The following is a 230686-nucleotide window of genomic DNA, read 5'->3' as shown; positions in this document are numbered from 1 at the left end:
TTAGTGAGTTTAATTTCAATATTGTTTAGAATAAAGCGAACAATTTTTTTGAAAAGACTAAAAGCACCAGATTCATATTGATCTGTTGTTGCCCTGAAGGATAGGATTAATTCGTGTTCGGAGGAGATTGCCGCTCTTGTATAATAAGTAAATTGATCTCCTTTTCGAGCGCAAAATTTTTGAACGACATAGGCGATCCACTGAATGTTCCCTGTTTTTGGTAGCCTAAAAGTTTGCCAAAAAAGAGGGAATAGGTAGTACCATTCGTTAAAGGATAAACCAGTGCCAGGCTCGTAATAGGCTTTAATATTACTATCAATCCATAGCTCATAGTTGTTGGCTTCTAATAAGTTTGGGAGGCCAACCGGTCGCCTAAGTGCTGCACGAAAATCCATCCCACCAATCTCTGGATTCCATAAGGGTGTGCCACAGTACTTGTAGTATTCTTCAGCTAGTAGTAGGCCCCAAACATTATCTGAAAGCTTTACGAAATCTTTAAAAGAATAGATATTAAAGTCGAAGTTTAGAGGAAGATTAGGGGTTGAGTCGACTGCTCCTGGTATGAACCTATTGCTGGGGGGCTTAACGAAATTAAGTTTGGTGCCAGATAAGTTGCAACTTACTGGCTTGGACTTACTTAAGTTAGGCCCCTTAGGTTTCTTTGTAGTTCCAAATAACATCTAAAGATTCACACTAATTAGCTTAGATCAAACGGTGAGGCTAGCACGAAACGCGGCAGCTGTCTCTAAATCAGTCAATTCACTTGTGGGCATAGAGCTTAAATCCCCGGCTCTCATCTCTCCGAAGAGCAGTTTTGCTTTTTGTAGTGCACCACCATGAATAGCATTTGCGGCTACAAAGCCAACTGTAGCTGCCCCGGCAACCGTGAGAGCAAGGGATGCATTACTTGCTGTAGCTTCAGAGGCAACATTTATCGTCTTGTAGAGTGACCCGAGAGTTCCATTTAATGCGATTGCTGATTTTTCCGCGATTGCTCCTGCACTTTTGGTAAGAGCATCTAGCTCTCCAGTACTTTGGGATTTAAGTAGGGCGCCAAAAACTCCCGCAGCTCCTACTGATCCGGCCTTAATAGCCGACTTAACAGCACCATGGCTACTAAGCATAGGTGCCTTAGATTTCAGCATATTATTCTTCTGGGATTTGCTTGTTGCTGAAAAGGCTGGGTGCAGTTGGTCACGTTCATGTTTCAAAGCTGAAACTTGAGTGCGGCGTTTCAGAAGGGCATATTCACTTGAGTAGAAACTATCAGTTAATAGATTTTTAAGGCTAACAGGGTTTCTGGTGCCTCGTTTAGCGCTCCATTCCATGCCAATATTGGCCATTGCACGATCTAGTCGATTGTCATTAACAGTATAGTTATTAAGGAATACATGCTGAAGTTTGTGGCTATTCAATTGATCACTTGATGATATGGCATCAGCTTTGTAGATGTTCTCTACATTGACCACCTGCGAAGCTTTTTTTACAGCTTGCTTAAATGTTTTGTCACCGTTTCCAGTAGTTGTCCAGCAAACGACTGGGTCAGGCAAGCCAATTTTCTCGGCAGCTCTAGTCCGTAAATTCTTTGCTTTTTGAACCCTGTCACCTTTTTGCTGAAATATTTCACTTTGATTTTTAGTGCTTAGATTGCCTAAGTCAGGGTTTCTTAAGTGCTTTTTGGCCTCGACACCTTGGGTGATTTTTCGAATGGCTTTTTCATTGGCCGTTCGCCTGCGCTGATACTCCTTAGCACTGATACGAGCTGCATGTGAAATTACACTGGAGATTTCATTAATAAATTTTGCTTCCTTATTAACAGGGGTGGGCTTACGTAAAGTAAAAAATCCCTTAATGGTTTTCTTTTTGGGGTAGTGAAACATATAGAATATGTCATCACTGCTAACTTTGTAATCTGGGTGGCCAGAATTAATTATATGCTCTCCAAATTTGGCACAATGATCGGGGTCTGTAACTTTGGAGTCGCTGATTAAAATGTGTGTTACGGAGGATGGTTTAATTTTAAGTGAGTTACTAGCGGGGCAGAAATAATCAGTACACCCTGGTAATATAAACTGCATGAAATACGATGCCAGAAAACTTAGTACTGAGGAGCAGCACCTCATACGTAAAATTGCTGTTCAGCGAGTATTTGATGGAGAATCTGCGGCGGAGGTTAGTCGTAGCTTAGGGCTGGGGAGCAGAACTATTTTCCCATGGTTAAGGACTGCTCGGGAGAAAGGTATTGAAGCGCTATCTCCAAAAATTAGACCTGGACGCGGTAGAAAACTGTCAGCTATTGAAGAAGAGGAAGTCAAACGATGGATTATTGGTGGCGATCCAAGGCAATATGGCTTTGATTTCGGATTGTGGACACGTCAGATCGTATCGGATTTGATTTTTGAGAGATTCAAAATTGAACTTAGCGTTTCTAGTGTCGGCACACTTCTACATCGACTGGGCCTGACGCCACAAAAGCCTCTACGAAGAGCTTACGAGAGAGATGAGAAGGCGGTGAATAAATGGGTAAAGGAAGTCTATCCAAAGATTAAATCTTATGCGAAAAAAACTGGTGCAGAAATATTTTGGCTGGACGAGGCTAGTATCAGATCAGACGATCCACTCCAAAGGACATGGGGAGAAAAAGGAAAAACTCCAGTGGTAAAAACGAGTGGTCAAAGACAGTCAATCAATGCGATCTCAGCTTTATCGAATAGAGGTGGCTTCTGGTATCATATTTATAGTGGAAAGTTCACGGCAGAAAAGTGCGTAGAATGCTTCAAAAATTTCCAGAGAAGTCAGAAAAGACCAGTGATTCTCATTGTTGATGGGCACCCAGTACACAAATCGAAAAAGGTATTGGAGTATGTCGATTCACAGGATGGAAAGCTTGAAATGGTGTTCTTACCGCCATATGCACCAAACCTAAATCCAGATGAGTTGGTCTGGAATCATATGAGAAATATAGGGACTTCAAAGAGGCCGCTGAAAAAAGGTGAGACACTACTGAGTCGTGCAAATGCAGATTTGCAGAGCATCAAGAAAAATAGAAAACTTGTGAAATCATTTTTTCAAGAGTCGACTGTATTCTTTGCTGCTGCCTAGGTAGTAATATCGATGGCTCGAGATGTCCAAATAGTATTGTTTTCACCAGAGGTTTTTTTACTGGCTGAGATTTCATATAAAACATTCTCTTTCCCATTCTGCTTGAATGACTCATCATCAAAATCAATCTGAATGTCATTGAGGTAAATGTCGCCATCGCGCAAAAGGGTATAGCTTAGCTGGTACCCTCGCTCCGTTTTTACTTTTAAACGCTGGTTATCAACCTGTGAATGTGTATCGAAATCATTGGGTTTGGCTAGTAAGCCTCTGATAGCCATATAGGCACCTACCGCGTGGTAGTTAGGTGAGCTGGTATCAACTGCTTTAGAATGGATGCGTGACCAAAGTTGAGCCGTTCCTGGCGAGGCTACCAGATTACGGCCGCCACTGCTGCAAAGTATATGAGTCTCAATTTGCTGTTCCATAAATGCTTGGTATCCCTGGTCCTGTTTTGGGTCATTGCATCAGATAGGTAGCGCCATGCAAAAGCTAGGCGTCTACTTTTTTCATAGTGGTCATATTTTTAATAATTTATCAGCAGCTGTATTGAGTGTAAATTTGTGAAGTTTGAGTTGGTCGATAATATTCGATTTAAAGATGGTGGGGGAGACTCTTCAGGAGGTTTTTGCTAGAAAAATGATAAGGGAATCACAAAAATTACTCTTGTTTTGACTGGCTAGAACCTTTTCGCGTAATGAGGTGTAATCAGTTTTTAGCTATAAAGTTTTCGGTTTCGAGGAACTGTTACACCAAGGCTATCTAATTTGCTTGAGATCTATATTTACATTTGGGTCTACTTAAGTGTTTGCTAACGTGCTGTATATAAATACAGCCTTGTAGGTTAGAATGAAAAACTGGCAAGTAACGCTAAGGGCTCAGACGGCAGGGCTGTCCCATATAAATCAGTCTAAATGGTGGCTGTAATTATCTTGTCCAAGGTTTCATTATCCCAGCCAGCCTTTTTCCGAAGCCTTTTAATGCTCATGTCTTTTTTAAAGCTGGGCTTTGCCGCTTGCAACTGATTGAGTGCCGAATGCCTCAAGATCGCCATGTTTTCTGGTGCATTTCCTGATCTGAAGCGACTATCATCCTCACGAAAAACCACATCTAAAATCCAGTGTAACGAGTTTTCAACACCCCAGTGAGAGCGAATAATATGATTGAGTTCTGCTGAGCACGGCTCTAAACTACTGATATAGTAGCGCGTTTCGCAACTAGTTCGCCCATCTACAGTTCGTTTCGCCTGGACTGCGATAACACTTCTTAGACCGTGCCATTGCTCTTTACCTTCGAGCCAATCAATACTGTTAGTAGAGAGACATTTTCTGGATTCTATTCGGCCTCGGCTCACCTCTTCCACACAATCAGTATCGACATGCTTGTGGTGCTGCATATCGAACAAATTATTAAAATGCGTGGTAATTTGCTGGTGCAGTTTGTCCTGGTTGCCCTTCACAGCAATCACATAATCGCCGCCTCGTTCGATAATTTTCTGAGTGATCGTTTTCTGGCAGCCCATGGCGTCAAGCGTAATAATCGCACCATTAAGATCAAGAATCTCCAGTAACTTCGGTATGGCCGTAATCTCATTCGACTTTTCTTCTACCTTTTGCTGAGCAAGGACAAGTCGCGCCTCGGACGCAAAAGCACTCACCATATGTATAGGAGATCGTTTACTGGCCTGATCGAAGCTGCGCCTTAGCGTCTTGCCATCGATCGCAATCACGTTACCGAGTTCTTGCTGAATACCTTGGACCCACTGCAGAAAGCAGCGCTTAAATTGTTCGGGGTCTAAGCTTGAAATAACACGGCTAAAAGTGTTTTTTGAGGGTATTCCGCTATTTAGCGGGGTGAATCGTTTTAGGTAATCTATCTTAGATTCTGCGAAATCGACAAAATCTCTACAGCTTTCAGCACCACAAATAACACCGCAAAACATGATAAGTAAAATATCGGGCAGGGCGTGCAGCTTGTGCCGATCAACTCGAGGATCTTCCATGTCGTCAAAGTGATGTAAAAGGCTAACGCTATCCATTTTGTCTGAAAAACACTCTATTTATCAAAAAAGATAGCTATTCTAGGTCTATTTTGTTCGTTTTTACACCGATTTATATGGGACAGCCCTGGCTCAGACGGGGCTTGGATGGTTATGGGTTAATTTAGACTTTTACTGCTTTAAAAAGGAGGCAGTGTGAAAATTTCAGGAAAGTTCGAGGTTACTGTAAAGCCGATGGATCCGTATGCGAAAGGTAGTGAAGGAAACAGCTTGGGGCGTATGTCAATTAATAAAGTCTTTTACGGTGATCTTTCAGGAGAAAGTCGAGGAGAAATGTTAAGTGCAATGACTCCAGTAAAAGGATCTGCGGGGTATGTAGCTATAGAGCAAGTTGCCGGTACTTTAGGTGGTAAGCGAGGCACATTTGTTTTACAGCACTTTGGGACTATGAAGAAAGGAGAGGACTTCCTTATTTTAGAAGTTGTGCCTGATTCTGGCACTGGAGAACTAGTGGGACTCTCTGGGAAAATGTCTATTCAGGTGGATGGTGGAGTTCATTACTACGACTTTGAATACCAACTTGATTAATAGTAGTTTACTGCCTGTATAGCGTCATGGGGAGATTGCCCGATCGAAATTTATACGGCCTGTGCTCGTCTTGATTGAAGGTGCAACCTCGGATTGAATATTTGCTAATAGAAATTCAATCTGGGGGATCAGTGTCGTTTTCATAATACCTAAGTTTAGAAAAAGGGCTGAACAGGTGGGTAAGTCTGCGGGGATATATTGGTGAGTGTATCGTCAAAGAACTTCCTTCCTGTATAGAACAAGATGATATCGCCAGTGGAAATCCGCTGACGATAAATTGCTAGGTCGCTAAAAGTCATAGGAAAGCTGGGCGATTAGCTCTCGTGGTTGGCCGGGAAAATGTCCTTGCCGCTCATTAAAACCGCTCACTGCATACGTTTTATTCAAAAGGTTTTTTACGTTGATACTCAGCTGAATATCATCCCAGCGAGTTGCCCAGCTGGCATCGAGTACAGTGTAGGCCTTTACTTTTTGATCATCGAAGCTTATTTGATCGCTCACATAGTCGGCACCAATAGCAAATGCTGAATCCCATATACTGAGGTCATAGCGGGCCCACAAGCCTGCTTGGTGCTTGGGTGCATTTACGAACTGACCTGAGTCTGACACATTGCGTGAGTCACCCTCAGCGATATACGTATCGTTGTACGCATAATTAGCTGTTATGCTGAGTCTCTGAGTTATGTCACCGACTAAGGTGAACTCGCTTCCACCACTTTGAACCTGCCCGAGGTTGATAATTTCGGCTTCATTCGGGGTCTCATCGGCACTGATATAGGCGGGGTTACTTTGGGCCATATTTGCTTTTTTTATCTGATAGAAGGCTAGAGTGGTCAGGATACGCCCATCCAGCCATTCCTTCTTCACACCAATCTCCACTTGACTGCCAGTACTGGGTTCAAGCTCCTCAGCGCCGCCCTCAAAGTCGTCTGCGCTCACCGGATTAAAGCTCTGGGAGTAATTTGCATAGAGGGATAGTGTATCTACGGGCTTATAAGTGATGCCTGTACGGTAGCTTGCATCATTATCTTTGTAGCTATTGCCGCTTTCTTTTTCAGTTTCGTCGAACTGATCAAGGCGCGCACCTATCATCCAGAACCACTGATTGGTCAATTCCACAGTATCCTGGATATAAATGCTGGTACGGATGCTGGCCGTACCATCCTTATTCATATTGATAAGGTTGTAAGTTGACGGGTCAGTTATCCCGTAGTTGAGTTCGTAGATGTTGAGGTTTGTAACACCGTCTGCTCCAGGGCGCGCTCGCCAATAGTCATATTTTGTATCAACATCATGATAGTCACCACCAAGCAAAATCTGATGATTCATGCCTGAAATGTCTGTGTCATACACAAAGTCCAAAGTAAGGCTCAGCTCTTCATTTGCCCGGTACTGATCGCGGTACTCACGGCGGATGGTTCCATCTTCAGCATTGGCCATTCCATCACCATTGATGTCTACCCAACCGCGTGATTCGTGATAAGCCTGCTCCCTTTCATTTTCCATGTAACGCAATGTTGCGTTAAGGTTCAGGCTATCTGTCACCTTATGCTTGACTTTGGTTCGTAGAACCAAGGCTTTTAGGTTTTGATAATCAGATTTTTCGTTGGTGTTGTAGGAAGGATCTACCAGGAATTTGCCGTCATCATTAACGGGTACGCCGCGCAAGCGGTTACCGCCTAGGTTTTGTTCTATGTGCTCGAAGGTGGTCGTCAGGTGAGTGTCTGCTGAGAGGTCAAATAGTAGTCCCCCGGCAAGTTCAATGTTCTCGCTGTTCGCATTATTGCGAAAGCTATCTTGAGATTCATAGAAGCCTCCTAAACGATAGGCGATATTTCCAATTACACCGCCTGTTAGCTCGATAGAAGCTCCTTTTAGCGATTCGCTTCCGGAGGTGACTGTTAATTCACGGCGCTCATCGAAGGTTGGCCTCTTGGAGGTGTAGTTAATCATCCCTCCGGGCTCACCGCCGCCATAGAGGGCGGAGGATGGCCCTTTTAGTACCTCGATGCGCGCTACATTTGATACTTGAGGAACACTAAACCCCGAATAGGGATCGCCGCGGACTCCATCGTAAAAAATATTTTTATTGTCTCGAAATCCCCGAAATGTGACACCGGAATAGCTGAATTCACTAACTCCTGCGATGGAGCGGTACAAGTCAGTGATATCGCGGGCAGCCTGGTCTTCAATAAGCTGTTCATTTAGTACCTGAGCAGACATTGCAATATTCAATAAGTCTGCGTCAGTTTTAGTTCCAACTTGTGTATGAGAGTCCAGATAAAATTGTTGGGCTCTACCAATAACTTCAACTTCTTCTACCGTTTGAGTTACTTCCTGGGCAGACACCAACGCAGCAGGGGCTAGTGAGGCCCATACTGCCAAGTTGAGTTGTTGAGGGTACATATTGATAGAATTCCGTACAAATAGGGTCGATTATAATTGATAATGGCTGAAATTTTTGAGATGTAGTAATAATTGTGAGGCAGTCGTAGGAAGCTAAAAAGCTATTGTGCTGATTGGAGAGTAGGTAGGAAGAGTTGATAGCTGAGAACCCTAGCTTTCAAAAGCATTGATTTTCATTGAAAGGGTGTCAGTAATAGGTTAGGGAATTGATGGTTTGTTCGAATGATTGAATTAAGAAACATTGAAAAGAATGATGAAGCACTACTGGTTGAGCACTTAAATGATGAGTCTGTGCTTAAGTATTTGTCATCGAGAATTCCTCACCCTTATACATTGGAAGATGCTGCTTGGTGGGTTGATAAAGGTTGTAAGAAGGAAGGGATTGTAAAAGCAATAGAGTACAGAGGGGCCTTTTGCGGGATTATAAGTATGCGCGAGCAGCTGTTTGAGCATTCTCACTCCGGTGAGGTTGGATATTGGGTTGCGCGAGAATTTTGGGGGAGAGGAATTGCTACTATTGCTTTGACTCAGTTTACTCGTGAGATTTTTTCTTCACAAAATATTGTCAGGCTTTATGCCTCTGTCTTTTCTGGAAATGTCGGATCAATGAAGGTTTTACAGAAGGCGGGGTATAAGCATGAAGGGACTTTAAGCTGCTCAGTAAAAAAAGGGGGTATTTATTTTGATGAGTACATTTTCGCCAAGGTGAATGCCCCATCATAAAATTTCGAGTTATATTCTTAGTTGTGGAATATTAGAATTGAACAGAGATACTGAATTCAGTAGAGAGCTGAGTAGGATATCAAAATACTTCAGCTACCTGCTCAGGCATAAGCCTGAAGCCATCGGCTTGTTTATGGATGAGAATGGATGGGTGGCAGTTGATGAGTTGATTCAGAAAACTGTAGATTTTGAGCTAAACAGGGATTTGGTTTCTGTCGTTGTGGAAACCAATGATAAGCAGCGGTTTTCTATAAGTGATGATGGTCTTTCTATCAGAGCCAATCAGGGACATTCTGTAGATATTAATTTACATTTAAGCCCCCTTGAACCACCAGGTGCGCTTCTCCATGGCACTGCAGAGCGTTTTGTTGAAGATATCCTCGCGCAAGGACTGAAGAAAATGCAAAGGCATCATGTTCACCTGTCAGAATCTGAGGCTGTTGCTCGATCTGTTGGTGCCAGGTATGGCAAGCCCGTACTGTTAAGGGTGGAGGCTAAATCCATGCATCGAGATGGTTTTGATTTTTATCGCTCTGCTAATAATGTGTGGCTGGTTGATCATGTGCCAGTCAAGTATATGAAGTTACTTTAAAGGCAGGGGTTATCAGTATTGTTATATGGGTACTGTTAGTGGAGGGATACTCTAGAGTCAGCTTATTTATAAAGGAAGAGCCATTGATCAAGATACACCCCTTGAATGGATAGGCCTATTGGGGGTGAAGATAGCTTTATAAATTTCTATGCCAAAATAAGGAATAATTATAATTTTTCTGTATACCAAATTTTTGGAGTTACAAGCACGCCAGCCTTCTTCTTGGCTTCTTCAAGTTCACTACTATTGACAAATTTAATTGCATGCTCTTTCGAAGGAAATTCATGGATCACGGTCACATTATGGTGATTGTCAATTTCCCGGTATACGGATGTGGCAGTAGCACCCATTTGCTCAACTATAGGCATAAACTCCTTTAGCGCTCTGTGCCATTCGTTGAAGTCCTTAACATTTGCGTGTACAAATAGATGTATCATATGGATACCAGTTGGTCAGAAGATGCTGCGTGTTATACAACCTTGTGAATAGTTATAGTAGTTAGCTATTCAGGGTCAAGTTTTAAAAAGGTTCCCTATAGTAGCCTTTGGGTCGCAAAGGAGATGTTCGGCAGGTAGTTGGGGGTCGGTTGTTATAATAGTCCTTTAAATTTATTAATTGTATGGAGTCAGGAGATTTGACTTAAATAGTATGGTTAGAAGCTGTTTCATAACTTGAAATCAGTTATTCTTGCGACCTCATGGAATGATAAGACCAGTAAGTGTGAGTAGATTTAAGTCAGAATTAACCGACGCTCAGTGGAAATTGATTGAGCCTTGCCTTCCCCAGCTAAAACGTGGAAAAGGAGGTCCCAAACCCATTGATAACCGTGCATGTTTTGAAGGTATCTTGTGGATTTTGCGCTCAGGAGCACGATGGAAGGATCTCCCCTCATCTTACCCTTCGCCGAGTACTTGCTGGAGATGGCTCCAGTTTTGGGAAGAGCAAGGCGCTTGGTTGGAGGCTTGGAGAAAATTTCTCGGACAGCTCGATCAAAGATCCCTGCTTAATTGGGAAGAAGTCTTTTCGGATGGTAGCTTTGCTTCAGCAAAAAAAGGGGAGCAGAAGTCGGAAAAACTAAGCGAGGCAAGGGTACAAAGTGGATGGTGGTGGTCGATGGCGAAGGTATTCCATTGGGAGGCACCGTTACTTCGGCCTCACCAGCAGAAGTAAATTTATTACATCCACTACTCGATGTTACCTATGAAAATACAAAAATTCGACGACTAGTGTACGACAAGGCTGCAGATTCTGATCCACTACGCCATAGTTTGGCCCGCCGTGAAATTGACCTGATTTGCCCTCACCGTAGGAATAGAAGAAAACCTTCGAAACAAGATGGCAGAAAGCTTAGGAGATATGTGCGACGTTGGAAAGTTGAGCGAACTTTTGCATGGCTAGGGAACTACCGTCGTTTAGTTGTCAGGTGGGATCGCTACTTATCTTCATACAGAGCTTTTTTCTATATTGCCTGCATGTTAATTACGCTAAAGAAGTTATGAAACAGCTTCTAGTAAAACTCTATCTTGTGAGTCAACCTTTGCCCCTTATTGCTCTGCCTACTTTCTAATTAAATTCACAGGAAAAGTACAAGCTTCGTATATTGCTATTTAATTGTGTGCGATGAGGTGAACCCAAATGGGTACGATTGTTTTGCTTTAGGTTTCTTATAAGGCTCCCGTCTAAAAATAGTAATTTTAACTTATTGATTAACTTTTCTGAGTAAGTGTATCTTTCTATTTGTTCCTGCCTATTAATGAAAATAGATAGTTTGGCGGTGATTTTCGCAATGTGGCGTGTATCTACTGTGTTGAAATTTTCTGGTATCGGTAGATAGTGATACCAAGATTTGATTTTTAGTGCATATTGAAATTTGATTTTTTTCTGGGGGAGCTTATGGATCTGACTATTTCTATTTTAGGGCATGCACTTACAGCTATCGCGGCTCTTTTGGCAATTCATGGGAAGACATGGGATGAAACCCAAATTGGCCTGAAGAGGGTAACCAGGATAGGCGGTGTTGCAGCCGGGGTGGCAGTTGTTGGTCTGGCGCTTTCAATCTTTCAGACTATCGATAAGTATCAGGAAAAAGCTGCTTATAAGGAATATGCAATTTCAAAAATTGAAAAGGGGTGGAGCAATCTTTTTGTTCCCTTTGAGGCGCTCCACTACCAGGTGACAGGCTTGAAACCCAAAAAGGGGGAGCACCTGGAGTTTGCCGAGTTGGTATTGAAGGAAAATCTATTGGCCAGCTTTGATAAGGTGGACTTTAAAGAAGTTCATCGATTCCCCAAGTTTGGGACAGTTGGGAATATGGTTTGTGCACAAACACTTTCAGGTATGGGGACGGTTTCCAGATATATTGAAGAGTACTCAGATCATTTGGATTTAGAAATCAAGGCTTCGGTAGAAGAGTTGCAGTTAATGCCTGCTTTTTCCACACTAATACGATTTGGCGGCTGTCCCGGTATTAAGGGGCGCTCAGTCAACGATCCTGATCGTTATCAGGGGAAATTTGATACTCCGGAAATGCGAGCTTACATCAGGAAGCTAATCGCATTTCAGAAATTAATAGGCTAGGGGGTAAGTACTTAGTGGAGAGATAGCAAAACGGCAGCTCAATAGCATACCGTTTTGCAGTCGGCCGTGATCAGGGTCATATATCAGACGGCTCGACCTTGCTTCTTGAATATTGTGATGGCGCTGATAGTGAGTTCCTTGACTAAAGCCTCAAATTTTTGCAGCGGCATATTTCTAGCCGGAGCAATATTCAATAGGTGCTCGCTGACTTGAACGAGTTTCAACCCTTTTGGGGGGTGAATGTGGGCGGGAAATCTACAAACCCATCCTGTTAGTGGTAGTTTGTTGATAGCTTCTCTATCGAGAGCTTGAATTCCTTTGCCGTTGGCAATGATTACTTCGATATCATCAAGGTGGGTGGTATCAATGTTTTGTGGTTTTCTTGGTGTTGAGTTAGGTTTTCTAAAACTCTCGAGTTTTAAAAGTTCTTCGTAGGTGATATAGAGTTCTTTTCCAGACATTCTGATCTCCTTCTCACGGTCATCAACTAAAACTTGTGTCCGATGCTCCTGAGTACTTTGGATTGAATCGGATCGCTTTTATTTTTTAGTGTTTATTAATCTAGTTGTTATTCCAAGAATCGCAATCAAATTCGATGATTGCATCATATAGACAGATTGATACTTTGGGCAATGTTTTAAGCTCTCAATAGGGGGGCTAAGAATATTCCAGCGACTGATTGTGTAGAAAATTCACGAAAACCGCCATTGTGAGTTGAGTTTGTTACTTGCTGGACTGGGTAATTTATTATTTTAAGCGTTGGCGTAATGCTTAAAATAATAAACTGCCTTGCAGTTATTCAAATTTATTTATATTTCCTTTTTGAGGTGGTGCTTGAAGGTTTATCTGGTTGATTGAATTTTGGAGCGTGACCTCTGGTTTTGGCCAGCTTAATAACTCGTTTGCCTTTTATTTGATGCCTCACAGGTGGTTCTCTTCTGGGGTCTCCAGGTGGAGTGGGAGAGGTTTATTTAATTTCATTTAAGAAGTCTTGCGTCGATATATCTTTTAGGCATGTGATACATCCTGGCGCTGGTAAGTAGGTCGAGTTTTAGATTAAAGCAATCCTTGTAAGACAGAATTGCAAAAGCTGGCGTGCATAATGCTTATCTCGGATACAACCTATAAAAATGGATAAGCACTATGGAAGAGAAGGATTCGATTGACAAAAAAGTGTCGAGTAAAAAAATTAGCCGTAGAAATTTTACTAAAGGGGCGATGCAACTGGGTATTGCTGCCAGCGCGGCTTCAACAGGATTGGTTTCCGCTCTCTCAATGTTGGATCGGAATTTCTATGATCAATATGACTACGTGATTGTTGGGTCGGGTGCGGGTGGGGGGCCATTAGCGGTAAATTTAGCAAAGGCGGGATTTTCTGTTTTGGTGCTGGAAGCTGGTGCTGACGATCCTAGTGATGACACCCATAATATTCCAGCATGGCACCCCTTCGCGTCTGAAGACCCCAAATTGAGCTGGGACTTTTTTGTTAAGCATTATGCAGATATCAATCAGCAGAAACTGGACGAAAAATACGTTTCCGGGAAGGGAATCCTCTACCCACGGGCGAGTACTATCGGTGGTTGTACCACGCACCACGCACTGATTACGGTCTATCCACATAACAATGATTTTGACCGCATAGCACGGGATACAGGGGATATTTCCTGGGATAGCGCAAATATGCGGCGATATTTTGAGCGTTTAGAGCGTTGTGAATATGTGCCCCGCCCAATTTTCTCTAACCCATCCCGCCACGGTTTTGATGGTTGGCTGCCTACGAATCGCGGCAACCCCGCGTTATTGCTGGAAGACCCGGCGATCTTGAAAGTTGCCCAGGCTGCGCTGGCCAAATATGGGCTCGAAGGGGCCTTGGAAAAAATTATCAGCGGCAATCTTCGCCTGGATATCAATCATTGGGACGTGGCCAGTGGCCAGGAAGGGCCTTTTATCGCCCCTATGGCAGCAGATAGTCGAAACCGCCGTACCAGTGTGCGCGAATACCTCTTGGATACCCAGTCAGTTTACCCAAACTTGCTTCATATTCGTACAAATTCACTGGCAACTCGTGTGTTGTTTGAGGGGAATACTGCTGTTGGAGTGGAGTTTTTAGAGGGGGCGAGCCTGTATAAGGCAGACCCTTACCATGACGAAAGTGGTACTGCCGGAGTCTTAAGGCAAGTGCGGGCAAATCGCGAGGTTATCTTGTCTGGAGGGGCCTTCAATAGCCCGCAACTTCTCAAGTTGTCGGGAATTGGTCCCGCCCATGAGCTCCGAGATCACGGCATAGAGCCCCTGGTAGATCTGCCTGGGGTAGGAGAGAACCTCCAGGATCGCTACGAGGTCGGAATCGTTAGTGAGATGAGTGAGGATCTTGCCCTTCTTAAAGATTGCACTTGGGGGGAGGGGAATGATCCTTGCTTAAATCGCTATCGCTATGGCTGGTTCAATCAGGGGCCCTACAGTGGAAATGGTCCAGTATTGTCTCTGGTCAAACGTTCCAAACCGGAGCTGGAAGATCCCGACTTGTTTATTTTCGGAGTGCCCTCCGATTTCCACGGATACTTTCCCGGGTACTCCCAGGCGTTGCGGGACTACAAAGACCGTTTCTCCTGGATTGTACTGAAAGGCCATACGAACAATACCGCCGGACGTGTGACCCTGCAATCTGCTGATCCCAGGGATACGCCGGAAATCAACTTCCACTATTTTGGTGAGGGTAATGATGCTCTGGGAGAAGACCTTCAGGCAGTTGTTGAGGGGGTAAAAATTTCCAGGGATATTATGTCGGGCCCTATTGTGAGCAAGCAGGTCTCCAGGGAATTATTGCCCGGTAGTGAGGTTCAATCAGATCAGCAAATTGGCGATTTTGTTAAGAACCAAGCTTGGGGGCATCACGCTTCCTGTTCCAATAAAATGGGGCCTGCCAGTGATCCTATGGCAGTTGTCGACAGTAAATTCCGGGTTCACGGCACCAATAATTTAAGGGTGGTGGATGCTTCGGTGTTCCCCCGAATCCCCGGTTTTTTCATTGTGGTGCCGGTCTATATGATCAGTGAAAAGGCGAGCGATGACATCATTGCTACAGCAACTGGGCTGAGCGCTTGAAGATTGGTATGTGAAATAAAAAGCCCCGCGTTGCGGGGCTTTTTATTTAGAACGAGATGTTCTTCGGTGTGCGCGGGAAGGGGATTACATCGCGGATGTTGCCCATGCCGGTCACGTAGGACACGATGCGATCAAAGCCCAGGCCAAAGCCCGCATGAGGCACGGTGCCGTAGCGGCGCAGGTCGCGGTACCAGTCCAGGTGTTCCTTGGGTACATTCATTTCATCCATACGCTCATCGAGCTTCTCCAAACGCTCTTCACGTTGGGCGCCGCCGATAATTTCGCCGATTCCCGGTGCCAGAACGTCCATTGCGGCAACAGTTTTACCATCGTCGTTCATGCGCATGTAGAAGGCTTTAATGTCCTTTGGATAGTTCATTACGATAACTGGCTTTTTGAAGTGCTTCTCTGCCAGGTAGCGCTCGTGCTCAGAGGCCAGATCAATACCCCAGGATACGGGGAACTCGAACTTCTCTTTGCAGCTTTCCAGGATTTCAATCGCTTCGGAGTAGTTGATGCGGGCGAAATCGTTGTCGACGATATTCTCCAGGCGGCTGATAGCCTCCTTGTCGATGCGCTGGGCAAAGAAGGCCATATCATCGGCGCGCTCTTCCAGTACCGCTTTGGATACATACTTCAGCATTTGCTCGGAGAGATCGGCTACATCTGCCAGGTCTGCAAAGGCAACTTCCGGCTCAACCATCCAGAACTCTGCCAGGTGGCGAGTGGTATTGGAGTTTTCTGCACGGAAGGTGGGGCCGAAGGTGTACACCTTGGACATGGCCAGGCAGTAGCTCTCAACATTCAGCTGGCCGGATACAGTGAGGAAGCTCTCTTCGCCGAAGAAGTCCTTGCTGTAGTCCACTGCACCTTTATCTGTGCGCGGTAAGTTCTCCATATCCAGGGTACTGACCCGGAACATCTCGCCAGCACCTTCACAGTCAGAAGCGGTGAGAATTGGGGTGTGCACGTAGAGGAAGCCGTTCTCGTGATAAAAACGGTGAATCGCTTGGGCGATACAGTTACGTACGCGGGCTACGGCACCACTGACATTGGTGCGCGGGCGCAGGTGAGCGTGTTCGCGCAAGTGCTCCATAGTATGGCGCTTGGGGGACATGGGATAGGTATCCGGGTCTTCCACCCAGCCGACAACCTGGACTTCGGTGGCGAGCAGTTCGATAGACTGTCCCTTGCCTTCGGATGGTTTGATGGTACCGAGGATATCTACCGCGCAGCCGGTAGTCAGGCGCTGCACTTCTGACTGGTAATTGTGCAGGTGATTCTCAGCAACCACCTGGATCGGATCAAAGCAGCTACCGTCGTGTACGGCCAGGAAAGAGAGGCCGGCTTTGGAGTCGCGGCGTGTTCTGATCCAGCCTTGAACGCGGACTTCTTCGCCCTCGCGACCGCTGGATTTCAATAGGCTATCTACGGATTCGACTTTTACTGTCATTTTCTATCGGTTTCTCATTAGTCCGGAAGGTGGTGTTCTGTCAGCTTGCCTAAAAGTTGACCACCCCACCAAGGTGAAGTTACGGCGGGCATATTGACTGGTTGTAGAGGGGAAATCCAGTCCCTTGGCTATCGGGCAGCTCTTCAAAATCTCCCTAAGGACTTTGAAGAGCTGTTATGGCCTCTATATTGGTGATGTCTCACCAGCGGATTGCAATGGGGGTGCCGATTTTTACGAGAGCCATAAACTCATCCATCTCGTCATTGGTAAGGGCAATGCAACCATCAGTCCAGTTAAAACGTTGGGTGATTGGAGCGAGCCAGCCCAGTCGATTGCGCTGGCCATGGACCATAATGAAGCCACCTGGCGAGACTCCCCGAGCCTCAGCTTGAGCGCGGTCTTCGGCATTGGGGTAGGAGATATGCATTGCCCGATAATAAGAGGAGTCTTCTTTTTTGTAATCCAGCGTGTAGTGTCCCTCGGGGGGTTTTTCATCGCCTTCCTGCTGCTTGTGTCCTTGGGGTTGCCCGCCGAAGGCTACATGGTAGCTCTTTATAACCTTGTTGCCATCGAGCAAGTGCATTTTGTTTTCGGACTTAATCACTTCCATCAGGGTGACTTCAGCCTGGGCAATAGTGGTTAATGTAAAAAGCAGAATGGCGATATAGCGCACGGCTTGTAACTCCGGTTGGAGGTGGTTGATTCAGATTGCTGTGATATAAATTTTCCGAATCAGCAAAAGGGCGGGGCTGAATTATCTTGCAGCTGCAGCTGCAGCTGCAGCTAGAGTGGGGTGCTTCACTTTGGGTGAGGCAGGCAGCTTCAGTTGAGCGCCTGCCAGGATGTGCTAGATCAGCCGCTGGGTTTTTTCACTGTGTGTAGGACGGTGTCCTGCTCAAAGAAAACGTAGAACTCGCCGTATTCCCAGCGCGTGATAGCGGGTTCGCCAATTGGCCCCTCAATACCAAGGGGTTCTCCCAGGCGTGAGGTCACATCATGTTTTTTAAGCCCACGGACTTCTTCAATGGTGAGCTCCCCACCCTGGGTGCCTACGGGTACTTCAATGGTTGTCGCCTGGGCGCCAAAAGTAAGAAGTAGTGCCATTGAGCCAGCGAGACAATTCAATCCGCTGCGGAGTCTGCTGAACATTTTTTGTTCTCCGATGTAGATGTTCCATTAGCCGTCCCATTAAAACAGAATTTCCGCCAATGCTCCTGTTCTTCTTCACGTTTTCGCGCCAAGAATAGAAATAAATGCGCCTCTTTGGGATGTTAGGTGCCATGAGTTGACGGCTAAATTCTTGCAGCGCTACTACTTCGAATTTTGATGCGATTTAACAGAAGACGGCTTAGCTGGCTGTATAGGCGCCTATGCTAGGCTGTTAATTATGCTTGGCTTGTCGAGCGGACAAGAATGAGGCTGGTTAATACCTTTTCAATTCTCGGCCTTCTTATTGGTTCTATCTGCTTTGCGCTCTCCCTTACGCCATCCCTTATTCCTCGCAGTGATGTAATGCAGGGAATACTGGGGGGCGTTGCATTCTTTGTCGGCTATGTTTTCGGCGTCTTTCTGAGTTGGCTTTGGAAATACCTGGGTATCCCCAATCTGCCGATTTCCACATGGCAAAGACGTCTATTTGATCGAAGTGTATTAGCCGTATGTCTCCTTCTTTTTCTTGTTTCTCTCTGGCAGGGAGTGAAGTGGCAGAACTCTATCCGCGCCCTTATGGGTATGGAGCAGGTTGGTACCGTAGAGCCTATTACGATCGCTGTAATATCTCTCCTCATGTTCCTGGTGTTGTGGTGCTTGGGAAAAGGGTTTCAGCGAATAGTTCTCCTGGTGGCCTGCTATGTGGAGCAGCATGTGCCTGAGCGAGTGGCGATGCTTGTGGGTGTGTTGGCGGCTGTGCTCCTTTACTGGGCTGTTTTTAATGGGGTGCTGTTGAAAGCAGGTTTGCATGTGATTTCATCGACCTATCAGCGGCTAGATAATTCTTATGCGAAGAGTATTCCCCCTCCGGCAGACCCCAATCTTCCTGGTGGCGCCAATTCGCTGATTAAGTGGGATGACATTGGCAATCAGGGGCGCCGGTTCTTAACGCTGGGGCCGACAGAGGAAGAAATAAAAGAGGTGGCTGGTTCTGCAGTACAGCCCATCAGGGTTTTCGTTGGGCTTGATAGTGCTGTGACGCCCATGAAGAGCGCTCAGTTGGCGCTGGAGGAATTAAAGCGGGTTGGTGCATTCCAGCGTGAGATCTTGTTAGTGGCAACTCCAACCGGCGCCGGCTGGGTTGATCCAGGTGCCGTAAATTCCTTAGAGTTTTTGTATCGAGGTAATACCGCCACTGTTGCGGCGCAGTACTCCTATTTATCCAGCCCGATAGCGCTGATGGCGGATGATTCTGAGGGGCTCGAGTCGGCGCGAGCACTGTTTAAGGTCATTTATGATTATTGGGCGGAGTTGCCAGAAGATGAGCGGCCCCGAGTTTACTTGTTTGGCCTCAGTCTTGGCGCTCAACTTTCCGAAGACTCCTTCGACTTCTATGACATTATCGATAACCCGATTGATGGAGCCCTTTGGGCTGGGCCGCCCCTCGGTGTAGGCATGTGGAGCCGGATTGTCAGAAATCGAGATCCGGGCACTCCCGCCTGGCTGCCAGAGTTCAAAGGGGGGGAGGTGGTGCGCTTTGGTAATCAGTACGGAGGCTATATTGGTCGTGAGCCATGGGGTGAGTTCAGGATTGCATTTTTGCAGCACGCCAGTGACCCGATAGTATTCTTTAGTGTGCGCTGGGCGCTGGAAAGGCCCGACTGGTTGAACCATCCCAGAGGACCTGATGTATCGCCGGATCTCCAGTGGTACCCTCTAGTTACCGGCTTGCAGCTGCTGGCAGACTTAAATGTAGGGCTCGCTCCGTTATCTTTTGGCCATCGGTATACCCCGTGGGGGTACACCTTGGCGTGGCTCGCCCTTACAGAGCCAGAGGAGTGGGATGAAGAGGCGTTGAAACGCCTGAAGGCCCAGCTCAAGACTTACAACGTTCGGTAAACTTGCCTAAATCTTTGGATTTCCTGACGTTTTTCCGTTTAAATCGACCCTATGTTAAAACCTGTCCCCCTATTTATTGGTCTGCGCTACGTGGCTGCCCGCCGCAGGCAGCAGTTTATTTCCTTTATCAATGGCTTTTCTCTACTGGGAATGGCCCTTGGAGTTTTTGCGTTGATTGTTGTCGCTTCTGTTATGAACGGCTTCGATCGTGAGCTTAAAACCCGAATACTAAGTGTTGTACCTCACGGCTTTGTCGAGCGGGAAGGCGGCCTTGTGGACTGGGAGACACCTGCACGGCAGTTGGAAGCTCAGCCATATGTCGAAGCGACCAGCCCTTTTGTGAATGGCTACGCCCTCTTGAGTGCTCATGGCAGCAGTCACGGTGCCCAGTTCCAAGGTGTGGAACCGCAAGCGCTGCGCAAGGTGTCTACCGTCGGTGAGCATATGGTGATGGGTAACCTGGATTTGCTCGAGCCCCGCAGCTACGGGGTGGTTCTGGGGCGAATCCTTGCCCATCAGCTCAATGTGATTCCCGGAGATTCGGTAATACTGACCCTGCCAGAAGTCAGCGTGACCCCCGCTGGTATATTCCCCAGAACAAAGCGTTTCACGGTTGCCGGTGTTTTCTCTGTGGGTGCGCAGGTGGATCAGAATCTCGCGCTGATCAATATTGAAGATGCTGCGCGCCTGACCCGGATGACGGGTAAGGTCCAGGGGCTGCAGTTGCGCTTTGACGATATGGACAATGCGCTGGGGCTTGTTTCTGTTTATGCAAATGAGCTGGGCGAAGGTTTTCAGGGTGAAGATTGGGGGGATTCCCAGGGAAGTCTTTTCCAGGCAGTTAAAATGGAAAAGACCGTTGTCACGTTGATGCTGATGATCATTGTCGCCGTGGCCGCATTCAATATTGTCTCCGCATTAGTACTGATGGTTGCGGATAAGCGCTCCGATATTGCAGTGTTGCGGACATTGGGGCTCACCTCCCGCCAGATTATGGCGGTGTTTGTGATTCAGGGGAGTGCCATTGGCATTATCGGCGCTTTTGCCGGTGCTGTTTTAGGCATCGTGATAGCGATGAACCTGACTGAAATGGTGACCTGGATTGAGTCGGTGGTAGGCGCCAAGATATTTGACCCCCGTGTTTTCTTTGTTAGTTACCTGCCTTCTGAATTCCGTGTCGGCGATGCAGTGGTGGTGCTAACGGCGGCAATTTGTATGAGCCTGTTGGCAACGATATTTCCTGCCTGGCGAGCGGCACAGATTGAGCCGGCGGAAGCTTTGCGTTACGAATAATTTATATAAGTCGGCCTGTTTTGGTGTGATTTATAGATGTTGAGAGACAGCGAATAGTTTGATGAACAGTCGAGTGGAAATAGATACGGAAAAAGCGCAGCCAGCTCCGGCCCCGGATGGTGCTGTTTTGGCTTGTCGGCAATTGCGCAAACATTATCGCCAGGGAGGCCGGGACCTGGAGGTTCTGAGTGGTGTTGAGCTTGAGGTAAAGCGGGGCGAGAAATTGGCCATCGTCGGCGCTTCCGGCTCTGGTAAATCGACACTGCTCAACTTGCTTGGTGGTCTCGATACCCCAAGCTCCGGTGAGGTCTGGGTTGCGGGTAAGAATCTCGCTGAACTCAACGCCAATGAGCGGGGCTGGTTGAGAAATAGCAGTCTCGGTTTTGTATACCAGTTTCACCATTTGCTTAACGAGTTTTCCGCCCTGGAAAATGTCGCCATGCCATTACTGATAGGTAAGCGTTCAGTTGCCGAAGCTCGCAAAGAGGCAGAGGCGATGCTCACGGCGGTAGGCCTGGGTGAACGCATGGGGCACAAGCCATCACAGCTTTCTGGCGGTGAACGGCAACGGGTGGCCATTGCTCGAGCACTGGTGACAAGGCCTGCCTGTGTTTTGATGGATGAACCCACCGGCAATCTGGATCGGGCTACGGCGGCAGAGATCCACAAGTTGATGGATCGCTTGAATCAGGAGATGGGAATTAGCTTTGTGATCGTTACCCACGACCCGGATCTGGCGGCGGCCCTGGATCGCTGCCTGCACCTGATCGATGGGCGGCTGACTGCTGACTGGCACCAGGGTGATCATGTTTAAGCCACTTCCCGCCTATATTGGGCTTCGCTATGCCGGTGCCCAGCGTAGAAATGACGATTCTGCCGGTTTGGTCTCATTCATTTCCGGTTTGTCGATGATTGGCCTGATCCTCGGTGTTGCCTTGATGATTGTGGTGATGTCGGTGATGAATGGTTTTGACCGGGAATTGCGCGAGCGAATCCTGGGAATCATGCCTCATGTCACTATTTACAACGGGAGCCCTGACGTGGATTGGGCCCAGTTGCGCCAACAATTGGTTTCTGACCCTGCGGTTCTCTCTGCGGCAGAAGTGTGGCAAGTCAATGCGCTTGCCAGGCGTGGGGCTGAAGTGACGCCGCTGTTGGTGCAGGGGGTCAACCCGGAGACAATTACTGAAGTCTCCAATATCGGGGACTTCCTTGAATCCTCATCCTTCGATGCCTTGCTTGACCCGTCTGAACCGGGTGTGGTTCTGGGTAAAGGGCTCGCTGAGAAGTTGGGGGTTGAGGCGGGTGATTACCTTTCCCTGATTGTACCAAATAACGATAGTGCCACCGGTGCACGCAAGGCAGCCAGGGTTGCTGGATTTAAAGTGGCGCAGGTTTTTCACTCTGGCACTGTATTGGATCAATCTCTCGCCCTGGTTGCCTGGCAGCAGGCCAGGACTCTGGCTGGAGGTAGCGGTGGGGCAGGGGTCCAGTTACGGGTCAATGAAATGCTCGAGGCCAACTGGATTATGCGGCGTCTTCTGCAAGACCTGCCTCGGGGCAATTTCTACGGCACTGATTGGAGCCGAACCCACGGCAACCTCTACCAGGCTATTCAGATGTCCCGCAACCTGGTGGGGTTACTGGTTTTCCTGATTATTGCGATTGCCGCTTTTAATGTGGTTTCCACTTTGGTGATGGTGGTTATCGATAAGCATACTGATATCGCCATCCTCCGTACTATGGGTGCCAGTACCCGGCAGATTTTGCTGACTTTTGTGAGTCAGGGGGCGCTGGTCGGGCTTGTGGGGGCTGTAGTTGGCGGTGCGTTGGGGGTGTTAGGCTCTCTGACGGTGACCAAATTGGTAGCGGGGTTGGAGTCAATGCTCGGCATTCAATTCTTAAAGTCTGATGTCTATCCCGTAGATTATTTGCCGTCCCAGTTGGTATGGGGAGACGTGGCACTGGTTGTGGCGGCGGGCTTTCTGCTTAGCTTGCTGGCAACTTTGTATCCGGCCTTTAAGGCCAGTCGGGTTCAGCCGGCAGCGGCCTTGCGTAATGAATAAGTCGGGCCGGGCTTTTGGGTAGGGTATCAATTTTTAGAAGATATCTACCGGTGCCCGCCGCAATTTTGGCTTGGGTGCTGGCTGCCTGTTTTACCTTGATGCTGGATGGGTGGTACCTACGGGTTTTTTGTCCGCCTGATATGCGTAGTGGTTCCGTTTGCTACGCAGAGGGGTGGGAGATCTGGCCCATTTGGATTGTTTCACTGGGAGCGGTACTTTCAGCGTTTATGGTGGTGTGGGCGGCAGCGTTGGCTGCGGCTACCGCCAAAATTAAGGTGGCCCGCAAGGCTTTATTTGTTGGTGTTATTGCAGCTCTGGTGCTAGGTGCTCTTACCGAGTATTACCTGCAGACATTGTTGGCAATTGCCTCAGGGGCTTTTGCCTGTTGGAGCCTGCAGAGGGTTTACAGCGGGAAAAATTAACTGACCGCTGATCGCCTTTGGATTCGCAATTTCCATCTTTTCACAACGTGCCAGCGCCAGAGGGCACGCATGGCAAAATAGGCCACTGTCGCAAAGAATGCCCCGGCAATCAGAGAGCCGGTAAATAGTGGTAGCCAGATCTTCCCGACTTCACTGGTCAACCATTCCCACGACAGTTCGATGCTGAAATCCACCGGTGGCGCCCCCAGAACCCAGGCGCCGAGCTTGTAAGTGCTAAAGAAAATAGCCGGCATGGTGATCGGGTTACTGATCCATACAAGAATCATCGATAAAGGTAGATTGCAGCGCAGCCAAAGTGCGAGCAGGGCGGCTATAACCATTTGCCCTGGCAAAGGGAGGAAGCTGGTAAATACGCCAACCGCAAATGCGACCGAGACTGAGTGTCGGTTCAAATGAAAAAGGTTGGGGTCGTGGAGAAGAGTCCCCAGAAATTTGAGGCCGTTGTTGGCTCTAACTTCTTCGGGGCTTGGCAGCCATCGCCTGATAATACTCTTCGGCATAACTCTGTCTGTAACCTGGGTGGTGGCAGCCTAAAACAAGCGCTGTTCCGAGGCCTGGATATTCTTTCTGTGGGATTTTCCCTAAGCCCCAAATAAAGCATAGAGCGCTCGCGTTAGTCGAACAGGCTCATCTGGCGCGGGCGCTATTATGCCCACTTAAACATGGCAAGACTACTGCTCTGTTGAAAGTCACCTATTTTGCCCTATTGTCAACAATCCTTAATGTTTAATCGGGGATGCCTGCAGTTGACGAGAGCATGCTGGTGATTTAATGTCATGCCCCATTAAGATTGTCGACAATCTAGGTCTTGCATGACTGTAGTTGGTACTGCCGGTTCAGCTTCAGAGGAGCGCCAAAGTCTTGCTGAACGCTTATTTCTGACTTTGCGCGCTGAAATTGTGGAGGGGCAAATTGCCTCTGGCAGCAAAATTAGCGAGCCGGAACTGGCGCGCCGCTTTAATGCCAGTCGCGGGAGTTTGCGCGAAGCCGTGATGCGCCTGGAGTCTTTGGGGCTGCTGGAACGCAAGGTCAATGTCGGAGCCCGGGTTGTAGAGTTAAGTGAGCGCGGCTTACTGGAACTCTATGAAGTTCGCGAAGCCCTTGAGGGGATGGCTTGCCGTCTGGCAGCGGAACAGCGCACCGAGGAAGACCTGGTTGAGCTGCGCCAAATGCTCTATCACCATGAGCAGCAGGAAGAGCTGCAGGCCGGTAAGGCGTACTTCCAGCCGGAAGGGGATTTTGATTTTCATTTCCGCATCGTGCAGGCATCAAAGAATGATCTTCTGATCGATACCCTGTGCAATCGACTTTATTACCGTGTTCGTATGTATCGCTACCAATTGGGGATGGCCAGTCCCCGGGCCCAGCGGGCTTTCCGCGAGCACAACCATATTATTGAGGCCATTGAGGCCGGGGATGGTGAGCTGGCGGAGCTGTTAATGCGCCGGCATATCCGCGCCTCGAGAATAAACATTGAAAAGAAACTGAGGTAGAGCATGAGCCAAAAGCCTTCTGCTGGCGCGCGTTTCCGCGCTGCACTCGCCGAGAATCAACCGCTGCAAGTGGTTGGTACCATCAACGCCTATTCCGCCATTATGGCCGAACGTATTGGTCATAAGGCGATTTACCTGTCTGGCGCCGGTGTTGCCAACGCCTCCTACGGTCTGCCGGACTTGGGTATGACCAGCCTCGATAATGTACTGGAGGATGTGCGCCGTATAACTGCTGCCAGTGAGTTGCCGCTTTTAGTGGATATCGATACTGGTTGGGGTGGCGCTTTCAACATTTCCCGCACCATTAAAGAGATGATCCGCGCTGGAGCCGCTGCAGTACACATCGAAGATCAGGTAGCGCAGAAGCGCTGCGGCCACCGCCCGAATAAAGAGATTGTTTCCAAGCAGGAGATGGTCGACCGTATCAAAGCGGCAGTAGATGCCCGTACCGATGATGATTTCTTTGTAATGGCTCGCACCGATGCCTTTGCACAGGAAGGACTCGATGCGGCTATTGAACGCGCCCAGGCTTGTATTGAGGCTGGCGCCGACGGCATTTTCGCGGAAGCGGTTACTGAACTTGAGCACTATCGTGCCTTTAAAGACGCGCTAAATGTGCCGATTTTGGCGAATATTACCGAGTTTGGTAAAACCAAGCTGTATAACGCCAAAGATTTGGGCGAAGCGGGCGCAGATATCGTACTGTATCCGCTGTCGGCGTTCCGTGCGATGAACCGCGCGGCGGAAAATGTTTATACCAGTATCCTGCAAAATGGCGATCAGCAAGCGGTTGTCGACACCATGCAGACTCGTGAGGAGCTGTACAATTACCTGAATTATCACGAGTTTGAGCAGAAGCTGGACGAACTTTTCAATAAGTAGGCATTACGGAGTTATTCAGAGGCTCCCAAGCAGCCCGGTGCGAAAGCCGGGCGCTGCGCTTTCAATTGGATGAACACAGCAAATGTGTATACAACAGGGGAAATAAGAAGATGGTAGAGAAAGCATTGGGCGGTGCTGGTCTGCGCGGCCAGGTAGCAGGTAAAACTGCACTTTCTACAGTGGGCAAATCCGGTTCCGGCCTGACTTACCGTGGTTACGATATTAAAGATCTGGCCCAGCACTGTGAGTTTGAAGAAGTTGCCTACCTGATTTTCTATGGGGAATTACCCACTGAGGGGGAGCTGGCGGAGTACAAGGCGCTGCTGAAAGCCAAGCGTGGCCTGCCGCAGGCATTAAAAGAAGTGCTTGAGCGCATTCCGGCTGATGCCCATCCAATGGATGTAATGCGCACCGGTTGTTCCATGTTGGGTAACCTGGAAGGTGAAGAATCCTTCGCCCAGCAGTTGGATAAAGCCAATCGCCTCCTGGCCGCATTCCCCTCCATAATCTGCTATTGGTACCGTTTCACCCACGACAATGTGCGCATCGAAACTGAAACCGATGACGACAGCATTGGCGGCCACTTCCTGCATATGCTACGCGATGAGAAGCCCAATGAACTGCACGAGCAGGTCATGAACGTTTCCCTGATTCTGTATGCAGAGCACGAATTTAACGCGTCTACTTTTACCGCTCGCGTTTGTGCTTCCACTTTGTCCGATCTGTTCAGCTGCATCACCGGTGCTATCGGCACCCTGCGTGGTCCTCTGCATGGTGGTGCCAACGAAGCGGCAATGGAACTGATCGAGCGTTTCGCCAATCCAGACGAAGCAGAGAAAGAACTGCTGGGTATGCTGGAGCGCAAAGAGAAGATTATGGGCTTCGGCCACGCCATTTACCGCGAGTCCGACCCGCGCAATGAGATTATCAAAGGCTGGTCTGAAAAGTTGGCTGAAGATGTTGGTGATACCGTGCTGTACCCGGTATCTGTTCGCTGTGAAGAAGTGATGTGGCGCGAGAAAAAATTGTTCTGTAATGCAGACTTCTTCCACGCTTCCGCTTATCACTTTATGGGTATTCCCACAAAGTTGTTTACCCCGATTTTTGTAATGTCCCGGGTTACCGGCTGGGCTGCACATGTATTCGAGCAGCGCGCTGATAACCGCATTATTCGCCCGAGTGCGGAGTACGTAGGTGTTGAGCCCCGTACAGTAACTCCAATCGCTGAGCGCGGTTAATTTTCATTTCACTTTTGAAATGAGGCACACCCGGTGTGCCGGCTCCAGGTTGCCTTTGGTGAGTGGCCTGGAGCCACCCTCAGAAGAGATACGATTTTAAAAAAAGATTCGACTGATTTACCTGCTATGAATACTGATTACCGCAAATCACTGCCCGGTACAGACCTCGATTATTTCGATACCCGAGCCGCTGTTGACGCGATCCAGCCCGGAGCCTATGCCAAACTGCCGTATACCTCACGTATTCTGGCGGAAAACCTGGTGCGTCGCTGCGAGCCGGCAAAACTGACCGACTCCCTGAAACAGATTATTGAGCGTAAGCGCGAGTTGGACTTCCCTTGGTTTCCAGCCCGAGTGGTGTGCCACGACATCCTCGGCCAAACTGCGCTGGTAGACCTGGCCGGTCTGCGCGATGCCATTGCCGATAAAGGCGGTGATCCCGCCAAGGTAAATCCAGTTGTTCCCACCCAGTTGATTGTGGATCACTCCCTCGCGGTAGAGCACCCCGGATTTGAGAAGGATGCTTTTGAAAAAAATCGTGCGGTAGAGGAGCGTCGTAACGAAGATCGCTTCCACTTTATCAACTGGACCAAAACCGCATTTGAAAACGTCGATGTGATTCCCCCCGGTAACGGCATCATGCACCAGATCAATCTGGAGAAAATGTCTCCGGTGGTGCAGGTGCGCGAGGGCGTGGCCTTCCCGGATACCTGTGTCGGTACCGACAGCCACACGCCGATGGTAGACGCTCTTGGTGTGATTTCTGTGGGTGTTGGCGGCCTGGAAGCTGAGAGCGTGATGCTTGGCCGCGCCTCTTATATGCGTCTGCCGCATATTGTTGGAGTGGAGCTCACCGGAAAGTTGCAGCCGGGTATTACTGGTACCGACTTGGTATTGGCTCTCACTGAATTCCTGCGCCGCGAGCGCGTGGTTGGAGCCTACCTGGAGTTTTACGGTGAGGGGGCTTCCAACCTGACCCTGGGCGATCGCGCCACTATTTCCAATATGACTCCAGAGTATGGCGCTACTGCGGCCATGTTCTCTATCGATGAGCAAACCATCGACTACCTCAAACTCACCGGACGCGATGATGAGCAGGTAGCTTTGGTAGAGAAGTTTGCCAAGGAAGCGGGCCTTTGGTCCGACACCTTGAAGGATGCCGAATACGAGCGGGTACTGAAGTTTGACCTGGACACAGTGGGTCGCAACCTTGCTGGCCCCTCCAACCCTCACGCGCTGCTGCCGGCCTCGGAACTGGCAAATCGCGGTATCGCTAAAGCCTGGGAAGAGAAAGCCGGTGAGATGCCCGATGGTGCTGTGATTATTGCCGCGATTACCAGCTGCACCAATACCAGTAACCCGCGCAATATGATTGCCGCAGGCCTGATTGCCCGCAATGCGAACAAGCTCGGCCTGACCCGCAAACCCTGGGTCAAGTCCTCCCTGGCACCGGGTTCCAAAACGGTAAAAATGTATCTGGAAGAGGCCGACCTGCTCCCGGATCTTGAGCAGATGGGCTTCGGCGTAGTGGCTTTCGCCTGCACCACCTGTAACGGCATGAGCGGTGCCCTGGACCCAATAATCCAGCAGGAAGTGATTGATCGCGATCTGTATGCTACTGCAGTCCTGTCCGGAAACCGCAACTTCGACGGTCGTATCCACCCCTACGCCAAGCAGGCTTTCCTGGCTTCACCGCCGCTGGTCGTTGCCTACGCTATTGCCGGCACCATCCGGTTCGACATTGAAAAAGATGCGCTGGGATACGATGCCGATGGCAACCCGATTACCCTGAAAGATATCTGGCCCAGCGATGAAGAGATCGATGCGATCGTACGTCAGAGCGTGAAGCCACAGCAGTTCCGCGATGTGTATATTCCCATGTTCGAAGAGCGGGATGCCGCAGAAGAGCAGGGCCACGCACTCTACGACTGGCGCCCGATGAGTACCTATATCCGCCGCCCACCTTATTGGGAAGGTGCCCTGGCAGGCGAGCGCGGCTTGAAGGGCATGCGCCCGCTGGCGGTGCTGGGTGACAATATCACTACCGACCATTTGTCTCCGTCCAATGCCATTCTGGCCAGCAGTGCTGCCGGTGAATACCTGGCGAAAATGGGATTGCCGGAGGAGGACTTTAACTCCTACGCGACCCACCGTGGCGACCACCTCACTGCCCAGCGTGCAACTTTCGCCAACCCGAAGCTACTCAACGAAATGGTGCGCGATGATAACGGCGAAGTCCGTCAGGGCTCCCTGGCTCGTGTCGAACCGGAAGGGCAGGTTACCCGTATGTGGGAAGCCATCGAGACTTATATGGATCGGAAGCAGCCTCTGATTATCATTGCAGGTGCTGATTACGGGCAGGGTTCTTCTCGTGACTGGGCTGCGAAAGGTGTGCGCCTTGCCGGTGTGGAAGCGATTGTTGCCGAAGGCTTCGAGCGAATTCATCGCACCAACCTGATCGGTATGGGTGTATTGCCGTTGGAGTTTAAGCCGGGCACTACTCGTGAAACCCTGGGTATCGACGGTACCGAGAGTTTCGATGTAATCGGTGAGCGCACACCCCATGCCACGCTGACCTTGCTTATTCACCGCGCTAATGGTGAGACGATTGAGGCTCCTGTTACATGTCGTCTGGATACCGCAGAAGAAGTTTCCATTTATGAGGCTGGGGGTGTTTTGCAGCGCTTTGCTAAAGATTTCCTCGAAGCAGAAGCGACGGCCTGAGTTATGAAGTTTGCTCCTCAAATAAAAATCCCCGCGACTTATATGCGCGGGGGAACCAGCAAGGGTGTTTTCTTCCGCTTGCAAGATCTGCCCGAAGCTGCACAAGTGCCGGGACAGTCCCGTGATAGCCTGCTGCTGCGTGTGATTGGTAGTCCAGATCCCTACGGTAAGCAAACCGACGGTATGGGTGGCGCTACTTCAAGCACCAGCAAAACGGTAATCTTGTCGCCCAGCGATAAAACCGATCACGATGTGAACTACCTGTTTGGCCAGGTTTCCATCGATAAGCCGTTTGTTGATTGGAGTGGTAACTGCGGCAATCTCACCGCCGCCGTGGGTGCCTTTGCGATTAATAGCGGTTTTGTAGAGCCCGACAGAGTGCCAGAAAATGGCATCTGCACCGTGCGCATCTGGCAGGTCAATATTGGCAAGACCATTGTTGCCCATGTACCTATGACCAATGGTGAAGTTCAGGAAACCGGGGACTTTGAGCTGGACGGAGTGACTTTTCCGGCGGCTGAAGTGGAAGTGGAATTTATGGACCCTGCCGACGGTGAGGGTGCCATGTTTCCTACCGGTAACCTGGTCGATGATCTGGAAGTGCCCGATGTAGGTGTGCTCAAGGCCACCATGATCAATGCTGGCATTCCGACAATTTTCGTCAATGCAGAAGATATTGGCTACACCGGCACTGAATTGCAGGATGCCATTAATGGTGACAGCAAAGCACTGGCGATGTTTGAGAGCATTCGCGTTCACGGTGCGGTAAAGATGGGATTAGTTTCTACCATTGAAGAAGCTGCCAATCGCCATCATACCCCGAAGGTTGCTTTTGTCGCTAAACCGCGGGATTACACTGCATCCAGTGGTAAGGCTGTGGCATCTTCCGAGGTTGATCTCCTCGTGCGCGCCTTATCTATGGGCAAGTTGCACCATGCCATGATGGGCACGGCAGCAGTAGCTATTGGCACCGCTGCGGCGATCCCGGGCACTTTGGTTAACCTTGCAGCTGGCGGGGGTGAGCGCAGCTCTGTTTGCTTCGGTCACCCATCGGGTACCTTACGTGTGGGTGCTCAAGCCAAAGAGGTCGATGGTCAGTGGACTGCTACCAAGGCCATTATGAGTCGCAGCGCCCGAATCCTAATGGAAGGTTGGGTGCGAATACCTGGCAATAGCTTTTAGGGCTTTGGTGATTTCTTTATAGGGGGCCTTTTGGCCCCTTTTATTTTCCTTCTCTAAAGATTGATTAGGAATCGGTTTTAAATTTTTACTCCAATATAATTTTATATTCCCTATATATTTAATTTTATAGGCGAATATTAATCTCAGTCATCCTGATATTAACTTTTCTTCCGGTTTTCCTGTGTTTTCCGGTAGGTTTTTCTATCTGAGAAAATGGCTGTGTTTTTATCATTGTGAGACAGGGCTTGCCTTAAGAGTCACATCTAGGTCTGTTTAGATATAGCCTTTACTGCTCAGCGTACGTATATTTAAGGCCTGCTGTTGGGATGCGAGGCGTTGGGTGAGCAAGCAGATAGACTCTAAAAAATTCCCAATATTCGTAGAAAGCTGGTATATGAATCCTACGGTTTCAGTACTTACTTGACTTGCTGGTCGCAGCTAGTGACAACAAATTGTGAACTAGTCCTCTTTGTCCTAGTCGCGATCCGCTCTATCGTATCTGAGTTTCTTACGTCCCTTCTTTTTGAGATTTTAGCCTAGCCGCCGTACTGCCGACGGCCCTATGGGATGGCCATTCATTAAAAAATAAATGTGGCTTTCCTTTTGCAGCAGATTGGAGAGACATCAATGAGAATTAAAAAACCACTTACCTTTGCAATTGCAATGGCAAATGTCGCGGTAGTGTCGGCTTGGGCTCAGGAAGATAGCCAACAGGATGACGATTGGGCGCTGGAAGAAGTCACGGTTACCGCAACCAAACGCGAAACCAATTTGATGGACACCCCCGTAGCGATCAGTGCATTTACGCAAGAAGAGCTGGATCGCCAGGGTATCAAGAATGTAAAAGATCTGGGCAACACTATCCCCAACGTGGATATTGGCTATGATGCCTCCCAGTCCTCCCCAGTAATTTCTATGCGCGGCGTGCGCTCTACTAATACTTCTGAGTTTGGTGACCCAGCTGTTGGTCTGCACTTTGATGGTATTTATTCTTCGCGCCCCCAGTCTGCCATGGCAATGATGTTTGACTCTGAAAGGGTTGAAGCCATGCGTGGGCCGCAAGGTACCCTATATGGACGCAACTCCACAGTAGGTGCCATCAACGTTATCTCAAAAAGACCGGTAATCAACGAATTTGAAGGTTCTATCGGTGTTGAACTTGGCCGCTGGAATCAAGAGCTGGTTAAGGGTGTTATTAATATTCCGGTTTCAGATACCTTTGCTCTTCGTGCATCCTTTATGGACGAGACTAGGGACTCCTACCTAACCGGATATTATGACGTTAACCAGTGGGACAATCGCTATATTGATGCTGACTCTGTAGGTGCGAGCGTTTTATCTGATGACGCTTCAAAAACCTTCATTCAAGCGAATAACGCTGAAGGAGCCACGGACTATCAGCTGGTTAGGGCTGATGCTGATGATTTTTATGGGAATGTTGATCAGCAGGCGGTGCGTATAGGTGCGTTATGGGAACCGACTGACGATATTTCTTGGTATGCCGTAGCGGAACACTATCAAGATAGTAGTGCAGGCGGCATCAACACTATTGACTGTGAAAAAGCTGAGCAGCGAGAAGATGGTGTAAACTGCGAAACTTACTATGGATCCGGAGCTGACGAGTACACAGTTGCTGTGAATGTACCGGGTGAGCTTGATCTCACCATGACTTCATTCCGCTCTAACTTCCGCTGGGATTTTAGCGATACCATGGCGTTTGTGTATAACACTGGTTATGCCGTTCAAGAACGAAGCAACCTGATTGATATTGATGCTGGTCGCAATACCTGGGATATGAGTATGAGTATTACAGACTCAGAAAATGTCTCTTACTCCCATGAGTTGCAGTTGCAATCTACAGGTGATGGTCCCTTACAGTGGATCACGGGCTTATTCTATTTTCATGAGAATACAGACTTAAACGGTTATTTCTTAGCTTCGCTTAACGATGCCACCTTTTGGAGGCAGCCAGATAGAACTGTTGAGGCTGGGGCGATCTTTGCTCAGGCAACCTATAGCCTTACTGACTCACTTCACCTAACTGTGGGTGGTCGATATACCGAAGACAAGAAGAGTGATGAAGGTGGCAATAACCTTAAATGTCTCCGCGACTGGTCTACTGGATCAGATGAAGAGTATGGTTGTTTCCCCGCATTCTTACAGGACACCTTTAATGACTTTTCTACTGACCATTTTGCCAATAGTTCAATTTACACTGTAGAAACTTATAATGATGCCAGTCAGAATTGGGACTCATCAGATTTCCGAATTGGTCTTGACTATGATCTCACTGATGAGGTGATGCTGTATGCTTATGTTGCAACTGGATTTAAGTCTGGCGGATTGGGTGACGTTGTAATTCAGTATGAGCAAGACTCTACGACGGCTGAGTATATACTAGATGCTGACGGTAATCGTATAGTTCAGCAGGTAATCGATACTAGTTATGATGAGGAAGAGGTAGTAACTTGGGAGCTGGGTGCAAAAGGCACTTTCCTGGATGGGCGGCTCAATTTAGCGAGTACCTTCTTTTTCTCCAAGTATCAGGATATGCAATTGGCTGCACCAGATACAGCATTTTCAATTTATGCTATTGAGCAAGAGGGCGAGGACGCTGGAGAAATTACTACTGAGCCAGTAGTAATTTACTTAACTAAGAATGCCTCTGAAGCAGAGATTATGGGCTTGGAACTGGAGTTCGACTGGGCACCATACCCTAATGGACGAATTAGTGGATTTGCGACATGGATGCAGACTGAAATCACGTCTGACTTTTGGGGCCGCTGGAACTTCAATAACCAGGCGTTGTTTGAAATATCAAGCTATGAGGATGCCTACTCTAATGAAAACCCCGAGCTATTCCGCAACTTAAAGGGTAATGAGCTGCCGGTATCGCCTGAATTCAGCTTCACTATCAACTACGATCATACCTTTGAGCTGGCTCATGGTGGTGCGATAATTCCGTTTGTCGGCATTCATTGGGAGGATGAATCTTACCTAACCTATTGGAATGTTGATAAGCATGATTTCCCTAATGAGGATACCTCTGCTTATGACGATAGCCGTGATTCTTTCTGGATGGTAAATGCTTCTGTGAAGTATGTAAGCCCCGACGATCAGTGGAATGTTGAAGCTTTTGGTAACAACCTGACTGACGAAGTTGTTCCGTACTACGCAGATGGAAGCGATGGCCTCGTATCTGGACCATTCTCTACCCCAATGAGCTACGGTGTGCGCTTTAACTACAACTTCTAAGTAGTTACTAAGCGAGTATGATAAAAGCCGGACTGTATTATGCAGTCCGGCTTTTTTATTGCCTAATGAACCTCTCACTGATCAATATACTATCGACATGATGTCGCAGATCTAATGATGTAATTAATTCAGCTGTTCTGGAAAAATATTATTGTGAGCTATCTAGAGCAATAAATAATCTGTTGCTGTAATTACCCCAAAACATGTGTTGTAAGCTATTTGGAAGCAACTGTGAGTGAAAATACTTGTAGGAAAATTTTAGCTTTCCAATGGAATAGGATCTTGCGTTTTTAAAGGAAGTTTAGCCTTAACCTGTTTGTCATCATCGTTTGCTTCACTTGTGCGTCAACATTTATACCGTGGCAAGGGCAAGGGCAAGGGCAAGGGCAAGGGCAAGGCTGCTTACAGTGAACAGATTTGATCGACGGACGCTTTTAAAATGGGGTGGGTTGTTAAGCGTTAGCGCTGTGGCGCCATCGCTGAGGGCCAGTAGTGATGTGCTCGAGTATGAGTATGATGGGCTCGCTAGTACCTCCAGCCACTTCATGCATGGTGTAGCCTCAGGAGACCCAACAGCCAATTCGGTTATTATTTGGACAAGGGTAACCACTGAGGAGGTTTCTCCCCTTGTCTATTGGGAAGTTGCTCTCGACGATACGTTTGGCCAGATTGTTTCATCCGGGTATCTGCAAACGGATGAATCAAAAGACTTTACGGTTAAGCTGGATGTTACAGAACTAAACTACGGTCGGGATTATACCTACCGATTTAAGTACCGGGATCAGACTTCTTCTGTCGGTCGCATAAAACTGGCTCCAGCGACTAGCGAGGATGTTTCTTTTCTTAAGTTTGTTGTCACTTCCTGCTCACATTTTGAGCATGGGGAGTTTGTAGGCTATCGGGATATGGTGGAGCGGGAGCAAAATATTGATGCTGTTATTCACCTGGGGGACTACTCCTATGCATCCTCAAATTCTGGTGACTACCGTAAGTTTGAGTACTCTGACTTCAAATTTGATCGGGAGAGTTACCGAGCTAGATACTCTGAAATTAGAAGGGACACATTTCTACAGCAAGCACATCAAATGCACACCTGGATGGTGATTTGGGATGATGGCGACCTGAGAAATGGTGTCTGGCGAGAGGGGCCGGAAATCAACGGAGCTGACTTCGAAGAAGTGATGGAAGCTGCAATGGAAACCTTCTTCCTTTGGATGCCAACCCGTTTTATTGCGCCGAGGCGAGTATGGCGCTCTGTTCCTTATGGTGAAATGGCTGATATCTTCTTCCTGGATATGTGCTTCTATGATCGGGATGAGCCAATCAATGATATGCCGGATAACTTCAAGAAACGGCAACCTATATTTTCTGAATTTGATTACCCTGGCCGCAGTATTATTGGTCAGGAACAGGCGACATGGTTTGAGCAGGCTATTAAGCAATCCAGTGCGCGCTGGCGAATAGTTTGCTCTGGGGCACCGGTTTTTGAATGGTGGAATAATTACTCCCCGAGTGCCTGGCGGGGATACCCTCAATCACATAACTGGTTATTGAATTTATTTGGTGAGCTTGAAGACAATATCGTAGTCTTGTCCGGAGGGTTACATAAAGCAATGGCCTCTGGGCTCGCCTTAGATCCCTTTGCGGATGATTACAATGCGAGTAGAGATAATGTCGCGATTGAAATAACGTCTCCATCCCTGACCCGCGGGGATGGTGGTGCTATTTGGTACGAAATCGCAGATAACCGTAGCACCGAGACTACGTTAAAGAAAAATCCTCATATGAAGTTCCGCAAAGGGAATAGGGCAGGTTACTTGATTAGTAAATTTGAAAGTGATCAGTTTACAGGTCGCTGGCGGCTCTTGTTCACTAATGAGATAAACCCCACCTAATGATGCACTAAATCCTGGGACTAGGTGGGATATACCGGGTTTATATGGGATAGAGTTTACAACGGCGTTGCATGATGTGAAATTGAGAGTTAGAAGAGTCCAGGTTGATTTGGATCGCCTTTCGCTCTCACTCTCGAAATGACTTTATAGATGCCGCGTACAGTCATACTGTATTTGCGAGCTAGTTGTGAATGATTGCGTCCGTTGAATTCCTCATAGATCTGAGCATCACGCGACGCAACGCGGTAGTGATAGTCTTTCGGTACCGTTACGATTTGCCCGCCCCAGGTTGTCGCTAAATGGTCAGCAATAGCGCAGCCCGCCTGGTCCGCAATCTCAGAATCCACACCATGTTGAGTTAACACTTCGCGGGCATGGACGTGAATCTCCTCTAGCAGTTCATGGCGGCGGCTTTCCATGTTCGGATCTTGATGGCTCACTGCTTGCCTCCTTTATTCTCTTCTCGGTCCAGCCAAGCTTTCAGTGATTCGATCACCTTCGTAACCAGGGCTGTCCCATATAAATCGGTGTAAAAACGAACAAAATAGACCTAGAATAGCTATCTTTTTTGATAAATAGAGTGTTTTTCAGACAAAATGGATAGCGTTAGCCTTTTACATCACTTTGACGACATGGAAGATCCTCGAGTTGATCGGCACAAGCTGCACGCCCTGCCCGATATTTTACTTATCATGTTTTGCGGTGTTATTTGTGGTGCTGAAAGCTGTAGAGATTTTGTCGATTTCGCAGAATCTAAGATAGATTACCTAAAACGATTCACCCCGCTAAATAGCGGAATACCCTCAAAAAACACTTTTAGCCGTGTTATTTCAAGCTTAGACCCCGAACAATTTAAGCGCTGCTTTCTGCAGTGGGTCCAAGGTATTCAGCAAGAACTCGGTAACGTGATTGCGATCGATGGCAAGACGCTAAGGCGCAGCTTCGATCAGGCCAGTAAACGATCTCCTATACATATGGTGAGTGCTTTTGCGTCCGAGGCGCGACTTGTCCTTGCTCAGCAAAAGGTAGAAGAAAAGTCGAATGAGATTACGGCCATACCGAAGTTACTGGAGATTCTTGATCTTAATGGTGCGATTATTACGCTTGACGCCATGGGCTGCCAGAAAACGATCACTCAGAAAATTATCGAACGAGGCGGCGATTATGTGATTGCTGTGAAGGGCAACCAGGACAAACTGCACCAGCAAATTACCACGCATTTTAATAATTTGTTCGATATGCAGCACCACAAGCATGTCGATACTGATTGTGTGGAAGAGGTGAGCCGAGGCCGAATAGAATCCAGAAAATGTCTCTCTACTAACAGTATTGATTGGCTCGAAGGTAAAGAGCAATGGCACGGTCTAAGAAGTGTTATCGCAGTCCAGGCGAAACGAACTGTAGATGGGCGAACTAGTTGCGAAACGCGCTACTATATCAGTAGTTTAGAGCCGTGCTCAGCAGAACTCAATCATATTATTCGCTCTCACTGGGGTGTTGAAAACTCGTTACACTGGATTTTAGATGTGGTTTTTCGTGAGGATGATAGTCGCTTCAGATCAGGAAATGCACCAGAAAACATGGCGATCTTGAGGCATTCGGCACTCAATCAGTTGCAAGCGGCAAAGCCCAGCTTTAAAAAAGACATGAGCATTAAAAGGCTTCGGAAAAAGGCTGGCTGGGATAATGAAACCTTGGACAAGATAATTACAGCCACCATTTAGACTGATTTATATGGGACAGCCCTGCCTTCGTAACCTGCAGACCATTTAGCCAGTCCAAACGCTCAACACCCGTTTGGCGTTTCACGTAGGAAGCCAGCGCGCGCTCTGATGAGTCGCGCACTATCCCCCGTTTAGCCAGTTCCAGCCACAGCGCCCGGACCTTGCGGTCCTGGGGCTGCCGGGCTGTAACCTTCTGCTTTGCTTGCTTAGGTTTCCAACCCAGCTCGCGGAACCGATGTAGCAGTTTGGAGCGGCCCGCAGCGTCCAGCTTTGCTGCGGAATCCACTTTGCCCACCTGCTGCAGGAGCTGGCGGTAGGTATCGTCATCCATACACAGCTCAGCCCGCGCTATATGGATTTTTGCCAGCTCCCGCTGCCGGTTGGACTTCTCAGCCATCGACAGCCCCCAGTGCCTCTATATATGGCGTGACATCTTGAGCAACGACCACAACCACCGCAGCAACCGGCACACCATTTTCTAGCTGCACCACTTCCATTTTTTGCAGGCCACACTCATCCAGCTCATCGATCATCCCGGACATTACCTGGGGCAGATCCAGGGTTTTGAGTCCAGCAATTCTTTTTTTCAGCACTTCCTTATTCATTCCGGGCACTCCTGTTTCTCCCGTTCCTCTAATTCTCCACCTCTCAGTATTGAGTACTCGGTGTATTTCTCCGTTGCTCTGTCTACTATTTGTAGCCAAGAAAAAAACTGTGATTCCTGCGATTTCTTGGCAATTTTTACCGCTAACTCCATTGCCGCCTGCTCCGTAGAAGCGCTATTTCTAAAATTCCTTGCACCACCATTCATCAAGTGAACACGACCGGCAAAAATCGCAAATCTGTTTACTGCTGGTGCTTTAACCTCTGATTCCATGGTATTTCTCCTAAATGGCCTTAATACAGGGCCGCACGCTTAGTGCTGCGTACACCCCGGTGAAAATCTACTTTCTCCCCATCAATCAAACCCTGCAGTTTTGCCTGCATATCGTGGCATCGCGCCTTGGTAGTAGTATCTCGGCCTTCGGCAGTTTCCAGATTAGGCCATCGTTTTTCCTCGTAACTCGCCATTGCCTGCCGCTCCGCCGGGCTGTACTTGTGCGTCACAACTTTCTGGCTAACCGCTTGAACCCAGCCCTGGGCATACAGGTCACCACGGCGGATTTTTGTCGTGCGCTTCAGGCGTTTATTAAGGCCAGAAACGTAGGCATTGCGATCACTCTTAAGTTGGCGGCCTAATACTTCAAAGGCGTAGGCGGCAACTTCTGGGGCTCCATCCAACCCGAAAAATTCAACCACCCCACGCCATTTGCCGTTATCAAATTGCGTCTGATAAACACACTTAGCACCAAAGGCCCCGGCAACCATATTCATCAATACGGCCATATAAGCCGGCGGCGTCCTTCCACCACCAACAGCCGAAGAAATATGGCTGCCTACATCGCTCGCACCCACATCTGCCTTGGAAATACCATGCTTCTGCATTAGCGTTTGCGCCTGGCGTAAAGCGGTTGCAGCCTCGTTGGGGTTACTTGATTTGGCCAGAGCCAGGCAACGCTTAATCTTCCTTAGAATCGCTTCTTCCATGCTTCCCCCTAAACCGCAGCCAAATCCAAAGGCACCTGGCGGTACTGATTATTTTTGCCTTTGCGCTTATAAAGCCGGATATAAGTGGCAGTCCCTGCGGTTTGGATAGAATCTCGCAATGCCTCCATGGCTCGCTTCCAGCCATCGTCATCAATATCCAAGCGCAACAGCTCCAGTACCGCAGAGGTTTTCAGCTGCCCCTGGCTATCGGTGCGGAATGCTCTATCCACCAGCGCCCGGATATTGGCATTAGCGCCTTCACTCCAACGCACAATGCAGTCATCTATCAAAGCCTTGGCCGCCTCTATCTCCTCGGTAAACTGGTAACGCTCCGAAGTTGAGCGCACCAACTTGTACTCCCCGTCGTAAGTGGTAAGCGATACATTGCCTTTTTCGCCGCCGATCTTTACGTCATATTTTTCAGCAGAAATCGCTACCAGGTCGGCAACATCGGCCAGCGCTTTTTCCTTAAATTGCCCCAGCGCCACATTTAGCTTTTCAGCAATATCAGCCAAAGCGCGCACAGTGGCATCGCGCAGTTTGTCCTGCTCGCGAACCTGGTCCTCGGGCACCAGGTGCCCGGCAGCATTTTGGCAAAATCCATCAGGAATCATGGGTAAGCTCTCCATTGGTTTTTTGGTGCCGCCACAACACCTGGCAGCCATATAATTCGATACTTCGATAATCCTCCCCGCCAAACACCAGGCACTGGGGAGGCGCTCCAAAACTGACAGGCCCCTGAATCTCAATTAATACGCGGCCCTCTTTAATCTGCATTCGCACCACGCGGCTGCCCCTTGCAGATAGCCACAACAGACACCGGCGTATCTGCTCAACTGCTGAAAAATAACCGCAGTTCACATCGAAACTTTTAGACAGCAGCGTCCGCTCCAAACCCGGTTTACCGCGCAACCTGGTGATGCTTTAGCGGCTCAAAATAGTGGCCATTGTTTCGTTGGCGCAGCTGCTTAACCCCGCTTTCAACTTTGGCCAGTGCGTTTTCAACACCCTGGCAAGCCGCATCAATACGCTCTGCCACTGACATCTGCGCCGGCAAGAGTGGTCGGTAATCCCGCCCCATAATGTCCTCCCAGTGGCGGCGCGGATCGCGGATAAAAATCTGGAACGGCAAATAGCGGTGCAAATTGTGGGCGGTGAACATCTCGCCCCAATACTCCAGCTCATCTTCATTAATTAGCGGCTGCGGCATAGCTGGATTCCTCCGATAGAATGGTGGCGATATCTCCCAGCAAATCCTCCCAAGTGCCCACCCACGCGACGCGCCGCTCCCAATCGATAATCATGGGCAGATCACTGGCCACCTCCACGCCCATTTCCAATACGCGGCCATTGATCTCCACTTCGGCAAATAAATGGCTAAGCACCTGCGCCCGGTTTTTTAAGTTGATAACTTTGCCTTTAGCCACGTCACACCCCCGCAATCAGATCAGCGGTTAGCTGGGGCACACCCAGGGATGCGGCCTCATTGAGGGCAGCGGTCAGCACGTTATGCACCGCTAAGGGATAGAGCACCGAGTAGTTGCTGCGCGATAACTTGCTGCGCAGCGCCTCCACTGCGGAATCATTCATTACTCTTTTTAAAGTGGTTCCCGACAATTTAAAGCGGTGCTTCAAATAGCCCAGCAAGTCGGCATCCAGTGGGCGCAGCGTCACCACCTCACAGCGCTGCACCACCTCACGCACGGCCGGGTTACGCTCATCCAATTTTTCGCCCAGCTCACTCTGGCCGATCAACACAATGCCGAGCAGCTTGGAAAAACCGTCCTCTAATTCAAAAAAGCGCTTTAAATGTTTGAGGGTTGCCAGCGGAATACCGTGGGCCTCTTCAATAATCAGCAGGTGGCGGTTGCCCGCCCGGTGGGATTCCAGCAGCGCTTTGTGAACCTGGCGAAAACGCGCCTCACTGCTGCGCGGCACATGCTGTCCAGGGGCAACCGCAGCCAGAATAGACTCAGCAATGTGGCCAGATTTCAGCGTTTTGCCCTTGGCCTCGCAGTCCTCCATTCCTAAAACGTAGGGCTCAATAATAATTGTCGGCTCACTTTCACGATCAACCCACCCAATCAAATCCCGGCGCAGGGTGGACTTACCAGAACCGGATTCTCCAACCAGGGCAACAAATCCCCCGTGCCTGGCAACTTGCCGCAGGCTCTCCCGCACATAGCGGGCATCCGGTGTTAAGAAAACCTCATCGCTATTGCGGCACTCATCAAACGGATCACGCACCAAATTAAATGTGCGCCTCGCCTGTGGGGTCAGGGCCTGCTTGCGTAGCAGCATAATGTCATCCTCCAGATGGTTTTCTTTTTGTGTAACCGGCGTTACTTTTTTAGCGGCTTGGTTGCTTTTTGCTTGCTCAAAAACTTCCTCACCACAATTTCCTACTGCCTTAAGGATTTGCCTTTTAAGTTCTTTTTCTCGCTTTTTCGGCCAGATGGCGTGGTTGCAAATCTGTGCAACTGTGGCCGGTGACATTTTTATTTTTCGAGCCAGCGCGGATTGGGTCATACCGCGATTTTTCAGCAATGTTTTAAGCTGCAACATGCGAAACCCTCCCTAGTACTTGTTGTGTTAAAGGCCAACCAGCTTTAAAGCGCTTTCTTGCCTGCGGGTCAGCAATTCCGAAATTTTGTCCAACTCATCCTCAGCCACCCCATCGGGGTAGCGCTCCTGTAGCCACTGGAAGTGCTCCGGCTGCCAGCGATCACCCATGCGAGAGCGCAACCGTTTGGCCGCCTGTACGGTATTCAGGCGCACCGCCTCTACCTGGGGCAACGGCGAATCCAGATCCAAATCGGTTCCACGTTTGGGGATGTAATCGGGCAGTGGTGTATCGGTAATGGGTTTCATTGGATCGACGCGACCACCAAACGGTGCTGGCTGCGCCTTGCGCTTTTCCGCCGCCGCCTGGTCCGTTTCGGTTTCCATAACCGTGCGCTCAATGGCCTTGCGCTCTTGGTCTGCACGGGTTTCCGGCTGCGCCTTGTACTCCTCACCCAGCATCGCGCCGCTTTGTAAGAATCCGAACTGGTCGCGGGCCTCCGGCTCCACCACCTGCATTACCTCGCGGCCATCCTCATTGGTGTACAGCACCTGCACCGCATCAATGCGCCACGGGTTGCGCGTGACAGAAATGGTTTCCCCAACCAACACATCGGGGATATCTCGCACCGAATAGGTTTTACCCTGGTAACTGATGGTTAATTGCGGAGATACCTTGCGGGACTCCGCCGCATGAATAGCCAGCTCCCGCATCACCTGAGCATCAGGAGCAACTACCAACTGCTGGGCGGTAATGCGCAGCCAAACCGCATAGCGCGGCTGGCCGGTACGGCTGTGTTTTTTCTGGCCGTTAAACCAGCGCATCCACTGCCAGCCTGCACTGTTGATTTCCTCCAGGGATGTAGGCGGCTGGGTCATAAAGCGCAGGCGACTCTCAAAGCTGCGCTCCACAATATCGTTGCCTTTTTCCACCTGGCCTTTGGCCCAGGGCTGGCCAGGTAAATTCACCTGCAGCTGCACACCCAGAGCCCGGCACAGGTTTCGGAAAACTGCCCCAGTGTTAGCGCTGCCAGGGTCCACCATCACCATGCGCGGAATGCCGTGGAAAGGATCGTCACCGCCGCGCTTTTGCGTAGCCGCGATAAATGCCTCCACCAGATTTTTGCCGCTCTCCGCACCCAATACGTAATGCACATAGATCACCCCGCTGGTGTGGTCGGTGATCACATAGCGCCAAACCCGCTCTTTTTCGATGCGGCGAATATTGGCCGGTTTGTTCTTATAGAATTTGGTTTCATCCATCACCTGTAAGCACTGGCCGGCTTTGCTCGGAAGATAAAAGAGGACGCACAGTGAAGGGTCTATTTGCCAAACATGGTTGGGATGCTCGGAACGCAAATGGGTTTTAGGTGTGGGCCGGGAAAGCTGGTCTGGGTGCAACGCATAGCGGCGTAGTGCACGGCCGATACTGGCTGCACATAAAGGGATAAATTCCCCGGTTTCCTCATCAGTACGGCCCGCAGCAATCTCATCATTTGAACGCAACACCTCCACAGCATCCTCAATAGAGGAAAGGCGTTTGCCCAACTTGCGGCGGCTCTCCATCAGGTAAGCGCTGATTTTGCGCGCTTCCTCCAGCGTTAGCGCACTCGCGCCCGCATCAGCGCGACGCTTGCGCGCCGGCGCCACAACTACCTGCTTGAGTTGCCGCTGCAGAGTGGCCACGCTGATGCCCATCTCCGCCGCCGCAGCTGTATAAATTGGCCCTTTTTTCCCATGGCCAGCCGCTTGGGCGTCGGCGGCTACAGCCTGCAGGCGCTCAAGCAGTGCCGGGTTCATTGGGCAACCCCTTCGGCCAGCGCAGCCAAGCGGGTAGAGATTGCATCAGAAACTGCAGGCTGCAGCCCTTGAACCTCTAAGGCCCTGCGACACTCCTGCTCGGTAAACGCCTCCACCATCTCCAGGCGTTCTTCCACGGAATGGCAAAAGAAAGGCTGACCGCAATAACTGCCTGTATAAAATGGGTTTTGCTCTGGCCTAATCATGCCACCGCCTCCCCATTTTCCTCAGACTCCCAGGGCGCAGCGCTCTCACTGCGAAAAACCCCAAGGATTTGCCGCACTTCCTGCAGTGCGTCCTCCAGCTGATCCAGCTGCCCACCCATCCAGCTATCCACACTGATCTGGTGAATATCCGCATGATCTTTTACCTGGGTCAGCGCCTGCGATACCTGACCCAGCAGCAATGCCTCAACTTTGTAACAGTGGTCTGCCGCCTCCGTGCGGATCTGCTCGCTCTCCTGGTCTGGGGGGATTTTCTTGATGCGCTTTTTCTTGGTGGCCAGCTCATCAAGTTTTTTATTTTTATCTGCGATGACGGAGTCTTTAGCCTCATTATCCGCACGGGCATCACGCAGGGCGCCGCGTAATTCACGGGTGCTCATGCGATCAATATCATCCAGGTCCAACCCGGCAACGGTTCCGCCATCGGCCAGCTCTGCCAGATCATCATCATCCTCCAGCATCAGCTCATACAGTTTGGTTTTGCCTAGCGGCACAAGCGCCTGGGATTTATTGGCTAATTTGGGCGAGAGATATTTTGCGGCAGCTTGCATCACACGCCGGGCAACACTCTGGTTCATGCCCAATTGCTGCTCAATAATCTCCTGGAACTCCCCGTGGGGCTCATGCTCTTTAATGACAATTAAGCGGCGGCCGGCTTCCAGCATTGCCTCAGCACTCTGCGCCAGGCAAAAACGGGCCTCATTGATAACGCGCAGCCGGTCATAAGGCTGGCCATCTAAATACAAGCCGGTAATTTCGCGCGAATGCGCCTGGTGTTCGACTATTGCGTTCTTGCTCATAGATCACCCCTGTGCGCCGGCAATTACCCGGCGGTTAATTTCATCGATTTTTTCCTGCGCTCGCTGCATCTCCAGCGCGTGACGTTGGGCGATTTGCAATATCCCCAGGCTGAAAGCAAAGCGGCCGTCCTCGCGTTTTTCTGCCAGCCCCTCATCAATCAACACGCTCATGATTCGCGTGATAGCACTGGCATTTAAGTCCGTAGCCTGGACCAATTGCTGATTGCTCAGCCCGGTCAAGGTATGGCCTTTTAATGCCTTCAGAACCCGCAGCCCCTTGTGTAATGCACTGGCGTTACTCATCGTCTCCCCCCAAGTCCAAAGGCAATTCCGGTGCGTGGTACTCCTCCACATTGCGGTGGTGGTGGGCTAAGCCCTCCATTGCCTGGCGCAGTTGCGCCAGCGTTTCCGCCACATCCGATTTGCCGTTGTAAAATCCCACCAGTGTGGCAATGGCCCCGCTAATTTCGCCTTGCAGGGTTAAAACATCACTGGCCGAAGCCGCTTTACCGCTGGGAATTTTCACCACTAGATAACCGCTACTCGCAGCCAACCAGCGGCTAACAAAGTCGCAACCGCAAACCCGCTCGTAAGCGGGAATCATTACTGCTGGCATACGTCCAGATTGAATCCACTTGTACAGAGTCCAGTGGTCCGCAAGCCCCATTCCTTCTGCAATTCGCTCCACGCTCAGGTTGTGAATGTCCTTCGCGTAGTCCTTGCACCACTCCAGCGCCTGGCGCAGGTTAGTGGCCACCGATTTATTCCAGCGACGGCGCTTCCAAGCTTTGCTGGTCATTGGAACCCCCTAAAATCAGCCCTTCCAAACAAATTGCCGCTGTGCATCTGGTGCAATGCTGTTGCGTTATGTGTAAATAACGGCATCATCAACACACCGAGGAATCGTGATGAACAGCGAACTGCGGCAACTAAAAGCACAGGTCAATGCCCTCTCGCGTGCATGGTTGTACTTGGCTGCCAGCGTCGAAATGCAAGGCGGGCTAGATCCCGAAGCCTTTGCCAGGGACTTGGGGAACACCCGTTGGCCCGGCGAGGCAATAGAGCCCGAAGCGCGCCGCACCATTGACGGCCTGCTGGGGCAGTTGGCCGAGGCCCGCGTTGCCCGCCAAGCACAGGCGCAACCGAACTAAAGCCATACCGATCGCGCTTTTGTGTGATTGGTTTTTGCATGGTGCCCCCTATGCCGCAGCAGGTTGGCTGCCGGCGTTGGGGTCGGCCTTAATGCCGAGCGCCACCGCGATTTCATGGGCACGGCCATAAATGGCCTTGTCGAAAGAATTGAGAACGCGGTAAACCGCATTGCGCGGGTAGCCCCGTTCCTCTGCCCACTGGGTAACGGTCAGGCCCTGGGCGCGAAACTGCGCCTTAACCTGGTCTGGGGTCAGTAACTCTTGGTCGGCCATGCCGGTGGCCCTCCTTGTTGCTGAATGATGTTTAGTGAATGTGTGGATAATTATGAGAACTATAGTTCCCTTTTTCAGGGGGGTTTTGTGAACTTTTCTTCTCTTTCTGGGCCCCGCATTGCGGCCGAAAGAAAAAGGTTGAAGTTGAGCCAGGTTGAGGCTGCCGAAGAATGTGGTGTCAGTAGGGAGATGTGGGGAAAGTACGAGAGGGGAAAGGCAGCGATGGGAACTGAAGTTCTCTCCAGTTTCGTCAGCGTAGGGGCTGACCCTCTCTTTATCCTCACGGGCCAGACTCACTCATTGGCGCCAGAAATAGCCCCCGATGAGCAGCTATTGCTCGACAGCTACCGCGAACTCAGCCCCCAGCAGCGCAAGGCTCTGCTGGCTCAGTTGTTATCGGGCAATAGCGACATCGCTAAACCAGAGACGAGTAGTGATAGGCGGGTAACCATCAAAGGGGAAGGAAACCGGGTTTCAGCACAAGGGGATTACTACGAGAATGGAAAGAAGGAAGAGTAATTAGATTTAAACAAACCGCTCGGCAATGAGCGGTTTGTCACTTAGTAAAGAAGCTTAATGAGGCTCAGGAGTCTTTATCCGGTCTGACCAGGTTTTCCGGGGTTCCTATCGTGGTCTCCTTATCAATAGACTCACGCTCCTCCTCGGAAAGGTTTTCCCAGTGCTCCAACGCCTTTTCTGTTTCCTCCTTGATCGACTGCTTAATCTCTTCAAGGGATTTGGTCGGCTTGTTCCCACTCATAGCTGCCTCTCCAAGTAACAGGGGTTTCCGTTGGCTGCCGGATGATACTCAAAGCTTTTGTCATAGGACATATAGTAATTTACTAGCTTTTCATTCATCGGCTTGATGATACGGAAAGTTTTGGCCCCAATTAGCTGTGCATACGCTTGATATGCGGTATTCACAACAATAAAAGCGGGGAAGCCTGTCATTGGTAAATCTGGACTTTTCTCCACAAAATCCATTCTGAGCGAGGTACCATGGTATGTCGGGCGGCCCAAAGCCAATGTAGAAAGGCGATTTCCAAACCAAACAGATAAATCAAAACCTTTCGGATATCTAAAGCAGTAGCGGTTGGCAAAGGTCCAATCCCAATCCACTTTCCTATTGGGGTGATGCTGCCAGGTTCTAAACGCCACCAGCGCTTTGTTGTCCACGCCCCCGAGTTCAATTTTGCCCCGCACCCTCACGGGTAGGGCTTCCCAGGCAATCTGCCGGGCTTGATCTCTCATTGCTCCGTATCGGGTTTTGGCTTCAAAGTGAGTAGCTAGCATTTCCTTTGCCTTATCGAGATTCTCCAGCGTCAGAATTATGCCACCTTTGTGTTTAAAAAAAATAGAATCGGTTCATAGATACTGCCCGGAGACTTCTATCCCGTGTAGAACCTTCAAAGCAAATCTTGTAACAGCCTGTAATTTGACATGAGGCATCGAAAATTAAGGGTTTTGCGCAATCCCTATCCCAACAAACATCAACATTCGGACCCAACATGAAGTAAACCGCTCAGCGCTGAGCGGTTTATCCGTTTTGGTGCCAGAGTACCAATTTCGTGATTCCTTCCAACGGCATAAAAGCTTTCTCTAATTGCTGCAATATTGTGAGCATTGTCACGTATTTGGTTTTTACGTATCGTTAATGCAATTCCGTTTATGGCGGATGTTGGGGGTAGCCATGGAAATTCGAGGTAACCACAACCGGGTCGCAGGGCGAGACATCGTCTACGAGATCCACCTGGATGGCGAGGCCGCAGAAAAGCTGGCTAACCGTTTACTGGCAGCACTGGACGGTGCGACCACAGGTATCAAGGTGGTATTGCCAGGCAATAATCAGTTTTATCTGACCACAAGGCAAAGCCCTGATGACTCCTAACAAGCTATCAATCATATGGAAGGGATTATGCATATTGAGAGAGTTTTATGTATCACAAGAAATCGAACGATCGTGCGGGATAACTCAAGCCGTGCCTCTCTCTAGCTATAGGTCGTTGAGACGTTAAGACATTTAAGGTTAGTTGAATATGAAGTGTAGACTGTGCCTATCAGAGGTAAGCTCCCTGTGTGAATCTCATATAATCTCAGAGTGCTTCTATGAAAAAGTCTATAATGAAAAGCATAAATTCATCCCAATCACCAGTGAGAATCATCAGAATATTAAATCTGAACAGAAAGGCTATAGGGAATATTTGCTATGTAAAGATTGTGAAGTAAAGTTAAGCAAGTGGGAAAATAATACTAAAAGAGACCTGGTAGACATTTCTAAGAGGTCCAGCAACTTTCTTAAAATTTCTCAACTCTCAAGCAAGTACACACTGATTGAACAAATAAGGCACAATTCATTTAAGAAGTGTATGTTGTCGATTTTGTGGCGGATGAGTATTTCATCTAACAAAATTTTTGCCCGATATGATCTTGGGCCATTTGAAGAGAAGCTGAGAGGCATCATAGATCAGGATGCTCCTTTGAGATCATTTGATTATCCTATTTTTGTGAGCGAGGTGACGCTTAATGGAACCCATTGCCCGGACTTAATATCCTGCATTGGGAGAGGTAGAATGGGACACCATATATTTCAATCATTTATTGTTTATGGATACCTAATTGATATTGTGGTTTCTAGCCAAAGAATGCCTGAAAGATATAATCGACACATGCTCTCATCTAGCAATCATTTACTTGTTAGGCAAATTGATCATCGCTCACTGCCGAGTGATCGCGGGCTACTTGAGAGATTTAAACAGGATGACGTTGCAAATTTTTTTCAAACAGCAAGCGCAAAATAGCTAAATTCGGTGGTATGGAGATCCGACGAATTAATCAGCTAAAGGACTATTACTTGAAACCCTAATGGAATGCCGAAATGTTGATCCAATGCAAGGAATGCACCAGAGAGTATTCCGATCAGGCACAAGCCTGCATCCACTGCGGTGCCCGCAATCCCAATAAAACGTCAACAGGTAGGAAAGCGGGCGTGGCCATGTTGTCACTGCTCGGCATAGCTGCTGGACTGTTAGTGCTGGGAAATCTGATCTACGACCCAGAAAAGGACGCCTTACAGGGTGCTCTGGTCGAATGCAGGAAAGCCCAGGATGATTCACTGCTAACCACCGAAGCGCGCCGCATGGCTCGCGCAGCCTGCGACGAAATGGAAAATAGGAATTAGTAGCGGCGCGTTACCACTGATAGCCTAACGCAATCAGGGATAACCTCCAGGAACCAAGCGGCTCCTTTTCAGGGTCGCTTGGCGTTAATTTGTTAGGGATAGGGTTTTTAGGAAATGCTAAGTGAAGAGTTTATTCTAAGTGGCATCATCACCATGCTAGTCATTGCTACTTGGACAGCCCCCAAACTATATAGAGAAAAACTATCAAACTTGGTCTTTTTGGCTTTGGCGTTGGTACTAATCGCTTTAGGATTTTGGTGGGCTGCGCTAGAGGCCGTTGATTACATACTCGAAAAATCACTGGATAAAGCCACTTTACGAAGAGTTCAAAAACCTTTGGAGTTGCTAGCCATTCCTGTTATGTGGTGGTCTTATCTAGGACTCTTCTTTCTTGGCAACCTAATCCTCTGGGAGATTGCAAAGTATCGGCATGAGGATATTTTGGAGTCAAAATCATAAACATTTTTGGATAAGCTCCAGACATCAAGCCACACTTTTAATCAAGTAGTTTGGTGTCATTTCGCAATTTAACAATAAGGCTTTTAGAAAATGCTGGACGAGAAGTTCATAGTAGGCGGCATTGTAACGTTACTACTTTTTGCATCATGGAATGACCCAAAGCTCTACCGGGAGACGCTATTTAACTGGATAAATTGGGTATTTTGGGTGACCCTTGGGGCATCCTGTGTTTGGACAATTGCGATGATAGTTGTCAAACTACAACTACCAAGCACATTGGATATAGTGGCCAAGGAGGCAATATTAGAGGCTATAGAAAAGCTGGAAATTCCTACAAGGTGGTTGGTGTACTTTATTTTACTTTGGGTTATTGCGAATATCTCAAGTGTAATAGCATCTCGGAGGGAGAAAAACATGGAAGAGAAAACTAACTCATGAGTGAGAACGATAAAATTGGGGTCGACCGAATTCTTGAGTTGCTGCCGTTTGGTGAAGATAAGGCTCTGGTCATCTTGAAAGGGCACCTACTGATTGAGGAGCTTATTACTGAAATCCTCAAAATCAAACTTCAACACAACCCTCTAGCCATCAATGACCGGACTTTGGAGAGGTGGAGATTTCGCCAAAAGCTGGAAATTTTTTGGGCGCTTGCTGGCTCTGAATTACCAGTATTTGTCTGGCAGTCTATCGCTAAACTAAATTCAATTAGAAATAAAATGGCCCATAGCCTGGAGCCGGCAGAGATAGATATAAAAATAGCTGCTTTCACACTGGGAATAAATACCCGCATCCAATCCCAATCCGTTTATTTAGGGGACCACTTGGCTTTAGAGAGTGCAGTTGGCTTTCTGTGGATCGAATTGAATGGTTGTTTGAGGCGTTTAGAAGCAGTTAATGGGATGGCGGCAAAAGAGGAAGCGAAGACCTAACGCTACCCTTTTTGCCTGTCCCAAGGGTACTGAGGAGCCCAATCTCCTTGCCAGGGGAATCCAAAACTCTGTCTAAAAGATATGACAGGATAAAGGAAAAGAAAACTAAGCTGCTTGTAGAAAGAGCAAGGTTTTAACTGGGTGTAGCTATTCATGACTGAAGAAAATCTAACTGAAAATTCTACAGACCAGTTTTATAAGGCAATTACAGGGAAAGATCTCAATCCATCTATAGATCGCCTTTTAAGTTATCTTCCTTCTGATAAAGATCAGGTCCTTGTGGTTCTAAAGGGGCACCTATTGCTTGAGGAACTCATTACAGAGATTCTCCAAGAAAAACTAAGGCAAATCGAAGAAAATCCGTTAGGAGTTAAGGTGACTGATCGTTGGATGTTTTCCAAGAAGCTTGAAGCTTTATGGCTTTTAGTAAATGAAGAATGGTTTGATTATGATTGGAAAGCACTCAAAGAACTGAATGAAATTAGAAATAAAATGGCTCATTGTCTTGAACCTAAAGGAATTGAAGAAAAAATTGATCGTTTTAGAACAGCTGTTAGTTCTGCTTGGGATGAATCTAACGCTCCCTCTAAAGGTTTAATCCCGCAGTTGAGGCCAGCTATAGCTTTATTATGGATAAGATTACATAGTTACCAAAGAAGCTTAAGAAATAGTAAAAAAAAATCAATAACAAAAACCTGTGAACCTTAACTTCACTCACTAAGTCCATCCCCTTTTTGCCCCCGTTCAAAAGACGTTTTCCCCCGCGCCCCCGATTATGGGGGCGTTGTGTTTCTGGACTCCCAAAACCTGGAGAACGTCATGATATTGCCCCGCCTGTCATTCTGGCTGTTGATGGCCATAGCGCTGTTACTGGCCATCGGATTTTTCAGCCCGCAGCAGTTACCCGTAGTTCTGTATAAAACCTCACTAGTCACCGGTGCCGTGGTACTTGGCTACTGGTTAGACCGCAGCCTGTTCCACTACGCACGCCCGCACGATATGTTCCAGCAGGCTTTGCAGATACAAACAGATTCCCTGGATGGCGCGCGAGCGATGCGCCTGAATGCCTCCCTCGCAACACTGCGTCGCACAGTGATCATCCTCGCCTGTGTACTCGGTCTCACCCTGGGGCTGTAACTATGACCAGAGCAGACCAAAGCAGAATCCAGTGGCTTGCCCTGGGTTTTACCGGCATTCCCGCACTAGTCCTGGCGCTCTCCATTGCGCTGCTGGCTTCCTGTCATCCTGCCTATGCAGAAATCCCCAGGGCCTCGCAAATCTATAAGCGCACTTTGATAAGGGCCGCCCACGCTCACTGGGGGTTGGATGCCCCCATCGCTACTATGGCCGCCCAGATTCACCAGGAAAGCCGCTGGAAAGTGGACGCGCGCTCGCCGGTGGGTGCCGAAGGGCTGGCCCAGTTTATGCCCGCCACCAGCGACTGGTTTGCCCAGTTGTATCCGCAAACCCTGGGCGAGCGGCAACCCTATAGCGCTGGCTGGTCCCTGCAGGCCCTGGTGCTTTATGACCACTGGCTATACCGGCGCCTCTCTGCCAGCGACAACTGCGAGCGCTGGGCCATGGTGCTCGCATCCTATAACGGCGGACTGGGCTGGGTACTTAGGGACAAGCGCGAAGCCTCGGCTGGGGGAGCCGATAAGCTGCGCTGGTTTAATGCGGTTGAGCACTACAACGCCGGCCGCTCCCGCGCTGCTTTCCGTGAAAACCGCGACTACCCGCGCAAAATTCTATTGCGCTGGGAACCGCTCTACGTGCGCGCCTATTGGGGCAGCGGTGCCTGCACTCGCGGGGTGCCACTGTGATTGCCCGCTGGCTATTACTGGCCGCCCTTAGCTCAAGCATTGCGGCCACCGCCGGATACTGGCGCGGGCACCAGAACGGTGTGCGTGATACCCAGCTCACGACCAATCGCCAGGCAGTGAGCGATCTGTCCTCACTGATAGAAAACCACCGCCAACTCATTAATGAGGCCAACGCCGCCGGGCAGCGCCTCGCCGCGCAGACTGCCCAGCGCGCTGCCCTCGATAACCAAACCACGCAGGAGTTAAGGAATGCCCTCGCTAAAACGGCGGATAGCCGTGTGCGCTGTGTGTTTGATCTTGATGTCATGCAGTCACTGGCGGCCGCCCGTGACAGAGCCGCCCAGGCCGCTGCCACCGGGCTTGATGAGTCCCTGCCCAGTGCCAGCACCATACCCGGACAATAACGCCGATGCCGTGGCTATCGAATTAAAGCGGCTGTATGACCTTTACGGCACCTGTGCTGGCCGCCTGTTTGAGCTGCAGCACTGGCTCAGTAAAAGCGAGGAACCCTAATGCCTCAAGCACAAGAATGGATAGTGCCTGGAATCCAGTTTCTCGCCTTGCTGGTATCACTCACTGGCGTGCTGGTTGTGATCGGCAAGCGCCAGGAACAGCAATACGAAAAATACCTAAATGCCCGCTTTGAAACCCTGAACAAGTTACTCGCCGATGTAGATGGCCGGGGCAAAGAGTCCGATAAGCGGATCAACGAAATTGAGCGCAACCTAATGACCCTGCGTGCCGATCTGCCGGAGAAATACCTGCGCCGCGAGGACCATGTGCGCAGTCAAACGGTGGTGGAATCAAAACTGGACGCGGTATTTATACGCATTGAAAACCTGCAGCTAAGGGAGGCACAGGCCCAATGACAGGTCTAAAAATCGACCACAACAAAGTCCGCCGCGAGGGGATGCGCTGGACCATCCTGCTCACCCTCAACCACGCCCGCCCAATCGGCGCCCACGAACAGCTAATTTTGCAAACGGTCCAGGGCGTCTACCCGGATGCCACACCGGCAGAGCTGCGCCGGGAACTGGAATACCTGCACGAGCGCGAACTGCTCAAGGTAGAAAAAGAACCCAGCGGAACCTGGCGCGCCGGGCTTACCCGTCACGGCGTGGATCTGGCTGAATACACCGTGGACTGCGAGCCCGGCATCGCCCGCCCCGAAAAATATTGGGAGGGCTAAGATGCCCCAGGTTTCCAAGGTCCAGCGCCTCAATACCGACGATAAAGACTGGCTCGATAAAGAGCTGGTGGCCCGTGGTTTTTCCGGTTACGACGAACTGGAAAACCTTTGCCACGAGCGCGGTATTGATATTTCCAGTAGCAGCTTGCATCGCTACGGCCAGACATTCCGCGAACGCCTCGACCAGGTGAAGATGATCACCGAACAAGCCCGCGCAGTAGTGGCCGAAGCCCCCGACGATGAAGGCGCGATCAACGAAGCCTTGATGCGCCTGGTGCAAGAAAAGCTTTTTACCGTAATTCGGGATACGCAGATCGATGGCGATATCCCTCTGGATAAAATCGCTAAAGCCATCGCCGACCTGGGCCGCGCCAGTGTCAGCCAGAAACGCCTGGCTGCGGAAGCGCGCAAGCAATTACTGCAGGAACAGCGGCAAAAACTCGATGCCCTGGGTGATAAAGGTGGCGTTACCGAGGACACCAAACAAGCAATCCGCGAAGCCCTGGGAATTGAGTGATGACCAAACGCAAGGGCAACGCAAAAAACCTGCCGGCTAATCCCGACGCCATATTTCTGCCGTTTCAATCCGGCTGGATTAAAGACGACAACCGCCTCAAATTGATGGAGAAATCCCGCCAGATTGGTTTGTCCTGGTCCACCGCCTATGCCGCCGACGAACGCACGGCCGCAGCCAGTGCCCGTCACGATCAATGGGTCAGCAGCCGTGATGACCTGCAAGCGCGCCTATTTGTCGAAGACTGCAAAATGTGGGCGGGCATTATGAATATGGCCGCTAAAGACCTGGGCGAAATGGTGCTGGATGAAGAAAAGCGCATTTCCGCTTACGTTCTGGAGTTTGCCAGCGGCCGCCGTATCCACAGTATGAGCAGTAACCCGGATGCCCAAGCCGGCAAGCGCGGCGGCCGTATCCTGGATGAATTTGCCCTGCACCCAGACCCGCGCAAACTCTGGTCCATTGCTTACCCCGGTATTACCTGGGGCGGCAATATGGAAGTGATTTCCACCCACCGTGGCAGCCACAATTTTTTTAATCAGCTGGTACGCGAAGCGCGGGAAAACGGCAACCCGAAAAACATCAGCCTGCACCGCGTGACACTGCAGGATGCCTTGGACCAAGGCTTTTTATTCAAACTGCAGCAGATGCTCCCACCAGATGACGAACGCCAGGCCATGTGCGAGGCGGAGTACTTCGAATATGTGCGCTCCGGCTGCGCCGATGAGGAGTCTTTCCAGCAGGAATATATGTGCAACCCGGCCGACGATGATGTGGCCTTCCTGGAATACGACTTGATTGCCGCAGCGGAATATTCCGCGCAGGTCCACTGGCAAAACATGGAATCCGGGCGCCTCTATGCCGGAATTGATATCGGTCGCAAGCAGGATTTGACCGTATTGTGGATACTGGAAAAGCTCGGCGATGTGCTCTATACCCGCCACATAGAGCGGCTGCAGAACATGCGCAAGTCGGAGCAAGAGAAGATCCTTTGGCCCTGGCTGGACCGCTGCGACCGCATTTGTATTGATGCCACCGGCCTCGGCATCGGTTGGGCCGACGATGCCCAGGACCGATTTGGCGAGCATCGGGTGGAAGCGGTGACCTTTACCACCCGCGTCAAAGAGGCCCTGGCATACCCCATCCGCAGTGCCATGGAAGACCGCCGCCTGCGCATTCCCCATGATCCCAAGATCCGCGCGGACCTGCGCCAGGTCACCAAACAAACCACCAGCGCCGGCAATGTCCGCTTCACTGCTGAGCGCACCGCCGATGGCCACGCCGACCACTTCTGGGCACTGGGTCTGGCTATCGAAGCGGCTTCCCAACCCAGCGCCCCCATCGAATACCAATCCACAGGGCGCCGCAGCGCCTGCGCCGATTCCCGTCTCAATACTACCGATACCGGCTTTGGCACCGTAGCCGGCGGCAGCAATTTTGGAGGTTTCAACTAATGGCCGACTTTGAGCAAACCGCTTCCGGCATTTTGGTACCCGCCAACTTTGCCGCTAAACCTGCAACCCGCAGCCCGCGCCCGGACATGCAGGAAATCGCCACCACTGCCGATGGTCGCGATATTACCCGAGGCTATACCGACCCGCTCACTATCCAACCGGCCCAGGATTCCGTGCTGCAGCTGCGCGGTGGTGGCGATTACGGGGTGTATCAGGAAGTGCTGCGGGATGACCAGGTGGCGAGCTGTTTTAACCAGCGGTGCCTGGCGGTAATCGGCAAAGAATGGGCCGTGGACCCCGGCGGTAAAACAAAAAAAGACAAAGCCGCAGCGGAGCACCTGCAGGAGATGCTGCACCATATCGGCTGGGATCGCGTCACCAAAAAAATGCTCTACGGGGTTTATTATGGCTTTGCCGTCTCCGAAGCCCTGTGGGCGCGGGATGGCCGCCACATCATGCTCGATGAAGTCAAAGTGCGCGACCGCCGCCGCTTTGGCTACGATGGCCTGGGCCGCCTGCGCATGAAAACTTTCAGCACCCCTTTGGGGGAGCTGCTGCCCAAACGCAAATTTTGGGACTTTGCCACCGGTAGCGACCACGATGACGAACCCTACGGCCTGGGCCTCGGACACTGGCTATACTGGCCCGCCTGGTTCAAGCGCAATGGCCTCAAATACTGGCTGATCTTCCTGGAGAAATTCGGCCAGCCAACTGCCAAGGGCACCTATGCCCCCAACGCACTGCCGGAAGAAAAAAACAAACTGCTGCAAGCCCTGTCCGCCATCAGCACCGATGCCGGCGTCATAGTGCCGGAGGGCATGGCCATAGAACTGCTGGAGGCCGCCCGCAGTGGCACGGCGGATTACGCCAGCATCTACGACCGCATGGATGCCGCTATTGCTAAGGTTTGTGTCGGCCAAACCGCATCTTCACAGGGCACACCGGGGCGCCTGGGCAATGATGAGCTGCAGAGCGATGTGCGCCTCGACCTGGTAAAAGCCGATGCAGACCTGGTGTGCGAAAGCTTCAATCGCTCCATTGCCCGCTGGCTTACCGAATGGAATTACCCCGGCGCCCAGGTGCCGCGTGTATACCGCAAAGTGGAACCACCTGAAGACCTCAACCAAACTGCCGAGCGTGACAAGAAGATCGTGGATATGGGCTTTAAACCCAGCCTCAAACATATCCAGGATAATTACGGCGGCGACTGGGTCGAGGCCACCCCAGCGCAGCCCCCGGCGCAACCAACACCACTGGAACCTGCTGCCGAATTTGCCGATGCTGATTTGCCGCAAACCTCGCCGGATGCCCTGGCGGTACAGCTGGAGCAGCGCCTGCGGTCTATCACCCGGAACTGGGGCAACCAACTGGCCCGGCTCCTCGATAAGGCCACCAGCCTGGAAGACCTGCAGGAGCGGCTGATCGCGCTGGCACCGGAATTGAGTCTCGACGAGTATGCCAACATCATGGCTACCGGACTGCAGGCAGCCCAGCTGGCGGGGCGCAATGATGTGCAAGACGAGATAGCCGCACTGGAGAATCCATAATGGCAACAGCGGCGGCCTACGGCAGTCTTTCCTTCGAACAACAGATCCAGTTTTTCCAGGGCAAATTCCCCAGCATCGATTATCAGGGCATTCGCGGCGCGGCTCATGATCGCGCATTTATCAGCGCCGGCGCACACCGCATCGACCTGGTGCGGGACCTGTTTATGGTCATTGCCAGGGCTATCCGCGAGGGGATGACGCTGCAGGAGTTCCAACCAGACTATGAAGCGGTGCTGGATCACTACGGCTGGGAACCCAATGGCGGGCGCAACTGGCGCGCCTCGGTGATCTATCACACCAACCTGCGCACCAGCTATGCGGCCGGCCGTTATGCCCAGTTACTGGAAGTGAAGGACCGGCGCCCCTACTGGGGATATCAGCACAGCGATGCGGTGTTGCACCCCCGCGAGCAGCACCTGGCCTGGGACAACCTGGTGATCCACGCTGATGATCCCTGGTGGCTAAGCCATTACCCGCCAAATGGCTGGGGATGCCAATGCACGGTGATCGCCTATAACCTGCGCGACCTAAAGCGCATGGGCAAAAACGGCCCGGACAAAGCCCCCGCGATCAAGCTGCGCAAAATTACCTTCAAAGGCGCAGAGATTAAGGTGCCGGAAGGTATCGACCCCGGCTGGGACTACGCCCCCGGCGGCAGCGATATTGAGCAGCAAATACAGCGCATTCTGGAGAAAGCCGAGGGCCTGCCGGAGGAGTTGGCAGAGAGCCTTACCGCTGAACTGATAGAAAACCTGGACAGCGGGAACTGACTGTGGCCGGTGCGAGAATTGAGCTAGACGCACGCGAGGCCACCAATACCCTCAGTAAACTGGTGGGTGACCTGGAAAACCCCGCGCCGCTATTGCGGGATATTGGCGAGTACCTGCTGCAGGTCCACCGCAACCGCTTCCGCACCCAGACCTCCCCAGACGGCATACCCTGGGCAGCACTCAGCCCCAGCTATCTCAAACGCAAATCCAAGAACCAGGGCAAAGTGCTCACTTTGAGCGGCGTGCTACGCAATACACTGCGCTACCAGGTGCAGGGAACGGAGCTGCTGTTCGGCACAGATCGCCCCTATGGCGCCGTACACCAGTTTGGCGCTACCCAAGGCCAGTTCGGCAAAACTAAACGCGGCAGCCCCATTCCCTGGGGACATATTCCCGCGCGCCCCTGGCTGGGTACCAGCGCAGAGGATGACCGCGAAATCCTGGCCCTAACGCGGGATTACCTGGAATTTGCCGCTGGCGCCTGAGCGCCCCTGTAAGGCCCTCAGCCCTCCAGGGCATCCAACGATAGCCAGCGCCCCCCGTTTCGCCGCTGTAAAAGCTTTATAAAACCGTTTACAGGGCGATTGCCCGCAATCCGCGCCGGAATCTGCACAAATTCCCAGCCCGCCGGTTTTGCCCGCGTACAAAAGACCTCCTTCGCCATCGCCCCTAAGCTGGCCCCATTCAATCGAAACGCAATGGGAAAGCCAGTGAATCTGGAAATTTTCAAACCCGGCACTTTTACCGATGTGAGTGGCAAAACCCTGTCATTCAGCCAGGCCGATATTCAGTCCACTAAAGATGCCTACAACCCAGCGGTATTTCGCGCACCGCTGGTGGTGGGCCACCCCAAGGTCAATGACCCGGCCTACGGCTGGGTATCCTCCCTGGACTTTGCCGGCAGCGTCCTCACTGCCGAGCCCGACCAGGTGGAACCGGAATTTGCCGAAATGGTGAATACCGGCCGCTTTCCCAAAATCTCCGCGAGCTTCTTCCACCCGGAATCCACCAACAACCCAGTACCCGGTGTTTGGTACCTGCGTCATGTGGGTTTTCTCGGTGCCGCCGCACCGGCCGTAAAAGGTTTGAAGGAAGCGAGCTTTGCCGGCGATGGCGAAGATATTTTTACGGTGGAATTTGCCGGGGCCGACTTCGCCGACAGCTGGCTGGTGGGCCGCTTGATGCGCAACCTGCGCGACTGGATGCTGACGAAATTTGGCGCCGACGATGCCGACAAAGTGGTCACCGATTGGATGGCCCGCGACGCCGAGCAACTAGCAGAAGCATCACCCAGCCCCGATTTCGCCCAACCCAATGACAAAGACACCCCAACCCCACAATCGGAGGAACTCCCCGTGGATGATGACAAAGACAAAGCCGCGAGTTTTGCCGACCGTGAAAGCGCTTTGCAAACCCAGCAGGCGCAACTGGAGGCCCGCGAGCAAAAGGTGGCGGAACAGGAAGCGGCTGCGCGGGAAAAGGATATCGCCAGCTTCGCAGACCAATTGGTGGACAGCGGCAAACTGTTACCTCGCGAGCGCAATGGCATCGTAGCCCTGATGGCCGGCCTGGCAGATACCGACGCCCTGAGTTTTGCCGAAGGGGATGGCACGGTTGAGAAAAGCGCGCCGGATTTCCTGCGGGATTTCCTCAACAGCTTGCCCACCCGCGTAGATTTTGCCGAACGCAGTGCCGCCGAGGATGAGACCACCCAAGCGGCCAGTTTTGCCGCACCCACCGGCTACTCCGTCAACCAGGACAAGCTGGCCCTGCACAACAAAGCGCTGTCTTACCAGAGCCAGCACAAATGCGACTACAACACCGCCCTGGCAGCGGTGAGTTAATCGGGAGCCCCCATGCAATCTATTTCTCTGCTTACGCTCACTCTCGCCGCCACGGCAGCCATCAGTGCCGGGCGTTTTACTGCCGGTGATGGCACCACCGCCAGTGCCGGCGGTAACGCCCTCGGCGTGTCCCGCTGCAGCGCCGAGGCCGGTGAGGATTTTCCGGTGGATGTCATCGGCACCGCCCAGGTAACTGCCGCCGGCGCCATTGCTGTCGATGACGCCATCGAAGTGGGGGCCGATGGCAAGGCCGCCACCAAGTCCTCCGGTGTCACCGTGGCCCGAGCCCTGCAAGCCGCCAGCAGCGATGGCGACTCCATCGAAGTGCTGTTAATCGCCAACTAAGGAAAGCGCCATCATGACCCAGATGAACAACCAACAGGTGCGGGTGATTGATCCCATCCTCACCACCCACGCCCAGGGCTACCGCCACCAGACCCATGTAGGCATCGTGCTATTTCCCCGCGCGCCTGTCGCAGTGAGCGGCGGCCAAATACTGGAATTTGGCAAGGAGGCATTCCGTCTCTATAACGCCCGCCGCACCCCCGGCAGCAGTACCAAACGCGTGCAGTACGGCCACGCAGGCAAGCCCTTTGCGCTGGTACAGGATGCACTGGAGGGGATGGTGCCACGGGAACACTTGCGCGATGCGAGCCAGGTACCCGGCATCAACCTGGGCCAGCGGGCCGTCAACAACACCATGGGCAGCTTATCTTTGACCCTGGAAGTTGAGCAGGCCGAACTGGCCCGCAACCCGGACAACTACGACAACGACCACAAGGTGGATTTGGCCTCTTCCCAGTGGACCGATGACAACAACAACCCTTGCAAAGATATTCGCACTGGCCAGGAGGCGGTGCGCGAAAGCATCGGGATGGATGCCAACACTCTACTGCTTTCTGCCAAAGGTTTTGCCGCAATGCGGGAAAACCCCTATGTGCTGGAGCGTTTCAAATACACCAGCAAGGATTCCATTACCGCCGCCATGATTGCCGCTTTGTTGGATATCGACAAGGTAGAGGTGGGCAAGGCGGTCTCTGCCGATGCCAATGACAAATTCAGTGATGTCTGGGGTACTGATGCCATCCTCGCCTATGTCGCCCCTCCCGGTGGTGATAACAGTGCCGACGCTGCTGAACCGAGTTATGGCTACACCTACACCATGGACGGCCACCCCCTGGTGGAAGAAGCCTATTACGACAACAACGCCAAGAGCTGGATCTACCCGGTGACCTACGAACGCCGCCCAGTGCTCTCTGGTATCACCGCCGGCTACCTAATGCGCAATGTTGGCTGATTCCCAACCTGAGTAAGGGGTGGCGGTCGCTTTCGCTGGCATCGCCACGCAGCCCCTAATCAGCGAATCAACCGGCAAACCTTGGGGGGGGCAGATAGTCCGGGGGTGGAATAGGAAACCCCTCGCTTTTTTCACAGCAGCGGCAACCGCCGCGAAGGGAGAAACCCTTGACTAAGCAAATTTACAAAGTGCGCCAGCCTGTAAAGGTGGCCGGCAAAATTATCAAAGCCGGCACCGTTAGTTGTACCCAGCAAGAGGCAGCGCCACTGCTGAAAAACGGCAGCCTTATCGAGGCCGGTACCAGTGCCGGCGATGGTGAAATTTCCATGGAAGTTTTCGCCGAAGCTGTAGCCCAACTGGATACAGAAAACTCCGAGCACTGGACCAACGCCGGCGCCCCGGATATCAAAGCCTTAAACAAAGCCGGCCTGAAAATATCCGCCGCCGAGCGCGACGCACTCTGGGCAGAGGTCGATAAAGACTGATGTATATCTCCCATGCACAACTGGCTGAACGCCCCGGCGCCCGAGAGCTGGCCGAAGTTGCCAGCCCCGCCCACGAGGCTCTGGTGGATTACGACCTGATGCAGGCCACATTGCTGGGCGCTGATCGCAGTGCCTGGTCCGCCGCTGAAATTATCGTGGCAGACAACACCCTGGTGCGGATTGATGACGCCATCAGTGATGCCAAATCGGTGATCGATGGGTTTTTAGGTCGCCGTGGTTATCTGCCCCTAGACCCGGTACCGGGCATTGTTACCACCTGGGCCAGGGCAATTTGCCGCTATCTCCTGCACCAGGATCGCATCAGCGGCGAGAGTGACGACCCCATAGTGCGCGACTACCGCGATGCCCTAAAGTTGCTGCAACTCACCGCAGACGGCAAGTTTTCCCTGGGCCTCGAAGATACCAGCGCACAGCAAGGCATTGGCCAGCCAGCCACTACCACCGGGGCCAGTACCTTCCGGGATAACCTGGCAGATTACTGATGAACGAACCACTGGATACCGCCGTTATCGAGCAGCGCCTGCGCGACCAGGTGCCGGCGTTGCAACAGGTGGGCGGCGCTGCTGAATATGCAGGGATCAAAGACTTAAAGAGCTTTCGCCCCGGCAGTGCCTATGTGGTGCTCGCCAATGAGGAGGATGTGCCCGAGTCTGACAGCCGCTCCCAACGCCGCCCCAGTGGCCAGCAGCAAGTCAAAGCCACCATCGGCGTGATCGTCGCCGCGCGTAATTACCGCGACAAAACCGGCAGCGAAGCATTACAGGAAGCGAAACCACTGATCGGCGCCGTGCGCACCGCACTGCTGAGCAATTGGATTCCGGGTGGCCAGTTACAGCGCCCACTTAAATGGCTGCGCGGCGATGTACTGGACCACGACCGCAGCACCTTACTTTGGATCGATGTTTTCTCTATCACTTATTTCATGGGGGACACCACGTCATGACCGCCAAGCAAACCGCCGCAAAAAGGGTAAAAGTCACTCTAATCGAGGCGCACACCCACCGGGGCCGGCCCTGCGAAAAGGGCGAAAAAATTGAGGTTACCGAAAATCAGCGCGACTGGCTTATCCAGCATAAAAAAGTCGCCGCACCAGGCAAATAAGGAGCTGCAGCAATGCAAGACTTTTCCCTACAGGGCAAGGTATATCTGGGCGATCGCCTATCCACCGGCAAGCCGGGCAAAATGCACTGGGTCAACGATGTCGGCCTGCTGAATATTACAGCCAATGTCAGCTCGGAGAATCGCCAGGAATCCTACAGCGGCCAGCGCCTCACCAGCGCCACCTTAAACACCGGCACCGAGGTCAGTTTCTCCCTGACCCTGTATCACGCTACCGCCAGCAACCTGGCCATGGGGCTCTATGGTAGCGAGCGCACTGTAACCAGTTCGACAGTGACCGACGAAGCCATCCCAGAAGTGGAAGACGGCGATTCTGTGATATTGGATCGCGGCAATATTTCCAGCCTGGTAATCACCGACTCCAATGGCACCCCGGCCACTTTGGTGGACGGCACCAATTACCAGGTTACATCCAGCCCTGGCGGAATTCTGGAATTTTTAGATGTCACTTCCTTTACCCAACCGTTTAATGCCGATTACTCCCACGGCGCCAGCACCGATATCACCATGTTCACCGAGTCCCCGCCGGTGCGTTACTTGATGCTGGATGGCGTTAACACCGTAGATGGTAGCGGCGAGCGAGTACGCGGGCGCTTATACAAGTGCAAATTTAATCCGGTGAGCCAGCTGGATTTGATTAACTCCAGTTTTGGTGAACTGGCGCTGACAGGTACAGCGCTATTCGATGCACTGTCCGACCCGGATGAAGCCCTGGGCGGTTTTGGCCGCATCGAATTACTGGATTAACCCATGGCCAAAAAGTTGGAAAAAAAAGCGTCTGCAGAATCCCAGGATGACCTGGAGATTCTGCACCCAGAGCGCACCCTGACCATTGCCGGCGAAGTAATTACCGTGCGTGAATACGGCTTTGTTGAGGGGTTGCGCCTGCGTTCACTGGCAGCGCCATTTCTCAAGGCGCTGCACCAGGTAATGGGCAACGGTGCGGCGCTCTCCCTGGAAGCGGTGCTGGATATCATCGCCGAGCACCACGAAATTACACTGCAGCTAATGGCCATCGCCATCGACCGCGATAACGACTGGCTACACGACCTCAATGATCCCGATGGCAACAGGCTGCTGATGACTTGGTGGGCGGTGACTGGCCCTTTTTTTCTGCGCTCTGTGCAGCAACGCCGGATCGCGGAACTGGTCGCGAGCAGAGCGCAAAAAACCGTACCCGCTGGCGAGACATCTACACCACCCTGATTGCCAACGGACACCCCCCGGAAAAAATCGGCAGTTATACCGAGCGGCAATTAATGCTCTACCACGATGCGGCCCTGCGCCGCGAGCGACACCAACGCGCCGGTTTTTTTTCCGATATACGCGCCGCATTTGTTGCCGACAAAAACGACAGCCAAAAGCACCTTCGCAGCCTGATTAAAGACTAAGCCAGCAGCATTCGCCGCTGGCATTTTTGCCCTTGTTCAAAAGACGTTTCCCCCTGCACTCGCCATGATGCCCCCATGGCACAACAAAACCTTGAACTCGCCCTCCGCATTCGCACCGATTTAAAGAATGCAGCCAAGCAGCTCGACGACTTCGAGAAAGAGCTGGATGGTGTTTCAGTCGCGGCCGCTGAGGCAGACACAAGCCTGGATAAAGTCACCGCGCCGCGCAAGGCGGAATCTAGTGGGCAACTAGAGCAACTAGAAAAGGATCTGGAAAACGTTTCTGAGGCAGCCCGTAATGCTGATGCGGCTTTGGAAAAGACAACGGCTGTAAAAGATAACGGTACAGCCAAACAGCTGGACAAAATAGAAAAAGAGCTGATTGATGTTACGACTGCGGCAACAAAAGCCAGCACAGGTATTAAACAAGTAACCGCATCTAATCAAACCTCTGCGACCAGTAAAAATACGGCGGCGGTTAAAGCCAATAACGATGCTATGCGTGATGGTGCCATCTCCGCCGGCCAGTACAAACAGGCCATGCGCCAGCTGCCGGCACAGATTACCGACATCACCACCAGCCTGGCTTCCGGTATGCCCATTTGGCTGGTGGCCATCCAACAAGGTGGGCAGATAAAGGATTCGTTTGGTGGCACCCGTGAAGCCGCCAAGGCCCTGGCCTCAACGATTAAACCCATTCCACTATTGCTCGGCGGCCTCGCTGCCGCCACTGCTGTAGTCGTACTGGCCCATGAGCGGGGCGCGGCCGAGAGCCGCCGCTATACCGAAGCCCTGATCCTGAGCGGTAACGCCGCCGGCACCAACAGTGGCCAACTGGCGGAAATGTCCAAGCGCCTCGACCAGGTCGCCGGTACCCGGCGCCAGGCCGCTGCCGCCCTCGCTGACATTGCCCAAAGTGGCAAACTTTCCGCCGAGCAAATCGAGCAGGTGGGCCTGGCAGCGGTGAAAATGCAGCTGGCTACCGGTCGCGCAGTGGATAAAACCGTGGATCATTTCCTGCGCCTGGCAGATGACCCGGTGCAGGCTATTGCCAAGCTCAACGAGCAATACCATTTCCTTGACGCCGCCATCTATTCCAATATCGCCGCTCTGCAGGACCAGGGCCGCGAAGTGGAAGCGGTGCAGCTTGCCCTGGAAACCTATGCCACAGAGATGAACCGGCGCAGCGATGAGCTGGTGGACAATATAGGCTGGCTGGAAAAAGGCTGGCGGGGATTAAAGACCGCAGCCGGGGAAAGCTGGGATGCCATGCTGGGCATCGGCCGCGCGGATACCCTGGAAGACCAGTTGGAGCGCGTCAACCAGCGCATCCGTGAGCAGCAGGAAATACGCCAGGGGCGCCGCCGGGGAAATGTCACTAACCTCGGCGATCTCTCCGCAGAAAAAGCGCGCCTGGAATTGCAGATCCAGCAGCGCGATGAGCAATCCGCCCGCGAGGGTGAGCGCCGCCGCATCGATGCAGAGGCTATTGCGGCGATGCGCGAAGTGGACCGCCTCACTCAATCCAATCTCAGTAAAGAAGAAAAACGCCTGGCGGCCCTAAAGGAATACCGCAATCAATTGGAAGCCATCCGCCAAGCGAATCCCGATGACCCGCGCCTGCAAAGCGACACTATCGCCAACAATATTGCCGGGATAAATGCCCGTTACACCGACAAGAAAAGCATCGACCGCGAAAGCAAAAGCTTGGAATCCTTTGTTGCCCAGCTTGAGCGCCAGGCGGAAGTCCTGGGCAAAAGTGCTGCAGAAACCCGCGCGTACAATATCGCCGAAAAAAGATTAAGCGGCGAATTGCTCGCCCGCGCTCAAGCCGCCAATGCCGTAATCACCGCCCAGGAAAAACTCAACCAAGCGACGGCGGATGCCAAGCAATTAGCCACCATTGAAAACCGTCTCCTCAGTTTGCAAGGCCGTACTGCCGAAGCCCGCAGCAATGACCTGGAAAATCAATACGCAGATTTGCTGCTGCGCCTTCAGGCTCGCAGTGATACCGCTGGCATCGAACTGGTTAACAGCCTGATCAATGTAGAAAAAGCCCAGGCGCAACTGGATGAACTCCAGGCCCAAGTGGCTCGCGTGCTGTCGGAGCAAAACCGACAAGAACAAACCATCCAGGCGCAGCAGGAAGCCGGCCTAATTACCGAATTGTCTGCCCGCGAGCAGCTGCTGCAATTACACCGCGACACCACCGCTCAGGTGGAGACGTTGATACCACAAATGGAAGTCCTGGCCGAGGCAACTGGCGACCCCGATGCCATTGAGCGCGTGCGCCAGTTGAAAGCCGAAATAGAGCAACTGCGCGTGACCACCGAACGCTATGGCTCCGTGGCACAGGATGCGTTTGAAGAGAGCATCACCGATGGCCTAGTGGCCCTCGCCAGTGGGGCCGAAAGCCTCAGCGATGTAATCCAGGAAGTCATTGCCTCTATTGCCCAGGCCATCGCCAGGCTTGCCGCTGAAAAGGCAGCCGCACAGATCACCCAAATGGCTGTCTCGGCAGTGAGTGGCTACGCCGACGGCGGTTACACCGGTGCGGGCACTAAATACCAGGTGGCCGGCGTGGTCCACGCTGGCGAATACGTGCAACCCGCCGAAGTCATGCGCGAGCCCGGTGCCATGGCCTTTATGGAGAATTTCCGCCGCGAGGGGATGCGCTCCCTGGAGCGCTTCCGTGGCTACGCCGAAGGCGGCCCGGTCGGTTTATCCGCAGCCAATTACGACAGCCCCGCACAGACTCTCGCCGCCAGTATGCCGGAGATGACTGTTAGGCAGCGCCTGCTGCCGGTGCTGGACAAAGATCTGATTTCTGATGCCCTGCGCGGACCCGAGGGCGAGCAATTAATCGAACTACATATCAAACGCAATCCGGGAAAATTCCGGCAAATGTTGGGGGGGTAATGAGTATTTATCGGCAGGCTGTGGCAACCAATCATATTGATTTACTGGACCAAGTAGTGCGCCTAGTAACCGGCGCCGGAGAGGTTAGTAACCTGAGTTTTTCCGGTACCGGCAATGGGCAACTACACAACCCAGACGCACACCCCGCAGCGGTGACTGAAACCTGGACCATCACCTGCACCGATGCCACGTTCCCCGCCACATTTTCCGTGCAGGGTTCCATCTCTGGTGCGCAGGCTTCGGCCATTGTGGGCACTCATTACGATAACGCCCTGGTGCTATTCGACCTGGCCGCCGGTGATACCGATTATCAAGCGGGAGATAAATTTGAATTTGATGTCACCGCCGGGGAAATGCCTACAGATGAACGCTGGGAGGTGTTGCGCATTGGTGGTGTGGCTGGAATAGAAGCGAGTTCTTACCGCACTGACAGTGAACCCTGGCGGATATTTAAAGGGCCTTATCACGAGCATTCTAACTCCTGGGCCACAGCGATCGGCGAACATGAAAACTGTTGGATCAGTTGGAAATTTTTTCGGCCCTATGAAATCTACCGCATAGAACTTCAGGCACCGGAAACTAATGCCCAGGCACCTAATAGTTTTGCCCTTGAGTGGTCCAATGATGGAATAACCTGGCACCAGCGCGAAGCGTTTTCCGGTGTCACCTGGAGCGATAACGAGAGCAAGGAGTTCTCTCTGGGCGGAGTTTCGCCGGGAGCCAAGCGTTATTGGCGTATTAAAATTTCCAACAACAATGGTTCTACTGATACCACTGCTGTACAGCAGGTACGATTCCTAGAATTCCAAAATACGGCGGACATTAATTTCGGTCGTATGGCTGCTGCCTGGCTTCGTGCGCCGGGACTTACCGGTAATGGTCCTGTCTATTTAAATTTCCAGGTGTATGACCGGCCCACTGATGATTATTTTAATCTGGCTTTAATTGGTGCTACCGGCTTTATTGATGATGGCGACATTAATGCGCAGCCTGGACTGGCAGAGATGGGGCTGCCCCTTTGGAACCAGAATATGGAATATTGGGCAGCTGTCGATGGCCAGCATATCGCCCTTAATGTCCGCGTGGATAACGGTGTGCTGCCGATCTATTTAGGAAAAATGCTGCCGTTTGGCACACCGGGGCAGTTCCCATATCCACTCCTAATCGCCGCGCCATTATCCACGCCTGCAGCCACGCGCTATTCCGATGACTCTGTCAGCTTGCCATATAAGGGTTATCGGCAAAATTTAAAATTGCGCAGCACCGATGGTAGCTGGATAACGCCCTACGTTTGGCCATACAGTTCAGGAAAAACCTTTCGCGATACCGGCGGGGATTACCCATTACTGCCGCTGACTCTCTACGACGCAAACAACACCTACGGCGTATTGCACGATATCCACTTTATTACTGGCTTTGACAATATTGCGGGCAATACCGTCTCGGTAGAGTCAGAAACTTATACCGTATTCAGTGATGGCTCTCTAACAGGATTTAATGATTACTACTGCATGAGGACACAATAATCATGGCTTACGAGACTGGTACCGTGAACTCCGCTGTAGATCTGCTAGCAGTGATACAAAGTTTTGCACAGAACAACGGCTGGACATTAAACGGTAGCCTTCTACAGAAAGATGATGCTCATATTCAACTCACGGCCAACAGTGACGACGAACTGCAAATTACTGGACTGCGAAATGGGTTGGATTCAGATCCAGATGCTTGCCCAAGGTACAGTCGTATCGCCTTTGACTCCGATACTTGGCCTACTAACGCCATCTACCATATCGCCGCATTTAATAATCCAGATACGCTCTGGGTGACAATGGTATCCGGCGTTACTGATCATTTTCATCTTGGCTTTGGCGCGTTGGAAAAAACAGGCAACTGGTCTGGCGGCCAATGGTTTCACGCTCAGCACAGCTCGAATAATGCTAACAGTACCTGCTATTCATTAGTGGACGGGGGCAGCAATTCATTTTGGGGGGGCGCTGCATCGCGAGAATGCGGACTTTTTTGGAGCCAAAAAGACGGTAGATCCTGGGACAGTAATAACCACATCAGTAAAACCAGTTATTTGCACTGCGAATTGCGCGGTTATATCTGGGAATCTACTTATTCAGCCAATGATAAGAGCAACTTAAACGTAGTACACGGCCCAACAATATTCACTCCTATCCATAGGAACAACCCGAATAGCTTTAATGGACAGACCGTATTAACCCCATTTAATTTATTTTTGCAGAATACCGATGGCCACTACATGGCCATCGGCCATGTGGGCCATGTCCGCTTTGTAAAACTCACCAACTACAACCCAGGCGATATTCTCGCCGTAGGCAGTGAACGGTGGATGGTTTTCCCCTGGCATCGCAAAGACTCTGATTATCCCGATGGCAGTGCCCCTGGTTATACCGGCGGAGCCACCTCTACGGGCTTACTTGGCATTGCTGTGCGCTATGGCGGTCCTTAACCATGGCTCAATTAAGCGGTTTTTCCCAAGGCCAATCGCAACAGTGGGCTACCGATCACCTCAATATGGTGCCTCTGGATACTCTAGGGGATGCACTGTATGAGGAGCGCGCGGTCTCGGTTATTTCTCCAGGCCAAACCGGCTCTATTAATCGCGCCCAATTTGAGGCGCCCAGACGCAATCTTTCCGGTACCAAGACTAGCGGCTTTGCCGATGACTTTTACCACCAAATCCACATCAGTCCCACCAGCCTGGAGGTGGGCAATATCTCCTCCGCGCAAACCCACCAGGTCACCGTCTGGAACGCCTACCTGGAACCGCGCACACAGACAGATTTAAGCAGCGAAAATGCCGAAGGCATCACTATAGCCGGGCAACCCAATCCGCCCCTGGTATTTGGCGCGCTTCAGGAAAGGGAGTGGGAGTTGCAGATTTTGACGGATGGCCCCGCCGTGATCAGTGCGGAAATCACCTGGCAATTTGCCAATGGGGATTCCGCGCTACTGACTATTTCCGGCAACCGGGTAATGGCTTGGCCATTTGCCCCGGATTGGAGCCAGAGTGTGCATGAAATGCTGGAATGGCTCACCGATATTTTGCCCAGCCGTACCGCTGTAGAACAGCGCCGCGCACTGCGGGAATTTCCCCGTCGCTTTTACAGCTTTCAAACGCTGACCACAGGCGCCGACCGCACCCGTTTGGATCTAGCCCTGTACGGTTGGGGCGCAAGGGTTTGGGCACTGCCCATTTGGCATGATGTGCAGCTGCTGCCAGCGGTGGCTGCAGGCAGTGAGGAAATTACATGTACAACGGAATACCGCGATTTTGCAGCAGGTGGAACTGCGTTGCTGCTGGGGGAAAACGCCATCCAGTACGAGGTGCTTAATGTACGGGCCATTCAATCCGACCGCCTGCAATTAATCGACCCGGTGCAAAATTACTGGCCCCAGGGTGTCCGCTTGTTCCCTATGCGTAATGCACGCTTGGTGGCACAACCCCAAATGCAAAAGCACTCCGGTGCGACAGTGCGCGCCGAGGTGGAATTTTTGCTGGAGGAGCCCACAAGCTGGCCCACCGACTCTTTACCCAGTTACCGGGGATGGCCGGTGCTAGAAGTCCCAGCGGCGGAGAGTAGCGACCTGAGCAGCTCCTATATTCGTTTGCTGGATTCTATTGATAACGGCATCACTAACCCCGCGATCAATGAGCCCATAGAGCTGGGGTTTTCACTCCAATCCCACCGCTGGTTAACCTTCGGCGCTGAGGAGCGCGCAGCACTGCGCAGCTTTATATATACGCTTTGCGGCCGTCAAAAATCAGTATGGTTGCCCACCTGGATGGAAGATCTGCAACTGCTAGAACCGATTCCGACGAACAGCAGCAGCCTTGATATTGCTCATGTTCACTATGTGCGCCTGGCTGCGCTATCCGAAGGCCGGCGGGATCTGCGTATCGAATTGCGTGACGGCACCACCTTGTATCGTCGTATTACCAATTGTGCAGAGGTGGACAGCCAGATGGAACGCCTTGCCCTAGATAGTCCACTGGATCGCACCATTGATCCCACAGAAGTTCGTCGCATCAGTTTTATGGCGCTGGTGCGGGCCGACAGCGACCGGGTGGAACTGAACCATATCACCGATAACGAGGGTGCGGCCTCGGCCCAAATTCTATTCCGCGGGGTACGTGATGACCTTTAACGACCGCGAAATCTCCATCGCCGATGGACAGCCCGTGCGCCTGTATGAATTTGCCCTGGGGCCGCAGCGCTGGCTGTACACCAATGCCCAGTTGGGAGTGGTCCACAACCTACAAACTTATATCAGTTGCCCCGGTATTTCCGACGATGGTATCCGCCAAACCGGTGAGGCCAGCGCCGACTTGCTCACTATTACCGCGCCGTTGGATTTCACTCTGGTCAGCCTCTACCAGGTTTACCCACCCTCTATCCCGGTCAGCATTACCGTATATGACAAGCATCTGGGCGAAGATGACGCCCTGGTGGTGTGGGTAGGAGAAATCGCCGATGTCACCCGCCGCCGCGATCAGCTCAATCTCGTATGCGCGCCGCTGTCTTCCAGGGATACCACCGGGTTGCGTTTAACTTGGGGGAGAAACTGCCCGCACACGCTATATGGCGACGACTGCGGCGTAGATAAAGAGCTGCACCGCGTTGATGCTGTGCTTGCAGAAGTGACGGGCCTCACTCTGGTGGCCTCAGAATTTGCCGCTTTCAGCGATGGCCATTTTAGTGGTGGATTTGTCGAGTGGTTCGCTACTAGCGGCACCCTGGAACAACGGGGCATCGACAGCCACAGCGGCATCAATATTACATTGTTAGGAGGCAGTCTTGACTTGGTGCCAGGGCTGGACCTCCGCGCTTATCCAGGATGTGCGCGGGTGATATCGGTGTGCGATGAGAAATTCAATAACAGCGAAAACTGCGGCGCTGTGCCCGGACTCCCTGGCATATCTCCATTCGATGGCAACCCGGTTTTTTAAGAGGGCAAAATTGTGAATTTTCTAATCCAGATTGCAGTGATGATCGTCGCCGCCTATGTATCGGCAGCACTCAATAAACCCCCTAAACCCAAACCGGCAGCACTCACCGATTGGGATTTTCCCACCCCGGATGAAGGTACCCGCCGCGCCATTATTTTTGGCGATCGCTGGACCCCCAGTTGGATGGTGTTGGGTGTTGGCAACTATCGCACCCGCCAGCTGAAGCTCGACAGCGGAGGCAAAAAGTGAGTGAAAAAAGCCTGGTGATTAAACCTCACCACATCCACCTGGCCGGGCTCTGTATTTCCGGCGCACGGCCCTGGTTTGCCCATCACAACCTGGAGATGGTAGATCTGCGCCGTGGGCGTATTACCACTGAAACCCTGGCGGCCACTGGCGATGCACTGGCCCAGCGGGTGATCGACGCCGCGCGCAAGGAGGCCGAAGATGGGGAGCAGTAGCAGCAAACCCCGTGTGATTGCCTATTACTTTGGCCTGCATATGGGCATCAGCGGCAGCGAAAACGATGAACTGGTAGAGGTCCAGGTGGGTGGCCTAACCGCCTGGCAAGGCTCGGTAACCAGCAACCAGGAAATCTACATTGATAAGCCAGATCTATTCGGTGGCAAAGAGCGCGAAGGCGGCATCCAAGGCACCCTGGATGTAATGATGGGTGAGGCGGACCAGCCAGTAAACTCAAAACTCCAGGCGATGCTCGGCGGCCTAGTACCGGCCTTTCGCCGCTGTTGTACCTTGTTCTATGACGGCATGATCAGCGTCAGCAATCCCTATCCAAAGCCCTGGACTTTTCGTTGGCGGCGCGCACTAAAAGGCTGGGATGGTGACGTCTGGTATGCAGATAAAGCCAAGATCCTGCTAGACGATGACAATATCCACGCGATGAATCCCGCCCATATCCTGGTGCAGTGCAATACCGACCGCCGCTGGGGCCGCGGGCTGCCACACGAGCGGCTCGACCTGGACAGCTACCAAGCCGCAGCCGACCAGCTGCACGCCGAAGGGTTTGGCCTCTGCTTTGTTTGGCTGCGTGAAGAAAACGTATTGGAGTTTATCCAGGTGGTGCTGGACCATATTGGCGCCGGGCAATATATCAGTCGGCGCACCGGCTTATTAACGCTTAGCCTGCTGCGCGATGGTTACAACAGTGATGACCTGCCGCTGTTTGATTACAGTAGTGGGTTACTGTCTATCGAAGAGGAAACCCTGGCGGTTAGTGAAGCCATCCCCAATGAAATTGTGGTGAACTGGCATGACCCCATCAATAACGAAGAACGCCAGGCCCGTGAGCAAAACCTGGGTGCTATCCAAGCGGCCGGAGCAATATTTTCCCAAACCGTTAACTACCCAGGCATACCCACCTTTGAGCTGGCCAGCCGCGTCGCGCAGCGGGATCTGCGCGCAAACCTGGGCCTGCGTCGTTTCAAAGTCCGCATGGACCGGCGCGGCTACGATATAGCACCGGGTGGGCTCTTCCGTATCAGCGCACCTGACAGAGGCATCGACAGTATAGTGCTGCGCGCGGGCCGAATGGATTATGGCACCCACCGCGAAGGCGCCATCACCATCACCGCACTGCAGGATGTTTTCGGCCTGCCTGATACCGTCTACAGCCAGGAACAGCCCAGCACCTGGCAACCCCCCAGCCGGATTCCCCAGGCCGTAATCGATCAAAAATTATTTGAGGTTTCCTACCGGGATTTATGCCTGCAATTATCCCAGACAGACCTGTCGGCCCTGGACGCAGACGCCGGTTTTATTGGCGCCTTAGGTGCGCGCCCCAACGGCCTGGCAGTGGACTATCAACTGGTAACCCGCGTAGGTAGTACCGAATATCAGGTGCGCGACACCGGTGCCTGGGCACCCATAGCTGCACTGCAGAGCGATATGGCGCACCTGGACAGCCAGGCAATCCTGGTTAACGGCGATGACCTCGACCTGGTGGAAACCGGAACCGCCGCCTTGATAGGTGATGAGATAGTGCGCATCGATGCGCTGGACACATCCACTAACACGCTGAGCCTTTCCCGTGGTTGCGCCGATACTATCCCCAGCACCCATAGCGCCGGCACCCTGGTCTGGTTCTATCAAGACAACGCCGCCGCCGACACTACCGAGTACCTTGATGGCGAAGAGGTCAGCGGAAAGCTCTTAACCCGCACCACCAACCAAACACTCAGCGAAAGCGCGGCCACTGCAAACATCGTCACCATCGACCAACGCCAGGCACGACCCTATCCGCCGGCCAATGTGAAGATTAATAGCAAAGACTGGCCCGAAACAGCCATTAGCCCGCTCACCATTACCTGGTCGCACAGAGACCGCAGCCTCCAACAGGATGTCCTGGTGCCTTGGACCGATGGCGATATTGGCCCCGAAGCCGGCACCACCTATAACCTGCGAATCTATGATGAAGGCAACAATGAAATCCAAAATGATGCGGGCCTCACCGAAACCACAGCCACAGCAACTGGCAGTGGGGGTGGTGGTAACGCCGCACTTCTACATTTTGAGGGCGACGATGGCGCGACAGGTTTTACCGATGAGTACGGCGGCCAGTGGACCGGCACCAGTGGAATAAAAATCAGCACCACCCAAAGCAAATTCGGCAACGCCTCCCTGTACTGCCCAACAGACAATGGCAGCGGCCTGGACCGTGAAACAGAAGATCAACTGGCATGGGGAACGGGAGATGGTTCTATTGATCTTTGGATTTATATCGAAGCGCTAAATGGCAGCGACAGCCGAGGCATTGTCGATTCCAGGTCTTATGGTAATTACAACCAGCCCAGGCCCTGTATTTATCTTGCTACAGATAACTCCATTCGATATTACGTGAATGGCTTAGCCCGCATTACCTCAACCACTGATATCCTAAGTGCAGCTCAATGGCACCATATCGCGCTAAGCCGCAATTCAGGCACCACCAAATTGTATGTGGATGGTGTAGCGGTAGGGAGCTGGACGGACTCCACAAATTACACCCAAGACCGCTACATTTTAGGCGGGATTAGTGACACCGACACTCTCCCAGGGTTGGGTGGCTGGTTAGATGAATTCAGGGTAACCAATGGCATAGGCCGCTTCCCCGACGACTTCACCCCACCAGACTCCCCATACACCACCAACCCACCAACAGTGCTGCGCATAGAACTGGAAACCAGCCGCGACGGACTCACAAGCCGCGAGATTTATAGCCACACACTAACCGTGCAATAAGGTTTTGCCCTGGTACAAAGGGCCGGCGTATTAATTGAGGATAAGGTGGGCGGGTGGGATCTAAAGATATCAATTAAGCCAACCAACCTAGCGGAGTTTGACCATGTAAGCAGAGACGATAAAAGAAATGAGAAATTTTCCAGCCCTAAGAGTTATACAGCTTAGGGCTGGCGCAAATCGAAGAGTTGCAAAAGAATTCCACAGTGCGCAAAAATTAGAAGAGCTTATTTAATGCATTAGTAGTCGCGAATTATCGCGCGCGGCTACAGGCTCTATGAAACAGTAAGATCTATAAATGGTCCGAGCGCTGATACTTACGGAGATATTATCAGTGAGTATGGGACATCAAAAATTAAAATAGTGGATTAAATATTGTCGCAGTAAATAGCCGGCAAAGTTTTGATACTAGATGCCGCCTCAGATGCCACCATATGGTGGTTCGGTAAGAAGTCTGGGGCTAAGACTGCTGCATCTGTGTCATACTTGCACACTTTCTCTATTGGGGGTGGCGGTATGTCTGAAATACAGTTGGAAGAAAGACGGAAGTTAGAGCTAATCGAAAAGGTTAGAGGTTATCTGTCTAAAGAATTTGAGCTGGAAATTGGCGGTTTTGAAGCGGAGTTCTTTATTGATTTCCTTGCAAAGGAGATGGGAGCCGGATTTTATAATCAGGGTTTACATGATGCTCAAGTAATAGTGTCCTCTAAGTTGGAGGATATTTCTGATGCAATTTATGAGATAGAAAAGCCTGTCGACTAGAATTATTGCACCTGTTGATGGCAGTACGATTCTATCTCTTAGAAGCTATTCAAGGATATTGATTTTTAGGTTTTTCTGCCTGGATAAATAGCATGGCTGCAAAAACCAATACTATTCCAGGTATGAAACTGATATTAAAGTTTGCCATTTCCAATACTATGGCCACTATAAGTACAAATATTGGGTTCAAGAAGCTATACGCCGCAACTTTGGTTGCCCCGATCTTTAACGTGCTGAATTGCAGCAGGAAAAAACTAATTAAAGTTGAGAATAGGGCTAAATAGAATAGCCCGCCGTAAGTCTCGGTGGGTATATTTCGCCATTCTATCTGGTTTAAATTTGGAAAAGAGAGCAATAGTAACCAGAGCGCGCCAAATAGAATAACCCAGAATGTCATGACTTCTGTAGGCTCCCCTGAATGAACCTTCTTGATAAGCGGGTTATAAAAACTGAGAGATATAGCACCTAGGGTGAATATCCAATCCCCTTTATTTAGGTCTAGCATTATCGCTGTTGTGATACTCCCCTTGAATACAATCCAGGCTGCACCCAGAGTCCCAAGGGTTAGGCCGATAACTTTGCGGGTGCTGCTCCGCTCGCCATTGATGATCAAAGTAAAGATGGCTGTCATCGCCGGAACGGTTGTAAAAAGAGCGCCGGTATTCACTGCGGTGGTGTATTTGAGTGCTTCAAACATACACCAGAAAAAGATAACTAATGGGATACTGAGTAGTGTATACCCCAGTAGTTTTTTGGGCTCTGGAAGCTGAATCCCGTGCTTTAAAAATATGAAGGGTGCAAATAGTCCCGCCGCAATTAAGAATCGAATCAACATCATGAAATCCGCCGGGAGTGAATCGGCGATTAACTCCCCAACAGGAAATGATCCTGCAACCAGTAGTGTACAAAGTATCATCAGGCAGTGAACCCACCAGAGCGAGGTGTTGGGGCTTGTAGTTGATGGGGTTATGCCCTTGGTAAGCTCACTCATGCTTCTTGCCTCTATTAGCGAGAGATAAGTGTATGTCGTTTCTGGTAAACTGATAATCCAGCATTATAGACACTCACTGTTGAGGAGAAGGAAACAGTCGCTTATGGAGACAATTGCAGCGATTCCAATATTTGTGACTGTGGCAGAAACCGGTGGCTTTTCCCCGGCGGCAAAGTTACTTGGCATCTCAAAATCAGCGGTAAGCAAGCGGATTACCCAGTTGGAGCTGCAGCTTGGGGTGAAGCTTTTGCACAGAACTACGCGAAAGTTGAGCCTGACGGAGGCTGGGGAGCATTTTTATGAGCACGCACGCATTGCTTATAAATCGGCCAAAGATGCACAAGACGCAGTTCTGCAGCTACAGGGGGAGCCTCGGGGGCGCTTGCGGATCAATGCTCCTATGTCCTTTGGTAGATTGCATCTGGCTCCCTTAATTCCCGTATTTATGAAGCGTTACCCCGAGATTAGTATCGACATGGTACTGGACGATAAAGTTGTCGATTTAGTGGGGGAGGGCTTTGATATCGCCATTCGCGGAGGTGACCTTCCCGATACCAGCCTGATTGCCCGCAAACTTGCACCTCTGAAAAGTGTACTCTGTGCGTCACCTTCCTACTTGAAGGAATTCGGAGAGCCCACAGAGCTGGAGCAGTTGAGTGCCCATAATTGCCTGGTTTTTACTTATTCCAGGGATGTGAAAGAGTGGGGTTTTATCAAAGACAATCACTTACATACCATCGAGGTGAAGGGTAACTACCAGGTAAATAATAGCGAGGCACTGCGGGAAGCTCTTCTCCAGGGGGTGGGAATTGGCCGCTTACCTACCTTTGTGGCAGGACCAGATATTGAGGCTGGGAAGCTAACTCCTCTATTCGAGGAGTACCAGATGCCTGCCAAGTCTATCTACGCGGTTTTCCCTGAGCGGCAGTTTATGCCAGCCAAAGTCCGCGCCTTTATAGACTTTGCAATAGAGTACTTTGGCGGCGATACACCTTACTGGGATCAGTAAACTGTTAACCTTTCGTCAACAGTAAGTCTCCGCCGAGCCCCATTATCAACGACAAGGAAACCCAATAAGCTTCTTCTCATCGACATTCAATCAACGAACGATAGTCAGAGAGAAACTTATGGAATTGTTTAAAGCTGTTGAATCCCGCCGCTCGGTTAAGCATTTCGATGTCACTGCAGAGATGCCTGCCGAGGACTTCACCCGTCTGGTCCAGGCGACCATGTTGTCGCCGACTTCTTACAATATCCAGCACTGGCGCTTCCTGCGCATCACTGACATTTCCCTCCGCAGCCAGCTTAAAGATGCAGCCTGGGGGCAGCAGCAAGTAGAAGATGCTTCTGAGTTGGTCATACTTTGTGCAGATATTAATGCCTGGAGCGATCGGCCGGAGCGGTACTGGGCCGATGCGCCGAAAGGGGCTCGGGATGTGTTAGTGCCAATGCTAACTGAGTTCTACAAGGGTAAGCAGCAACTACAGCGGGACGAGGCTATTCGAAGCTGCGGATTGGCAGCACAAACCATGATGTTAGCGGCAAAGTCGATGGGATATGACACAGGTGCAATGGTTGGGTTTGACCCAGAGAGAGTCGCTGAGCTGATCAATTTGCCCGAAGGTTATTTGATCGGGATGATGATAGTGATTGGAAAAGCGGCAAAAGTTGCGAATGGGCGTGGTGGACAGCTGTCGATAAATGACGTCCTGTTCGAGAATAGCTTTTAAGGAGATGATAAATAGGGATGAATCGCTATTGAGGTTCTTTTAGTAGGCCTCAAGGATTAATTGGGTAAATTGTAAAGGCAATTACAGTGTCTATTTACTGGCGTTATCAAAGTTTCGTTATGCTTGCCTAGCTCAAACAATAGATGGGAGATAGAGCAATATAATGAAAGCCCCCTTAGGCTCAGAATAAATTCTTTTCATTGATATTGGAAACGTGAAGGGTGGCTTATGCCTACAATTTTCTTATATCAATGAGAGGGACCTGCCATGAACACCTGTTACCACAAGTTAGTCACAGTTTTCGTCACAAGTGCTACTTTATTCTCATCACCACTAGTTATGGCTGTTGATTGTGGCGATGTAATAACAACAGCTGAAACCCTGTCGGAAACGCTGAATTGTGAACTGAGCCTGGCGAATCCCTATGCAGTGACAGTAACTGGACCCAATGGAAGTCTTACGATGGCAGAGGGCGGGGAAATTATTTGTGATAACCCAAATCTAGAAGGTATTGCTGGAATTTTGGTTAATGGATTATCTGGTGCCGTTTATGGTGGGACGATAACCGACTGCCCAGATGGTTTAAACCTGGAGGGAGATGGATTTCATACCATAGATGGAATTATGATCTTAAACTCTCCACGAGAGGGAATTGTTATTGATAGTGACTCCAATAATATTGTTGGGAATCAAATTATTGATACTGGCAATGATGATGGTATAGATGTTAGAGGCGATCGAAACCAAATTATCAATAATTATATTGAATCAGCCGGTGATCAGGGGATTACGGTAAATGGTGTGTTTACACTGGTTCAGCTAAATACTGTTGTCGGCAGTACTGATGGTGATAACGGAATTGATATTAATGAAAGTCACACAACAGTTATTCAGAACTTTGTTACCGGCAGTGCGAGTAATGGGATTGAACTCAATGTGGATGTATCAAGTACTTCTATAATACAAAATATAGTCATGGAAAATGGCACAAATGGCTCGCCTGATACAGCCGGTATCAATATCGCTGGATTCGATAATGAGAATAATATAGTAGTAGGGAATACGTCGCTTGATAACTCTGCAGTTGATTTGCGTGATCCTACCGATCCAACCTGTAGTGGAAGTAATACTTGGATTGGCAATACTCATGTAACAGCAGAACCTGCCTGTTTGGATTAAAATCGGGGAGGCTTTTAATCTGGGAAAAGTAGAAGCGTGTAAGTGATACTGCTGGAGAAGGCGGAAAGATATACTGCGTTTAAGGTGTACTGTGCATTCGTGTGTTCCCTATTTTGGGAGTTACTAAAATTAAACCCGAACTACGATGTTCCACGCCAATGCTGACACTCGATTGCCGATAGGGTGACACTAAGGGCTATGTTCTGCGAGAGAAACGACATGGCAGTCTTCTGCTTTATGAAAATCAGTTGTCGTTTCCTACAAAAATCTCAATCCGATCGACATTCCCGCTAGCATCCAGTACAGCAATTTGGTGCTTACCACTTCCCGGAAGTAGTGCCAGGTTTTCATTTCCGAGGGTTTCGCCCTTGGGTTCACCGTTTAGGAACCAATAGCGCTTTCCCTGTCCGCCAATCGCGCTCAGAGTTAAACGCGGAAGTGGGGCATTTTTGCCGGTAGGTCGATACTGGTTACCATCTCCAGCTCCGACAATCTTTAGTGGGGTCCCTGTTGTTGCCGTCGGGGTGTAACACTCGGGAGCAGTCGGAGGGATTTGTTGGGCCCGGGTTTGGTTTGCGGGTAGCCAGGATTCCAGTTCTTTCGGCCAAAGGGCTAGGCTATGCCTTTCAGTAGTAGAATCCATACAACTGGGCTTTACCCGCATACCTTGCCGGTTTGCAAAGAAACTAAAGGTTTGTGCTGCCCGCAGAGGCTCACCTTGCGGCGATAGTGTTCTGGGTGTGCGCCCTTGGATTAACCAGGCGTTGTGTTGCAGATGGCAGTGGCTGGTTTGTGTGAGCGTCTTCTGGCCCCCAAGCGGCCAACAAATAGTCTCATGAGTTACTGAGTCTGGCTTTTTCAGGTGCTGTTGTTTGTTGTCTGGTAATGCGGCGATAACTGTGTTCAACAGAGGTGTGGCACTAATGGAGCCATAGTAACCGGGTAGGGGAGTGCCATCCGGTCGGCCTACCCAAATGCCGACGGTGTAGCCGGGAGTTACGCCAATCGCCCAGGCATCCCGATAGCCGTAGCTGGTGCCTGTCTTCCAGGCGATATCTGCCTTGTTTTGTCGCACCAGATTGCGCCAACGGCGGGAACCTCCGCGATTGGAAGCGAGCATTTCAAATGTAATCCAAGCCGCCTCAGAAGACATCAGATGCCTTTCACGTACGGGCTCCTCGGGTAAATAGCGGGGAGCTGCAGTCTGGCCTCCCCGTGCCAGTGTGGCATAAATACCTGTCAGCTGGTCAAGACGAGCACCTACGCCCCCCAAAATCATGGCCAAGTTGGGTCTACCACCACTGGGAAACTCTAGTGCTAGTCCGGCATTCTCCAGGGCTGCGGCCAATCGACCGGGGCCGTAATGTTCCAGTAGCTGAACTGCAGGGACATTGAGAGATTTCTGAAGGGCGGCAGTGGCGGTGACAGGGCCGGCGAAGCCTCGATGGAAATTTTCAGGGCGGTAATCGCCGTAGATGCGGGGCGCATCGCTGAGCAGGGAGGCGCTGTGAATCAGGTCCTCATCAATGGCAAGTCCGTACAAAAAGGGTTTGAGCGTAGAGCCCGGTGAGCGTACAGCCCTGGCCATATCCACATAGCCATAGCGGCGCCCGTTGCCAAAATGAGAAGCTCCCACGTAGGCTCGCACGGATAAATCGGAATTCTCCAAAACTACAACAGCTGCAGATGTTTTGGCTGGATAGCTATCCATATGATCGCGCAGAAAATCTTCCAATCCGCGCTGGATGTTGCCGTCGATTGTGGTGCGAATAACTTCTTGATCGCTGATGGTATTTACCAGTCTGCGAGCTAGGTGTGGGGCGTTTTGTGGGAATTCCAAGCGTTCCGCATAGACCTGCTCAAGTTGAGCGCGCTCAACATCCTCTGCGCTCCAGACGGTAAATGACTGCAGTCTATCCAGAACTTTGTCCCGGGCTTTTTGTGCCTTTAGAGGATGCCGATCTGGCCGCAGGCGGCTCGGAGCCTGAGGCAGTACAGCTAGCAGTGCAGCTTCCGCATGGGTAAGGTCGGAGGCTGGTTTACGCAGGTATAGGCGGCTGGCTGCTTCCACGCCTTCAATATTGCCACCGTAAGGTGCGAGGTTCAGGTACAGATCGAGAATTTCATTCTTGCTGAAGTGCCACTCCAATTGCAATGCACGCAATATCTGCTTGGTTTTGCCCGGCAGAGTTTTGCGGTGTGGGTCCAGTAGTCGCGCTACCTGCATGGTGAGAGTGGAACCGCCGGAAACGACTCGTCCATTGCGAAGGTATTGGACTGAAGCTCGCAATAGGGCTAGCGGGTTTACGCCTGGGTGCCGATAGAAGTGTCGGTCTTCGTAGTTGAGAAGAGCTTCGATAAAGCGCGGCGATACATTTTCCCGAGATATTGGGTATCTCCAAACTCCGCGACTGTCGGCAAAGAAGCGTAGTGGTTTGCCGTAACGATCTGCAACGACCCGTGCAAAATCTTGAGTTTCGGGAAGAGGTGGAGGGAAAGCAAAGTCGAGCAGTAGCAGTACCGCTGTGAGGGCGGCGGGCGCAAGCAGCAGTGCGCGAACTCTGCGACTGCTGCTTTGCCAGGCTCTCCGGATAGTGGCCAACAGCTTCACTGTTTACCGATTACCCGCAATTGCGTTAGGGGATTTTCACCGATAGCGAAGCGTTCCGGTTTGTACATATCCTCTACGTAGGGTGGGGGCACCTGATAGTTGCCGGGGGTTACTGCGCGGGCGATATAGAAGAGATTGGTGGTTTTGTATCTCAGCTGATCCAGTGCCGCCACAAAGCGGTCATCGCGATATTCAGTGTGCTGGATATTGTCCTGGGTGTCCTGCCACTGGGCGATAGTTTTGCCATCGAACTGGAGTTCATCCACTTTGACACTGTCGGCCAGGTTTTGATTCTCCAGCTCAAAACCTGCGGGCAATAGGTCCACTGCAAGTAGGTCGGGCAGGCGCTGGTCCGCATCAATTTGCAAACGCACCAGGTAAAGCTCGCCCTCACGAACCTGGTTGGGAATGACTTCCGTGCCATCCAAATTGTGGTAGCTGCGTTTGATTCTGACACCTTTATCCATCGCCGCCTCAGGTGACTTCTTGCTGTAACCATTGATGGTAATTGCTGCATAGAGTTTTTCTATTTGTGCAGTTACCTCAAGTGCGCTGGCGGCTTCGCGCCCGCGGAATAATGCGCTGTGCGGGTTATCGCTATTGAGCTCGCGCAAGCCATCAATACTGGCCAAAGTCGCAGACCAGTTTGCGCTGCTATTGAGTTGCAACTGTGCTCCAGCCATAAACACACTATTGCGCTCCTGGGTGCTGAGATATTGGCGACCGTGGAGAAGATCGGCCAGCTCGAACACCAGGGATTCCGTTTTATCACCTGCGAAATTGTGCTCTAGGAGCAGGGAGATCATTTGGGCCGTATCCCGTAGGTCTGATCCATAATCGCCATAGTAGCTGCGGCGTTTGCGCTCGATTTCAAGCGCTTTTTGCAGGGCCTCCTGGGCCAAGGTGGCATCGCCCATGGTGTGCAAAGCGATTGCCATATGCAGATTGGGTAAGGGAGATTGGGTCAGGCTAGAGCCGCTTTCATAAAGGGTACGCAGTTGCCCGAGAGACACTTTCTGTACTCGTGAGAGCACATAAGCTGCGTAAGCTCTTGAGGCATAAGCATAGAAATCGGGACTATAGCTATAGCGTTGCTGATAGAAAGCACCGCGCTCACGGGCGTAATCCTGCAGGCGCCTGAGTGCGGATTCCAGGCGGTTATCGTCAAATACGATTCCCTGGTCCCGGGCCCGCAATAGAAGATCGACTACATAGGCGGTTAGCCACTGGCTTTCGGAAGACTCGGAACTCCATAGGCCAAAGCTGCCGTTCCCTTTTTGCATACTGAAAATGCGCTCAATACCTGCGTCGATACGTTCGGCCCGTTCATTCTCATCCAGAGGTTCAAGGCCCAGTTTTTGCTGTCGCTGCGGCGTTGCCATGACTAGCGGGAAGGTCCGGCTGGAGGTTTGTTCCAGGCAGCCGTAAGGGTATTGCAGGAGGTTGGATAGGTGATCCTGTAACTGCAGTTGCGGTCGGCTGTCCAGGGATACCAGGGTTTGAACAGTTCCAGGCATTAGGGAATCCAGGAAGCTGCTATCGGCACTGAAGCTCTCGCCCTGGGACAGGAGTCTGCGCTGGTTTCGTGTGGTTGCCGGCCAAGCGGGGCGCACGCCCAGGCGCCACTGCTGTTCGATATCGATATTATTTCCATCTTTATCGACGGCACCCTGCATGACCAGTTTGAACTCCGCATCTCCGGTGGCATCTTTGGCGGTGATAGGGAAGCGCAAAGTTTTGCGTTCACCATCCGCCAGTTCCAGCATCCGCTCACCCATTTCCAAATCTACCGCGCCCACTGATTGCATATTTACAGTGAGTTTTTGGGAGCGGCCACTTAAGTTATTGAGGTCAAGGGCCAGTGTGCTGCTATCACCAGGGGCCATAAAGCGAGGCAAGGCGGCTTGGGTGACAACCGGTGAGGCGACTGTTACTTCTCCGTCGGTGCTACCGAATCGGTCTTTGCTGAAAGAAACCGCCATCAGGCGCAGCTGTCCGTTAAACTCCGGTAGTTGTAGCGCGACCTTCGCTTGGCCCTGAGTATCAAATTCAACGGGTCCTGAGAATAAAGATACTATTTGAACGTCGGAGTTGGGCTCGTCGCCGCCTCGGGCCAGTTCCGCATCGCCGCCAAAACGTTGCTCCACCAGTTTGCCACTGTTGGATTCAATAATGCGATGATAGATATCCCTTACATCCACACCATAACGGCGCTGGCCAAAAAAGGCCTCGAAGGGGTCCGGGGTTTTGAAGCGGGTGATATTGAGTACACCGACATCGACGGCGGCCAGGGTGGTCCAGGCTTTGCTTCCGTTTTGTTCGATAGAATTTTCGTCAGTAGAAATGGTAACTTCAATTTCCGAGCCGGGCAGGGCATTCGTGGGCGCTTCTAGTGAAATGGGCAGACGCCGAGGATCACGATCCAGGGGCAAGTGGGCGAGACCAAAAGCGCGATTGGGGGCGATACGCTCATTCTTGTCCGCAGGGCGCAGAGCCGTAACAGAAATATAGGTGTCGTGGCGATCCCACTCAGGAGAGATTGGGATTTCGACATTGGTGCCCGACTTTTCTACAGGTAGTCGTTTGGACCACAATAGTTGGTCGCTCTCCACCAACACCAACGCCTCTCCGTCAGCGGGCGGTACTATGGTGAGTTGTGCCAGATCTCCAGAAGAGTACCTTGGTTTATCCAGTGATAGGGCCACGGTATCCGGACGCGCGGCCTGGCCTTTGGCTACTTGATCCTTACGCCACCAGTAATACCAGTCCCGGCCGGCGTGGAAGCGTAAGCTGCTGGTTGCTCCCGTATTGGTATCAGTGACTTCTAAGCGGTAGTGGCCGTGTTCCACTGGGACTGTGAGCTTCAGGGGCTGCTCTTCGGTGAATTGGAGCTGGCGACTGAAAGTTTCGAATTCAGCACTTGAGTATTCATAGTGCCAGCCCCGATTTGCAGAGTACTCCCAAAAGTACTGGCGGTCTTCGGAAATTAACACCGCTTTGAGATCCCGCCCGATAACAGGCTCGCCCTGTGCGTCGGCAACCACTATTTCAAATTCAGGCCTGCTGTTGGCCGAGGGGTTTTCCTCTCCAAAATTTGGGCGAATACCTACCACCGGGTGTGTGGGCCATACCAGGACTGGATGTTGGCGAGTTACCGGGCGGCCGCCGGATTCGAACAGGCTGGAAACCAAGTTGATTTTCAGAGGGCTCTTTGCTCGTTTCCAACGGGAGCGCAAGGTCAGATTGCTCAACCCTTCCTCATTGAGTTCAATCGTTGGGGCATGAAACTGTCGCGTGGGTAAAGATTCATTAGTGTTCCCAAATAAGAACCCTTTCCACTGGGGGAAGGGCTCGCGATAGTGGCTAATTTGCACCAGAGTTTCCAGGCGGTTTTTTGCCGCTGGCGCGCCATAGAGATAACTACCTTCTACTTGAAGTTCGAAAGATTCTTTATGGCCCTCTACCAGACTGCGCTCTTCACCGTCTTGCAAAACCAGCTTCATTCGCTCTGGCAATAATTCTTCTACCTTAAATGGATATTTCACTTTGCGCCCATCGGCTAGCTCAACATCCAGGCGCCAGTCACCGGTAGGTGCATTTTGTGGAAGTGGGATAAGCTTTTCGTAGTATCCGGGCGCGCTGGCGTGCCATGTGAATGCGCGCGCGCTGGTATTGTCCGGCTTTATGAGTTCTGCCTTGATCGGCAGGCCTTTGATATAGCGACCATCATAATTGCGCAGCAGCCCGCTCACCTGGATCGATTCATTGGGGCGATACAGATCTCGCGGGCCATACATGAAAAACTCCATCGGTCTCGAAGGGCGCTGGCCCAACTGAAAATCCGAAAGGTCCAATGCAGGTTCACGTAGGTCGAGTATGGAGAAGTGACCGGTATCAGGATCTCTTGCGATGAAGAAGCGCTGTGAGTCTTCCTGCTCCTGCGTCAGAGCAAAGCGCACCTGGCCGTCTTGGTCGGTTGTGTATTGCTGGATTAGCTCCCCTTTGTTGTTGAGCAGCTCAACCTCAATGCCCTTAAGAGCCTGCCCTTCATCCAGAGATGAAACATAGAGGTCAACACTGTTTGGATAGTACCGCGCATGAAGGCCTAAGTTGGAGATGGAGAAGTGGGTGACATCATAGAGATTAGTGTCATACACGCCTGCCGGCTGCATAACTGCGACATAGATTCCTGGTTGTTGCAGGGGCTTTATATGCCCGATAGAGAGGTCGAAATCTCGCTGGACGTATTTCTCCTTGGTGAGATCGAACTGGGCACTATAGACAAAATCGGCCACTTGATTGAGAGACTTTAAGCGATAGTAGTATTTTAGTGACTGGCTTTTGATCAGCCTGAAGAACTCGGAATAATGCTCAGGTTTCACTCTATGGAAGTGAATCTGTGCAGCCTCAACACTGACTGCAGTAACAGGTAGGCCGGGAGTTACCGTCGCGGGAAAAATACTTCCATTGCTGGCAAAGCTGATACTGGGCTCAATCCGTCGGGTGCGAATCTTCTCCTGTTTCTCTTCCTGTAACTCCAAGCCGTTTTCGCCGGGCAGACCCGGGAGCACGGTGAGTTTATAGCGAGTATTTGGTTCAATATGAGGAAAATAGAGAATTTTCTGGTTATCGGAGAGAACCCAACCACCATCTACACGCTCGCCATCGTCACGGGATAGATTCAAGTAGGAGCCAAAATGGGCATTGCCCAGTAAAGGTTCAGAAAAGATAACAGCGATGGCTCGTGCATCTTTAAACGTCCGCTCCCCAACATGGAGGACCTTTAGAAAGTGATCCCCGAAGATTTGAGTACTGGCACTGGCTGTGACTTGTGCAGAGGTAGCATCATTCTCTGTCAGCTCAGTAGAATTAGTTTCAGAAGTGCGCTGAACTTCATCAGCTTTCGAGCTTATTTCACTAGAAGAGGCCGCTTCTTTTTTATGCGCTTTCTCAGTGGCGCTGAGAGCTTGTGCCTGGTTGTTACCCTCTTCAACGCTCCCGCCTTCCGCAAGCTTGGGGGGTTCAGCGAGTTTTTTCTCTGACTTTTCTTGTGAGCAAGCCATAGCAATAAGACAAAGAAGAATGACCGCAATCCAACGTGGTGAGCGGTGAAGAGACATGGGTATTTCCTTATAGAATCCATTTAACGGCGCACAATTTAGTCCGTCTTTACATATGTCTCAAGTTTCCTCCATGGTTTCCGAACTCGGTATCTACTTCTGATGCAAGTGTGTACCAATAGTGAGGTGGGGATTACTGATGGCTAGAAAATAAATTTATAGAATGATGGGATGGCAATTAGGTGGCTTAGGGAGTAAGCGACCTTCCTGTTCTATGGTGCCAGGTTGAGGCGTGCAGTTTATTCGACAATCACTAGCTCAATTGAATCTAGCCGAAATAACGTTATATCACTACATCTATGTTGGCTTCTTTTTACGTTTAAATAGCTTAATCCAGAAGATTCCTTCAAAGATAATGCCAAGAGCAAGGAAGATTACTCCTCCCACAGGGACTCCGAAAGCGTAGCAGGCAATCGCCGCAAATAGAAATAGTAGTGCGGTGGCAATTCTTTTCACTTTGATATTCCTTTGTTATGCCTCAGTTCTAGCCTAAGCTTGTCCTACTTCAAAGACTATACTGAATACCGGACTTAAACCCAACATAAATATGTAGTGGTCTAATCCTTCCGGACACTTCGCTAAGATGGTAAAACTACCAAGCGAGGTGAAGTATGACAACAAAAGGTACACGCCGGTATTTCAAGCCGGAATTTAAGAAAGACGCCGTAGCGCTAGTCTCTGAGCAAGGGTATTCAATTTCTAAAGCAGCAGAGGCTGTAGGAACAACAGCCAATAACCTGCGACGCTGGATAAAGGAACTGAAGCAGGAAGAAGACGGTGTAAGGTTGGATGTAGGTGAGCGCGCAGAATTAGAGCGATTACGACGTGAAAATAAGCAGTTGCGGATGGAGAAAGAAATCCTAAAAAAGGCCAGCGCCTTCTTTGCGAAAGAAATGAAATAAAGTACAGCTTTATTGAAAAACAGCAAGGCAGCTTTCCTGTTAGGGTGCTCTGCCGGGTAATGCAGGTAAGTAAGACTGGCTATTACGATTGGTGTTGCCGTGGTAGTAGCTCAATAGATGCTCAAACATGGCAACTATGCCATCGTTTGAAGGCCCTATTTGCAGAATCTAGACAGAGCCTCGGAAGTCGTCGGTTAATGAAGCTGTTACGTAAAGAAGGTTTTGAAGTCGGGCGCTATCGAGTCCGCAAGCTCATGAAAAAGCTAGGCTTGGCAGTAAAGCGTAAGAAGCGATTTACAATAACGACAGACAGTAAACATCACCTACCGGTCGCAGAGAACCTTCTGAATAGGGAGTTCTCACCGAGTGCTAAAAATCAAGTTTGGACGACTGATATTACATATATTTGGACTTCGCAGGGCTGGTTGTACTTGGCGGTAGTGATTGATCTCTATTCGCGCCGGATTATTGGTTGGCATCTAGATCGGAAGATGGAAACGGCCCTGGTAACTCGTGCGTTGATGATGGCTGTCAATTTGCGTTCGCCTCCAAAAGGTCTCCTGCATCACTCTGATCGTGGCAGTCAGTATGCCAGCCATACCTACCAAACGTTATTGAGTCAGCATGGGATGGTGTGTTCAATGAGCCGTAAGGGAAATTGTTGGGACAACGCACCGACTGAACGTTTCTTCAGCAGCCTGAAGCGGGAGTGGGTAACAGGAAACCTTTATCCGACAAGGGAGGATGCGGTAGCGGATGTAAGAGCCTATATTGCTTATTACAACTCACGCAGAATACACACAACACTGGGAGACCTAGCCCCTATCGAATTTGAGAAATGTGCTTGAAGAAGTGTCCGGTTGGAGTTGACCACAACAATAATACCCAAGCATAGAACTGTGGAACAAAAAGCTAAAGGCAGATAGAGTTTGTGATGGCCATGCCTGACCCTGTAAATCGTCACCACTATCAGCGAACTTAAGGCCAAAAGTGCTGATAAGCCTAGAGCCATCAAGATGACTTGAACTTCGGTAACACCATCATTTCCGGCAACTAGCGTCGGTTCTAAATACTTGGGGCCGCTTTGCCCGGCAGCTGTTACAGCGGAGACACTTTTGGCTAGAAGCAGTTCGTTACCATTAAGCCCTCGCCAGTACTCCATAATGGAAATAAGAGTTGCTATTGAACTTGCTATAAGGCAAAGGCTGATTTTTGAACCTGTAGCCATGATGCTTGAAGTTGGGGGCATACAGAATGTCTTATTTTGTCTTTCTATTAAGTTTGCTTTGCCAGAATGTGATTATTAAGCAGGCAGCTAATGTAGGTATGAAAACGACTAAAGCTTGAAATATCAATATGGAGGCCTGGAGCTTCAGAATTTTACCTTCACCAAAAGAGTTATCGTAAATGTAATGTGCAGCCAGAGTGTAACTTAGGCTGACTATTATAGAAGTAATCAGTGATCTTAGAATCATTGTTTTAGTTAACTATGATAACTCAGCTTGGATGGTCTTTAAGGATAAACTAAACCTGTGTTAGATTTCTAAGGAAATTATTAATTGACTCTTGTAGTTCGTAATCCTCTGCACTGACAGAATAGATATGTGCTTTATGGGCAAATTCCAAGGCTTTATCTTGTTTTTTTAGCCTCAAAAAATGTTCAGCCATTTCCAGGGCAATTGAAGCTGAATACAAAGGGAGATCTAATTTTATTGAGCAGTTAAGTCCCTGGGTGTATGCCTGTATTGCATCCTCACAGCTTTCTGAAAAATCACCCAAAGCCTCCCACTGTAGGGGATGGTCTAGCTCGCCTCCGGCATATTTTGCGCATAGTCTCTCTAGCGAGTTGAGGGAGTCTTGGCACCCAGCTTTATCCCCAGAGGCGGATTTATTGACTATCTCAAGTGCGAGTCCATGTACATCATCGTAAAGTGGTGTAATCATTTAGAAATTATATCCAAGAGATGAAATATAAAAATATCGATATAACAGTGGGTAATTATTGGCAAGACGAGCCTTTTGTCTATCGTTGCCAGATATTAGAGTTTTCGACTTCGCAAGTTTAAGTACGTCCTCACCAAGCCGTGACTGGTATTGCTGTGAAGAGATCACAGATAGCGGCCGAGGTTTTTTTATGAAGAGTCTCAGACCAGCTAGTCACCCTTACTCTTTCATATGTACTATCTTACTGTTAGGTGGGGTTATATGAGGTAGCCTGTGAAAGTACTGATTGTTGGGGCTGGGCCCACGGGCCTTACAACAGCGGTCGAGCTTGCTCGGCGAGGGCTATTGCCAAGAATTGTGGACCGCCGGGATAGCGCTTCAACCCTTAGTCGAGCGGTGGGAGTTACTTCTCGCAGCCTTGAGTTGCTTTCACACTCTGGCGTTTCTGAAAAGTTGATTGCTGAGGGGATCTCGGTTCAGAGCGCATGCATTTACCTAAATACGCATTTAGCACTAGAGTTTCCCCTCCATTCCAATCGGACCTATTTTCCTGCAATTCTTGGACTCCCTCAAGACAGAACTGAAGCTCTCATGGCTCAGGTTTTATCTGGTATGGGAGTCGAAGTTGAATACAAGAAAGAACTCAAAACCCTTACCGAGGAACAGAGTGGAGTAGTAGCTTTTTTTGACAATGGTGAAGAGGAGCGATTTGACCTGGTCGTAGGAGCGGATGGTATTCGCAGTACTGTTCGTGAAGCTGCAGGTATCAGTTATCCTGGATTTGATTTGGATGAAGTGTGGTCAATCGCGGATGTTGATACAGGGGATTGGCCTCCTAAAAGAAAGTTTACCTTGGTCAAAATGGAATCTGGCGTGGTCGCTGTTGCGGTGCCATTGGGAGAAGGCCGACACCGTCTGGTAGCTAGCTGTGATAATGCAATTAAAGCATTTCCGATGGCGGTGGATGTTAAGAAGGTTAGGCGGGAGGGAACCTTTAAAATCTCAATTCGACAAGCGGAAACTTACTCAAAGGGCAGGATACATCTAGCTGGGGATGCTGCCCATTGCCACTCTCCGGTTGGAGGTCGTGGTATGAACCTTGGGATAGCTGATGCAGCCGAATTGGCAAAACGAATCACTGAGGGGCAGCTCCTAGGCTACTCTGAATTGCGCCATCAAGAAGATAAAAAGGTTATTGAAGTAACTGAGCGTGGCCGGAAAATGATTACTGGACAATCCCTGAAAGCAAGATTTGAATTTCGGGCGTTAATCGCTGCCGCCAGCTCTATTCCTGCGGTGCGGAGAAAACTGGGGCAGTTTGCGGTAGAACTTTAGGGGCATTCCAACCTATTTTTTTAGTTTTACAGCTGTACCAAAAACAAGAATTTCTGAGGAGCCATCCATAATTGCACTTGTAGTAAAACGAATTCCTACCACGGCATCAGCGCCTTTTTGCCGGGCACTGTCACTCAACCTTTGAAAAGCTTTGTTTCTCGCTTCGGTCAGCATTTCCGTATAGCCTCGTATCTCTCCACCGACAATACTCTTTATACCTGCCATTAAGTCACGGCCGATATGTTTTGATTGAACAACGTTGCCCGTAACGATATCCAGTACCTCCGATATTTCCCTTCCTGGTACTGTTTCTGTAGTTGAAAAAATCATATCATTTCCTTAATTATAATTACCTATATTTTTGGCTATATTGGTGATCTTACCCTAACCTGGATCCGTTATGCGAATATATTTAATTGTTTGATGGTGGTCGAGTGCTTTTTTTTAGCTACCGTGTCTTTTCTGGACTTTAGCTTTTATCTTACATTAAATGAGGTAGGGTTCCGGGGTGAAAAGTGTAATGATCATATAGGTCAGTAACTTTTGATGGAGTAAGAGCTAAATTAAATGCAATTCATTAATTGCGGCATTTTTCTCAATGATAAGTTGTCCACTTTTATTTTGGGTATAAATGTGAGAGGGAAATCAGTGCCCTCAATAAAGTCTCGGCTACTCAATGTAATAGCCCTTGCTGCGCAAAAGCGCGCAGTTATGACCTTAGATTAGAGAGGATTTGGTAAAATTTAGGTTAAAAATCCCTAGTGGGGTTAATGTGGGTACATAAAAGTTGCTTAAAATGTACTCCCTCATGATGTGCTTATTTCATGCTTTCTCCTTTCTTAAGGGGAGTAAGCACTGCCAATAACCAACATCTATCCACTGGTTAAATTTTCGGCCGACTTCTTTGAAATGAGCAACTTTTTCCATTCCAAACTTCTCATGAAGTGCTACGCTGCCTGCATTTGGTAGAGCTATGCCGCAGATTACTGCGTGGACATTGAGTTCACTTAACTGTTTAAACAGTTCATTATAGAGCTTCGAGCCCCAGCCTTTAGAAGAATAGTTCGTGTCCAAGTACACGGTAGCCTCCACCAAATACTGGTAAGCACAGCGTCCTTTCCATTTACTGGCATAACAATAGCCAATTAAACGGTCCTCATTCTTAGCAACTAACCAGGGAAGATTGTTTTTTGAGCATTCTTCGACTCGGTCGGCGATAATTTCCGGAGAAACTGGCTCTGCCTCAAAAGTGATACAGGTATTCTCCACATAGTAATTGTAGATTTTAGCAATCCCAGCAGAGTCAGAAGCTTTAACTGCTCGTATCATACTATTGTCTCTCCCTATGTTTGATAGTATTGGCCAGAGATTGGTGGTGAACTGACAAGCCAGATACCCGCTGGCTGGCTCTGTAAAGCTTTATCAATGCTTACTTTTCTTTTTACTATTTAGCGACTTTTCCATGGCCTTTGATTCTTCTAGTGTACGAACGGACCAATCTATTCGCTGCTGATCATAGACTATATCAGAATCAATGTTATACAGTCTCCAGATCCCAGAGTCATCTTTAACAAACTGAGTGCCGCACCACTGTGGCTGACCAAGATTCATCATTAAGCGATCCCAAGTGGCCGCCTTTAGCCAATTAGCTTTATTCTTATCCTCTGCCAGGGTTGCTGCAATAGTGGCAAGAGCATGGGCCAGTCTTATATCTTCTGACTTATTACCATGCTGGAAGATAAGTGCTGCATGATAGTAATCCTTTGACGTTCTAATATGCCCATTCTCAAGCATTTTTAAGACTTTTATCCGCCGGGTTTTGTCTTCATGATTTAGTGATTCCCAGTCAATGTCACGGTGGGGGGCAATGCGCGCGCTTTGGTCTTGGGTGAATAAATCAGTGAGCAGTTTATTTTCCTGTGCAACCTTCTCCTTTGGTATTTCATGTATTGTTACTTAATTACTAGCAATAGAATATTGGGCCGAAATGCAATATAGAATAGTAATGGCTTTTGTCGTTAAGTGTCTCATGCTCAAATGTTAGGTCTCACTTTTCGTGCGTGAAGTGTAAGGTAGATGTTGTGAAATTTTGTAGGCTTCATCACTAAAGGGCTGCTATAGCTTCTATTTCTACTAGTAAATCTGGATGTATTAGTTTTGAAACTTCCACCAATGAACAAGCGGGTAAACTTTCTTCGTAAAATTGAAAAAGTAGCTCTCGAATGGATGTTAGATTGCCAATATCGCGAACAAAGATTGTTAGTTTGACTAAATTATTTTTTACCAGTCCCTCGCAATCAAGGATTATTGAAAGCTGGGAAAGTATTTCAGTAGTCTGAGCAATCAAGCTAGAAGATTGTACTTCGGTTTTATACGCTGTAAGGCCAGATATGTATAGGGTGTTGTTGTGCTTTGTTGCGTGTACATAAGGGCCTGCAGCTTGGGGAAGGTCTTGGTAGTTTATCCTTTCGATCATTCTATCTACTTCTGTGCTCTGTAATTGGGTGATTTACTAAATTAAAACAGGAAGATTCCAGTCTTAGTTATTATTACTAGTGGCTAGTGTGTCAGCATTGCTACTATGATTGGCTCTTATTACCCTAGTAGTTTACTTTACTCCGATAGTGTAGAAAGTAAGAAAGGATTGTTCTGGAGTATTTTCAGGAACTTTAGATATTCATTCCCAACATTTTCAGGAGCCTCCCACTGCGGATAATGCCCAATCGTTCCCAGCTCAACAATATCTGCTGGACGATCAATCACTTGACGAAATCGATCCACCATATGCTTCCCTGAAACTGGGTCCAGTGAGCCATTGATTAGCAATAGGGGGCCGGGGTATTGCTTTAGGGCGTCGACCCAGCGCTGACGATGTTGGCGCCTGTCGCGCATATAGCTGATTAGTTTATAAAGGAGCCGGTTGCCATTCTTATATTGGAGAATTTGCCACAAGTCTCGCAACTCTCTGTCAGAGGGTTGTGTCTCTGGTCCGAAAATGGCACTGAAGCTGCGGCAAAACTGCCGGTAATTCATCAGTTTATTGATCAGGAAGCCTGCGGGAGAGAGCAGCAGTTTTTGTACGAAACGCGCTTGATGAGTTTCTGGAAACAGACCTCCGTTTAGCAGGCATGCTGAGGCATACCTCGTGGTACCACCGCTATTGGCTCTGGCGAGTAACTCCTGGGCAACGGTATCCCCATAGTCATGGGCCAGCAGGTGGACCTTGTTGATGTTTAAATGTTGCAGAAGAGCTTCATGTAAATCAGCTTGCCCGTGGATACTGTAGTTATGCTGCTTGGGTTTGTCTGAGTAACCGAATCCCAGCATATCCATAGCAATACAGCGATAGTGCGCTGTCAGTTGGGCCCATACCTTTTGCCAGTCATAACTACTGGTTGGAAAACCGTGAATCAAAAGCAGCACTGGTTTATTTCGGCAGCTTGGGTTGCTATCGACATAGAAGAGTTGGTGGTTTTGATAATCAAAAATCTTTCCGTTTGATAACCACTGCTGAGGCTGCATTGGCTGTTCCATTTCTTATTGTTGTATTTGCTGTAAAGATTGCACGATGAGCGCGCAACCTCAAGCAGCGGCTACAGGTGGAAAGTAATTATCCTGTTCCTTGCAATGCGTAAATCGCGGGCTTGTTGATTATCTTCCATACTGAAAGCAGGGTCACCGAGGCGGTTAGGCCGATAATAAGCAATGGTGGTAGCAGCCAGCCCCATAGGCTGGTTTCAATACTGAACTCGCTTTGCTCAAGCCAAAGCGCCAGAGGGACGAGGACCAAAGTCGCTACAGCGATACCGATAACGACGGGAATCAGGCTATCGATCAGGGTGTGATAGAAAATCGTCGCTGGGCGGGCGCCGATTGCCATGCGCACGCCAAGCTCAGTACGCCGCAGTTGTACACTGTAACTGAGCACTCCAAAGATACCGATGGCAGCGAGGCTAAGTGCCAGTAATGTCAGGGCGGTGGTTACCCAAACTGAGACCCGGTCATTGCTTAAGAGTAGGTCTCGCGCCTGCTCCAGGGTGAATAGCTCAGAAACTTTGTACTGCCTGTTTACTTCGGCAAACTCCCGATTAATCTCTGTGGTGCTGAGCGGTTGGTGAGGCTTATGTCTAAGTACGAGTAGGGGATAGCTCACGTTGATACCGCGCACAAATAAGCGGGCGGGTTCCTTTTTGCCGGGCAGGCTTGCGTTGCGTACTACACCGACCACTTGGTAGGGCAAGTCACCTCGCCAGTAGTAGCTATTGCCTAATACTTCTCCATCCGGCTCCAGTTGCTGGGCCAGGGTTTCGTTGACGAGCATCATGCGATTGTTATCGGAAAATTCAGCCGCATTGATATGGCGGCCAGCTATCAGTGGCATACGCAAAATGGAAAGGTAGTTTTCGTCGACCACTGTGGTCTTGGCCATCACCGGGTTTTGTCGGCTGGCATCATGACTCAGGGATGTGGTCCAGAGTGGCCGGCTGATGGAGATAGGAGTGTTTAGGCTCAGGCTGGCATTTTGTACTTTAGGGTGCTCCAGCAATCTTTGCCTGATGGCCTTCAGATAACTCTCCCGTTCGGCAGTGGGGGCACTCCTAAGATTGCCGATATTCAGAGTCATCACTTGAACGTTGTCCAAGGGGAAGCCAAAGGGCTGGTTAATCAGTCGGTTAGCTTGAAGGAAAATCTGCAAGCTGGCGACGATAAGCAAACTGGTCATCGCCACTTGGCTGCTGATGAGGACTTTGCGGATTAGAGGCGAGATCTGTACGCCGGAACCTTTGCCGCTGCTCTGCAGCATTTGATTCAGTGCGCGGTAATTAACCTGGCGACTGACTATGGCTGAGAAGAACAGGGCGAGCAGTAAGGCACACAACAGTGCAAAAACCAGTGTCTGCCAGTTTAAGGTGAGCTCTTGAATGCGAGGAATTTGTTCCGTAGCCATCACCTTTAATACTTCCGTCGATCCCAGGGCTAAAAGTAGAGAAAGTAATGCAGCCCCTAACATAAGTAGGCCGATTTCACATAGCAGGGCCAAAAAGATATGTTTTTTATGTGCGCCCAACGCGACCTGTATCGCCATATTGCGTTGTTGTTTGGCTGCGCGAGAAAGAATCAGGTTGGTAACATTGGCGCAGGCAATTAACAGAAGCACCAGTGTACCGCCCATTACCATTAGGGTTCGCGTGGCGCTGTCGCCAAGTATTTTATTGGCGAAGGGGGTGAGTCGGTATTCAACGGACCTTTCTACCGAAGAGGATCTTCCCGCTAGGGCCGCTTGATACTGGGCATCCATTAATGTGCTCAATTCATGCCCCGCACTGGCGGGGTCAATGCCCGGCTTCAGCTTTCCTGTGAGCATGCGGAAAGGCAGGAAGCCTCTCCAATTATTTCTGCGCTCTACTTGTGTATCGTTAAAGTCCCAGGGCAGCCAGACCGCCGTTTGCCGGCCCTGCTTATAGATTTGGGGTTCAATGAAGTCTTTGGCAGTGACGCCGACAATGCGAAAGTCCACCTCCCCAAATTGCAGGCTTTGCTCCAAGACATTTGGGTTGCGCCGGAACATCTGCTCCCAGGTTTGATAGCTGATAACCGCCACGGGGACTCGGCTATCGAGCCCTTCATCGGCATTGAATTGTCTGCCCAGGGCCAGGGGTGCTCCAGCCAGCTGGAGATATTCCGGAGAGACATAGGAAACATTAACCCGTGGTGATCCGGATAAATTGCGAACCACATCTTCCCAGAAGTACACCAGGGCGCTGGACTCGAAGAAACTATCGTTCTTATAGATTTCAACCAGGGCGGGGTATTGGCTGTTGTTTTCCAGCCGCAGCTGCTTGTTCTGGTAGAGATTACCATTCACGACATACAGCCGATCTTCGTCCGGGTAGGGTAGGGGTGTGGCTAACAGTTGGTAGTTGAGATTAAATAGTGTTACCAGGGCGCCGAGAGTGATACCCAGGGTCAGAATAATAGTGGTGGCGTAGCTCCGCGCCCGATTGATGGACTGGAGGGCGATGGACAGGTCCTTTGTGGTGATCATAGGGCCATCTCATGGGGCTCTAGTATGGGCTGCGGTGTTGAGATTTTTCCATCCAGCAGATGCAATTGGCGGCTGGCCATGTCTGCATAACGAGGGTCATGGGTCACCATGCACAGGGTGGTCCCTTCATTATTGAGCTGTCGCAGCATATCCATTACTGCATCGCCATTGTGGGAATCCAGATTGCCGGTGGGCTCGTCCACCAGCAGTAGGGATGGATTGCCAACTAGCGCGCGGGCTATGGCGATTCGCTGCTGTTGGCCACCGGATAACTGGTTAGGTTTGTGAGAGGCCCGGTGACTCATTCCCACCTTCTCCAGGCAGTGTTTCACTTTTTTGTCGGCTTCAGGCTTGGGAATGGGATTGCGGCGGTATCGCAGGGGTAGGGCGATATTGTCGTAGACAGAGAGTTCGTCAATCAGGTTAAAGGACTGGAAGATAAAGCCTACTTTCTCGTTACGAATTGTTGCCGCCTCACTTAGCGTCAATTGAGCGACTTCAGTGCCTTCAATCTCATAGCTGCCGCTGGTGGGGAGGTCCAGCAGGCCGAGAATCGAGAGAAGTGTGGATTTACCGCAACCCGAGGGGCCGCAGATAGAAACAAATTCCCCCGAGTAAATACTCAGGTCAACGCCCCGCAGGGCGTGAGTTTCCATTTCTTCGGTGCTGAACACCTTGGTGATCCCGGCCATATGAAGGATTGGCTTGGACATAGCGAACTCCCTGTTCTCGCTTTGGGTTTCAGGCTTTAGTCAATAATCTGGATATGCTCAGCTTCATTAAAATTGGCCATATCCGAGAGGATGATGCGGTCCGCTTCATTGAGGCCTTGGGTGATCTGGATATATCGACCTGACTCCTCGCCGAAGCTGATCGGTTGAAGTGCCGCTTCCTCCCCGTTTTCGTTAATCAGAAACAGATTGGCCTCACTGTGCCTCTGCACATTGATAGGTCTCTCGACGAACAGCGTATCTTCCATCGTGTCAGTGAAGATCCGGGCATCGACGTTGAGCTGTGGCCTGGCAGACTCTGGCGCGCCCGCGCTAAAAGCAATTTCCACTTCAATATTGCCGTCCCGAACCTCAGGAGTAATACGGGTTACCATACCTTCGACTTTTTCTCTGCGGGTATCAATTTCAGCGGGCTGGCCAACCTCCAGTTGTTCTGCTTTGGATTGTGGTACTTGAACCAAAGCGAGAAGATCAGTCTCGCTGCCGATCAGTGCCAGCTCCTGCCCGGGATCGACACCTTGCCCCAGCTCTACCGGCAGTCGTTGCAGTATGCCGTCCAGGCCGGCGCGTACTGTCAGTCGGTCTGTACGTTGCTGGATACTTTGCAATTGGGTTTGGGCTTGGTTGATTTGTTCGCGCTGGATTAACTCTGATTCAACGGCGACTTTGCGCAAGTGATTGATACGCTGTTTTTGCAGGTCCACACGTTTTTTCATCTGTTCCTGGCGTAAGACGGTGGTTTGGTAGGTGAGCTGGGAAACCACTCCACTTTTTACCAGCTCGTCCTCAGCTTCGCGACGCAACTTGATCACTTGGTAATTGGAGTTCAGTTCCGCGAGTATGGCTTCCTCCGCAAGAACATCGCGCTGGTTGTTCAGAACAAGCCGACGCAGATTAGCTTCCTCTTGTTCCAGGGAGGTTTCGGCTGCATCCAGGTCGCGCATTAACTCTGGATTACTCAGCTGCATAATGATGCTATCACTTTGTACTTCTGCACCGGGACGCAACATGATTTTTTCAACATTCGCTGCGGTTAGGGCGGTAATTAAAGTCTGCTTGTCTGAACGCAGCCTACCGTAGCCATCTACCACAACTTGCAGGTCTCCCCGTTGGACGGTACCCAACATCAGCTGTTCCCGCTCAACCTTGTAGGCGCTGTCAGGAAGTAACAGGACGGTGCTGGTAAATGCCACAAAAGCAAGAGCAGCACCACCCAGCATTAAAGGGTGCTTAATCAGGGGGCGTTTCTTGGTTTTAATTATATCCATTTTGAGGCATTTCCTGAGTTAAGTAAACGTTATGCAATTTTCTAATTGTGAAGCTTTTCTGCATGATCCTGTAAAATGTGGAAAATTAAATGTATTGAAATTTAGGGGGGTATCTGTTGGAGTTTTGAGAGTTTCCGGATCTCGGTGCTTGTAACTTGCTAAGCTGAACATGTTTTATTTTTCCATATTCAAATATCAACGATCAACTTCTGCTGAATCTTATAAGGAATGAAAGTGCAGTAAAATAGATGGTAGAGCTAGTTACTTGCGATGAATGGCGTGGAAATATAGATGGTGTGAATGACGTAAGCTTAATAGTTGACCCTACTGGCAATAGATTGTTCAGTGAGCATTAAAAAGCAGAGCTGTTAAATAATCTGGAAATCTCAGACTTGCTACATTGGATGATTTGTATTTGGTCTCTAGAATCTGTAATGGAGTACCATGTTGGATGACTGTATTGCAGTGAGTGCTTTAGTTACCAAAATCCATGAATGCGCACAGCGAATTGGTTTGTGTCGTCACTTAGAAATCTATTGTTCCCTAAAGTTATATTTAGCATTACACGCACTCTGGGGTTGAAATAATAATTAAATCCAAATACGAAATTGCTAGCCTTCATGTCTGGGATATCCCTATTTTCTATAGACTGATACCGAGCGGTTAACTCAAGAGCGCCTGCCGGAGGGATAGGCTTTATAGACTTAAAAGTGCCTCTTTTTTCATTGTAGGGCTTTCGTTCTCCGGTAACAGCCCAGCTGCCAGTAATATACCAAGTGCGAACGTCCTGATCGCCTATGAAGCATCCGAAGAAAGGATCGCAGAAAAAGTCTGGTGGAGCTCCAAAAAATTCTTCGAAGGTTAGCTCGGAGAGAAAATAATCCCCAGTAAATTTTCCAAAAGCATATTCTGACTGAAAATAAAATGGCCCATAGGTGCCAGCTAATTCTAGCCCTGTGAAGTGGACGTTACCTTCAGGGCTGCCAAGGTAAAATTCGTCATCACCAAATTCCCCAAAGAAAAGGTCATCTCCGCCAGGGCTTAGTGCAATTAGCTGACCAAGGCCACGGCGTCCAGAATATTCAACAAAGGCTGTGCGTGGAAGGGTGAATCTATTGGGGTTTTCGTAGCTCACTGATGCACCCAGGTGAAGGGTGCTTATCTGGTCGTTGATCGGGGCCCATGTGAACCTTGCTGCAGTACCGATACCTGAGTTCCGTGGGTTGCCTGGATTGCGCAGATTAAACACATCAATGCCGAATGTATGGCAACACCAATAAGTATGCCAACCAAGCCCTTGTTGCCTGACGCGACCAAAGTAAATGCCGTCTGAAGCAAAGGGACGCTCCATCATCAGGATGTCATTTTGTCCGATTAGCTCACCAAGAGATCTACTTGGCTTATAATTCCCTGTGATGAATTTTCCATTAAAGACTTCAGTATTCATATAAACATCTAAAAGTCCGCCAGTGCCGGCAATGGAGAAATCACGTTCTAGTTTGTATTCCCACTTCCATAGTTTTCCTCTCATTATCAAGCGTACAGCGCGAAAGTCAGTGGTGTTTACAGGCTCGTCTATATCTCGAAAAACAAAATAATCTTCGTCTAACTCAGAGTAAAAAGAGTCATCCTTGTCAAAAATATATCCATCAAAGAAGATAATTCCGCCGAGTTCACCATAGAAATTGCCATCATCAGAGGTGATTTTTAATCCCCCTTTTGTTTCGGCTATATCCGCGATAGAGGGGCTGGAGAAGTACAAGCAGGCCAAAGCAAGGTGCAGGCCATAGCGTTTCATGTCACGCTCTCTGTAATGGTTGCCATTATTAATAGATATGTGTCGCAGCAGTGTAGTAGTCAGTAACGGGTACGTAAACCTTAAAGTAAGTTGTTGATCTATACCCCGACAAGTAGATCTAGATATTGAAAAGTGGTAGGCGTATTTCGATTTCTAGATACCTTAAATATTCGCGAGGTTGCTTATAGGTCACACTTGATCGAGCATTTATTTGGTTTTCATAGGTGTGGTTTGATTGGTTATTTATCTTATAGTCATGTTATTCCCGGCAGTGTCCGAAATAATGGTGCGAGTTATATCTTGTCCTGAGCAGGTAGGGAGTTGGGAGGGGCGCGTATAAATTGATTGGATTTACTCTCAATCTAGAGGGCTTTAGATAAACTGGTTAAGCTAGTTGTATCTCCGTGGTAGAGACTGATTTGGCAATACCAATAAAGAATTTTCTAAAAAAAGAGGCTGAACTCTTATCCTCTATTTATCTTGGAAGCCCCTGTCAGAATTTGACTCTAGTTAAATGGAGCTATTGTTGCCCGCAAATCTCTCTACCTATTTGGGGGTAAATACACTATGCCTACCTATTATGGGCAGGTGCCACTTTTTTATTGATTTTATATATTATCCGGGTGTATCACAATTTGACTGTATTTAAATGCACCGGGTGGCAAATTATTTATTTTGTAGTGTGTGGTTATTCTCGTGGAGCCACTCCTATAGAGTTTAGGGCATGCAGAGATACCTCTGATTTATTCAGGAGGTTATTGCTAGAAATTGAGGGGAGAGTTTACTGCGCCTGCGGTCATGTGAGGCATGGACACCGATTATGCGTTTATAGAGGCGTATTCTCAGCGCGTCTGGGGTGCATAAATTCTTGCCTTCTACTCCATAGTAGTTCGGTTAATGAATTGCTTGAAGCGCATTCAGCCGAAGAATAGGTCCGCTGATCAAAAATGTCGCGAATCCAGTGATAGATACCCGGAACAAATTTACATGGGGTAAATCGATAGTGACTAGTAAATCAGGTTACCGGGAGTTGCCTTTGGTCTATGCATGCTCCGGGTGTTCCAGTGCCGCACAGTTAGCAAATACTTTAGCTGTGAAGCTAGACCGCAATGGGCAGGCAGAGATGTCCTGTGTGGCTGGGGTGGGGGGAGATGTAGATGCATTGGTTAAAACTGCAAAATCAGGGCGTAAGAAAATTGTGCTGGATGGCTGTCCTTTGCACTGTGCCATCAACTGCTTAAGGCGCCAGGGGGTTGAACCTGAAGTGCACATAGACCTTTCCAAGGAGGGGGTCCGAAAAAAAATGCATGCGGACCCGTGTGAAGAGGAAATAGAGCGTATCTGGAATTCCGTGGTGATTCCCCAGCTGTCTATGATGACAGAACCGTGACCCACTTATCCGCTGAGTTTAACGGCTATCTGCCAATAGTGATCCTTTGCCGTATAGCCGCCATGATCAAGGTAATTCTTAAAATATAGGGGACCATTCCTTTAGCTTGATGTTTTACAAACAATGGATGTCGACTACTCATCTTTGGAAGTATTTGGTTCTTACCCTGAGCGGGGTGCTTCCTGCGAAAATCACTAAACATTGAATACTCCTGTTGAAGAAAGTCAAAGGGAGTAACGTTTTCCACAATGATGTATAGCAGGCTTCAGGGCAAATGATAAAGCTGGAGCTAAGTTGTAGCTGTTTTATCGGATATGGAGGGGAAATGCTGGCGATCAGAAAATCAATTTCACATATGGGCTATCGACTCAGCTGCAGAGTAATGCCGTTGTTGCCCAGCTGGCCGGGTGAGATCGCATTTATCAAATTGCTAAATACGAGGCTTTCAGAGGAGTTAAACGATGGACTCTTCGACTTTCTCGATGGTCAGGTGCTGGAAGTTACCGTTAGGGATATGGGAGTTTGTCTTAGGGTAAGTAAGCGCGACACACTCTTTGTACGCGCTCCAGCTCACGCCATGGCTGACTCTACTATCTCAGCTGATATTGCCGATTTTCTGGCAATTGCCAGCGGTCGTGAGGACCCGGATACGCTTTTTTTCCAACGTAGGCTATGCCTCGGTGGACAGACCGAAATTGGCCTGACAGTAAAGAACCGGCTCGATGCACTCGATCGAAGCCGCATACCGCAGTGGACCCTGCGCTGGCTGGATATTATTGCTGCTGAATTAGCAATGATTACCCGAATTAATTAGGGAGCTACTATGGAACTTGTATGCCCGGCCGGGAGCCTGCCAGCACTGGAGGCCGCAGTCGATAATGGTGCAGATGCGGTTTATATCGGTTTTAGCGATGAAACCAATGCACGGAACTTTGGCGGACTAAATTTTAACGACAAGAGTGCGTTGCGTGCCTTGGAGCGAATTCGCAGCCGAGGTAGAAAGTTATATGTGGCTATTAATACCTACGCAAAGCCAGATACTTTTTCGCGCTGGCAGGCAGCGGTCGATAGGGCGGCAGGGCTCAGTGCTGATGCCGTGATTTTGGCAGATATCGGTCTTATGGAATATGCGCAGAAAAAGTATCCGCATTTGGCTCTCCATCTATCGGTGCAGGCATCTGCTACCAGTGGACCCGCATTAGAATTCTACCGGCAGCAATTTGGTGTCCGCCGTGCGGTTCTACCCCGGGTACTGTCACTTAAACAAGTAGAGCAGTTGGCAGTTGCCAGCCCAGTGGAGTTGGAAGTTTTTGGTTTCGGTAGCCTTTGTATTATGGCTGAGGGGCGCTGTCATCTAAGTTCCTACGTAACTGGGGAGTCGCCCAATAAGAACGGCGTTTGTTCGCCGGCCAAGGCGGTGGAATGGCGGAATGTAGCGAACGGACTGGAAACCAGGCTGAACGGAGTGCTGATCGACCGGTTTACCGAGGGTGAAAATGCCGGCTACCCAACCTTGTGTAAGGGCCGGTTTATCGTTGACGAAAAGCGTCAGCACGCGCTTGAGGAGCCGACAAGCTTGAACAGTATGGCTCTGCTGCCGGAGCTGAGGTTGGCAGGTATAAAGGCTATTAAGCTAGAAGGCAGACAGCGGAGTCCTGCCTATGTATCGCAGATAGTGCGCACTTGGCGTGAGGCGATTGATGCGGTGTTACAGCTTGGTGATGATTTCTCTGTGAGGGATCGCTGGCGGGATACATTGGCAAAAAATTCTGAAGGCAAGCAAACGACTCTGGGCGCTTATGATCGCCCCTGGCAGTAGAGGACAAAAGATGCGGCTAGCTCTGGGACCTGCGCAATATTATTGGCGGCGTACCGATATTAATTTTTTCTATGAAGAAATTCTTTCGGCACCGCTGGATATTATTTATTTGGGAGAAGTGGTGTGTGGTAAGAGACATGAGTTGCGAGCGGCGGACTGGTTGGATCTGGCCCGGATGTTGGCGGAGGCTTCCGACAAGCAAATAGTCCTGTCTACACTGACGTTGCTGGAATCCAATGCGGATCTCAACTGGGTACGGAAAATCTGTGACAATGGTCAGTGGTTGGTTGAAGCTAACGATATGTCGGCAGTACAGCTTTTATCGGAAGCCCGGCTGCCGTTTACCTGTGGTCCTGCCGTCAATATTTATAATCACAAAGTCGTAGAGCGCCTAATGTCAATAGGCATGATGCGCTGGACGGTGCCGGTAGAAATGGGGGCGCAGCAATTGAGAGCGGTGCTTGAAGTCTGCACCAATAAACCAGAAATTGAGCTGTTTGCCCATGGCCATATGCCACTGGCTTATTCGGCGCGCTGCTTTACTGCTCGCCACCACGGGCTGGCAAAAGATAATTGCGATTACCGTTGCATGGAGTATCCCAATGGGTTGCCCTTGGCATCTCAGGAAGGAGAAGATTTATTCGTGATAAATGGGATTCAGACGCTATCCGGGGAAGTAGTCAATTTACTGCCACACTACCCACAACTGTGTGAAATGGATATTGATATTCTGCGCCTGTCTCCACAATGGCAACGAACGCTCCAGGTTATTGAAGCTTTCGATCGTGCCCGGCATGGTGAATTGCTCCCACAACTCTTGCCGCCGGGGGTGGATGGCTACTGGTGTGACCGCCCCGGACTTGAGCTGATTGCCCGCAGTGGTAATGATGCGATTATGTAATTGAGCACAGGCTCTAATAATTGGGGGATTGCACAATAGAGCCAATCTCCTGACTCTTTATTCTATTCTTATGTCAATTATTGCTGGAACCGCGCTCTACATCGTAAAGTAAGCCATGCCTTGAAGAATAGAAGCGCCAGGTGATGACCAGGCAAATCAGATAAAAGATAAGGAATCCCCACAGTGCCGCCAAGGGGCCACCGGTAACCTCTATGGATGTTCCGTACGCCTTGGGAATAAAAAAAGCTCCATAAGCTGCGATGGCACTGGTGAAAGCAATTATGGCAGCACTCTCGCGGTCGATCTGGCGTTTCTGCTCCTCACTGTTCAAGCTGGGTATAAGGTGTGGGATTTCTTTGCCCATAATCACTGGAATCATTTGGAATGTTGAGGCATTGCCGACCCCGGTGAGGAAGAACAGGGCCATAAAGCAGGCGAAGAATCCCCAGAAAGCCCCGGCTGCTTCATTGTTGGCAATAAAGTAAATAACCCCGAGTACTGCAAGCATCATTCCGACAAAGGTCCAGAAGGTAACCCTGGCGCCCCCGTATTTATCCGCTAGCCAGCCACTACCAGCGCGGCTCAGGGCCCCTACCAATGGCCCTAAAAATACCAGCTGTAACGCATTAACATCCGGAAACTGCAGCCGTGTCAGCAACGGGAATCCAGCGGAGTATCCAATAAAGCTACCAAATGTGCCGGTATAGAGGATGCACATCAACCAGTTGTGCTTGCGCTGGAAAATAACAGCCTGTTCTGCAAAGCTGGACTTTGCATCTGCGATGTCATTCATACCTAGCCAGGCGGCCGCTGTGGAAGCAATAATCAGCGGGACCCAAATAAAGCCTGCATTCTGCATCCATAGCAAGGTGCCATCATCCGCCTGTTGTGGACTGCCACCCAGCGCGCCGAAAATGCCTGCAGTGATCGCCAGGGGTACCAGAAACTGCATCACCGATACGCCCAGGTTACCGAGCCCTGCATTCAGTGCCAGAGCATGGCCCTTTTCCTTTTTCGGGAAGAAGAAAGCAATATTTGCCATTGAGGAGGCGAAGTTGCCTCCGCCCAAACCGCAAAGCAGGGCCAATACCAGGAAAATCAGGAATGGTGTGGTTGGGTCCTGCACGGCATAACCCATGCCAATTGACGGCACCAATAGGGATGCTGTGGATACTGCGGTCCACAGTCTTCCGCCGAAGATGGGCACCATAAAGCTATAAAATATTCTCAATGTGGCGCCAGACAGGCCGGGTAGGGCGGCAAGCCAGAATAATTGGGCGGAGTTAAAGTTAAAACCGATCGCAGGCAATCTCGCTACCACTACTGACCAGACCATCCACACCGCAAATGCGAGAAGCAAGGCCGGGATAGAGATCCATAAGTTCTGCCGTGCAATGGCGCGGCCTCGGGTTTCCCAAAATTCTTTGTCCTCTGGGTTCCAGTCTTCCAGGACTCGATCTTTTCTGGCTTCTTCCTCCGTTGGGCGCAGATCTTCTTCAGTATCTTCAACCTGTTCTGGGCGCTTGGCCTCAGCTTGAATCGACAAATGCATCCAGATTAAGGCGAATACGACCAGGGCAAAGAGGATTGCGAAGCAACTGGTGTAAATACCTGTTAAATCTAATGCGATGCCAAAAATAATCGGCAGTATGAAGCCGCCCAACCCCCCGATCATTCCCACTAGTCCACCGACAGAACCGATATGCTTGGGGTAATAAACCGGGATGTGTTTATAAGTTGCCGCTTTGCCCAGGCTCATAAAGAAGCCGAGCAGGAAGAGCACCACTACAAAAGGCAATAGGTCCATCTGGGTACTGAAACTCAGTGGCCCATTTTTAGTAGTGATAATGTACTGGGTGGGTGGGTAAGACAGCATCAGCAGTAGTAACAGGGAGAAACCAAAGGTCCAGTACATTATGGTCCGCGCACCGTGACGGTCAGAGAGATGTCCCCCATAAGCGCGAAATAGTGATGCCGATAGAGAGAAGGCTGCGGCGCAGATGCCAGCAGTGCGCACATCCACTTCGTAGACTTCAATCAGGTAATTGGGGGTCCACAGTGCCAGGGCGACAAAACCGCCGAATACAAAGAAGTAGTACAGGGAAAATCGCCAAACACGAATATCTTCCAAAGGCTTGAATTGCTCTGCAAATGAGGGCACTGGCTTGCCAGATTCCTTCTGCGCCACCCACTGGGGTTCATCCTTAGCGAATACAAAAAAAGTGACCGCCATCAGCGCCAACGCAGCGGCCCAGATATAGGCCACCATATGCCAACCGAAGGCCACCAGGATAAAGGGGGCTACAAACTTGGTAACGGCAGCGCCCACATTACCTGCGCCAAAAATGCCCAGAGCGGTGCCCTGTCGCTCGGGCTCAAACCAACTCGCGACATAAGTAACCCCGATAATAAATGAGCCTCCGGCCAAGCCAATCCCCAAGGCGGTCAGCAGATACATTGGATAGGTAGAGGCGAATGTCAGCAGCCAGGTGGAAAGAGCGGTGAGCAGCATTTGCAGGGTGAAGACAAGGCGGCCACCATAGCGTTCTGTCCATATGCCAAGAATTAGGCGGGTGACAGAGCCTGTGAGGACCGGGGTTGCAATAAGGAGGCCGAACTCGGATTCGCTGATGCCCAGCTCTTCTTTAATCGCAATGCCAATGATCGAGAAAATCGTCCACACCGCAAAGCAGGCGGTAAAGGCAATGGTGCTCAGGCTCAATGCCCGAACCTGATCGGGCCGGGAGGCGGCAGGTAGTGAAGCCATGATGGATTTTCCCTATCCCGAGGCTTAAGGAATCAGTAGAAACACCGCAATCAGTACACAGGCAATAGTCACAATGGCCCACACCATTGGCCATAGGCGTTTTTTTTCAGGTTTGACGGAGACTGACTCCATCGGGTCGTGTCCTTCTTGGTCCGGGCCATAGGTGTCATCTTGCACAGCGTGCAGGTCCGGGTTCAAGTGGGCATCCTTGGGAGGTTTTTTGATACTCATGATGCTGGGCTCTCAGTCGTCGATGCATTTAAATCGAGTTGTACGCCCTCTATATTGGCAGTGCGCGCCAGTTCACCAATAAACCTTGAGGCCGATGTTACCCAAGCGCGCGCTTCCAGCATGTCGAGGATTTTTTTCCTGGCCAACTCAAATGGCAGTGTCTGCCCGGGAGTCCGGCGATGCAGGCGCACCACATGCCAGCCGAAACGGCTCTGTACCGGTTCCCGCCCAGTGCATCCCTCTGCCAGCGCTTCCAGGGCCTGTTGTACAGCCCGATCCAGCTCGCCACGGCGAACTTGGCCCAGTGAGCCATCCTGCTGGGCTGTTGGACAGCCGGATAATTCCCGAGCGGCTGCGGCAAAGAGTTCCGCGTCATCACCTAACTCGCAGGCGAGCCGTCGAGCTTGCTGCTCTGCCTGCAGCCGACCATTGTCGGTATCTTCGATGGGTTCAATCAGGATATGAGCGGCCTCAAATAAGTCAGGCGTGCGGAAACGATGGATATGCCCATCGTAATAGCGGCGGCATTCCTCTTCAGTGACGTGGGCTGCGGGTAGTTCCCGCTCCAGTAAAGCACTTATTTCTGTATTTTCTTCCGTATCATTGGGATTGTCGGTATCGTTATGTCTCTGTCCTTTGTGATGTCTGCTGCCGATAACCTGCTGCAGTAGTTCCCTAATAGCCAGAGCCCTTGCCGCGTGGTGCCAAGCGATTTCGCCATCTGGGGCTGGGTGATATTGCATCTCCCGCGCAATCTCCTCGGCTGTAATCTCTACTCCATTGACTCGCACCTCGGCAAAGGCGGGCATCGGTGTATGCTCAATGTCTGGACCATAACCACAGCCGCCGACCTCGCAGGCAGATGGTAATACGGGATCTTGGAGCTTTGCCCCAGTAGGAGAGGGGGGCAGCTCGATATACTGTATGGCGTTGTCTTTGCTCATATTGAGCCTTCACTTGGGTGCTGGGCTTGTCGGTTGAGGTGCGGTCGGATTAGGTATGGGGGTCGTACTTTTGCGAGCGAGTCTTCGCGATCTCACTATTTGGTATCCGGGGCGCAATACATAGGCAAACGGCGCACTCCAGATGTGTACCAATCGTGTAAAGGGGGTAATCAGGAATAGTGTCAGCCCGAGCACAATGTGTATCTTGTAGACGAGCTCGGTATTGATAATCAGCTCAGAGGCAGATGGAGTAAAGGTGAGTATGCCCTGAGCCCAGCCCATAAATAACACCATTTCCTTGCCACTCAGGTGGTCCATGGTCCAGATGGTCGTGGCCAGTCCGATAAATAGCTGCAGCCAGATCAGTACAAGGACCAGGATGTCACCGACCGAAGAGCTGTGGCGGATGCGAGCGTAATAGAGCCGACGATGTAACAGTATGCTGCAGCCAATAAATCCGGCAATTCCGGCAAGACCGCCAACGATCAGTGCCATTAACTGCTTGAAACTATGGCTTACTCCAAAATAATCAAATACCCCAATAGGAGTCAGTAGGCCAACAAAGTGGCCGAAAAACAGAATCAGGATTCCCAGATGGAGCAGGTTGGACCCCAGCATCATCTGCTTGCGGCGCAGGAACTGTGACGACTGTGAGCGCCAGCTGTATTGCCCCTTGTCGAAACGGATAATGCTTCCCAGTACCAGTACGGTGAGGGCAACATAAGGGTACCAGCCAAATAATAAGTAGTTGATGACGCTGTGCATGGTGTTTGTCTCAATAAACTTTTGGGTGGTTTATTTCACGTTTCGCTGGAAGACATAATCAATTTACCGGCGGCTTTCAGTCGCGCGATGATGCCGCTCGGTGGAACTTGGTGCTGGGGCGTTGTAAAGGTGATGGGTTTTTCCTCCCATTCTTCCTCGACAGACGTTTCCGTTGCTTGTTGGTTTCGCGCAAGTAATTCCTTTACCGCTTGGGCATTGGGCTGTTTTCCTGCGAGTTTTATGAGCAGGTGAAAGATCCCTGCGTATGCTGACTGGCGCTCGTCGAGGCGCTGGGCTAAGGCGGCAAATACATGGGCCGGTTGCGATAGCCAGTCATGGATTTCGGCTTCTGGCAAGCAGGAAATAAATTCCAGAAAGATCGGGATGTAATCTGGCAGCTCATCGCGTTGAAGGAAGCAGCCGTGTGCAATGTACTCTTCGCCCAGATTGAGCATGGCCTGGCCACGCTCGCGGCTTTCACCGTGAATATGTTCAAAAAAATGTAGTGATAAGGCGCGGGAGCTGTCGAATAAATCGCTGTAGTCCACTTGTAAGCTCAGCAGCTCCTGCTGTAAATAACTACGTAGCAAGGGGGCAATCATGGCGCGATCTATGCTGGAAAGTACTTGCTCACTGTCCAGTGTTTCGCGAATATCAGCGATATGCGTCTTCACGGATTCGCTGGGGTAGTCCAGTAGTAACGCCAAAGCACGTAATAACCTTTTCATTAGGGGGTATCCGTATAGCGTTTGCCCGGCATGCGCTTGGGGCCGCCAAATAGATCAAGATTGGTACTTCCGTTATGTGGTTCCGTAAAGCTAAAGCCCATAGCACCGCGCAGGTGGTAAGCGTTTTCTTCCGATTCCCGGTGGTTGGTTGGGATCACGTAGCGATCCTCGTAAGCGGCGAGCGCCATATAGCGATACATATCCTCAATGGTTACCCGGGTGAGGCCTACGCTTTTTGGGATTTCCTCATTGGTTATTCCATCGACGGTTTTAGCGCGCATATAGGCGCGCATTGCCAGCATCCGTTCCAGCGCACGGGCTACCGGTGCCTCGTCGCCGGCAGTGAGGAGATTGGCCAGGTAGCGCAGAGGGATTCGTAGCGAACTGACATCTGGCATCCCTTGGTTAACGGCGATCTTGCCGGCTTCAGCGGCGGATTGAATTGGCGATAGAGGAGGGACATACCAGACCATCGGTAGAGTGCGGTATTCCGGATGCAGGGGGAATGCCACCTCCCAGTCCATTACCATTTTGTACACGGGGGATTTGATTGCGGCATCCAGCCATGCCTGGGGAATACCATCGAGGGCCGCTTGCGCCTGGATCTCGGGATCGTGGGGGTTGAGGAAGATATCCCGCTGCGCGGGATACAGGTCCTTTTCATTCTCCACGGCAGCGGCTTGCTCGATGCGGTCGGCATCGTAGAGCATAACGCCCAGGTAACGAATACGGCCTACACAGGTTTCTGAGCATACCGTAGGCATCCCGGCTTCGATTCTGGGATAACAAAAAATACATTTCTCAGATTTGCCAGTGGACCAGTTGTAATAGATTTTCTTGTAGGGGCAGCCGGAAACACACATACGCCAGCCGCGGCATTTGCCCTGATCAATCAGGACAATGCCGTCCTCCTCGCGTTTGTAAATTGCGCCTGAAGGGCAGGATGCTACACAGGAGGGATTCAGGCAGTGCTCGCACAGCCTGGGTAAGTACATCAGAAAGGTTTGTTCGAACTGGCTGTAGATCTCCTTTTCGACACCGGCGAAGTTATAGTCCTTTGAGCGCGCACTGAATTCGCCGCCCAGATCATCCTCCCAGTTGCCGCTCCATTCGATTTTTGTCAGCACATCACCGGTGACCAGAGAGCGGGGCTTGGCTGAGGGCTGTGCCTGGAGCTCTGGAGCCTTTTGCAGCCAGTCGTATTCGAAGGTGTAGGGCTCATAGAAATCATCAATTTCCGGCAGGTCCGGGTTGGCAAAAATATTGGCCAGTAAGCGCCACTTTGAGCCAGCCCGGGGCTGGAGTTTGCCATTTCTCTTGCGAATCCAGCCGCCGTTCCAGCGTGTTTGGTTTTCCCAATCCTTCGGGTAACCGACACCGGGTTTGGATTCCACGTTGTTGAACCAGGCGTATTCGACACCTTCACGGTTGGTCCATACATTTTTGCAGGTAATTGAACAGGTGTGGCAGCCAATACACTTGTCGAGATTCAGGACCATCCCTATCTGGGCACGGATTTTCATCTCAGCTTCCTGTCTTTATGCCGGCGACCTTGCGCGTCCATTTCCAAATCCATAGCAACTCACAAAATTATTGTGCTGGGCCAGTGGTGAGGGTGAGGCTGTTTAAGTCGTAGCCGGTAGTACTTCCTTGTCAAACCAGTTGATTTCATTCATTTTGCGCACCACCACAAACTGGTCGCGGTTGGCGCCGACGGTGCCGTAGTAATTGAAACCATAGGCTAGCTGGCAGTAGCCACCGATCATGTGGGTTGGCTTCATATTGACCCGGGTGACTGAATTGTGGATGCCACCGCGCTGGTTGGTAATTTCCGAGCCCACGGTATTTACGATTTTTTCCTGGGCGTGGTACATGATGGCTGAGCCCGGCATGATGCGCTGGGAGACCACCGCACGGGCCGTCAGGGCACCATTGATGTTGAAGGCCTCGATCCAATCGTTGTCCCTGATACCGGCTTTTTGTGCATCTTCCTCACTGATCCACACCACCGGGCCGCCCCGGTTGAGGCTCAACATAATCAGGTTTTCAGTATAGGTAGAGTGGATTCCCCACTTCTGGTGGGGAGTGAGAATATTGAGTTGGATCTCCGGGTTTCCGTTGGGGATTTTCCCCAGCACCTGTTTGACCGAACGGGTATCGATAGGAGGCCGCCAGGTAACGAACCCCTCTCCAAATGCCAGCATCCAGTTGTGGTCCTGGTACAGTTGTTGGCGGCCTGTGATTGTGCGCCAGGGAATCAGCTCGTGTACATTGGTCCAGTTAGAGGTGTAGGAAACATGCTCGCTTTCGATACCGGACCAGGTGGGAGAGGAAATGATTTTTCGGGGCTGTGATACCACATCGCGAAAGCGGATTTTTTCCTCTTCTTTACCCTCGGCCAAGTGCTCGTGGTTACGGCCGGTATTTTTGCCCAGTGCTTGCCACGCCTTTACCGCTACTTCACCGTTGGTTTCCGGTGCCAGCATCAGAATGGTTTCACAGGCCTCGATGTCGGTTTCGATTTTGGGGCGCCCGGCGCACTCGCCTGACTTAATCCTGCCATTGAGATTAGCCAGGTTATCGATCTCGGTATCGGTATTCCAGTTGAGCCCTTTGCCACCATTGCCTTTATGTTCCAGTTCTGGGCCTATGGAAGTAAAGCGTTCATAGGTGGCTGGATAGTTGCGCTCTACAATGGCAATACTGGGCATGGTAACGCCAGGCTCGGGCTCGCATTCACCGCGCTTCCAATCCTTGGGTTCGTAGGGCTGGGCAATTTCCCCGGGTGTGTCATGTTGGATCGGGGTCAATACTAAATCCCGCTCCACGCCGAGTACCTCTGGACATATTTCTGAAAATTTCCGGGCAATCCCTTTGAAAATATCCCAGTCACTGCGACACTCCCAAACCGGGTCCACCGCAGCGGTTAAGGGGTGGATGAATGGGTGCATATCTGAGGTGTTGAGATCGTGTTTCTCATACCAGGTGGCGGTGGGCAGGACTATGTCGCTGTACAAACTGGTGGTCGACATGCGGAAATCAATATTCACCATCAGGTCCAGTTTGCCGGCAGGGGCCTCTTCATGCCAGCGCACTTCACTGGGTCGCCCCTCGTCAGCATCATTTTCTTCTCCCACCACGCCGTGTAATGAACCGATAAAGTGTTTGAGAAAATACTCGTGACCTTTGCCGCTGGCACCCAGCACATTGGAGCGCCAGAAGAACATGTTGCGCGGCCAATTCTGGGGACTGTCCGGGTCCTCGCTGGCAAATGCCAATTCGCCGGATTTTAATTTTCTGGGAATTGCTTCTGCGGGGGATCCCCCCGTTTCGGTAAGCTGTTTAGCAACTTCTAGAGGATTAGTATTCAGTTGTGGTGCGGATGGCAGCCAGCCCATACGTTCGGCGCGCACGTTGTAGTCGATGATCTCCTGGCCCCAGTCTCCCTTGGGGGCGAGCGGGGAAAGGATGTCGGAAACCTTCAGGGATTCATAGCGCCACTGGTTGGTATGGGCATAGAAAAATGAGGTGCCATTCATATGGCGGGGAGGGCGGTTCCAGTCCAGGGCGAAGGCGACTGGCAGCCAGCCGGTTTGCGGGCGAAGTTTCTCCTGCCCGACATAGTGTGCCCATCCTCCTCCTGATTTACCCACACAGCCGCACATGATCAGCAGTGCAATAATGCCGCGATAGCTCATGTCCATGTGGTACCAGTGATTGAGGCCGGCGCCCAGGATCACCATGGATCGGCCTTCAGTAGCCTCAGCATTGGTGGCAAATTCCTGCGCAACATGGATGATGGCATTGCGTTTTACACCGCAAACTGATTCGGCCCAGGCGGGGGTGAAAGGCAGATCATCATCGTAGCTTTTTGCTATATTGCCGCCGCCGAAGTCGCGATCGACGCCATAGTTGGCAAGAAACAGGTCGAAGGTGGAGGCTACTTGGCATGGACCTCCTTTTAGCTCGACGGTCGCTACCGGTATCGTACGCGCCAGGATGGTATCGTGCCCGGTTGCAACAAAGGTTTCAGGTGCGTCGGCACCAAAATAGGGAAATGCAACGGCTTCCCGGCTGTCCGATATTTTCTCCAGGCTCAGTGCGAGCTTGATAGCGCGCCCCTGGCCATCTCTCTCCTCCAGGTTCCACTTGCCCTGTTGGCCCCAGCGGAATCCGGCACTGCCGTTGGGACAGACAATATCACCGCTGGATTCATCGAAAGCGACGGGTTTCCAGTCGGGGTTGTTGTCCTCACCCAGAGCGCCGCTGAAGTCGGCCGCCCGCAACAACCGGTCTGGTACTAAGTGCCCATCCCGCTCAACCAGTTTGACCAGGAACGGCATGTCAGTGAATTGCCGTGCGTAGTCCATAAAATACGGAACCTGGCGCTTTACGTAGTACTCGGTGAGAACAACATGTCCGAGTGCCAGGGCCAAGGCGGCATCTGTTCCCTGTTTGGGGTGCAGCCACAGATCGGCAAACTTACAGGCCTCGCTATAGTCCGGTGAAACAACAACGCTTTTAGTGCCTTTGTAGCGCACCTCGGTATAAAAGTGCGCATCTGGTGAGCGTGTCTGTGGGACATTTGACCCCCATATCAGGAGATAGCCGGAGTTGTACCAGTCAGCGCTCTCGGGAACATCGGTTTGCTCCCCCCAGGTTTGGGGGGAAGAGGGGGGCAGGTCACAGTACCAATCGTAAAAGCTCAGCAGCACGCCACCAAGAAGTGATAAATAGCGACTGCCAGCGGCATAGGAAACCATCGACATCGCGGGAATAGGGGAGAAGCCAGCGACTCGGTCGGGTCCGTACTTGTCGATCGTATAGGCGTTAGCTGCGGCGATTATCTCATTGACTTCATCCCAGCCGATACGGACGAAACCACCCCTGCCACGGCGGGAAACCCAGCTCTCACGACTGTTCTGGTCTTCTACAATAGATCGCCAGGCATCTACAGGGGATTTAGAGGTGCGCGCGTTGCGCCAGGCCTCCACCAATCGTGCCCGAACCAGTGGGTATTTCACTCGGGTGCCGGAATAGAGGTACCAGCTGTAACTGGCACCACGGGGACAGCCTCGCGGTTCATGGTTGGGTAGATCGGGCCGGGTGCGGGGGTAGTCAGTCTGTTGAGTCTCCCAGGTAACAATGCCGCCCTTTACGTAGATTTTCCATGAGCAAGAGCCGGTGCAGTTGACACCGTGGGTAGACCGTACAATTTTGTCAGCCGCCCAGCGTTTGCGGTAGGCATCCTCCCAATCCTGAGACTCACCTGTTGTAATTCCATGAGCGTCAGAAAAAGTTTCGGTGCGTTGGCGAAAAAAGGTGAGGCGGTCCAGGAAGTGACTCATATGCTATTCATCCATGAGCGCATGAGAGAGTAAGCGGTGCGCCTAGTGCCTAGAGGCTAGCTGAGACTTTTGCTATTTCAAGGTTGTTTCTTTTTCATTCCCTGAAGATAGCTGTAGCTGAGCAGAAAAATATGTGAAATGAAGTGGCTGAGGATTCAGCTGACTTTCAAGCTAGTGGCACTTGTCAAGCGCTGGAGGTTGAAATTTCCTGAACGGTTGTAAGTAGGCCAAAAGATGGGGGAGTGAAGTACCTTAGAAAAGTGAATGAGTCTTTCTAGGGAGCCTCTGGGTTATTCAGAGGCTCCCTTGGTTACTAAAACGTATTTTGTTATAGCTGCAAAAAAGGCGATTGCGCCATATTTATCACTGTGGGTAGTTATTTAGCCCAGTGCTTTAACCAATAATGCCCGCTGCAATTGCGTATCTTCAATGCCTTCCGGGCGAAGAATTTTCACAATATGCCCAGAGCCTGGCGCCACATCGATAGCCTTACCTTCCGTATTCTCCATTTGCTCCAAGGGGAAGAACAAGCTACCGCTGGGAGTCATTAACTCCAATTGATCACCGCGTTCAAAGCGATTTTTTACATCAATCGTCAAATACTCAGGATTGCCGTCAATAAGCTCGCCTACGAACTGTTGGCCCGGAGTTGATATCAATCCCTTTTCATATTGCTGGTATTCTGCTGGTGGATGGCGACGGTAGAAACCTTCCGTGTAGCCCCTATTCGAGAGGGTTTCCAATTCGTCCATCATTTTCATGTCAAAGTCTTTTCCTGCTGCAGCATCGTCTATCGCGCGACGATAGATCTGAGCAGTACGAGCCACATAGTAGTGGGATTTGGTGCGACCTTCGATTTTTAAAGAGTGAACCCCCATTTCGGTGAGGCGCTTGACGTGCTGTACGGCCCGCAAATCCTTGGAGTTCATGATGTAGGTACCGTGCTCATCTTCGTAGGCAGGCATATACTCTCCAGGGCGACCCTCTTCCTGTAGTAAAAAGGCCTGGGAAGTACTTTCACTGGCGGAGGTGGGTTGCTGGGCGGGTTGCTGGATAGGTTCCTGGGTTTGCACATGAATCAATTCGCCAACTTCATTCTCTTTGGCTTCATGAGCTTGGTATTGCCAGCGGCAGGAGTTGGTGCAGGCGCCCTGGTTGGCATCTCTATGGGTCATATAGCCGGATAGCAAGCAGCGCCCGGAATAGGCGATACAGAGTGCACCGTGGACAAAGACTTCCAACTCCATTTCAGGCACTCTCTGGCGAATTTCTTCAATCTCATCCAGGGACAGTTCCCGGGAAAGTATCACCCGAGATAACCCCTGGCGATGCCAGAACTTTACGGCTGCGTAGTTTACCGCATTGGCCTGTACGGATAGGTGGACTGGCAGATCAGGCCAGCGCTCCCTTACCATCATTATCAGACCTGGGTCGGACATAATCAGGGCGTCAGGCCCCATTTCGACAATTTCTTCCAGGTCCCGCAGGTAACTGCGAACTTTGTCGTTGTGAGCGGCGATATTAGAGGCGATATAGAACTGTTTTCCCTGCTGGTGTGCTTCTTCTATGCCTAGGCGCAGGGTTTCAGTATTTTTGAATTCATTATTGCGCACGCGCAAGCTGTAACGGGGCTGGCCGGCATAAACGGCATCGGCACCATAGGCAAACGCATATCGCATATTTTTTAAAGTCCCTGCGGGGGACAATAACTCAGGTTTAAACACGGAAAAACTCATTGTGGAATAGTCGAACGCGGCCGCATGTTAACGGTATTCAAGATCGCGCTAATTGATATAAATCAATTAGCGCTGGGGTGGGGGTGATAAGCTGTTATGGAGGGAATCTATGCTGTTACTTTAGCCGAATAATAGACCTCTAACCTCTGATTTTTGCTGTTTACTTTTTAGTTCTGCAGGACCTGCTGATAACCCTGTGTGTATACCCAGTCATTATTCTTGGCAGGCAAATGACATCCAAAACAGTTGTTAAGCCCGGTGCCTTTCCAGGTTTCAGTTTCACTTTTGGCTATTCCTGGCTTAAATAAAGCCCATCCCCAGCCTTCGGCCCAAGCCGGGTTTTCTGGGAAGCGGTTGTTATCGTCTTTTACCATCATAAAAGTGAATTGAAGGTCTGAGGAGTAATAAGCCAACCCTGTGGTTAAGGGCTCCGATTGGGTGCTATTAACATCCTTTACCAAAACTGTCCCATCGGGAAACTTCCCCTTTTTGCGATACCCTTCTACTGCCTGGGGTTGGGTATAAACATTATGAGTATCCCATCCATTGCCACTCGAGGACTTTACCTGATAGGAGCCCAGGAAGACCCATTCCCGGCGGTAATTATCCGGCAAAGTAATATTCCCCTGGCTATCAACCATGCTTTTATAGGTTGAATTGAGGTTTTCATCGGCCTTTGCAGAAATACCCAATACGAGTGTCAGAACTAAAGAGGTAAATAAGTAGGCGCTGCGCATAATCCTTTTCCATTGCTGTTGATGTGGGAGAGCTATACCCGGGTTTCAGCTGCTGGAAAGTATATGAAGGTGGGAAGGGTAAAACTGTCAGCTGGCTGACACTGGCGCATATATTTGGTTCTCTGCCAGGTTTTTTAACGCGGTTTGATCGAGAAGGCAGATATATTGGCGCGTATAGTCGATAACACCATCAGACTTCCACTGTTTAAGCTGTTGGCTGACTGTTTGCCTGCTGCCACCGGCCATGGCGGCCAATTCGGACTGGGTCAACTTGATGTCGAGTTGATGTCCATGACCACAGGGTTGTCCCCGGTAATTAAATAGCTGTGCTAACAAATTGGCCAGCCGGACCGGTAAAGGGGCGGTGATGTGGAGGAAAAGACGTTGCTGAAGCTGAGATTCCCTTGTGGCTAGTTGTTGCAATAGCTCATCGTGGGTCTGTGATTGGCGCTCCATCATGGCGTTTAGATGTTGAATGGATGTAACTTCCAGTTCACTGCCGGATTTGGCGGTTGCTTGAATGTCCAGGTTTTTCCCAGTTAGACCTGGTCCAAACCATGATCCGGGCCCATAGAGATCGATAATGGCTAGGTTGCCGCAGTAGTCCACTTTTTGGATAAGGACGTAGCCGGCATGAATAAAATAAATCTGGGGACCAGAATCCCCTTGTCGGAATAATACCGTTTCTTTGAGGAATCGAAGTGTTTTTATTGGGTCGCTAGTTCGTTGCAAGTGGGTTGATTCCTGTTTTTAGAGATTCCTAACAATATAGAATTCTTCGGTCGTTTGTTTAACTATCTGAAGTTTAGGAAACAGCTAATCTTACTCCATCTGTTTTGCCCTCCGACAATTTTACGGGCTATTCAATCATGATTGCTGACCCCGCTCCGAATATCCGCCCCGATTACGATCAGGTGATACAGGATATCGCAGATTATGTGCTTCATTTCAAAGTGGGTTCCAGTGATGCTTGGGAAACAGCACGGTTAAGCCTGATGGATTCCTTGGGGTGTGCCTTTCTGGCGTTGAGTTTCCCTGAATGTACAAAGTTGTTAGGACCCTGGGTGGAGGGGACATGGGTGCCGAATGGGGCCCGAGTACCTGGCACCCGGTTTCGCTTGGACCCGATAAAAGCTGCATGGGATATCGGCTGTACAATTCGATGGCTCGATTACAACGACACTTGGTTGGCGGCTGAATGGGGGCATCCCTCTGACAATCTTGGGGCAATATTGGCCGTTTGTGACCACCTGTCGCAAGGGCGATTAGTTAAAGGGGGAAGCCCAATAAAAATGGGCGCGGTACTCGAAGCAATGGTCAAAGCCTACGAGATTCAAGGTGTCTTGGCATTGTCTAATAGCTTTAATCGGGTTGGGCTCGATCATGTACTACTGGTGCGGGTTGCTTCTGCCGCTGTGGCTGCCTGGCTTAAAGGTGCTGGGCGGGAGGAAGTAATGGCGGCGGTGTCTCAGGCGTGGGCGGATGGTGGAGCATTGCGGACCTATAGGCATTCCCCGAATACTGGATCACGCAAGTCCTGGGCTGCAGGTGATGCCAGTTCCCGTGGGGTTCGCTTGGCTGATTTGGCGATAAGTGGAGAAATGGGAGTGCCCGGAGTACTTACGGCAAAGCAATGGGGTTTTTATGATGTCCTGTTTAGCAAGACAAATGCTGAGCAGCAACTGAAACCACCATCAGAGCGCAATTTTCAGTTCCCCAGAAGTTTTGGCTCCTATGTCATGGAGAATATCTTATTCAAAATTTCTTATCCGGCTGAGTTTCACGGTCAAACAGCTTGTGAGGCGGCAATTATTTTACATCCACAGGTTGCAGACCGTATCGATAATATTACCAAGGTGGTAGTGACCACACATGAATCAGCCCTTCGCATCATCACTAAATCAGGTCCATTAAATAATCCGGCAGATCGGGATCATTGTTTGCAATATATTGTTGCAGTGGCGCTAATTTTTGGTGACTTACAGCCAGGTTTTTATGAAGATGATTTTCATCGCGATCACAAAGAGATCGATATCTTGCGGGACAAGATTGAAGTGATAGAAGATAAAGGTTACTCAAAAGATTATTTAGACCCAGATAAGCGTTCTATAGCCAGTGCGGTACAAGTATTTTTTAAAAGTGGTGACGCATCAGAAAAGATTGAAGTTGAATATCCGATGGGACACCGCCGTCGCCGACGGGAGGGGATTCCGTTATTGGAAGATAAGTTCCGTAGTAATTTAGCTACGCGATTCCCTCAAGGGCGGGCTAACAAAATTTTTGCAGCTATTAATGATCTTCAAGGGTTAAAGCAGTTGTCAGTTAATCGCTTTATGGATCTATTGGTTATTTAGAGGCTCCTTAGGAAATTCCCCAGAGTGAAAAAGGCGGCCAAAGGCCGCCTTTTTCATTGCTCAATCTTCCCCAAGCGGCAGAGTCGCACTTTCCAATTTGGACCGCCACATTTAAGGAATGATTAGAACTTGTATTCAACACCAATACCGGCGTAGCTGCGATCGTAGTCTTCGTCAGCAGTTTCGTCGGTGTAGAAGCCGAAAATTTTGGCTGCGCTGTTGAATTTGTAGTCTGCGCCCAGGCTGAAAGTCTCGCCGCCTTCTTCTTTGATATCAGACTGGCCGTACTGGGCTTTCAGAGTCCACTGGTCCAGCTTGTAAGCAACAGAGCTCATCCAGCCGTCGACAGTTTCGCCGCCGTCAGCATCTTGCTCTTCGAACAGGGCGCCTACTTGTACAGGGCCGATGTTGTACTGAGCTACAAAACGATGAACGTCAACGTCCTGACCTTCAACGTCCTGGTCCATAGCGTAGGCCAGGTAAACACCGTTGTTGTCATAGGCGACAGACATGGAAACGCCGTTGTTGCGTTCTTCGCCGGTAGTTTCGTCAATAACTTCTTCTTTGTTGCTGATGAAAGCCGCAGAAGCTTTGAAGCCACCGAAAGAAGGAGTAGTGTACTGAAGTGCGTCTTCTTCGCGGTTATCGCTGCTGGTGATCAGGCTCTTGATATCGCCTTCGAGGTCGTTGAACAGGTCAACTTTCTTCTGGGCAACTTTCAGGGGAGTATCGAACTTACCAGCGATGACCTGGCCAAAGCCGCCTTCCAGGCCTGCGTAGATGTTGCGCTGGGAGAAAGTATCGTCAGCGTCACCGTCCATATCTACTTCGTATTCCATACGGTAGATACCTTTAACGCCTTCAGTCAGGGCGATTTCGCCTTTCACGCCCAGGCGGGAAGCGTTGCTCTGAACGTCAGTGACGGAATCGTCACCTTCGTCGGCAGCCTGGAAGGTGACGTTGGCTTTGCCGTAAAAGTCGAGTACATCGCCTTCATCTTGGGCGTTGGCCAGAGCAGGTACCATGGCAACGATGGCCAGAGAGAGAGCGGTCTTATTCATAATCGTCTCGCACAGTTTATGGTTTTGGGTTGAAAGGTGCCTTCCGTGTCGTCCTAGTTGGCTGCCTTTCGATTTGGTGCGGATTCTGCGTTTTGAATATGACAAACATGTTAAAAATGGCATTTTTCTTAAAAATATGTGACTGGCCAGTGCTATGAATGGCAGGTTAGCTAGCTATATTAAGGTTTTAGGCGCCTGAAGCGGCGGTTCGCAATCATCGTTGATTTGAGTGAAGGTGTTCAATAGTTGAACAAAAAGATGGTGTAAGGGATGGCGCTGAGGATGGAATTATGGAGTTTTCGGGAGCGAATTCAGCAGCTTTCTCACCTGCTGGCTAAGGCGAGAGGCATTGTCGTCTACATGGGGCCCAGCATATATCTTTGGGTCTATTCGCTATCTATTATCGCAGTGGGATGTCTTGCCCGATTACCCGCCGAAAGCACTCTGTGGGCACTGTATCTCTCTCTAGCCTTGTTTGCCTGGATGGTAATACGCCGCTGGCGCCCCCTTGCTCTGATCTTTCTCTCCTTTATTGGTGCGACCTGGGCACTCCACTCTCATGAAGCATCGCTGGATCGCCGGCTCCCCCTCGGTGCACATGGTGCGGACTTTGTACTTCAGTTGAACCTGGTCTCGCTGCCTGAATTAACTGAGGGGGGAGGGTTTGGCGCTAGTTCAGAATCACACACGGTGCGTTTTCGCGCTCGAGTTGTGGATATTGTTTCCAGTTCTTTAGGTGAAGAGGGTGGCCAGTTAGCACCGCCAGAGCTATCTATCGGAAGCCTTCTCAACCTAACCTGGTACCGAGTTGACGGTGAGGCTCTGGCTCGTCTGCGAGGTGGCTCTCAATGGATATTGCCTGTGCGATTGAAAAGCCCTAGGGGAAGTGTGAATCCACATACATTCGACTATGAAGGCTGGCTGTTGCGAGAGGGAATTACGGCAACAGGGTATGTTCGCCCCCGCGATTATCCTCCTCAGTGGCTGGGGCAGGGGAATGGCATTATCGAGCTAAGGGATGAATTGCGTTCCCAAATTAGTCAGTTACCAATCCAGCGACCGGACCTGATAGCTGCGTTATTACTAGGAGATCGCAGTCAGTTGAGCGAAGGTGATACCGACCTGCTTAAAAGGACAGGTACGGGCCACCTTATTGCCATATCCGGTTTACATGTGGGCATGGTGGCCGGTTGTATTTTGTTGATGGGCACCGTACTGGCAAAAGGGATTGGGCTTTTTACGGGCACCAGCCGTTTTGGTATTGCGATAGGACTCGCCTTGGTGGTGAGCCTTGTTTATACCTTGATAGCCGGCATTCCACTATCTGCGCAACGGGCGCTTGTAATGACCTGGGTGCTGTTGCTGGGGTGGCACTGGCGGCGCAGACTGGGAGCGGGTTTTGCTTTCTCACTGGCACTGGCAATAGTGCTTACCCTACAGCCACTGGCTTTTTACAGTGCTGGTTTTTGGTTGTCCTTCGTGGCCGTCGGCAGTCTGCTTTTGGGGTTTAGTGGGCGAATTGCTTTAAGTCGAGAGCCGCAATGGAGGCCGAAGACTGAGGTCTCTGATGCTGTAACCTCATGGCAGCATCGATTTTCCCAGTTATCGTTATGGCAGCTGTTGCGCAGCCAGTGGCTGATTGCAATTGGCTTGTTTATCCCATCGATAATATATTTTTCTGGCTTTAGTCTTTCAGGTGTATTGGTCAATCTTGTAGCGATTCCCTGGATGGGCCTGTCTATTTTGCCATCACTTATGTTAGGTGCTGTATTTATTGATACTCAGCTGGGTGTTTGGCTGCTGCAGTTTGCAGGTTGGCAATTGGATCTGCTGATGACTGCGCTCGATATTGTCGATCATTCGATACCGGGGTTCCGTGGTTTTGCGATTGCCTCCACTGCATTGGTGATAGTCATCGCTGGGCTTGGCGCGGTGCTACTTTTGCTGCCTAAAGGGTTGCCAGGACGCAAGTTAGGCTGGTTATTTTTTCTTCCAGTTGCTCAGCCCTGGCTTTCTACATTGGCGCCGGCAGATGAGCGTTTGAAATTATCAGTGCTGGATGTTGGTCAGGGGTTGTCAGTAGTTATCAGCACCGGAAAAAGCCGTATTGTTTACGATGCAGGGCCTTCAATCCCCTCGGGCTGGAGCGCGGGAGGCTCGATAGTGGCTCCCTACTTGATGAGTAGCGGAGGTAGTGAACTCGATGTGCTGATCGTCAGCCATGGCGACAGGGATCATGCCGGCGGCGTGGCGGGTTTACTTAGAAACATTGAAGCAAAAAAGCTCTATGCTCCGGGGACTTTAGCTAGCAATTTACCATTATCGCCAGCCACGATTACTGAGCAGTGTCGGGCAGGAACGGAAGAGCAACTGGGAGATATATCATTTCGATGGTTATGGCCTTCCTTAACGGCACAGGGAGAGGAATTACTGGATGGTGAGGAGAACGATCACAGCTGTGTAATTTTGGCTGAGTGGCAGGGGGTGCGTTTACTGCTTACTGGGGATATCAGTCGTAAGGTTGAACATCAACTGTCTAAAATGTATCCACAATTTTCCGCTGTTGACGTACTGATCGCGCCTCATCATGGTTCCCGCTCTTCCTCATCGGCCGCTTTGCTCGAGTGGGCAAGACCTAAACGGGTTGTATTTAGTGCCGGTTTCCGCCACCACTTTGGTCACCCTCACACCGATGTTGTGAAACGCTACCAAAACTTCGGCGCCAGCATTTTCAGTACTGCGGAGAGCGGGGCGGTAGAATTTTTCTGGCGAGCCGGAGAACAAGAGCCGCAAATTTTACAGGCTCGTTTGGCACCACGGTTTTGGTATGCGAGTCACAACAGGGAATAAGGATGCGTGGGAGGACTTAGCCGCCGCCACCAGCTGTGATAAAGTGCTGCTCTGCGTCGAGGACGCAGTAATAATTTTCCAAAAATTCCCTCTGGTTTTCTGGGGCTAAGAAAGTGTTTGAGATAATAAAATCCGGCGGCCTGCTGATGTGGCCAATCCTGTTTTGCTCTGTAGCGGTTATTGCTATTTGTGTCGAGCGTTTCTGGACTTTGCACTCGCAGCATATTGCACCACGTACTTTATTAGGTGAGGTATGGGGCTGGCTTAAAAATAACCAGGTCAATGCGGAAAAATTGAAGGAGCTGCGCGACTCCAGCCCACTGGGAAAAATTTTTGCTGCGGGCCTGTCCAATTCCCGTCACGGTCGCGAAGTAATGAAAGATAGCATCGAGGAAACTGCCAGCCAGGTTGTGCATGAACTGGAGCGATTTCTGGGTGCTTTGGGCACGATTGCTGCCGTAGCACCGCTGATTGGTTTGCTGGGTACTGTGATCGGTATGATCCAGGTCTTTACCGCGATTATGGTGGAAGGTACCGGTAATGCAGGCGTACTGGCCGGTGGTATTAGCCAGGCATTGATCACCACTGCCGCTGGCCTGACTGTCGCTATTCCTGCGTTAATGGCACACAGATACTTCCAGCGTCGCGTTGACACGATTGTTGTGGCAATGGAGCAGGAAGCTGTCAAGCTTGTGGATGCTCTGCACAGCGATCGTAAAATCGAAGATGCGGCCTGAGCGGGGTAGCAAGCAATGCAATTCCGCCGCCAAGCCACAGAGCAGGAAGGGGTTAACCTGACACCACTTATCGATGTGGTATTCCTGCTGTTGATTTTCTTTATGGTGTCTACAACCTTCACCAAGGAAAGCCATCTTAAGCTGAACCTGCCTGAAGCAGCAGGTCCTCAGTCTGTTGACCAACCTAAATCTGTAGAGATTTTGATCAGTGCTGATGGTTCCTATTCAGTAGATGGACAAGCTTTGATCAACAAGAAGATCAACACCCTCAAATCTGCGCTGTCGGAAGTTTCCGCAGGCGAGTACAATCGCCCGCTTGTGATAACCGCCGACGCCACCGCTCATCACCAAGCCGTGGTTCGGGCAATGGATGCCGCTGGACAGCTAGGCTTTGTCAACCTAAGCATTACTACACGGCAGCCGGAAGAAAACTAGCGCGGAACCCTGTAGGGAGCTGACTTACCTTCGGTTTCTGTGCCCACTCGCCCCAGTTGGGGCGAGTCCATTCATTGGTCTGTATGAAGAAAGTAAAAGCGCCCCCCAGCAAACCGCAAAATGGGGCGGAAACTTACCGTCGATTGCTCACTTATGCCCGCCCGCACATGGCGATTTTCGGGGTTGCGGTACTGGGCTTCTTCCTGTTTTCGATCATGGGCGTCAGCCTTATTGCTGTGACCGAGCTTTTGCTCGATGCAGTGGGGGCTGGAATCCAAGAGAGTCGCGGGTTTCTCTCAAAGTTTGTAGCATCCTATTACCCCGACGGGGTAATGCCCCAGGAGACTGCTCGTTGGCTTGTACCGCTTGCAATGTTGCTGATTATTGTCCTTAGGGCTATTGGCAATTTTGTCGGCAGCTATGGTTTAGCCTATGTGGGCCGCGCAGTGATCCATGAGTTGCGAACACAGCTATTCGAGAGAATTGGCCAGCTTCCCAGCTCCTATTTTGACCGCTATACCGGCGCTTACCTGATCTCAAAGGTTTCATACAATGTTGAGCAGGTAACCAACTCCATCACCAAGGCGGTGAAGGTACTCTTCCGGGAGTCGTTTACGGTAATCGGTCTCTTGACCTACCTGTTACTGGTGAACTGGAAGCTGACTTTAACCTTCTTCCTTTTTGCCCCTTTGATCGCCTTTATTGTGCGCATCGTGGGTAAGCGTTTCCGCAAATTAAGCCATCGTATCCAGAATTCCATGGGTGACGTTACCCATGTCACTCAGGAGGCGATCAATGGCTATCAAGTGGTGCGAATGTATGGGGGGCAGGATTACGAGAAATCCCGTTTCCTCTCTGCCAGCGACAATAACCGTCGGCAGTTTATGAAGCTCGTAGTAGCAAACAATGCCAGTGTTTCTGTGATTCAGATACTGGTTGGTTTGTCTACTGCAACTATTGTCTGGCTGGCTCTGGCACCGGGTATGGTTGAGTCCATGACTGCTGGGGTTTTTGCCGCCTACATTGGTGCGGCTGCATCCCTGGCCAAGCCGGTGCGCAGCCTTTCCGAAATTTTTGCCGATATCCAGAAGGGTATTGCGGCAGCGGAGAGTATCTTTGAAGTAATGGATGCTCCTAGAGAGCCCCAGGATGGTGAAGCTCAGCTACCTAAGCCTGTGAATGGCACAGTAGCTTTTGAAGGGCTTGAGTTTAGCTATGACCCGGCAGCACCTAAAGTACTCTGCGACATCAGTTTCGCGGTAAATCCGGGAGAAACGGTGGCCCTGGTGGGTGCATCTGGCTCCGGCAAGAGCACGCTGGTAAGTCTGCTGGCTAGGTTTTACGAGCCGACAGGTGGACGTATCCTGGTCGATGGGGCTGATATTTCCAAGGTGCCACTTAAAGAGTTGCGCCGCCATATCAGTATGGTTTCCCAAAATATCGTGCTGTTTAACGACACTGTATATCGCAATATTGCCTACGGTGAATTAGAGCATGCACCCAAGGAAAATGTTCTGCGTGCTATGGAGCAGGCACATGCAGCTCAATTTATTGAAGAACTGCCTGAGGGGGCGAATACGGTTCTGGGGGATAATGCGCAGATGCTCTCCGGCGGCCAGCGCCAGCGCTTGTCTATTGCCCGTGCCCTGCTTAAGGATGCGCCCATACTGATCTTGGATGAGGCCACCTCAGCACTGGATAATGAATCGGAGCGCCATATTCAGGCGGCTCTGGCTGAAGTCATGAAAAACCGCACTACGTTTGTTATCGCCCATCGCCTGAGTACGATCGAGAATGCCGATCGCATTCTGGTGATGGAGAAAGGTCGAATTGTAGAGAGCGGGAATCACGCAGAGCTGCTCGCCCAGGGTGGTCGATACGCATCTCTGTTACAGCAGCAAACAATGGGGTAGGGCACCTGGATGTCACTGGAAGACTGGTTTAACAAGCGCTGGTACCCCGAAAAGGGTGAAGGTCGCTCGCTCTCCCTGCTCACCCCGCTGGAATTACTCTATGGGGGGGTGAGCAAGCGGCGCCGGGTAATGAGTTCTCGCACGCCACCGGAGCCCTTATCAGTTCCTGTCATCGTCATCGGTAACATCACCGTTGGCGGTGCGGGTAAAACGCCATTGGTGGCGGAGCTGGCTCGCTGGCTAAAGGAGCGGGGTCGCAATCCGGGGATTATCAGCCGTGGCTATGGTGGTCGTGCAGAAAAATATCCTTATCAGGTGACTGCCCAATCCCACCCCCTGGAGTCCGGGGATGAGCCGCTGATGCTGCACTTGATCACTGGTGTGCCGGTGATGGTTTCCCCTAATCGCACCGAGGCGGCGCAGGCCCTGATCGACTATCACCAGTGCGATGTTATTTTGTCTGACGATGGGCTGCAGCACTATAGTTTGTGGCGCAGCTATGAAATTTGTGTAGTTGATGGTCATCGCGGTTTGGGCAATGGCCATATGCTGCCCAGAGGACCTCTGAGGGAACCGGTGACGCGCCTGCAAAGCGTCGACATGCTGGTTAGTAATGGAGAGCCAGAAGCCAAAGTCAGGGATCAGTGCGGTGGGCTTTTAGAGTTTGAAATGACGCTCGAGCCTTCCTGCTGGCACCAGTTTAACCTCGACCAAACCTCCACATTGCGCCTGCCATCAGGGCCTGAGGTGGGGCCTTGCCACGGGGTGGCGGCGATCGGTAATCCCAAGCGGTTTTTCCGGTCACTGCAAGCGCTAGGGTTCGAGGTGACAGAGCAACCTTTTGACGATCATCATCAATTCAGCCCCCAGGAACTGCATTTCGATGGGGAAACCCCTGTGATTATGACCATGAAAGATGCGGTGAAATGTCGCGATTTCTGGGAGAGTCACTGGTGGGCGCTCGAGGTGCGGGCCAAGTTGCCAGACCTTTTTTATCAAAAAGTACACAAGCACTTGCAACAATTTAGTGAAAATGAAAAGTAACTCTTCTTTCGACGTCATTATTCCCGCACGCTATGGCTCGAGCCGCCTGCCAGGCAAGCCCTTGGCTGATATCGGCGGCAAGCCGATGGTGGAGCATGTTTATTTGCGTGCCCGTGAGAGCGATGCCCAGAGGGTGGTTATCGCCACCGATGATATGCGTGTAGCGGAGGTGGCCCATGGCTTCGGCGCCGAGGTGTGTATGACATCTGCCGAGCATGCCTCGGGAACTGACCGACTGCAGGAGGTGGCTCAGAACCTGGGCCTTGCCGAGGACCGCATTTTGGTCAATGTGCAGGGCGATGAACCCTTGATACCCGCCGAGGTGATAAATCAAGTGGCTGAAAACCTGGCGGCTAGCAAGCGAGCCGGCGTTGCAACCCTGGCGGAACCCATCACCTCAGTGGAGGATTTTCGCAACCCGAATATCGTCAAGGTAGTGACAACTGAGTCCGGGTTGGCCAGGTATTTTTCACGAGCGCCAATCCCATGGCCCAGAGATGCCTTTGCGATGGATAGCAGTGAACTGCCAAGGGGCTTGGAACCTCGTCGCCATATTGGTATCTATGCTTACCGTGTTGCGCTATTGCGCCAGTTTGTCTCCTGGCCTATGGCCCCGCTAGAAAAGTTCGAGGCTCTGGAGCAGCTGCGTTTTCTTTACCACGACCAAGAGATTCACGTAGCAGATGCTTGCGCAGAAGTGCCCGGTGGCGTAGATACTGAGCAGGATCTTCAGCGTATGCGAGAAACCCTGGCCTGATGTAGAACCTAATGATTGAAGTCAATATCGATTTACAGCCCCACAATACTCTCGCAATTTCAGCAAACACCGCTTACTTTGCGCGTGTGGAAACCTTGGATGAATTGCGTGAGGCTTTGAGTTTTGCGCAGCAGAAGCGTTTGCCGATTCTGCCGTTGGGTGGGGGCAGCAATATCGTATTGACGGGAGACTTTCCCGGGCTTGCCATTCAGGTCGGGCTGCGAGGGCTAACAATTACTCCCAATGGTCGTGGCGGTACTATTGAGGCGGCGGCCGGGGAGGGGTGGCACCAGCTGGTTATGTCTACTGTCGAGCAGGGCATGGGAGGCTTGGAAAACCTCGCGCTGATTCCAGGTAACGTGGGTGCAGCCCCAATCCAAAATATCGGCGCCTATGGTGTAGAGTTGCGCGACTGTTTTTGCAGCTTGCAGGCCATGGAAATTTCTACAGGTGCACTACATAACTTTTCCGCATCGGACTGTGAGTTTGATTATCGGGACAGTGTGTTTAAAGGGCAGTTGCGCGATCAATTTATTATTACCCAGGTTAACCTTCACCTTGCGCAAGATTGGCAGCCCAAGGTAGCTTACCCGGCACTGCAGCAATTTATTGACCAGCAAGGATGGGATTGTGACTCCTTAACACCCGCGCAAATTGCCGCTGCGGTTATCGATATTCGCAACAGTAAATTGCCGCTCCCCGATCAAATTCCCAACGCGGGGAGCTTCTTCAAAAACCCTGTGGTGAATGCGGACATTTACCAAAACCTAAAATTGGAACATCCCGATTTAGTAGCTTATGCCAGCGGTGAAGGTTGGAAGCTGGCGGCGGGCTGGCTAATTGATCGCGCTGGTTGGCGGGGCAGGCGGCAAGAAGCGGTTGGTGTTCACCACCAGCAGGCATTGGTTTTGGTTAATCCCGGCCGGGGCCGAGGTGATGAAGTGACAAGATTGGCTCGCGCTATCGCTTCTGATGTGCAGGCTAAGTTTGGTGTTACCCTGGAGCCTGAGCCGCGCTATTACCCTTAATCTATTCAAGATTGTTTGCATGAGGGTACGGACAATCCCTTCTTTTATTTTTCACTGAATTGCAGTTATCAAGTACCCAATAGAAAAGTGCAAATTGTTGGGTGGGGTTGGCAGTTTTCAGCCTGAATATCAGTAGAGAATTGTTCTAGTTGTTGACGATTATTTTGTTATAACGAATTCAACCTCTTACATTTTCTCATATTCCGATTTCTTTCATAAATATTTTCTGCGATAAAATGAATCTTCTATCGCAAATTTTGCGGAAGTGCTCATCTTGATCGCAGAAAAATTAATTGGTACGTTTTTACGCTATAATTAAATGTTATAAAGGCAGCAAGATCCTGTGGTCAAATGTCTGTTCAGCAGCATTTGAAACGGTGCTTCTGCTTTGCAGTAGCGTTTTTGTCTGGTATGTTGCGGTTGGGTTCCGGGGGGACCTACACGGGGTAGTTTCACCGTGAGCTAAAAAGAAGAACGCAGTTTATAGAGCTCGTGCGTTGGGGATGTATACGCGGCGTAGCCACTGCACTTATCCGTAGTTGGGGATAGCTTGATCAAAGTCTTAGTGGTGGATGATCACGATCTTGTGCGAATGGGCATTTCGCGCATGCTGGGTGATGTTGAGGATATAGAAGTCGCCGGAGAGGCAAACTGTGGCGAGGAGGCCCTGGAATTCGTTCGCCGGTCTAATGTTGATGTCATTCTGATGGATGTAAAAATGCCAGGAATGGGCGGCCTTGAAGCGACTAGAAAGCTGCTGCAGCGGTGCCCGGAGGCAAAGGTTGTTGCCGTTAGTGCACTTGATGATGATTTATTCCCGGGCCGCTTGATGCAGGCTGGGGCAATGGGTTACGTGACTAAAGGCGCGGATCTTGAAGAAATGGTTCGAGCGATACGGACGGTTATTTCAGGTGGTGTTTTTATCAGTAATTCCATGGCAACCAAAATGGCGATGCGCAGTGTCAGCGGCCAGGATGATCAGCAATCTCCGTTTGAAAAATTATCTAAAAGGGAATTGCAGACTGCAGACATGATCGTCAATGGCGCCAAGGTTGCGGATATTGCAAAGTCTCTCTCGGTAAGCCCCAAAACGGTGAATAGCTACCGCTACAGGATTTTTGAGAAGTTGGATATTAATAGTGATGTAGAGTTGACGATCCTCGCTGTTAAACACCAAATTCTCGACCCAGATGCTGCACTTTAATTGAAAAGTGGCTGATTTCTTAAAATATTGAGGCCGGTTGCCAGATGTTCGACAGCAAGCGTTTCCTCGCGACAGTAACTCGCAAACCCGGCGTCTACCAGATGTTCGACGCCGAAAATAAAATCCTCTACGTAGGGAAAGCCAAGAACCTTCGCAATCGGTTGTCGAGCTACTTTCGGAGCTCCGGACTAACGACAAAAACCATGGCGCTGGTGCAGCGTATTGGAAACATCGAAGTCACCGTTACGCGCAGTGAAACCGAAGCCCTGGTGCTTGAACAAAGCCTGATCAAGTCCCAGCGGCCCCCATACAATGTGATGCTGAAGGATGATAAAGGGTACCCTTATATCTTTCTTTCCAGCAATGACACTTTTCCCCGTATTGCATTCCACCGTGGTGCCAAGCGCAAGAAAGGCCGATACTTCGGACCTTTTCCAAATGCATCGTCGGTTCGCGACAGCCTGAACTTTTTGCAAAAAACTTTTCGAATCCGCTCTTGTGAAGACAGTGTTTTTCGCAACCGTTCAAGGCCCTGCCTTCAATATCAGATAGAGCGCTGCACCGCTCCCTGTGTCGATTTTATTTCTCCCGAGGACTATCGCCAGGATGTTCGCCACGCAGAGATGTTTCTCACGGGTAAAAGTGACAGCATTATCCAGGAGTTGGCCGATCAAATGGATGAGGCATCCCGGGCGCTGGAATTTGAAAAAGCCGCGAGACTGCGGGACCAAATTTCCGCGCTGCGTCGTCTACAAGCGGATCAGGTAGCTGAGGGGGCAAGTGGCGATGTGGATGTGCTGGGGATAGCCAGTGAGGGCGGCAGCTGTTGCGTACACGTTCTGTTTGTCAGGCAGGGGCGAATTCTGGGGAGTCGCAGTTATTTTCCCAGTGAGCGCCTGGGACTCACACCGCCAGAGCTACTTTCCGCATTTGTCCCGCAATTTTACCTGGGCAGTCCCCGAGAGATCCCCCGTGAGATTTTAGTTTCAGAGGCCTTACAGGATCTCGAACCACTTCAACAGGCTCTTAGCGAGCAGTGTGGTCGCGATGTCGGTATCACCCATAAGTTGCGTGGCAAGCGGGCCACTTGGGTTGAAATGGCGCAACAGGCAGCGCAACAGAATTTGACTAGTCGAACTGCAGCCCAGCAAAAACTCTACAACCGTTTCGAGAAGCTCCAGGAAGTATTAGAACTGGAGCAGCTCCCGGAGAGGCTTGAGTGCTTTGACATCAGCCATTCTTCCGGTGAGGCCACGGTTGCGTCCTGTGTTGTATTTGATACCGGAGGCCCGGTAAAGTCGGATTATCGCCGATTCAATATTGAGGGTATCCAGGCGGGCGATGATTATGCGGCAATGGGGCAGGCGCTAAAGCGGCGCTATACGCGCCTTTCCGGTGGCGAGGGCAAATTCCCGAATATCCTGTTGATCGACGGGGGGAAGGGCCAGGTTACACAAGCGATTGAAGTTCTGAATGAGCTGGGCATCGTCGGAGTGCAAATTATTGGTGTTGCCAAAGGAACTACACGAAAAGCGGGCTTTGAAACATTACATGTGGTTTCCAGTAACAAAGAGCTTGTACTCTCCGCCGACTCATCAGCACTGCACTTAATTCAACAGGTGCGAGACGAAGCGCACCGCTTTGCTATCGCTGGCCACCGGGCAAAACGGGATAAAAAACGCAGGGAGTCTCCTTTGGAAGGTATTGCAGGAGTAGGGCCCACTCGCCGCAGGGCGCTGCTGCGACATTTCGGAGGTTTGCAGGAGCTAAAGCGCGCAACAGTAACGGAGATTGCCAGCGTGGATGGTATCAGCCGGAAATTGGCTCAGGATATATACTCGGCACTACACCACGAGTAGAACAGGATTGAGCTGGCGATTAAATGGCCAGTTTTTTCCAAAGCGTTTCATTTTGCGCGATGGCTTGATAACGTACGCCCTCCGCAAGAATAGAGAAAAGTATGACAATCGCCAATCAACTGACGCTGTTACGTGTTGCTTTGATCCCATTTTTTGTTTTGGTTTTCTATTTGCCGTACAAGTGGAGTTACATTGCTTCTGCTGCAATTTTTGCAGTTGCCGCAATTACCGATTGGCTTGATGGCTATCTCGCCAGAAAATTAAATCAGAGTACTGCCCTAGGTGCCTTTCTGGACCCGGTTGCCGATAAGCTAATGGTGGCTACTGCATTGGTCTTGCTGGTGGGGCTGCATGACAATCCGCTGTTTGCGATTGCTGCGGCGGTGATCATCTGTCGAGAGATCGCGGTTTCTGGGTTGCGGGAGTGGATGGCTGAGCTGGGGCAGCGCAGCAGTGTTGCCGTTTCCTATGTAGGCAAAGTCAAAACCACCGCACAGATGGCAGCAATTCTTGTTCTGCTTGCCTTCGATGTTAGAGAGTTTCCGGTGATGGAAACTATTGGATACCTGCTGCTCTATATCGCTGCCGGCCTCACCTTGTGGACGATGGTGATGTACTTGCGCGCCGCATGGCCGGCCCTTATGGCCGACAGCCGGGATAAGTAGATAGAGGGGAGTTCCTTCTCTCACGAAATTGGCGCCTCGATTCTGGCATTTGCTGGAAAACGAGGCGCTCTTTACCCCGCTTAAACTCGCTCTTCCTCTTCCAAACCCCTGCGCTCCTCTAAATTGTTAGATACTTTTCTGCGATCCATAGGAAGCTCATGTCCGTCAAAAGCCACCTGATTATGATCTGGCTGCTTTGCATCACTCTCAATGTCGAGGGGCAAGTTGTACACGATGCCGAGTTTTATATTCTCAAGATGCAAAACGGCGATCGTTGGGATCAAGAGGATGCGGAACTTGAGCAACGCTTACAGCAGTTGCGGCAGAAATATGGACAGCCACCTAATATCGTATTCCTGCTGTGGGATGACACTGCATTTGGGGCTGTTGGCTTTCCTGCGTTGCAAAAGAACTTTGGCTACTCAACGCCAAACCTAAACCAGATGGCTGCAGAGGGTATCAACTTTACCCGCATGTACTCTGAGCCCTCATGCACACCGACCCGAGCCGCTGCGCTCACCGGACGGCTACCGGTGCGCTATGGCATGGGTGAAGTGGGTATGCCCCATGAGTTTTCCGGTTTGCGCGCTGAAGAAGTCACTATTGCCGAGGTACTTTCGCGAGCGGGTTATACGACAGGCTTTTTCGGCAAGGGGCACCTTGGAGATATCGAGGAGAGTTATTTACACAATCAGGGGTTTGATGAGGCGTTATTCACGCCTATGAACCAGATTACCTCCCTGTTTAACCCCCAGGCAAATGTGGCGAATGCGGTGCTGGGCATGTTCCCCGAAATCTATCCACCTGACCCCTATCAGTTGGACAGCCCTGGTCTGATTCCCGCTGGCTGGGTAATGAATATTGAAGGGAAAAAGGGACAACCCGGGCGAGAGTGGTGCGGAACATCCAACGAGTGCTTCGCTAAGTTTGATCCAGAGGCAGAACAGAGAACGCTGGCGTTTATTCGCCGCAGTGCGGAGCAGAAGAAACCGTTTTTCGTTGCCTACTGGCCCAATCTCCTTAATTTCATGGCGATGTACAACCCCAAGCGCTCGGTAGCTGGGCTGATGGTTGCCGATGCTTTCCCGGCGATGGATAACTTTGTCGGGGTGCTGATGCAAGAATTGAAAAGCTTAGGGCTCGCTGAAAATACCTTGTTCGTTGCAATGGCGGATAACGGCCCTATGGTCCACAGTCCGCCGGCGGGGTGGGGAATGCTGCCCATGTTGTATCGGGGGGGCAAAGGGGATTTTACTGAGGGCGGTGTTCGCGTACCTGCTTTTGCCTGGTGGCCAGGAACTATCGAAGCGGGACAAACGGCAGGGGATATTATTCATATCACTGACCTGTATACGACTTTCGCTCGCTTGGGTGGAGCAACTGATGCTATTCCCACGGATCGCGTCGTTGATGGCCTCGACCAGACCGCTCTGTTCCTAAACGGCGATACTCATGGCCGCCGGGATTATGTATTTATTTATACGGGTAAGGAATTGGGGGCAACAGTAAAGGGGCGATATAAGAGGCATTGGCTGGGAGCGGGGGAGGTGGCAGGGTCGGGGATGCCGGAGGCTTATTACGATTTATATATGGACCCCCGGGAGGAGTCCCCGCAGTTGGTGCCGTTAATTTACACCCAGGGCCAGTTCAATCATATGGTGGCTCGCCACCGTTTATTCAAACGTAAATATCCAGACGTAGCCAGCGGCAAAGGCATACCCTATACCGGGCTGGCCAATGCGCGCCCTGAGACACAGGCTATTGGTGAGCGCGTGCGCGGAGTCATCAGTGAGATGCCATTCACTGTTGAAGACTATCTCGAGTATCAGATCCCCGGTGCCGACAAGGTCGGCGACTGGGGAGATTAAAACGCTATATCCAAAGTGAGTAGGCTTGGACTAGTGGTAGAGGCCCGGATTCTGATTCAGTCGAACTTCGCCACTTCGCTGCACTGTAATGGAAGGCACAATGGACCTGCTCAGGCCAATTTTTGCCTGAAGTTCATAGGGTACCGATTGCTGCCCTCTATTCGCTAATTCAGCGGCGGCGAATAGAGACCCCATCCAGCTTGCAGTTGCGTCTACCGAGATATCATCCTGGCCATAGGGGGCAATGGGCAACAAGTTGTTTGAGGTTCCTGTCATCACTTTATGGCCGGCAAGACTGAGCTTGTAGTAGATCCCGGAGAGGGGTAGCTCTTGGTTGTTGGGGTTGAAAATGCGCAAATGGATTCTGAAGCGCAGATCGCTGCCGACGGCAGGAGGAAGCGGCTCCAGCCCAATAATCTCAACCTCGGGCTGCTGAAAATTGGGCGATAAAGCGGCGCAACCACCCATGAATAGAGCGAATAATACGAGTAAGTTCAGTTGTAAAAGTTTGATCACTGCTTGTCCTTCATTTTTCTCTCTTCTGATAAGTACGAGGTTGGTGTCCCAGCGCTTATTCCACGACCACCACAGTTTTATTTCTCTTGCTTGCTTATTGAGCAACCGCTCGAATTGCTTCATTCTGCGATCCTGATGGATCGAAGAAGGTTGTTGCCTCTGTGCAAACTTCCCCATGGATTTCTACTAATGGAGACAATAGATGAGCAAGTGGTTCATTCTTCTGACAACAATGGTGGTGATATTGTTCGCCAGCTGGAAATGGCTTTTGCTTCCGGCTATTGAAAAGTCGATGAACAAAGTAGAGCCGGGCAAAATTGCAGCGCTGTCACCTGAGGCTAAAGCGCTACACCAAAGTCTATTGGTAGGTGATCTCCACGCAGATAGTTTCCTGTGGGCCAGGGATTTGAGGAAGCGAGCCGACTATGGTCATCTGGACCTTCCCCGGGCGAGAGAAGGTAATCTGGGTATCCAGGTCTTCACATCAGTTACCAAGTCTCCCCGGGGGCAGAACTATCAGAAGAACTCCAGCAAAGCTGGCGATAACATAACCTTATTGGCCATTGCTCAGGCGTGGCCAGTAAAGGCGTGGGGCAGCCTGTATGAGCGGGCGCTCTATCATGCAGAGCGTGTTAATGCGCTACAGCAATCTGCGCCTGACCAAATACGTATCGTCAAAAGTGCGGCAGATTTACAACAGGTGCTTGTAGCAAGGAAGCAGGGCGGAGAGGTTTTGGCCGCACTCCTTGGCACTGAAGGTGCCCATCCTTTGGAAGGGAAGATCGAAAACATCGGTCACCTATACGATGCTGGTTTCCGGGTGATGGGGTTGCAACACTTTTTCGACAATGAGCTGGGTGGCTCCCTGCATGGAGAAAGCGGGCAGGGTTTGAGCGCATTTGGCCGGGAAGCAGTGCAGGAGATGGAAAGGCGCTCTATTGTGATTGACGTCGCCCACTCCTCCGAGCAGGTCGTCCGCGAAGTTTTGGATATTGCCGAGCGCCCAGTGATTGTTTCCCATACCGGGCTTCAAGGGGCGTGCAACTCACGCCGGAATATCAGTGACGAGCTAATGAAGGAGATAGCGGGCAAAGGAGGCTTGGTTGGAATCGGTTTCTGGCCTGGTGCTGTCTGTGATACAAGCCCCAAGAGCATTGTTAAATCCATTCGTTATGCCATTGATACACTGGGTGTGGATCATGTCGCATTGGGGTCGGACTATGACGGCAGTGTAAAGGTTGCATTTGACGTAAGTGAACTGGGCGTGCTTACCGCAGAAATGCTTCGGCAAGGGTTTACTGAAGAAGAGATCCGTAAAGTAATGGGTGAGAACCTGAGAGATTTCTTCCTTACTCAACTTCCCAGTTAATATCATATAGGAAGGTTGAATTTAGATTCCGCAGCCTTCTCAACAGATATATTAGCGCTGGCATTTGATAGCTCACTGTTCTGATGAGTTTGTTATTACCAGCGCAATACTTGCACTCGTATATGATTAAAAATAAATAACTTTCTGCACATATCCAAACGCAATTTAAACTGGAAGTTTGTATCATATTTTGCTCTTTATGCCCTGAAAAGCCAACTGTAACCAAGTGTAATTAAATTCCAGTTTACTTTTTAAAGTGACTTAAAGCTAAAAAAGCCGCAGGAAAATTGATAGAGATAAAACTGTAGGTAAGAAAAATAGAACATGGGCCGCGATACCGCGGATAGGCAAAAGTCCACTATCTCTAAAGAATAGGGAGACCTCCATGTTCAATCCGAAACTAACAGAAACAGAATTTCTATTGGATCAGGCAAATTACATCCAACCCGGTGTCCACAATGACGTCAGGCGTGGAGTTTGTTACGCATTATCCTACATGTGGGTGAGACTCGGCTTGCAACCCGGTGGTCATATAAATATGCACCTCCAGGCAGGACTGCAACAGCGTTACCATAATACGGGAATTGGAAACGCCCTCAACAGAGCAACTCCAGGTATGTTTTTAAGGGCTGTTGGTGGGTCGACCACCACCTTTGGGCAGCCTATCTATACAATGCAAAGGGCAATTTCCGCGCAACAGCAGATCCAGGGAAATGTGATGGGTATATCGTCAGGGTTAAGGACGATCTGTCGGACAGATGGGTATACCGAGCACTGTATCGCCCGTGGGCATCAGTTGAATCCATTTGAGCCTTTCTCCACATTTTTGCGATGGATACGGCAGGGGATGGCCCGCCTTAATCAAGGCTTTGCATTGATAGGATTCCTGGGCCCCAACAGCGGCCATGCAATTGCAATTCAAGTACAGAATGGTAATACCTGGAGACTTTTTGACCCCAATTTTGGTTCCTTTGTATTTAATGGATACAGCCGCTTTAAGGCCGAATTACATCAGCTGGCTTTGATATACCTGGCGATGGGCACTGCTGGTGGAAGCTGGATGATTTCAACTTTTAGATAAGTTAGTAGGGTTGTTTTATTGTCTAGATATCACAGGGTCGCTTAGGCGACCCTGTGCGTTGAGTTTAAGTGCAAGCGTATACTAGAGAATTTAGACCGCAGTAAAAGTCCTAATGAGTCAATTAGGGGGATTAGTCTGGCACTCCCAGTTTTAATATTGACTACTTGGCAGCGATGCACTCAATTTCAATTTGGGCGTCCAGCGCTAGGGACTCCACTGCAAAAGTAGTCCTTGCAGGGTAGGGGGAGGCAAAAGCTTTCTGGTAGATATTGTTGAATTCAGGGAAATTCTTGATATCTGTTAAAATGACCGTGCATTTAACAACATCTTTCATTTCGTAGTCATAGCGCTCCAGAGTTTGCTTTATGTTGTCTAGAGTCTGTTTGGTCTCCGCAGCGAATCCCCCTTGGGCTAACCGCTTAGTCTCCGGTGAAAGCCCTATTTGGCCAGAAAGAAATAGCTGGTTGCCAACTTTTACAGCCTCTGAAAACGGTAGCTTTGAGGCTGATCCTGTTGGGTTCAGAAATTCAACCTGTTCAGCGTCCTTTGCATAACTGGCATTGGAAAGTGAAATAGCGAGAATTGCGAAAATTAACGTTTCTATGGGTGATGTCTTTATCTTCATGGGAATCTCTTTTTTGTAAGTTATGCATAAAAACACGGTTCACTGCATCTTGCGATTGACCATTTTTTACCCTTGGTGGGTACCACGCAAAGCTTGAAATGCTTCCTGGGATAACTGTGTATTGCAACTTATGAGTAGCCGCTTTCTCTTTGGTGAAGTATAACCTGCTAAATCAAGCTAATTAACAAATAGGTAAACCACCGCCTCAGGCGGTGAGACTTGATAAGGCTCTGCCGTTCCGGCGTGCAGAGTAAAAATATGGCCTCCATGAACCGGCAAGTTCTTTAAGGAGGCCATATGCGAGATTGGCAGTGCCAAGCTCACGTGAAACATTATTGCAGGTACCATGTGGTATTTGTGCCCAAGTATCGAAAGAAAGCGTTATTTGGAGACGTGAGATTGGAGCAATATTCCGGGACTTATGTCGTCAAAAAGGCATTGAGTTGGTCGAGGGGTACGCAATGAGGGATCACATTCATATGTTGTTAATGATTCCTCCAAGGTTAAGTGTTTCCAATACGGTTGGGTTTCTGAAAGGGAAATCTGCGATCCAGATATTTCGGAAGTACAAGCATGTGCAGAGAAATTTCACAGGAAGGAATTTTTGGGCTCGGGGCTACTGCGTGAGTACAGTAGGTCTTGATGAGCAAATGATTCGAGAGTACATCAAGAATCAAGAGGTTGAAGAACGCCGGCAAGAGCAGATGCAACTGGCCGGGTTGTAAATAGCCCCCTCTGGGGGCTTTCACCATACCACCCGCTATGCGGGTGGTTGCTGATTGAACAAAGACATTAAAGGGCATATGTGCATATTAGGTGATGAATCTACGCGAGATCTGTATATAAGTTGTATGCCTTGAAGGTGGCGATAGATACGAAAGCTCTCTTGTACTCAGAGTAGCTCCACTCCACTGCTTACCTGAGTTTCGCACTTTACAATACTGGCTCGTTAAACAATAGCGTTCCGGGATACCTGAGTCCGGAGCGCTGCTATGCAAGTGCACTCTTTCCTCCTTAAACAAATCAGATTTTAGCGCTGTATTGAGTGGGCCGATTTCTTTAAATTGAAACCAGTTCACACATTTCATTTAAGGAAATATAGGTTTGCCAGAATTTTGTCCCCACTACAGTGTCTGGGTTCTGAAATGTGATAGCCCTCCCCAGCCCGTCACCAAAAGAGTGGTAAAGCTCGATGCTAAATGCCCCAAGCCCGCCCCTTAAATTGGCGTATAAATCACCGTAAACTGTTCTTATATACAGCTGTATGTATTGACAGTATTTTGATTTGACGGGTAATATATTCGTAGCTGCTTTGGTTTTTATGCAGCAACCATCCTTTCTTGAACCGGCCCCCAAGCCGGTTTTTTTTATTCTCATCCGTGCAAGCTATTTCATTTCTGGTTCTGGAGGCAGGTCTATCTAGTCCCGCGGATGTCCAATGAGTGTAGTAACTCAAGTGGTTTTATTTGCCGGGATTGATATTTCTCGGATGTCCGGTAAATCTGCTTGCCGCTTTCCCTGTAGTCTTCAAGGGTGATTCTAGATTGAAAACAGGTGAAAGCGTTATGGGTTTGATTGCCGCCAGCTGAAGTGGCGGTGGGGTAGAGCGGCAATCAATATTAACGAATACCTTCTTGGTGTGGCCTTGGTCGACGGCTGCGTCCTTTAGTTCGAATCGGGCTCCTCATATAGGCTAAGCGCCTGTATTAAATTCGCTAGACTGCCAAGAAAACGGTAAGTGTAACCACAGTGTAATAAATGCTTTTCATCTTACTTTCCCAGGTACAGGTGATATTTGGCTTCCTGCGGTGAGAAAAATCCCGGTCGTAAATGGCGATGTCGTGTTAGTTGTCGTGGATCGGTAGCCCGGCTGGAAAATCTTTGATGGGTGGCGGGGTGCTCTCTAAATGTGTTTCTTAATCCGGACAGGGAAAGTTGGGAGCCGGTAACTTATAGAACTCTGCCCAGCCAACAAAAATATTAACTGCTGAGGTTCGTATTTATAAAGGGAGGGGGTGCCGGCTCAAAAAGCCTATATCGTAAGGTTTATAACTGTGAAACTATAAGGATCTAGTGGTGCCCGGGGCCGGACTTGAACCGGCACGGCCGTGAAGCCGGGAGATTTTAAGTCTCCTGTGTCTACCAATTCCACCACCCGGGCAGATCCTTTGCGAGAGAGGGCGATGTTTAATAGTTGCCCTTCATTCTCACTTTCATTGCATTCAACAGGATACTGCAATGAAGAGGAAAATGGAGGCTAGGGTCGGAATCGAACCGGCGTACACGGAGTTGCAGTCCGCTGCATGACCACTCTGCCACCTAGCCTTTTTATCCGCCTTTGGCGGAAAAGAACGCTGCGAATTCTATCTGATAAATCTGAAAAATCCTAGCGTTTTCTTATACTTACGTGCGTTTCGCTGTGTAAGTGGGCGCCATTTTAGGGACTCTAGAGGATTAGTCAAGCATTGTTTTCATCAATGTTGCAAACAAGTGAAAAAAAGTAGGAAAAGTTACCTTCTGATGGTGGGGGAGGGCTGTAATAACTTTTAGCGCTGGTGCTCAAGAACCTATTTCCATTTGTTCTAAATTAATCTTCAGGTGTGCTGGCAATCTGTGACCTGTGTTCGATACTGTCTTTATCTGGCTAACACATCTCCCCCAACGTGTTTAGTAATGCTGGTAGGGTGGCTCACATGGCTGCCACCCGGAAGCAAGGATGAAATCCTCCAAGTTTCACTCCTAATGGTCTTGGCCCTGACGCTCTCCCCCCCCGTCGTCAGGGCTTTTTTTTGTCTGCTATTTACTGGAGCCTTTCGTCCGGTCTGTCAGGTTTTCTGTGGCTAATGCATCCACGGGTCTACCGGCTGCTTTCTCAGACAGGGACCTAAACCTTTCCAGAGTCACTTCACCGCGTGTTCGAGCCAGTTCTTGTGCGACGTCATCAATACTTGCCTTGCCATTGCTGGCCTCACGAATCTCTTTATCCAGTTGCTGCATTACCCCGGCCGCACGGGCGGTAATGGGGCCGGACGAGCGTTCGACTAATAGTGAAGGAGCCTTCTTACCCCATTTGATCAGTTTATTCATTGCCTCCTGATAGCGGGTTTCACTGATGCCACCAGTTCGCCTTAAAATCTCCAGGGAGTAAAACTCAGCCAGTCCCTCTACAATCCAATCGCTCTCATCGTCGCCGTGAATTCCCGTGCCCACATGAACTAACTCGTGGATCATGCTGCTGGTGCGGTTGCCGCTGATCAATGGTCGATCAGCATGCATATATAGAGAGCGTGTCCCCGACAGTCCACCGCGCCACATGGGGTCGTCAGCGGTTACGATCAATAGATGATCAGGGAAGAGGGGGAAGATTTTCTTGAGCTCTGGCAGGTTCCAATTTAGGAAGGCCAGGATGTCTTGCCGCCGAATGTTCTCATTTTTAGGGCCTGCAACACGGGTTTCAGTGCCGGCAATCATATCCTGCCGACTGCCAATTTTCCCTACAATCATCCAGCCCTTGGGTCTTACAAACTTACGCTTGGGGTCAGATAGCTCGTATAGGTTATCTTCGATCTCAGGGTAGGGTAGGGCTGCATACCATTGGTCAGGAAGTTCCAGCTTAAGGCGGGCGGTAGAGCGGCCACGGCTGGTCGCCGATACCGGTGCAATCAATTTATCGCTGCGGAGAATTGCCCAGTCTTTGGTGATCCGTGAGTCGTAGCCACCGTTGTTACGCTGGTTGTCTATGACAAAGCGGTACTTGAGGACGGGGTTTTTCCCTTCGGGTTGCCAGGTTGCTTTGTCGCCCTCGATCTTTAGGGGGGTGTCACTTTCCAGGTCCTGATAGCGGCCAGAGCGCAAGTTTAGAACGAGCTTACTTGGCATATCATCACCGCTGAGCGCCATTTCCACCTCAGCCAGCTTGGAGTTGGGTGAGATCTCTGCACTGTAAAGAATCTCATAAGCCTGAACAGCAGGGGATAGAGTGGCGAGTAATAGCGGCAGTGTTAGTAATCGTTTAAGCATCATTTCTTCAGCGGGAAATCCAACAATTAGTCGTTTCGACAGTATCTAAGCCTACAGGTGCCCTTGTGTCATCTTCAAGCAAACTGGTCACAAGCTAGCCAGTTATGAGGTGACAGTTTTGTGCCGCCAGGTTTCATTGGATTGGTTTTCAGATATGCACCACTTAAAAAGAATACACTTACAAAGTCGTTATCATATAGTGGCACATACTAGTAAGCATCTTCCGTATAAGTAAACAAGAAGATAGATATGGGTGGGCCGTCACAAACATCTTTTGAGAGGGCTGGGTTAGTGGGCAGGCATGCCGACTAAGTGGGAATTGAGCGCTACGAAGAACAAGACCGCAGCATAGCTGCGGTCTTGAAGGGTCTTTTGCAGTCTAACTAACGATGGCGACAGAGCTACCAATATCTGATTGCGCGGGGATCAACGAACTGCATACCGTAGGCGCTCAGGGCAAATCCATCTGGAAAACTGCTTACCATTGGTTGCTGGGGGTTAACCGCGGCTATTTCGGAAGGGTAATAGCCTCCCGGCACAAACTGCCCCTGCCAACTGGGTGTAGCTTGAGGGGGGTAGCCCTGTAACGGACTCATAGTAAACCCAGAGTATGGAGTGGCTGGGGAGGGGCCTTGCGCGGTTGCGGCATGAGTACCCGCGGCCCTTGCTTGCTCTTTGGCGGACTCAAAAGCTGAGTTGATACCGAAAAGCTTGGGAACACCTGCGCCAACTCTCTCTGCCCCGAGGGGCATTGGTGCGGCCAAGGATTGGATCAGTTGGAATAAGGCGGTCACTCTGGATACATCTTTCTGCCGGAGCGCACCTTTAAATAATGGATGGTGGGCAAGTAGTAGTGCTGCCAAACCGGTAATATGCGGCGCGGCCATTGATGTACCTGACTGAACATCGAAGCCTTTGTCAGGCACAGACGAAATGATACCCACACCAGGTGCGGCAACAGAAATTTCCTGGCCGAAAGCGCTAAACCTAGGAACAAATAGACCGTCGGCTGATGCTGTTGAGGGTATTACTGTTTGCGCTTCCCAGGAATCTTTGGGGAATTCATTTAGCATTCCAAGAGCGCCTACAGCCATAGCATTTGGGGATCTGGCTGGATACTGGACTGCCCCGCCATTGTTGCCTGCGGCAACTATACAGGCGATACCATGTTGGACCGCTTCCTCGATTTGCTGCTCAACAGCCTCTGATGAATCAGAGCTGCCCAGGCTCATATTCACCACATCAACGCCGAGCTCTATGCAATGTGAGAGTGCATCAATCAAGCTACTAAATTGCCCGCCGGGGAAAACTTTGAATACATAGATTTCGGCTTCAGGAGCAAATCCGCGTATTGCTTCGGAGCCAGAGGGTTGGCCTGTAATAATTCCCGCGCAGTGGGTTCCATGGCCGACGATATCTTCTGCCCAGCTATCGGTATCGTAATTATTGGTGACATCGATACCATTCTTTAAATGGCTCAGTATCGGATGCTTATTGTCCGCACCGGAATCGATGATTGCGATTTTGATACCTTTGCCTGTGTATTCATCGGGTAGCTGGTCCAGGCCCATGTACTTTTGCCCCCAGCCATAGGAGGCATCATTGGGGAAGTTGGGTATGGCTTCGCTTAGGGGTTGGAGTTTCACCAGGTTCACACCGGTGAGCGACAGGGAAGGGCTGCGAATATATTTGTTCCAGAAATCTTTGGCGGGACGGATCAGAAGTGATTTCACTTGAGCGCCGCCGCTTTGCGCAAAAATACTGAGCGCAACTTCCCCTTTATTGTTAGTGACCCCCTCCTGGGGAAAGCCCGCGCTTTCAACAATTATTTGCGCGTCGCGTATGGGCTCACCTTTTGCGCCGATAACGCGGAAGTGCACCTGCTGAGCCTGGACATGGTATTCGCGCAATAGTCCGGGTTGCTGGGCAAAAACTGCGGAAAAGGTCGGTGAATAACTCGCTTGCCCGTAAGAGAGAAGTGAGTCCAGTTCAACGGCGACGTTTGGTGGAGTGGTCTGGTAAAGTGCCGCAGCAGCATCCACATCCATACGGACTTTGTAAATATTGGTGGCCTCATCGGCTGAGGACAGCGTTTTTAGTTTTCTGCCGGGGCGTATTTCACGAAGCACCTCACAACCTGCCTGCCTGGCAATAGTGGAAATCACATGGTGCATTGAGCCCGAGCTCAATGGCTGCACGCCCATGGATTTAGCCATCAGGCTGCGGCGGGGTGAAATAAGTAACTCGACTTTCTCTGCAACCTCGACCGAAGGTTCTCCTGCGGCCTTTTCTTGTCGGGATTCAGTCATGTTCATGTTCCTTCGCTTTCAGTGCGGTACTGATTTAGTACGCGTGTGAAACGTCTGAAAGTGGTGAATCGAGTGGGTTTCAATCTCAATTGAGAGGGTGGACAGGTTGATCCGGATCAATAATTACTTTGCCTCTCAATTTCTTTCTTAGGTCGTCGACGGCATCGGGTGTAGCCACAAGGGTGACGTTGCTTTTGCGCAAAGTAACGTCCTTAACATCGGGGCAATTTGAAGCTTCCTTCACCAGCTCCTCTAGCTCCAGTGTGCTAGCTGATAGCTTACGATTGGGTACGGCTACATATTGCTCAAACTTCTTCATTTTCTTCTCATTGTGACTGCGCTATCCAAAGTAGGGCAGGGGCGAACCCACCCCCAGGAAAAGGGGCGTGAAGCCCCTTTTTGCATCATTTTTAGTGCAGATAAGCTTGTTGCTGAAAGGCTGAGTTGGGTTGCGGCATTGCCTGATAGGGTAGTGGTTGCCCGATGCCACTCAAATTCTGAAAAGGTTGCTGTGGCGGCTGCGGGAAAGCCTGGAATGGCACCGGTTGACTCAGTGGTGCAAAAGCCTGCGGGGGGACCGACCCATACTGCTCTGGAGCCACAGGTGCCAGTTGATTTACCGGTTGGCCGATATAGGTCTGAGGAACGAGGTGTGGCGTGAATTGCGGTGCGGCCTGGTAGGGCAGCAGGTGGTTGAGGCGCGCCAAGTTGTTAAGGAGTTGACCTTGTTGAGGCATGCCAATGTAGTTGCCAAGAGCAGGTGCGGCACGACTAATCAACTCACCGAGGAGACCTTGCGGTGGCAGTTGCGGAGCGGCTTGATAGGGTAAGAGCTGCCCTAGTTGGGCGGCTGCATTGATTAGCTGTGCCTGAGGGTTATTGATGTAATTGGCCAAAACAGGGGCCGCGCGGTTTATCAATTCGCTGAGATAGTTTTGGGGGGCGAACTGAGGTGGAATTTGTGGAGCAAGCTGCTGAGGAATGTGGGGCGCTAACTGTTGTGGAAGCTGTGGTGCGGCCTGGAAGGGCAGTACTTGGCCCAATCCGCCGAGTGCATTGATCAATTGACCTTGTGGTCCACCGACAATGCCACCAACTACCGGAGCTGCACGGCTAATAAACTCTCCCAGCAATCCTTGTGGTGCTAACTGTTGAAGCGGTAGGTATGGCTGGGGGGGAGTGAGTCCGACGACCGGATTAATCGGAGGTACGGCATAGTTTTGTGGTTGTCCAAAGATCCCTTGAGCATATGCATATGGTTGGTACATGAACGTACTCCTCGAGTAGACCAATGACGATAGGGGGGCTATCGCCCAGGTTATTTCATGGTTTACGGGTGAGAATTTTGGAGCTTGATAGAGCCCCGTTTTTAGGATCAGCCTGCTGATAATAAATCGGTAATGAGCTTTCGAGTTGTTGCATCTTGCGACGGACACTCAGCCGACTGATCTGAGTATAGAGAAGCTTTTCAGAAGCACAGGGAAAGTTTGAAAAAAAATGGAGCGGGAAACAAAAAGGTAATGGGGGCGCAATTGTAGTCACCATTTTTCTTAAAATTTTGTAATTTTTCGAAAAGGAATATTTTTTAAAAAATAAAGTCTTACTCGGGATTTGCTACTTAAATGAGTGGTTAATATTCTTGTGGCGTGCAGGATGTTACTCCCTTGTATTGGTGTTAGGGCTCGGGGAAAATCCCCTCGGGTGCCCGGTGAAAAATAGCGGCACTTGTAGAAATATCTGTAAATAGCGAACTGGAATTTAAAGGTAATTGTTTATATCGATGTCTTGGAAAAGAAACTTATAGAACTTATCAGTTCGCTTTTATGTAAAGGTCTACTTACTCAAAACATCAAAAAACGATATCTAGTAGCGTTTCAATATAATTTGTTATGGCCTCACGCTGTATGCCTCTATTGGTCTTTTTTGCTCCAAGTTCTGATGTCCTCTGTGGAGAGCATTGCATTTGTTTATACGTGTGCTCTCAAAACTAAAAGTACTTGATAGTCGTTGAAGATATGTAAATACAAGAAAGTGGATAGAACTAATATCGGTATTTTTTTGGCGACCACAGTTTGCCGTATACGTGAAGAGGGCTTCAGAGAGTGGATAGATTGGTGGAAAGTGTTCGACCCCAGGGAGAACAAGGGATTGGTTGTTAGTTGGCAGACTAAACGGATGTGTCGGAGATTGGGGCAATTACTAGCAACCGTAAAGCTTGGATCTCCAGTGCAGAAAGAGGCGCTTGGAGCCGGGGAGGTCCAGCTATAATGCGGATTAGACTGCCTTTGAGGACAACTCAAAGACCAGTTGTGTCGGCAAAATGACCTATGATGACATTCGCGCCAAAAATTACTTGATCTTTGAAAAATGGATGAGTAGTATTCGCGGCCTCGGTGAGTAGCGCAGCCTGGTAGCGCACTTCGTTCGGGACGAAGGGGTCGGAGGTTCGAATCCTCTCTCACCGACCAGATTTTCAAAGCCCGCTTTTAGCGGGCTTTTTTGTGCCTGAACTCTTTAGCTTGAGCTGACGATAAGCCGTTCAGATTGCCCCTTACTTTCCCTCAGCACATCGCACCTGGAAAAAGTGCAAGCAACTCCTACTTGTACCTTGTTGGGGCCCCACCTTAGACCACTTGCTATTCAACTTCGTCAAATCAGGGGCTAATGCGGAAGCAAACTACAAAAGTCAGATGCGATGGGGACAAATAAAGAATGGGTTTCAGAAATACCGACGAGGCTTTGAGTATGGCTGGCTTAACTATTTATACCGATAAACAACCAAGATACCGATAAACAACCAAGAGACTACACCCTCAAGGCAGCTGTGTAATTACTCATGTAATCCTTTAGAGTAAAAGCTCTGCCAGGAATGAAATCATAAACACAAAAAAGCCCGCTAAAAGCGGGCTTTTTCTTTTTGTATGGTCGGTGAGAGAGGATTCGAACCTCCGACCCCTTCGTCCCGAACGAAGTGCGCTACCAGGCTGCGCTACTCACCGTTTTTTGTTTCGCATCATTTGCGAAGGGGCGGCACTATAGCAGCAATTTTTCTGCTGTAAACCACTGATTTAATTTTTTATTTGTCGAATCAGTCCCTCTTGGCAGGTAGACGCTACCAGCGTTCCGTCGCGGGTGAAAATCTGGCCGCGGGTAAAGCCTCTGGCACCGGTTGCCGAAGGGCTATCCGTTACATAGAGAAGCCATTGATCCAGGCGGAAATCGCGGTGGAACCACATCGCGTGGTCAACGCTCGCGGGCATCAATTGGGGGTCGAATAAGGATATGTCGTGCGGCTGTAGGGAGGTACCCAGGAGTCCCATATCGGATGCATAGCAAAGTGCTGCTCGGTGCTCCATCGGGTCGTCCGACATCTCGCCCTCTGCCCGCAGCCAGAACATGCATTTGGCTTCGCGGGTTTCAGCGCCAAAGTAGCTTTGCGGGTCTACCGGACGAAAATCGATCATATAGCGCCGCTGATCGTACTGCGGGCTAACCAATCCAGCTTCCAGGGCCAGCTCCTGGGTGTTTTTCAGGCTCTCAGGAGAGGGAATCTCGACACAAGGCAGGTCGGCCTGGTGGTCAAATCCGGGTTCCCGAATTTGGAAGGAGGCGGACATATTGAAGATCGCGCGCCCGCGCTGCTTGGCGACTACGCGACGAGTGGTAAAGCTACCGCCATCGCGGATTGGGTCTACTTCGTAGATCACCGGCAGCTCACTAGAGCCTGGGCGGAGGAAGTAGGCGTGCAGGGAGTGGGGTAGGCGATGCTCAACGGTACGAGTTGCTGCCATCAGTGCTTGGCCCAGAACTTGCCCGCCAAAAAGCACTTTACGATAATTTTCAACGTGATGACGACTGCGGAAGAGATTTCGATCCAGCTCTTCAACATCCAATAACTTACCTAATTTTTCCAACATAAGGGATTTTGCCCGTTACCTATTCCACTTAACAGAGTTTGCAGATGGGGAGCTTTGCGCTCTTAATCAAAAGGATAATAACAGCAAATCCCTTTAACCCCATTCATATTTTGAACGTTAGGCCCATTTTGGTCACAGGTGCCACCTCTTCTAGCTATATAGCTCTTTGACTTACAGAAGCTACCGGTTTTCTCAGTCAAATTGAAACCCTGTGCTATTGACTATTGCGACTTGTCGAATTCTTACTTATTTTTGTGGTATAAAGCGCCAATAGTTGTTGGGACAGTTGGACTAATTTGTTTGCAGCTATCCAACAAAGATTGAATAAGAGAAGTAGGAGATACCACAGGTGCCACACAACAATATTGATATACGTCCACCACTGAATTTCGGCAAGGTTGTCAGTCGGCACCGTACCGCAAAGGCTGTGGCTGGAGGGGTTGGCTCCGCTGCTTATTATGGGGTGTGGGGTGCACAGACGGCTACAGGTGCCACACTAACCGGCCTGGCTACCGGTGCAGCGGCCGCGACTTCTGCGACGGGTATTGGTTTGGTTGTTGCTGGAACAGCATTGTCCATTGGTTACGCTGGTTTGGCGGCCCGATCCGCATACAAGACCAATAATCACCTCAATGCTCTGAAAAAAATCAACGAAAACAGGAAGTCGTATAGCTGTCCTTGTAAAGGATCGGTCGCCCACGACTATGTTTCTGGCCAAGTGCTTCCTTATATCATCGAACAGAAAAGCAAAAAGTTGCATCGCAAGATGGTTGAAGCGACTCCGGGAATCGCCTCAGTAGAATATGCGCGCAAGGCAGTAAAAAACCTGTACAAGCGTTCACAAGGTACGCTCGGTAAAAAACGTACCTTTGCTGCAGAGTGGTTGGCGCAGCATTTGATTTCTCATGATTGTGAATTAGCTAATGCGATTGTTGCAGAGCTTTACTCAGAGGAGGAAATGCTCTGGATACGCACGCAGGACAACGATGTAGTCGCGCCTCTGTTGGAGCTAAAGCTGAAGTCCGTTTAATAGTGGCTTCTTGTGTTCTGGTGTGGTTCTTGATTTCATTCGGAAGTATTGGGGTAATGGACTACCCCGCAATCACTCAATCGTCGAATTTTATGTGTTATGTGCAATGCTTGGGCTCGCCAAACGTCACCACATGCTAAAATAAAAGGTCTGCTCTCAGCTTAAAATTGGCTCATTTTGAGTAAATTTTGAGCAAAATGGCCTAATATTTTTAATATTAGGCAGTCTAATTCCCCGATTTACTTTTCCAACCGACTTGAATTGCCTATCATTCATGAATGAATAGTCAATTTCAGTCCCCATTTTTACGGGCAAAGAAGGTCGGAAGTATGGATAAGGCAAAAGAGAAGGTTCAGCGGTTCCGCGCGCGGGAGCAGCGTATCCTGGATGCGGCTCTGGAGCTTCTGTTGGAGCACGGTGAAGAGAAAGTCACGGTCGAACAGATTGCCGAGCGTGTGGATATCGGTAAGGGCACGATTTACAAGCACTTCATTTCCAAGACAGAAATCTACATGCGTTTGCTGATGGATTATGAAAAATCACTCGCTGAACGTCTCAAGACCGCTGTAGCCCTGGCCGAGCAAGGTGATATCACCGCTCCAGCCCGCGCCTATTTTGAATCTCGTATGGCCGATCCTGGCAAAGATAGACTCTTCCAGCGCCTGGAGGAGAAGATTATCGCGTTGAACCTGGCTCCAGAAATGATTGCGGAGCTCCACAATATTCGTAATTCCAATGCCACCTCTCTCAATCGGGTCTTTGAGCGCCGTATGGAGCAGGGCATGCTGAAGAACGTTCCTGCATACTTCTATTACTCAACATACTGGGCGCTTGTGCAAGGGGCGGTAGAGCTTTATCACTCCAAGTCTTTTGCCAATGTCATAGAGGACAGGGAAGGTTTGATGGAGTTTATTATGGATGTGGGTGTGCATATCGGTGATATGTCCTCTCGCAAAACGCCAGAGGGAAGCCAGACAAGCCATCACAGCGATTCTGCGGGGTCCGCCCTTGGCTGAGCCCCTGTTCCAGCAGCTGCAAAAATTACAGGCTGAATTTCATGGGCATCCACCTGTAGAAAGGTGGAACCCAGAGCTTTGTGGGGATATGGATATGGTCATCAAATCTGATGGCCGTTGGATCCACGAGGGAACAGAGATTCGTCGTCATCCTCTTGTGAAACTGTTTGCCAGCATTTTGAAGCGTGAGGGGGATGAATACTTCCTTGTCACCCCTGTCGAAAAGCTGCGAATCACAGTGGAGGATGTTCCATTTGTAATCACTCAGGTGGCCCGCAACCCCGGAAGTACTCATCAGCAGCTACTTTTCACCACAAATGTGGGCGACGTTGTTGAGCTGTCGGAAGAGGGGCAGTGGCAACTGAGAGACTTTGGTGCTCCGCCGCAGCCAATCCCTTACCTGGAGATTCGAGGAGGGTTACAGGCTCGCGTTTCCCGTGATGTTTTTTACCAGTTGGTAGACTGGGCGCTTGAAGGGGATCGCGATACCGATAAGCTTTTTGTGCAAAGTGACGGAAAAGATTTCCTGCTGGGTTCTTGCAATTAGATAGCTCCCGGTTCCTGCTGGCGGATTCCTCGCGCCTCAGCGCTGATTTGTAGCTGGGGCTTTAATTCATAGCCTTGCTCCTCACTGTTCGAGTTTAGAAAGTACTTGCTTGACCCTATAGCTCCTGACTTTACTCTCTCGACGAACTTTCCTTATTTATATCTTTGGTGTCAAACTGTTTAGTGGATGCCACTATCGCTCCTGTATTTTGATTACCGCTGTGGAATTTATACTTGATTGTGCCGGTGCTTGCTTGAATCCGGAAAATAGCCCGGGAATATACATGTCCGTACTATTTATTTGTGGTGTTGCTGTATTTCATTTCTATTAAAAAAATAGTGTTTGAAATCTTATGGAAATATAAGTGTATTTGTTCTGAAAGGAATAGAATATTAATTCGATAATTTACGGAAATATCTAAATAAGTAACAAATCCGCAACAGTGCATTTCTAAACTTCCCTCCGTCCAAATCGCTACGGCGAAACAAAAAATATAGTTTTTATTTGCTTGGTTGTTGTCATTTATTTTTTTTAAAAATGGCGGAGTTGAAGCAATTAAAGTTTTGGATTGAAATTCCTATAGGGGGAAACATGAAGCGAGTACAGAATAAGCTCTTACTGGCAGCTGCGATTGCTGCGCTATTAGCGGGTTGTGACGGTGGCGGTGTGAGTATCGAGCCGGAAACAGTAGATAACTCGGTGGACAACTCGGTAGATAATTCAGTGACAAATCCTGGCGGAGGTTCCACTGATGAAAATCCATGTGCCACTATAGAAAGTTCAAGTGTACAAGGTGAATTTAGCGGTGGTAACTGCTATTACACAACTGATTTTGTTTCTGCTGCAAACCCATTAACTGAAGATTTATATCTCACTGCGCTGGATAGCAATGGAGCTCATGTCTTTAGCGGCAGTTTGTTTGTTGGAGAAAGTTACTCCAGCGATTCTGACCTAGCAGCAGCCGGTATTTCTGAGGGTGGTGACGGCGTAAAACTGGAAATTGAGGCGGGCGCCACTATCGCTTTTAAAGATAATTCAGCATTTATGGTTGTAAACCGTGGATCGCAAGTCTTTGCTCGCGGTACAGAAACATCTCCCATCACTTTTACGTCAGAAACTGATGTTCTTGGCACTGTAGGTCCGGAGGATGTTTCACAGTGGGGTGGAATGGTTATTAATGGCTTTGGTGTAACGAACAAATGCCAATATACAGGTTCTATTGGTGGTGGTGATCTGACTCTTGATGGCGAGTGTCACGTAGCTGCTGAAGGATCCACTGATGACAATACTTCCTACTACGGCGGTGACAACAATGCCGATAACTCGGGAGAGCTTTTGTACGTTGTTGTCAAACACACTGGCGCAGAAGTTGCTAGTGGTGATGAGTTGAACGGAATTGCTTTTGATGCTGTAGGTAATGGCACAACGATCCGTAACCTTCAAACATACTCAACTTACGATGACGGTATCGAGTTCTTCGGTGGCGCTGTAGATGTCGAAAATTATGTTGCACTCTACGTTCGCGATGACTCCATTGATATTGATGAAGGTTATCGTGGAAGTATTACCAATGCTTTGGTGATTCAAAGTGAGACTGACGGCAATCACTGTATAGAGGCCGATGGCATCGGTTCATATAGTGATGGAGCTGATTATTCCACCTTGATCAGCCAGGGTCTCAACAGTCGACCAGTAATTGACGGGCTGACCTGTATTGTTTCCGCTCAAGAAGAGGGTACTCATGACCCCGGTGCAGGCTGGCGCCTGCGTGAGGGTATTTATCCAATGATCACTAATTCTATAGTTGTGGCCTCCTTCTTTGCTGATGAGACTGGCGTGGCCGGCGATAACTACTGCCTGCGTATTGAGAGCTCTCAAACTCGCGGCGAAGCATCTGCTGGGACTGAGGTGGCTCTGACTTCCAACATTTTCGCCTGTGAAGATCGCACTAAAACCGATGAAGACAGCTTCAATGTTGAGACTTGGGCTGTGGATAGCGGTAACCAATTTGCCACTATCTCCGGTGAAGTTAATCCAACCTCTAATGCCGATACTGACTTTGTTTTGCTCGGCGGTTCCCCTGCAATGTTCACAGTTGATGCATCTGCTCAAGTGATCGATGGCGTTGCACCTACGGTTTCTGCCGAACTGGGTCGTGCCTATTTGGGTGCGCTTGAGCAGGATGGTACCGATTGGACTCAGGGTTGGACTTACGGTCTTCACCAGGGTGATCGCGCTCAACCTCTCTGGTTTGAGTAATAGATCGAGGTAGCGGTTGGGGATGCTAATCCCAATCAATTAAGGCGCCGCCTTCGCTGATGGAGTCGGCGCCTTATTTGATTTAAGACCGTGATTCTTAGGAATGAAAAGAGGCCTGAGAGATGGTTAAGTGCGAAAGATTTCAAAGGGCGCCGCTTGTTTTGGCGGTAGCTGCGGGCTCCACATTTGCAGCTGGAGTGTATGCACAGGATGCTGAACTGGTTGATAGTGCCACTCCTGGGATTGAAGAGGTTGTAGTCCAGGGGCGGCTGAAGGACTCTGCTGAAGTCCTAATCAGCGAGCGCCTGGAGGAGGAGGTAGTTACGGATATCCTCGGGGCTGAGATGATCAGCAGGGTGGGGGACTCTACCGTAGCCGCAGCGCTGCGACGAGTATCCGGATTATCCCTGGTAAGTGACAAGTTCGTTTACGTAAGGGGCTTGGGTGAGCGATATTCAAGTACAACTCTCAATGGTTCGACGGTGCCATCCCCGGATCTGACCAGAAATGTCATCCCACTAGATCTATTCCCGACCTCTATCGTGGAATCGCTAGCGGTACAGAAGAGCTACTCAGTTGATAAGTCTGCCTCGTTTGGAGGTGGTAATGTCGATATCCGCACCAAAGGGATACCTGATGATCTGACTTACGCTATTGAAGTTGGTACGGGCACCAATAGTGAAGTCAATGGTGATGTGCTCAGCTACAGCGGTGGAGATGATGATATTTGGGGTGCTGATGATGGTACCAGGGCGATGCCGGGTGAGATATCTGCGGCACTGCAACGCTTCAAGGGTAATATTTCAGTTGCGGATATCCGTGATACCTTGATTGCTGAGGGGAATGAGTATTCAAGTAACCAGGAGGCGGAAAAGGCGGCTCAAGCGCTAAATAGGGAACTCGCCCTAAGCTTGAATCGTGATATTTCTATTAAAGAGGAATCTAGCGATCCTGACCAAGACTACAAGGCTAGTGTAGGGAATCGCTTCTACTACGGGGACGATTGGGAGTTCGGTTTCCTGGCTGGAGCCTCCTACAAGAGTAAGTGGAGGGAGAGTGAGCGCACTATTCGTGACTACGGTAACCCACAGGAGCAGGTTGACCGTCGAACCGAGTCTACTTACTCCGTAGATATCAGTGGAAATTTAAACCTAGGTATACGTTTTGCGGACGAGCATTCGGTTGAGAGTATCAGTTTGTATTTGAGGAATACGGACGATGAGACTTCAATCAGGGATTACTTTGACTCAAATCGTCTATTGTCTGATGGCGCTGGATCGAGAAATTATGACCTGAAGTATGAAGAGCGGGAGCTGGTGCTTCATCAAATAAAGGGAAGTCACTCTCTTGGTCCAGAAACAAAAGGCCTGCTGTCCGTCAGCTCCCTAAGTTGGGTGCCTGAGGATTTGGTGGTTGACTGGTTCTACTCCGATTCAACGGCGATGACAGATATCCCCAATCAGGTTGAGGTGATTGCTAACACCGAAACTGACCCTGAAACCGGAGAGGTTATTAACTCAACGGTGGATATTGCTTCGCGGAGTGCGAGTTTTCGATTTACCGAGCTGGAGGATGAGGTCCGAAACTACGGTTGGTCCGCAACATTGCCCGTTGAGTTTTCCTCGTCTTCGTTGGAGTTGAGTGGTGGGTTTGCTCGAATTGAGAAGGGGCGCTCCTATAAGCAAACTGAATTTGGATTGGATATCTTCAGTGTGGCTGACCCCTCAATACTTGATGACCCTTTGAGTGATGTGTTTAGCGATACCAATATCACTAACGATGAAAATAACTTTGTTTTTGCCAAGTCTGGCAGTAACAAGCAAAGTTATTTGGCCGCTACTTCGACAGATGCGATCTACGGTAAATTCGATTGGACCCTTGAGGAAACCTGGCGTATTTCAGCTGGGGCCCGATGGGAGGACTATAGTCAAGCTGCTTTAGAGTGGAACCCCTATAGTTTCTCACAAAGTGAACCACAGATTACGAATGACCCCGAGGAGTTGGCTGAAGCGGTATATACGGATGATGATATTTATCCTTCATTATCCTTGACCTATATGGGGTCATTTTGGGCGGAGACATTCCAGTTGAGGTTCGGTGCATCCAAGACCGCTGTTCGGCCCGACTTACGTGAAATTACCGACGCTATTTATATAGATCCGCACACTGATGATCAGATCAGGGGGAATTCGAGTGTTCGGCCGTCGGAGATCGACAACTACGATATTCGTGCAGAGTGGTTTTTTGATAGCGGGGATAGCCTGACTATTTCGGCTTTCTATAAGGATATTGTTAATCCTATTGAGTTTTTTGAAGCTGCCTCAAGTGATGACAATGTTGCGCGAGAGATTATAAATGCTGAGTCTGGTGAGATTACCGGTATAGAAATAGAGGGTATGAAAAGCCTTGGCTTTATCTCTGACCCAATGGATAGCTTCTTCCTGCAGGGCAATATTACGCTTCAAGACTCGGAAATTGTTGCCGGTGATGAGGCTGATGCACCGACTAATGCAGTCCGCGAAATGACAGGGGCATCTGATTATGTGGTTAATATGCTGCTCGGCTTTGATAGCCCGGACGGGAACCATTCCGCCAGCTTGGTTTACAACGTATTTGGTGAGCGCCTTTACAAAGCGGGGCGAGATCCTCATCCCGATTCATTTGAGCAGCCATTCCACTCTCTGGATTTGACTTACTTCTGGTATCCAACTGATGAGGTGACGGTGAAGGCGAAAGTGCAGAACCTATTGGGTGAAGTCATTGAAATTGAGAGACAGGGTGTCACCGTTTTTGAAGAGGAGGTTGGGCAGACTTTCGCATTGAGCGCGCAGTATAAGTTCTAAAGATCAGTGAGGGTAGGCGCGCATTGGTGTGTCTACCCATTTTAGTATTCTTGAGCAGATTTGCTGCTGTCTAACGTCTAGGTTTCTATGTGACATGTTAAAGCGATGAGGTGGCCCATCGTAAATTGCTATCTTCGCATGGCTTTTGATATGGATATAATATCGCTACCAGGGGCATCTCAATGAAGAGCAGTTGATTCACTTCATAGTATATAGCCGCTCTTTGCTAATCCTGAGTATCAGGCGGTACACTTCTACTGCTTGGCGTTTTTTTAAATACACTATAGGTTTTAGGGAGAGGGTTTATTCATGGATTTTAAAAATATTGATAGAGCTAAGCGGGTAGCTATAGGCTTCTTTTTGTTGTTGAGTGCTGTTTCAAATGCTTGGGCCATTGGTGATGGTGGGACAAGAAAGTTAGAGTCGGTCCGTTTAGTGGGTGATGATCAGATCGCTTTTGAGGCGTATTCAGATGACTTTCTCAATCCAGATGGTTGCGAAAGGTCTGATAGAATAGTAATACAGGCTGATGCGGTTGATGCAGATCAAAAGTTAAGTGTTGCTATGACTGCACTAGTTGCTGACAAAAGAGTGGCCGTTTGGGTGAGTGGTTGTTCAAATACTGCCTGGGGTTATACGGTACCTACTTTACTCTCTTTAGGGATATTGCGAGATTAACTTTCTCACATAAAAAAATGGCGCCATCGGCGCCATTTTTTTATGAGTAGACCCAATTACATATTTGGATAATTGGGGCCGCCGGCACCTTCAGGGGTTACCCAGACAATATTTTGGGTTGGGTCCTTAATGTCACAGGTCTTACAGTGTACGCAGTTTTGAGCGTTGATCTGGAAGCGCTTACCGTTGGTGTCTTCAATAACCTCATAAACACCGGCAGGGCAGTAGCGCTGCGCGGGTTCATCGTAAATCGGCAGGTTGTGACTCAGCGGAACTTCTGGGTCCTTCAGGGTCAGGTGGCAAGGCTGGTCTTCTTCGTGGTTAGTATTGGAAATAAACACGGAAGATAGCTTGTCAAAACTGAGTACGCCGTCGGGCTTCGGATAGTCAATCTTAGCGCAGTCAGCAGCAGGCTTGAGTTGGGCGTGATCAGCCTTGGTGTCGCGCAGGGTCCAGGGAAGCTTGCCTTTAAAGATATTGATATCCACAAATGCATAGGCAGATCCCAGAATGTTGCCCCATTTGTGCTGGGCCGGGCCGAAGTTGCGCTGCATGTGCAGCTCTTTCCAGGCCCAGCTATCGCGATACTTGGTGGTGTAGTCGGTCAGCTCTTCGCTATTGCGCTCAGCGGCGAGGGCTTCAACTACAGACTCAGCCGCGATCATGCCGGATTTCATCGCGGTGTGATTGCCCTTGATCTTGGCAAAGTTCAGGGTGCCGGCGTTATCACCGATCAACAGGCCGCCAGGGAAGGTGATTTTCGGTTGAGATTGAAGGCCACCTTTTACTATGGCGCGGGCACCGTAGGCGACGCGCTCGCCACCTTCCAGGTACTGCTTGATTACCGGATGGTGTTTATAGCGCTGGAATTCGTCAAATGGACTCACATGGGGGTTGCTATAGGCGAGGTCAGTAATCAAGCCGACAACAACCTGGTTGTCTTCGAGGTGGTAAAGGAAGCCGCCACCGTGGGTGGAGCTTTGTTCCAGCGGCCAGCCAGCAGTGTGAACAACCAGGCCTTGCTGGTGTTTGTCCACAGGGACTTTCCAAATCTCTTTAATACCGATGCCGTAGTGTTGTGGGTCGGCATCTTCGTCTAGCTTAAAGCGTTCGATCAGCTGCTTGCCCAGGTGACCGCGACAACCTTCAGCGAAGAGAGTGTATTTGGCATGCAGCTCCATGCCTGGCATGTAAGAGTCTTTCTGCTCTCCGTTCATGCCGATGCCCATATCGCCAGTAGCGATACCTTTTACAGAGCCATCTTCGTTGTACAAAATTTCGGCAGCGGCGAAGCCAGGGAAGATTTCCACTCCCAGGCTTTCGGCTTGTTCTGCCAGCCAACGGCACAGGTTGCCGAGACTGATAATGTAGTTGCCCTCGTTGTGCATGGTGCTGGGCACAAACATGTTGGGGACTTTTATAGAGTTCTCTTCGCTGCGCAGGACGTAGATGTCGTCGCCTTTTACCTCAGTATTGAGGGGGGCTCCACGTTCTTTCCAGTCGGGGAAGAGTTCATTCAGGGCGGTGGGCTCAAATACAGCACCGGATAGGATGTGAGCTCCTACTTCTGAGCCTTTCTCCACGACACATACAGAGACGTCTTCATTGAGCTGACGAATACGACAGGCCGCGGCCAATCCAGCGGGGCCGGCACCCACGATCACTACATCGTATTCCATTGATTCGCGTTCCACGGCACTCTCCTCAGCAGTTGTATTCAACTTTTTTGCGGCCAATCCGGCCTTATCATTTATATTGCTGGCGGATTATATAGGCGTTTAATCAACCCTACCAATTGCATGACTATTCATTTGCTATGGCAAATGCGCTGTATTTCAACGGCTTACTGGGGGTGGATAGGCGGTTCTTATTCCCGGAAATAGATTTTGTGAATGGCAGGAGGGACTTCCATTTGACTATTGATTTTGCGCTATAGAACCGCCACCATACACGCCGTTCAAACACTTGTTTGACCAGAACACCGTATCCGTTCGCGACGTGAATTATCAGTCGCGGCTGTTAAAAAGCATATTTGAGACGGGATTTCCATGAAAGTTCTTGTAGCTGTGAAACGCGTTGTTGACTACAACGTCAAGGTTCGCCCCAAGGCGGACGGCTCTGACGTTGATACAGCCAACGTCAAAATGTCTATCAACCCCTTCTGCGAAATCGCAGTAGAAGAGGCGGTGCGCTTGAAGGAAAAAGGCGTTGTCAGCGAGATAGTCGCCGTTTCCATGGGCTCCAAGCAATGCCAAGAGCAAATCCGCACTGCACTGGCCCTGGGTGCCGACCGCGGTATCCTGGTTGAGACCGATGCTGAGCTGCAGCCTCTGGCAGTAGCCAAATGCCTGAAAGCGATTGTTGAGAAAGAAGAGCCTCAAATGGTAATTCTGGGCAAGCAGTCCATCGATGGCGATAACAACCAGACCGGCCAGATGCTGGGTGCTTTGACTGGCATGGGGCAGGGTACCTTCGCCTCTGAAGTTGCCGTAGAAGGCGACGCTGTTAAGGTAACTCGTGAAATTGACGGCGGCCTGCAGACTGTTGAACTGAAACTGCCTGCCATTGTTACTACTGACCTGCGCCTGAATGAGCCGCGTTACGCCTCCCTGCCTAACATCATGAAGGCAAAGCGTAAGCCTCTCGATACCACGACCCCGGATGAGCTGGGCGTTGATATTACTCCCCGCACCAAAACCCTGAAAGTTGAGCCGCCGGCTGAGCGTCAAGCAGGCATTAAGGTTGCTGACGTTGCTGAACTGGTAGAGAAACTGAAAAACGAGGCGAAGGTAATCTGATGAGCATTCTGGTTATTGCTGAACACGACAACGCCGAACTGAAGGGCGCTACGCTCAACACCATCGCTGCTGCCAAGGCTATTGGTGGTGATGTTGCTGTATTAGTTGCCGGATCTGGCTGCGGCCCTGCAGCGGAAGCTGCTGCTAAAGCTGAGGGCGTTTCCAAGGTGCTGCTGGCAGATAATGCCGCTTACGAGCACCAGTTGGCTGAGAACGTTGCCAAGCTGGTAGCGGACTTGGGTAAAGACTACGGTCATATCCTGGCTCCAGCCACTACTACCGGTAAGAACATGCTGCCACGCGCTGCTGCGCTGCTGGATGTTCAGCCGATTTCCGACATCGTCGCTGTTGAAAGTGCAGATACTTTCAAGCGCCCGATTTATGCGGGTAACGTCATTGCCACTGTACAGAGCTCCGATGCCATCAAGGTAATCTCTGTACGTACCACTGCCTTTGACGCTGTGGCGGCTGAAGGTGGAAGTGCAGCGGTTGAGTCTGTAGATATCGCGGATGACGCTGGTGTTTCCTCTTTTGTCGGCGAAGAGCTGGCTGTATCCGATCGTCCTGAGCTGACCGCTGCGAGCGTAGTCATTTCTGGTGGCCGCGGCATGCAGAATGGCGAAAACTTCGAAATGCTGTACAAGCTGGCCGACAAATTGGGCGCTGCAGTTGGTGCCTCCCGTGCTGCTGTGGATGCAGGCTTCGTACCTAACGATATGCAGGTTGGCCAAACCGGTAAGATCGTTGCTCCTGACCTGTATATTGCCGTTGGTATCTCTGGCGCAATCCAGCATTTGGCAGGTATGAAAGACTCCAAAGTTATCGTAGCCATCAATAAAGACGAAGAAGCACCGATCTTCTCTGTTGCTGACTACGGTCTGGTAGCTGACCTGTTTGAAGCTGTACCAGAGCTTGAAACAAAGCTGTAATGCCCGATTGCTATACTAGCGGGCATTGAAAAAGGCGGCGTCATGCCGCCTTTTTTCGTTTTTTGGTGACAACCTGCGGAACTAGTGTGCAATTTAAGGGACGAAATGAGGGTTTGCGGCGTTTAACTTGAAAGAGCGTTGCCTTTCCCGGGCTGAGGCAAGAAAATAGGCGTCAAAAACCAATAACCTCAGAAAGTTGAACTTGTATGTGGGTATGTTCATGTCCCCTCTAGCGCGAGCCGTTGGCTCAATTGGCAATAAGTTTGCCCAGGGCGAGTCGAGCAAAGGTCTCTCCCGTGGCACTATGGCGGCGTCAGCTATTGGCCTGTTGTGGTTGTCTGGCAATTTGTTTGCCTATGGCTCCCTATTGGTCCCAAGCGATCCTCAGGAATCCCTGCTCGCGGAGCGCAAAAGCCCGAGAGGTGCTCCTCCCCCCAGCGCTGCCAGTCTTCCCAGCACGCCGTTCTTTGGACGTGCTGAACCTAAAAAGGCTACAGAAGTCCCTGAAGTCGACCTCGAAAATATTCCTCTGACCCAGCTGAATATTGTTTTATCCGGTGTTTTTGACAGCTCCAATAAAACCAAAGCCAGTGCTCTGGTGTCGGAGAAAGGTAAACCCTCCAAGCGTTTGTATGTCGGTGATCGGCTTCCAGGTGGCGCCGAACTTTATTCTGTTGAGGTTGACCATGTGGTTCTTCGTCGTAATGGCAGGATGGAAAAACTGACATACCCAGAAGTGGACGGAAGGCCAAACGTACCATTGAGAGGCGTCAGCAGTTCCAGACAGAGAACGTCAAGTTCCAGCTCCTCCAGAAGAACTGCTCAAAGAGATGAGAACCAGCAGAACATTCGGGAGAGAATGGAGCAGCTGCGTGAATTGGCCCGCGAGCGTCGTGCTCAGCGTGAGCCTAAATAAAAACTATCTACCTAGATTGTTTTGATTTTTTGAACATTTACTAGAGCCAGATAAATAATGATGAAGATGTTTTATCGACGGCTGCTTGCGGTCGGATTGAGTTTTTTTGTTTGTACTGCAACGCTGGCTCAGGGCCCGGAGCGGGTTACCCTTTCTCTCGACAATGCAGACATTCGTGATCTGATCAATTGGGCTGCTGATTTCACTGGCAAAAATATTATTGTCCACCCGAATGTTAAGGGTAAGGTCACCGTAGTTGCCGGTGACCCAATGACACACAATGAAGCCTTTGATGTATTTATGTCGGTGCTTCAAGTCAATGGCTTTAGTTTGGTGGAACAGGGCGGAACCTGGAAAGTGGTTCCCGATGCGCTGGCCAAGCAGCAGGCGATACCTGTCGCCGATGAGACCACTCGAGCTCCCGCGGAATCCCTGGTTGTTCGCACGGTAAGGGTTGAGAATATTTCCGCTTCACAGCTGATTGCTATGTTGCGCCCGCTGATTCCGCAAACTGGGCACTTGGCTGCTTATGCTGATACCAACACTCTGATTATTGCTGACCGCGCTGCGAATATTGACCAGATTATTCGCCTGGTGAAGCAACTTGACCGCGCCGGCGCTATTGATATTGAAGTGGTGCCGTTGATGTTTGCTTCTGCGAAGGAAGTAAAGCAAGTCCTTACCGATTTGCTTCAATCGAGTGGAGGCAAAGCGGGTAAGGAAGTGCAACCGCTGCGTATTTCTGTTGATGAACGCTCCAATAGTATTCTCCTGACTGGAGACCCTGTGACCCGCCAGCAGATTAAGACGGTAATAGGCCGTCTCGATGCACCGCTGGATGGCGAAGGCAATACCGCAGTTGTTTATATCCAGTATGCCAATGCAGCAGATCTGAAGCCTATCCTCGAGGGTATGAGCGGTAGCATCCAGAACACAGAGAAAGACCAGCAAGCGGCGAATATCGAAGTCAGCATTCAAGTTAACGAGTCGCTCAACGCACTGGTGTTAACTGCTCCTCCCGCTCTCCTTGAAACTATGAAAGGTGTTATTGCCAGGTTGGACGTGCGCAGAGCGCAGGTTTTGATTGAGGCAATTATTGTAGAGGTAGTTGAAGGTACAGGTAGCGAACTGGGTATTAGTTGGATTGCTGGTTCCGGCAGTAATGCTGTTGCCGGTTGGAATAACCAGTTAGGCACAGACTCCGACGGGGAACCCAACCCATTTTCACTTCCTGTGACTGATTTGGTGGGAGCTGGCGCATTGCACCTGGGCTACCTCAGTGGCGGTGATATCCGTGCTGCGATTAATGCCGTAGCGTCAGAGAGCAATACCAATATCCTTTCTACACCAACAATTATGGCTTTGGATAATGAAGAAGCTGAGATTTTGGTGGGCCAGAACGTACCTTTTATTACCGGTGAACAGTTGCTGTCTGGTAGTAACGATGATCCGTTTACCACTATCCAGCGTGAGGATGTGGGTACGACTCTTAAAGTGATTCCCCGTGTGAATAACAACAACTCGGTAACTCTTGAGATCGAGCAAAAGGTTGAAAACGTTTTGTCTTCAGCTACGGCTGCAGCGGAAGGTGCATCCGACATCGTTACCAGCAAGCGTGAGATCCGCACAAAAGTATTGATCGATGATGGCGCCATACTGGTACTGGGTGGTTTGATGGAAGATCAGGTTAATGAAACCGTGTCCAAAGTGCCTCTCCTCGGTGATATTCCCGGAATTGGTCGCTTGTTCAGAAACACTGAGAAGAGTGTTAGCAAAACTAATCTGATGGTGTTCTTGCGTCCCAGAATCCTCAGTAGTCAGGTTGCTGGCTATGAGGAGACGCGCAAGCGCTACATGGATATGCAGCAGAAGCAAATATTCCTGAAAGACCGCACCAGCCTGATCTGGGATTGGCACCGCGGTGATGTACTACCTGACCTGATGCCGCCAACAGGCACCTACAACGAGAGCCCTGCGCCAGTAGATGGTTCTATAGATGGTGCTGCCATTGAATCAGTCGAAGAAGATGTGGATGTTGAGGTTGAGGTGTTGGAGGTAGAAGAAGCTAAATGACGGCTGAAACAGGAACAGGGACTCCAACAATTCGCCGCCTTCCTTACGCTTTCGCAAAGCGTCACAAGGTTCTGTTAACCGAGCAGGAAGGCAAACCCCTCTGCCAATATGTGGCGCCGCTGAGCCCATCAGCGGTTGCCGAAGTACAGCGCATCAGTGGTGCGGCTGTATCTTTGGAGGCTGTAGAGGAAGATGTTTTCCAGGGTGCTTTGCAGCGCCTGTATGAAAACAGGGAGGGTGGCAACCTCTCCGAAGTCGAAGGCCTGGGTGAAGACCTGGATCTTGCAGCGGTCGCCGATTCGCTGCCTGAGACTGAGGACTTGTTGGAACAGGAAGACGATGCACCTATCGTCAAATTGATCAACGCAATTTTTGCCGAATCGCTCAAGCAGGGCGCCTCGGATATTCATATTGAAACTTTTGAGAAGCGCCTCGTCGTGCGCTTCCGGGTCGATGGTGTACTTCGTGAAGTACTGCAACCCCGGCGCGCTCTGGCTCCATTGCTGGTATCCCGTATTAAAGTAATGGCAAAACTGGATATCGCCGAGAAACGCGTGCCTCAAGATGGCCGGATCTCCCTTTTGATGGCTGGCCGAGAGGTAGATGTACGTGTCTCTACCATGCCGTCATCGGCGGGTGAGCGGGTGGTAATGCGTTTGCTGGATAAGCAAGCGGGCAAAATGGACCTGAGTAAGCTGGGGATGGCTGATCGCGACTTGCGCGTGATGACAGACCTGTTGGGACATCCCCACGGCATTATCCTGGTGACCGGACCAACGGGCTCCGGTAAAACCACCACCTTGTATGCTGGCCTCGGTAGTATCAATAACCGTGAGAAGAATATTCTGACGGTCGAGGACCCGGTGGAATACAACCTGGAAGGGGTTGGACAGACTCAGGTTAATACCAAAGCCGATATGACTTTCGCCCGGGGACTTCGCGCGATCCTGCGTCAGGACCCGGATGTAGTGATGGTTGGTGAGATTCGAGATCTGGAGACTATGCAGATTGCAATCCAGGCGAGTTTGACCGGACACTTGGTACTTTCAACCCTGCACACCAACACCGCTTTGGGTTCGGTAACCCGTCTGGTGGACATGGGAATTGAACCCTTCCTGCTGTCGTCCAGCGTGATTGGTGTTCTTGCCCAGCGCCTGGTGCGAGTTCTGTGTCCTGAATGCAAGCAACCTCATGTGGCTGACAGCAGCGAGCGTGAGGTTTTGGGCGTCGGGCCTGATGAGGAAGCCATCATCTATCGACCTAATGGCTGTGAAGAGTGTAATCACAGTGGCTATGTCGGTCGTATCGGTATCTATGAATTGGTGCCGCTCAACGAAGTGATGCGCCAATTGATCCACGATCGCGCTTCAGAGAGCAAGTTGGTTGCGGAAGCACGCAAGCTTGGCCCCAGCATCCGCGACGATGGCGTAGAGAAAGTACTAGCGGGTAGGACCTCCCTTGAGGAAGTACTACGAGTTACGCAGGAGTCCTGATTGTGGCAGCTTTTGAGTATACAGCGCTGGCAGCATCCGGCCGCAAGAGTCGCGGTACGCTCGAGGCGGATAGCGCGCGCGCTGCGCGGCAGCAACTGCGCGCGAAAGGCATGGTGCCCCTGGAAGTCAGTGCAGCTACCGAAAAAGAAGAGAAGGGCGGCGCCAGCTTTCTATCTGGTAGCCCTGGGCTGAGTGTTAAAAACCTGGCCCTGCTAACTCGGCAGATGTCCACCTTGCTTCGAGCGGGTATTCCTCTGGAAGAAACCCTTGGGGCCATTGCCAACCAGACTCGCAACCAAAAAATCAAACGCGTGGTATTGGCTGTTCGGGGCAAAATTCTTGAAGGGCACAGTTTCGCCTTGGCCCTGAGCAGTTTTCCACGGGCATTCCCCAAACTCTATCGCGCTACGGTTGAAGCAGGGGAGCACTCTGGTCATTTGGATGCGGTGCTGGATCGCCTTGGTGACTATACGGAAGGGCAGCAGCAATTTCGGCAGAAGGTGCAGCTGGCTCTGATCTACCCAGTTGTTTTGGTATTTATCTGTGTATTGGTTGTAACCGGTTTGATGGTGTACGTGGTACCTGATGTTATCGAGGTATTTACCGGCACCGGGCAAGTTTTGCCGCTGGCTACCCGCATCCTGGTCTCCATGAGCGATTTTATTTCTGCCTGGGGCTGGCTGGTGCCGCCGGCACTTGGGGCGCTCATTTTTGGCGCTGTGATGATGCTGCGGCGCCCGGCAATTCGGTATCGTTTCCACCACCGTTTGCTGGAGCTGCCAATTATTGGCTGGATGATGCGAGGGACACAGAGCGCTCGCTATGTAGGGACCCTGGCGATTCTTACGGGCAGCAGTGTGCCGCTGGTTCAAGCCATGGGTATCGCCGGTGGAGTAATGACCAATACCTTCCTTAAAGACCGACTCGATGCGGCTCAAAAGAGCGTGCGCGAGGGCGGGAGCCTTCGTAAAGCCCTGGAAGATGTAGGCTATTTCCCACCGATGATGATCTATATGATCGCAAGTGGTGAATCTTCGGGCACTCTCGATGAAATGCTTCAGCGTGCGGCGGATTCGCAAGAGCAGGATTTGCAGGGTGCGGTAACTGCCTTTGTGAGCATCTTTGAACCTCTGATGCTGCTGATAATGGCTGCCATCGTGTTGTTCATCGTTATGGCGATTATGATGCCAATTCTGAGCATGAACGAATTGGTTGTTTAATGCTCAAATTAGATGTAGGTCAAAGAGAAATTGCGTAGCTGCTTCAGGAGGTTGGTATGAAATCCTTGCGCAACAGCGCCGGCTTTACACTGCTAGAGGCGTCAAAGATTCTTGTTGGGCTGGGAGCGGCAGTTTTGCTGGGCATGTTGCTGCTTTAGGCTGGGGAATCGTGTAATTTACTGATTTGGTGACTTTTAAATAATTGGGGTCACGAAGGGTATCGTGACCCTTGGGGTTCCCAGAGTTAGAGTGAACTAGGAGAGAAAAATGAAAACCCTACGTAAAAGTGGTGGCTTTACCCTGATTGAAATTATGGTGGTGATCGTAATTCTCGGGGTGCTCGGTGCACTGGTTGTACCTAATGTTCTTGGCAAGACCGGCGAAGCTCGAATGAAAGCGGCCAGGGTTGACCTGAAAGCTATCGAGACTGCACTAGACCTTTACCGCATGGATAACTTTGTCTACCCCAGCTCTGATCAGGGCCTGATGGCACTGGTATCCCGCCCATCCGGCTTCCCCGAAGCGAAGAACTGGACTGAGCCCTACCTGAAGAAAGCGCCAAAAGATCCCTGGGGCTATGAATATCAGTACATCAGTCCAGGCAGTGCCGGTGCCTACGACCTATTCACCCTCGGTGCCGATGGCAAAGCGGGCGGTGAGGGCGAAGCTGCTGATATCTACGTTACTGACCTGTAACACCTGAAATTTGCACTTGATGTATAGCATCGGTCGAAGCCGTGGCTTTACGCTGATCGAACTGTTGGTAGTGATTGTCATCATCGCCTCTCTGGCGGGCATGGCGACTCTATCGATGGGGAATTCCGGCGGGCGCGTGTGGCAAAAAGAAGCCCAGCGCTTGTCGGCCCTTTTGCAGTTGGTTGCGGATCGAGCCCTGATTGACAAAATGCATTACGGCGTTGTTTTTGAGCAGGGCACTTATAGCGTGGTGCATTTTGAGCAAGAAACAATGACCTGGTTGCCGATAGATTCGGTTGCGTCGGGGAGGCGTGCTGCACGTTTTGCCACCCATGAATTGCCGGAAATCGTTCGCCTTGAAGTGATAACTGAGGCGGAGCTGCCGTCGACAGAATCCACGGAATTTGCAGAAGAGACCAATGAAGATCGAGTCGTTCCGCAATTTGTTGCTCTCTCCAGTGGAGAGGTACTTCCCGTGGAAGTTGCCATGTACCTTGTTGAGAATGGCGACGACGTTCGAGGTGCGACTATTTCTTACACCAGCCTGAACGGATTGCAGCTAGAGTGGCAGGCCGATGAATTTTAAGAGAGCCCAGCGCGGTTTTACATTGGTAGAAGTCTTGATAGCCCTGGTTATTTTTGGGGTTATTGCCGCCAGTGTTTTGAAGGCAATGCAGCGCAGTGTTGGCCAGCAGCGGGTGATGGAGGATCGCCTCTCGGCAAACTGGGTTGCACAACAAGTGCTCTCCCAAGTCCGTGTGCAAACTCCTTGGCCTCCTTTAGGGGAACAAACAGATCAGGTGGTCCTGGGGCAAAGGGAGTGGGAGGTTAGTGCCCGAGTGGAGGCGACCAGTAATGAGCGCTTGCGCCATATCATTATTGAAGTAGGCCACCTGGATGCTGAGTACCCAACTCTGACCCTGGATGCTTGGGCTGCGGAGGAGTAACTGATATGTCTTTGCGCCTTCCCAGCCAGTCGGGCTTTACCCTCATTGAAGTCCTCATAGTTTTAGTTCTTGTCGCCATTATCAGTGTCGGTTCCTTTTCACTGTTGGGACTCTTTTTTGACACCGAAGAGATGGTGGACCAGAGGGCCGAGCAGCTACGTCGCTTTTCTATGGCGATGTACCGTATTGACAATGATTTTCGCCAGGTAACTGCCCGCGCTGTTAAGAATGCCTACAGCGGTTATGAGCATGCGTTACGTGGTGATGAAGACGAGTTGGAATTTACGCGCCTTGGTGCGGCAAATCTCACCGGGGAACCTCGGGGCGAGCTATTGCGTTTGAGTTATAGCATCGGATACGCCGAGGATCTTGAGATCGACTCCCTGACCACCGGCACTGGCCGGGAGGGCGAGGACGATATAGGTGGGTTATTACTGCGCAGTCGCTGGCAGGTCTTGGATCGGTCTCCCGATTCTGCGCCCATCGCCGAGCCTCTGCTAATGGGAGTCGAAAGTTTAAGCCTTCAATACCTGGACCCAGACACTGATGCCTGGGTTGCCCAGTGGCCACCGATCAGTTCGGACGGTTCCCAAACAGAAGCGGATATACGGCTTCCGCAAGCTATTGAATTTGTTATTGTCACCCGGCAGTACGGGGAGGTCCGTCGTGTCTTCCAGATACTGGCAGCGGAAGACAGTTCCTCTGCTGACGACGATGATGATGACGGGCGTTAGGCGATGAAAGGTAGAAAAATGCCGAGGTCGCTGGCTCGTCAAAAAGGGGTGGCTCTGATTGTTGTACTGCTGGTGATGGTGATTGCCATCGCGGCGGTATCCCACGCTATCTTGCGCGATCAGATTGCGATTTCCCGCAGCGGTGCACTGTTGGCCAACACACAGTTGGCAGAGTTTGTTGAAGCGGCTGAGGCCTGGACACGGGTAGCGCTGTTGGAGGATTTCGAGGAAGACCAGGAAGAGGAGGAAACCGCAGACCATGCCTTGGAGGCCTGGGCATTCCCCGTTCTGCAGTTCAATCCTGACAATGGCAAAATTCGCATGAATATCAAAGACTTACATTCATGTTTTAACGTGAATAATTTGTCTGATAGCAGCGATAGTGATCAATTCGAGATCTTCCAGCGCCTGGTGAATAATGTTACCGGCAAGTCTGACCTGGCCAAGTCAATTGCAGATTGGGTGGACGATGGCGATACCCCGCGAACCTCGGGGACAGAGGATGACGGCTACCTGGGAAGGGAACTTGCCCACAGAACACCGGACATGATGATCACTGATATTACTGAGTTGTCATCGGTAGTAGATATGGAATTAGAGGACTGGGAGAAACTTGTGCCTTTCCTTTGTGCCCTCCCGGAGACAGGAACCCTGGTGAATATCAACACGGCTTCTGAGGAGTTAATCGAGGCGATTGAGCCTTCCGCAAGTGTTTCCAAGTTGGTGCAACTTCGCGAGTCGGGTGGTTATATCAGTGACTCGAGTGAATATGCAGATTATGAAATCGCTAACTCGGGGCCTTTTACTTTTCAAAGCCAGCACTTTCTGGCGCGAATTGCTGTCCAACTCGGAAGCGATGGCGAATACAGGCAGTATTGGGAGTCCGCCCTGGTTCGGAACAGTACAGATGGCAAGGTTCGGGTGCGTCAGCGCCAGCGCCGGGCCTTTTCTGGTCAAATGATGCAGGAGTTGCTCGAGTACGAAAGCACTGAAGAGAGCGAATAGTTAGAAATTGTATGTTTAAAAAGAAAAGCATTAACGAGATTGAAGCCCCTACAGCGCCTCCTCAGTCGTCTCTGGTTCTGCTGCGGCTGAGCGAAACTGCTGACCTGACTCTGCGCCTGCATCAGTGGCAAGAGGGTAATTGGCAACAAGTAGCCCTGGATTCAGAATTTGCTCAGGCATTTAATCCCGAATTTGAAGCTGTCGAAGAGCAGCCTGAATTCCCTCAGCTCAACCTTCCTGAGGGAGCCAAAGCGCTACTGATGGTGCCTGGTAACTGGGTATGGAGCGGCCTCGAAACTATACCTAAGGCAGCTCGTCGCCAGGCAAGTGCCATTGGTTACATGGTTGAGGAGCATTTGGCCCAGGATGTCGAGGACTTACACTTTGCCTGCAGACCCCGCACCGGTGATCTCTGCAGCGTATACGCCATTGATGTTGAAAAAATAGAAGCGCTTCACTCCCAGTTGGAGCGGCTCCAGTGGCCGCTGGCTGCTGTAGTGCCGGAGTATGAATTACTTAGCTTGATCGAAGGTGACATTCGCCTGTGGCTGGATGGCGGCCAAGCGCATATCTGGAAAGGTGCCGGGCAGGGTCTAACTGTTAATCGCGATTTTTTACAACCTCTTCTCGGTTCGCTATTAGTTGATGAAGGTGATGAATCCGAAGGCGAAGACGATTCAGAAAGCGGCGAGCCGATCGATAACAAACAGGTAGTACTGTTGGGGGCTGGTGAGCAGGATGGGCTGCTGATTGCTGAGTTGGAATCCCAGTTTGGCAATGGCTTACAGCTGAACCAGCGCTCAGCGGAAGAAGTCTTTATTGAGCGGTTCAAGTTGGGACTGCTAACAAACTTGCTAACTGGAGATTACCAGTTATCGAGTAATAAAAGCGCTGCGGTTTGGTGGATGCGCCCGGCTAAAGTTGCTGCCGCTTGTTTTGTTATCCAGCTACTGTTTTTTGTCGGTGCCGGTGCTTTTTATCAGTGGAAGGGCAATCAGGCTGAAGACCAGGCCCGGGCGATGTTTACGGAATTGTTCCCGAATACTCGACCGTCTGCCCAGATGCGCCGACAGCTTGAAGGTTTCCTGAAAGGCGCGGGTAATCAAGGGGGTGCTTTCTCTACCCAGATGCAGCAGTTGAGTAAAGTCTGGATTGCTCACAAAGGGGGCGCATTAAAATTGCAGTCCCTTCGTTTTGATGGCCAGCGTGGAGAAATGGTGTTGCAGCTTCAGGCAGAAAACCTGTCTGATCTCGATGCATTTGTCAGCAAGCTATCTGGCGGTGGGATCAAGGCGGACTTGTTAGGTGCGAACGAGTTGAAAAAAGGCGTTTCAGGCCGTATTCGCTTACGTTAGAGCCAGCGGTTTATATAAAGCAGCCAGGCGTAAGAAGAGATTGGTGGTAGCAATATAATGAAAGAACAGATCGAACAGTGGCGCCAAAAATGGCAGGCACTTCCGCCCAATGACCAGAGAGCCTTGGGTCTGCTGAGTATATTCGGAGCCGTAATTTTTATTGTTTATGGCCTGTATTCTCCGGCAAAGGGCTTCTTTGATGAGTCCCGCTTGCGAGCGGAAGAAAATCGTGAGCTGGTTAACTGGATGGAGGGCCAGCGCCCAACGCTGGAGCGAATAAAGCCCGCAGGTGGTGGTGCTGGTGGTGCTTCAGGAACTCTTCTGCAGCGCGTTACTGGTGCGGCCAAACAAAACCAGATTGTGATTAAGCGCTTTGAGCCTGAGGGTGAAAACCGCATCCGATTGTGGATTGAAGAAGTCCGTTATCAGGATTTGCAACCCTGGTTGAATCGCCTAATGCAGGAGAAAATGGCTGTTCGCACGATTAATCTGGATGCCCTTGCGGATGAAGGTATGGTCTCCGCTCGATTGACGATCGAAGGCTAGTAACCTCCCTACTGACAGGCTCGAATATAGAACTCGAGCCTGCTTCTCCCCGGTAACCACCTCTTTAGCGCACTCTGTCATCGGCGCTCCCAATCGTGTGCACCCTCACAGAAGGAGGGCGGTTTTAGGCGGAAATGTCATCTTTAGCCCTATACTGGATTAGTAATGAGGAAAAAGGTGCCACTATGCTTTTTAAAGACATATCCACCAAGCATTTGGTAGAAGTGGCTGATATCGTCACACTTTCGAATCCCTACGAGCTGACTGTGGTAGGCCGTTATTTGTGGGGTGAAGAGATTCAGGACCCAGAAGTCTTCGATAAAACTGACTTATGCTTCCTCTCTGGTGAGCCACTTCCTAGATGCTGGCATGACAGCCGCTACCGGGATAAAGAGGTTCGCAGGCTTCGTTGCGGCACTCACGCTTCAGAGGATGGCGACTACTATCAAGGTGCTTGAATTTATAGTTTGACTAAATGGTACGATGGTCGACTAGATTTTGCCAATGACTTACCAGTTGCCCTCAAGCACTGTACAATGCGCGCCAATTTTTTAAGCGAATGCACGCATGACATTTGAGCAGTTTGAAGAGTATTCCCTGTGGTTGGGAATCGGTGCACTAATTCTATTTATGGTGTTTATTGTTTGGAACCTGGCAAAAGACTCCAAGGCTGGTAGATTTGGAACATTTATTCTGTTCCTCGCTCTGGGGCTTGGATTGCTGGGATTTCTAATAAAGACCGTTTTGGTTGAAGTACTCGGGATAGGCTAGGGAGCTTCAATGGCACCGGATACCCAGTCTCTCAGGGAAGGTCGCAATGTCTATATTTGATCGCCCTGAACTCAAGGTTCAAAAAGACAGACGTATTTGCCGCGCAACTGATATGCGTATCGCCAAATATACCCGGCGCGGCATGGTGCTCTCCCTTTTTGCATTTCTGATCGCAGCCTCTATTGGCGACATGCGCCTAGAAGCTCCGCGCCTGTTATTAACAATGGGAATCGGCCTGGTAGTACTAACCCTGATCAGGGGATACTACGTTTTTCGCTTCGACCACCTGTATGGCTCGGGACCAAATCGTTGGCGCAATCGTTACTTCCTGTTCTCGATTATCGGCTCAGCCTGGTGGGGCATTACCTTATTTTACTTTGTCTATTTAATGGGGTTTGCGCCTGAGACCCACTTCCTGTGGATCTATTCGGTAATCTTTTGCTCCAGTGTCACCACCGTATTTTCTCCCTACCATCGTTTCCTGACTTGGTTCACCGCAACCTCACTACTGCCAGCAGCGCTAATGGCACTGTTCTCGGGCATGATCCTTGGGACCATCTACGGGACTCTCACCCTCGCTTTTATTTGGCTGACCGCCCACCAGGGCCGTCGCGAATCGGAGAACTATTGGGAGCGTCTGTCTGCGATGCAGGAGCTGCAACAGAGAGCGAGTAGCTTGGCTGCAGCCCGCAAACACTCTGAAGCTGCAGTTGAACTGACCAATGAGTTCATAGTTAATATCGGACAGGAATTCCGCAGTCAGCTGTCTGATTCCCTTGGTGCCTTAGCGCTGCTCGAAGCTGAGCCATTGAGTGACCGTCAGCGCGAATGGGTAGAGCTGGCCAAGGTTGCCAGTAGCCAGCAACTCAAACTGGTTGATAATGTGGGCTTGTTTACCCGGGTGGCTCGCAAAGATATTCGGTTGCGCCAGGGCCCGTTTAACCTAGTTAAGACTGTAGAAAAATCATTCAAGTTTGCAGCGAGAGCTGCCCACAGTCAGGAGTTAGAATTTAACTTCCAGATTGATGACAATCTCCCGGTGATGGTGACAGGGGATAATCGCAAAACGGCCCAGCTGATTCGCAATCTGGTGGACTCCGCTACTGGCATTGCCCAAAGAGGCGAGCTGTGGGGTGAGGTATCTTATAACCCGATCACCACGGTAGAAGGGCAGCTCTCGATCACTTTGATGGATGATGGGCGCGGTGAGATATTGCCGGACGAGAGCGAACTTTTCGGTGCCTTCTCCCGTATGGATACCACCCAGGTAACTACAGGCCTCGGACTTTCGATTGCTAAAGGCCTAGCCGAAGCAATGGGCGGTTACCTTCAACTGCATTCAACCCCAGATGGCAACCGCTATCAGGTGGTGATCAAGTATTCCACCGAGCCAAACCAGCGAACCTACCTCACACCGGATAGGAAATTACAGGATATTGAAGTCCTGTTAATTCACCAGAAGGGCCTGTTTATTTCAGGTCTGGTGCAGGTGCTGCGTTCTTTTGGGATGGATGTAAAGTCCATCCGCTGGTGCGAAGGTTGCGAGTGCGAAGTCCAGCAGTTGCTGCGCCAAGCGGTAGAGCGCAACCAATTGGTAATGATGGCACCGGCAATGGGGGATTCGACTCTTTTCGACTCCATTACGCCTTTCTTTGAAGAGTCCCAAGGGGCAAAAGATAAAGAGAGTCGCCTGGTATGCCTGGGCGGCTTTGGCCAGAAAAGTGAGTTCACTCATTTGCAGCAACTCTTACCATCGGCACAGTATCTGAGTCGACCGGTGACCCGTAAAGAACTGCACGATGCGTTAGTGGGATTACTGTTTGGCGGTGCGAAAAGAAGCTGTCGAAGAGTGGTTACCGGTGGGGCGGATCAGCCGCGCCACTACTCATTGCTCTTGGTCGAGGAGTCTAGGCCTCATCAATGGGTGACTGAGGAAATGCTTCAGGCCCTAGGTTACCAGGTAGATATAGCGGTAGATGCGGATGATGCTTTAGTTCGCTTGTCTGAAGGTCATTATGATTTGGTGTTAGTGGACTGCCAGCAAAATACGGATCATAGTGCGCAGATTATCGAGATACTGCGTCGCTGGGAGTCTGAGCACCGCCCGGATGATCGCCTGCCTATTGTTGCTGTAACCAGTACTACTGAAGAGCAATTTGAGGGCCGTTGCCTGGCAGCAGGTATGGATGATTTTCTGACTAAGCCTCTGAGCAAGGATCTTCTTCGGGAAACCTTGGCGCGTTGGCTGGGTAGTGCTTAGCTTACAGAGCTTGCCTTAATGCTGAGTAAAAAGCTGTAAGTAAATGCGGCTTTTTTAATTCCAATCGCTCAACCTTTACGCCTTACTGCTTTTGAGGTGAAGAAGTTTAGCTCCAGAAAAGTAATTATCTCGGCAGCTATTGAAGGTAGAGAACCGGTTTCTGGAAAGACGAAACAAAAAAGGCCGCAGTAAACACTGCGGCCTTGCGGGGAAAGGTGGGATTAGAACTCGTAACGGATACCCATACGGGCGCTCCAAAGTGATGCTTCATTAACTCGGGTTTGCCCCGAAGTCTCATGAAAATCTTCAAAAACGTAGCGACCCTGATCATCAACACTGGCTGTTACTGCGGCTTGATAGCGTGGGAAGTCGGTCTGATACATTACGCCCCACTCATCATTTAGCAGGTTGCCCAGGTTCTCGATAACAAAGTATGCATTTACGCGATCTTCAGCGCGCCAACCTGGCAGCTCCTGATCAATACGCAAGTCGAACTTGGTCCACCAGTCGCTATTCAGAGAGTTGCGTTCCATGGTGCCGCTGTCCAGATCTTCTGATTCAACCCATGCAAAGAACTCTTCTGCACTAAAGCCATCCGCAAATACTACATTGGCGTCATCTGTTCCAGTAGGTACGTATAGAAGCGCGTTATCGCGACCAACAACACCTGACAGGTTGTTCCCCTTAAATGTATAGCTATAGGGCAAGCCTTCGTTAGCGCTACCGAACAGGGTGAAGCGCGTTTCGTAACCTGCAAAAAACTCTTGGGCGTAATCGAGCTTGAGAGTAAAGCGGTGCGGTACTACATAGTTGGAAGTGGCCGTACCTGGGTTCTCGGCGTCAGTAGTCGCGATAGTGGTGTAGTTGGAGTAGGCCACAGAGCTGGTCATCGGATTGACGTCTTCAGCTTCGGTGAAAGCATAACCAACTGCCACATTCAGTCCAAAGTCGAAAGATTTGCTCAGGCCAAGGGAGAGCACGCTGGAGAAACCAGAGTCCCCATCCACGTTGGTAAGCATAAAGTCTCCGCTACGGTCATTGGAGCTGTCATAAATTGCGCGACCATCTACGGTGGTGCCAGCCTGTTCAAGCGAGATATCTTGAACAATGGCGGCATCCTGGTAGTCACTGTACAGGTAATCGGCAGACAGTAAGTAGCCAGATTCAAATTCATAGCTAGCACCAATTGCATACTTCCAGACAGATGGGATTTCGAAATCCGGGTCCATCAGGTTTACGCCGCCCGGGTAACCATCACCGCTGGCAACCTGATCGTAGAGGGACTGGGGGATATCGTAGATAGGATTGCCGCTGCCAGTCCAATCCATATCAAACAGGGAGGTGCCAGATCTATCCTGAGCCTCGACCTGTAATACGCCATTATTGGAATAATTGTTGGAAATCCAAACGTTGGGGTTGCCACCGGAGTAGAGTCCGACACCACCGTGAACCTCTAGGCTGTCATCGACGTTCCAGCTTAGACCCAAGCGCGGTTGCAACAGGTCCAGGCCGTCCATGGTGTGCTGGTTAGAGAAGCCGTAGGCTGCAGTAATATCAGAATTTTCCACCGGCTTATCATCACTGCTATAGCGGTCATAGCGCAAGCCAGCTACAACGGTCAGGTCCACGTCTGCAAAAGTGTATTCGTCTTGAATATATAAAGTATCAATGTCGTAGGCGAACTCTGCAGCAGCATCCAGAATATTATTGGTGCCGGTCGCATTTTCGTAGGTGATACGGCTAGGGGTGCCCGCTTCGAAGTCTTCTACACTGCTGAAGCGATACTCACCGGCGGCTTCCTGAATAAACAGGTTGTATACATCGAAGTTCTCGTGCTCGTAGCCGGCAGTCAGGTTGTGCTCACCCAGAAGAAGCTTGCCTGCAAGTTTAAAGGTTAGGTTATCGTAGCTGAGCTTGTTCGCATGACGGGAGTCGTCAGCACCCAGATAAACGGTTGCTTCAGAGGGAATGCCATCCCCGTTGTGATCGTTAGAAGTATAAATTTGCACTTCACCGAAGTCGGTGCCGCCGAGTGACAGCTGGCGATTATCTAGTTCAGAGTAACCAACCTTTATTTCAGTAGAAAAAATGTCACTCCAGTCAGAGAACATTTGTGCAACGTAAGAATTCAGCTCCGCACCGCGCTCGTAGTAGTGGTTGGAAAGCTCCAATTCGACGTCATCGCTATCAGATTCGGCGATAGAGAATCCATCGTTATAGTTGTAGGTGAACGATGCTCGGTGATAGTCAGATATATTCCAATCGAACTTAACCAGGAGTTTCTCGTCTTCCTCTGGCAAGCTGGACGGAAGGCTACCGGGGTTGTAGTCGTATACTTCGTTGGAGATACGGATAATCTCATCCAGTTGCTCTTGGGATACACCCAGAACCTCAGTAGCCGCGCCGCTGCCGGCAGGGCCGCGGTAGAAGTTGGCTACACCTTCCAGTTTTTCGTAGGCAGCAAAGAAAAACAGCTTGTCTTCAACAATGGCACCGCCCAGGGTGGCGTTGTAACGTTTCTCATCAAAGCTGGGATTGGGAATATCATCCCCTTCGAGAGAGTCACCACGGAAGCCGTCATCAGTGTAATCATAGAAGAAAGAGCCGTGCCACTCGTTGGTACCGGACTTGGTAACAGCGTTGATATTACATGCGCTAAAGCCACCGTACTGTACATCAAAAGGTGCAAGCTCTACGGCTACCTGGTCTATGGCGTCGTATGAGAAAGGCATACGCTCAGTGGGATAGCCATTGCTGTTCAAGCCGAAGTTGTCGTTCATGCGAACGCCATCAACAGTCAGGCTGTTGAAGCGCGGGTTTGATCCGCCGCATTGAATGGAGTCTACGTTCGCTTCATCAATGTAAACGCGGGGGTCGAGGCGTAGGAGGTCTTTAATATCGCGGTTTACAGAAGGTGCGCTCGCCAGATCATCACTATTAAAGTGAGAAGATGGGCCGACAGCCAAGCGAGAATTGGTTATGGCTTGGCCAATTACGCTCACTTCTTCCAGGTTGGAGTTGTCTAAAGTTAAGGTTAGCGGCAGGGTATCGCCTACAGACAGGTAGATATTTTCTAATACCCGATTACCTTCGCCTGACTCTATAGTTACAGTGTAAGGTCCACCTACACGTAAGCCACTTAGGTTGAACTGGCCGGAATCGCTCACCTCTACAACCCGACGACTGTTAGAGGGGGTGTGAACTACCGTTACCTTGGCATCGCTAATTGTTTGCCCATTGCTACCGGTAATAGATCCGCGGATACCCGCTGCGGTTTCTTGTGCATAAGATACCTGCGCCATACTAGCTGCAGAGATAATCGCCGCGGATAACAATACGCGCGGGAACAGAGAAGGTTTCATAGCGTTTTCCTGGTCTAAAGAATTGCCAACTCAAGTGGCCCAAGTAATTATCGAGTTTTGCTCTTGCAACTTAGGTTCCAAGTTCCAATGGAGGCTGTTATGTGATTTTTATTGGGTACTGTCTAAGAGCTGAAGCGATTATGTAGTGCACATATAAATAAATTATTACAGCCGTGAACTTGTCACATACTGGCGTTAAAGTACGCAGCAAATTCACTCTGGCGGACATGCCCAATGAGCATACGATTGATAATTGCCCGTATAGCAGTTGCACTATTTGGACTCACAGCTATGACACAAGCACACGCTTGGGGAGATGATGGTCACAGGGTCGTTGGAGAAATTGCATGGCATTATCTGGACCCGGAGGTAGCCGCCGAAATAGAGTTGCTCCTTGATGAAGTCGGTGAGCCGCACCTAGCTGAATCCACAACTTGGGCTGATCGAATTAGGTCTGATGAGACTTATAACTGGGCTGCGCCGCTTCACTATATAAACTTGTCTCGAGACTGGTCTGCTTATGTTGAGGAGCGGGATTGCCCAGCTGCAGGATGCATATTGAAGGCGATTCAAAGATATCAGGAAGTATTGGCCGATCGCTCGCGCACCAAGACGGAGCGTGCAGAAGCACTGATGTTTATTGCCCACTTTGTTGGCGACCTTCATCAGCCATTACATACCGGATTATTTTCAGATAAAGGTGGTAATGATGTGGAAGTCCAATTCTATGGGGTCGAAACGAATTTACACGCGCTCTGGGACATCCATATGGTCGCCCGTTTGTTTTTAGACTGGCAATATTATGCTCAGGAGCAAACGGATAAAATTAGTGCAGCTGAGAGGCAGATCTGGCAGTCTACCTCGGCCGAAGTTTGGGCCCGGGAGTCTCATCACTTAGCCCATGGTCTCGCCTATACCAGCGAAACACAACTTGGGGAAAAGTACTTTCTGCGCTGTCAGGAGTCCCTTGAAAAGCGTTTGCAGCAGGGGGGAGTTCGCCTGGCCTCTGTTCTGAACAGTGCACTTGGTAACCCTGCGATCGATGTGGCTAATAAGTAAATTCTTTCTTGGGGCTCGCCTCACTCTACGCCATTGGTGTGGTGAGCCAAAAGTGAAGTTTCAAAATCAGTCGAATTATCTTCTTTTATTTTTGTTCTCTTGATGTCTATTGGTTAACTAATTGGAATGTCATCAATTTGTCCGATAAGCAGTCGGTAATTGCCTAGAACTGTAGATGTGTAAAGTTATCTATTTCGAAAGATGGCTGAAATTTGCAATAATTATCCCCATTTAAATGTTTGCTCAAGTAAGTAGGGGGAGTGAAATCTTTAGCTCAAGTAGCTCGTGAGTAATGCGATTGAGCAGGTTGGGGAGGGAAAGTTAAAGGCGATTGTGGATGAGAGAAAGGATCTTTAGAGTAGCTTCCCCTCAGCCTTTTGAGTCTTCCTTGTACAGGTATGCCTATAAAAGGAATCCTTTATGCGGGAGTTTTTAGTATGTGAGTTCTCTTATGGTTGTTGTTTTGTAATTTCCTAATAATTTTCATGATTCAACTATGCTTGGTAATAAACAAATAATATCTAATAACTGCTTTGTATCCTTTCATATCTTGAGTTTTGTTATGGCCCCATTGGGTTGTTTGCGATTCTCTGATAAATTTTAGAGGATACATGACTCCTATTTTACTTTGCCTCTCAGTTACCCCTTCTCTTCAGCTTGAAATATTTTCCGTGTTGACACGGTAGTACCAGATTTGGTATCAAATAATCTCGAGTTATATAGAAAGTCTGTCAATTTTCATTGGGTCCTGAGTAATAAAAATAATAATTCAGTGGCTTTAGCGATGAATTGAAAGAGTTCTTGAATTGTCAAAATATTAAATAACAATTTTGGCAAAAAATTTCATAGTCGTTATGGAGGATGTGGGCGATGAGCGGAAGAGGTTTTAATCCTAGGGCGTGTGGAGGATACTTTGCAGGTATTTGTTTTGTATCCAGTTTGAGGTCATACGGTTCTCTTTTTTCCAGGTTTTACGCGCAGTGGTGGAATAATGGTGGGGTGGAAAGTTCTTTGGGTAGAACATGGAATGGGCACACGGCATTAATATCAGGTCACAATGGTGTTATCGATACTATTGTAGGTTGGGACCCCAACAGTTCTTGGGATGCATTTAAAGGCTCAGTGGGCGGGCGTCACAATAGTATGAGGCCTATTGCTGGTCGTTGGCGTGATGACACAGGGATGAATGCAGACCCAACAGCTCAGTATTATGGCCTGCAAGTTAGCCAGACACAGCATGGTAATTTCAGAGATTTTTTGCAGCAAGATCTTTTGGGTACCCAGGGTTTCGGGCCCCACCTCAATAATATCGGAGTCTCATACCATTATGCATTTGCCCCAGGAAAGTGGATGGAGCGTTTGAGTTCCCTGGAAGGGAATAATAATGGTCAGCTGCAAGTCATTTCCAACTGTTCAGATGCTGCCTTCCATGTGCTTGCAAGCTTTCTTTATGAGTGGCGAAAGGCAAATCTGGTAACCGAACTGGCATCTTTTATGAATAATGGGGATGAGAAAAATAAAAATATGTCCCAGGGGCGCTTGATGCAGTGGTCAAGCCAGATGGGGCCGTAGAACAAATATACTTGTCTGGTTGATGGGTGGTGTAACCGAATTAAAGTTACACCACCCAATTTTTAAGCAAGAGATTAGTCTTAATAAATTATTTTTTGCGTAAGCCAAGTAATCAATAATTTGTTAGGCTGAAAGCTGGATCTAGGGAACTTCAATCCCCTTAGAGGCGGTCCATATTCTATACCACTGCTCTCTACTCAAATTGAGTTTCAGGCTTTCTATTGCCGACTGAACGCGCTCAATTTTTCCCGAGCCCATAATTGCTAGGGGCTTGGAGGGAAAGCGTCGTACCCACGCATAGATTACCTGGTCAATACTGGCTGCCCCGATTTCCTCCTTGATATCTTCCAGGGCGATTCGTAACCGTGTTGCTTGGGTGCTTGATCCACTAAAAATTTCCCCTCCAGCTAAGCAGGACCAAGCCATAGGATGAATTCTATATTGCTGCAGTTGATCCAGAGTTCCATCCTCCGCAGCACTAAAATTGATAGGGTTAATCTCGACCTGATTTGTCACCAGTGGTGAGCTCAGGCGGGACTGCAACAAATCAAATTGCTGGGAGGTAAAGTTGGAAACGCCGAAATGTAATACCTTACCGGACTTCTGCAGTTCGGCGAATGTGCTGGCAATTTCATCTGCATCCATCAAAACATCAGGTCGGTGAAGAAGCAGGATGTCGATGTGCTCTACACCGAGGTGGGCTAAGGAGTTATTAACCGAGTGCTGAATATGTTCAGCGCTGGAGTCATAGTACTTAACTTTCCTGTTTGGATATTTTTCAGAAAGCAATTTGATATTGCATTTGGTGACAATCTCGATGTGATTGCGAACAGATCTATCCAGCTTAAGGGCCTCGCCGAATAACTGTTCGCAGGAGTAATCTCCGTAAATATCAGCATGATCTACGGTGGTAACCCCTTTATCTATATGTTGCTTTAGGAATGTCAGGCGCTCCTGAGGGCTTAAATTCCAATCACTCACACGCCAGTAGCCTTGGACCAGCTCTGACAGTTCTGGTCCTTTTGGAGAAGCTAGCACTCTATTAACCACTGAATACCTACCTGATCGAAAAGCATTAGGGTATTCCTGTTCCTGTTGATACTCAACGCCTAAAGTAGAAGGGTAGGCAGCCCAAAGTCGCCATCGGTGTCATAAATGTCATTGAGTCATGTTGATCGTTGAGCTAGCTGACAACTGAAACCGGAGCAACTTTAGAGTCATTTCTCAATGCCCTGATGTTCTGAGGATCACTAAAGAGGCTTAGGCTTTTACCTTCACAGGAGCACCGCATGGTTAGTACCGAGGAAAAAGTTTCCGGCTGGTTGATAATTACTTACTCAATTTTGATGTTATTGATATCCAGCGCAATATTGTTATTCCTATACGCAGTTTTTGGGAATTCAATTTTGAGTATGCCATTCAATATATTCAGTCTTATGGGGTTGATAATAATACTGTTTGCGTCTTTGAATATTTTGGGGGTCCTTGCAGGTATTGCTGTCCTTTTGGATAAAAGGTATGCCCCAGAATTAGCTTTAATATTTTCAACAGTGAGTGTACTAAATGTTCCGCTGGGCACTTTGGTCGGCGGTTTCTATTTATGGCTATATATTCGTAAATATAAATAGCTCCTTTTGATGTTTGCAAAGCCTGTCTACTGTTAACAAGAGTCATTTTATCTCTGTAATAAATGCTGATTTTAACTTCGAGATGTACATAGGCCTTAGTTCTCTAAGTGGTACGCAAATAAATTACGATAGAAATAATTGAGAACAGGCAACTCAAGTAGTTGTTTTAGCAGTCATCATGATTAACAATAGTGCCAGCGATATGTACACGATAGCTTTGGCAATAGCCAAAAAGAAATAAACAACAATAATGTAGTAGGTGTACGCATATGGAACTGGAAGTCTTGTGCCGGAGCTTTAAGCTCTTGTCTATTTTTTTGGTACTAAATGTCATTCAAGGATGTTCTGAGCCTCCACAGGATAGTGAAAAAAGCCGGGCAATTTTGACCCAAAGAGCGCTGTCTCTTGCGCCCGCTGATCCGGAAATCGCTGAAATATATACTCGCACTTGCCGCAGCTGTCACAGCACTGGCGCCAGCGCCGCACCCCTTACCGGAGATTTGGCCAACTGGAAGCCCCGTATGGAGAAGGGGATGGATGTGTTGGTGGAAAATGCGATCAATGGGTTCCAGGGTATGCCGCCACTAGGTCTTTGTTTTGAGTGCTCCCCCGAGCAGTTTGAACAGTTGATTGTCTTTATGGCTACAGCGGAGTAAAGGATATGGGGTTCAATCGTCGCCAGTTTATTAATTCTATCGCGATCGGCTCCGCATCATTAGCGGCCGCGCCCATCTCATCAGTTGCACGTACCTTATTGCAAGCTGCAGCCCCACCGACAAAAAAAGCGGGTGTTCGATGGCGGAACTGGTCTGGTTCACAAGAGTGTCTGCCGGCCCATCGTCTGGCACCCAAAGATATTCCTGCACTGCAAACGATAATTGCGGAAGCGGAAGGTACGGTCAGGGCGGTAGGTGCGGGTCACTCCTTCACTGCACTGGTACCAACTGACGATACAATTATTTCATTGGGCCGCATTACTGGCGTCGCCGACCACGATTCCGACAAGGTCCAGGCGACAATCTACGCTGGCACCCGTGTAGCAGACATTGGCCAACCCTTAGAGGATATCGGTCAAGCGCTGATTAACCAACCAGATATCGATGAGCAGACTTTAGGTGGTTGCCTGGCAACCGCGACCCATGGAACCGGTGCAGGCTTGGGTTGTATGTCCAGCTATGCAACGGGTATGGAACTGGTGACCGCAGGCGGGGATACGCTCTGGTGTGATGGTGAGCAAAACCCCGCGGTGTTCGCGGCAGCGCAAGTATCCCTTGGCAGCCTGGGTATGGTGACCAAGGTGCGTATGCAGAACCAGCCCAGCTATCGTTTGCGTCGTGAATCTTGGGTAGCGCCCCTGGAAGAGGTGTTAGATCAGGCTCCAGCACTGGCAGAGGCCAATCGGAATTTTGAATTTTACTATATCCCGTTTTCTGGGATGTGCATGGCTGATTCCCACCAGCCGACCACAGAGGAAATCTTCTCTACGGAGCGGGAAGATACTAATGAAGCGGTAATGACCCTGAAATCTGTGCGGGACTGGCTGGGTTGGTCACCGAAGTTGCGTCAGTTTGCGCTGCAAAATGCGATGGAAGATATCGAGAGGGAAGTCGTTGTCGAGTCCTCCTGGCGGAATTACGCCAGTGAGCGAAACGTACGTTTCAATGAAATGGAGTACCACTTGCCCCGTGAGGACGGTTTGAAAGCCTTCGCGGAAATACGTCGAGCGATTGAGGAAAATAACCTGGATGTTTTCTTCCCTATCGAGGTGCGTTTCGTTAAAGCTGACGATATCTGGCTGAGCCCGTTTTATAAGCAAGATTCCGTATCCATCGCCATACACCGCTACTTTGAAGAGGACCACCTACCGCTGTTCCAGGCCATTGAGCCCATTATGCGCAAATATGGGGGCCGCCCGCACTGGGGCAAGTTAAACAAGCTACAAGGCTCGGACTTTGCCGAGCTCTACCCTCAGTGGCAGGAGTTTCTTGAGGTTCGCCGAGAGCTAGACCCCAGTGGGAAGTTCTTAAACCCCTATCTGAAAACGCTTTTTACCTGAGCAACGCTGCTCAGCAGTGAACCCTCAAAGAGGAAAGCACAATGGATATCAAGCGACGAAAGCTAATACTAGGTGGGGTCGCGTTAGGAGCGGTGGCAGGTGTCGCCGTTCTTCGCCCTAAAGCGCAAGGGCAGGGAGGGCACAGCGAATACTTCTCCAGTGTTTCTAAAGCTCTGGATAATGCCGGCTTTTCTGGTCCCACCTTAGTCGTAGACCTGGAAAATCTGCAAAAGAACGCCGATATATTAGCCGGCCACCTCAGGGGTTACTATGACTACCGGGTAGTGGCTAAATCCTTGCCCTCGCTAAACCTGCTGGATGCTATTACTCAGCGAACAAATACCAATCGCATCATGGTATTCCAGCTGCCATTTCTACAGCATCTGGTTAAATCTTATCCAGCGAGTGATATTTTACTGGGTAAACCTCTCCCGATTGCTGCGGCAAAGGCCTTTTATTTTGGCACTAGGGCGGAGCATTTTGATCCTACGCGGCAGTTACAGTGGCTGGTTGACAGCCCCCGCAGACTTAATCAATACGCCGATCTGGCGCGATCCCTCAAACAATCCTTACGAATTAATATCGAGATTGATGTAGGCCTACATCGGGGTGGCGTTGCCAGTGCGGAAGACCTCTCCGCGATGCTCGGTATCATTCAGCGGGAACCCTATTTGGAATTTACCGGTTTTATGGGGTACGACGCCCACGCCGCAAAAATGCCAGGTGTTCTCGGTGGACCTGAAAAGGCAATCACTCGGGGGTTGGATATTTACCAAAGCAGGGTGGAACAAGCTAAGATCCAGCTGGGAAGTGCATTCCCGAAAGCGGCCACTTTGAACGCTGCCGGTAGCCCAACCTACCAACTGTACAAATCCCGAGCAGACCGGGCTCCCTGTAACGAGATTGCCGCTGGCTCGTGCCTGGTTAAACCGGTGGGCTTTGATATTCCCACTCTGTCTGATCATTTACCCGCGGCGTATATCGCAAGTCCGGTATTGAAGAAATTGTCACAGACACAGATACCCGGCATAGAAGGGCTCACCGGACCCTTTAGTTGGTTGAACCCAAATCGGGAGCAAAGCTTCTTTATATCTGGCGGCTATTGGAAGGCGGAGCCAGAATCACCAAAAGGTCTGTCGATCAACCCCATCTATGGCCGCTCCAGCAACCAAGAAATGCTGAATGGCTCAAAAAAGGTACTGCTGGATGAAGACGACTGGGTCTTTCTCCGGCCCACACAGAGTGAGTCCGTGTTCCTGCAGTTTGGTGATATTGCGGTCTATAGCAAAGGCGAGATAGTGGATCTCTGGCCGGTAATGAGTAATTCCTGAGGATTCAACTCCTGCTACGGGGTAAGTACAAATTTGTTTAATAAACGTACTGACCTTAGTGACGGGCAAACAACAAGTATTGGAGATATTGATGATCTATGAAGTTGTTTTGGTGTTAAACACGATTTGGTTTCTGATGGGATTTAACGTTTTCTCTTTGAGGAACCATATATTTGCGAAGTTACTGGTACCCAGGGAACAAAGGGATACCCCCGTATTTAATATCTTGGCAGAATCGGGAAAATTTCTGGGTGGTTTTAACCTGTCGTTGGCGCTACTTAATATACTACTGCTAATCAGCCCCTCAGTATTTGCTACGGAGGTGCAACGCGCTACGTTGCTGCTGGTGTTTGCTGTCACTCACGGAACACAGTTTATTTACAATGTCCCGGTAGCCCTACAAAACCGAAAAGGTGAAGGGCCGTGGCAAGTTAAAGGCGTGATGCGTTTTATCTTTATCACTGACTTTATAATGATGTCACTGAATCTAATAGCCGCACTTTGGATACTCCTCTGAATTTTAAACCCTATGAAATTCGGTCACGATGCTTGTTGTGGCCGATAATGATCAGCATGCCAAATCAGTAGTGAGAATGTCATTGCTAAAGTCGATGGACGAACTTTAATTTCAACAGAAAAGGTCGGCGTATAATGTCTCTATTGCAATTATTGGGTCAAACTAAATAGGTACCCAATGATGTGTCGGCGGTGTTTATATTGGTTTTCTCTGGACAAAATTTGAGTCATTTCTTACGGCGCAGTACACAGGTGATTGTGTGCTCAGGATTGCTGATATTATATTCAGGGCATGGGAGGGATTGTTAGTTCCCCCCAATTTGACTATTTGCTTATCTGATTTCAGGCGGATAATTTCCCTCGCTTTCCAAGTTTATAAGTTGACAACTAATTGCTAACGGAATTTCCTCAATTATAGGGACGACATAATGTACTTCAGAGTTAGTTCTGCGGGGTATGATATTTCAGGTGATATTGAATGGTTTGCGAGCTCTAAGCCTTTCAATCCCCCACAAGGGATTGTGCATAGGTCACTGCATAACCAAGCAGGAGTTATAGGTCCATTGCCAGGAGATATGGCTCGCTCCGCAATGGGGTTAATTAGCGGTGATTTGGGAGCAATAATTGGGGATCGAGATTCTGGATTGGGGCGCAGCTGGGAGAGACTTCACCTAATTGGAGTAAGCGCGGGTATTTTACATGAACGCCGTTACTCTAATTACAATACGATCATTGGCAGTCATGGCCTCAATACTGCGATGATCCCCTTTGAGGGTATTGCGAACTGGGTCTTAAATCAAAATCGTAAATTTTTCTATATTGTCAATGTGGACAAACAAAAAGTACTTAACTTTACGGATCGAAATGGAAACGTCAGAGTAGAATCTGTACCCACGAAGCTCCGTCAGGCCATCACATATACATCGGAGCTGGACCCTAATATTTGGATTACTATACGGCAAGAACACCATGACTCTCGGACAGCAAGTTTAGCTGATAATCAAGCTATTGATTACAGTGCAAGTATTACTGATGAGCTGAAAATGAAGAAAAGTAATTGGGAGCGTATTCGGGGTCGAATAGCCGCTATTGATCAACAGATTATAGATTGCCAAAATAATGCTCGCTGGAATCTGATAGACCTTTGACTTCTTGCTGATACTCATGTTGAAAACAACAAGCTGATTATATGGCTTGTGATTAATTATGGTAACTTTACGAATTAAGGCGGCCCGATTCTCAAGAGATTAGCTAGATTAATGAATTAGTATAAAGGGGTTTATATATTGCTTCTCTGCGCTTATCCAAGTAACCGATAAATAGCGAGCTAAATGCCGATATTTTAATGGTCACTCTTAGAGTCACCTACTTTGACTTAAGTGTTGAGCAACATGCGATTCAGTGGGCGTGATAGGATAGCTAATAAGGGCCGTTCACTAAACTTAGTAGGTATCTAAAATTAACCAACCAAGTAACACTTAAATTGGGCATGTAAATACCTCAGGCATATTAGGCATAATAAAATGACCAAATATCAACAATATGTTAATATTTTCATGAATTCCTAGAATGCTATAGATAGCCTTTATGGGCTGACCTATCATTATGACGTTGAAATACCTGATTCGCCGTTTTGGTTACCTTCTGTCACTTTTTTATGTCTGGGTCTGTAGGTATGCGTGAGTGGATGCTAAGCATTATTTTTACGGTTATCTGTTGTCATTCAAGTGATATAGATGTGCTAGGAATACCCGGATACACGGTTAACCGCTTTAGATAATATTGCTAAGTAGACATCCGAGGTGAAAGCAGGCTCCCCGCTCTGTTGTGCGCTTACTTTTTGTATGGGTACTTTGTGCTCGGTTGGTCTTCGGCTTTATAAATGTTAGTGAAGAGATTGGAGGGCGCCTACCTTCCAGTAGTATTTTTCGGGTAGGCGAAATTATTAATTAAATTGCTGAACATCAAAAAAACCTAAAAGCTCGTCCTTTCGACCAATATTTTGCGTGTAAAATGTCCACTGACCACTATCATCTCGAACCCCGAATACCCGTGCACAGGTATCGTAGTATGCAGTACCAAGTTTTGCTTGCTTTTTCTTGAAGTTTGCTCCTTTTCTACCTCCTTTGGGACCACCTATTGAAAGTCGCCTCTCCCCGGTTACATGGGGAGTTTTTACCATCTTCTCTAGGTCATCTCTTTGCTCGCTCCCCTTGATAGTCCCCCCCTGGGAAACATCACCTGCAACATGGATAACCGTTACACTTTTACTCTGGTCGTCATGGAACTTGAAGGTCATTCGACAGTTACTGAGGTGAGAGGTAAAGAAGTAAGGGGGACTTTTACTATTTAGAGTTACAGGTACAGCTGTTTTCCGAGCCCAGGTGAGATATGTAGCTTTCTTGCCAGAATTTCCGCTTTTTACCATCATGATTTTGTTGGGTTTTACAAATTCAAAATCAAACTCAATTTCGTAGGCACCTGATTTGCAGTCGAAGGCCTCTGTATTAAAGTCGAGTTCATAGGTTTTGAAGGCTAATTCAAAATCTTTTTCTAATAAGCTGATAAAGTCATCATAACTTGGCATGGCTCAATCCTTATGTCGCCGGCTGTTTTGATATAAATGGTTTGCCTTGGTTTATTGGTACTAGCTCTCCCTTTTAGTTACTCATAGATAAATATACTTTTGGCATAATTTCTATCTTTCAACCTAGCATATCCCCCATTATGCTTCCAAGAAAATCTACGGGTAGCTTGAAATAGATCAATTTTTATTTTTCTGTGAGGTTGTTATATGTCTAGTGTGTTGGTGGCTCGGGATATAAGTTTGTAATCGAATATAAATCTTTTCGAATAGTAGCGAGAGAAAAGTGATTCTCTAATGGCGATCTTAATCAAATTAGCATTAGTGATCGATATGATTTAAATAGTAAAGCAAGGGGTTTTAGCTTTCTTCTATCGCCCATTCAAATTTTCATAGATAAAATCTACGCAAAGCTTTATTTTGGGAATTTGGTATTTAGTGCGCTCATAAAGAAGAAATACTCCCAGATCGCCACCGGGGCTGACTGAGACTTTACCCTCGCAAGGTACCTGTACAAGCTCCCCTGTATCTAGATAGTTACAAATACTCCAGGAAGGTACGCAGAACATACCGCGGTGATTGAGGGCGGCTGCTGTTAATGCTTTGCCGTTATTGCTGATAACTTTTGGAGTCAACTTCAGGGGCTTCCAGTGCTCGTCATTGAGTATGTACCACTCAATGACGCCACGCGGCCCCCGGTATTGCAAGGTAGCAATTGACTCAATCGCCGACTTGTTTAAGGGGAAGCTATACTCCAACTTGTCGATAAACTGCGGTGTGGCCACGAGGGTGAACTCATTATCCGATAGGCGTTTGGCAATAACATGCTCATCCGGGGCAAACCCTCCGCGAATCGCAATATCAACGGGATCTTTCCCTAACTGGGACAGGTCATCGTTATAGGTTAAGTCGAATACGATATTGGGGTAACGTTGGGCAAACTTCTCAAGAAGGGGGGTTAAATGCTGCTCTCCATAAGTTGGGAGACAGCTGATGCGTATCAGACCGTTGGGCGCTTCAAAAGTCTGGCTAACCAGTTCATCAGCCTGTTCAAGCTGGCGAATTGCTTTACTTATCATCGAATAGTAGAGCTTTCCGAGCTCAGTAACCTTGACTTGGCGGGTACTGCGTTGCAGTAACTCCACTCCTAAGGACTGCTCCAGATCTTTTACGCGGCGAGAGATTGATGAAGCGGGAACCTCGAATTCCTCAGCAACGGCAGTAAAGCTATTCAGTTCTACCACCCGCTTGAAGTAACGCAATGCTCTGATTTTGTCCATAATCAACTTCTAACTGTCTGTCATCGGCTCAAAATATTCCCCATTATTGCCAAAATGACAAAAGACTTATACCTATTACCAGCTGTTTTTATGGTCGCAGTATGGGCACTATCGCTTTCAATGTTTGTTGAACCGATTGTTAGGATGACCAATGAAAGCTTTGAAAATGACTCGCTATGGGGATATTGATAGCAGCCTGGAGTTTCAGTCAGCTGAGGTTCCCACCCCCAAGGCTGGTGAAGTTTTGCTTCGGGTGCATGCCGCTAGCGTAAATCCAGTTGATAACATGATGTTGCGGGGGGAGCTTAAATCGGTACGAAGGGAAGTATTTCCGGTTGGTATTGGCCGGGATGTCAGCGGTGAAGTTGTAGCAGTGGGGAATGATGTTGCTGGATACAGTGTAGGGGACCTGGTGTTTTCCAGGGTGGGGGAGGATCATGTGGGCACTATTGCAGAATATCTCACCGTTAGTGTTTCCCACTTGGCTGCAAAGCCCGAAAACTTGTCACATAGTGAAGCGGCGGGTATTCCGCTCGTTGGGCTGACCTCCTATCAGTCTTTGATCAAAGTTGCGGGTTTGAAGTCCGGCGAGAAAGTGCTGATACATGCAGGCTCAGGTGGTGTTGGCTCTATGGCGATCCAATTGGCGAAGTCTATAGGCGCCTATGTGGTGACTACAACAAGTAGTGCGAATGTGGAGTGGGTGAAAGCACTCGGTGCCGACCTTGTTATTGATTATAAAAAAGATGACTACCGACAATTACTATCTGATATGGATGTCGTGTTCGATACTTTGGGTGGCCAGTATGCTTTGGATGCATTTCAGGTCCTGAAAACTGGTGGGCGTGTTGTCTCTGTTAAAGGGGCTTTAGATCCGCAGACAGCTGAAGAGCTTGGGCTAGGTTGGTTTCTCCGCAAGCTATTGGCGCTTAAGTCACGAAAGCTAATGAAGGCAGCGAAGGACAAATCTGCGCTCTATCGAATGGTTATTATGGAAGCTAATGGAGGGCAGCTGAGTAAGTTGGGAGGTCTGTACCGGCAGAAGACTCTTTCTCCAGTAATAGACAAGATCTATTCTTTAGAGCAAGGCAAAGAAGCTTTTTCATATCTCGCTTCAGGACGCGCTAAAGGCAAGGTGATTATATCTGTTATAGCCAGTTAATAAGAGTTGAAACGATCAATAAATGTCAGTGCCGCCTTGAAATATAATGGCGCGCTGACTCTTGTCTGTCTCTGTGCTGTTTAAACTTTGCATCTGCCTCATTATTGAGGTTGCACTAGGGAAATTGATATTATTGAGTTTTCATAAATGACACACCTATGTTCAATTGATCTTCAGAAAGTCTGATATATTGCTCTAAAGGGTTACGATTTGGGTTGGATAGAGAATGTATATGAAAGTGTGTCGACTATATTCGAAATAGAATGACTCTAGTACATGGCGAAATAGACCTACTAACTGCAATTACTAATGTCGGGCTGGCTCTGGTCGCATTTATTGGCGCCCTTTATTTGTTGGTGTTTGTAAGGAGGAAGCAGTGGAAAAGAAGTATTTGGCTTATTTTTTTCACTATCATGTTCATAGCCTCATTAGTGGCAGCTATCTATCACGGGTTTGAAATCCCCCCATATTTTCGAAGTTGCTTATGGTATGGAATACTTTTTTTACTTGGTTTACTAATTTCTTCTTTTGTTCTTGCGGTTAGCGTAGATTTGGTGAGTGAAGGTTTTTCCAAACGGGCTATTTTCCCAGTGTTATTTCTTTTCTTGATATTGTTTGTTTTTTCCTTTTCACTTAAAGATAAAATTTTTGCTTTTGCTGTTTATCAGTTTTTAATCTGCGCGGTGGCTTTCATAGGGTACTTTATATTAGCCTTAAGGAGACAAAGCTCACTGTGTGGCAGTTGGTTTATGGCACTTGGCTCGATAGTTAGTATTGTTGCAATGGCTGTCCAGTTAGATGGAAGTTTATCAGTCAATATCATTTGGGACCTTGATCACAATATTATCTACCATTTTGTCCAGGCGCTTGGTGTTGTGCTCTTTATTTTGGGTTTACGCAGATTTTACTCGGAGAGATAGTAGGCGAATTGCCGATAGAATATAGTTTTCGGAAGTGGGGAAGAGATAGAAATGAGCCTGAGAAATCAACCTGACAGTTACGGTTCAGTAGCCAAGTGGCTACATTGGTTAACGGCCTTATTGTTTTTGGGGTCCTATATTTCAGTCTACTACCGCCAGTGGTTTACCCAAGAGGAAACACCGGCGAATTGGACTGCCTTGCAGTTACATCTATCTATTGGTGTCACCATTGGGGTGATCGTCATCTTAAGAATCGTATGGCGTCTCACTAATCCGCCACCGCCATTAGAACCAGGTAGCTCCCTGGAACACTTTGCCGCTCATACCGGTCATGTTCTTCTCTACTTGATTATGATCGTCGCTCCGCTAACAGGGTATATCGGAACAGGTGTGGATACGGATTACTTTTTCCTGTTTGAAATTCCTAAGTTTGAGAGCACCCAAGCCTTTGTGGCGATAGTTCAGGATCGGATGGGGATGACATTCGAACAGTTTGAGAAGCCGGTCGATTTTATCCATAAAGAGATCCTAGGAGAGTGGGTGGTCTGGATCTTAATCCTGGGGCATGTAATGGCCGCTCTATATCACCACTACATCAAAAAGGATCGGACTTTGCTAAGAATGACCGCGACTAAGAAGTCATAGTTCTTGCGATGGTTTTGGCAGAAAGTAGTGGCAAATAGGCATTGAGCGCCAAATCCAGACATTTTAATCTCGAGTTTTTGCAGCTCCTGTGGAGCTGTGCACTTGGACTTGAGGTGGGTGTTGTATGAGGTATTTGGTCCTTGCTTTGATTCTATTTCAAATGGGGTGCATACCTGAGTCCAAACTGTATCGAATCGCGCAAGTCGAAACAGTCCCTCAGCCTACTTGCCAGCCTGCGCTGGCAAGTAGCACTCATACTGCTATCGGATCAGCTCCTACTTAAGCTGCCAACCTCCTGAGCCCCGGTTTTGTGTCTGGGCAAACCCAGTGAAACCAGTGCGGTCAACAGCAGAAAAGCACTGGAAATAAGTAGGCAAGCCACCAACCCCTGAGTTTGGAATACCCACCCCGAGAGCAGTGTCCCTAGCAATCGCCCAGCGGCATTTGCCATATAGTAGAAGCCCACATCCATAGAGACCCCATCTTCCCGAGCATAAGCAACTATCAAGTAGCTGTGTAAAGATGAATTTACGGCGAAGAGTACAGCAAACATCAAAAGTCCACCCAGTACGGCGAGCTGTGGATCCCCCCCTTTATATAATGCGATTGCGATTAATGCGGGCACTGCAGTGAGCGCTATTGCCCAGAATAGTGCGGTTCGACCATCCGGAGCCTGGGCTGAACGTGCCGTCGTGACCTTTGGGGCCTGGGTTTGCACTATGCCGTATCCGATCACCCAGGATGCCAGGAAGGTACCTACCTGCCAGTGGCTCCAACCGAACTGGCTGGCCAGGAAAATCGGTAGAGCTATAACAAACCAAACATCCCGGGAAGCAAACAAGAGTAAGCGCGCGGCCGACAATATGTTGACTGCGGGACTCTTGGAAAAGATATCTCTGAATCGGCTTTTTGCTTTGGCTTTCCCTAAGTCCCGCTTAAGAAATTTGAGACTCAATATCCAAACTATTCCAAGAGCTAGGGCCATCGATGCAATCGCGCCTTGAAAGCCAAGTGAGGCGAGTAGGGCACCGCCAAGAAAGAAGCCCAAGCCTTTTAGCGCGTTTTTCGAACCGGTAAGAAGGGCGACCCATCGATATAAGGTGCCACTGGCCTGATCGGGCACCAGTAACTTGATTGCGCTCTTCGCACTCATTTTATTCAGGTCTTTGGCGATACCGGAGAGGGCTTGGGCGGCCATAACCAAGGGGACCGAGAGATACTGACTGGGTGCCAGCAGCATGGAAAGAGCAACAACCTGTAAGGCCAGTCCCAAATTCATGGTCCGGTTGAGTCCAATCCGGGCACCGAGCCAGCCGCCGACAAGATTAGTGACTACGCCAAAGAATTCGTAGAAAAGGAAAAGCAAGGCTATTTGCAAAGGGCTGTAGCCGAGTTCGTGAAAGTGCAGCAGCACCAGCATGCGCAGAGCGCCGTCAGTCAAAGTAAATGCCCAGTAATTGCCTGTTACCAGCAAGTATTGGCGCACTGGCGACGATAAATTGTGAAGAAACTGCATGATCTTGTTCTGTGTACTGCTACTTACTAAAAGCAGGAGGAAAAAAATATGAGCTCATGGAGAGGCGTACCCCTCAGGTGCAGTGTGTTCTTTCCTTCCGGCCCCGTTGTACTTTGGCTGCTTAGCCCATGGTGCCAATCATTCGAGCCAATTCCGCCGTGCGGTTGGCGTAACCCCATTCATTGTCATACCAGGCGTAAACTTTTACCTGGGTGCCGTTAACGACCATGGTCGATAGAGCATCGATAATGCTCGATCTGGGGTCGGTTTTGTAATCCACAGAAACGAGGGGCCTTTCCTCATAGCCGAGGATATCTTTTAGTTCACCCTCTGCAGCGTCCTTAAATAACTGGTTTACTGCCTCTGGGGTAGTGGCGGTTTCCACTTCGAAAACACAATCGGTAATGGATGCGTTGGCGAGGGGAACACGAACTGCGTGGCCGTTTAGGCGGCCGGACAACTCTGGAAAGATGGTGGCAATAGCTGTAGCTGAACCTGTTGTTGTGGGAATCAGGCTGGCACCACATGCGCGGGCTCTGCGCAGATCTCCATGGGGTGCGTCGAGGATAGTCTGGGTATTGGTGATATCGTGAATAGTGGTGATTGAACCGTGACGAATACCCAGGTTTTCGTGAATAACTTTTACTACTGGAGCAAGGCAGTTAGTCGTACAGGAAGCGGCGGTAATAATCTGGTGTTTGTCTGGCTGGTATATATGTTGATTCACTCCAAGGACAATGTTCGGTACCCCATCCTCTTTAACTGGTGCAGAGACCAACACCTTCTTTACTCCTTGATCCAGGTAGGGTTGAAGAAGTTCGGTAGTTTTCATTTTACCGGAGGCCTCTACAACCAGATCACAGTTTTTCCAATTAGTCTCTGCAATAGCGGAATTGCGGCTACAGGTTATTGTTTTGCCATCAACCTGAATTGTGTTATCAACGGCTTTCGCCTCTCTGTGCCAGCGCCCGTGTACAGAGTCAAAGTTGAGCAGGTGGGCGAGAGTGGCTGCATCACCGGCAGGATCGTTAATCTGGACAAACTCAACTTCAGGCCAATCCCAGGCAGCGCGCAGTACCAGTCGGCCAATTCGGCCAAATCCATTGATCCCAATTTTGATGGTCATTGTTAATTTCGCTCCATTTTTGCCAGACACATATGAAAAATCATATATATCTAGATAGTTTAAATCTTAGGTCAGAAGGTGGTATCAGCAGCACAGACTTGTGCGCTCTGGCCGGTCTCCCATTTGAATCAGGTTGTTGAGGTCTTCGGTAATAAAGTGCTGGTTCGCCTGCAAGGTATCGAACAGTACAGACTTTGCCCAGGCATTTAAGTCCGGGTTGATTCGGTAAAACACCCACTGCCCCTGGCGGCGGTCTTGGAGCAGGTCTGAACTTCTCAGCAAGGCGAGGTGCCTGGAAATTTTCGGCTGGCTCAATTCGAGGGCTGCCGTTAGCTCGCATACGCAAAGCTCTTCCTCGTGAGCAATAAGGAGCAATGTGCGTAGCCGCGTATCATCGGCCAGGCATTTGTAAAACTGTACTGGGTTCATGCTGCTCTTTTTCGTAAATCCGCCTCGGCTTGGGCCAAGACCAGTAGTTTGATGCGAGTGCTCAACTCACGTGCCGTGGTGTAAAAAGGGCAGAAGCAGCGCCGCTTTGTCGGTTCCTTAAAATTCCAGGCAATCATCTTGTCAACTTTTGGGGAGGGTACGTATTCTTCCCGGCTTTTGTCGCAAAGTGTGATGACCAGGTCAAAAGGTTGGTCAGCTACATCTTCTACAACTTTGGGAATGAGTCCCTCTGTTGAAACCCCCAGTCGCTCCAGCGCTTGCAGAGCGCGTGGGTCCACTGTGTGGACATTGGTTCCGGCGCCAACGGCTTCGTATGAATTGCCTCCAAAATGCCGCAACAGTGCCTCAGCCATCAGTGAGCGGGCAGAGTCCCCGGCGCAAACAAACAGAACACGCCTTTTCATTGGAGGGCTCCATTTGGCTTTTTACCAATTATATATGGAAAACCATATATTCACAGTCTTAAAAATAGCCCACCGAACCAGCGGGCTGTAACCTGTGCTTATAGCTTAAACTCGGCCCATACAGGAGCGTGGTCTGATGGGCGTTCCATAGCCCGAATATCGTAGTCCACGCCAGTCCCGACACATTTTTCCAGAAGAGGGTTGGTGGCTAGAATCAAGTCGATACGCAGGCCGCGTCTGGGCTCGCGATCGAACCCACGACTGCGGTAGTCGAACCAGCTGAATACATCGTCTGTTTCTGGGTTTTGTGCGCGGAAGGTGTCGGTGAGCCCCCAGCCTTCAATTTTTTGAAGCCACTCGCGTTCTTCTGGAAGGAAGCTGCATTTGCCATCGCGCAGCCAGCGCTTGCGATTGGGTTCACCAATACCAATATCCTGGTCGCTGGGTGAAATATTCATATCGCCGATAACCAATACAGGCGCTTCGGGCTTACACGTGGTTTGCAGGTAGGTGTCCAGGTCGGCGTAGTACTTTTGCTTTGCCGGGAATTTAACCGGGTGCTCGCGATTTTCACCTTGCGGGAAATAGCCATTGATTACCGTGAGAAGCTCAGGACCACCGATATCAAATTTTCCGGCAACCATACGGCGCTGGGCGTCGCTGGCATCGGTTGGGAAACCGTATTCGCGATCAATAAAGGGCAGGCGTGAGAGCAGGGCAACGCCGTAGTGTGTTTTTTGGCCAAAATAAATCAGCTCATAGCCCAGGTCTTTTATCGCATCTACTGGAAAATCTTCGTCGGTGACTTTGGTTTCCTGTAGGCCGATGATATCGGGCTGATGGTTGTCTACCAGGGCCTGCATCTGGTGCAGGCGAGTGCGAATACTATTGACGTTAAAGGAAACAACCTTCATCTCTTCCCCCAAAATAAAAAAGGTCGGGCTAGCCCGACCTAAGAGTTAGTTCGCGGACCGGGCGCACGCCGCGCCCAGTGCCTATCAGTATTTAGAAGTTAGCAACTTGGGGCGGGGCCTTGCTGGCCTTATCGGCCAGGCCGATAAAGTCCGCCATTATATAGCCCGCTTCATTCAAAATTGGATCTTTTTCCAACTTGATCTCTACAGGACCACCAATGTTGGCCACCTCTTCAGATTCGCTTTCTTCGTATGCCTCAAAGTTCTCGTAGGGTTCAAGGCCTTTAGCTTTGCGGCGACGGTTTTCCATATCCAGCAATCGCTGATTAACGGACTTGCGCTCATTCTCTCTAGTTGATTCGTTGAGAGAGACATACTTCTTGTCAGCCCGCTCGGCGTCGAACTTGAACTGATCGCGCAGGAAAACAAAATCTGGATCTGTTTCCGTGCGCTTGTTGTGCTTGGTAATCAAGTTCGGGATCAGCATCTTCAAGTTGAAATACTTCGCATGAGGCACAGCGTGGATACGGTCCCAGGGCAGGGCAGTATCGTAAGCACTTTCACCGACATTTTCGGCATCAATCAACTGTGGCATATCGATGTCCGGCTTCACACCCGCGTGCTGTGTGCTGTCTCCGGAAACCCGGTAGAACTTGGACTGGGTAATTTTCAACTGGCCTTCCTTCAGGGGAGCCATAGTTTGCACAGTACCCTTACCAAAGGATTGGTTACCCACTACCAGGCCTCGGTTGTAATCCTGGATTGCACCGGCAAAAATCTCGGATGCTGAGGCCGACAAGCGATTAATCAATACCATCAGCGGCCCGCGGTACATGGCGCGGGAGCGCGAGCGGTTATGGCGGGAAATCTGCTCATTGGCATGACGGATCTGTACAACAGGACCCTGATCAATAAACAGATCGGTGAGCATGGTGGCTTCTTGCAGTGAACCACCGCCGTTGTTGCGAAGATCCAGAATAATACCGTCAACCTTCTCCTCTTTAAGTTCACTCAGCAGACGGGCAACGTCTCGCGTGGTGCTCTTATAGTTGGGGTCGCGGCGGCGATAGGCATCAAAGTCGATATAGAAGGTCGGCAGGTTAATCACACCGATCTTGTAATTCTTGCTGCCGTCAGAGAATTCAAACACTGCCTTCTTGGCCGCCTGATCTTCAAGCTTCACTTTGCTGCGCTTGATCAAGATAGTCTTATGAGTGCCGTCACCACCAGTGGGGATGGTTTCCAGGCGAACATAGGTACCGGCCTTGCCGCGAATCAAGTCGACAACATCATCCAGGCGCCAGCCCACTACATCGACCATTTCGCCTTCTTTATCCTGGCCAACACCCACGATTTTATCGTTGGGCTTGATCTTGCCAGTGCGATCGGCTGGACCACCGTGCACCAGGCGAGCAACTTTGGTGTATTCCTCGTCTGCCTGCAGCACAGCACCGATACCCTCCAAGGAGAGGGACATGCTCATATTAAAGTTTTCCAATGAGCGCGGTGACAGGTAGTTGCTGTGTGGATCGTAGAGACGAGTCAGTGAGTTCATATAGAGCTCAAATACATCGTCGCTCTTCTGCTGCTCGAGACGCTTCTTTTGGCCTTTGTAACGGCGTACGAGAAGGTCTTGGATTTCCTCATCGGTTTTACCGGTAAGGCGCAGATTCAGGATGCTGCTCTTTAAGCGCTTACGCCAAAGCTCATCTGCAGCGCTGATCGAGTTGGGCCACTGGCTTTCCTCCCGATCCAGCTCAAGGGTCTCTTCCCGAGAAAAGTCATAGGCGGGCAGGCCTTTCTCTAGTTGGGACAGGATGTTATCTAGCCGGTCGCCCATACGCAGACGGAAACGGTTGTAGATACTGAACCCTGCGGTGACATCACCAGCGCGAAGCTGGTCATCCATCTCTGCTTCCCACGCGCGGAACTCATCGATATCAGAGGCGAGGAAGTAACTTTTAGTGGGATCGAGTGCATCGATATACTCGTTCCACAAGTTCTCGGACATTTCGTCGCCGATTTTGATTTTGTTGTAGTGCAGCATTTCAAGCTTGCTGACTATCTCTTGTGCAGTACCACCTTGACCCTCTTCGGGGGCTATTCGCTCTGGCTCTGCCAGAACGCTTGTGGAAAGAAGGCCAATGACCAAGAAGCCGGAAAAGTAAGCGGCGATCCGATTGGTAAGCATAGGGAGTCTCTTTATACGTCCTACTTCATAGGCGTCCGGCCCTTATGGCTCGGCGACCTATAGCTTAGGACAAGTATAAAGGCTGAAAGCTCCAAAGGGCATGAAATACCTCTAATCAGAGATGGATCTTTTTCTTTAACACTGTATTTAGCAAAATAGCTTTCCTATTGAGTGTGAAATTGAGGCATTTTTTCTCGTTTTGAAGGCTTGAGTATGTATGGTCATCATAACTATTGTGTAACTGCAACTGTAAAAAAGCGTTAAAAACAAGCACTTTGACTAATAGGTCAGCACCACTTTGATGACCTTGAAGGCTTTTAGGGTCATGAAGTTGCACCAGTTACCACTTTATTAATTCGAGTGAGCGCTCCTCGGCTAGAAGTGTTGCTCCAATAATCACTGTGACCGCAAAAATGGTGTTTTGATTTCGGAGCAATAGGCGAATATCGGGCGAGTGCCAGTATCTGTATCTGCGAATCGTGTTTTTACCACTTGGTCCAAACAGTGGTAACATGGCCAGTAGATTTGTTTGAGGTGAGGTGCTTATGCCTTGGGAGAAAAGTTTCGATGTCGATAGCGCAGTCGATAAAGCGACGGAAGCCTTTTGGAAAAAAGGCTTTGAAGCGACTTCTCTGGCCGACCTGCTCAAAGCTACTGGGCTGACTAAAGGGAGCTTTTATAATGCCTTTGGCAGTAAGAAGCAGCTTTTTACCCTGAGTTTACTCAAGTATGAGAGAGAGCAGCGGCGCGATGTAATGGCCCGGCTTGAGTCGTTGGAAGATCCTATCGGCGCTATCAGTCAGCTTTTCGACTCCCTAATTGAACAAAGCCTTGCAGATCCGGAAAAGAAGGGCTGCTTTTTGGTTAATACCGCACTCGATATGCCTAACCTGGATAGCGATATTGGGGATGCTGTAAAAAAGGGCTTGCGGGATACTGAGTCATTTTTTGCAAGGCAGGTTCGCCTGGGGATAGAGAAAGGTGTGATATCTGATCGAGTAGACCCGGAAGTCTGCGCCAATAGTTTACTGACTCTTTTAGTCGGCTTGCGAGTGTTGGCACGTGGAGTTTTTAATAAGGAAAGCCTCTCCAGAATTAAGGTACAGGCATTAGACTTGCTGCGTTGACCTGATCTTTCTTCTGGTGTTGAAAGCTTTTCGTAGGGCCTTGGCACCGTCCTTTGGGTTGCCAGGGCTGCACTGTGATTTCCCTCTCCTGACCTCCATTGATCTTCCTGTCAATTTTGCATTGGATAGGGCTTCATATTTTTTCTGCTCATTCTCAGTAGGCATTAATGCATAGCAAATAGTTATATAAATCATATTTACCGATCGGTACAAACTCATTAGTATTGTTTGTAGCAATCGGTACATACAGTTTACAGGGGTGTCTCCCCTTATTTTTTAACCAGGTTTGGACCGATCGCTACAAACAAGTGAAACTATCTAGTTAGGAAATATGATGGCTACTTTCAAGACTCACACGATTGAATCCGCTCCTGTTGCTGCTCAGCCTCTTCTTGCAGGCGCTAAGAAATCGATGGGCTTTTGTGCCCAATCTATTCGCAACTATGTCAGAGGCCCCCGCATTACTTGAGGGTTATACGACCTTGGCGGGAATTTTCGATAAAACCAATCTTTCCGAGACAGAGCGCCAAATCATCTTAATGACAAACAACCGCCTGAACGGGTGTCGTTACTGTATGGCTGCTCACACATCCATTTCCCAAATGGCCGGTGTTGAAGCGGAAATTAATGAAGCACTGCGTATAACACACCGATTGCAGATGAAAAGCTTGAGGCATTACGTACATTTGCTGCGGTAGTGAATGAAAGCCGTGGCTGGCCGACGGAGGAACAAGTCAGCACATTCCTTGCTGCTGGCTACACGTAGCAGAGCGTACTGGAAGTGGTTCTAGGCACCGCTTTAAAAGTTATGTCGAACTATACAAATCACATTGCCGAGACCGCCTTGGATAGCTCCTTTGCAGCCAATGAGTGGACTCCGGAAGGAGAGACAGTGGTCTACCCCGTGATCTAGGGCTCTGTGGGTCACTATCCAATTTTGAAGCAATATGGTGTTGGGAGGTGCTCCTCAATTATAAAGCGGATCTGCATGGCTCTTAGGGAGAGTGTGCCTCCTGATAGAGGAATTTTGAAAGTGTAAAAGTGTCTAAGTATGTGGGAGAGAAAGGGCTATTGACTGCAATCATATGCCAAGTGTGCCCTTTCATTTAGTGACAGCAGCTTGTCTCGTACAGGATGGTTGAGGGCTGCAAGGAGTAAGTAGCAATGTTTGGGTAATTTTATTGATTGACTGATGAGACTACCAGAATGGTAGTCCCAAGATGTAAGTTTATTAGCGCGCAAACTCAGATTTAGTCCTGCCTGGAAATGAGCCTGAAGTCTGAGTGGCGCGCTTTCAGAGGCGGCAATTGCAGTATATTTTTTGAACATTTTAAATTGGCTGTTTTTCCGCGAGATCCTCGCCCATTTTGAGAGCTAGAAAATAATTTCATGGAAGCTGGAAATTGGCTGGCGCAACTGAGGCGTTTGCCAGTTACGGTAAAGTGGTTCTCATAACCGCTCCGTAAGGTTGTTCTTGTCTTAAGTTGATTGGTACTTGTCAGTTAAGGTAAAAGCTGGGCGGCCAGGCAAGAGAAAGCATACAAATAACTTAATAATGCACTTTTAATAGGGCTTATAACTAATTGATTTTAAAGAAATAAAGCAAAGTTAAAGTAATCCGTCAAGAAAGAGAGAGGGTGTCGCGAGTGCAACACCCGTATATATTCTTTAATCGGTCGGTTGGCGGGTCATGATGATGTGGTCAATGTTGTAACCATGCTTTGTAACTGCCAGGTCTAGTAGATAGTCTGTAATAGCTTCATCCAGCTGGGGAGTGCGGCTTAACAGGTAGAGGCTGGAGCGGTCCGGATCACCAACGAGTGACCACTGATAGCCAGGATCTAGCTCTAGTATCCAGTAGTCGCCGGCAGCTTTACCCTCAAAGAAGGTGATAGCGAGTTTACTGTTGGTCTCATCAATGGGGGCTCCAGTGCCCTGAACACTGATCGGGAACCCATATTTTGGGTGTAAGATTCGACAAAAATTGAAAACGCTGATAGATCCATCATCATTAAGGCCGTAGTCCGCTGTTACCGCAGTACAAGCCGGCTGGAAAATTTGCGGTAGCCGGGCAATCTCATACCACTTGCCGAGATACTGATTCACATCGACATAGGGAACCGTTTCCAGTTCATCATCTGCCAGAACGGCCTGGGTACTGAGTGCAAACAGTACAATCCCTATACCTCTCAATAAACTCTTCATTTCCTCGCTCCTTGTGTTCGCAGTGTTTTAGGCCGCCAGCTTCATAGCTAAGCGACAATCTCTTTACGGGGATATAACTGGAACGGATTAACCAGGTTCTGTGTTTAATCTGAATTTCAAAAAAGTGTCACCTAGGTGAATGAGCTGAGGTCCTAGAAGTTGACAGAAGTCCAGCCTTTGCTAAGTGGTGATAGATAGGATTTGTTTGAGGCTGACCATGGCTAAAACGGTAGACGTAGACGTCCTGGTATTAGGGGGCGGAATTCAAGCGATTTCATTGTTGCGAGAGCTATCAACAGATTTTTCTGTGCTGGCAATAGATCAGGGGTTAGACGATGCTGAGTCGTTACACTTTCATGGCTATTTCTCCTCAGGCTGGAATGCGGCACACCCAAGTGCGGCAAAGGCTTACTTAAAGGCCGCACAGTTTTGGCGCACACAACTGGAGAGCGATGGTGTTGATAGCCACATAACAGATTTCTATGCCGCGCTTCCCCGAGAATTTTTAGATACTGTCGAGCCCAACTGGATTGCGGCGGGTATTCCAGTGGAAGAGGTTCCGATACCAGCTCCACTGGTAACAACTAGCTTGCCATCGCATCAGTGCTTTCGATTTGCTGATGACCTTATGTTTGACGGCGCTGAAGCCTATCGTCGTTTTAGTGCTCCTGTTAGCGAGATGTTGGTGAAAGGGAGTATCCGAAAATTCGACAAAGATAGTGGTGGCGTGACTGAGGTCTCTGCCGATATCGGTGGTAGTTCCCACCAAATAAAACCCCAGTTGGTTCTCTCAGCATGCGGGGCGGGCAATGCAGCAATACTCGAAAGTCTTGGAGTGCCAGCTCAAGGTGTGCGGGATAGTCAAGTTGTTCGGCCCCTACATATGTTGCTGGCTAAGGGGGCTAATACCCCTCCAATCTCAGCCTTCCTGATGGACATGGTAGTGGCATATCACCCGCTGGAAAGTGGAGAGGGACTTTGGATACTCACCCTCAATCCAGAGCACCCCAGATTTCGCTCTGGTATGGTTGACATGAGGGTGGCCCCACCCATAGAGAGGGCGTTAATCCGGGATACCCTGGATAGATTGGCAAATTGTATGACCGGGTTTGAGGATTGGGCAGCCGGCTGCCATTGGGGTGTTTACGCAGGTTGGAAAACTGACGCTCCAGGGCCGGATGGGGATGCTCTTGTGCAGTTAAACTATCCGCGTCCATACCACATCCACAGCTTTGATATAGCCAATTTCTTGGCGGTTTGGCCGAATCACTGGGGTCTCGCCGTGGAAGCTGCAAAGGAGGCCGGGAAATGGGTTCGCTCAAAAGCTAGGCCTCGGCATCCCCAATCTGAAGCGACAGGTAGCTTGCTGTCGCTGTCAGTTGGTCATCAAGCTATTTGTAATAAATGGCAAAGCGACGAGCTGAAGTGGCACTCTTGGGCTGAGTTTGTCCAGAAAATGGGCCTGCCAATCAGGTGATTTGCTTAGTATTTCGGCGTCGAGCCATTAGTCTATGAGTCCAATAAGGCGATATTAACAACGTATTTCGCTTGCAAAGACATTTTTTTTCTGTATCTTAAATTGAAATGTAACCGGTTACATTCTGTTTCAAACGGTGGAGTGCTACGAAAACCGCGATTTGGAAACAGCGTGTCCGCTTACAAAACACGGAAATAAAAATAAATAGGCTGTTTATTCAGCTGGTTCTTTGAGTGGCCCGAGGGGATGGGGTTTGGTTAAAAAAATAAGAATGGGCATGGTTGGTGGTGGAGAGGGTGCTTTTATTGGTGCAATCCATCGGATGGCAGCAGCTCTCGACGGTGAGATAGAACTAGTCGCCGGCTGCTTTAGTGGCGATTCCGAACGCAGTCGTAAAACTGGTGAAAAGCTGGGGCTACACCCGGACCGGATTTACCAAAGCTATCAACAGATGTTCCAAGAGGAATCCCGTCGCAGCGCTGATGATCGAGTTGAATTTGTATCTGTAGTAACTCCCAACCATCTCCATTTACCCGTTTCTATTGCTGCGTTGCGGGCGGGATTCCATGTCCTCTCCGACAAGCCAGCCGCCTCCACTTTGGAAGAAACACTTGAGCTTAAAAAGGAAGTGGAGCAAAGCGGGCATCTTTATGGTTTGACCCACACTTATGCTGCTTACCCTCTGGTTATGCAAGCGAGAGCAATCCTGGGCAGGAGAGAGTTGGGGTCTATTCGACGAGTTACCGTTGCCTATCCGCAGGGGTGGCTGGCACTAGCCGGTGATTCCACGGGAAGTAAGCAGGCGAGTTGGCGAACAGATCCTGCACGTTCGGGAGAAAGTGGCTGCTTTGCGGATATAGGCACCCATGCTCATCATCTGGTGGAGTTTTTTACTGGCCAGCATATCTCTGAAGTCTGCGCAGACGTGCAAGCGGTAGTTGATGAAAGAGCGTTGGATGATGACGGTGCAGCGCTATTTAAATTAGATCAGGGCGCCCGAGGAACACTTACAGCCAGTCAAGTCTGTGGAGGAGAGGGGAACAACCTGAATATCAGCGTTTACTGTGAAGACGGTTCGCTGTTTTGGGAGCAGGAAGCCCCAAACCAATTGCTAGTAAAGCGCAGGGGGCAGCCTGTGGCGATTTGGAAAGCCGGTGCGGATTGTGAGTATCTGGATGGAGACGTCAGGTCTTTCTGCCGGACACCTCAAGGGCACCCGGAGGGCTATATAGAGGCCTTCGCCAATATCTATCGCGATTTTGCTGGTCAAGTCCGAGGCCGCCGGAAGGGGTTAGTTTCAAAGAACAGTCCCGCCGTTGGGAACATTGATGCAGGTGTTCGCGCGATGGCATTTGTGCGCGGTGTGCTGGAGAGCAGTCGCGCAAAATCCTCATGGGTTTCCCTGGCGCCTTATTGGAAGTGAGCGGCCAGGTCCAACCTCACAGAAATTAGGTATCTCTGGCAGGGTGGGCGTCCGGCAGCTAGTACGGCACAGGGAGGTGCCGATGTCGGCCTGCGGCCAGTTACCTTTTGAAGAGTTTTCTCAAAAGGTGCAAACCAATCGCTTGGAAAGGGTTGGTTGCAGAATTAATAAGTACAGCAGTAAAAAGGATAACAATAAATGAAGGCACCCAGAATTCAGGGGCCCGGAATTTTTCTCGCCCAGTTTCTCCCATCGAGCGAACAGCCAGCTTCGCTTGAATCTATGGCTCGTTGGGCATCAGACCTGGGGTACAAAGGCATCCAGGTTCCCACTTGGGACAAGCGGATTTTCGATCTTGAGCTGGCCAGTAAAAGCCAAGCTTACTGTGATGATGTACTGGGGATCTGTGAGGAGGCTGGAGTACAGATTTCTGAATTGTCTACGCACTTGCAAGGGCAGTTGGTCGCAGCTCACCCAGCCTATAAGGAAATGCTGGATATTTTTTCTCCAGAGGCAGTACGCGGAAACTTGCAAGCCCGTGCAGAGTGGGCGAGCAATCAATTAGTTCTTGCAGCCCGGGCCAGTGCCAACCTGAAGCTCAAATCCCATGCAACTTTCTCCGGCGCTTTACTCTGGCACACTTTTTATCCATGGCCCCAGCGCCCAGCGATGTTGGTTGAAGAAGGTTTTCGCGAACTGGCCCGTTTGTGGCGTCCGATATTGGATGCGTTTGACAGCGCGGGGGTCGATGTCTGCTATGAGCTGCACCCTGGTGAAGACCTGCATGATGGCTTGACCTTCGAGCGGTTTCTTTACGAGGTGGAAGATCACCCTAGAGCCAACATCTTGTATGACCCAAGCCATTTGCTTTTACAGCAAATGGATTACCTGGCCTTTATCGATATCTATCACGAGCGAATCAAGGCTTTCCATGTGAAAGATGCGGAGTTTCATCCGAGTGGAAGGGCTGGAGTGTACGGTGGTTACGCCCCCTGGATTGACCGACCCGGTCGCTTCCGCTCCCTGGGGGATGGTCAGGTAGATTTTCGTGGGATTTTTAGCCGGCTGACCCAGTACGGTTACGATCGCTGGGCGGTATTGGAATGGGAGTGTTGCATTAAGGATCAACAGCAGGGGGCCAGCGAGGGTGCACCATTTATTCGAGAGCACCTGATAACCGCGGCTGACAAAGCTTTTGATGATTTTGCCGGTGCTGAAACAGATCGCGCTCGAAATCGTAGGATTTTAGGGCTGGACTAGTTTTTGCCAATCCCAGTGAACAACGAATAACAATAAATCATGCGGAGACTGGATAGATGAGTACACAGACAAAGGCTTTGCACAGGAACGTCTTCCTGGTGGGAAATCTGTCAATCTTTATGATTGGCCTTGGGTTTGCTGTGAGGGCTTCGATCGCCGGCAACTTACAGTCGGATATTTATGATCATATTGATCTTGCCAACTCCACCGCAATGGTTGGAGAAGCGCTTGGATTTACCTTTACAGGGTTTGCGCTAACCCTGCTATTTGGCAGCGCATTGGTAGATTTGGTCGGTATCAAGCGGATGCTAATGCTCTCATCGATAGGCTATGTATTGGGCAGCCTGCTTATTATTGCAGCATCTTTGGTGACCCCGGGGGAGGGCGTTGAGAATCTGGTTCTTGCGGGGCTTTTACTTACCGGTTTGGGCTGGGGGGCCGTGGAGGCCGCCAGTAACCCAATGGTTGCAGCGGTTGACCCTGAAAATAAAACTCAGCGGCTAAATGTACTACATGCCTGGTGGCCTGCCGGGATTGTGGTGGGCGGATTACTTGGGTTAGCCATTTCTGCGCTTGAACTTCCCTGGCAGTTGAACCTGATTGTTTTGGCCCTACCGGCTGTGGTCATGGCGTGGCTTGTGTCCAGAACAGAATTCCCGGTAACTGAACGGGTTTCCTCTGGCATCAGTTATGGCGAGATGTTTAAAGAAGTTTTCAGGCAGCCGATGTTTATCGTGCTATGGATCTGTATGTGGCTAACCGCTGCAACAGAGCTGGCTCCAGGGCAGTGGGTTGACCTGACGCTCTCTCGAGTAGTCGGTATGAAGGGCATTCTCATTCTGGTTTATGTCAGCATGTTGATGTTTGTAATGCGCCACTTTGCCGGACGGCTGGCCAAAAAACTCTCTCCCATTGGACTCTTGTGGCTCAGTAGTTTACTTGCAGCTGTTGGCCTCTATTGCTTAGGAATGGCGAGAACCCCGGTAACTGCATTCTTAGCGGCAACAGTTTGGGGCATCGGTGTCTGCTATATGTGGCCCACCATGCTCGCTACGGTATCCGAGCGTTTTGTACGCGGTGGCGCACTGTTTTTGGGGTTGCTGGGGTTTGCTGGGGGAATGTCTATTCAGTTCGTACTGCCGAAACTTGGAGAAATTTTCGACAACGCCAAGATTGAGGCTGCCGGTGGTTTGGAAGCCTTTGAAAAGTTAACGGGCGATGAACTGGATGCTGTGTTGGCAACTGCCTCTATCGAATCATTCCAGTCACTGGCCGTGGTTCCCCTTATCTTGCTGCCGATTTTTGCGTTTATCTGGTTTTGGGATCGCAGGCAGGCAGCGAGCAAAGTGCAAGGTGTCACTGCAGTAGGCAACCAGTAGGCGTTTTCCATTTGTGCGAAAATAGTCGACTACTAACAACAAGGTAACGGAAAAGTATGTCAAACATTCGCGAAGTTGCACGTCGCTCCGGTGTTTCCGTCGCGACCGTGTCCAGAGCCCTGAAAGACCCGCAAATGGTTTCTCCGCGGACCAGGGAGCGCGTGCTGAAAGCAGTGGAAGAGGCCGGCTATCGGCCCAATATGTTGGCGAGAAACTTTAGTTCCGGTAAGTCATTTGCGGTGATGGTTCTGGTCCCAAATATCGCCAATCCATTTTTTTCCAAAGTTATCCGAGGGATAGAAAAGGCAGCTCAAGACCAGGGTTACTCCGTATTGCTGGGAGATACCAAGGGCGAACCAGCTCACGAGCAGTTCTATGCGGGAATGGCGCTGACGAACCAGGCAGATGGGCTTATTCAACTGGATAGCCGCTATCCATTTGCAGAGAAAGATGCAGCTTTAGCAGCGTCGATTCCAATGGTAAATGCGTGTGAGCGCATTGCTGAAGACGACCGCTATCCGGTTGTTGAACTGGATAATTCTGGCGCGGCGCAAGCCATGGCTCGCCATTTGATCGAGCTGGGTCACCGCCGGATCGGCATAGTGACCGGCCCACTTAATAGTCCGATTGTGCGTGATCGCCTGGCCGGTTTTGAGGAGGAGATGCAACGGCACGGTCTCGAATTGAATTCTGACCTGGTTGTAAACGGAGAATTCACTATGCCGTCTGGTGCGGAGGGTGCAAAAAAACTGCTTTCTTTAGCCAGTGCGCCTACCGCCATTTTTTGTATGAATGATGAAATGGCTATTGGTGCTGTTCATCAAGCGAAGGAAATGGGTTTTCAGGTGCCTGCGGATGTGTCGGTGGCGGGCTTCGATAATATTGAGTTTTCGCAATTTACGGACCCACCCTTGACAACAATTGACCAGCCCGCAGAGAAGCTGGGCAGATATGCGATGGAAACCTTGCGCCGCATTATTGATGGAAAACCGTTAAAAGCGAGTCGAACTATTTTGCCCTTTGATTTAGTGGCAAGGGGAAGTACGGCCCGCTATCAGGATTAATAAAGTACGGATGTAAAACCATCACGGCGAACTGATTAGATAAACACCAATTCATGTGGAGATAACAACGATGAAAAAATTCACTGAGACAAAATTTTGCACGTCTTTACTGGCCTCTGCAGCACTACTAGTCACACTAGGGGGTTGTGAACGGATGCCGGAAAAGTCCGGTATACAAGCGGATAAGGACTGGAGGCATTTATTCGACGGTAAAACGTTGCAGGGTTGGACCGGTGCCAATGGCTCCAATGTAGGAGAGGCCTGGCAGGTCGTTGATGGTAACCTGGTGCTCACTGCTGGCGGAGCGGGGGATATCGTCACTGCAGATAAGTTTTCTGACTTTGAGCTGGAACTGGAATGGAAGATATCTGAAGGCGGCAACAGCGGCATTATTTATCGGGTAGCTGGTGGCAATGCACCAGTCTGGATGTCAGGTATGGAATACCAAGTACTTGATAACAGTGCTTTTCCCGAACTGGAAAAACTGAGCCACAGCGCGGGATCAGTCTTCGACTTGTATGCACCCAGCGAAGATGAGGTAAAGCCGGCGGGAGAATTCAATAAAACGCGTATTCGAGTGGAGAATGGCCGGGTTGAACATTGGCTGAATGGAAGCATGATTGTCAGCTATGAACTTTGGTCTGAAGATTGGGATACACGTCTTGCCAACAGTAAGTTTTCCTCTTACCCCGATTTTGCCCGTAGTGAGAGTGGTTTTATTGCTTTACAAGACCACGGCGACAAAGTGTGGTACCGCAATATCAGAATTCGGGAGCTGTAAATCATGGGTATTTCAGGCGTGGGTATTTGGCAGGTACTTATTGTTCTTGTGTTAGCGGTTCTACTATTTGGTAGTGGCAAGATCCGCCGTCTGGGAGAAGACCTTGGAGGAGCGATTAGTGGTTTCCGCCGCTCATTGCATCAAAGCGATAAGGATGGCACTAGAGAAGATTCCCCAGGTAACTTGTCTGGCAATCTACTCCAAGCTGGGGAGCGGGAATGAAGCGTAGAACTTTGCTACAGGTTGGTACCGGCTTGGCTGCAGCTGCTTTTACCGCACCCTTGTTTGGCAATAGTGGGCGAATCATTACCAATACCCCAGGTGGCCCTGTGAAAATTTCCCTGGCCCAATGGTCCCTGCACCGGCAATTGCGAAGTGGCACTCTCAAGGTATTGGATTTCCCTATTAAGGCAAAAAAGGCATTTGCAATTGACGCGGTAGAGTATGTCAATCAGTTTTTTGCCGATAAGGCCAGGGATCAGAATTTTCTTTCAGCGTTGAGAGCGCGTGCAATAGATCACGGGGTTAAAAGCCTTTTGATTATGGTTGATGCAGAAGGTGATCTTGGCAACTCAAATGCTAGCGAAAGACAACAAGCGGTAGAAAATCATTTCCAGTGGGTTGAAGCGGCCAAATATTTGGGTTGCCACTCTATCAGGGTGAATGCTGACGGACAGGGTAGTAGCAAGGAGGTTAGTTCTGCTTGTAGAGATGGGCTGCGGGCTCTCTCAGAGTTTGCCTTGGATTTCGACATCAATATTGTGGTGGAGAACCACGGTGGCTATTCCTCCAACGGACTTTGGTTATCCCAGTTATTACAGTCAGTGGATATGCCGAACTGTGGAAGTTTGCCAGACTTTGGAAACTTTGGTGACTACGACCGCTACTTGGGAGTAGAGCAGTTGATGCCCTTTGCCCGCGGAATCAGTGCAAAGAGTTTTTCATTTGATAAGCGGGGAAATGAGACCAATACGGATTTTGCCCGGATGCTGCGGATAATTCAAAAGGCGGGTTACAAGGGGTATATCGGCATTGAGTATGAAGGCGCCGGCGATGAAGACTGGGGGATCAAAGCAACGAAAGAGCTTTTGCTGCGCTTGTCGCGACAGGGTGAGCTATATGGTGAGTAAGTAATAATTATTAGATTAAAAATGTAACCGGTTACTCTCATTTTTTGATCAAAGTATTTAGAGATTTCTAGGTTCGTTAAAAATATTCATAAAAATTAATCTTTTTGGTTAAAAAAATATAAGTTAGACATTAAATGTAACGGATAAGTAAAAATTTTTGGCAAAAAATGTAACCGGTTACAGATTTATCTTATAAGTTATTTAAAATTAAACGAGTAAAACAAAAATAATTGATGAAGTAGGAGAGAGGCGATGCCGAATGATGACTTCGAGAAGAAAGAGTATGACGCACTGATTGTTGGATCTGGTGCTGGCGGCGGTATGGCTGCCTATGTACTAGCCACTGCAGGGCTAAAGGTTCTACTGCTGGAGGCGGGGAGATCCTATGACCCAGTCAAGGAAACCCCAATGTTTAACCTCCCAAAAGATGCACCTTTGCGTGGGGGGAGCACACCGGAAAAGCCGTTCGGTTTCTATGATGCAACGGTTGACGGAGGTTGGCAGGTACCCGGCGAACCCTACACTCAGGGCTCCAGAGAAAGAGGCCGCCGTTTTGACTGGTGGCGTGCTCGTATGCTGGGTGGCCGTACGAACCATTGGGGACGGATTTCCCTGCGAATGGGTGAGTATGATTTTAAACCCTACTCAAGGGATGGACTCGGTTTTGATTGGCCGATCAGTTACAACGATCTCGCTCCCTACTACGATAAAACCGAGATGCTCATTGGTGTCTATGGTACTAACGAGGGGTTAGAAAACACTCCTGACTCCTCCGAAGGAGTGCTGCTGCCACCCCCGAAGCCCCGTGCCTATGAACTTCTGGCCAAAAAAGCGTGCGATAAGCTGGGGATCCCTGTAATTCCCTCTCACCTGGCTATTCTCAGTGAGCGTCTGGATCACGAAAATATTCCGCAGAGATTATTCCCGGAAAATAAATTGGCCCAGGACGTCACCCGGGAATCAATGAAATCTCGCGCAGCCTGTTTTTGGGCCACGCCCTGTGGGCGCGGTTGCTCAATTAAGGCGAATTTCCAGTCCACGACTGTACTACTGCCGCCGGCATTAGCGACGGGCAACCTGGATATCATTACTGATGCCATGGTGCGTGAAGTTACCGTTGATAAAAAAGGTAAGGCAAACGGGGTTATTTATATTGATAAAGATACCCGTCAGGAAAGATTTGCCAGTGCCCGCGCTGTGGTTGTTGCAGCCAGTGCGGCTGAAACTTCGCGCATTCTCCTTAATTCCAAAAGCACTTTATTCCCCGATGGTATCGCCAATGGCAGCGGTGCCGTAGGGAAATACCTGATGGATACGGTGGGAGCTGGTATCGGCGGGCAGATTCCCGCTTTGGAAAGTATGCCTGCCCACAACGAGGACGGCGCATCGGCGATGCACATGTATATGCCCTGGTGGTTGTACAAGGAACAATTGCGTGGTGACCTGGATTTTGCCCGTGGTTACCACATTGAATTCGGCGGTGGTCGCAGTATGCCGGGCGCAGGTGCTTTCGGCGGTATGGGTGATTTTACCAGTGGTGCTTATGGCAAAGACTTGAAAGAAGCCTGCCGGCGTTACTACGGCTCCTTTGTGTGGTTTGACGGTCGCGGGGAAATGATTCCCAACGAGGACAGCTACTGTGAAATTGATAAGGACCAGGTAGATCAGTGGGGCATCCCTGTACTGAAGTTCCATTGGAAGTGGAGTGATCAGGAATTGAACCAGGCCGCTCACATGCACAAAACCTTTGCTGAAATCATTGAAGGTATGGGCGGTAAGGTCACCTCTACCGTGCAAACCGACGGTGCCAAGGCAATTATCAACGGCGGTGCGATTATTCACGAAGTCGGCACGGCGCGCATGGGCTCAAATCCGAAAGATTCCGTGCTCAATCCATACTGCCAGTCCTGGGAAGTACCGAATCTCTTCCTTACTGACGGCGCACCCTTTGTCTCCAATGCCGATAAGAATCCAACCCTGACCATTATGGCGCTGGCCTGGCGCACCTGCGACTACATCGTGGACCAGTTCAAGAAGAGGAATATCTGATATGAGCGAGGAAAAAACCAACCTGGGTCGGCGCAACGCCCTGCGTTTGATTGCTACCACCGCCGCTGTAGTTCCAGTCATTGGCTGTTCTGAGAAAGTAGCGCAAAAAGTTGTAGTGAAAGAGGAGGTACCAGCGGCTGAACCGGTAGTAAAGAACCTGGATGCCCCGAAGCAGACTCTGGCCAGGGGCACGCCGACAGATCCGGATCTCCTTAATCCCGTTGTGCCTTGGGAGATGCAGCTTGAAACGGGTGAGTTAGCGGTATTGGCAGCACTTTGCGACGTCATTATTCCCGCAGATGAAACTTCTCCGAGTGCCTCTTCAGTAGGGGCCCATCACTACATCAACGAATATGTCAGCGCCCCATATTCCAATAATAAAGCAGATCTTGTCACGATTCGGGGAGGGGTTGTTTGGCTGGAGGGTGAGTCCAAGCGCAGATTTGGAGGTTCCTTTGTCGATCTGAATGAGCCTCAAAAAGTAGCCATCTGTGAGGATATCAAGTGGACTCGCACGGCAAAGCCAGAGTTCCAGGCTGGTGCTCGTTTCTTTGCCAAAGTTCGAGTTCTCGTGTCCACCGCTTTCTATACCACCGAGGAAGGTATGGCGGATATTGGTTATGTGGGTAACCGACCAATGGCGAGTTTCCCTGGAGCGCCCCCTGAAGTTCTCAAGCGACTTGGCTTGGATAGCTAAAAACGCTTTTTGCTTTAGCGCTATACGCACATATAAAAATATCGAGACAGAATTGGATCGATAAGAGTAGGGCATATTCCGGTGGCCCGGCAAATGATATGTCGGGCTTTTAGGGTGAACGGAAAGCTAAAAAAAATAATAAAAGAGAAATTTGAGCAATGAGAGAGATACCCTTAAATACAAATCGCCAGCTAGATCTATTGCGGACGTCCGTAAGTGTTCTAGTGTTGTGCAGTGTTGTCGGTATGGCAAATGCCCAGAGCACCAGTGAATCTGATATAGAGAGTCTGGTGCTAGAGGAAGTAGAGGTATTGGGTATTCGCCGGAGCATGGAGAAAAATCTCGATGTAAAGCGTTTTTCCAATGCGGTGGTAGATTCAATCACCGCTGAAGATATGGGTAAATTCCCCGATAAGAATGTTGCAGACTCTTTGCAGAGGGTTCCGGGAGTATCCATCGTTCGAAGCGGCGGCGAAGGTGCCGAGGTAAGTATCCGAGGAACTGCACCTGAGCTCACTTTTACCCAGCTAAATGGAAACTATATAGCCACTCCCGGCGATGATCCATCCCGATCATTTTCCTACGCATTGCTACCTTCAGCGATGATCTCCCGAGCGGATGTGTATAAAAGTCCAGAAGCAAAACTGGATGAAGGTGGGATAGGTGGTACTGTAATTTCACACACCCGCAAGCCACTGGACCTGGATTCCGGGGAGGGCATGTTATCCATTGAGAGTACTTATGCTGATGTTACTGGGGAGTACGAACCTCAGTACACCGGTTTTTACTCATGGAAAAATGATCAGGAAACCTTTGGCGTACTGTTTGGATACTCAAAGCAGGATCGTCAGAACCGGGTAATTAGCACCTCGGTAGAAAACTGGGGTTGGCAGGGAGATGAGTCCCCCCAGACTGGCGTAGAGGCCAGGGGGCCGATGGTGGATATCGACGGTAATGAATACCGGGATTTCTATGCGCCGCGAGCCGTTGTCGGTAGTGTCTTGGAAGAGGAACGGACCCGGGATGGCATGCAGCTAAGTGCCCAATGGCGTCCGGTAGAACAGCTGGAATTTGGTGTCAATTATTTCCGCTTTGAGCTGGGCGGCAACTCAGAGAATTATCGTATCGTATTTCCTGAGTGGAACTACGGGGATGCAATAGCGCCGGGCAGTCTCAAGTTTGATGAAGATGGTGATACTCTTCTTGGCATTGGTATGCTCGATCGGGGCCAGGCAGAGTTACAGTCTCCACAGGTAGCTGGTGACTACACTCGAGCGGAATATGTTTCGGATACGCTGGATTTCAATATCAGTTACGAGGGAGATGGATATAGTGCTCGGTTGGTAGTCGGTAATACCAGTGCAGAGGGCGGCCCCTCTGAGAAATTGTTTGCATCAGTCAATTCCCGTTATGGCACTGCAACCGATTGGAGCTGGGATCTCAGCAGTGGTACTGCTGAAATTGATACCAGTGCAGATCTGGGAGATCCCAACACTTATCCTTTATATGACTGGTTCTCATCCCATTGGACCAGCAGCGAGGACGAGGAGAGTTACTACCAGCTGGACGTTTCCATCGATATGGATTATGCCTGGCTTACCTCCCTGGATGTTGGGGTTAAGTACCGGGACCACGAGATAAACCGCCGCATCACCAAACAATCCTGGGATGATGATAATCCCCCTTGTCCAACGATTAACTGGGGTGATGTCGATGGAGCTTGTTACCCCTGGTGGCCAAGCGATTCATTCCACACTGACCCCGATGGTGTGCCCGACACAATCGATATCCTTTCAAACGGCCCTGTCGATAATATTATCGGCGGTGTGAATGTGCCAAATTTCGCTTATCTGGAGTTTGATAAGTTAAAAGAGTTTCTATACGCAACCTATGGTGACCCTACGGTAATCGTCGAGAAAAATCAGGTTTACCGTGTTGGTGAGGAAATTACGGCTGCTTATGTACAGCAGAATTTTGCCTCGGCAGTCCTGCGCGGAAACTTTGGCATTCGAGCAGTCCAGACCAAGCAGTTTGCGAGCACCTACGACAATATTGATGGGGTCTTACAGGACGAACCCAATATTCGTGACAGCAGCAATACTGATATTTTACCTAGTGCTAATATCGCTTGGGATATCTCCGATGAACTGGTTATGCGCGCAGCTCTCGCTAGAGTCGTAGCGAGAGTGGAATACGATAATCTCGGTGGTTCTGAAGTGATCCACGCTCCTTTGCCCGGCTCAACAGTCAGTCAGGGGTATGCGGGCAACTCTGAGTTGGAGCCTTATAAAGCTGATCAGTTTGATTTGGGTCTGGAGTGGTACTTCGATGATGCCTCTGCTGCAGGACTGACCTTGTTCAGAAAGGATATTGCTTCGTTTGTAATCAACGGCAGTTCCATGGTGACAAGGGATATCGATGGTATTACCCGGACCGTGTCTATGTCTATGCCGGTAAATGGCACTGATGCTACTGCGCAAGGTATAGAGCTGTTTGTTCAGTATGCCTTTGATAATGGCTTTGGAGTCTATGCAAACTATACCTTCACAGATACGGAGCTGGCGGAGATCGACTCCGAAGGTATCAAAACCAAAACAGAGATTGCCGGCACTTCGAAGGACCAGTACAACCTGTCCCTCTACTATGAAAATACCGACTTTAGCATTCGTGCTTCTTACAATTATCGCAGTGACTATGCAGACGGATTCCACAATGGCATGAACACTTTCACTGATGACTACGATCAGTTTGATGTTAATGCATCTTATCGTTTGATGGATAACCTGACGTTGACCGCTTCAATAATCAACCTTACCGAAGAGAAGGTGGATAGATATTGGGGTGAGGAAAACAGGGTTTGGGGCTCCTCATATTCAGGCCGACGAGCTTATATGGGGCTGACTTATAGCTTCTAACCTCATTGCCGCCCAGTCACGCGGACACAGGGACGTGTCCGCACCTTTCTGCAAATTTTTTATACCTGGTTTGCGTGCCCAGTTTAGACAGTATTGAGCATTACATTAATGCAAATATATCTATTCGTTCTAGGAATTGTGGGTATTTTATACTAGTACTCAGTTGAGGGAGCGTAGCAAGCAGCTCCAATGAGGGAGCAATTTAAAATACTTTGAATGGAGGGAAATATCATGAAAAGGGTATATATAGAAGACACAGCACCCTATGCTCTGGGAGTTGCTGTCGCAGTCTACACTACCTGTTAACAGAAGGTAGTTTTTATGAAAAGTGAGATGGCCCTTGAACATGAGGGACGTCTCACTCAAGGCTAATACAGATAAATCAAGAATTTAGCGATTCTGCCTTTCTAATTTCCTTACCACCACTACTAACATGACGGTTAAGTGATGATGAAAGGCTCTGATTTATTGGATAATTTCTTTCTCTATTTCAGTGAAAATGAAGTCATCTTGTGGGATGTTGTTCATCACGATCAGTGGGCTTTGGATAAAGAAACTCTCATAAATATTCTGGATAAATTTTATTCCGATGTGCAGACAGGAGAAACTAAGGCAGCAGATTTCCTTCAAAGTAATGGAGCCCTCATCAGTGGTGATTTAGCTCGGAAACAATGGGGTTGGGATGTACTATCCTGGTTTTACCATTATGGCACCAAGCTTTCGTTACCGCCCTCAACTGAGGGCAAAGAAGGGGCTAGTGAAGATCCCAGGGTATCTTGGGTCGGACAGTATGTTGACTACTGTAAACAGGTGCCGGAAAAGGCTAAAGGCAAGTACAATTATCCAGAAGTGGATATCCCACTAAATAGCTTTCCTATCACCAATCAGCTGGAATCTGTGTTTGGGACTCGTTTTTCTTCACGAAAATTTGTACCGGGAGCTACTTTAAAGCGAGAGCTTTTGGAAAAGATTCTCTTTCACTGTGTCAAATTCCGTACTTCTCCGTTTGTTGAAGAGTTTTATAAGTCCCATGCAGACAAAATAAATTATTTTGGATATTTTCGTAGTAGTCCTGCTGGCGGCGCATTACAAGCTACAGATATATACCTTATAGTGCACTCGGTACAGGGGATTGATCCTGGCATTTACCTCTATAATCCGATTGATCATGGATTAACCAAAGTCGGCGATGCTGTTAGCCATGATAAGATACGTCGTTTGTTGGTAGGTCAACCCTATGCCGAGGGTGCCGCAGTTAATATTTGCTTTGTATGCAAATTTAATCGTTTCTGGTCTAAGTATCGTCATTCTCGTATCTATCGGATGGCTTACCTTGAAGCGGGTCATTTATCTGAGAATATATTTCTCTACGCTCATTCCCTAAAACAAGACGTGTTTATAGCCGGCGCTTTTTATGATGAAGAGTTTGAGAGCCTATTGAAGCTGGATAAGGATAGCGCCATGGTCTTTTTTATGGCTATTGGGGAAGGAGAGCATGCCTGTTTCCCGGTAGAGTACTTGCCTTCTGATTCAACAAAATTGGATTAATGAGTAATAGTTAAATGTTTTGCCTGAAAAAAGAACTTTGACATTGCGGTAATCAATGATTTCAGGGCCAAAATAACCAGTTTGGGATTTCCAATGAGCATGAAAGAGAAAAGGTACTTACGGTGAGGTGAAAACTGCAAAGCAGTATGCCCCACCGAAATAGATAAGGATAAGGTGCGTTAGTGCAGGGTGTGGAGCAACCGTGAACTTAAGCGCATGGCGGGGGAGAAGCGGATCATATCGATTAGAGAGTCGATATAGCGTTCACCGAGTTCGCCGATATCTTCAATTCTTGAGGATAAGAGCCAAGTTTCAATCACACCGAACAGGCCACCGTGTAACATCTGCATCGCGAGGTCTGTATCAAGATCTTCGGGCAGTTGGCGCTCGGATACTGCGAGGGCAATCAGCTGTGCCATTCGCTCAAGCCCACGAGTTCGCCCTTGCTTCATACGCAAGTGGGCTTCATTGTTCTCGGTAACCTTTTCTTCACAGGGATGGAAGATAATCTCAAGTACCTGCTGCCACTCTGGGTTACAAGCAATTTCCTGGAAAAGCCACACCCAGCGGGTTCGCAATGTGCCGAGGGGATTGGCGTTGAGTTGCTCGCCGGCGTTATTACAAAGTTGTTCGCCGGGTAGTACCATACGTTCTGTCAGAGCGAGTAGCAAACCGGTTTTGCTGTGAAAGTGGTCGGCAACAGCACCGCAACTAACTCCAGCCAGCTTTGCGATTTCGGAAAGGGAAGGGCGACACACTCCATATTCATGAAACACATTGAGCGCGGCGTTTAATATACGCTCACGGGTGGTCAAAATTTGCTCATCTCTGCGTTTGGTCATAAGGAACAGCGGCTTCTTTAATCAATTATTAGTTTCACTCTGGCTCATTTTTGCAGCGTTTAACCGCAGGTGTGCAAAGGGGTTTTATGTGCAAACCCTTGAATATACTGGGTGAAAGCGCATGTTAGATGAAAATTGCACGATTATGAACAGTTGATCCTGTTTCCTACGTACTCATAAAATGCCACGCTACTTTACTCAGATTTCCTTGTCACTTAAAAATTCCGCTAACTGCCAGTATTTTGTCCGCGCAGTCACTTTTAGAGGTAACCATGTTAAAAGCCCGCGCTCTCACCAGCCTTTTGGTCGCTTCCGCATTGTTGGCGGGATGTAACGAGGAAGCTTCGGCTCCACCGGGAATGGCCCCCCAAGTGACCGTAGTCACACTTCAGCCGGAATCCGTCACCCTTACCAGGGAGCTGCCGGGGCGGACTTCACCTTTTAAAGTGGCCGAGGTTCGCCCGCAGGTTAATGGCATCATAAAACGCCAATTGTTCCGTGAAGGTGGCCAAGTTAGTGCAAATCAGCCGCTTTACCAGCTAGATGACGCTCTTTATCGTGCTGACGTCGATAGTGCCAGAGCAAGTTTGCAAGGCGCAAAGGCGGCTATGAACATTGCTCGCCTCAAAGCCGAGCGTACCGCGAACCTGGTGGGTAATGGTGCTGTTAGCACGCAGGAAAATGATGCTGCGGAAGCCGATCTTCAGGAGGCCCGAGCCGATGTAGCCGCAGCTCAGGCGGAGCTGAACAGCGCTGAAATCCAGTTGGAATATGCGCGGGTCACCTCTCCGATTACAGGCCGAATTGGCAAATCCACTGTTACTCAAGGCGCTCTGGTAACGGCCAATCAGGCCGGAACTTTGGCTACTGTGCAGCAACTAGATCCGATCTATGTTGAGGTTACCCAGTCGGCAGCTGAACTTGTTAGCCTCCGCCGAGCGCTTCAAGCGGGCACATTGGCCGACGCCACTCATCTACCTGTGACAATCCTATTAGAAGATGGCAGCAAATTTGAACACCAGGGCAAGCTGGAGTTTGCCGAAGCCAGTGTCGACCCCTCAACGGGCAGTGTGTTGTTGCGAGTAGTTGTTCCAAACCCGGACACCATGCTGTTGCCAGGTATGTATGTACGCGCAATTGTCGGTAGTGGTGTCCGTGAAGACGCAATTCTGGTACCTCAGCAGGGAATTGCGCGGGACCCTAAGGGCAACACCTCAGCCATGGTTGTTAATGAGGAAAATGTGGTTGCCCAGCGATCTGTGCGGGTTAGTCGTACGATTGGCAATCGCTGGTTAGTGGAAGATGGGCTCGAGCCCGGGGACCGGGTCGTAGTTGCCGGGCTGCAGAAAATTCGCCCGGGAGCCCCGGTACAGGCCAGCGAGCGCGAAAATGAGCAGCTGCCGGCGGCTGAAGGCGATCAACAGGCTGGCGAAGCGCCTGCACAGCAGGGGTCTTAAGGGTAGGGGTTATGGCAAGTTTTTTTATCAATCGGCCCATCTTTGCCTGGGTGCTGGCAATTATCACGATACTGGCAGGTGTGTTGTCTATCGGCGAGCTGGCAGTTGAGCGCTATCCAAATATTGCGCCACCGTCGATCAATATTGAGGCAAATTACCCGGGCGCTTCCGCCAAGGTGGTTGAGGATTCGGTTACTCAAATCCTTGAACGCAACATGAAGGGCCTCGATGGTCTCCTTTATATGTCCGCCACCAGTCAATCCAACGGTGGCGTTTCAATCTCTTTAACTTTCGAGAATGGAACTGACCCGGATACGGCCCAGGTCCAGGTGCAAAACAAAGTGCAACTGGCGATGCCGCTGCTGCCACAGGAGGTCCAGGTACAAGGAGTAAATGTTAGTAAGTCTCGAGGTGGCTTCCTAATGGTTGCCGGCTTTGTGTCTGAAGACGGCAGCATGAACCGCAATGATATTGCTGACTATATCAATTCGGCCATTGTTGACCCGATCAGCAGGGTGCCAGGCGTGGGCAATGTGCAGGTATTTGGTTCCAAGTACGCGATGCGGATTTGGCTCGATCCCAATAAGCTTACCACCTATGAACTTACCCCTGGTGATGTTACCGACGCAGTGCGGGCCCAAAATGCACAAGTTACGGTTGGAAGCCTCGGTGCTGCTCCCTCTATTCCGGGGCAACAGTTAAATGCGGCAATTACTTCCCAGGAACGTCTGCAAACCCCTGAGCAGTTCAGGGATATTATCGTCAGAGCCAATGACGATGGCTCGCTCTTGCGCCTGGGAGATATTGCTCGAGTCGAGCTAGGTGCGGAGAATTATGAGTTTATTTCCCGTTACAATCGCCAGCCCGCAACCGGCATCGCTATTAACTTGGCGACTGGGGCCAATGCCCTGGAAACTGCTGATGGGGTGAAAGCCAAGTTGAAGGAGCTCGAGGCTTACTTTCCCCGAGGCCTGACTTCGGTAGTACCATTCGATACGACACCGTTTGTTGAGGCATCTATTAAGGGTGTTATCTCTACCTTGATTGAAGCGATCGTCCTGGTGTTTCTGGTGATGTATCTGTTTCTTCAGAACTTCCGTGCCACGTTGATTCCGACGATTGCGGTACCAGTGGTGCTAATGGGTACTTTTGCCGTGCTCGCTTCGCTGGGATTCTCAGTCAATATGCTCACGATGTTTGCCATGGTGCTTGCTATTGGCCTGCTTGTGGATGACGCCATTGTGGTGGTGGAGAATGTCGAGCGCGTAATGCGGGAAGAGGGGCTCTCCCCTAAAGAAGCCACTAAGAAGTCGATGCACCAGATTACTGCGGCACTGATTGGCATTGGCGTAGTTTTGTCGGCAGTGTTTGTGCCTATGGCATTTATGGATGGCGCCACCGGCGTGATCTACCGCCAGTTCTCCGCCACGATTGTTGCCGCTATGGCGTTGTCAGTGTTGGTGGCGATTATCCTGACACCAGCGCTTTGTGCGACCTTGCTGAAGCCAATATCCAAAGGGGAGGGGCATGGGGAGAAGGGCTTTTTTGGCTGGTTCAATCGCAACTTTGATCGAGGTAGCCAGCGCTATCAAGGTGGAGTGCAAGGTATTTTGAAGCGCAGCGGTCGCTTTATGCTGTTGTTTGTTGCGCTTTCCGTAGTCATGGCCTTCCTATTCCTGCGATTGCCCAGCTCATTCCTGCCGGATGAGGATCAGGGTGTGCTGTTCTCCATGGTACAGGCGCCGGTGGGGGCAACCCAGGAGCGCACTATGAACTCTATCCGAAAAGTAGAGGACCAGTTCCTAAATAATGAGCAGGGTATCGTGAAATCAGTATTCGCGGTACAGGGGTTCAGCTTTGCCGGTAGCGGGCAAAATACCGGTATTGCTTTTGTAAATTTGGAAGATTGGTCCCAGCGTGAAGAAGAGTCTCAGAGTGCTGGGTCTGTCGCCATGCGCGCGATGGGTGCCTTGATGCAAATTAAAGATGCGATGGCTTTCGCTTTCGCACCTCCGCCACTCCCCGAGCTGGGTTCTTCTGGTGGTTTCAACTTCTATCTTCAGGATAATGGCAGTTTGGGTCATGAGGCTTTAACAGCAGCCAGGAACCAGTTTCTGGGAATGGCCGGGCAGAGTGAACTTTTGGCTAATGTTCGCCCCAATGGCCAAGAAGATACCCCGCAATTCCGTGTAAAAATTGATAATGCAAAAGCAGCTGCGCTTGGCTTGTCTATCGACGATATTAACAGCGCTTTGAGTGCAGCATGGGGCGGTTCATATATTGATGACTTTATCGATCGCGGGCGGGTAAAACGCGTGTATATGCAGGCTGATGCTCCCTTTAGGATGGTCCCGGAAGACTTCCAATTGTGGTCAGTGCGCAACGATAAGGGCGATATGGTACCGCTATCATCCTTTGCCAGTTTTGGCTGGGAGTACGGTTCCCCCCGCTTGGAGCGCTATAACGGCGTTCCATCAATGCAGGTTAATGGGCAGGCTGCACCCGGAGTCAGCTCTGGTGAAGCAATGGAAGAGGTTGAGCGCCTAGTGGCGCAGCTACCCGCAGGTATTGGTATGGAGTGGAGTGGTCTCTCATATCAAGAGCGCTCTGCTGGAGCACAAACCCCATTGCTGTATACCTTGTCCCTTTTGATCGTGTTCTTGTGTTTGGCTGCTCTCTATGAAAGCTGGACAGTACCGACAGCAGTACTATTGATGGCTCCTTTGGGAATCCTGGGTGCAGTACTGGCCAATAGCCTAAGGGGCATGGAGCGCGACATTTACTTCCAAGTCGCGATGCTGACAACAGTGGGGCTAACCAGTAAAAATGCCATCCTGATTGTGGAGTTTGCGAAACAGAATCTGGAAGACGGTATGGAACTGGTAGATGCCACGATGCGAGCTGTACGGGACAGGTTACGCCCGATTTTAATGACATCTCTCGCTTTTGGTTTGGGGGTGTTGCCCTTAGCCATAGCAACCGGAGCTGGCTCAGGTGCCCAACGGGCAATCGGTACCGGTGTGTTCGGCGGCATGATTGTTGGAACTCTACTGGGAATTTTCTTTATCCCACTGTTCTTTGTTGTGGTGCAGCGGTTGTTTGGCAAGAGAGTGCATAAGCAGGAAGTGGAGCTGGCTAAACAAGACATTTCGTCAGAAAAAAATGAGAGAGCAGAAGCGACCGAAGCGCTTTAACAGAGCTTTAACTATAAAGTAAATAAAGCCAGGCCAGGTTAATGGGCCTGGCTTTTTACTTTCTGGCCCCCATAAGCCACAAGATCCCTGAATAGGGTGCTACTGCGAGTCTCAAGATACAAAGTGAACCTCTTTAGTTCCAGCTCCACCAACATGTCATCGTTTTAAATTATTCGCTGAAGTAATGAAGCATCAGCAATGATTTAAATCAAGAAGCCGAATAGCGTTTGGAGTCAAAATGCTAATCCCAGGCAAGGTGAGTAACTATCCATACATGATTGAGCCTCACTTCCAAGCTAGATAGAGCGCAGTATAGAAGCCTGATATAGACGTTATAGATTATTACTTCTATGGGGCATGCAAGGAAGCACCGATATTGCATAAATGTTATTAGCAGATAATTTAAAGTGAAGAGTCGGGATGGATTTAAAAGTTAAAGAAGGTCAAGTGTGGAAATATGATAATCGAGAGGGCGAGGAGAATTCGCGGGTTATCATATTAAAAATTGAAGAGTCTAAGGACGATTCAATGGTGGTACATGCTCAGATTTCAGGCATTAAAATTTATAACCCTAATAGTGGAGAGGTCATTGAGGAAATTACTCATATGCCGTTTTCAATTGAGGCACTAGGGGCAAGCATATCTGAACTAATGGGGGAATGTGAGATACCTGATTATGAGGACGGCTACAATTCATGGAAACGAGAGTATATTAATGGCAATGCTGGCGTGTTCACTATTTCTATAGGAGAGGCAGTGAAGTATATGGATGATGCGGTGAATAGCTAACAATAGCCTTTTTACTACATTTCAAAAACAAATATCCTTTTATGTGATAACCGTCTCAAACTTATAGCCCCTAAATAGAGTTGCAGGGGCTCAACGCATTGAATTATATCGAGAAGGCAACTCTATTCGTTTAGTAAAAGCTCACTATTTCTGATAGTTCAGTTGGCAAAATGCAGTGCCTTGGTGGATTGCTTATACTTATCTATCAACCATATATTGTGGAATCAAGTTGCAGCTAAACAGGATTGGGGTCTCTGTAAGAAATACTTAACCTGAATAGAGCTGACTTGCCAAGGCCGTCAATATGCTTTGAGTTCCCTGAGGATGAAGTGGTACACCGGTACCCTATAAATATTCGTTTTGGAAAGACATTTCTTGATACAATCGTCTCGTATTCGTGGTGAAATGGAATTGCTTATTTCAAATGGCCTTAGATTTGGAGTGAGTGAGGTAGTAGCGGGAGAATGTCGATGTTTATTGCTGACTCTGACAAAGAGTGGGAAAAGTTTGGCAAAGAAGATGCTTATTACGGTGTTCTAACCGAAGAAAAATTTAGGAAGGAAAACTTAACAGATAGCGCAAAGCAAGATTTCTTTAAAACGGGACAAAGCCATGTTCACAATATACTGACAAAAGTGAAACAACATGTAGATGATGGCTTTGTCGTCAAGAGGGCGCTTGATTTTGGCTGTGGAGTTGGAAGAGTAGCGATCCCTTTAGCGTATATTACTGAAGATGTTACAGGTGTTGACATATCTGATTCGATGCTTATGGAGGCTAAAAAAAATAGTCATGAGCAAGGCTTAAAGAATATTGAATTTGTGAAAGCTGATGAGAAGCTCTCTCTAGTTCAAGGGAAATTCAACTTCATCCACTCCTTTATAGTGTTTCAACATATCCCTGTTAAAAAAGGGCAAAGACTATTTAGTCTTCTGCTTGATAAGTTAGAATCGGGCGGGGTTTGCGTTGCCCATTTTTCATATGCCAAAACTTCAAAACTAAAAAGGTTGACTTCATTTTTGAGTAGTACTGTGCCTTTTTCAGGGAATATCCTTAACCTTCTTAAAGGCGAGCCTTTTATGGCTCCAAGAATGCAGATGAATAACTATGATTTAAATAAGTTGCTTTCCCAAATTCAAAGGGAGGCTATGTCACATTGCTATTTGGATTTTACAGATCATGGCGGTGCGCTTGGGGTAACACTCTATTTCAAAAAAGTGTAAAGAGACGGTAAGCATTTTCACAGTTCGTACCTTCCTCCCAATAGACTTAGTTTAAAATTCTACGAATTAATACATGTCGTGCTTGTAAGTTTATAATTGGCGGCAAAGCTATATAGATCCCTGGGCGCGACATGTATTTTCTATCCCCCTCATACTTTTAATCTAGCATAACCTGCGGCCTTGGAGTTCAAATTGTAATCCAGTGGTTGGCTTTGAGAAAAAGATATAGTATTTCTCGGGTGGTTTTTTGCTTGCTATTACAAATAGCTCCTGTTTGACAAATGGGTAGTGAAAATGGCGTTTTTGAAAAGATATTACTGGGTTTAGCGCTGAATTGATGTGGCCAGGTTTTAGTTGATGTTTCATTGGTGGTTGGAACGATAGTTTCTGTTTTGCCGAGAATATAGAACCAACAATTGGCGTAATTAAAACACAAGTCTCAAATAAAAAGTGGCGACTTGAAAGTGATTCAAAAGGCTCATTTTTGCGAGATAGGTCACAGAGGAATGCATTTAAGAGGGGGGGGGTGGGGTCATCGATGTCTAGTTTTTCTATGGTAATATCCTTGTAAGATTATGTCGGATAGTTTCAGGGATGAGTATTCATGAGTGGCTACAAGAACTTTATTTTTTTCATCCAAAAACAACAGGGATGCAAGATGGTAGGGCTGTTTTTATCGACCCGAACTTACTCCCCAGGTTTATTGATTTAGTAGATATAGACTCTGCTGAAGGCAAAAGAACTGCAAGTAAGTTGATCGAGCTTAGAGGGGCCGCAGGGGGAATTACTGCTGACAGCAACCTAAAAACAGCAGGTGTACACCGCGAAGTAATGGGTGTTGTAGAGGTTCTTTACGAGGTGGTTCAGCAAGGGGGTCCTGAGAACAGGGGGGCAGGGGTTTATATCAAAAAAATAAGGCGGGCCAATGGAAACTCGGGCTCAGCAGCTCTACCTGCGGGCTTTTACCAATCAGATTATAAGAGAACGGAATGGGCTTTGACACCGATTATGGACGAAGCTATTCCTACAGCAGTGGGGGCAATTGGAGCCGTCTTTGATGAAACCGCTTATGATGCTCTATCTACTGCAAAGGAGTATGGTGAATATTTTCAGACTTCAGGGAAGGTAAGCCATAAACTGCTGAATAATAGTTTCTCACTTTACTATGCACCTAGCTTTGTAGTTGATGAACTTGGAGGGTGGGAAACAAAATCCCAGAAGCTCTTAGGGCCTAATGCTGGGCCTGAAGAGCTGGCTCGTATTTTAAATAAATCGGAGAGGTCCTGGGATGAGAGGGATCAAACCATAAAATACCACTGGTACGTCTTTAAAGAGGGGGCAAAAATACTCCATCGAGCCTTAAAAATATTTAAGCAGAAAGCGGGTGGAAAAAAGCTGCAGCAACACTGTTTCTACTTTGTTAACCCACGAGAAAATCTAGGCTTGTTGATGCAGGAAGTTGAAGCTATTGGCGCGCAGACGAAAAAGACTAGTTACGAACATGAGATGGTGGATGATATCGCTAGTAAGGTGCACCAAATAAAGGATAGTAGTTGTGCCGTGAGAGGCCTACAAAAAGTAGCAGATGCTCCTTGGACAAGGTTTGATACAGATTTGCAGAAGTGCAGTCGCTATTACCAGGATAAATTGATCGCTGGCGGTGATAGCAATCGCACCTTTGCGGACGCAGTTAACTATGTTAGAAGTGAATTTAAAAGTGGCTGGGGTCATTGATTGTGGCTTACGTGGATTCGCTGGACTTAAACTCCCCAATTATCGAGCAACTTGATGAGATTTACTGGTCGCCTTTTGATACGATGCCATTACACCAGTTTGACCTTGGTTTATGGCATCTTTCGTTTAACGGAAAGCTATTACAGCAAACCTATGGGGGCAGGAAGTATGCCCCATATGTCACACCTATTGACAAAGAAGAAAGTTACCCTAGGTTCTATGGCGGACAGCCAATGTGGGATGATGAGAGCCCCTATATTTGGTTTACGTTTCACCCTATCAGGACGACATGTAGTGTCCATGTGGGGCCGGATGACACATGGATTGTGGGTGGTGGCTATTTCTCAATTCAGGTGATTCAGGTACAAGAAGCATCTAAATCTGGTGTCTTTAAGCTCTCTGATTGCAGCCAATTAAAGCAGTTTATATTTAAAAAGCATAAAGATGACCTAGAATACTTACAAGAATTGGGACACGAAGATCGTTTTAGCGCTTGGACCCCAGATGAGATCCAGGAGTACAAAATTAAGGGCCGGGATTGGTATGAAATTGTTGACGGAACTCGAGCTTTAAACTGGTGCTTTAACTTATATACTCACTTATCCGATAAGCACCTGCTGTGTATCACATATGAGCCCAGACAGTTCTGGCCACCTTATCATGTTCCCAGTGAAAAAGCTTTGCTGGTCAGTAAATCCCCCATGTGGGATTTTATGGATAATTTAGAGCTTTCCAAAATGGAGGAGGGTAGCCAGGTGATTACTGGCACCTTGGAGCGAGAAGCCGATATTTCTGGAGAAGATGAATTTGATAGTAGCTGGTAAGCTAGCTT

General features: G+C 49.8%; 210 protein-coding genes, 4 tRNA genes and 1 pseudogene (1 of these 215 cut by a window edge). 137 read left to right on the top strand and 78 right to left on the bottom strand.

The features are described 5' to 3' along the window. Together ACJJIQ_RS09430 and ACJJIQ_RS09425 are read right to left on the bottom strand one after the other, a co-directional pair. On the bottom strand, positions 1-680 hold the 5' portion of the coding sequence (locus tag ACJJIQ_RS09430; RefSeq protein WP_445364451.1) for a hypothetical protein. 187 nt of this gene lie to the left of the window's left edge; the window shows 680 of its 867 coding nt (coding positions 1-680); its start codon is at positions 678-680; the stop codon falls past the left edge of the window. A gap of 27 nt (positions 681-707) precedes the next feature. Further along, the gene (locus ACJJIQ_RS09425; RefSeq protein WP_445364450.1) at positions 708-2078 is read right to left on the bottom strand and encodes a hypothetical protein; all 1371 of its coding nucleotides are present in this window, start codon (positions 2076-2078) and stop codon (positions 708-710) included. Here ACJJIQ_RS09425 and ACJJIQ_RS09420 point away from each other — a divergent pair. After that, complete coding sequence (locus tag ACJJIQ_RS09420; protein WP_445362554.1) at positions 2077-3102, top strand: IS630 family transposase; 1026 nt, start codon at positions 2077-2079, stop codon at positions 3100-3102. The genes ACJJIQ_RS09425 and ACJJIQ_RS09420 overlap by 2 nt on opposite strands. Here ACJJIQ_RS09420 and ACJJIQ_RS09415 read toward each other — a convergent pair. Together ACJJIQ_RS09415 and ACJJIQ_RS09410 are read right to left on the bottom strand one after the other, a co-directional pair. After that, positions 3099-3527, bottom strand: a complete 429-nt coding sequence (locus ACJJIQ_RS09415; protein ID WP_445364449.1) for a hypothetical protein — start codon at positions 3525-3527, stop codon at positions 3099-3101. The two genes, ACJJIQ_RS09420 and ACJJIQ_RS09415, sit on opposite strands and share 4 nt — an antisense overlap. Before the next feature lie 482 nt (positions 3528-4009). Beyond that, on the bottom strand, positions 4010-5137 hold the full coding sequence (locus ACJJIQ_RS09410; protein WP_445362101.1) for an ISAs1 family transposase: 1128 nt from the start codon (positions 5135-5137) through the stop codon (positions 4010-4012). A 156-nt stretch (positions 5138-5293) separates the two neighbouring features. Here ACJJIQ_RS09410 and ACJJIQ_RS09405 point away from each other — a divergent pair, with 156 nt between their 5' ends. Continuing rightward, positions 5294-5686, top strand: coding sequence for a DUF3224 domain-containing protein (locus tag ACJJIQ_RS09405; protein ID WP_413665625.1), 393 nt, complete (start codon positions 5294-5296; stop codon positions 5684-5686). Positions 5687-5974: 288 nt separating this feature from the next. Here ACJJIQ_RS09405 and ACJJIQ_RS09400 read toward each other — a convergent pair whose 3' ends face one another. After that, positions 5975-8092, bottom strand: coding sequence for a TonB-dependent siderophore receptor (locus ACJJIQ_RS09400; RefSeq protein ID WP_445364448.1), 2118 nt, complete (start codon positions 8090-8092; stop codon positions 5975-5977). A gap of 222 nt (positions 8093-8314) precedes the next feature. On the opposite strand from ACJJIQ_RS09400, the gene ACJJIQ_RS09395 reads away from it, so the two are divergent. Further along, complete coding sequence (locus ACJJIQ_RS09395) at positions 8315-8815, top strand: GNAT family N-acetyltransferase (protein ID WP_445364447.1); 501 nt, start codon at positions 8315-8317, stop codon at positions 8813-8815. A 37-nt stretch (positions 8816-8852) separates the two neighbouring features. Then, entirely contained in the window at positions 8853-9407 is a 555-nt protein-coding gene (locus ACJJIQ_RS09390) for an RNA 2'-phosphotransferase (protein ID WP_444905401.1), read from the top strand. Between the two features lie 167 nt (positions 9408-9574). On the opposite strand, the gene ACJJIQ_RS09385 is transcribed toward ACJJIQ_RS09390, so the two are convergent. After that, on the bottom strand, positions 9575-9844 hold the full coding sequence (locus ACJJIQ_RS09385; protein ID WP_444897134.1) for a DUF1330 domain-containing protein: 270 nt from the start codon (positions 9842-9844) through the stop codon (positions 9575-9577). Positions 9845-10109: 265 nt separating this feature from the next. Between ACJJIQ_RS09385 and ACJJIQ_RS09380 the strand changes: the two genes are divergently transcribed. From ACJJIQ_RS09380 to ACJJIQ_RS09370, 3 genes are all read left to right on the top strand, one after another. Continuing rightward, positions 10110-10577, top strand: a complete 468-nt coding sequence (locus ACJJIQ_RS09380; protein WP_445364446.1) for a transposase — start codon at positions 10110-10112, stop codon at positions 10575-10577. Next, positions 10508-10906: a transposase gene (locus ACJJIQ_RS09375; protein WP_252083229.1), complete on the top strand. Its 399-nt coding sequence runs from the start codon at positions 10508-10510 to the stop codon at positions 10904-10906. The genes ACJJIQ_RS09380 and ACJJIQ_RS09375 overlap by 70 nt, the downstream gene beginning before the upstream one ends. Positions 10907-11300: 394 nt before the next feature. Continuing rightward, complete coding sequence (locus ACJJIQ_RS09370) at positions 11301-11984, top strand: hypothetical protein (protein ID WP_444941879.1); 684 nt, start codon at positions 11301-11303, stop codon at positions 11982-11984. An 83-nt stretch (positions 11985-12067) separates the two neighbouring features. Here the strand turns inward: ACJJIQ_RS09370 and ACJJIQ_RS09365 are convergent, their stop codons facing one another. Beyond that, on the bottom strand, positions 12068-12445 hold the full coding sequence (locus ACJJIQ_RS09365) for a hypothetical protein (RefSeq protein WP_413665631.1): 378 nt from the start codon (positions 12443-12445) through the stop codon (positions 12068-12070). Positions 12446-13127: 682 nt separating this feature from the next. On the opposite strand from ACJJIQ_RS09365, the gene ACJJIQ_RS09360 reads away from it, so the two are divergent. Next, complete coding sequence (locus tag ACJJIQ_RS09360; RefSeq protein ID WP_445364445.1) at positions 13128-15089, top strand: GMC family oxidoreductase; 1962 nt, start codon at positions 13128-13130, stop codon at positions 15087-15089. A gap of 46 nt (positions 15090-15135) precedes the next feature. Here ACJJIQ_RS09360 and asnS read toward each other — a convergent pair whose 3' ends face one another. The 3 genes from asnS to ACJJIQ_RS09345 form a co-directional block, all read right to left on the bottom strand. Continuing rightward, on the bottom strand, positions 15136-16542 hold the full coding sequence (gene asnS / locus ACJJIQ_RS09355; protein WP_282932626.1) for an asparagine--tRNA ligase: 1407 nt from the start codon (positions 16540-16542) through the stop codon (positions 15136-15138). A 199-nt stretch (positions 16543-16741) separates the two neighbouring features. After that, the gene (locus ACJJIQ_RS09350; protein WP_445364444.1) at positions 16742-17215 is read right to left on the bottom strand and encodes a L,D-transpeptidase family protein; all 474 of its coding nucleotides are present in this window, start codon (positions 17213-17215) and stop codon (positions 16742-16744) included. Positions 17216-17394: 179 nt separating this feature from the next. Further along, positions 17395-17691 carry a hypothetical protein gene (locus ACJJIQ_RS09345; protein WP_282932628.1) on the bottom strand — a complete coding sequence of 99 codons (297 nt, stop codon included), beginning with the start codon at positions 17689-17691 and terminating at the stop codon, positions 17395-17397. 264 nt (positions 17692-17955) lie between these two features. Here ACJJIQ_RS09345 and ACJJIQ_RS09340 point away from each other — a divergent pair, with 264 nt between their 5' ends. From ACJJIQ_RS09340 to ACJJIQ_RS09320, 5 genes are all read left to right on the top strand, one after another. Further along, positions 17956-19590 carry an alpha/beta hydrolase gene (locus tag ACJJIQ_RS09340; RefSeq protein ID WP_445364443.1) on the top strand — a complete coding sequence of 545 codons (1635 nt, stop codon included), beginning with the start codon at positions 17956-17958 and terminating at the stop codon, positions 19588-19590. Between the two features lie 51 nt (positions 19591-19641). Then, positions 19642-20883 carry a lipoprotein-releasing ABC transporter permease subunit gene (locus ACJJIQ_RS09335; RefSeq protein ID WP_445364442.1) on the top strand — a complete coding sequence of 414 codons (1242 nt, stop codon included), beginning with the start codon at positions 19642-19644 and terminating at the stop codon, positions 20881-20883. A 61-nt stretch (positions 20884-20944) separates the two neighbouring features. Further along, a complete protein-coding gene (gene lolD, locus ACJJIQ_RS09330) occupies positions 20945-21697 on the top strand; it encodes a lipoprotein-releasing ABC transporter ATP-binding protein LolD (RefSeq protein ID WP_282932629.1) in 753 nt (250 codons plus the stop codon). Next, on the top strand, positions 21690-22949 hold the full coding sequence (locus ACJJIQ_RS09325; protein WP_445364441.1) for a lipoprotein-releasing ABC transporter permease subunit: 1260 nt from the start codon (positions 21690-21692) through the stop codon (positions 22947-22949). Before lolD ends, ACJJIQ_RS09325 begins: the two co-directional genes overlap by 8 nt. 50 nt (positions 22950-22999) lie before the next feature. Then, positions 23000-23371, top strand: coding sequence for a hypothetical protein (locus ACJJIQ_RS09320; protein WP_445364440.1), 372 nt, complete (start codon positions 23000-23002; stop codon positions 23369-23371). Here the strand turns inward: ACJJIQ_RS09320 and ACJJIQ_RS09315 are convergent. Further along, positions 23368-23892: a DUF2062 domain-containing protein gene (locus ACJJIQ_RS09315; RefSeq protein ID WP_413665638.1), complete on the bottom strand. Its 525-nt coding sequence runs from the start codon at positions 23890-23892 to the stop codon at positions 23368-23370. The two genes, ACJJIQ_RS09320 and ACJJIQ_RS09315, sit on opposite strands and share 4 nt — an antisense overlap. A 312-nt stretch (positions 23893-24204) precedes the next feature. Here ACJJIQ_RS09315 and ACJJIQ_RS09310 point away from each other — a divergent pair, with 312 nt between their 5' ends. From ACJJIQ_RS09310 to ACJJIQ_RS09280, 7 genes are all read left to right on the top strand, one after another. After that, positions 24205-24885 (top strand): GntR family transcriptional regulator, encoded by a 681-nt coding sequence (locus ACJJIQ_RS09310; protein ID WP_282932633.1) that lies wholly within the window; start codon positions 24205-24207, stop codon positions 24883-24885. A 3-nt stretch (positions 24886-24888) separates the two neighbouring features. Further along, positions 24889-25767, top strand: coding sequence for a methylisocitrate lyase (gene prpB, locus ACJJIQ_RS09305; protein WP_445364439.1), 879 nt, complete (start codon positions 24889-24891; stop codon positions 25765-25767). 110 nt (positions 25768-25877) lie between these two features. Continuing rightward, entirely contained in the window at positions 25878-27005 is a 1128-nt protein-coding gene (prpC, locus tag ACJJIQ_RS09300; protein ID WP_282932635.1) for a bifunctional 2-methylcitrate synthase/citrate synthase, read from the top strand. A gap of 126 nt (positions 27006-27131) precedes the next feature. Continuing rightward, the gene (gene acnD / locus ACJJIQ_RS09295) at positions 27132-29729 is read left to right on the top strand and encodes a Fe/S-dependent 2-methylisocitrate dehydratase AcnD (protein WP_445364438.1); all 2598 of its coding nucleotides are present in this window, start codon (positions 27132-27134) and stop codon (positions 29727-29729) included. Between the two features lie 3 nt (positions 29730-29732). Further along, positions 29733-30911 carry a 2-methylaconitate cis-trans isomerase PrpF gene (gene prpF, locus ACJJIQ_RS09290; RefSeq protein WP_445364437.1) on the top strand — a complete coding sequence of 393 codons (1179 nt, stop codon included), beginning with the start codon at positions 29733-29735 and terminating at the stop codon, positions 30909-30911. Between the two features lie 627 nt (positions 30912-31538). Further along, complete coding sequence (locus ACJJIQ_RS09285) at positions 31539-34166, top strand: TonB-dependent receptor (protein ID WP_445364436.1); 2628 nt, start codon at positions 31539-31541, stop codon at positions 34164-34166. 407 nt (positions 34167-34573) lie between these two features. Then, entirely contained in the window at positions 34574-36061 is a 1488-nt protein-coding gene (locus ACJJIQ_RS09280; protein WP_445364435.1) for an alkaline phosphatase D family protein, read from the top strand. 89 nt (positions 36062-36150) lie between these two features. Here ACJJIQ_RS09280 and ACJJIQ_RS09275 read toward each other — a convergent pair whose 3' ends face one another. Further along, a complete protein-coding gene (locus tag ACJJIQ_RS09275) occupies positions 36151-36501 on the bottom strand; it encodes a Mor transcription activator family protein (protein WP_445364434.1) in 351 nt (116 codons plus the stop codon). 156 nt (positions 36502-36657) lie between these two features. Between ACJJIQ_RS09275 and ACJJIQ_RS09270 the strand changes: the two genes are divergently transcribed. Beyond that, positions 36658-37785, top strand: a complete 1128-nt coding sequence (locus tag ACJJIQ_RS09270; protein WP_445362101.1) for an ISAs1 family transposase — start codon at positions 36658-36660, stop codon at positions 37783-37785. Here the strand turns inward: ACJJIQ_RS09270 and ACJJIQ_RS09265 are convergent. The 14 genes from ACJJIQ_RS09265 to ACJJIQ_RS09200 form a co-directional block, all read right to left on the bottom strand. Further along, positions 37769-38182, bottom strand: coding sequence for a gp16 family protein (locus tag ACJJIQ_RS09265; protein ID WP_445364433.1), 414 nt, complete (start codon positions 38180-38182; stop codon positions 37769-37771). The two genes, ACJJIQ_RS09270 and ACJJIQ_RS09265, sit on opposite strands and share 17 nt — an antisense overlap. Continuing rightward, complete coding sequence (locus ACJJIQ_RS09260) at positions 38175-38390, bottom strand: hypothetical protein (protein WP_445364432.1); 216 nt, start codon at positions 38388-38390, stop codon at positions 38175-38177. Before ACJJIQ_RS09260 ends, ACJJIQ_RS09265 begins: the two co-directional genes overlap by 8 nt. Next, the gene (locus ACJJIQ_RS09255; RefSeq protein WP_445364431.1) at positions 38387-38662 is read right to left on the bottom strand and encodes a hypothetical protein; all 276 of its coding nucleotides are present in this window, start codon (positions 38660-38662) and stop codon (positions 38387-38389) included. The genes ACJJIQ_RS09260 and ACJJIQ_RS09255 overlap by 4 nt, the downstream gene beginning before the upstream one ends. A gap of 20 nt (positions 38663-38682) precedes the next feature. Then, entirely contained in the window at positions 38683-39372 is a 690-nt protein-coding gene (locus ACJJIQ_RS09250; protein ID WP_445364430.1) for a DUF2786 domain-containing protein, read from the bottom strand. 8 nt (positions 39373-39380) lie between these two features. Next, positions 39381-39986, bottom strand: coding sequence for a DUF3164 family protein (locus tag ACJJIQ_RS09245; protein ID WP_252469253.1), 606 nt, complete (start codon positions 39984-39986; stop codon positions 39381-39383). Continuing rightward, positions 39976-40149: a hypothetical protein gene (locus ACJJIQ_RS09240; RefSeq protein ID WP_445364429.1), complete on the bottom strand. Its 174-nt coding sequence runs from the start codon at positions 40147-40149 to the stop codon at positions 39976-39978. The genes ACJJIQ_RS09245 and ACJJIQ_RS09240 overlap by 11 nt, the downstream gene beginning before the upstream one ends. A gap of 124 nt (positions 40150-40273) precedes the next feature. Then, a complete protein-coding gene (locus ACJJIQ_RS09235) occupies positions 40274-40582 on the bottom strand; it encodes a hypothetical protein (protein WP_445364428.1) in 309 nt (102 codons plus the stop codon). Next, on the bottom strand, positions 40563-40799 hold the full coding sequence (locus ACJJIQ_RS09230) for a hypothetical protein (RefSeq protein ID WP_445364427.1): 237 nt from the start codon (positions 40797-40799) through the stop codon (positions 40563-40565). The genes ACJJIQ_RS09235 and ACJJIQ_RS09230 overlap by 20 nt, the downstream gene beginning before the upstream one ends. A gap of 1 nt (position 40800) precedes the next feature. Next, entirely contained in the window at positions 40801-41937 is a 1137-nt protein-coding gene (locus tag ACJJIQ_RS09225) for an AAA family ATPase (protein ID WP_445364426.1), read from the bottom strand. Between the two features lie 27 nt (positions 41938-41964). Further along, complete coding sequence (locus ACJJIQ_RS09220) at positions 41965-43734, bottom strand: TnsB C-terminal domain-containing protein (RefSeq protein ID WP_445364425.1); 1770 nt, start codon at positions 43732-43734, stop codon at positions 41965-41967. Continuing rightward, entirely contained in the window at positions 43731-43940 is a 210-nt protein-coding gene (locus ACJJIQ_RS09215; protein ID WP_445364424.1) for a hypothetical protein, read from the bottom strand. The genes ACJJIQ_RS09220 and ACJJIQ_RS09215 overlap by 4 nt, the downstream gene beginning before the upstream one ends. Beyond that, complete coding sequence (locus tag ACJJIQ_RS09210) at positions 43937-44758, bottom strand: DUF3102 domain-containing protein (RefSeq protein WP_445364423.1); 822 nt, start codon at positions 44756-44758, stop codon at positions 43937-43939. Before ACJJIQ_RS09210 ends, ACJJIQ_RS09215 begins: the two co-directional genes overlap by 4 nt. Before the next feature lie 3 nt (positions 44759-44761). Next, positions 44762-45061, bottom strand: a complete 300-nt coding sequence (locus tag ACJJIQ_RS09205) for a helix-turn-helix domain-containing protein (RefSeq protein WP_445364422.1) — start codon at positions 45059-45061, stop codon at positions 44762-44764. Further along, positions 45054-45557 (bottom strand): hypothetical protein, encoded by a 504-nt coding sequence (locus ACJJIQ_RS09200; RefSeq protein WP_445364421.1) that lies wholly within the window; start codon positions 45555-45557, stop codon positions 45054-45056. The genes ACJJIQ_RS09205 and ACJJIQ_RS09200 overlap by 8 nt, the downstream gene beginning before the upstream one ends. A 172-nt stretch (positions 45558-45729) precedes the next feature. On the opposite strand from ACJJIQ_RS09200, the gene ACJJIQ_RS09195 reads away from it, so the two are divergent. Further along, positions 45730-45909: a hypothetical protein gene (locus ACJJIQ_RS09195; RefSeq protein ID WP_252469287.1), complete on the top strand. Its 180-nt coding sequence runs from the start codon at positions 45730-45732 to the stop codon at positions 45907-45909. Between the two features lie 48 nt (positions 45910-45957). Here ACJJIQ_RS09195 and ACJJIQ_RS09190 read toward each other — a convergent pair whose 3' ends face one another. Next, a complete protein-coding gene (locus tag ACJJIQ_RS09190) occupies positions 45958-46182 on the bottom strand; it encodes a BcepMu_gp16 family phage-derived protein (protein ID WP_252469326.1) in 225 nt (74 codons plus the stop codon). An 87-nt stretch (positions 46183-46269) separates the two neighbouring features. Between ACJJIQ_RS09190 and ACJJIQ_RS09185 the strand changes: the two genes are divergently transcribed. Next, complete coding sequence (locus tag ACJJIQ_RS09185; protein ID WP_445364420.1) at positions 46270-46701, top strand: helix-turn-helix domain-containing protein; 432 nt, start codon at positions 46270-46272, stop codon at positions 46699-46701. 64 nt (positions 46702-46765) lie between these two features. Here the strand turns inward: ACJJIQ_RS09185 and ACJJIQ_RS09180 are convergent, their stop codons facing one another. Continuing rightward, complete coding sequence (locus ACJJIQ_RS09180; RefSeq protein WP_445364419.1) at positions 46766-46942, bottom strand: hypothetical protein; 177 nt, start codon at positions 46940-46942, stop codon at positions 46766-46768. After that, positions 46939-47475 carry a hypothetical protein gene (locus ACJJIQ_RS09175; RefSeq protein ID WP_252469357.1) on the bottom strand — a complete coding sequence of 179 codons (537 nt, stop codon included), beginning with the start codon at positions 47473-47475 and terminating at the stop codon, positions 46939-46941. Before ACJJIQ_RS09175 ends, ACJJIQ_RS09180 begins: the two co-directional genes overlap by 4 nt. Positions 47476-47872: 397 nt before the next feature. On the opposite strand from ACJJIQ_RS09175, the gene ACJJIQ_RS09170 reads away from it, so the two are divergent. The 27 genes from ACJJIQ_RS09170 to ACJJIQ_RS09040 all read left to right on the top strand — a co-directional run bounded on the left by ACJJIQ_RS09170 (position 47873) and on the right by ACJJIQ_RS09040 (position 64017). Continuing rightward, positions 47873-48070, top strand: a complete 198-nt coding sequence (locus ACJJIQ_RS09170; RefSeq protein WP_445364418.1) for a hypothetical protein — start codon at positions 47873-47875, stop codon at positions 48068-48070. A gap of 478 nt (positions 48071-48548) precedes the next feature. After that, positions 48549-48980: a hypothetical protein gene (locus ACJJIQ_RS09165; protein ID WP_445364417.1), complete on the top strand. Its 432-nt coding sequence runs from the start codon at positions 48549-48551 to the stop codon at positions 48978-48980. A 77-nt stretch (positions 48981-49057) separates the two neighbouring features. Further along, on the top strand, positions 49058-49360 hold the full coding sequence (locus tag ACJJIQ_RS09160; protein ID WP_445364416.1) for a hypothetical protein: 303 nt from the start codon (positions 49058-49060) through the stop codon (positions 49358-49360). A 114-nt stretch (positions 49361-49474) separates the two neighbouring features. After that, on the top strand, positions 49475-49819 hold the full coding sequence (locus ACJJIQ_RS09155) for a hypothetical protein (RefSeq protein WP_445364415.1): 345 nt from the start codon (positions 49475-49477) through the stop codon (positions 49817-49819). Between the two features lie 90 nt (positions 49820-49909). Next, positions 49910-50257, top strand: a complete 348-nt coding sequence (locus ACJJIQ_RS09150) for a hypothetical protein (RefSeq protein WP_445364414.1) — start codon at positions 49910-49912, stop codon at positions 50255-50257. Next, positions 50254-50748, top strand: a complete 495-nt coding sequence (locus ACJJIQ_RS09145; RefSeq protein WP_445364413.1) for a hypothetical protein — start codon at positions 50254-50256, stop codon at positions 50746-50748. Before ACJJIQ_RS09150 ends, ACJJIQ_RS09145 begins: the two co-directional genes overlap by 4 nt. A 153-nt stretch (positions 50749-50901) precedes the next feature. Beyond that, complete coding sequence (locus ACJJIQ_RS09140; protein ID WP_445364412.1) at positions 50902-51456, top strand: hypothetical protein; 555 nt, start codon at positions 50902-50904, stop codon at positions 51454-51456. 111 nt (positions 51457-51567) lie between these two features. After that, positions 51568-51885, top strand: coding sequence for a putative holin (locus tag ACJJIQ_RS09135; RefSeq protein ID WP_445364411.1), 318 nt, complete (start codon positions 51568-51570; stop codon positions 51883-51885). Positions 51886-51887: 2 nt separating this feature from the next. Further along, positions 51888-52571 (top strand): transglycosylase SLT domain-containing protein, encoded by a 684-nt coding sequence (locus ACJJIQ_RS09130; protein ID WP_445364410.1) that lies wholly within the window; start codon positions 51888-51890, stop codon positions 52569-52571. Then, the gene (locus tag ACJJIQ_RS09125; RefSeq protein ID WP_445364858.1) at positions 52568-52975 is read left to right on the top strand and encodes a hypothetical protein; all 408 of its coding nucleotides are present in this window, start codon (positions 52568-52570) and stop codon (positions 52973-52975) included. Before ACJJIQ_RS09130 ends, ACJJIQ_RS09125 begins: the two co-directional genes overlap by 4 nt. After that, positions 52872-53084 carry a hypothetical protein gene (locus ACJJIQ_RS09120; RefSeq protein WP_445364800.1) on the top strand — a complete coding sequence of 71 codons (213 nt, stop codon included), beginning with the start codon at positions 52872-52874 and terminating at the stop codon, positions 53082-53084. The genes ACJJIQ_RS09125 and ACJJIQ_RS09120 overlap by 104 nt, the downstream gene beginning before the upstream one ends. After that, the gene (locus tag ACJJIQ_RS09115; RefSeq protein ID WP_445364409.1) at positions 53084-53440 is read left to right on the top strand and encodes a hypothetical protein; all 357 of its coding nucleotides are present in this window, start codon (positions 53084-53086) and stop codon (positions 53438-53440) included. Before ACJJIQ_RS09120 ends, ACJJIQ_RS09115 begins: the two co-directional genes overlap by 1 nt. Further along, positions 53437-53760: a hypothetical protein gene (locus ACJJIQ_RS09110; RefSeq protein ID WP_445364408.1), complete on the top strand. Its 324-nt coding sequence runs from the start codon at positions 53437-53439 to the stop codon at positions 53758-53760. The genes ACJJIQ_RS09115 and ACJJIQ_RS09110 overlap by 4 nt, the downstream gene beginning before the upstream one ends. A gap of 1 nt (position 53761) precedes the next feature. Next, positions 53762-54277 carry a DUF3486 family protein gene (locus ACJJIQ_RS09105; RefSeq protein WP_445364407.1) on the top strand — a complete coding sequence of 172 codons (516 nt, stop codon included), beginning with the start codon at positions 53762-53764 and terminating at the stop codon, positions 54275-54277. Beyond that, on the top strand, positions 54277-55728 hold the full coding sequence (locus ACJJIQ_RS09100; protein WP_445364406.1) for a phage terminase large subunit family protein: 1452 nt from the start codon (positions 54277-54279) through the stop codon (positions 55726-55728). The genes ACJJIQ_RS09105 and ACJJIQ_RS09100 overlap by 1 nt, the downstream gene beginning before the upstream one ends. Continuing rightward, positions 55728-57275, top strand: coding sequence for a DUF935 domain-containing protein (locus tag ACJJIQ_RS09095; protein WP_445364405.1), 1548 nt, complete (start codon positions 55728-55730; stop codon positions 57273-57275). The genes ACJJIQ_RS09100 and ACJJIQ_RS09095 overlap by 1 nt, the downstream gene beginning before the upstream one ends. After that, entirely contained in the window at positions 57275-58045 is a 771-nt protein-coding gene (locus tag ACJJIQ_RS09090; protein ID WP_445364404.1) for a phage head morphogenesis protein, read from the top strand. Before ACJJIQ_RS09095 ends, ACJJIQ_RS09090 begins: the two co-directional genes overlap by 1 nt. A 2-nt stretch (positions 58046-58047) precedes the next feature. After that, positions 58048-58530 carry a phage virion morphogenesis protein gene (locus ACJJIQ_RS09085; RefSeq protein ID WP_445364403.1) on the top strand — a complete coding sequence of 161 codons (483 nt, stop codon included), beginning with the start codon at positions 58048-58050 and terminating at the stop codon, positions 58528-58530. Positions 58531-58755: 225 nt separating this feature from the next. Further along, the gene (locus ACJJIQ_RS09080) at positions 58756-59889 is read left to right on the top strand and encodes a hypothetical protein (protein ID WP_445364402.1); all 1134 of its coding nucleotides are present in this window, start codon (positions 58756-58758) and stop codon (positions 59887-59889) included. 12 nt (positions 59890-59901) lie between these two features. After that, complete coding sequence (locus ACJJIQ_RS09075; RefSeq protein ID WP_445364401.1) at positions 59902-60234, top strand: capsid cement protein; 333 nt, start codon at positions 59902-59904, stop codon at positions 60232-60234. Between the two features lie 13 nt (positions 60235-60247). Beyond that, entirely contained in the window at positions 60248-61186 is a 939-nt protein-coding gene (locus tag ACJJIQ_RS09070; RefSeq protein ID WP_445364400.1) for a major capsid protein, read from the top strand. Between the two features lie 167 nt (positions 61187-61353). Beyond that, positions 61354-61671 (top strand): hypothetical protein, encoded by a 318-nt coding sequence (locus ACJJIQ_RS09065; RefSeq protein WP_445364399.1) that lies wholly within the window; start codon positions 61354-61356, stop codon positions 61669-61671. Next, complete coding sequence (locus tag ACJJIQ_RS09060; protein WP_445364398.1) at positions 61671-62174, top strand: phage protein Gp36 family protein; 504 nt, start codon at positions 61671-61673, stop codon at positions 62172-62174. The genes ACJJIQ_RS09065 and ACJJIQ_RS09060 overlap by 1 nt, the downstream gene beginning before the upstream one ends. Further along, positions 62174-62635 carry a phage tail terminator protein gene (locus tag ACJJIQ_RS09055; protein WP_445364397.1) on the top strand — a complete coding sequence of 154 codons (462 nt, stop codon included), beginning with the start codon at positions 62174-62176 and terminating at the stop codon, positions 62633-62635. The genes ACJJIQ_RS09060 and ACJJIQ_RS09055 overlap by 1 nt, the downstream gene beginning before the upstream one ends. Next, entirely contained in the window at positions 62632-62793 is a 162-nt protein-coding gene (locus tag ACJJIQ_RS09050; protein ID WP_445364396.1) for a DUF7210 family protein, read from the top strand. The genes ACJJIQ_RS09055 and ACJJIQ_RS09050 overlap by 4 nt, the downstream gene beginning before the upstream one ends. A 12-nt stretch (positions 62794-62805) precedes the next feature. Continuing rightward, complete coding sequence (locus ACJJIQ_RS09045) at positions 62806-63558, top strand: phage tail tube protein (RefSeq protein ID WP_445364395.1); 753 nt, start codon at positions 62806-62808, stop codon at positions 63556-63558. A gap of 3 nt (positions 63559-63561) precedes the next feature. Beyond that, positions 63562-64017, top strand: coding sequence for a DUF6631 family protein (locus ACJJIQ_RS09040; protein WP_445364394.1), 456 nt, complete (start codon positions 63562-63564; stop codon positions 64015-64017). 50 nt (positions 64018-64067) lie between these two features. On the opposite strand, the gene ACJJIQ_RS09035 is transcribed toward ACJJIQ_RS09040, so the two are convergent. Next, positions 64068-64226, bottom strand: a complete 159-nt coding sequence (locus ACJJIQ_RS09035) for a hypothetical protein (protein ID WP_445364393.1) — start codon at positions 64224-64226, stop codon at positions 64068-64070. A 51-nt stretch (positions 64227-64277) separates the two neighbouring features. Here ACJJIQ_RS09035 and ACJJIQ_RS09030 point away from each other — a divergent pair, with 51 nt between their 5' ends. From ACJJIQ_RS09030 to ACJJIQ_RS08990, 9 genes are all read left to right on the top strand, one after another. Then, a complete protein-coding gene (locus tag ACJJIQ_RS09030) occupies positions 64278-67121 on the top strand; it encodes a phage tail length tape measure family protein (RefSeq protein ID WP_445364392.1) in 2844 nt (947 codons plus the stop codon). Beyond that, entirely contained in the window at positions 67121-68647 is a 1527-nt protein-coding gene (locus ACJJIQ_RS09025) for a hypothetical protein (RefSeq protein WP_445364391.1), read from the top strand. Before ACJJIQ_RS09030 ends, ACJJIQ_RS09025 begins: the two co-directional genes overlap by 1 nt. Positions 68648-68649: 2 nt before the next feature. Continuing rightward, complete coding sequence (locus tag ACJJIQ_RS09020) at positions 68650-69597, top strand: hypothetical protein (protein WP_445364390.1); 948 nt, start codon at positions 68650-68652, stop codon at positions 69595-69597. Positions 69598-69599: 2 nt separating this feature from the next. Continuing rightward, entirely contained in the window at positions 69600-71297 is a 1698-nt protein-coding gene (locus ACJJIQ_RS09015; protein ID WP_445364389.1) for a hypothetical protein, read from the top strand. Beyond that, the gene (locus ACJJIQ_RS09010) at positions 71287-72099 is read left to right on the top strand and encodes a phage/gene transfer agent baseplate hub protein (RefSeq protein WP_445364388.1); all 813 of its coding nucleotides are present in this window, start codon (positions 71287-71289) and stop codon (positions 72097-72099) included. Before ACJJIQ_RS09015 ends, ACJJIQ_RS09010 begins: the two co-directional genes overlap by 11 nt. Before the next feature lie 12 nt (positions 72100-72111). Beyond that, positions 72112-72348 (top strand): hypothetical protein, encoded by a 237-nt coding sequence (locus ACJJIQ_RS09005; protein ID WP_445364387.1) that lies wholly within the window; start codon positions 72112-72114, stop codon positions 72346-72348. Continuing rightward, on the top strand, positions 72345-72560 hold the full coding sequence (locus ACJJIQ_RS09000; RefSeq protein WP_445364386.1) for a hypothetical protein: 216 nt from the start codon (positions 72345-72347) through the stop codon (positions 72558-72560). The genes ACJJIQ_RS09005 and ACJJIQ_RS09000 overlap by 4 nt, the downstream gene beginning before the upstream one ends. Further along, positions 72547-75336 (top strand): LamG-like jellyroll fold domain-containing protein, encoded by a 2790-nt coding sequence (locus ACJJIQ_RS08995; protein WP_445364385.1) that lies wholly within the window; start codon positions 72547-72549, stop codon positions 75334-75336. Before ACJJIQ_RS09000 ends, ACJJIQ_RS08995 begins: the two co-directional genes overlap by 14 nt. Before the next feature lie 513 nt (positions 75337-75849). Further along, the gene (locus tag ACJJIQ_RS08990; protein ID WP_444912950.1) at positions 75850-76095 is read left to right on the top strand and encodes a DUF2164 domain-containing protein; all 246 of its coding nucleotides are present in this window, start codon (positions 75850-75852) and stop codon (positions 76093-76095) included. A 49-nt stretch (positions 76096-76144) separates the two neighbouring features. Here ACJJIQ_RS08990 and ACJJIQ_RS08985 read toward each other — a convergent pair whose 3' ends face one another. Beyond that, positions 76145-77086 carry a DMT family transporter gene (locus tag ACJJIQ_RS08985; protein WP_445364384.1) on the bottom strand — a complete coding sequence of 314 codons (942 nt, stop codon included), beginning with the start codon at positions 77084-77086 and terminating at the stop codon, positions 76145-76147. 103 nt (positions 77087-77189) lie between these two features. Here ACJJIQ_RS08985 and ACJJIQ_RS08980 point away from each other — a divergent pair, with 103 nt between their 5' ends. The 3 genes from ACJJIQ_RS08980 to ACJJIQ_RS08970 all read left to right on the top strand — a co-directional run bounded on the left by ACJJIQ_RS08980 (position 77190) and on the right by ACJJIQ_RS08970 (position 79995). Next, the gene (locus ACJJIQ_RS08980; protein WP_445364383.1) at positions 77190-78095 is read left to right on the top strand and encodes a LysR family transcriptional regulator; all 906 of its coding nucleotides are present in this window, start codon (positions 77190-77192) and stop codon (positions 78093-78095) included. A gap of 118 nt (positions 78096-78213) precedes the next feature. After that, positions 78214-78816 carry a nitroreductase family protein gene (locus ACJJIQ_RS08975; protein WP_445364382.1) on the top strand — a complete coding sequence of 201 codons (603 nt, stop codon included), beginning with the start codon at positions 78214-78216 and terminating at the stop codon, positions 78814-78816. A gap of 267 nt (positions 78817-79083) precedes the next feature. Next, the gene (locus ACJJIQ_RS08970) at positions 79084-79995 is read left to right on the top strand and encodes a right-handed parallel beta-helix repeat-containing protein (protein WP_445364381.1); all 912 of its coding nucleotides are present in this window, start codon (positions 79084-79086) and stop codon (positions 79993-79995) included. Between the two features lie 244 nt (positions 79996-80239). Here the strand turns inward: ACJJIQ_RS08970 and pbpC are convergent, their stop codons facing one another. The 3 genes from pbpC to ACJJIQ_RS08955 form a co-directional block, all read right to left on the bottom strand. Continuing rightward, positions 80240-82606, bottom strand: coding sequence for a penicillin-binding protein 1C (pbpC, locus tag ACJJIQ_RS08965; RefSeq protein WP_445364380.1), 2367 nt, complete (start codon positions 82604-82606; stop codon positions 80240-80242). Next, on the bottom strand, positions 82603-87726 hold the full coding sequence (locus ACJJIQ_RS08960; protein WP_445364379.1) for an alpha-2-macroglobulin family protein: 5124 nt from the start codon (positions 87724-87726) through the stop codon (positions 82603-82605). Before ACJJIQ_RS08960 ends, pbpC begins: the two co-directional genes overlap by 4 nt. Positions 87727-88023: 297 nt before the next feature. Further along, positions 88024-88182 carry a hypothetical protein gene (locus ACJJIQ_RS08955; RefSeq protein WP_282932647.1) on the bottom strand — a complete coding sequence of 53 codons (159 nt, stop codon included), beginning with the start codon at positions 88180-88182 and terminating at the stop codon, positions 88024-88026. A gap of 155 nt (positions 88183-88337) precedes the next feature. On the opposite strand from ACJJIQ_RS08955, the gene ACJJIQ_RS08950 reads away from it, so the two are divergent. Continuing rightward, a protein-coding gene (locus tag ACJJIQ_RS08950; protein WP_445364378.1) for an IS3 family transposase occupies positions 88338-89476 on the top strand; the annotation gives its coding sequence in 2 pieces (ribosomal slippage) (positions 88338-88587 and positions 88587-89476; 1140 coding nt in all). Between the two features lie 676 nt (positions 89477-90152). Here the strand turns inward: ACJJIQ_RS08950 and ACJJIQ_RS08945 are convergent. Then, positions 90153-90572 (bottom strand): hypothetical protein, encoded by a 420-nt coding sequence (locus ACJJIQ_RS08945; protein ID WP_445364377.1) that lies wholly within the window; start codon positions 90570-90572, stop codon positions 90153-90155. 273 nt (positions 90573-90845) lie between these two features. On the opposite strand from ACJJIQ_RS08945, the gene ACJJIQ_RS08940 reads away from it, so the two are divergent. Beyond that, positions 90846-91907, top strand: coding sequence for an FAD-dependent oxidoreductase (locus ACJJIQ_RS08940; protein WP_445364376.1), 1062 nt, complete (start codon positions 90846-90848; stop codon positions 91905-91907). A 12-nt stretch (positions 91908-91919) separates the two neighbouring features. Here ACJJIQ_RS08940 and ACJJIQ_RS08935 read toward each other — a convergent pair whose 3' ends face one another. The 9 genes from ACJJIQ_RS08935 to ACJJIQ_RS08895 all read right to left on the bottom strand — a co-directional run bounded on the left by ACJJIQ_RS08935 (position 91920) and on the right by ACJJIQ_RS08895 (position 101750). Then, entirely contained in the window at positions 91920-92237 is a 318-nt protein-coding gene (locus tag ACJJIQ_RS08935; RefSeq protein WP_413665654.1) for a heavy metal-binding domain-containing protein, read from the bottom strand. A 492-nt stretch (positions 92238-92729) separates the two neighbouring features. Further along, on the bottom strand, positions 92730-93236 hold the full coding sequence (locus ACJJIQ_RS08930) for a GNAT family N-acetyltransferase (RefSeq protein ID WP_445364375.1): 507 nt from the start codon (positions 93234-93236) through the stop codon (positions 92730-92732). A 93-nt stretch (positions 93237-93329) separates the two neighbouring features. Continuing rightward, the gene (locus ACJJIQ_RS08925) at positions 93330-93701 is read right to left on the bottom strand and encodes a hypothetical protein (protein WP_445364374.1); all 372 of its coding nucleotides are present in this window, start codon (positions 93699-93701) and stop codon (positions 93330-93332) included. A gap of 310 nt (positions 93702-94011) precedes the next feature. Next, positions 94012-94383, bottom strand: a complete 372-nt coding sequence (locus ACJJIQ_RS08920; protein ID WP_445364373.1) for a RidA family protein — start codon at positions 94381-94383, stop codon at positions 94012-94014. A gap of 137 nt (positions 94384-94520) precedes the next feature. After that, positions 94521-95429, bottom strand: a complete 909-nt coding sequence (locus ACJJIQ_RS08915; protein ID WP_445364372.1) for an alpha/beta fold hydrolase — start codon at positions 95427-95429, stop codon at positions 94521-94523. A gap of 88 nt (positions 95430-95517) precedes the next feature. Then, positions 95518-97953 carry an ABC transporter permease gene (locus ACJJIQ_RS08910; RefSeq protein WP_445364371.1) on the bottom strand — a complete coding sequence of 812 codons (2436 nt, stop codon included), beginning with the start codon at positions 97951-97953 and terminating at the stop codon, positions 95518-95520. Beyond that, positions 97950-98666 carry an ABC transporter ATP-binding protein gene (locus tag ACJJIQ_RS08905; RefSeq protein ID WP_445364370.1) on the bottom strand — a complete coding sequence of 239 codons (717 nt, stop codon included), beginning with the start codon at positions 98664-98666 and terminating at the stop codon, positions 97950-97952. The genes ACJJIQ_RS08910 and ACJJIQ_RS08905 overlap by 4 nt, the downstream gene beginning before the upstream one ends. A 35-nt stretch (positions 98667-98701) precedes the next feature. Continuing rightward, a complete protein-coding gene (locus tag ACJJIQ_RS08900) occupies positions 98702-99952 on the bottom strand; it encodes an efflux RND transporter periplasmic adaptor subunit (RefSeq protein WP_445364369.1) in 1251 nt (416 codons plus the stop codon). 478 nt (positions 99953-100430) lie between these two features. Then, on the bottom strand, positions 100431-101750 hold the full coding sequence (locus tag ACJJIQ_RS08895; RefSeq protein WP_444893768.1) for an OprO/OprP family phosphate-selective porin: 1320 nt from the start codon (positions 101748-101750) through the stop codon (positions 100431-100433). 1003 nt (positions 101751-102753) lie between these two features. On the opposite strand from ACJJIQ_RS08895, the gene ACJJIQ_RS08890 reads away from it, so the two are divergent. From ACJJIQ_RS08890 to ACJJIQ_RS08875, 4 genes are all read left to right on the top strand, one after another. Then, positions 102754-103140, top strand: coding sequence for a putative zinc-binding protein (locus ACJJIQ_RS08890; RefSeq protein ID WP_445364368.1), 387 nt, complete (start codon positions 102754-102756; stop codon positions 103138-103140). A 325-nt stretch (positions 103141-103465) separates the two neighbouring features. After that, positions 103466-103954, top strand: a complete 489-nt coding sequence (gene ubiT, locus ACJJIQ_RS08885) for a ubiquinone anaerobic biosynthesis accessory factor UbiT (protein WP_445364367.1) — start codon at positions 103466-103468, stop codon at positions 103952-103954. Positions 103955-103963: 9 nt separating this feature from the next. Next, entirely contained in the window at positions 103964-104959 is a 996-nt protein-coding gene (ubiU, locus tag ACJJIQ_RS08880; protein WP_282932661.1) for a ubiquinone anaerobic biosynthesis protein UbiU, read from the top strand. 10 nt (positions 104960-104969) lie between these two features. After that, positions 104970-105860, top strand: coding sequence for a U32 family peptidase (locus tag ACJJIQ_RS08875; protein WP_282932662.1), 891 nt, complete (start codon positions 104970-104972; stop codon positions 105858-105860). A 73-nt stretch (positions 105861-105933) separates the two neighbouring features. On the opposite strand, the gene ACJJIQ_RS08870 is transcribed toward ACJJIQ_RS08875, so the two are convergent. From ACJJIQ_RS08870 to ACJJIQ_RS08825, 10 genes are all read right to left on the bottom strand, one after another. Beyond that, positions 105934-108627, bottom strand: a complete 2694-nt coding sequence (locus ACJJIQ_RS08870; protein ID WP_445364366.1) for a nitrate/nitrite transporter — start codon at positions 108625-108627, stop codon at positions 105934-105936. Between the two features lie 24 nt (positions 108628-108651). Then, a complete protein-coding gene (locus ACJJIQ_RS08865) occupies positions 108652-108858 on the bottom strand; it encodes a hypothetical protein (protein ID WP_445364365.1) in 207 nt (68 codons plus the stop codon). After that, entirely contained in the window at positions 108855-109802 is a 948-nt protein-coding gene (locus tag ACJJIQ_RS08860; protein WP_445364364.1) for a peptidylprolyl isomerase, read from the bottom strand. Before ACJJIQ_RS08860 ends, ACJJIQ_RS08865 begins: the two co-directional genes overlap by 4 nt. Positions 109803-109811: 9 nt before the next feature. Further along, positions 109812-110567: a respiratory nitrate reductase subunit gamma gene (gene narI / locus ACJJIQ_RS08855; RefSeq protein WP_445364363.1), complete on the bottom strand. Its 756-nt coding sequence runs from the start codon at positions 110565-110567 to the stop codon at positions 109812-109814. Between the two features lie 35 nt (positions 110568-110602). Further along, the gene (narJ, locus tag ACJJIQ_RS08850; protein WP_445364362.1) at positions 110603-111295 is read right to left on the bottom strand and encodes a nitrate reductase molybdenum cofactor assembly chaperone; all 693 of its coding nucleotides are present in this window, start codon (positions 111293-111295) and stop codon (positions 110603-110605) included. Continuing rightward, positions 111295-112818: a nitrate reductase subunit beta gene (gene narH, locus ACJJIQ_RS08845; RefSeq protein ID WP_445364361.1), complete on the bottom strand. Its 1524-nt coding sequence runs from the start codon at positions 112816-112818 to the stop codon at positions 111295-111297. Before narH ends, narJ begins: the two co-directional genes overlap by 1 nt. Positions 112819-112920: 102 nt before the next feature. Next, positions 112921-116643, bottom strand: coding sequence for a nitrate reductase subunit alpha (locus tag ACJJIQ_RS08840; RefSeq protein WP_445364360.1), 3723 nt, complete (start codon positions 116641-116643; stop codon positions 112921-112923). A 380-nt stretch (positions 116644-117023) separates the two neighbouring features. Next, positions 117024-118322 carry a prephenate-dependent tRNA uridine(34) hydroxylase TrhP gene (gene trhP / locus ACJJIQ_RS08835; protein WP_445364359.1) on the bottom strand — a complete coding sequence of 433 codons (1299 nt, stop codon included), beginning with the start codon at positions 118320-118322 and terminating at the stop codon, positions 117024-117026. A gap of 224 nt (positions 118323-118546) precedes the next feature. Further along, positions 118547-119116: a cytochrome P460 family protein gene (locus ACJJIQ_RS08830; RefSeq protein ID WP_444957564.1), complete on the bottom strand. Its 570-nt coding sequence runs from the start codon at positions 119114-119116 to the stop codon at positions 118547-118549. 87 nt (positions 119117-119203) lie between these two features. Continuing rightward, positions 119204-119848, bottom strand: coding sequence for a Crp/Fnr family transcriptional regulator (locus ACJJIQ_RS08825; RefSeq protein WP_444957565.1), 645 nt, complete (start codon positions 119846-119848; stop codon positions 119204-119206). A gap of 137 nt (positions 119849-119985) precedes the next feature. Here ACJJIQ_RS08825 and ACJJIQ_RS08820 point away from each other — a divergent pair, with 137 nt between their 5' ends. Then, positions 119986-121470: a bifunctional 2-methylcitrate dehydratase/aconitate hydratase gene (locus ACJJIQ_RS08820; RefSeq protein WP_413665665.1), complete on the top strand. Its 1485-nt coding sequence runs from the start codon at positions 119986-119988 to the stop codon at positions 121468-121470. Between the two features lie 122 nt (positions 121471-121592). Here ACJJIQ_RS08820 and ACJJIQ_RS08815 read toward each other — a convergent pair whose 3' ends face one another. After that, positions 121593-122531 carry a porin gene (locus tag ACJJIQ_RS08815; RefSeq protein ID WP_282932674.1) on the bottom strand — a complete coding sequence of 313 codons (939 nt, stop codon included), beginning with the start codon at positions 122529-122531 and terminating at the stop codon, positions 121593-121595. A 282-nt stretch (positions 122532-122813) separates the two neighbouring features. Between ACJJIQ_RS08815 and ACJJIQ_RS08810 the strand changes: the two genes are divergently transcribed. The 11 genes from ACJJIQ_RS08810 (at position 122814) to ACJJIQ_RS08760 (ending at position 136891) form a co-directional block, all read left to right on the top strand. Next, positions 122814-125381: a DNA internalization-related competence protein ComEC/Rec2 gene (locus tag ACJJIQ_RS08810; RefSeq protein WP_445364358.1), complete on the top strand. Its 2568-nt coding sequence runs from the start codon at positions 122814-122816 to the stop codon at positions 125379-125381. A gap of 113 nt (positions 125382-125494) precedes the next feature. Continuing rightward, positions 125495-126118 (top strand): MotA/TolQ/ExbB proton channel family protein, encoded by a 624-nt coding sequence (locus ACJJIQ_RS08805; protein ID WP_413665667.1) that lies wholly within the window; start codon positions 125495-125497, stop codon positions 126116-126118. Positions 126119-126133: 15 nt separating this feature from the next. Continuing rightward, positions 126134-126553 carry an ExbD/TolR family protein gene (locus ACJJIQ_RS08800; RefSeq protein ID WP_444897173.1) on the top strand — a complete coding sequence of 140 codons (420 nt, stop codon included), beginning with the start codon at positions 126134-126136 and terminating at the stop codon, positions 126551-126553. Between the two features lie 83 nt (positions 126554-126636). Further along, complete coding sequence (msbA, locus tag ACJJIQ_RS08795) at positions 126637-128466, top strand: lipid A export permease/ATP-binding protein MsbA (protein WP_445364357.1); 1830 nt, start codon at positions 126637-126639, stop codon at positions 128464-128466. A 9-nt stretch (positions 128467-128475) separates the two neighbouring features. Continuing rightward, positions 128476-129510: a tetraacyldisaccharide 4'-kinase gene (lpxK, locus tag ACJJIQ_RS08790; protein WP_444912975.1), complete on the top strand. Its 1035-nt coding sequence runs from the start codon at positions 128476-128478 to the stop codon at positions 129508-129510. Beyond that, positions 129500-130267 carry a 3-deoxy-manno-octulosonate cytidylyltransferase gene (gene kdsB, locus ACJJIQ_RS08785; RefSeq protein WP_444905363.1) on the top strand — a complete coding sequence of 256 codons (768 nt, stop codon included), beginning with the start codon at positions 129500-129502 and terminating at the stop codon, positions 130265-130267. The genes lpxK and kdsB overlap by 11 nt, the downstream gene beginning before the upstream one ends. An 11-nt stretch (positions 130268-130278) precedes the next feature. Next, on the top strand, positions 130279-131295 hold the full coding sequence (gene murB / locus ACJJIQ_RS08780; RefSeq protein WP_445364356.1) for a UDP-N-acetylmuramate dehydrogenase: 1017 nt from the start codon (positions 130279-130281) through the stop codon (positions 131293-131295). A gap of 550 nt (positions 131296-131845) precedes the next feature. Beyond that, entirely contained in the window at positions 131846-132499 is a 654-nt protein-coding gene (locus ACJJIQ_RS08775; RefSeq protein WP_413665673.1) for a response regulator, read from the top strand. Between the two features lie 44 nt (positions 132500-132543). Beyond that, positions 132544-134358: an excinuclease ABC subunit UvrC gene (gene uvrC, locus ACJJIQ_RS08770; protein WP_445364355.1), complete on the top strand. Its 1815-nt coding sequence runs from the start codon at positions 132544-132546 to the stop codon at positions 134356-134358. 101 nt (positions 134359-134459) lie between these two features. Further along, on the top strand, positions 134460-135023 hold the full coding sequence (gene pgsA, locus ACJJIQ_RS08765) for a CDP-diacylglycerol--glycerol-3-phosphate 3-phosphatidyltransferase (RefSeq protein WP_413665675.1): 564 nt from the start codon (positions 134460-134462) through the stop codon (positions 135021-135023). Positions 135024-135181: 158 nt separating this feature from the next. Beyond that, positions 135182-136891, top strand: coding sequence for a sulfatase-like hydrolase/transferase (locus tag ACJJIQ_RS08760; RefSeq protein WP_445364354.1), 1710 nt, complete (start codon positions 135182-135184; stop codon positions 136889-136891). Between the two features lie 30 nt (positions 136892-136921). On the opposite strand, the gene ACJJIQ_RS08755 is transcribed toward ACJJIQ_RS08760, so the two are convergent. Continuing rightward, complete coding sequence (locus ACJJIQ_RS08755) at positions 136922-137530, bottom strand: LEA/WHy family protein (protein ID WP_445364353.1); 609 nt, start codon at positions 137528-137530, stop codon at positions 136922-136924. Positions 137531-137609: 79 nt separating this feature from the next. Between ACJJIQ_RS08755 and ACJJIQ_RS08750 the strand changes: the two genes are divergently transcribed. After that, positions 137610-138776, top strand: a complete 1167-nt coding sequence (locus ACJJIQ_RS08750; protein WP_444957572.1) for a dipeptidase — start codon at positions 137610-137612, stop codon at positions 138774-138776. 385 nt (positions 138777-139161) lie between these two features. Continuing rightward, complete coding sequence (locus ACJJIQ_RS08745; protein WP_445364352.1) at positions 139162-139857, top strand: YopT-type cysteine protease domain-containing protein; 696 nt, start codon at positions 139162-139164, stop codon at positions 139855-139857. 160 nt (positions 139858-140017) lie between these two features. Here the strand turns inward: ACJJIQ_RS08745 and ACJJIQ_RS08740 are convergent, their stop codons facing one another. Beyond that, entirely contained in the window at positions 140018-140482 is a 465-nt protein-coding gene (locus ACJJIQ_RS08740; protein ID WP_444912980.1) for a RidA family protein, read from the bottom strand. 297 nt (positions 140483-140779) lie between these two features. Here ACJJIQ_RS08740 and tnpA point away from each other — a divergent pair. After that, a pseudogene (gene tnpA / locus ACJJIQ_RS08735) lies at positions 140780-141207 on the top strand (IS200/IS605 family transposase). Between the two features lie 1349 nt (positions 141208-142556). Here the strand turns inward: tnpA and ACJJIQ_RS08730 are convergent. The 6 genes from ACJJIQ_RS08730 to ACJJIQ_RS08705 all read right to left on the bottom strand — a co-directional run bounded on the left by ACJJIQ_RS08730 (position 142557) and on the right by ACJJIQ_RS08705 (position 148079). Then, positions 142557-142643, bottom strand: a tRNA-Leu gene (locus ACJJIQ_RS08730). Between the two features lie 90 nt (positions 142644-142733). Continuing rightward, positions 142734-142807 (bottom strand) — tRNA-Cys (locus ACJJIQ_RS08725). Positions 142808-143278: 471 nt separating this feature from the next. After that, positions 143279-144505 carry a hypothetical protein gene (locus ACJJIQ_RS08720; protein ID WP_445364351.1) on the bottom strand — a complete coding sequence of 409 codons (1227 nt, stop codon included), beginning with the start codon at positions 144503-144505 and terminating at the stop codon, positions 143279-143281. Between the two features lie 398 nt (positions 144506-144903). After that, the gene (locus tag ACJJIQ_RS08715) at positions 144904-146811 is read right to left on the bottom strand and encodes a S8 family serine peptidase (protein WP_445364350.1); all 1908 of its coding nucleotides are present in this window, start codon (positions 146809-146811) and stop codon (positions 144904-144906) included. A gap of 85 nt (positions 146812-146896) precedes the next feature. Next, positions 146897-147130 carry a hypothetical protein gene (locus ACJJIQ_RS08710; RefSeq protein ID WP_444927718.1) on the bottom strand — a complete coding sequence of 78 codons (234 nt, stop codon included), beginning with the start codon at positions 147128-147130 and terminating at the stop codon, positions 146897-146899. Between the two features lie 91 nt (positions 147131-147221). After that, positions 147222-148079, bottom strand: a complete 858-nt coding sequence (locus ACJJIQ_RS08705; protein ID WP_445364349.1) for a hypothetical protein — start codon at positions 148077-148079, stop codon at positions 147222-147224. 1123 nt (positions 148080-149202) lie between these two features. On the opposite strand from ACJJIQ_RS08705, the gene ACJJIQ_RS08700 reads away from it, so the two are divergent. Further along, positions 149203-149279, top strand: a tRNA-Pro gene (locus tag ACJJIQ_RS08700). Between the two features lie 454 nt (positions 149280-149733). Here ACJJIQ_RS08700 and ACJJIQ_RS08695 read toward each other — a convergent pair. Together ACJJIQ_RS08695 and ACJJIQ_RS08690 are read right to left on the bottom strand one after the other, a co-directional pair. Next, positions 149734-149810: transfer RNA gene (locus ACJJIQ_RS08695), tRNA-Pro, on the bottom strand. A 69-nt stretch (positions 149811-149879) separates the two neighbouring features. Next, positions 149880-150728: an acyl-CoA thioesterase gene (locus tag ACJJIQ_RS08690; protein ID WP_282932695.1), complete on the bottom strand. Its 849-nt coding sequence runs from the start codon at positions 150726-150728 to the stop codon at positions 149880-149882. Positions 150729-151077: 349 nt separating this feature from the next. Here ACJJIQ_RS08690 and ACJJIQ_RS08685 point away from each other — a divergent pair, with 349 nt between their 5' ends. The 6 genes from ACJJIQ_RS08685 (at position 151078) to ACJJIQ_RS08660 (ending at position 159101) form a co-directional block, all read left to right on the top strand. Next, positions 151078-151758, top strand: coding sequence for a hypothetical protein (locus ACJJIQ_RS08685; RefSeq protein WP_445364348.1), 681 nt, complete (start codon positions 151078-151080; stop codon positions 151756-151758). A 329-nt stretch (positions 151759-152087) separates the two neighbouring features. After that, on the top strand, positions 152088-152774 hold the full coding sequence (locus tag ACJJIQ_RS08680; RefSeq protein WP_282932697.1) for a TetR/AcrR family transcriptional regulator: 687 nt from the start codon (positions 152088-152090) through the stop codon (positions 152772-152774). Continuing rightward, a complete protein-coding gene (locus ACJJIQ_RS08675; RefSeq protein WP_444905349.1) occupies positions 152767-153321 on the top strand; it encodes a DUF1285 domain-containing protein in 555 nt (184 codons plus the stop codon). The genes ACJJIQ_RS08680 and ACJJIQ_RS08675 overlap by 8 nt, the downstream gene beginning before the upstream one ends. Positions 153322-153912: 591 nt before the next feature. Next, on the top strand, positions 153913-155580 hold the full coding sequence (locus ACJJIQ_RS08670; RefSeq protein ID WP_444897198.1) for a beta-helix domain-containing protein: 1668 nt from the start codon (positions 153913-153915) through the stop codon (positions 155578-155580). A 122-nt stretch (positions 155581-155702) separates the two neighbouring features. Beyond that, complete coding sequence (locus ACJJIQ_RS08665; protein ID WP_445358418.1) at positions 155703-158423, top strand: TonB-dependent receptor domain-containing protein; 2721 nt, start codon at positions 155703-155705, stop codon at positions 158421-158423. A 309-nt stretch (positions 158424-158732) separates the two neighbouring features. Continuing rightward, positions 158733-159101 (top strand): hypothetical protein, encoded by a 369-nt coding sequence (locus ACJJIQ_RS08660; protein ID WP_444897200.1) that lies wholly within the window; start codon positions 158733-158735, stop codon positions 159099-159101. A gap of 56 nt (positions 159102-159157) precedes the next feature. On the opposite strand, the gene ACJJIQ_RS08655 is transcribed toward ACJJIQ_RS08660, so the two are convergent. Further along, on the bottom strand, positions 159158-160795 hold the full coding sequence (locus tag ACJJIQ_RS08655; RefSeq protein ID WP_445364347.1) for an electron transfer flavoprotein-ubiquinone oxidoreductase: 1638 nt from the start codon (positions 160793-160795) through the stop codon (positions 159158-159160). 354 nt (positions 160796-161149) lie between these two features. On the opposite strand from ACJJIQ_RS08655, the gene ACJJIQ_RS08650 reads away from it, so the two are divergent. From ACJJIQ_RS08650 to ACJJIQ_RS08575, 16 genes are all read left to right on the top strand, one after another. After that, positions 161150-161899 (top strand): electron transfer flavoprotein subunit beta/FixA family protein, encoded by a 750-nt coding sequence (locus tag ACJJIQ_RS08650; RefSeq protein ID WP_282932702.1) that lies wholly within the window; start codon positions 161150-161152, stop codon positions 161897-161899. Beyond that, complete coding sequence (locus tag ACJJIQ_RS08645; RefSeq protein WP_445364346.1) at positions 161899-162828, top strand: electron transfer flavoprotein subunit alpha/FixB family protein; 930 nt, start codon at positions 161899-161901, stop codon at positions 162826-162828. The genes ACJJIQ_RS08650 and ACJJIQ_RS08645 overlap by 1 nt, the downstream gene beginning before the upstream one ends. A 220-nt stretch (positions 162829-163048) precedes the next feature. Next, a complete protein-coding gene (locus ACJJIQ_RS08640; RefSeq protein WP_413665692.1) occupies positions 163049-163744 on the top strand; it encodes a type II secretion system protein N in 696 nt (231 codons plus the stop codon). A 57-nt stretch (positions 163745-163801) separates the two neighbouring features. Next, a complete protein-coding gene (gene gspD / locus ACJJIQ_RS08635; protein ID WP_413665693.1) occupies positions 163802-165817 on the top strand; it encodes a type II secretion system secretin GspD in 2016 nt (671 codons plus the stop codon). Further along, positions 165814-167310 carry a type II secretion system ATPase GspE gene (gene gspE / locus ACJJIQ_RS08630; RefSeq protein WP_444905344.1) on the top strand — a complete coding sequence of 499 codons (1497 nt, stop codon included), beginning with the start codon at positions 165814-165816 and terminating at the stop codon, positions 167308-167310. Before gspD ends, gspE begins: the two co-directional genes overlap by 4 nt. Before the next feature lie 2 nt (positions 167311-167312). Next, positions 167313-168530, top strand: a complete 1218-nt coding sequence (gene gspF, locus ACJJIQ_RS08625) for a type II secretion system inner membrane protein GspF (RefSeq protein WP_413665695.1) — start codon at positions 167313-167315, stop codon at positions 168528-168530. A 267-nt stretch (positions 168531-168797) separates the two neighbouring features. Further along, entirely contained in the window at positions 168798-169226 is a 429-nt protein-coding gene (gene gspG / locus ACJJIQ_RS08620; RefSeq protein ID WP_282932708.1) for a type II secretion system major pseudopilin GspG, read from the top strand. Positions 169227-169245: 19 nt separating this feature from the next. Continuing rightward, the gene (gspH, locus tag ACJJIQ_RS08615; RefSeq protein WP_413665863.1) at positions 169246-169812 is read left to right on the top strand and encodes a type II secretion system minor pseudopilin GspH; all 567 of its coding nucleotides are present in this window, start codon (positions 169246-169248) and stop codon (positions 169810-169812) included. Further along, positions 169802-170173, top strand: a complete 372-nt coding sequence (gene gspI / locus ACJJIQ_RS08610; protein WP_444897205.1) for a type II secretion system minor pseudopilin GspI — start codon at positions 169802-169804, stop codon at positions 170171-170173. Before gspH ends, gspI begins: the two co-directional genes overlap by 11 nt. Positions 170174-170178: 5 nt before the next feature. After that, positions 170179-170907 (top strand): type II secretion system protein GspJ, encoded by a 729-nt coding sequence (locus ACJJIQ_RS08605; RefSeq protein WP_445361941.1) that lies wholly within the window; start codon positions 170179-170181, stop codon positions 170905-170907. Between the two features lie 3 nt (positions 170908-170910). After that, on the top strand, positions 170911-171912 hold the full coding sequence (gene gspK / locus ACJJIQ_RS08600) for a type II secretion system minor pseudopilin GspK (protein WP_444927724.1): 1002 nt from the start codon (positions 170911-170913) through the stop codon (positions 171910-171912). Positions 171913-171923: 11 nt separating this feature from the next. Beyond that, the gene (gene gspL, locus ACJJIQ_RS08595; RefSeq protein ID WP_445364345.1) at positions 171924-173267 is read left to right on the top strand and encodes a type II secretion system protein GspL; all 1344 of its coding nucleotides are present in this window, start codon (positions 171924-171926) and stop codon (positions 173265-173267) included. A 57-nt stretch (positions 173268-173324) separates the two neighbouring features. After that, positions 173325-173813 (top strand): type II secretion system protein M, encoded by a 489-nt coding sequence (locus ACJJIQ_RS08590; protein WP_413665700.1) that lies wholly within the window; start codon positions 173325-173327, stop codon positions 173811-173813. A 185-nt stretch (positions 173814-173998) separates the two neighbouring features. Beyond that, complete coding sequence (locus ACJJIQ_RS08585; RefSeq protein ID WP_282932716.1) at positions 173999-174271, top strand: acetyltransferase; 273 nt, start codon at positions 173999-174001, stop codon at positions 174269-174271. 109 nt (positions 174272-174380) lie between these two features. Then, positions 174381-174584: a DUF2788 domain-containing protein gene (locus ACJJIQ_RS08580; protein ID WP_282932717.1), complete on the top strand. Its 204-nt coding sequence runs from the start codon at positions 174381-174383 to the stop codon at positions 174582-174584. A 46-nt stretch (positions 174585-174630) separates the two neighbouring features. Beyond that, complete coding sequence (locus tag ACJJIQ_RS08575; protein WP_444897210.1) at positions 174631-176844, top strand: hybrid sensor histidine kinase/response regulator; 2214 nt, start codon at positions 174631-174633, stop codon at positions 176842-176844. Between the two features lie 221 nt (positions 176845-177065). Here the strand turns inward: ACJJIQ_RS08575 and ACJJIQ_RS08570 are convergent, their stop codons facing one another. Continuing rightward, positions 177066-180206 carry a TonB-dependent receptor gene (locus ACJJIQ_RS08570; RefSeq protein WP_445358410.1) on the bottom strand — a complete coding sequence of 1047 codons (3141 nt, stop codon included), beginning with the start codon at positions 180204-180206 and terminating at the stop codon, positions 177066-177068. Between the two features lie 291 nt (positions 180207-180497). Here ACJJIQ_RS08570 and ACJJIQ_RS08565 point away from each other — a divergent pair, with 291 nt between their 5' ends. Together ACJJIQ_RS08565 and ACJJIQ_RS08560 are read left to right on the top strand one after the other, a co-directional pair. After that, positions 180498-181265 carry a S1/P1 nuclease gene (locus tag ACJJIQ_RS08565; protein ID WP_445364344.1) on the top strand — a complete coding sequence of 256 codons (768 nt, stop codon included), beginning with the start codon at positions 180498-180500 and terminating at the stop codon, positions 181263-181265. Between the two features lie 1011 nt (positions 181266-182276). Further along, the gene (locus ACJJIQ_RS08560; protein WP_445364343.1) at positions 182277-182837 is read left to right on the top strand and encodes a hypothetical protein; all 561 of its coding nucleotides are present in this window, start codon (positions 182277-182279) and stop codon (positions 182835-182837) included. A gap of 141 nt (positions 182838-182978) precedes the next feature. On the opposite strand, the gene ACJJIQ_RS08555 is transcribed toward ACJJIQ_RS08560, so the two are convergent. Beyond that, positions 182979-183887, bottom strand: a complete 909-nt coding sequence (locus tag ACJJIQ_RS08555) for an aldo/keto reductase (RefSeq protein ID WP_445364342.1) — start codon at positions 183885-183887, stop codon at positions 182979-182981. A 239-nt stretch (positions 183888-184126) separates the two neighbouring features. Here ACJJIQ_RS08555 and ACJJIQ_RS08550 point away from each other — a divergent pair, with 239 nt between their 5' ends. From ACJJIQ_RS08550 to ACJJIQ_RS08525, 6 genes are all read left to right on the top strand, one after another. Further along, complete coding sequence (locus tag ACJJIQ_RS08550) at positions 184127-184465, top strand: hypothetical protein (RefSeq protein ID WP_445364341.1); 339 nt, start codon at positions 184127-184129, stop codon at positions 184463-184465. Between the two features lie 269 nt (positions 184466-184734). Next, complete coding sequence (locus ACJJIQ_RS08545; RefSeq protein ID WP_445364340.1) at positions 184735-185121, top strand: c-type cytochrome; 387 nt, start codon at positions 184735-184737, stop codon at positions 185119-185121. A 5-nt stretch (positions 185122-185126) separates the two neighbouring features. Further along, positions 185127-186521 (top strand): FAD-linked oxidoreductase, L-gulonolactone oxidase family, encoded by a 1395-nt coding sequence (locus tag ACJJIQ_RS08540; RefSeq protein ID WP_445364339.1) that lies wholly within the window; start codon positions 185127-185129, stop codon positions 186519-186521. Between the two features lie 41 nt (positions 186522-186562). Continuing rightward, positions 186563-187852 carry a DSD1 family PLP-dependent enzyme gene (locus tag ACJJIQ_RS08535; RefSeq protein WP_445364338.1) on the top strand — a complete coding sequence of 430 codons (1290 nt, stop codon included), beginning with the start codon at positions 186563-186565 and terminating at the stop codon, positions 187850-187852. Between the two features lie 91 nt (positions 187853-187943). Beyond that, positions 187944-188369, top strand: coding sequence for a hypothetical protein (locus ACJJIQ_RS08530; protein ID WP_413665710.1), 426 nt, complete (start codon positions 187944-187946; stop codon positions 188367-188369). Between the two features lie 427 nt (positions 188370-188796). After that, positions 188797-189516 (top strand): hypothetical protein, encoded by a 720-nt coding sequence (locus tag ACJJIQ_RS08525; RefSeq protein WP_444933131.1) that lies wholly within the window; start codon positions 188797-188799, stop codon positions 189514-189516. Positions 189517-190313: 797 nt separating this feature from the next. Here ACJJIQ_RS08525 and ACJJIQ_RS08520 read toward each other — a convergent pair. Then, a complete protein-coding gene (locus ACJJIQ_RS08520) occupies positions 190314-190955 on the bottom strand; it encodes a hypothetical protein (protein ID WP_445364337.1) in 642 nt (213 codons plus the stop codon). A gap of 368 nt (positions 190956-191323) precedes the next feature. Continuing rightward, positions 191324-192232, bottom strand: coding sequence for a LysR family transcriptional regulator (locus tag ACJJIQ_RS08515; RefSeq protein WP_445364336.1), 909 nt, complete (start codon positions 192230-192232; stop codon positions 191324-191326). 151 nt (positions 192233-192383) lie between these two features. Between ACJJIQ_RS08515 and ACJJIQ_RS08510 the strand changes: the two genes are divergently transcribed. The 3 genes from ACJJIQ_RS08510 (at position 192384) to ACJJIQ_RS08500 (ending at position 194959) form a co-directional block, all read left to right on the top strand. Then, on the top strand, positions 192384-193394 hold the full coding sequence (locus ACJJIQ_RS08510) for an NADP-dependent oxidoreductase (protein WP_445364335.1): 1011 nt from the start codon (positions 192384-192386) through the stop codon (positions 193392-193394). Between the two features lie 263 nt (positions 193395-193657). Further along, on the top strand, positions 193658-194314 hold the full coding sequence (locus ACJJIQ_RS08505; RefSeq protein ID WP_445364334.1) for a DUF6962 family protein: 657 nt from the start codon (positions 193658-193660) through the stop codon (positions 194312-194314). 51 nt (positions 194315-194365) lie between these two features. Beyond that, positions 194366-194959, top strand: coding sequence for a cytochrome b (locus ACJJIQ_RS08500; protein ID WP_445364333.1), 594 nt, complete (start codon positions 194366-194368; stop codon positions 194957-194959). Between the two features lie 268 nt (positions 194960-195227). On the opposite strand, the gene arsJ is transcribed toward ACJJIQ_RS08500, so the two are convergent. The 6 genes from arsJ to ACJJIQ_RS08470 all read right to left on the bottom strand — a co-directional run bounded on the left by arsJ (position 195228) and on the right by ACJJIQ_RS08470 (position 201560). After that, positions 195228-196475 (bottom strand): organoarsenical effux MFS transporter ArsJ, encoded by a 1248-nt coding sequence (gene arsJ, locus ACJJIQ_RS08495; protein ID WP_445364332.1) that lies wholly within the window; start codon positions 196473-196475, stop codon positions 195228-195230. A 121-nt stretch (positions 196476-196596) separates the two neighbouring features. Continuing rightward, positions 196597-197601 carry an ArsJ-associated glyceraldehyde-3-phosphate dehydrogenase gene (locus ACJJIQ_RS08490; protein WP_445364331.1) on the bottom strand — a complete coding sequence of 335 codons (1005 nt, stop codon included), beginning with the start codon at positions 197599-197601 and terminating at the stop codon, positions 196597-196599. A gap of 84 nt (positions 197602-197685) precedes the next feature. Continuing rightward, positions 197686-198030: a metalloregulator ArsR/SmtB family transcription factor gene (locus ACJJIQ_RS08485; RefSeq protein ID WP_282932732.1), complete on the bottom strand. Its 345-nt coding sequence runs from the start codon at positions 198028-198030 to the stop codon at positions 197686-197688. After that, positions 198027-198455: an arsenate reductase ArsC gene (locus tag ACJJIQ_RS08480; protein ID WP_445364330.1), complete on the bottom strand. Its 429-nt coding sequence runs from the start codon at positions 198453-198455 to the stop codon at positions 198027-198029. Before ACJJIQ_RS08480 ends, ACJJIQ_RS08485 begins: the two co-directional genes overlap by 4 nt. A 98-nt stretch (positions 198456-198553) precedes the next feature. Next, positions 198554-199369: an exodeoxyribonuclease III gene (gene xthA / locus ACJJIQ_RS08475; protein ID WP_445354300.1), complete on the bottom strand. Its 816-nt coding sequence runs from the start codon at positions 199367-199369 to the stop codon at positions 198554-198556. 91 nt (positions 199370-199460) lie between these two features. Next, positions 199461-201560 (bottom strand): carboxy terminal-processing peptidase, encoded by a 2100-nt coding sequence (locus tag ACJJIQ_RS08470; protein WP_413665723.1) that lies wholly within the window; start codon positions 201558-201560, stop codon positions 199461-199463. Between the two features lie 545 nt (positions 201561-202105). Between ACJJIQ_RS08470 and ACJJIQ_RS08465 the strand changes: the two genes are divergently transcribed. Both ACJJIQ_RS08465 and ACJJIQ_RS08460 read left to right on the top strand, forming a co-directional pair. Further along, complete coding sequence (locus ACJJIQ_RS08465) at positions 202106-202687, top strand: TetR/AcrR family transcriptional regulator (RefSeq protein WP_413665724.1); 582 nt, start codon at positions 202106-202108, stop codon at positions 202685-202687. 422 nt (positions 202688-203109) lie between these two features. Beyond that, positions 203110-203385: a carboxymuconolactone decarboxylase family protein gene (locus ACJJIQ_RS08460; RefSeq protein ID WP_445364329.1), complete on the top strand. Its 276-nt coding sequence runs from the start codon at positions 203110-203112 to the stop codon at positions 203383-203385. A 970-nt stretch (positions 203386-204355) separates the two neighbouring features. Here ACJJIQ_RS08460 and ACJJIQ_RS08455 read toward each other — a convergent pair. Next, entirely contained in the window at positions 204356-204892 is a 537-nt protein-coding gene (locus ACJJIQ_RS08455) for a lipocalin family protein (RefSeq protein ID WP_445364328.1), read from the bottom strand. Between the two features lie 217 nt (positions 204893-205109). Here ACJJIQ_RS08455 and ACJJIQ_RS08450 point away from each other — a divergent pair, with 217 nt between their 5' ends. The 12 genes from ACJJIQ_RS08450 to ACJJIQ_RS08395 all read left to right on the top strand — a co-directional run bounded on the left by ACJJIQ_RS08450 (position 205110) and on the right by ACJJIQ_RS08395 (position 220615). Beyond that, on the top strand, positions 205110-206369 hold the full coding sequence (locus tag ACJJIQ_RS08450) for an FAD-dependent oxidoreductase (protein WP_445364327.1): 1260 nt from the start codon (positions 205110-205112) through the stop codon (positions 206367-206369). A gap of 253 nt (positions 206370-206622) precedes the next feature. Next, positions 206623-207792 carry a Gfo/Idh/MocA family protein gene (locus ACJJIQ_RS08445; RefSeq protein ID WP_445364326.1) on the top strand — a complete coding sequence of 390 codons (1170 nt, stop codon included), beginning with the start codon at positions 206623-206625 and terminating at the stop codon, positions 207790-207792. A gap of 198 nt (positions 207793-207990) precedes the next feature. Then, the gene (locus tag ACJJIQ_RS08440; protein WP_445364325.1) at positions 207991-209052 is read left to right on the top strand and encodes a sugar phosphate isomerase/epimerase family protein; all 1062 of its coding nucleotides are present in this window, start codon (positions 207991-207993) and stop codon (positions 209050-209052) included. Positions 209053-209108: 56 nt separating this feature from the next. Further along, positions 209109-210431, top strand: a complete 1323-nt coding sequence (locus tag ACJJIQ_RS08435; protein WP_445364324.1) for an MFS transporter — start codon at positions 209109-209111, stop codon at positions 210429-210431. A 56-nt stretch (positions 210432-210487) separates the two neighbouring features. Next, the gene (locus ACJJIQ_RS08430; protein ID WP_445364323.1) at positions 210488-211495 is read left to right on the top strand and encodes a LacI family DNA-binding transcriptional regulator; all 1008 of its coding nucleotides are present in this window, start codon (positions 210488-210490) and stop codon (positions 211493-211495) included. 70 nt (positions 211496-211565) lie between these two features. Beyond that, on the top strand, positions 211566-212276 hold the full coding sequence (locus tag ACJJIQ_RS08425; RefSeq protein WP_445364322.1) for a 3-keto-disaccharide hydrolase: 711 nt from the start codon (positions 211566-211568) through the stop codon (positions 212274-212276). 3 nt (positions 212277-212279) lie between these two features. Beyond that, the gene (locus tag ACJJIQ_RS08420) at positions 212280-212498 is read left to right on the top strand and encodes a twin-arginine translocase TatA/TatE family subunit (RefSeq protein WP_108733294.1); all 219 of its coding nucleotides are present in this window, start codon (positions 212280-212282) and stop codon (positions 212496-212498) included. Next, a complete protein-coding gene (locus ACJJIQ_RS08415) occupies positions 212495-213406 on the top strand; it encodes a sugar phosphate isomerase/epimerase family protein (protein ID WP_445364321.1) in 912 nt (303 codons plus the stop codon). The genes ACJJIQ_RS08420 and ACJJIQ_RS08415 overlap by 4 nt, the downstream gene beginning before the upstream one ends. A gap of 252 nt (positions 213407-213658) precedes the next feature. Beyond that, positions 213659-215455: a GMC oxidoreductase gene (locus ACJJIQ_RS08410; RefSeq protein ID WP_445364320.1), complete on the top strand. Its 1797-nt coding sequence runs from the start codon at positions 213659-213661 to the stop codon at positions 215453-215455. A 1-nt stretch (position 215456) separates the two neighbouring features. Next, entirely contained in the window at positions 215457-216152 is a 696-nt protein-coding gene (locus tag ACJJIQ_RS08405; RefSeq protein WP_445364319.1) for a gluconate 2-dehydrogenase subunit 3 family protein, read from the top strand. Between the two features lie 158 nt (positions 216153-216310). Further along, a complete protein-coding gene (locus tag ACJJIQ_RS08400; protein WP_445364318.1) occupies positions 216311-219067 on the top strand; it encodes a TonB-dependent receptor in 2757 nt (918 codons plus the stop codon). 447 nt (positions 219068-219514) lie between these two features. After that, a complete protein-coding gene (locus ACJJIQ_RS08395) occupies positions 219515-220615 on the top strand; it encodes a SagB/ThcOx family dehydrogenase (RefSeq protein WP_445364317.1) in 1101 nt (366 codons plus the stop codon). Positions 220616-220794: 179 nt separating this feature from the next. On the opposite strand, the gene ACJJIQ_RS08390 is transcribed toward ACJJIQ_RS08395, so the two are convergent. Then, positions 220795-221457, bottom strand: coding sequence for a TetR family transcriptional regulator (locus tag ACJJIQ_RS08390; RefSeq protein ID WP_445364316.1), 663 nt, complete (start codon positions 221455-221457; stop codon positions 220795-220797). Positions 221458-221729: 272 nt separating this feature from the next. Here ACJJIQ_RS08390 and ACJJIQ_RS08385 point away from each other — a divergent pair, with 272 nt between their 5' ends. The 6 genes from ACJJIQ_RS08385 to ACJJIQ_RS08360 all read left to right on the top strand — a co-directional run bounded on the left by ACJJIQ_RS08385 (position 221730) and on the right by ACJJIQ_RS08360 (position 230678). After that, positions 221730-222914: an efflux RND transporter periplasmic adaptor subunit gene (locus ACJJIQ_RS08385; protein WP_445364315.1), complete on the top strand. Its 1185-nt coding sequence runs from the start codon at positions 221730-221732 to the stop codon at positions 222912-222914. An 11-nt stretch (positions 222915-222925) separates the two neighbouring features. Then, entirely contained in the window at positions 222926-226108 is a 3183-nt protein-coding gene (locus tag ACJJIQ_RS08380; RefSeq protein ID WP_445364314.1) for an efflux RND transporter permease subunit, read from the top strand. A 420-nt stretch (positions 226109-226528) separates the two neighbouring features. Beyond that, positions 226529-226897, top strand: a complete 369-nt coding sequence (locus ACJJIQ_RS08375) for a hypothetical protein (protein WP_413665743.1) — start codon at positions 226529-226531, stop codon at positions 226895-226897. A 470-nt stretch (positions 226898-227367) separates the two neighbouring features. After that, positions 227368-228120, top strand: coding sequence for a class I SAM-dependent methyltransferase (locus tag ACJJIQ_RS08370; RefSeq protein ID WP_445364313.1), 753 nt, complete (start codon positions 227368-227370; stop codon positions 228118-228120). Positions 228121-228714: 594 nt separating this feature from the next. Then, the gene (locus tag ACJJIQ_RS08365) at positions 228715-229854 is read left to right on the top strand and encodes a hypothetical protein (protein WP_445364312.1); all 1140 of its coding nucleotides are present in this window, start codon (positions 228715-228717) and stop codon (positions 229852-229854) included. Between the two features lie 11 nt (positions 229855-229865). Further along, a complete protein-coding gene (locus tag ACJJIQ_RS08360) occupies positions 229866-230678 on the top strand; it encodes a hypothetical protein (protein ID WP_445364311.1) in 813 nt (270 codons plus the stop codon). Positions 230679-230686 lie beyond the last annotated feature (8 nt).

Source organism: Microbulbifer maximicatervae (SeqCode) (genome assembly GCF_052468295.1).
This window is presented reverse-complemented; position numbering and strand designations above follow the sequence as displayed.

Bases quoted from the DNA above. Each gene is read 5' to 3' on its own strand.
- ACJJIQ_RS09035 (WP_445364393.1), bottom strand. From the start codon at position 64,226: ATGCCAGCGGCGAATGCTGCTGGCTTAGTCTTTAATCAGGCTGCGAAG.
- ACJJIQ_RS09180 (WP_445364419.1), bottom strand. From the start codon at position 46,942: ATGAGTGGGAACAAGCCGACCAAATCCCTTGAAGAGATTAAGCAGTCG.
- ACJJIQ_RS09315 (WP_413665638.1), bottom strand. From the start codon at position 23,892: ATGCCGAAGAGTATTATCAGGCGATGGCTGCCAAGCCCCGAAGAAGTT.
- ACJJIQ_RS08925 (WP_445364374.1), bottom strand. From the start codon at position 93,701: ATGCTTGAGAATGGGCATATTAGAACGTCAAAGGATTACTATCATGCA.
- ACJJIQ_RS08900 (WP_445364369.1), bottom strand. From the start codon at position 99,952: ATGGATATAATTAAAACCAAGAAACGCCCCCTGATTAAGCACCCTTTA.
- gspI (WP_444897205.1), top strand. From the start codon at position 169,802: ATGAATTTTAAGAGAGCCCAGCGCGGTTTTACATTGGTAGAAGTCTTG.
- ACJJIQ_RS08990 (WP_444912950.1), top strand. From the start codon at position 75,850: ATGTCTGAAATACAGTTGGAAGAAAGACGGAAGTTAGAGCTAATCGAA.
- ACJJIQ_RS08840 (WP_445364360.1), bottom strand. From the start codon at position 116,643: ATGAGTCACTTCCTGGACCGCCTCACCTTTTTTCGCCAACGCACCGAA.
- ACJJIQ_RS08690 (WP_282932695.1), bottom strand. From the start codon at position 150,728: ATGTTGGAAAAATTAGGTAAGTTATTGGATGTTGAAGAGCTGGATCGA.
- ACJJIQ_RS09165 (WP_445364417.1), top strand. From the start codon at position 48,549: ATGTTGTCGATTTTGTGGCGGATGAGTATTTCATCTAACAAAATTTTT.
- ACJJIQ_RS09100 (WP_445364406.1), top strand. From the start codon at position 54,277: ATGACCAAACGCAAGGGCAACGCAAAAAACCTGCCGGCTAATCCCGAC.
- ACJJIQ_RS09260 (WP_445364432.1), bottom strand. From the start codon at position 38,390: ATGAATAAGGAAGTGCTGAAAAAAAGAATTGCTGGACTCAAAACCCTG.
- ACJJIQ_RS08430 (WP_445364323.1), top strand. From the start codon at position 210,488: ATGTCAAACATTCGCGAAGTTGCACGTCGCTCCGGTGTTTCCGTCGCG.
- ACJJIQ_RS08520 (WP_445364337.1), bottom strand. From the start codon at position 190,955: ATGCCAAGTTATGATGACTTTATCAGCTTATTAGAAAAAGATTTTGAA.
- ACJJIQ_RS08895 (WP_444893768.1), bottom strand. From the start codon at position 101,750: ATGAAACGCTATGGCCTGCACCTTGCTTTGGCCTGCTTGTACTTCTCC.
- ACJJIQ_RS08455 (WP_445364328.1), bottom strand. From the start codon at position 204,892: ATGAAGAGTTTATTGAGAGGTATAGGGATTGTACTGTTTGCACTCAGT.
- asnS (WP_282932626.1), bottom strand. From the start codon at position 16,542: ATGACAGTAAAAGTCGAATCCGTAGATAGCCTATTGAAATCCAGCGGT.
- murB (WP_445364356.1), top strand. From the start codon at position 130,279: ATGATTGAAGTCAATATCGATTTACAGCCCCACAATACTCTCGCAATT.
- ACJJIQ_RS08465 (WP_413665724.1), top strand. From the start codon at position 202,106: ATGCCTTGGGAGAAAAGTTTCGATGTCGATAGCGCAGTCGATAAAGCG.
- ACJJIQ_RS09245 (WP_252469253.1), bottom strand. From the start codon at position 39,986: ATGATTCCTGATGGATTTTGCCAAAATGCTGCCGGGCACCTGGTGCCC.
- ACJJIQ_RS08395 (WP_445364317.1), top strand. From the start codon at position 219,515: ATGATGAAAGGCTCTGATTTATTGGATAATTTCTTTCTCTATTTCAGT.
- ACJJIQ_RS08435 (WP_445364324.1), top strand. From the start codon at position 209,109: ATGAGTACACAGACAAAGGCTTTGCACAGGAACGTCTTCCTGGTGGGA.
- ACJJIQ_RS08985 (WP_445364384.1), bottom strand. From the start codon at position 77,086: ATGAGTGAGCTTACCAAGGGCATAACCCCATCAACTACAAGCCCCAAC.
- ACJJIQ_RS09400 (WP_445364448.1), bottom strand. From the start codon at position 8,092: ATGTACCCTCAACAACTCAACTTGGCAGTATGGGCCTCACTAGCCCCT.
- ACJJIQ_RS08575 (WP_444897210.1), top strand. From the start codon at position 174,631: ATGTCTATATTTGATCGCCCTGAACTCAAGGTTCAAAAAGACAGACGT.
- ACJJIQ_RS08540 (WP_445364339.1), top strand. From the start codon at position 185,127: ATGGGGTTCAATCGTCGCCAGTTTATTAATTCTATCGCGATCGGCTCC.
- ACJJIQ_RS08910 (WP_445364371.1), bottom strand. From the start codon at position 97,953: ATGATCACCACAAAGGACCTGTCCATCGCCCTCCAGTCCATCAATCGG.
- ACJJIQ_RS09175 (WP_252469357.1), bottom strand. From the start codon at position 47,475: ATGCTAGCTACTCACTTTGAAGCCAAAACCCGATACGGAGCAATGAGA.
- ACJJIQ_RS09425 (WP_445364450.1), bottom strand. From the start codon at position 2,078: ATGCAGTTTATATTACCAGGGTGTACTGATTATTTCTGCCCCGCTAGT.
- ACJJIQ_RS08370 (WP_445364313.1), top strand. From the start codon at position 227,368: ATGTTTATTGCTGACTCTGACAAAGAGTGGGAAAAGTTTGGCAAAGAA.
- ACJJIQ_RS09040 (WP_445364394.1), top strand. From the start codon at position 63,562: ATGGCCAAAAAGTTGGAAAAAAAAGCGTCTGCAGAATCCCAGGATGAC.
- ACJJIQ_RS09370 (WP_444941879.1), top strand. From the start codon at position 11,301: ATGGATCTGACTATTTCTATTTTAGGGCATGCACTTACAGCTATCGCG.
- gspE (WP_444905344.1), top strand. From the start codon at position 165,814: ATGACGGCTGAAACAGGAACAGGGACTCCAACAATTCGCCGCCTTCCT.
- ACJJIQ_RS08550 (WP_445364341.1), top strand. From the start codon at position 184,127: ATGGTTAGTACCGAGGAAAAAGTTTCCGGCTGGTTGATAATTACTTAC.
- ACJJIQ_RS08650 (WP_282932702.1), top strand. From the start codon at position 161,150: ATGAAAGTTCTTGTAGCTGTGAAACGCGTTGTTGACTACAACGTCAAG.
- ACJJIQ_RS08750 (WP_444957572.1), top strand. From the start codon at position 137,610: ATGAGCAAGTGGTTCATTCTTCTGACAACAATGGTGGTGATATTGTTC.
- ACJJIQ_RS08580 (WP_282932717.1), top strand. From the start codon at position 174,381: ATGACATTTGAGCAGTTTGAAGAGTATTCCCTGTGGTTGGGAATCGGT.
- ACJJIQ_RS08365 (WP_445364312.1), top strand. From the start codon at position 228,715: ATGAGTATTCATGAGTGGCTACAAGAACTTTATTTTTTTCATCCAAAA.
- ACJJIQ_RS08875 (WP_282932662.1), top strand. From the start codon at position 104,970: ATGCGGCTAGCTCTGGGACCTGCGCAATATTATTGGCGGCGTACCGAT.
- ACJJIQ_RS08425 (WP_445364322.1), top strand. From the start codon at position 211,566: ATGAAAAAATTCACTGAGACAAAATTTTGCACGTCTTTACTGGCCTCT.
- ACJJIQ_RS09025 (WP_445364391.1), top strand. From the start codon at position 67,121: ATGAGTATTTATCGGCAGGCTGTGGCAACCAATCATATTGATTTACTG.
- ACJJIQ_RS08830 (WP_444957564.1), bottom strand. From the start codon at position 119,116: ATGCGCAGCGCCTACTTATTTACCTCTTTAGTTCTGACACTCGTATTG.
- ACJJIQ_RS08585 (WP_282932716.1), top strand. From the start codon at position 173,999: ATGCTTTTTAAAGACATATCCACCAAGCATTTGGTAGAAGTGGCTGAT.
- ACJJIQ_RS08525 (WP_444933131.1), top strand. From the start codon at position 188,797: ATGTACTTCAGAGTTAGTTCTGCGGGGTATGATATTTCAGGTGATATT.
- ACJJIQ_RS09015 (WP_445364389.1), top strand. From the start codon at position 69,600: ATGGCTCAATTAAGCGGTTTTTCCCAAGGCCAATCGCAACAGTGGGCT.
- ACJJIQ_RS08820 (WP_413665665.1), top strand. From the start codon at position 119,986: ATGATTGCTGACCCCGCTCCGAATATCCGCCCCGATTACGATCAGGTG.
- ACJJIQ_RS09215 (WP_445364424.1), bottom strand. From the start codon at position 43,940: ATGATTAGGCCAGAGCAAAACCCATTTTATACAGGCAGTTATTGCGGT.
- ACJJIQ_RS09250 (WP_445364430.1), bottom strand. From the start codon at position 39,372: ATGGAAGAAGCGATTCTAAGGAAGATTAAGCGTTGCCTGGCTCTGGCC.
- ACJJIQ_RS08545 (WP_445364340.1), top strand. From the start codon at position 184,735: ATGGAACTGGAAGTCTTGTGCCGGAGCTTTAAGCTCTTGTCTATTTTT.
- ACJJIQ_RS08500 (WP_445364333.1), top strand. From the start codon at position 194,366: ATGAGCCTGAGAAATCAACCTGACAGTTACGGTTCAGTAGCCAAGTGG.
- ACJJIQ_RS09115 (WP_445364409.1), top strand. From the start codon at position 53,084: ATGCCTCAAGCACAAGAATGGATAGTGCCTGGAATCCAGTTTCTCGCC.
- ACJJIQ_RS09130 (WP_445364410.1), top strand. From the start codon at position 51,888: ATGACCAGAGCAGACCAAAGCAGAATCCAGTGGCTTGCCCTGGGTTTT.
- ACJJIQ_RS09200 (WP_445364421.1), bottom strand. From the start codon at position 45,557: ATGACCAGCAAAGCTTGGAAGCGCCGTCGCTGGAATAAATCGGTGGCC.
- ACJJIQ_RS09395 (WP_445364447.1), top strand. From the start codon at position 8,315: ATGATTGAATTAAGAAACATTGAAAAGAATGATGAAGCACTACTGGTT.
- narJ (WP_445364362.1), bottom strand. From the start codon at position 111,295: ATGAAAAGGTTATTACGTGCTTTGGCGTTACTACTGGACTACCCCAGC.
- ACJJIQ_RS09135 (WP_445364411.1), top strand. From the start codon at position 51,568: ATGATATTGCCCCGCCTGTCATTCTGGCTGTTGATGGCCATAGCGCTG.
- ACJJIQ_RS08605 (WP_445361941.1), top strand. From the start codon at position 170,179: ATGTCTTTGCGCCTTCCCAGCCAGTCGGGCTTTACCCTCATTGAAGTC.
- ACJJIQ_RS08740 (WP_444912980.1), bottom strand. From the start codon at position 140,482: ATGAAGATAAAGACATCACCCATAGAAACGTTAATTTTCGCAATTCTC.
- lpxK (WP_444912975.1), top strand. From the start codon at position 128,476: ATGTCACTGGAAGACTGGTTTAACAAGCGCTGGTACCCCGAAAAGGGT.
- ACJJIQ_RS08450 (WP_445364327.1), top strand. From the start codon at position 205,110: ATGGCTAAAACGGTAGACGTAGACGTCCTGGTATTAGGGGGCGGAATT.
- gspH (WP_413665863.1), top strand. From the start codon at position 169,246: ATGTATAGCATCGGTCGAAGCCGTGGCTTTACGCTGATCGAACTGTTG.
- ACJJIQ_RS09340 (WP_445364443.1), top strand. From the start codon at position 17,956: ATGAGGCTGGTTAATACCTTTTCAATTCTCGGCCTTCTTATTGGTTCT.
- ACJJIQ_RS08565 (WP_445364344.1), top strand. From the start codon at position 180,498: ATGACACAAGCACACGCTTGGGGAGATGATGGTCACAGGGTCGTTGGA.
- ACJJIQ_RS08975 (WP_445364382.1), top strand. From the start codon at position 78,214: ATGGAATTGTTTAAAGCTGTTGAATCCCGCCGCTCGGTTAAGCATTTC.
- ACJJIQ_RS08665 (WP_445358418.1), top strand. From the start codon at position 155,703: ATGGTTAAGTGCGAAAGATTTCAAAGGGCGCCGCTTGTTTTGGCGGTA.
- ACJJIQ_RS08480 (WP_445364330.1), bottom strand. From the start codon at position 198,455: ATGAAAAGGCGTGTTCTGTTTGTTTGCGCCGGGGACTCTGCCCGCTCA.
- kdsB (WP_444905363.1), top strand. From the start codon at position 129,500: ATGAAAAGTAACTCTTCTTTCGACGTCATTATTCCCGCACGCTATGGC.
- ACJJIQ_RS09255 (WP_445364431.1), bottom strand. From the start codon at position 38,662: ATGGAATCAGAGGTTAAAGCACCAGCAGTAAACAGATTTGCGATTTTT.
- ACJJIQ_RS08960 (WP_445364379.1), bottom strand. From the start codon at position 87,726: ATGTCTCTTCACCGCTCACCACGTTGGATTGCGGTCATTCTTCTTTGT.
- ACJJIQ_RS08405 (WP_445364319.1), top strand. From the start codon at position 215,457: ATGAGCGAGGAAAAAACCAACCTGGGTCGGCGCAACGCCCTGCGTTTG.
- pgsA (WP_413665675.1), top strand. From the start codon at position 134,460: ATGACAATCGCCAATCAACTGACGCTGTTACGTGTTGCTTTGATCCCA.
- ACJJIQ_RS08380 (WP_445364314.1), top strand. From the start codon at position 222,926: ATGGCAAGTTTTTTTATCAATCGGCCCATCTTTGCCTGGGTGCTGGCA.
- ACJJIQ_RS08420 (WP_108733294.1), top strand. From the start codon at position 212,280: ATGGGTATTTCAGGCGTGGGTATTTGGCAGGTACTTATTGTTCTTGTG.
- ACJJIQ_RS09210 (WP_445364423.1), bottom strand. From the start codon at position 44,758: ATGAGCAAGAACGCAATAGTCGAACACCAGGCGCATTCGCGCGAAATT.
- ACJJIQ_RS09095 (WP_445364405.1), top strand. From the start codon at position 55,728: ATGGCCGACTTTGAGCAAACCGCTTCCGGCATTTTGGTACCCGCCAAC.
- ACJJIQ_RS09205 (WP_445364422.1), bottom strand. From the start codon at position 45,061: ATGAGTAACGCCAGTGCATTACACAAGGGGCTGCGGGTTCTGAAGGCA.
- ACJJIQ_RS09220 (WP_445364425.1), bottom strand. From the start codon at position 43,734: ATGAACCCGGCACTGCTTGAGCGCCTGCAGGCTGTAGCCGCCGACGCC.
- ACJJIQ_RS08490 (WP_445364331.1), bottom strand. From the start codon at position 197,601: ATGACCATCAAAATTGGGATCAATGGATTTGGCCGAATTGGCCGACTG.
- ACJJIQ_RS08680 (WP_282932697.1), top strand. From the start codon at position 152,088: ATGGATAAGGCAAAAGAGAAGGTTCAGCGGTTCCGCGCGCGGGAGCAG.
- ACJJIQ_RS09375 (WP_252083229.1), top strand. From the start codon at position 10,508: ATGGTGGTGGTCGATGGCGAAGGTATTCCATTGGGAGGCACCGTTACT.
- ACJJIQ_RS08485 (WP_282932732.1), bottom strand. From the start codon at position 198,030: ATGAACCCAGTACAGTTTTACAAATGCCTGGCCGATGATACGCGGCTA.
- ACJJIQ_RS09075 (WP_445364401.1), top strand. From the start codon at position 59,902: ATGCAATCTATTTCTCTGCTTACGCTCACTCTCGCCGCCACGGCAGCC.
- ACJJIQ_RS09225 (WP_445364426.1), bottom strand. From the start codon at position 41,937: ATGTTGCAGCTTAAAACATTGCTGAAAAATCGCGGTATGACCCAATCC.
- ACJJIQ_RS09150 (WP_445364414.1), top strand. From the start codon at position 49,910: ATGCTGGACGAGAAGTTCATAGTAGGCGGCATTGTAACGTTACTACTT.
- ACJJIQ_RS08915 (WP_445364372.1), bottom strand. From the start codon at position 95,429: ATGCAGCCTCAGCAGTGGTTATCAAACGGAAAGATTTTTGATTATCAA.
- ACJJIQ_RS09325 (WP_445364441.1), top strand. From the start codon at position 21,690: ATGTTTAAGCCACTTCCCGCCTATATTGGGCTTCGCTATGCCGGTGCC.
- ACJJIQ_RS09265 (WP_445364433.1), bottom strand. From the start codon at position 38,182: ATGGCTGAGAAGTCCAACCGGCAGCGGGAGCTGGCAAAAATCCATATA.
- ACJJIQ_RS09420 (WP_445362554.1), top strand. From the start codon at position 2,077: ATGAAATACGATGCCAGAAAACTTAGTACTGAGGAGCAGCACCTCATA.
- ACJJIQ_RS09285 (WP_445364436.1), top strand. From the start codon at position 31,539: ATGAGAATTAAAAAACCACTTACCTTTGCAATTGCAATGGCAAATGTC.
- arsJ (WP_445364332.1), bottom strand. From the start codon at position 196,475: ATGCAGTTTCTTCACAATTTATCGTCGCCAGTGCGCCAATACTTGCTG.
- prpB (WP_445364439.1), top strand. From the start codon at position 24,889: ATGAGCCAAAAGCCTTCTGCTGGCGCGCGTTTCCGCGCTGCACTCGCC.
- ACJJIQ_RS08865 (WP_445364365.1), bottom strand. From the start codon at position 108,858: ATGAGTATCAAAAAACCTCCCAAGGATGCCCACTTGAACCCGGACCTG.
- ACJJIQ_RS08535 (WP_445364338.1), top strand. From the start codon at position 186,563: ATGGATATCAAGCGACGAAAGCTAATACTAGGTGGGGTCGCGTTAGGA.
- ACJJIQ_RS09090 (WP_445364404.1), top strand. From the start codon at position 57,275: ATGGCAACAGCGGCGGCCTACGGCAGTCTTTCCTTCGAACAACAGATC.
- msbA (WP_445364357.1), top strand. From the start codon at position 126,637: ATGAAGAAAGTAAAAGCGCCCCCCAGCAAACCGCAAAATGGGGCGGAA.
- ACJJIQ_RS09415 (WP_445364449.1), bottom strand. From the start codon at position 3,527: ATGGAACAGCAAATTGAGACTCATATACTTTGCAGCAGTGGCGGCCGT.
- ACJJIQ_RS08995 (WP_445364385.1), top strand. From the start codon at position 72,547: ATGGGGAGCAGTAGCAGCAAACCCCGTGTGATTGCCTATTACTTTGGC.
- ACJJIQ_RS08745 (WP_445364352.1), top strand. From the start codon at position 139,162: ATGTTCAATCCGAAACTAACAGAAACAGAATTTCTATTGGATCAGGCA.
- gspK (WP_444927724.1), top strand. From the start codon at position 170,911: ATGAAAGGTAGAAAAATGCCGAGGTCGCTGGCTCGTCAAAAAGGGGTG.
- ACJJIQ_RS09270 (WP_445362101.1), top strand. From the start codon at position 36,658: ATGGATAGCGTTAGCCTTTTACATCACTTTGACGACATGGAAGATCCT.
- gspD (WP_413665693.1), top strand. From the start codon at position 163,802: ATGATGAAGATGTTTTATCGACGGCTGCTTGCGGTCGGATTGAGTTTT.
- ACJJIQ_RS08810 (WP_445364358.1), top strand. From the start codon at position 122,814: ATGGAATTATGGAGTTTTCGGGAGCGAATTCAGCAGCTTTCTCACCTG.
- ACJJIQ_RS09410 (WP_445362101.1), bottom strand. From the start codon at position 5,137: ATGGATAGCGTTAGCCTTTTACATCACTTTGACGACATGGAAGATCCT.
- ACJJIQ_RS09160 (WP_445364416.1), top strand. From the start codon at position 49,058: ATGTTGATCCAATGCAAGGAATGCACCAGAGAGTATTCCGATCAGGCA.
- ACJJIQ_RS09110 (WP_445364408.1), top strand. From the start codon at position 53,437: ATGACAGGTCTAAAAATCGACCACAACAAAGTCCGCCGCGAGGGGATG.
- ACJJIQ_RS09345 (WP_282932628.1), bottom strand. From the start codon at position 17,691: ATGTTCAGCAGACTCCGCAGCGGATTGAATTGTCTCGCTGGCTCAATG.
- ACJJIQ_RS09310 (WP_282932633.1), top strand. From the start codon at position 24,205: ATGACTGTAGTTGGTACTGCCGGTTCAGCTTCAGAGGAGCGCCAAAGT.
- ACJJIQ_RS09060 (WP_445364398.1), top strand. From the start codon at position 61,671: ATGTATATCTCCCATGCACAACTGGCTGAACGCCCCGGCGCCCGAGAG.
- ACJJIQ_RS08870 (WP_445364366.1), bottom strand. From the start codon at position 108,627: ATGGCTTCACTACCTGCCGCCTCCCGGCCCGATCAGGTTCGGGCATTG.
- ACJJIQ_RS08935 (WP_413665654.1), bottom strand. From the start codon at position 92,237: ATGATTTTTTCAACTACAGAAACAGTACCAGGAAGGGAAATATCGGAG.
- ACJJIQ_RS08920 (WP_445364373.1), bottom strand. From the start codon at position 94,383: ATGATCGAAAGGATAAACTACCAAGACCTTCCCCAAGCTGCAGGCCCT.
- ACJJIQ_RS08385 (WP_445364315.1), top strand. From the start codon at position 221,730: ATGTTAAAAGCCCGCGCTCTCACCAGCCTTTTGGTCGCTTCCGCATTG.
- ACJJIQ_RS08645 (WP_445364346.1), top strand. From the start codon at position 161,899: ATGAGCATTCTGGTTATTGCTGAACACGACAACGCCGAACTGAAGGGC.
- ACJJIQ_RS09170 (WP_445364418.1), top strand. From the start codon at position 47,873: ATGGAAATTCGAGGTAACCACAACCGGGTCGCAGGGCGAGACATCGTC.
- ACJJIQ_RS09030 (WP_445364392.1), top strand. From the start codon at position 64,278: ATGGCACAACAAAACCTTGAACTCGCCCTCCGCATTCGCACCGATTTA.
- narH (WP_445364361.1), bottom strand. From the start codon at position 112,818: ATGAAAATCCGTGCCCAGATAGGGATGGTCCTGAATCTCGACAAGTGT.
- trhP (WP_445364359.1), bottom strand. From the start codon at position 118,322: ATGCGATATGCGTTTGCCTATGGTGCCGATGCCGTTTATGCCGGCCAG.
- gspL (WP_445364345.1), top strand. From the start codon at position 171,924: ATGTTTAAAAAGAAAAGCATTAACGAGATTGAAGCCCCTACAGCGCCT.
- ACJJIQ_RS09385 (WP_444897134.1), bottom strand. From the start codon at position 9,844: ATGATACATCTATTTGTACACGCAAATGTTAAGGACTTCAACGAATGG.
- ACJJIQ_RS09145 (WP_445364413.1), top strand. From the start codon at position 50,254: ATGAGTGAGAACGATAAAATTGGGGTCGACCGAATTCTTGAGTTGCTG.
- ACJJIQ_RS08970 (WP_445364381.1), top strand. From the start codon at position 79,084: ATGAACACCTGTTACCACAAGTTAGTCACAGTTTTCGTCACAAGTGCT.
- ACJJIQ_RS09105 (WP_445364407.1), top strand. From the start codon at position 53,762: ATGCCCCAGGTTTCCAAGGTCCAGCGCCTCAATACCGACGATAAAGAC.
- ACJJIQ_RS08375 (WP_413665743.1), top strand. From the start codon at position 226,529: ATGGATTTAAAAGTTAAAGAAGGTCAAGTGTGGAAATATGATAATCGA.
- ACJJIQ_RS08400 (WP_445364318.1), top strand. From the start codon at position 216,311: ATGAGAGAGATACCCTTAAATACAAATCGCCAGCTAGATCTATTGCGG.
- ACJJIQ_RS08755 (WP_445364353.1), bottom strand. From the start codon at position 137,530: ATGAAGCAATTCGAGCGGTTGCTCAATAAGCAAGCAAGAGAAATAAAA.
- gspG (WP_282932708.1), top strand. From the start codon at position 168,798: ATGAAAACCCTACGTAAAAGTGGTGGCTTTACCCTGATTGAAATTATG.
- ACJJIQ_RS08570 (WP_445358410.1), bottom strand. From the start codon at position 180,206: ATGAAACCTTCTCTGTTCCCGCGCGTATTGTTATCCGCGGCGATTATC.
- ubiT (WP_445364367.1), top strand. From the start codon at position 103,466: ATGCTGGCGATCAGAAAATCAATTTCACATATGGGCTATCGACTCAGC.
- ubiU (WP_282932661.1), top strand. From the start codon at position 103,964: ATGGAACTTGTATGCCCGGCCGGGAGCCTGCCAGCACTGGAGGCCGCA.
- ACJJIQ_RS08800 (WP_444897173.1), top strand. From the start codon at position 126,134: ATGCAATTCCGCCGCCAAGCCACAGAGCAGGAAGGGGTTAACCTGACA.
- ACJJIQ_RS08660 (WP_444897200.1), top strand. From the start codon at position 158,733: ATGGATTTTAAAAATATTGATAGAGCTAAGCGGGTAGCTATAGGCTTC.
- ACJJIQ_RS08720 (WP_445364351.1), bottom strand. From the start codon at position 144,505: ATGATGCTTAAACGATTACTAACACTGCCGCTATTACTCGCCACTCTA.
- ACJJIQ_RS09055 (WP_445364397.1), top strand. From the start codon at position 62,174: ATGAACGAACCACTGGATACCGCCGTTATCGAGCAGCGCCTGCGCGAC.
- ACJJIQ_RS08470 (WP_413665723.1), bottom strand. From the start codon at position 201,560: ATGCTTACCAATCGGATCGCCGCTTACTTTTCCGGCTTCTTGGTCATT.
- ACJJIQ_RS08860 (WP_445364364.1), bottom strand. From the start codon at position 109,802: ATGAGCAAAGACAACGCCATACAGTATATCGAGCTGCCCCCCTCTCCT.
- ACJJIQ_RS09120 (WP_445364800.1), top strand. From the start codon at position 52,872: ATGTCATGCAGTCACTGGCGGCCGCCCGTGACAGAGCCGCCCAGGCCG.
- xthA (WP_445354300.1), bottom strand. From the start codon at position 199,369: ATGAAGGTTGTTTCCTTTAACGTCAATAGTATTCGCACTCGCCTGCAC.
- ACJJIQ_RS09365 (WP_413665631.1), bottom strand. From the start codon at position 12,445: ATGTCTGGAAAAGAACTCTATATCACCTACGAAGAACTTTTAAAACTC.
- ACJJIQ_RS08510 (WP_445364335.1), top strand. From the start codon at position 192,384: ATGAAAGCTTTGAAAATGACTCGCTATGGGGATATTGATAGCAGCCTG.
- ACJJIQ_RS09235 (WP_445364428.1), bottom strand. From the start codon at position 40,582: ATGCCGCAGCCGCTAATTAATGAAGATGAGCTGGAGTATTGGGGCGAG.
- ACJJIQ_RS09360 (WP_445364445.1), top strand. From the start codon at position 13,128: ATGGAAGAGAAGGATTCGATTGACAAAAAAGTGTCGAGTAAAAAAATT.
- ACJJIQ_RS08980 (WP_445364383.1), top strand. From the start codon at position 77,190: ATGGAGACAATTGCAGCGATTCCAATATTTGTGACTGTGGCAGAAACC.
- ACJJIQ_RS08670 (WP_444897198.1), top strand. From the start codon at position 153,913: ATGAAGCGAGTACAGAATAAGCTCTTACTGGCAGCTGCGATTGCTGCG.
- ACJJIQ_RS09380 (WP_445364446.1), top strand. From the start codon at position 10,110: ATGATAAGACCAGTAAGTGTGAGTAGATTTAAGTCAGAATTAACCGAC.
- ACJJIQ_RS08515 (WP_445364336.1), bottom strand. From the start codon at position 192,232: ATGGACAAAATCAGAGCATTGCGTTACTTCAAGCGGGTGGTAGAACTG.
- ACJJIQ_RS09045 (WP_445364395.1), top strand. From the start codon at position 62,806: ATGCAAGACTTTTCCCTACAGGGCAAGGTATATCTGGGCGATCGCCTA.
- ACJJIQ_RS09155 (WP_445364415.1), top strand. From the start codon at position 49,475: ATGCTAAGTGAAGAGTTTATTCTAAGTGGCATCATCACCATGCTAGTC.
- ACJJIQ_RS09050 (WP_445364396.1), top strand. From the start codon at position 62,632: ATGACCGCCAAGCAAACCGCCGCAAAAAGGGTAAAAGTCACTCTAATC.
- ACJJIQ_RS08930 (WP_445364375.1), bottom strand. From the start codon at position 93,236: ATGATACGAGCAGTTAAAGCTTCTGACTCTGCTGGGATTGCTAAAATC.
- ACJJIQ_RS08710 (WP_444927718.1), bottom strand. From the start codon at position 147,130: ATGAAGAAGTTTGAGCAATATGTAGCCGTACCCAATCGTAAGCTATCA.
- ACJJIQ_RS08530 (WP_413665710.1), top strand. From the start codon at position 187,944: ATGATCTATGAAGTTGTTTTGGTGTTAAACACGATTTGGTTTCTGATG.
- ACJJIQ_RS09010 (WP_445364388.1), top strand. From the start codon at position 71,287: ATGACCTTTAACGACCGCGAAATCTCCATCGCCGATGGACAGCCCGTG.
- ACJJIQ_RS08505 (WP_445364334.1), top strand. From the start codon at position 193,658: ATGACTCTAGTACATGGCGAAATAGACCTACTAACTGCAATTACTAAT.
- lolD (WP_282932629.1), top strand. From the start codon at position 20,945: ATGAACAGTCGAGTGGAAATAGATACGGAAAAAGCGCAGCCAGCTCCG.
- ACJJIQ_RS08640 (WP_413665692.1), top strand. From the start codon at position 163,049: ATGTCCCCTCTAGCGCGAGCCGTTGGCTCAATTGGCAATAAGTTTGCC.
- ACJJIQ_RS09335 (WP_445364442.1), top strand. From the start codon at position 19,642: ATGTTAAAACCTGTCCCCCTATTTATTGGTCTGCGCTACGTGGCTGCC.
- ACJJIQ_RS08760 (WP_445364354.1), top strand. From the start codon at position 135,182: ATGTCCGTCAAAAGCCACCTGATTATGATCTGGCTGCTTTGCATCACT.
- ACJJIQ_RS09070 (WP_445364400.1), top strand. From the start codon at position 60,248: ATGACCCAGATGAACAACCAACAGGTGCGGGTGATTGATCCCATCCTC.
- ACJJIQ_RS08440 (WP_445364325.1), top strand. From the start codon at position 207,991: ATGAAGGCACCCAGAATTCAGGGGCCCGGAATTTTTCTCGCCCAGTTT.
- ACJJIQ_RS09240 (WP_445364429.1), bottom strand. From the start codon at position 40,149: ATGCAGATTAAAGAGGGCCGCGTATTAATTGAGATTCAGGGGCCTGTC.
- ACJJIQ_RS08590 (WP_413665700.1), top strand. From the start codon at position 173,325: ATGAAAGAACAGATCGAACAGTGGCGCCAAAAATGGCAGGCACTTCCG.
- ACJJIQ_RS08905 (WP_445364370.1), bottom strand. From the start codon at position 98,666: ATGTCCAAGCCAATCCTTCATATGGCCGGGATCACCAAGGTGTTCAGC.
- prpF (WP_445364437.1), top strand. From the start codon at position 29,733: ATGAAGTTTGCTCCTCAAATAAAAATCCCCGCGACTTATATGCGCGGG.
- ACJJIQ_RS09190 (WP_252469326.1), bottom strand. From the start codon at position 46,182: ATGGCCGACCAAGAGTTACTGACCCCAGACCAGGTTAAGGCGCAGTTT.
- ACJJIQ_RS09140 (WP_445364412.1), top strand. From the start codon at position 50,902: ATGACTGAAGAAAATCTAACTGAAAATTCTACAGACCAGTTTTATAAG.
- uvrC (WP_445364355.1), top strand. From the start codon at position 132,544: ATGTTCGACAGCAAGCGTTTCCTCGCGACAGTAACTCGCAAACCCGGC.
- ACJJIQ_RS08390 (WP_445364316.1), bottom strand. From the start codon at position 221,457: ATGACCAAACGCAGAGATGAGCAAATTTTGACCACCCGTGAGCGTATA.
- narI (WP_445364363.1), bottom strand. From the start codon at position 110,567: ATGCACAGCGTCATCAACTACTTATTATTTGGCTGGTACCCTTATGTT.
- ACJJIQ_RS08815 (WP_282932674.1), bottom strand. From the start codon at position 122,531: ATGAATAAGACCGCTCTCTCTCTGGCCATCGTTGCCATGGTACCTGCT.
- ACJJIQ_RS08705 (WP_445364349.1), bottom strand. From the start codon at position 148,079: ATGTACCAACCATATGCATATGCTCAAGGGATCTTTGGACAACCACAA.
- ACJJIQ_RS09020 (WP_445364390.1), top strand. From the start codon at position 68,650: ATGGCTTACGAGACTGGTACCGTGAACTCCGCTGTAGATCTGCTAGCA.
- ACJJIQ_RS08715 (WP_445364350.1), bottom strand. From the start codon at position 146,811: ATGACTGAATCCCGACAAGAAAAGGCCGCAGGAGAACCTTCGGTCGAG.
- prpC (WP_282932635.1), top strand. From the start codon at position 25,878: ATGGTAGAGAAAGCATTGGGCGGTGCTGGTCTGCGCGGCCAGGTAGCA.
- ACJJIQ_RS08410 (WP_445364320.1), top strand. From the start codon at position 213,659: ATGCCGAATGATGACTTCGAGAAGAAAGAGTATGACGCACTGATTGTT.
- ACJJIQ_RS08415 (WP_445364321.1), top strand. From the start codon at position 212,495: ATGAAGCGTAGAACTTTGCTACAGGTTGGTACCGGCTTGGCTGCAGCT.
- ACJJIQ_RS08945 (WP_445364377.1), bottom strand. From the start codon at position 90,572: ATGATTACACCACTTTACGATGATGTACATGGACTCGCACTTGAGATA.
- acnD (WP_445364438.1), top strand. From the start codon at position 27,132: ATGAATACTGATTACCGCAAATCACTGCCCGGTACAGACCTCGATTAT.